Raw genomic sequence first — 222,641 nt, 5'->3', positions numbered from 1 at the left:
GCGGTCCAGCGCCTCAAGCCGATCGCCGAGCAGGCGGGGCTGTCGATGCCGCAGCTCGCCATCGCATGGGTGCTGCAGAACCCGAACGTGGCGGCTGCCCTGGTCGGCGCCTCCCGTCCGGAGCAGCTCGCCGAGACGGTCAAGGCCTCGGGTGTGAAGCTCGACGCCGACACCCTCGCCGCGATCGACACCGCCCTCGGTGACACCGTGAACCGCGACGCCGAGAGCACGTATTCGGTGTCTCCGAAGTCACGGCTGGTCTGAACGTCGGCCTCGCACCGACCCGGCCCCTGATGCACGATCCGGCCCCCTGCGGATGTTCGCAGGGGGCCGGTTCGTGCGGCGAGGGGCGGGTCGGCGCTACGCGTAACCAGTGCCGACCCGGAGGTATCCGGCTAGCCGAGTCCCGGGACGTCGTAGGTCTCGCCGGAGGCTCCGCGAACCGTCACGCTATCTGCGTGGCCGCGAAGGACGACGAGTTCCCCCGACACTTCGGCCGCAATGGCTGACCCTCGGCTGGTGACATCGGTCGAACTGTCGTTCACGACAGCGCTCGAGACGGATTCGGGGAACAGATACGCATCGGCGACCGGGGTGTCGGAGTCAGAGGAGCCAAGCGCGAGGCCGACGCCGTGCGAAGCGAAGTCAGTATCGCTCGCGCATGCTGCTCCGAATAGGCCACCCTCGTCGACCGCTTGAATCATGCAGGTGTTTCCGGCTTCGTCCGTTGCCGACCAGTAGGCCACTCCGTTCTCGGCCTGAAGAAGGGTCGGGTCGGCGTATGTCTGGGTGAACTCATCGCTCACGTATTGGGGGAAGGGGGAATGCTCCGCCCGAAGTTGAAGCTGTTCATCCTGCAACTGGGGGATGGGCGACGCCGGGTGAGAGTCTGCGCGGGCGATCTGTCCTTGAGGGGTTCCCAAGTACGAGCAACTAAGCGGGACTGACCCCGTGACTGCGTCACGTGTCTTCCATAGGCAGCTGGACCGCGCCGTGTTCGGGCCGAGCTGTGCGAAACCGTAGTTGACGACACCCCACCCAGGTGCCTCCCCCCAGTTGTACAAGTAGGAAGCAGTCGCGGATACCGTCTGGATCCGGAAGGTGACATCCCATCCGCCGCCACCGCTGGCGTGCCCCTTCACCCCAGCAATGTACAGAGCGACGTCGCTTTGAATGACCACGTTCTTTGGTTTCGATGCCGTGGTCGCATACGGCCACCAGTAGTCGGTCGCTTGCGCAGGCATTGCCCCGGCTGCCACGGATACGAGCACCAAGCTCGCTACGAGCAGCTTCTTCGTGTGGCGAAGTCGCCTCATGGATCCATCTCCTTCGATCTCCTTCAACACGAAAAATGTAACGTTATACCATCTATGATTCAATAGGTGTTCCCCACGGAGTGGGTCTGGGTAGCGACAGTAAGCGAGGGGCGACGTGGTGTTCAAAGAGCGCGCTGAACGGATCAGCGGTGTTCTCGGTGTCGTCTTGACGCTGGGGGCGGGTGTGGGTCTCGTTGCGGATCGAGTTCGATGGGCGGGCATTCCGTCGATGGCGTTCGCCGATCCCATCCAGACGACCTACGCGATCACCAACCTCTCTGTGGCATCCGTGATCGTCGGTGGCGTGGGCATGCTGCTGGTTGGTTTCTGGGCAGGCTCTCGGCTAAGCCGTCTGGCCGGCGAGGGGGCGAAGGCTGATCCTTCGCGCCCGGTCTGAATGTCGGCCTCGCACCGACCCGGCCCCTGATGCACGATCCGGCCCCTGCCGACGCCGGCAAGGCGGAGTCGCGGCGCGAAAGCGGGGACTAGGTGAGAGGGGAGGGACGGCCTCAGCCGAGGGTGATGTCGACCTGGATCTCGGTCGCGAGGCGTTCGAGGTCGCTGCGCAGAGCATCCAGATCGACGGAGGCCGGCACCTTGGCCACGACCGACGCCTCGAAGAGTCGGCCACCCGCCATCGCGGCATCCCGTGTCTCGGTCGCGAGCTCCTCGATGCTCAGCGCGTGCGCGTTCAGCACGCCGGACACCTCTCGAACGATGCCCGGCCGGTCGTTGCCGAGCACCTGGATCTCGAGCACCTGATCGTCGTCGGCCCCTCGCTCGGGTGCCCCCGTGAGCACGGCGACCGTGAGGAGTCCCTGGCCTTGGAGCCCACGCAGCGCCGAGGCCAACTCGTCGGACCTGTCGTCGGCGACCGACACCTCGATCACTCCCGCGAACGTGCCGGCCAGTTCCGCCAGCGAGCTGTTCTCCCAGTTGCCCCCGTGGGAATCGACCACATCGGCGACGGCGGCCACGAGGCCAGGACGGTCTGCACCCGCGACGGTGAGGATCAGAGTTGTCATGCGGCCAGCGTAGCCCGCAGTGCTCACTCGACCCAGAGGCCGTCCGTGAGGAAGCGTTCCATCCGCGCACGGTGCGGGTCGAGGTCCCAGCCCTGCGCGGCCACCCACTCGTCGGAGTAGTAGGTGTTCGCATAACGGACGCCGCTGTCGCAGATGAGTGTCACGACGCTGCCGGTCTCGCCCGCGGCACGCATGCGCGCGATGAGCTGGAACGCGCCGTACAGGTTGGTGCCGGTCGAGCCTCCTGCCCAGTGCAGGGTGTGTTCGCGCAGCAGCCGGATCGCAGCGATCGAGCCCGCATCGGGGACGCGGATCATCTCGTCGATCACGGTCGGCACGAACGAGGCCTCGACGCGGGGGCGGCCGATGCCCTCGATGCGGCTGGGGCGTCCGACCGGGGGATCCACGGTGCCGGCCCACCCGTCGTAGAAGGCCGAGCCCTCAGGGTCGACCACGGCGATCCGTGTCTCATGCCTCCGGTACTTCACGTAGCGTCCGAAGGTCGCGCTGGTGCCGCCCGTGCCCGCGCCGGTCACGATCCACCGGGGGATCGGGTGCCGCTCCTGTGCGAGTTGGCTGAACACGCTCTCGGCGATGTTGTTGTTGCCGCGCCAGTCGGTCGCGCGTTCCGCGAACGTGAACTGGTCGAGGTAGTGGCCCGTGCAGTCCGAGGCGAGCCGTTGCGCCTCGGAGGACATGTCTTCGGCGCGGTCGACGAAGTGGCAGGTGCCGCCGTAGAACTCGATGAGGTCGATCTTCTCCTGCACGGTCGACCGGGGGACGACCGTGATGAACGGCAGGCCCAGCATCCGTGCGAAGTACGCCTCGGAGACGGCGGTCGACCCGCTCGACGACTCCACGAGCGTCGAGTTCTCCCTGATGCGTCCGTTGACCAGGCCGTAGAGGAGGAGCGAGCGCGCGAGGCGGTGCTTGAGCGACCCGGTCGGATGCACGGACTCGTCCTTGAGGTACAGGTCGATGCCCCATTCCGGCGGCAGGGGGAACAGGTGCAGGTGCGTGTCGGCGCTGCGGTTCGCATCGGCTTCCAGCAGGGCGATGGCGGTGCTGGTCCAGGAGGTCACCGATCGAGCGTATCCTCTCCGCTCGTGCGGTTCACGACTGCGCTGGCCGATCGGGTCCCAGGTAGGCGGAGGTGGGATCGCCGGCCGCGTCACCCTTGAGCTCGACGAGGATGGTGTGCGTCGGCGTCGTCCCGGTGTTCTCACCCGAGTGACGCTGTGCGGGAATCCACACGGCCTGTCCGGTGGGCAGCGCGGTGTCGAATGTCCGCTCTCCCGCGCTGAGACGTCGCGAGAAATCGCTGAGGGTGATCATGACGCTGTTCGGATGGTCGTGCGGCGTCGTCTTGTCGCCGGGCACGTCGGTGTATTCGAGCACGCGGACGTGTTCGTTCTCCCAGAGCGTGCGGTAATGGTCGGGGTTGGTGAGGGTGGGATCGTCGGTGATCATGCGGCGACCGTACACCCGGGGCGACGCCCTCGACAGCCCCTCTCCTGAGCGCGAACGGCGACGATCAGAGCGAGGTCGCGTGACGCAGCCAGCGTTCGATCCCGGCGATGTGCGCGGTGGTCAGAGAGGTGGCCAGCGCCGGGTCGCGCCTCGCGATGGCGTCGGCGATCGCCCGGTGCTCCGACAGCGTGCGGTCGAGCGCATCGGCCTCGGTGAGACCCCGCCAGGCGCGGGCGCGGACCGTCTGACTGCTCATGTGCTCGATCAGGCTCGCGAGATAGGCGTTGCCGGCCATCTCCACGATGTCGCGGTGGAATCGGATGTCGTGGTCGACGAGCTCGTCGATGTCGACCGAGGCGTCGACCCCGTCGACCTCACGCTGCAATGCCGCGATCTGCTCGTCCGAGCCGAGAGTGGCGGCCAGGCCTGAAGCCTGCGACTCCAGCATCCGGCGAACGGCGAAGATCTCGAGCATCGAGTCGTCGTCGTGCATGTCGACGACGAACGAGACGGCCTCGAGCAGCAGATGCGGCTCGAGACTCGTCACGTAGGTGCCGTCGCCCCGGCGCACATCGAGCACACGGATGACCTCCAGCGCCTTGACCGCCTCGCGCATGGAGCTCCGGGAGAGGCCGAGCCGTTCGGACAGCTCCTTCTCCGGGGGAAGGCGATCGCCCGGGGCCAGCTCGCCCGACACGATCATCGCCTTGATCTTCGCGATCGCGTCGTCTGTCACTGCCATGGCGTCCTCCTGGTGCGGGATCCGAAGTCGGAGTGGTCGAGTGCCGTGCTCACTCCGAGCGGAGTCTCAGCCGTGACATGCCGCCGTCGACCTCGATGGCGACGCCCGTGGTGGAACCCGCCTCCGGGCTCACGAGATAGGCGACGGCAGCGGCGACCTCGTCGGGGTCGACCAGGCGGCCGTGGGGTTGCCGTGCTTCGAGCGCGGAGCGTTCCGCCGCCGGATCCGCGGACGCGTCGAGCAGTCGACTCACCCAGGGGTGTCGGCGGTGCCGGGATCGACGGCGTTGACGCGGATGCCTTCGCGCAGGTGATCGGCGGCCATCGCGCGGGTCAGCGCCGACACGGCGCCCTTCGAGGCGCTGTACAGCGCGCGCTGAGGGAGGCCGATCGTGGACGCGACGGATGCCGTGTTGCATACGGCGGCGGACGGCGACTGCCGCAGCCAGGGGAGGGCCGCCGAGGTCACGCGGGCGATGCCGGTCACATTGACCGAGAGCACGCGCGCCCACTCGTCGTCGTCGTTCGCGGTGACATCGCCCTGTGCGCCGACTCCGGCGTTGTTCACGACGATGTCGATGCGGCCGAACGCCTCGGCGACGCGAGCCACCGCGGCGTCGACACTCGCACGGTCCGAGACGTCAGCCACGAAGGTGGGAAACGCGGGGGAGGCAGCCGAGCGGCCGCGGTCGAGCACCGCGACGGTCGCTCCGTCGGCATCCAGACGCCGAGCGATCGCCGCACCGATGCCGGAGGAGCCGCCCGTGACGATAGCGACCAGCCCCTCCAGCGATCCGGTCATCGCCGGGCTTCCCAGGCGACGAACTCCTGGCGCTGACGGCCCAGGCCGTCGATCTCGATCTCGACCACATCGCCCGCGGCGAGGTAGGGGAACCTGCCCGAAAGTGCGACACCCTGCGGAGTGCCGGTGAGGATCAGGTCGCCCGGCTCGAGGGTCACGTACTGCGACAGGTGATGCACGATGTGCTCGACCGTGAAGATCATGTCGCTCGTGTTCGAGTCCTGCCGCGGCTCTCCGTTGACGAAACTGCGCAGGCCGAGCGCCTGGTGGTCGACCTCGTCGGGGGTGACCAGCCACGGGCCGGTGGGGTTGAACCCCGGGGCGATCTTGCCCTTGGACCACTGTCCGCCCGACACCTCGATCTGGAACGCGCGCTCGGAGACGTCGTTCGCGGTGACGAAACCCGCGACGTGCGCGAGCGAGTCCGCAGGGGAGTCCAGGTACGCGGCGCGGGCGCCGATCACGATGCCGAGCTCGACCTCCCAGTCGGTCTTCTCGCTGCCCCGCGGGATCGTCACGGGGTCGTTGGGCCCGACGACGGTGTTCGGGGTCTTCAGGAACAGGATCGGGATGGTCGGCGGCTCCGAGCCCGATTCCGCGGCGTGCGCGGCGTAGTTCATCCCGATGCAGATCACCGCGCTGGGACGGGCGATGGGGGCGCCGATGCGCATCGTGGCGGCATCAGGGAGTTCGGCCAACTGGCCGGCGTCACGCGCCGACGCGACACGAGAGACGAAGTCGCTCTCGAGGAAGTCGCCGTTGACATCGGATGTCACGGGACGAAGGTCGAGGTAACGGTCGTCCTCCACGAGGACGGGGATCTCCGAGCCGAGGGTGCCGAGCCGCGCGAACTTCATGATTCTCCTGATCGATCGGGAGGCCGCGACGCCGCGGCCCATGTCGTTGCCAGTATAGACATCGGATGTTTGGTCGTGTCGACGTCGGCGACGGACGAGGCGACTCAGTGTGCCGGTGTCGCGCGGCGTGCACGATACGCGGCGACGGCGTTGCGGTTCGCGCATGTGGTCGAGCAGTACCTCTTCGAGCGGTTGCGCGAGAGGTCGAGCGCGATGGACAGGCAGGTGTCGTCCTCGCACACGCTGAGGCGCGATCCTCGTCGGCGCGGATGACATCGATCAGCGCCATCGCGGTCTCGATCAGGATGCGCTCGGCCAACGGCTGCTCATCGGCGACGGCGTGCAGGTGCCAGTCGGCGCCGTCGTGGCGGCGCAGTCGGGGAGTGAGGCGTGATTCGGCCAGCGCGTCGTTGACCCGCTCGGCCATCTCGTCGCGTCGGGCGAGCAGCATCGTGCGCAGGCGCGGGCGCAGGTGTCGGAGAGCGGAGAGCTCCCGATCGTCGCGATCGAGCCGCCCGGTGTAGGGGAACTCCCGGAGGAATGCGGCCTCGTCGTCGAGGTCGGCCAGCGTGTCCGGCTCCTCGGCGGAGTTCACCAGCCAGACGGCGGCCCGCAGAGCCTCTTCCGTGTCATCGGTGAAGATCATGTTGACATCTTACCGGCGGCGCGCGTAGCGTCATCGATCATGAGTGGGTTGGCGAGTGACACGGCGGTGGTTTCCGTGCGAGAGGTGCGACTCGGAATGCCGCTCGCGATCGCCGCCGCGTTCTCGTTCGGCATGTCCGGCGGGTGGGCGCGCGGCCTGATCGACGCCGGATGGACTCCGGGGCGGCGGTCACCGCGCGTCTCTGGGTCGCCGCCGTCGTACTCCTCGTCCCGACGATCCTGGCGCTCCGAGGCCGCTGGGGCCTCCTGCGGCGCAACCTCGGCATGATCCTCGCTTACGGGTTGCTCGCGGTGGCCGCCACCCAGCTCTTCTACTTCCAGGCCGTCGCGGTGATGGATGTCGGCATCGCGCTGCTCGTCGAATACACCGCTCCGATCGCCGTGCTGCTGTGGTTGTGGTTGCGCCGAGGCGAACGGCCGAGCAGAAAGAGCGTCATCGGGGCGGTGATCGCCTTCGTCGGGTTGGTGCTCATGCTCGACGTCGTCACCGGTGCCGATGTGAACGTGCCAGGCATCCTGTGGGCGCTCGGGGCCATGGTGGGGGCGGCCACCTACTTCGTGCTCTCCGCCAGGGCAGACACGGGGCTGCCGCCCATCGCCCTCGCCGGCAGTGGTCTGCTGCTCGGCGCCGTCGCCCTCGCGCTCGCCGGCGCTGTCGGAGTGCTCCCGATCGCGTGGACGACGGATGACGTCTCCTACCGATTCGGCAGCGTGCCGTGGTTCGCCCCTGTCCTTGCGATGGGTGTCATCGCGACCGCGCTCGCGTACGGGCTCGGGATCGCCTCGACGCGGATGCTCGGATCCCGGCTCGCCTCGTTCGTCGCGCTCGCCGAGGTCGTCGCCGCGCTCGTGTTCGGGTGGCTGCTGCTCGGGCAGCTCCCCGACCTGCTGCAAGCGCTCGGCGGGGTGCTCGTCCTCGTCGGCGTCGTCGTGGTCAAGCTCGGCGAACCCGTCGCACCGCCACCCTGACGTCCCTCTCCCCTGCAGGGCGAGCGGAGAATGTATACGCCGGAACGTGACCGCGAGGAAAAGCAGCACTCGAATCCGCTTTATGTATACACTGAGGGCATGACCCTTCCCGCTGAGCGGACCTCCGCGAGCGATCGCGCGTACACGGCCCTGCTGGACGACATCCAGTCGGGTGTGCTGGCTGCCGGCGCCGTGCTGGGCGAGGTCGAGCAGGCCGAACGGCTCGGCGTGAGCCGCACGCCCATGCGTGAGGCGCTGCGCCGTCTCGCTGCCGACGGCCTCGTGGTCCAGCAGTCGCCGCGGGTCACGGTCGTCGCCGATCTGGACGCCGACGACATCCGCTCGCTCTTCGAGATCCGCCGAGCACTCGAGGAGAGTTCGGCCCGCCTCGCCGCCGCACGCGGGGGATTCCGCACTGTTCGCCGCCCTCGCGGACGAGTTCGCGCACGTCGACCTCCACGCCGCCGAAGGCCGCGATGCGTACTACGCGCTCATCGCCCGCTTCGACGCCGCACTCGACGCCGCGGTCGACAACGACTACATCGCCTCCGCCCTGCGGACCGTGCGCACGCACCTGGTGCGCGTGCGCCGCATGGCCCGCGACAAGCCCGCCCGCCTCGCGGCCTCCGCCGCCGAGCACCGCACCATCGCCGAAGCCCTGGCGGCGCGTGACGGCGACCTCGCCGCTCATGCCACGCACGTGCACCTGCACAACGCGCTCGCCGGCATCCTCGACTCCCTCCCCGACGACTCTCCCCACAACAGCGAAGGACGCTCATGACCGTCACCCACCACGTCCGCGTGCACCGCAGCGACGAGAACCTCGCCCGTGAAGACCAGCTGGCCTGGAAGATCGCCGAGGTCGCGGCCGACCCCGTCGAGGTCGAGCAGGATGTCGTCGACATGATCATCAACCGCATCATCGACAACGCGTCGGTCGCAGCGGCCTCGCTCACCCGTGCCCCGATCAACGCGGCCCGCGCACAGGCCTTCCGTCACCCCGTCTCGACCGGCGGCGTCGGCGCGAACCTCTTCGGTGCCGAACTCGACCACCGCACCAGCCCGGAGTGGGCGGCGTGGGCCAACGGCGTCGCCGTGCGCGAGCTCGACTACCACGACACGTTCCTCGCCGCCGAGTACTCGCACCCCGGCGACAACATCCCGCCGATCCTCGCGGTCGCGCAGCACACCGGCAAGGACGGGCGGGCGCTCGTGCGCGGCATCGCGACCGGCTACGAGATCCAGATGGACCTGGTGCGCGCGATCTGCCTGCACAAGCACAAGATCGACCACGTCGCCCACCTCGGCCCGTCGGCCGCCGCCGGCATCGGCACCCTGCTCGGCCTCGATGTCGAGACGATCTACCAGGCCGTCGGACAGGGCCTGCACACCACGACCGCCACGCGTCAGAGCCGCAAGGGCGAGATCTCGACCTGGAAGGCGCACGCCCCGGCCTTCGCGGGCAAGATGGCCGTCGAGGCGGTCGACCGGGCGATGCGCGGACAGACCAGCCCCGCGCCGATCTACGAAGGCGAAGACGGTGTGATCGCCTGGATGCTCGACGGCAAGGACGCCGCCTACGAGGTGCCGCTGCCCGCCGCGGGCGAGCCCAAGCGCGCGATCCTCGACTCGTACACGAAGGAGCACTCGGCCGAGTACCAGGCCCAGGCGCTGATCGACCTCGCCCGCAAGCTCGGGATCGAGAACCCGGCGCTGCGCGACCCCGCGAACATCGAGTCCATCGTCATCCACACCAGCCACCACACGCACAACGTGATCGGCTCCGGCGCGAACGACCCGCAGAAGTACGACCCGACCGCGTCGCGCGAGACGCTCGACCACTCGGTGCCGTACATCTTCGCGGTGGCACTGCAGGACGGCGGCTGGCACCACGTCGACTCCTACGCCCCCGAGCGCGCCGGCCGTGCCGACACGGTCGCGCTGTGGCACAAGATCACCACGGCCGAGGATGCCGAGTGGACGCGCCGCTACCACTCCGAGGACCCGGATGAGAAGGCGTTCGGCGGTCGCGTCGAGATCCGGCTGACCGACGGCTCGACCGTGGTCGACGAGATCGCCGTGGCCGACGCGCATCCGCTGGGAGCTCGTCCGTTCGCGCGCGAGAACTACATCGCGAAGTTCCGTCTGCTCGCAGAACCCGTGCTCGAACCCGCCGAGATCGAGCGGTTCCTCGCCCTCGTGCAGCGCCTGCCCGAACTCACGGCGGCCGAGGTCGGAGAGCTCTCGATCGTCGCGAAGCCCGGCGTGCTCGATGCCGCTCCGGCTCCCCAGGGGCTGTTCTGATGCTGTACTCCACCGTCACACCGGCCGACAAGCGGAGGCTGTTCCGTGAGCGTCTGGCCAGCGGGGAGCTGCTGCGCTTCCCCGGCGCCTTCAACCCGCTGAGCGCCCGCCTGATCGAGCAGAAGGGCTTCGACGGCGTCTACATCTCCGGCGCCGTGCTCTCCGCCGACCTGGGGCTGCCCGACATCGGCCTCACGACGTTGACCGAGGTCGCCGGTCGGGCGAAGCAGATCGCCCGCATGACCGACCTTCCCGCGATCGTCGACGCCGACACCGGCTTCGGCGAGCCGATGAACGTCGCCCGCACGATCCAGGAGCTCGAAGACGCGGGTCTCGCGGGCACGCACATCGAGGACCAGATCAATCCCAAGCGGTGCGGCCACCTCGACGGCAAGGCCGTGGTCGACGAGAACACCGCGATCAAGCGCATCCGGGCCGCCGCTGACGCCCGGCGCGACCCGAACTTCCTCATCATGGCGCGCACCGACATCCGCGCGATCGACGGTCTGGACGCCGCGATCGACCGCGCCAAGGCACTGGTCGATGCGGGGGCGGACGCGATCTTCCCCGAGGCCATGCGCACGCTCGCCGAGTTCGAGGCCATGGCAGAGGCGCTCGAGGTGCCGATCCTGGCGAACATGACCGAGTTCGGCAAGAGCGAGCTGTTCTCCGTCGATCAGCTGCGGGACGCGGGTGTGAACCTCGTCATCTGGCCGGTGTCGCTGCTGCGCATCTCGATGGGGGCGGCAGGCCGTGCGCTCGATACGCTGAACGACGAGGGACATCTGACCTCGAAGCTCGGCGAGATGCAGCATCGCGCCGATCTCTACGACCTGATCGACTACGAGTCGTACAACCACTTCGACTCCGGCGTCTTCAACTTCACCATCACGAAGGAGTGACCATGACCGAGCCGGACATCAAGAAAGGCCTTGCGGGCGTCGTCGTCGACACGACCGCGATCTCGAAGGTCAACCCCGACACCAACAGCCTGCTGTACCGCGGATATCCCGTGCAGGAGCTGGCCGATACGCAGCCGTTCGAGGCCGTCGCCTACCTCCTCTGGAACGGCGAGCTGCCGACGCCCGAAGAGCTCGCGGCGTTCCGTCTCGACGAGCGGAAGCACCGCGCGCTCGCCGACAACGTCAAGGCCGCGATCGACCTCGTGCCGCTGGAGGCGCATCCGATGGACGAGGTCCGCACCGCGGTCAGCCTGATCGGCGCCTCCGACCCCGGTGCGGGCGGTTCGGTGCTCGACGCCGGCGGCAGCCCGGAGCAGAACCTCGAGCGCAGCATCCGCCTGTTCGCGGCACTGCCCGCGATCGTCGCCTACGGTCAGCGTCGCCGTCGCGGGCAGGAGATCATCGCCCCGCGGGACGACCTCGACTACTCCGCGAACTTCCTCTGGATGACGTTCGGCGAGGAGGCGGACGACGTCGTGGTGGACGCGTTCAACCGGTCGATGATCCTGTACGCCGAGCACTCCTTCAACGCCTCGACGTTCACCGCGCGCGTCATCACCTCGACCCTGAGCGACATCTACTCGGCGGTCGTCGGCGCGATCGGTGCGCTCAAGGGGCCGCTGCACGGCGGTGCGAACGAGGCCGTGCTGCACATCTTCGACGACATCGGCTCGGCCGAGAACGTGGGGCCCTGGCTCGACAAGGCGCTCGCCGAGAAGCGCAAGATCATGGGCTTCGGGCACCGCGTCTACAAGAAGGGCGACTCGCGGGTGCCGACCATGAAGGCGGCGCTCGACACCCTCGTGGAGCACTACGACCGCCCGGACGTCGCCGCGCTGTACGACGCGCTCGAGTCGGAGTTCGTGGCGCGCAAGGGCATCTACCCGAACCTGGACTACCCCTCGGGGCCCGCGTACAACCTCATCGGCTTCGACACGCTCACCTTCACTCCGCTGTTCGTGGCGGCGCGCGTGACCGGATGGACGGCGCATGTGATCGAGCAGGCCGGAGCCAACGCTCTCATCCGTCCGCTCTCGCACTACGACGGTCCAGAGGAGCGGCACATCGAGGGCTGATCTCGACGGTTCGACGAACGCGCCTCCCGATCGGGGGGCGTTCGTCGTGTGCGAGGGGTTCCCGGCCGCAGTGCGGCACGACGGCCCCGGAGGTCGACTCGCCATCTCGGAGAGGTGGAAGGTAACATGTCACGATCGCCCCCACGGGCGACGTTTCTTACCGATACCTAGCCCGAGGTCTCTCTTGAGTGTCGACACACCCCATTTCTCACCCGAACTCCGTCGCTCGATCCACGGACTCCGCGTCGAGGTCTCGCGTCTGCATCACGAGCTCGTGCGCTACGGACTCGTGGTCTGGACCGGGGGCAACGTCTCCGCTCGCGTGCCGGGGCACGAGCTGTTCGTGATCAAGCCCTCCGGGGTGTCGTACGACGACCTCGCTCCGGAGAACATGATCCTGTGCGATCTCGATGGCCGCGCGATCGCCGGGACGCCGGGCAGCGACCTCGCGCCGTCCAGCGACACCGCCGCGCACGCCTACGTATACCGGAACATGCCCGAGGTGGGTGGGGTCGTGCACACGCACTCGACCTATGCGGTCGCCTGGGCGGCCAGGGGGAGGAGATCCCCTGCGTGCTGACGGCCATGGCCGACGAGTTCGGTGGGCCGGTGCCCGTGGGGCCACTCGCGGTCATCGGAGACGACTCGATCGGACGCGGCATCGTCGAGACTCTCAGCGGACGGCGTTCACGGGCGGTTCTGATGCGCAACCACGGACCGTTCACGATCGGAGCGGATGCGAGGGACGCGGTGAAGGCGGCCGTCATGGTCGAAGACATCGCGCGCACGGTCCATCACGCGCGCGCGGGAGGTGAGCTCCTGACCCTGCCCCCGGACACGATCGACCGCCTCTACACGCGGTATCAGGATGTGTACGGGCAGAGCACGGACGTGCGGCGATGAGGGCGCAGGGAACGGCACGCGCAGACATCCTCGCTGGGCGGACGAGTCTGGGCATCGAGCTCGGCTCCACGCGCATCAAGGCCTGCCTCGTCGGGGAAGACCCCGCAGACGTGCTGGCGACCGGAGGGTTCTCGTGGGAGAGCCGCCTGGTCGACGGCGTCTGGAGCTATGCCATCGACGATGTCTGGGAGGGGCTGCGCGCCGTGTACACGGAGTTGGTGGCCGATGTGCACGACCGGTACGGCGTCCGCCCCACCACGTTCGGCGCCATCGGGATCTCCGCCATGATGCACGGCTACCTGGCCTTCGATGCCGACGGGGCACTCCTGACGCCCTTCCGCACGTGGCGCAACACCGGGACGGCGGCTGCGGCCGCCGAGCTCACCGAACTCTTCGGGGTGCACGTACCGCAGCGCTGGTCGGTGGCGCACCTGCATCATGCCGTGCGTGCGGGAGAGGCGCACACGGAGCGGATCGCCGCACTGAACACGCTGGCCGGATACGTGCACGAGAGCCTCACCGGTCATCGCGTGCTCGGCGTCGGCGACGCATCCGGCATGTTCCCGATCGATCCGGCAACGGGCACATACGACGAACGGATGCTTTCGGCGTACGACGACCTCGTATGCGATCAGCTGCCGCGCCCCTCCGCGACCTCCTCCCCGAGGTGCAGCGCGCCGGGACGCACGCGGGCCGGCTCTCGGTCGACGGTGCTCTGCTGCTCGACCCGTCCGGGCTGTTGCAGTCCGGCATCCCGCTGTGCCCTCCCGAGGGCGACGCCGGGACCGGCATGGTCGCGACCAACGCCGTCGCGCCGCGCACGGGCAACATCTCGGCCGGCACCAGCATCTTCGCCATGGTGGTCCTGGAGCATCCGCTCGGGAAGGCCCACCGTGAGCTCGATGTCGTGATGACCCCGGCGGGCGACGAGGTCGCGATGGTCCATTGCAACAACGGCGCCAGCGACATCGCGGCCTGGGCGCGGCTCTTCGTACGGTTCGCGGCCGCGGCGGACCGCCCGGTCGACGACGACGTCGCCTTCGACGTGCTCTTCCGTGAAGCTCTCGACGGTGAAGCGGATGCCGGCGGCCTCCTCTCCTACCACTACCTGGCCGGCGAACCGATCGCCGGTCTCTCCGCCGGCCATCCGCTCCTGGTCCGTTCGCCCGCGGATTCCTTCACGCTCGCGAATCTCATGCGGTCGCACCTCTACGGCGTGTTCGGGGCGCTCGCCCTCGGCATGCGGGTCTTGTCGGAGGAGGGCGTGCGGCTCGACCGCCTGTTCGCGCACGGGGGCTTGTTCCGCACGCGCGGGGTGGCACAGCGGCTGCTCGCCGGGGCACTGGACGTTCCTGTCGCCGTCGGCAGTCTCGCCGGAGAGGGCGGCGCGTGGGGGATCGCGGTCCTGGCGTCGTATCTCGCCCATGCGGAGCGGAGCGAACTGGGCAGGTACCTGGACGAGTGCGTCTTCCCCGAGAACGACGCCGTGGTGATCGCCCCGGACGAGCGGGATGCCGCCGGATTCGCGAGCTATCTCGAGCGGTACCAGGCTGGTCTCGCGATCGAGGCGGCTGCGGTCGCCGCGATGACGCCGCGCCCCTGAGATCGCCGCGGGTCGGAGTCGTCGAGCGCGTCTCCGACCCGCGGTGCACGTCACCGGGCGGTGAGCGCAGGAACCACGATCGTCTTGATCGCGGTGGGGTCCGTCTTGGCTTTCATGAGCGCCTCGCCTGCGTCCTGCAGTCCGTACCGACCGGTGATGAGGGAGTCGACGCTCACGGTCCCGGTGGCGATGAGGTCGAGCGCCGTCGGCCACGTGTTGACATAGCGGAACGTGCCGGTCAGGGTGATCTCCCGGTGCTGGATCATCGCGATGGGCAGTTCGAGACGGTCCGCCCCCATGCCCACCAGGACGGCCGTCCCGCCGGGGCGCAGCATCGGGATCGCCGAGACGATCGCTGCGGCGTTGCCGGAGGCGTCGATGTACGTGTCGAAGTGCTCCTGAAATGCGGCCGGATCGACGTCAGCCGGATCGACGGCCGCTGTCGCTCCGTGCGCGAGGGCATGCTCTCGCCGACCTGCCACGGGATCGCTGATGACGACCTCGGTCGCACCGAAGGCGCGGGCCACCTGGGCGTTCAGCACGCCGATCGGCCCTGCGCCGGTGATGAAGACGCGCGAGGAGGCGGTGATGCCGGATCTCCGGACGGCGTGGACGGCGACGGAGACGGGCTCCGCCAGTGCGCCCTGCTCGAAGCTGACGCCGTCGGGCAGAGTGTGCGCGAAGTCGTCATCGATGACCTCATACTCGGCGAAGGACCCGTCGCAGGGCCAGGCGCCGTAGAACTCCACCGCGCGACACAGGTGATAGTCCCCGCGTTTGCAGTACTCGCAGCGGCGGCAGACGGTCTGCGGTTCGACGGAGACACGCGTCCCGACCCGCTCCGCCGACACGTCGGAGCCGACCGCCACGATCGTGCCCGCCGACTCGTGTCCGAGCACGACGTCGCCGTGCACGACGATGTCGCCGATCCGCCCCGTCTCGTAGAAGTGGGTGTCGGATCCGCAGACGCCGACGGCTTCGACGCGGACGAGTACCTGGCGTGGGCCGACCGGCGGCACCGGGACACGGCGGAGTTCGACGGTGCGTGGCGCGGTGAGCACGCTCGCGAGCATGTCTTCTGGGTGGGTGGCGGTCATGGTGGTTCTCTCCTTCTTCTCGGGGACGGGGTGTGCGATGGTCAGCCCTTGACGGTCCCCGCCGTCAGGCCACCGACGATCCACCGCAGCGAGAACACCGCGAAGAGGATGCCGGGGACGATCGAGACCATGGTGGCGGCGGCCATCGGGCCCCATTCGATCGACTGGTAGCCGATGTACTGCTGCAACCCCGTGGTCACCGTCTGCGTGTGGCGACCGGCCAGCACGAGCGGCAGCGTGTAGTTGTTCCACGCCCAGACGAACGAGAGCATCAGGCTCGCCGCCAGGCCGGGAGCGATCAGGCGGAAGAGCACGTGCCGGAACGCCGTCCAACGGGTGCCGCCGTCGACGGCCACCGCCTCCTCGAGCTCGCCCGGCAGGTCTTCGATGAACGAGCGCAGCATCCACACCAGCATTGGCAGCGTCACCAACTGGTACGCCAGGATCAGGCCGATGTAGCTGTCGGCGAGGTGCGTCTTCTGGAAGATCAGATACAGCGGCAGGATGATCAACAGCTCGGGGGCGAAACGGAGCGAGAGGATGCCGAAGGCGATGTTCTCCTTGCCGCGGAACGAGAAGCGCGCGAGGGCATAGGCGGTGGGGAGCCCGATGGCCAGGGTGACGAGGAGCGAGCCGGCGGTGACGATCAGCGAGTTGGCGAACGGGGTCAGGAACTCGGAGCCGCTGAAGACCTCGATGTAGTTGTCGAGGGTGGGTGCGAAGACGAAGAGCGGCGGGTTGGAGACGATCTGATCCGGTGTCTTGAGCGACATCAGGAAGATCCACGCGATCGGCCCCAGGGTGAACAGTGACCACAGGGCGAGACCGGCGACCACGAGTCCGTGAGCTGTGGTGCGCCGAGAGCGTCTGGTGCTGCGGGAGACGTACGGGATGGTCATCGTGCGGGCGTCCTCCGGGCTGGTCATGCGGAGATCTCCTTCCGGCGGGCTTTGAGGAGCAGGAACGAGAGCGCGTAGCAGATCGCCCAGAGGACGACCAGCGCCGCCATCGAGGCTCCGAAGTTGAGGTTCCGGATGCCGTCCAGATAGGCCAGCACATGGAGGTTCGTCGTGGCGTCGACGGGACCGCCCTTCGTCGTCGTGTAGATGACGTCGAACATCTTGAGGGAGTCGATACCGCGGAAGGCGACCACGACGACGAGCACGGGGGTGATCATCGGCACCGTGATCGCGAAGAAGTGGCGGACGTTGCTGGCGCCGTCGACCGCTGAGGCCTCGCGGAGCTCGGGAGGAACGCTCTTGAGGGCCGCCTGCATCAGCAGGACCACGAACGGCGTGTAGAGCCAGACGTCGACGAGCATCACCGAGAGCAGAGCGGTGTCCGGTCCGTTGAACCACAGCGACCCCGTGCCGCCGAGTGCCTCGATGAGCCAGTTCGTCACGCCGTTCTCGGTGAGCATGACCTTCCACATCAGCGCCGCGATCACGGGCGGCATCAGCAGGGGCAGCACGACGATGATCCGGAAGAAGCTGCCGTATCGACCGTGGTTGAGCGCGAGAGCGATGAGGGTCCCGAGGGTGAGCTCGACGGCCACCACGCCGACGGTGTAGAGCAGGGTGACGAGGATCGCATGCCACCCGTCGCCCGAGCTGAAGAGCACAAGGAAGTTCCTCCCGCCGTTCACCTCTGGCGCTCCGCGGTTCAGCCGGTAGGAGGTGAACGACCAGGCGACACCCGTCAGGAAGGGGTACATGATGGCCACGAGCACGGCGAGGCCGGGGAGGACGAGCAGGTAGGGCAGGGACGGTCTGTGTTTCATCGGCTTCTTTCCGGCAGAGGGGTCGGCCCGGACCGGGCCGACCCCTCGTGGTTTCACTCGGAGATGATCTGATCGATCTCGTCGGCGGCGTCGTCTGCCGCCTGCTTCGCGGTCTTCTGCCCGAGCACCGCGGACTGGAGTTCGATGGTCCAGGCGTCGCCGATCTCCGGCCACGTGGACGACGGCGTGTACGCCCACGTGGCGTAGTCGGAGAGGATCTTCTGCCAGGTCTCGTTGTAGCCGGCCCAGTCGGCGGTGGCGTCTGACATCTCGGGACTCTGCGCGACGGACTGCCGTGTCGGGTTCATGTTCCCGTTCGCGATGGCGCTGGTGAGCGTCTCTTTGGACGAAGCCCACTGCATGAAGAGCCAGGCCGCATCCTTGTGCGTCGAGGCGGCGTTCATGCCGAGCGACCACACCCACATGCTCGAGCCGCGGCCCGCCGGACCCTCGGGAGGCAGCGCGTAGCCGACCTTGCCGCCGATCGCGCTCTTCTCGAAGTCGGGCGCCATGTGGTCGGCGTCGATGTAGAAGGCGGCATTGCCGGCGATGAAGTCCTGCTGAGCCTCGTACCACGTGTAGGTGCTCGCCGCCTTGGGGGCGTACTGCATGAGATCGACCCATTGCTGGGTCGCAGCCACGGCTTCCGGCGAGTTCACCGCGGCCTTCCCGTCGACGATGTCCTTCGCGCCGTGGGCGAGCAGGAAGGTGCTGAACGGGTTGAGCGTCGGGTACGTCTTGTCGCCGCGGCTCACGAATCCGGAGATCTTGTGTCCGTCGTATTCGGTGCCGTTCAACTGCTTCGCGGCCGCGAGCAGCTCGTCGATCGTCTCGGGGACCGCGATGCCCGCGGCGTCGAGGATGTCTTTTCGATAGAAGAGCGCGTACCCCTCCTCGTTCACCGGCAGAGCCCAGAGCCCGCCCTTGCCGGCGCCGGAGTACTCGGTCTTGTCCCATCGGAGGGAGTCGATGAGCGCGGGGTAGAAGTCGTCGAAGTCCCAGTCGGGCGACGTGCGTGTCTTGTCCTTGATCCAGGGACGCAGGTCTTCGACCCATCCCGCCGCCGCGTACTGGTAGTTCATGGGCTGGGAGGTCATGAACGCGTCGTAGTCGCCCGAGCCCGATTGCAGCTCGGTCAGGAGCTTCACCATGTAGTCGGTCTCGGACAGGGTCTCGAGGTTGACGTCGATTCCGGTCAGATCTTCGAACTCGTCGAGGTGCGCCTTGATCGCGTTCGAGTACGGATGCTCGCTCATCAGGAGATTGAGCTCCTGCCCCTTGAAGTTCTTCCAGTCGAACCCGTCGAGCGGGGCCTGCGTCTCCGGTGCGGATCCACCGGCGGCGCAGCCGCTGAGGACGAGCCCCGCGGAGAGCAGCGCGATGCCGGCGGGTGCGAAACGGCGGTGGCGGCGGTGGTGTGCTGAGCCGAGCAAAATGACCTCCTCTGGTCATCGGGATGTGGTCGTGCAGGTGATCGGGCCTTGTGGGGAGGATCACCGGATCATTGTGTCTTGACCGCTCGCTCTGGAAGGTATGGTGCACATATGAGCGCAAAACCGAGAATCGATCAGAGGGTCGCCTACGTGTACGTGGCCATGCAGAACCTCGCCGAAGGGCGACCCCTGAACGAGATCGCCGAGGAGCTCGGCATATCGAGATTCGCGGCGGCGCGGATGGTGCGGCGCGCGCGGGAGCTCGGTCTGATCGAAGTCCGGGCCGTGGTGGATGATCCCGTCGAGGTCGATCTGTCTGCGCGTCTCGCGCGACGTTTCGGCCTGGAGTCCGCCATCGTCGTGGCGACGCCGTCCACCGGCGCGGCCGACGTGCGGGCAGCGCTCGCCGCGGTGGCAGCCCGGTTCTTCGTCGAGCACGCCGCCGAGGACGATGTGGTCGGCATGACCCCGGCCGGACTTCCGTCGCGATGTCCCGGTGTGTGGAACAGCTGCCCTGGCTGGACGTCGTGCAGCTGACCGGGGTCGGGGATCCGAACCTCGCGAACGGCATCGAGGCGATCCTCAACATCGGCCGGGTGAGCGGCGGAGCGACCTTCCCGCTCTATGCGCCGATCTTCGTCCCGGACGGGCAGAAGGAGGGCATTCTCCGCCACCCTGCGAACGCCCGCACGGTGCAGCGCTTCTCCGCGGTCACAGCGGCATATCTGACGATCGGCGGATGGCCGGACGCCTCGCTGCTGGCGACGCAGGTCGCGGAGGTCGGCGAGATGGATCGTTTCGCCGACCGCGACGTGGTCGCGGAGATCGGGACGGTGCTCCTCGACCGCCGAGGAAACTCGATAGGCGGCTTCGAAGACCTGATCGTCGGGATCGACGAGGACGCCACCCGTGCGATCCCGCTTCGCGTCGCCGTCGGCGGCGGCGCCGACAAGGCACGCGCCGTGCGGGCGGTGCTCGACTCCGGCATCGCACAGGTCGTCATCACGGACGCGCATTCGGCGTCGCTCGCGCTGGACGCGGCGGCGGACTGAGCCCCTCCCGCGGGTGCCGGTCGACGGTTTCCACGGGTCGGGTCCGCACCGTTGCGCATGTCTTGTAGCGCCCGGACGGCGCCCCGGTCAAGACCATGCGATGAAATCCTCCGGGGAGTAAGACAGATGCGGGGCGAACGGGTCGCCCGCGAAGGAGGATCCATGTCTGCTCCCGACGCCGCCGTCACGGAGGTCAGGTCTCTCGTCCCGGCACGCATGGATCGCCTTCCCTGGTCGCGATTCCACTGGATGATCATCGTCGGCCTCGGGTTCTCGTGGATCCTCGACGGGCTCGAGGTGCAGATCGTCGCGGCGAACGGGTACGCGGCGACCCTGGGGATGGGCCCGGCGGAAGTGGGCCTCGCCGGCACCTGCTATCTCCTGGGGCAGGTCTTCGGCGCCCTGGTGTTCGGACGCCTCGCCGACCGGCTGGGGCGCAAGAACCTGTTCCTCGTGTCGCTCGCGGTCTATCTCGTCGGATCCGCCGTCGCGGGTCTCGCCTTCGCGCCCTGGTTCTTCTACATCTGGCGGTTCGTCGCCGGGGCCGGCATCGGGGGCGAGTACGCGGCGATCAACTCGGCGATCGACGAGATCATCCCCGCCAGGTACCGCGGACGTGTCGACATCGCGATCAACGGCACCTACTGGGGTGGTGCGGCTCTCGGCGCCGTCGCGAACATGTTCTTCCTGAACACCGACCTCCTTCCCGCCGACCTCGGGTGGCGCCTCAGCTTCTTCGTCGGTCCGGTGCTCGGCATCCTCATCATCTGGCTCCGTCGGCACATCCCGGAGAGCCCGCGCTGGCAGATGACGCACGGCCGAGAGGAGGAGGCGGAGCGCAACGTCGATCAGATCGAGGAGCGCATCCGCAGAGAGGGCAAGACCATCGACCCGGTCGACGAGAGCAAGGCCATCACGGTCAAGGAGTACGGCAGCGTGCCGTTCCTCGTCATCGCGAAGGTGCTGTTCAAGAAGTACCCGCGGCGCACGCTCGTCGGCATCACGATGATGGTGACCCAGTCGTTCCTGTACAACGCGATCTTCTTCACCTACGCCCTCGTGCTCGAGAACTTCTACGACACGCCTCCGGCGTCGGCATCGCAGTACTTCATCGTGTTCGCGGTCGGCAACCTCGCCGGTGCGCTCATCCTCGGCCACTTCTTCGACACGTGGGGTCGGCGCCGGATGCTGTTCTCGACGTACGTGCTCGCGGGCGCGATCCTCCTCGTCAGCGCCTTCCTCTTCAACGCGGGGGTGCTGAACGCGGCGACGCACACCGCGTTCTGGTGCGCGTCGTTCTTCTTCGCCTCCGCCGGGGCGTCTGCGGCCTACCTGACGGTCAGCGAGATCTTCCCGCTCGAGCTGCGCAGCCAGGTGATCTCCTACGTCTTCTCGATCGGGCAGCTCGTGGGCGCGGTCGCTCCGGTGCTCTATGGCGCGTTGATAGGTGCGAGTGCCGAGTCGGGCGATCGTGGCCCGCTGTTCTGGGGCTACGTGCTCGGGGCCGCCATCATGATGTTCGGCGGCGTCGTGTGCGGAGTGTTCGGTGTCAGCGCCGCGGGCAAGTCGCTCGAGGACATCGCGGATCCTCTGTCTCTTGTGGAACCTGCGGACAAGCCGGTCGCACCCGGGGGCGCGGACGGCAGCTGACGGTGTCGGCCCTGACGTCGTCGACGTCAGGGCCGACGGGTCGTTGCACCTGTAACCTGGTGTCGTGCACAGGCAGCAGCGATTTCGCCACCCCCGGCCGGGAAATGGCCGCGGGGTCGTCGATGCGCGCCGATAGCGCATAGGTCTCCGCAGGCGCGGCCGGGGGAAGTTCGACTTCTCTACCAGCCCGCAATCGTTTTGGAGACCTTCCCATGTCGCATGCCGACCATCTGACTTCTGACCAGCTCTGCCGCGCGCTGAACATGCGCGACCTCACCGATCCTGCCCAGGGCGAGCACGCCGTCCAGGTGCTTCTGGATTCGGTGGTGAGCGCGCTGCAGACCGAGTGGCGCAGCACCGTGCGCTACGTGCGCACCACGCCGGTCGTGCCCGTGCGAGAGAACTACGACCGCCTCGGCTACGACCCTGGCGACGTGACCCGAGACCGCCGATACACGCGGTACATCAGCTCGACGGTGATGCTGCGCAGCCACACCAGCGCCGAGCTGCCGACCGCCCTCGAGGACTACGCGGGGCAGGCCGACGTCGACGAGCTGATCGTGACGCCGGGCCTCGTCTACCGGCGCGATGCGGTCGATCGCAGCCACGTGGGCGAGCCCCACCAGTCGATCTCTGGCGCATCCGCGATACTCCGGACACCGACGACAGCGACATGATGACCATGATCGGCGTGCTGGTGGCGGCGGTGCTGCCCGGGGCGGAATGGACCATGACCGACGTCACCCACCCCTACACGTCGGGCGGCCGCCAGATCGATGTCCTCCACAACGGCGAATGGCTGGAGTTGGCCGAGTGCGGGCGCATCCATCCCGACGTGCTGCGCGGATCGGGGCTCGACCCCGAGCGATGGTCCGGGCTGGCGCTCGGCATGGGATTGGAACGCGCACTGATGTTGCGCAAGGGCATCCCCGACATCCGCTACCTCCGCGCAGAGGATGCCCGCATCGCCTCCCAGATGTTGAGTCTCGAGCCATGGCAGCACGTCTCGCCTCTGCCCGCGTCGCGGCGCGACATCTCCGTCGTCTTGGCCGCCGACGAAGACGAGGAGACACTGGGCGACCGCATCCGCATCGCCCTCGGAGCGGACGCCGACGTCATCGAATCGGTCGAGGTGCTCAGTCGCACCGCACACCAGGACCTTCCCGATCCCGCACGCGTTCGTCTCGGAACTCAGGACGGGCAGGTCAATCTCCTGCTGCGGATCGTGCTGCGACCGATCGACCGCACCCTCACCGCAGAGCAGGCCAACACGATCCGCAACTCGATCTACCGGGCGCTGCACGAAGGACCGGTGATGGAACTGATCTGAGCTGCTCGGATCCACGCTCAGGGCCTCGCCGCGACACCGGCCCCGGCATCCCGGTGCCGGTGATCAGCGGGCGAGCCAGCTCCGCAGCGAACGCGTCACGAACGGCAGCACCCAGTACGCCATGATCGGCGTGAGCACGAGGGTCGTGACGAGCACCCGCAGCCAGATCGGCAGGGCGTCCCACCCCGGGACGGGGCTCATCGCGTACGTGAAGGCCACGTTGACGGGGAAGAATCCCAGCCAGATCGAGGTCGCCTGCTTCCAGCGCGGGGGAGCAGGGGCGACCGTGACCGTCTCGGTGCTCCCGTCGGCTGCCGGGAGAGTGATGGTCCCGGTCGTCGGCTCATCGAACCAGCCCTCGATCCCGGTCCGACGTTTGGAGCGCTCGCTGCGCACGAATCCCTCGCCCATCGACAGCCACCACGTGCGCTCGGCCGACTGCTCCCACGCGACGAGCGACTCCTCGCTCGCGAACCGGTACAGCATGTGCCACACCTGCGAGTCCTCGCCGGCGCGCACCCAGCCGGAGCCGAGGAAGCCCGGATACTTCGTCGCGAGGTTCACGCCGGTCTGCACCCAGGCGGTCGCCTCCGTGATGCGGCCGGGGTCGACTTCGCGGCGGATGGAGACCGTGACGGGTTCGGACATGGTGCGCTCCTCGGGCGGAACGGGCGCCCTGGGTCGGGGCGTCGAGGCGGATGCGCCAGGGTGGCGGCGCATCGTCGATTCTAGTTCGGCGGCCGCGCGGTGCCGGCCGTCCGGCACCGCATGAGGAAGACCCCCGCCGACCCGATTCGGCGGGGGTCTTGCGGCGTGGGCGCCGCAACGGGAGCAAGAGCGCTCACCTTCGCGCGGATGACGTGACACCCGATCCGGTCTGAGTCTTTGTCCGCGCACTTGCAGTTGTAGTCGGACGAGATGGACGAACGGTGAACGCGTCGCGAACAACCCACGGGCCGCAGTGAACGTCCGGAGAGCTCCGATGCAAGGATGTCCTAGTAAATCTCCGGGCATCCGAGTAAACTCGTCAAAGTGCCAACGACGGCACGGAGGGGTGTCACACAATGACTCGTACCATCGCCCATTTCGTAGGCGGATCGCTTCTGACGCCGGAAGAAGGACGCTTCGCAGACGTGTTCGATCCGAGCACCGGAGCCGTGCAGGCGCGCGTCCCTCTCGCTTCGGCGGAGGACGTACGGCGCGTGATCGCGAACGCCGAGGAGGCACAGGTCGCCTGGGCGGCGACGAACCCCCAGAAGCGTGCCCGCGTGCTGCTGCGCTTCCTCGACCTGGTGCAGCAGGAGATGACGTCGCTGGCCGAGCTCCTCGCGAGCGAACACGGCAAGACGGTCGACGATGCGAAGGGCGACATCCAGCGCGGTCTCGAGGTCATCGAGTTCTCCGCCGGAGCTCCGCACCTGCTCAAGGGCGAGTACTCCACGGGTGCGGGCGCGGGGATCGACGTGTATTCGATGCGGCAGCCCCTCGGCGTCGTGGCGGCGATCACCCCGTTCAACTTCCCCGCCATGATCCCGCTCTGGAAGGCAGGTCCGGCACTCGCGGCAGGCAACGCCGTCGTGCTCAAGCCGAGCGAGCGCGACCCCTCCGTACCGGTGCGCCTGGCGGAGCTGTTCCTCGAGGCCGGGCTTCCTGCCGGCGTGCTCAACGTGGTTCACGGCGACAAGGAGGCCGTCGATGCCCTGCTCACCGATGACCGGATCCGTGCGGTCGGATTCGTCGGCTCCACACCGATCGCCGAATACATCTACGCGACGGCGACGGCGCACGGCAAGCGGGCCCAGTGCTTCGGCGGCGCGAAGAACCACATGATCGTGATGCCCGATGCCGACCTCGATCAGGCCGTCGACGCACTGATCGGCGCGGGCTACGGGTCGGCGGGAGAGCGGTGCATGGCGATCTCGGTCGCCGTCCCCGTCGGCAAGGAGACCGCGGATGCGCTGGCGGCGAAGCTCGTCGAGCGCGTCGCGCAGCTGCGGGTCGGCCCCTCGCTCGCCGCCGACGTCGACTACGGACCGCTGGTCACGCGCGCCGCGGTCGAACGCGTCGAGGGGTACATCCAGCAGGGCATCGACGAAGGCGCGACCTTGCTCGCCGATGGCCGCGGCTTCACGGTCGACGGGCACGAAGAGGGCTTCTACCTCGGACCGACGCTGTTCGACGACGTGACGACCGACATGGCGATCTATCGCGAGGAGATCTTCGGCCCCGTGCTCGTGATCGCCCGCGCCGCCGACTACGAGGAGGCGCTGCGCATGGCCTCGGAGCACGAGTACGGCAACGGTGTCGCGATCTTCACGCGCGACGGCGATGCAGCCCGCGACTTCGCGGCGCGCGTCGAGGTCGGCATGGTCGGGGTGAACGTGCCGATCCCGGTGCCGATCGCGTACTACACCTTCGGCGGCTGGAAGCGCAGCGGGTTCGGCGACCTCAATCAGCACGGCGCCGACGCCTTCCGCTTCTACACGAAGACCAAGACCGTGACGAGCCGGTGGCCCAGCGGCATCCGCGACGGCGCCAGCTTCGTCATCCCCACCATGCACTAGGCCCGGAATCTCCCAAGGAATCGCGATGACCATGACCACCGTCACCACCACCGCCGAGGAGCGCGAGGCGATCCTCGGCGCCGTCCGCGAGTTCGCCGAGACCGAACTCGCCCCTTACGCCGCCGAGCGCGACGAGAAGCACCTGTTCCCCGCGAAGCCCTCAACCGCGCCGGCGAGCTCGGCCTGGGCGGCATCTACGTCGACGAGGAGTTCGGGGGCACGGGCCTGAGCCGCACCGACACCGTGGCGATCTTCGAGGAGCTCGCCAAGGGCGATCCCGCGGTCGCCGCCTACATCTCCATCCACAACATGGTCGTGTGGATGATCGACTCCTACGGCGACGACGCGCAGCGCGCGCAGTGGTTGCCGCAGCTGACGGCGATGCAGGAGTTCGGCGGCTACTGCCTCACCGAGCCCGGCGTCGGCTCGGATGCCGCGAACGTCGCCACCAGCGCCGTCCGCGACGGCGACGACTACGTGCTCACGGGCGTGAAGCAGTTCATCTCCGGTGCGGGCGAGGCCGCCGTGTACGTCGTGATGGCGCGCACCGGGGAACCGGGAGCGCGCGGCATCAGCGCCTTCCTCGTCCCCGGTGATGCGGAGGCGCTGAGCTTCGGGGCTCCCGAGAAGAAGATGGGCTGGCATGCGCAGCCCACCCGCCAGGTGATCTTCGACGGCGTCAGGGTTCCGGCATCCGCCATGCTCGGCGATGAGGGGCGAGGATTCGCGATCGCGATGTCGGCTCTCAACGGCGGACGCCTCAACATCGCCGCCTGCTCGCTCGGCGGCGCGCAGTGGGCGCTCGACAGGGCCGTGCAGTACGTGCACGAGCGGATGGCGTTCGGAGAGCCGCTCGCCGAGAAGCAGTCGATCCTGTTCGCGATCGCCGACATGCGCACCGACCTGCATGCCGCACGTCTGATGGTGCGCGACGGAGCCCAGGCGGTCGACGAGAAGGCGCCGGACGCCACGATGCGCTGTGCGATGGCCAAGCGCTTCGCGACCGACGCCGGCTTCGACGTCGCCAACCGGGCGCTGCAACTGCACGGCGGCTACGGATACCTGCAGGACTATGGGATCGAGAAGGTCGTCCGCGACCTCCGGGTGCACCAGATCCTGGAAGGGACGAACGAGATCATGCGACTCATCGTCGGACGCGAGATGCTGCGCCCGGCGGGGTCGGCGTCGATGAGGAGCGCATCATGACGCGCGTCGCGTTCCTCGGCCTCGGGCACATGGGGCTGCCGATGGCGGAGAACCTCGTCGCGGCCGGCCACGAGGTGCACGGCTTCGACCTCGTGCCCGCGGCCGTCGAGGCGGCGCAGGCGGCCGGCATCCCGGTGGCGGCCAGCGGAGCGGATGCCGTGGCGCACGCGGATGTCGTCATCACGATGTTCCCCGCGGGGAAGCATGTGATCGAGGCCTATCGGACGGAACTGCTCGCGGCCGCGCGGCCGAACACCCTCTTCATCGAGTCGTCCACGATCGCCGTCGACGAGGCTCGGGCGGCGCACGCGCTCGCGCTCGCCGCCGGGCACCGCAACGTCGACGCTCCGGTGTCCGGCGGTGTCGTCGGTGCCGAGAACGGGACGCTCGCGTTCATGGTCGGCGGCTCCGACGAGGACTACGCCGCCGCACTGCCGCTGCTCGAGGTCATGGGAAAGCGCATCGTGCATTGCGGAGGCTCGGGGCTCGGACAGGCGGCCAAGGTGTGCAACAACATGGTGCTCGCGGTGTCGCAGATCGCCGTGGCCGAGGCATTCGTCCTCGGTGAGCGGCTCGGGCTCGAGCACCAGGCGCTGTTCGACGTCGTGTCGCAGGCGTCCGGGCAGTGCTGGTCGATCACGACGAACTGCCCCGTGCCCGGCCCCGTGCCGACGAGCCCTGCCAACCGCGACTACCAGCCCGGCTTCGCGGGGGCGCTGATGGCGAAGGACCTCGGCCTCGCGCTGCAGGCGATCGAGCAGACCTCGACGGATGCGCGTATGGGCCGTCTCGCGCAGGAGCTCTATGCCGCCTTCGCTGCGGGCGACGGTGCGACCAGGGACTTCTCCGGCATCATCACCGACATCCGCGACGGCGTCGTGTGAACCTCGTGTGAGCCCGGCCGTGAGGGCCACAACACGCCGCGCCCCCGTGCGGTCTGCGGCGTGTCCTGACCCCTCAGCGCGCGGCGGGGGCGGGGGCGCTCGAGAGGCGAAGGACGATACTGGACACGACACGACACGACACGAAGGCAGGCGATATGACCGAGTACGAGACGATCCTGGTCGAGCAGCGCGGACGGGTCGGGTGGATCACCCTGAACCGACCAGAGGCGCTGAACGCGTTGAACAGCCGGCTCGCCGAGGAGGTCACCGCAGCCGCCGTCGCGTTCGATGCGGACGAGGGCGTCGGCGCGATCGTGCTGACCGGATCCGAGAAGGCCTTCGCGGCCGGTGCCGACATCAAGGAGATGGAGGGCATGTCCGCAGCGGAGATGCTCTCGACAGACCACTTCGGCGTCTGGCACGAGTTCGCGGCCGTGCGCACGCCCGTCATCGCGGCGGTGTCCGGTTTCGCCCTCGGCGGGGGCTGCGAGCTGGCGATGATGTGCGACATCATCCTGGCTGCCGACACGGCCAAGTTCGGTCAGCCGGAGATCAACCTCGGCGTCATCCCCGGCATGGGTGGCACGCAGCGTCTGATCCGCGCTGTCGGCTACTACAAGGCGGCAGAGCTGGTGCTCTCCGGCCGGTTCATGGGCGCCGAAGAGGCGGAGCGCTCCGGCCTGGTGTCACGCGTCGTGCCGGCAGCCGATCTCCTCACCGAGGCGACCACCCTCGCCGACACGATCGCCTCGAAGTCGCTGCCCTCTGTGTACGCGGCCAAGGCGGCACTGGATGCCGCGATGGAGACGACCCTGGCCGACGGCCTCGCGCATGAGAAGCAGGCCTTCGCCGCACTGTTCGACACCGCGGACCAGAAGGAGGGCATGTCGGCCTTCCGTGAGAAGCGGGCGCCCGACTTCCAGAACCGCTGACCGCGTGACGTGCGAGTTCAGCCGGTGAGGCCGTCGACGATCTTCGCGATGCGCCGCTCCCTGGTCGCATCCTGCTTGGCGTCGGAGACCGCGCGCGCGTGCTCTTTGCGGACGCTGTAGCTGAGCGCGTCGAACGCGGCACGCACCTTCGGGTCGGCATCGAGCGCCGTCGCGAGCTCGGCGGGAACGTCGACCGTGCGCTCCGCGCCGTCGACGCGGATCACGGCATCGATCTCCTGGTCGATCTCGACGCCCAGTTCGGCGCGCACCGCCTTGCTGAACCCGATCATGTTCTCGCCGCCCATGCGCGCCAGTCGCAGGCGTGCGGTGCGCCCGCCGATCGTGACCGCGACGGGGAACGCCTTCCTTGCCCCGAGGGATGCGACCTGCTCGTCGTCGAGCAGGATCGCTGCGGCGGGACCGCGGCCGGTGAGGGTGGTGTGCAGGCGCAGTTCGCTGCATGCCGAGATCGTACGCCCCGAGGGCACCCGTCGCGGGAGGAACCGAGACCGGTCAGAGAGCGTCGGGCTGCGGACGCGGATCGGCGAAGTCGCCGGCAGCCTTGCGCAGCCGTGCCACGATCGCGACGAGCTCAGCCGCATCGCCGTCGTCCATCCCCGGATCGGCGAACACCTCGGTGTTGAGGGCGCTGGTGGCGCGCTCGACCAGCTCGCGTCCTGCGTCCGTGAGGGCGAGGAGGGCTGCGCGGCCGTCGTGCGGGTGCGGCTCGCGCACCACCAGGCCGTCACGGACGAGGCGCTCCGCCGTGCTGGTCACCGTCGTCGGGTGCACCTGGAGACGTGCGACGACGCTCGACAGGGGCAGGCGCCCGGCGCGGCTGAACGCCAGCAGGCGCAGCACCTCGAACCGGGCGAAGCTGAGCGCGAACGGCTTGAGGGCCGCATCCACCCGGGCGAGCAGCAGTTGCTGGGCGCGCATGACCGAGGTGACCACCGCCATGCCGTCGGCGGCATCCGCCCATCCGTGCGCGATCCACTGCCTCTTCGCCTCGGCGAGCGGGTCCACGGGGAGAGGGCGGGGTCGGGTCACGTCTCTACGGTACCGGCGCGGGACGGTGCGGCAGGTCGCCTGGCCAAGCGGCCGTCAGGTTGTCGATTATGTATACATTGTCCCCCGGATTCGGGCTCTCCGGCCGTGAATAAGTTCGCTTTTGGCTACATAGAGGGCGATGCGGATAGACTCGCCGTGTCGTGAGGAGCATTCGATGAAGATCTTCGTCCTGGTCAAAGAGGTGCCGGACACCTATGGCGATCGCAAACTGAATCTCGAGACCGGCCTCGCCGATCGAGCGGCAGGCGATGTCGTGCTCGATGAGATCACCGAACGGGCCCTCGAAGTCGCGCTCAGCTATGCCGACAAGAACGACGGCACCGAGGTCGTCGCCGTGTCGATGGCTCCCGCAGGATCGACGGCCTCCGTCCGCCGGGCACTCGCGATCGGCGCGGCCTCTGCCGTGCACATCGCCGACGAGGACCTCGCCGGCGCGGATCTGGGTCTCACTGCCGAGGTGCTCGCCGCGGCGATCCGTCGCGGTGCGCCCGACCTCGTGATCACGGGCAACCTCTCGACAGACGGCTCCGGCGGTGTCATCCCGGCGATGCTCGCCGAGCACCTCGGATATGCGCAGGCGACGGCGCTGAGCTCTGTCGAGATCACCGCTGACGGCGTCTCCGGAACACGGGCCGCCGACGCGGGAGGGCAGCAGGTCAGTGCTCCGCTGCCCGCCGTGATCTCGATCACCGAGGCGCTCCCCGATGCGCGCTTCCCCAACTTCAAGGGCATCATGGCGGCGAAGAAGAAGCCCCTCGAGGTGCTCACCCTCGCGGACCTCGAGGTGTCGGCTGATCCGTCCCTCGCTCCGCGGACCATCATGACGGCGGTGTCGGAGAAGCCCCCGAGGGCGGCCGGCGTGAAGATCACGGACGAAGGCGACGCCGCAGACAAGCTCGTCGAGTTCCTCGTGCAGAACAGGCTGGTGTGAGATGACCTCGTCCGAGAACCCGATCCTCGTCCTCGTGGACATCGACCCCTCCGGGTCTGCCGCGAGCAGCACAGCGGCCCTGATCGGCGCAGCCGCGACCATCGGCTCGCCCGTCGCGTTGATCGTCGGCGGCAGCCCGGCGGCCGTTGACCAGGTCGGTGCGGCGGGTGCGGCGGTCGTGCTGACAGCCGACGGTGACGCCGCATCGCTCACGGTCCCGATCGTCGATGCCCTCGAGGCCGCCGCCGCGCAGGTGCGCCCCGACGCCGTGCTCATCTCGAATTCGATCTCCGGCCGCGACGTGGCAGGGCGCTTCGCCGTGCGGACGAAGAGCGCGCTGTCGGTCGACGCGGTCGGGGTCTCGCGGGACGAAGAGGGCGTCGTCGCCCACCACTCGGTCTACGGCGGCGCCTACCTCGTCGACTCCGCCCCCACGTTCGGCACCCCGGTGATCACGGTGCGTCAGGGCGCAGTGGAGGCGCGTGCCGAGGCGGTGGCGAACCACTCGGTCGAAGCGCTCGCCGTCACGGCATCGGGCGCGGCCGCCGCGACTGCCGGACCCGTCGAGATCGTCGAGGCCGCCTCCTCGCGTCCTGAGCTGCGCGGTGCGACCCGCGTCGTGTCGGGCGGCCGCGGTCTCGCGTCGAAGGAGAAGTTCGTGCTCGTCGAACAGCTCGCCGACGCGCTCGGCGCCGCGGTCGGTGCGTCACGGGCGGCCGTCGACGCCGGGTACATCCCGCAGTCGCATCAGGTCGGGCAGACCGGCGTCTCGGTCTCGCCCCAGCTGTACGTCGCCCTGGGCATCTCGGGGGCGATCCAGCATCGCGCGGGCATGCAGACCTCGAAGAACATCGTCGCGATCAACAAGGACCCCGAGGCGCCGATCTTCGAGGTCGCGGACTTCGGCATCGTCGGCGACGTGTTCGCCGTGGTGCCGCAGGTGATCGCGGCCCTCGAGGCACGGAAGAAGTAGGCATGGCGACGCGGATGCTGCGACGCGGTCTTCCGCGTGTGCCCGGTGGAGAGCCGTGGCCCCCTGCGGATGCGTCCGTCGAGGTCGCGGATTCTCCGCTCACCGCGGAGTCGGGCAGCGCGAGCGGATTCGTCGCGGCTGAACCGGTCGCGGCTGAACCGGTCGCGGCTGAACCTGTTGCTGCGGAGCCCGTTGCTGCCGCGGCGTCCGTTGCGGCTGCGTCCGTCGCAGTCGGTGCCGAGTCTGTCGCGGCGTCGTCTGCGGGTGGGCGGTCCGCTCGGGCCGACTCGCATGTCCGTCGGGGCCTCCCGCGTGTGCCAGGCGGTGAGCCGTGGCCGCCGGTCGACGCGGTGGCCGGAGCCGACGGCTCGGCTGTCGTCTCCGAAACGGCACCGGCCGCCGCGACCGCGGCTCCGGTGACTGCGGCCGCCGCTGCCGCTCCGACGACCGGCGGGACGACCGAGACGCCGACTCCCTCCGCTGCGGCGCCGACGGCTGCTCCGGGGCGACAGGCGCACCGGCTGCGCACGCCTCGGCCGCCGCGGGCGTCCGTCGCGGCCTGCCGCGCGTCGTCGGGGGAGAGCCCTGGCCGCCCGCGGGCACAACTCCGGCCGTGGGCGTCGAGCAGACATCGGCTTCTTCTGAGACGGTGTCTGCGACGGACGCCGCGCTCGCCCCCGCCGCTCCGACCGCGTCGGAGAGCGTCGGGGCCGAGAGTGCCGCCGCTGCGACGTCCGTCGTCGCGGTCCCCGCCGTCGCCGACCTCAGCGCTCCCCTGCCGTGGAGTCGCACGGTGTGGAACGGACGGGCTCCGCGCCACATCGCCACGGCCCCCGCATCCGACCGTCGTCGCCCCACCTGGACGCAGGCCATCGCCGTGCTGTTCGGCGCCGCCGCGCTCGGCGTGCTCGCGGGTGCGGCGATCGCTTTCGTGCGCACGCTCCTGAGCTTCCCGTTCATGCAGGACTTCCTCGGGGCGTTCCCCGGCGAGTACGAGCCGGCGATCGCCGTCGAGCCGGGATTCGCCCCCTGGATCGGGTGGCAGCACTTCTTCAACATGTTCCTGATGGTGCTGATCATCCGCTCGGGGCTCCAGGTGCGCACCGAGAAGCGACCGACCGTCTTCTGGACGCCCCGCGGCAACGCCAAGGGGAAGATCAGTCTGAACCTCTGGTTCCACCAGTCGCTCGACATCCTGTGGCTCGTGAACGGCGTGATCTTCGTGGTGCTGCTGTTCGTCACGGGGCACTGGGTGCGGATCGTGCCCACGAGCTGGGAGGTGTTCCCGAACGCGCTCTCCGCTGCGCTGCAATACGTCTCGTTCGACTGGCCGCACGAGAACGGCTGGAACAACTACAACAGCCTGCAGCAGCTCGCCTACTTCGTGACCGTGTTCATCGCCGCGCCGTTGGCCGCGATCACGGGCTTCCGCATGTCGGGGCTGTGGCCGAAGAAGGCCGAGCGGCTGTCGAAGGCGTACCCGGTCGAGTGGGCGCGTGCCCTGCACTTCCCGATCATGCTGTACTTCGTCGCGTTCATCATCGCTCACGTCGCGCTCGTGATGCTGACCGGTTTCCTGCGGAACCTGAACCACATGTTCGCGTCGCAGGACGCGGTCACCTGGACGGGTTTCTGGGTCTTCATCGTGTCGCTCGTGGTGATCGCGATCGGGTGGGTCGCGGCGCGACCGCTGGTGCTCGCGCCGATCGCGAAGGTGTTCGGCAAGGTCTCGGGTCGCTGATGGCGGGCAGGGCGGGTGTCTCCTGCCCGCGCCCGCCGGATGAAGGCTCTGCCGGGGAAGCACGCCTTTCGCGTTCAGACTGACGTGTTACACAATGAATGCATGGAACTGCGCAGTGTCTCGGGGCTCATCGGTGGTGTCGGATTCACGATGAGCGGTGCCGTCGAGGTCGTCCGGATCTCGATCGCCTCGTCCGCAGCGGCGGCCGCGCTGGCGGTTCTGGGTGCGGTGCTGTGGGGAGTGGCGGTCCTCGCGCTGACGTTCGGTCTCCGTCGTCGGGAGAGCATCGTGGGACGTCGGCGGTCGGCGTTGGTGGCGTCGGCCGTCCTGGCGGTGTGGCCGACGGTCGACACGCTGGTGGGCCTCTTCGGCGGTCCGGACACGCCGGCGGAGGCGCGCGCTGAGGTTGCCTGGGACTATGTGTCACCCCTGGTCGCGCTGGCAGCCGGGCTGGTCGTCTCGGCCCACATCGCTCGCGCTCGTGTCGTCCCGGCCCCGTGGAACCGCGTGCCGCTGTGGGTGCTGGGAATCCAGGTCGCGGTGTGGTTCATCCCTCAGGTCGTCGGAACTGCGGCGCCCACCGCGTTGATCCACACGGCCGATCTCTTCGTGGCATTGGGGGTGCTCGGGGCTCTCGTGGCGACTTTCGGCCTCGGCTTCGTGAGTCTGGTGCTGTCGCTCAGTCTGCCGTCGTCGGTGGATCCCGCTGCTGCATCCCCGTCGGGGGACTCGTAGACGCCGGCCGTCGGTGTTGACACGTGACCAAGCAAGCGCTTGACTGGCGGTGTGTTCGCGCCTCTCGCCTTCTTCTCCTTCGTCCGCCTCGACTACCGCTCCCTGCATGGCGAGTACAACCGCTGGCACCAGCTCGACCATCGGCCGGAGAACCTCGCCCTCCCCGGTGTCGCCTGGGGTGACCGGTGGGACGTGCGACCGGAGTATGCGGACCTCGGCAGCGGCTCCCTCGCGGGAGAGGTCGACTTCGTCGCCATGTACTGGTTCCGTGATCCGGTGGAGGAGTCCGTCGCCGCGTGGGATGCGCTCGGCGAAGCCTCTTTCCAGTGGGGACGTGGTCCGCTGATCCCCGGCATCCACCGTCCGCTGCTGGCGTTCTTCCGGCCCGTGAAGGGGTACGCGGCGCCGCGCGCCCTGGTCGACGCACAGGTGCTGCCGTACCGGCCGAATCGCGGAGTGCACCTCACCGCGACCCGGTTCGCCGACCCGCACAGCTCCGAGACGCATGCCGCTCACCAGCGCGAGGACCGCGAGATCATCCCGGCACTTCTCGAGGTCGATGGCGTGGCGGGGGCGTGGACCTTCTCCTACAGTCATCCGCAGCGCCACTCCTCGCTGCCGTTCGACGAGACGCCGTCCGATGCGCCGGGGAGCATCAGGATCCGCCTCGTCTACCTCGAAGACGATCCCGCGGTGGTCACGCCGGCACTCCGAGCGGTGGAGGACCGGTTCCCGGCGACGGGGGAGCGGATGCTGGCGACGCCGGTGAAGACGATCATCCCCTGGCAGGACTGGTGAGCGAGGCCCTGGAGCGGCGGCTGCGCGCACTCGAGGATCGTGCGGAGATCGCGGACCTCATCGCGCGGTACGGCCCGGCTGCCGATGCCGGAGACGCCGATGCGGTGGCGGCGCTCTGGGCGTCGGACGGCACCTACCAGTTCGACGAGACGGTGCTCGATGCCGAGGGTATCCGCTCGCTCGTGACGATCCCCACCCACCGGGAGTACATGCGTCGAGGCTGCGCGCACATCGTGTCGGCGCCGCGCATCGACATCGACGGCGACCGCGCGGTGGCGGTGACGCACTCGGTCGTGATGCTGCGCGAGGGGGAGCGGTGGGTCGGCGAGCGGGTCAGCGCGAACAGGTGGGAGCTTCGTCGCACGGGTGAGGGGTGGCGTGTGCACCGTCGTCGGAACCGTCTGCTCGAAGGGGATGCCGCTGCGCGGGAGTTGCTCGCTCCCTGACGCGGAGGTGCGGGGGGTCAGGGGGCGAAGCGGGTGAGGGAGTCTCGCCGGCTGCGGTGAGGCGGGCGAGCGTGCGGGCGCGGGGGCCGAGCGCGCTGCCGTAGCGCACATCCCAGGAGTCGTGGCTGTCGTCACCCAGGGCGATGCGTGCGTGGTGCGGCCAGTTCGGGTCGTCGAGCGCCTGACGCCCGAGCAGCACCATGTCGGCGTCGCCGTGGTTGAGGAGCCGTTCGGCCTGCTCTGCATCGACGACGAGGCCGACGGTCGCGGTCGGGACTCCGGCCTCCTCGCGGATCCGACGGGAGAAGTCGGCATGGAACGCGAAGCCCCGGCGGATGCGGGTGTCGGTGGAACGGTCGGTGGTGATGCCTCCGGATGAGGTGTCGATCAGGTCGACCCCGGCCGCGGCGAGACGGCGGGCGACGTGGACGGTCTCCTCGATGCCGGAGCCGCCCTCGGCGCCGTCGACGGCGGAGACCCGGAACGACAGGGGGATCCCGACGCCGAGAGCATCGCGGACGGCTGTCACGACCTCGAGCGGATACCGCAGGCGGTTCTCGGCGCTGCCGCCGTAACGGTCGGTGCGGTGGTTCGACACCGGGGAGAGGAACGAGTGCAGCAGGTATCCGTGCGCGCCGTGCAGCTCGATGAAGCGGAAGCCCGCAGAGACCGCACGCGCGGCCGCGTCGTGCCAGTCCTGCACCGATCGGGCGATCTGCTGCGCTGTGAGTTCCGCGGGCATCGCGTGACCCGGCCCCGCCGACAGGGCGCTGGGAGCCACGAGGGGCCATGGTGCGAAACCCGCGGCGGCATCCGTCTCGTCGAGCGGGGCTCCTGCGCGCCAGGGCTCCCGCACGGCCGCGCGCCTTCCGGCATGGCCGAGCTGCACGCCCGGAACCGATCCCGACGCGGCGACGAGGGCGGCGACGCGTCGCCATCCCGGTACCTGCTCGTCGCTCCAGAGCCCCGTGTCGAAGGGGAGATGCGGCCCTGGGGGTGCACGGCCGTCGCTTCGGCGATCACCAGTCCCGCCCCGCCCAGGGCGAACCGGCCGAGGTGTGCGACATGGAAGTCGGAGACCTGCCCGTCCTGTGAGGCGTACATGCACATGGGGGAGATCCCGATGCGATTCGGCAGTGTCACGTCGCGCAGGTGCAGCGGCGAGAAGAGGGTCATGCGGGCTCCTGGGGGTGCGGGCGGCGGAGGAATGTCGCGAGCAGCGCGGTGATGACACCGCAGGCCGCCGCGAAACCGAGCGAGATCTGGAGGGCCTGCTCTGAGAGGAACGCGGGATCGGCCTCGGAGGGCAGCGCCGCGATCACGAACCCGAACAGGGCGGCTGCGACGGCTCCGGAGAGGGTGCGGATGACGGAGTTCACGCCGTTCGCGGTGGCGACCTCGTCGGCGGGGACGGCGGCCGTGATGAGAGAGGGCATCGCGGCGAAGGCGAACGCGACACCGGCGCCGACCAGAGCGGAGCCGATCAACACGGGCACGGCACCGCCGTGGAACAGCACCCGGAACACGAAAGCGAGCGCCATCATCACCGACCCGAGAAGGAGGGCCCGCTGCCCGCCGAATCGGGTGATCACCCGCGCGGAGAGCGGTGCGAGGACGATCATGGTCAGCGCCGAAGGCAGCAGGAACATGCCGGCCGCCGCGGTGGCGACGTCGAGGCCGTACCCGGTGGATCGCGGTGCGAGAGCTTCCTGGGTCGTCAGCAGGTGATTCGCGTACATGCCGAACGTCGCGAAGAACGACGCGACGTTGATCGGCAGGATCGGGGCACGCATGGCCGTCCGCACGTCGATGAGCGGGGCGGGATGTCGTCGCTCCCACAGCGTCCAGAGCGCCAGGGTCGCGACGGCGAGAGCGGCGAATCCGAGGGTGAGCGCAGTGGTCCAGCCCCAGTACTGTCCGCGGGAGATCGCCAGCAGCAGCGAGGTGAGGCCGACGGTGAGGAGCACGGCTCCCACGACGTCGAACCCGCGGGAGTCGCCCGCCGGAGCCTCCGGGATGCGCCAGCGGATCAGGGCGCAGAACACCGCGCCGACGATCGCCGAGCACCAGAACACGGTCGGCAGCCCTCCTCCGTCGAGCAAGGGGCCTGCGAGCACGAGTCCGAGCGCCGACCCCATGCCGAGAGTGCCGCTCATGAGCGCGATGCCGAGGACGGCGCGGCGGCGCGAGACGAGTGCGCTCAGGAGGCCGATGCCGATCGGGACGACCGCGGTGCCGAAACCCTGCAGAGCGCGGCCGACGAGCACTGCGGTGAAACCGGGGATCACGGCGGCGATGACCGAGCCGGCCACGAGCAGCCCCATCGACAGCAGCAGCATGCGGCGTCGACCGTGCATGTCGGCGAGGCGTGTGACGACCGGGGTGCCGACCACCCCGGCGAGGAGCGTGACGGTGATGAGCCATGAGGCGTCGGCGGCGGTGGTGTCGAGCAGGGCGGGGATGAGGGGGAGGAGGGGGACGATCAGGGTGAACTGCAGCGACGTCAGCATGCCGCAGGCGGCGAGGAGTCCCACCACCACGCGCTCCTGGCGTTCTCGTTCCGACTTCACTGTCACCGTTCCCTCGGGGAGCGATGTCCCCGCGTCTAGCTGGCGAGACCTCCGAGGAGGAAGAGGCGATGAGGAGGGGACCGCTCAACCCCGCGTGATCGTGCGACGGTGCAGCCGCCACCCCGCCTCTCCGCGCACGAACGTGTCGGCATAGACGCCCATCGCCGCGAGCGACGGGATGCCGTCTGTGCTGCGGTAGTAGCGGAAGTAGGAGCGGGCGCTCGCGCGGTCGCCGTGCACCTCGACCGTGATGCTGGACACGTCGTGGCGGGTGTGACTGCCCGGCCCCTGGATGCCCGCGGCCCTGCGGTCGTGCACGCCGGCCAGGAGCGCCTCGCGTCCTGTGATGCTCTGCACGTCCATGGGGAGGTCCGTGGCATCGGTGAGGTCCCAGACGGCATCCGCCGTGAAGCAGTCGATGTACTCCTCGGGGTCTCCCGCGTCGGCGAGCTGCGCGATGCGGGCGAGGAGGATCGCGATGTCCTGGCGGTCGCCGATGGTCCGCAGGTCGACCTCGGTCATTGCGTCACCGTCCATCCGCCGTCGACCGGCAGGAAGACGCCGTTGATGTAACCGGCGAGCGGGGAGAGCAGGAAGAGCGTCGCCCAGGCGATGTCGTCGGGTGTGGCCATGCGCTTCAGTGGGATGCGGGTGAGTACCCGCTGCCCTGTCTCGCTGCCGGCGAAGCCCGCAAGGCGCGGGTGTCGGTCATGCCGGGTGCGACGCCGTTGGAGCGGAACTCCGTGGCGCGATGGGCGGCGAGGTGGCGGATGTACCCCATGATCGCGGCCTTGGATGCCGAGTACCACGCGTTGTCCGTGCCGACGAGGTTGCCCGCGACCGACGTCGTCGCGACCATCGCCGCACCCTCGCCCGGACCGGTGGCCGCCCACGTGTCGGTCATGCGGCGCACGCTCCCGACGCAGATCTCCAGCGCCCGGTCGAAGGGGATGTCGGAGCTCGAGGCGGGCCCGGCGTTGTTGTGCAGGTAGCGGATCGGTCCGAGCGTGCGCACGGCGTCCGTGAAGCCGGCGTCGACCGCGGCGTCATCGGAGACGTCGGCTGCCCAGGTGTGCACGGCGGCGGCTGTCGTTCGCACCTCGTCCGCGGTCTCCGCGAGCCCTGCGGGGTTCAGGTCCCACAGGCTGACCGCGAGACCGAGCTCCGCGGCATGTCGGGCCGTCGCCCGTCCGATGCCGCTGCCCGCGCCGGTGATGAGCACCGTGTCTCCTGCTGCGAATCCGAAGTCGACTGCACCCATCCCGCGCTCCTTTGCCCAAGCATTTGCTTGTTTGACTCTAGTGGTGCTGCGCGGCGAAGACCAGCCCCGCCTCGCCACGCCGCGTCATCGGGACGACAGCACGAACCCCCGGTAGTCCGCCGCCGCGATCTCTTCGCAGTGGTCGATGTAGTTCTTGAAGCCGCCGATGTAGGGCAGGAAACCCCTGGCCTTCCCCGCGATGTTCGCGCCCGTGTACCACGACGGCGCTGCGCCGAACAGGGTGCGGTCGGCGAGCTCGAGCGAATGCGCCGTCCAGGCCGCCGCCGCATCGGCGCGCGCCTCGATCGACGTGTATCCGTTGGCGCGGCAGTGCGCGATGATCCGCAGCGCGTAGTCGCCCTGCTGCCCGAGGTGAGCGCCATGTTCGACAGCACGCTGGGGCTGCCGGGCCCGTTGAGCACGAGCAGGTTCGGGAAGCCGGGCAGGGCGACGCCGAGATAGGTCGAGGGGAAGCCCGCCCACTCCGCGCGCAGCGAGAGTCCGTCGCGACCGCGGATGTCGATCGCGGTGAGTGCTCCGGTCATGGCGTCGAACCCCGTGGCGTAAACGATCACGTCGTGTTCGCGGTGGCGTTCGGCGGTGCGGATCCCGGAGGGAGTGACCTCTGCGAGGGGTTCTCGTCGCAGGTCGACCAGCTCGACGTGCGGTTCGTTGAACGTCTCGTAGTACCCCGTGTCGGTGCAGATGCGCTTCGTGCCGACGGGATGGTCCTGCGGGGTCAGCGTGGCTCGCGTCTGCGGATCGGGTACCCGCTCCGCGAGCTTCTGCTCGAAGAAGACGCGGGCCGCATCGTTGATCACCGGATCGACGGTCAACCCCTGGAAGGCCTTGGCGAAGAGCACGCCGCCGCGCGTCCAGCTCTCCTCGAACACCTCGGCACGCTCCTGCTCGTCGGCCTCCGCGAAGGGTGTGGGGTGGCTCGTCCAGGGGAGCCGGCTGCCCCGCTCCAGGACAGTTCGCGTCGCCGCGGGAGCTCCTTCTGCTGGCGCTGCCATTCCTCGTCGTCCAGCATCCGGTTGAACGCCGGGACGCTGTAGTTGGCGCTGCGCTGGTACACCGTGAGCTCCGCGGCCTCGCGGGCGATCAGCGGGATGGTCTGCACGCCGGAGGACCCGGTGCCGATCACGGCGACACGCCTGCCGCTCAGGTCGACGGGGTCCTCGGGCCATGCCGACGTCTGGAGCACGGTGCCCGTGAACGTGTCGCGGCCGGCGAGGTCGGGCAGCTGCGGCTTCGACAGTCCTCCGGTGGCCATGACCAGCCAGCGTGCCGACGCCTCGAACCCGGATTCGGTGCGCACGTCCCATCGTTGCTCCGGCTCGTTCCAGGACGCCGCCGACAGGCGCTCCCCGAACCGGTAGTGCCGGCGGACGTCGAAACGGTCGGCGACGTGGTTCAGATAGCGCAGGATCTCGGGCTGCGTCGCATAGCGCTCGCTCCACCGCCACTCACGCTGCAGGTCGTCGTCGAACGAGAACGAGTAGTCGATGCTCTCGACGTCGCAGCGTGCACCGGGGTAGCGGTTCCAATACCAGGTGCCGCCCACGTCGTCGCCCGCCTCGATGCCGAGGATGTCGAGGCCCGCCGCCGCGGCGTGGATGGTGGAGTACAGGCCGGCGAAGCCGGCGCCGACGATGATGACGTCGTGTTCGGGGATCATGTGCGGTCCTTCGCGTCGAGGGTGGTCAGGGAGCGCAGGTCGCTCCAGAGGATGTCGGCGGCGCTGACGCCCGGTCCGTAGCCGGGGATGGTCAGGAAGCCATGGAACTGATCGGGGTGGTGACGAAGGATGACCGGGACTCCGGCCTCGCGCAGTCGACGGGCGAAGGCGGCGTCCTCGTCGCAGAGGGGATCAAGGCCTGCTGTGACCACGATCGCCGGAGGGAGACCGCCCAGGTCGTCGACGGCGAGCGGGGTGACGTCGGCGTCGAAGCGGTCGGGGCGGTCGCCGAGGAAGGTGCGCCAGTAGTGCGCGAGGAGCTCGGATGTCACGAAGTACCCGCTCGCTCTCGTGCGGTGGCTCGGCGCCGACATCGTCGGGTCGAGGAAGGGATACAGCAGCACCTGTCCCACCACCGGGCTCGCAACGCGGTCGCGGAGGCCGACCGCCGCGCCCGCCGCGACGTTCCCGCCCGAGCTGTCTCCGGCGAGGACGACCCCATGATCGGCGAGGCCTGCGGTGACGGTCCAGTCGACGGCGGCGAGGACGTCGTCGCGGGCGGCGCCGGGCCCCGATTCCGGGGCGAGCCGATAGTCGACCGAGACCACCACGCTCGCCGTGGCGCGCGACCAACGCCGGCAGAAACCGTCGTGTCCGGCGATCGACCCGTGCAGGAAGCCGCCGCCGTGGGCGTACACGGTCGTGGGTGCGTCCGGTCGTGACTCGTGCGGGCGGTACACCCGGATCGGGATGCGGTGGGTGCCGGCATCGACCACGACGTCTTCCGCCGAAGCGACGTCGTCGAGGTTGCTCGCGGGGCGGATCCGCTCGTCGGCGGCTGCGCGTCCGGCGAGCGGGTCCATCGTCGCCAGCGCGGGGAACGTCGCATTCAGCAGGTCCAGCATGCGCGTCGTCTCGTCCACATGATCTCCTTCGATCAGCAGCGGTATGACTGTTAGTCATAGTACGATCAGGAATATCTCACTCATCGACGAGGAGGTCAAGTGAGCGACCGCGAACACACCGACCAACCGCCAGAACTGCCGGCGACGAGCTGGGCCGTGCTCGGCATCCTGTCGTTCGGCACCGAGCTGTCGGGCTACGACGTCAAGCAATGGGCGGATCAGAGCCTCGCGTACTTCTACTGGGCGCCGTCGCAGAGCCAGATCTACACCGAGCTGCGACGGCTCGAGCAGCTGGGGATGGCGGTCTCGCGAGTCGAGCAGACGCACGCGGCGAAGAGCCGTCGGCTGTACGGCATCACCGAGCTCGGGCGTCGGAGCATGCGGCAGTGGTCCGACGAGGTCGCTGCGGAGCCCGTGGTGCTCAAGCACTCGCAGATCCTGCGATTGTGGGCGGCGCACAACGGCGACCTCGACCGGCTGCGGGAGAGTCTGGCCGCGTACCGAGACGAGGCGTTGCGCACCGCGGAGGAGTCCGGTGCGCATGCGGTCGGAGCGCGTCGTGAGGAGGACTGGAGGTTCTCCGGTGTCGCCCTCGAGTGGGCGGAGCGGTTCTACCGCGACGAGGCGGCCCGCATCGACTGGCTCATCGAGCGGCTGAAGGGCATGAGATGAGCGTTCCGGCGCGGGTGTCCACCGGGGGCATCAGAGCCCGAACCCGCCGTCGACGTCGAGCTTCTGCCCGGTGATGAACCCTGCGGCGGGCGAGGCGAGGAACGCGACGGCGGCCGCGATGTCGCCCGCGGTCCCGAACCGGCGGAGCGGGATGTTGGCGGTGGCGACCTCGAGCGCACGCTCGTCCAGATCGCCGGACGCCATCAGCCGCGCCGACATCCCGTCCCACAGCATCCCCGGACCCACGGCGTTCACACGCACGCCGAAGCGGCCCTCTTCGGCGGCGAGGCCGCGGGCGAGGGCCTCGACACCGCCCTTCGGGGCGACCGAGAGGCCGTCGCGCACTGGGTATCGCCGGGTGCCCGCGCTCGTGACCACGGTGAGGGAGCCTGCCGCGTCACGAAGAGCGGGGAGGAAGGCCCTGGCGATGGCGAAGAAGCCGACGAGGTCGTCGTCGACCTGTCGGGCGAACTGCTCGACGGACACCTTCGACAGGTGCACCATCGGCACGTGCGGACCGGCCGCATGCACGACCGTGTGCACGGCGCCGTGGCGGGTGACGAGGTCGTCGGCGAGGGCGGCGGCACCCGCGTCGTCGCGGACGTCGAGCCGATGCGCCTCACCCTGCTCGCCGAGTGCGGCGAGCAGTTCGGGCGCGGGGTCGGAGCGGTGCGTGATCGCGACCCGGACCCCCTCCGCCGCGAGGGTCCTGGCGATCGCGGAGCCGATCCCGCCGGTCCCTCCGGTCACCACGGCGATGCCGGGCAGGTCGCGGAGGCGGCGGTTCTCGGGAGTCTGTGCACTGTCCATGAGCCGGAATCTAACAGGTGTCCAGATCGTAACCAAGCAATTGACCGGTTGGGCGTTGCCGGTGGCCCGGGTCTGTGATTTACTAAGCAAGCGTTTGGTCGCTCTAACTCAACGATGAGAGAGGTTCGGATATGCGGTTCAACAGACTCGCGGCAGTCGCCGCAGGGATCGTGGTCTCGACGGTGGTGCTCGCCGGTTGCGCCGGCGATGCGGAGGGAACCGGCGACGGGGGCGACGGCGAAGGCGGCGACCCGATCAAGCTCGTGGTCCTCGGTGGCATGGGTGCCGAGGGGATCCTCGCGGACAACGCGACGACCGCCGTCACGGCAGCGCTCGCCTCCGTCGACGCCGTGAACGACATGGGCGGGATCCTCGACCGCGAGGTCGAGATCACCCACCTCGAAGACAACGCCGACCCGACGGTCGCCGTCACCAAGCTCCGCGAATACATCGCCACCGAGGGCAAGCCCGATCTCGTGATGAACTCCGGACCCTCGACGATCACCGAAGCGATGCTGCCGATCCTCACGCAGAACAAGATCGTCTCGTTCAACATCGGCCCCACCACCGGCTCGGGCGACCCGAAGGTCAACCCCTACAGCTTCGACCTCAGCGCCTCCGTCCCCGACTACCTCGGATCGTTCGTCGCCGAGATGGAGGACCGCGGCTACGAGGACGTCGCCATCCTGCACGGATCCAGCGCCTACGGCGAGCTGTTCGGCTCGCTCGGTGAGACCACGTTCGCCGACGCGGGCTTCACCGTGACGGGGAACGAGGGCTTCGACAACGCGGCGCTCGACATGACCGCGCAGCTGTCCGCCCTCCAGCAGGGCGACCCCGACGTGCTCGTGCTCGACGCCTACGGCGCCCCGCTCGGCTACGTCCTGCAGAGCCTCGAGAAGCTCGGCTGGGACGTCCCCGTGATGGGCAACTCCTCGGTCGCCGCGACCGGACTGATCGCCACGCCCGCCCCCGACGGGGTGCTCGGCACCGATCAGGTGAAGAACCTCACGATGCAGGTGTACTCCAGCACCCAGTACGACCCCGACGACACCAAGGTCAACGACGCGGTCGAGCGCATGCTCGCCGCCGGCGACATCAAGTCGTCGCTGATCCTCGCCTACAACTACGACTCGGCCCTGCTGTTCAAGGCTGCGGCGGAGAAGGCCGGCGGAGTCGACGACCCGGACGCCCTGGTGGCAGCACTGATCGACCCCGAGGTGCAGAAAGCGGCCGAGACGGCCATCCTCGCGAACTACGCGTTCGACGACAAGGCGCACAGCCCGCACGTGAGCCCCGACCAGTTCGCGTTCATCCCGCCGGGTGAGCTCGTCAACGGCCAGTTCCAGCCCTGACGCCGGCCGGCGCCGTGAACACCGCCGACGGCTCGGATCTCGATTCGGATCCGAGCCGTCGGCACACCAAGCCAAAGTGATGGAAGGAACCCGACCGCAATGACCATCATCTGGTCCGGCCTGGCTCTCGGTGCGATCTACGCACTGGTGGCGATCGGCTACAACATCGTCTTCCTCTCGCAGAAGACCTTCAACTTCGCCCAGGCGGCGCTCATGATGCTGGGCGCCTTCATCGCGTACGTCGGCATCGTCGTCTGGGGTCTGCCGTGGTGGCTCGTCGCCATCGCCGCCGCCGTCATCGTCGGGGCCATCGCCGCCCTCGAGGAGCGCGTCGCGATCCGCCCCGTCAAGGACCCCCACAACCTGCTGGTCACCACCCTCGGCGCCTCGATCATCATGGAGGGTGTCGCCCAGGTGATCTGGGGCGGCGAGCCCAAGCGGGTGCCCTTCTTCATGGGCGACCAGGTGCTGGAGTTCCTCGGAGGGCGCGTCTACCCCGTCGAGCTCGCGCTGATCGTCCTGGTCATCGTCTTGGTCGTCGTGCTCACGCAGTACGCCAAACGGAGCATGACCGGCATCGCCCTGCTCGGCATGAGCGAGAACCGGGAAGCCGCTCAGCTGCGCGGTGTCAATGTGCGCCGCTTCGCCCTGATGGCCTTCATCTTCACCGGTATCCTCGCCGGGTTCCTCGGGGTGTTCGTCGGTCCCAAGACCTACGCGGTGGCGACCCTGGGTGCGTCCCTGGCGCTCAAGGGCTTCGTGGTCCTCGCGATCGGCGGCTTCGGGTCGCTCGGCGGCGTGCTCGTCGGCGGGTTGATCGTGGGTCTCGCCGAGGCTCTCGCCACGCGCTACATCGGCGCGGACTACGCGGGCCTGACGGTCTTCTTCATCCTCATCGTGATCCTGATGGTCAAACCGACGGGACTCTTCACCCGTCGCGTGGAACGGACGGTGTGACCATGGCTGCTCTCTGGCTGAAACTGCGTGCCGTCCCCGGCTGGATCTGGCCCCTCGCGGTCGGCGTCGTGCTGCTCGCGCTCCCCTTCCTGGGTCTCGGCTACGCCGCGACACGGCAGATCGAGCTCACGCTCATCCTGGCGCTGATCGTGCTGGGCCTGAACCTCTCCCTCGGCTACGCCGGTGAACTCGCGATGGGGCAGGTCGCCATGTACGCGGCAGGCGCATACGCCGCCGGCCTCGCGAACAAGGCGGGTGTCACCGACATCTGGCTGCAGCTGCTCATCGGCGCGGCGGCCGCCCTGGTGATCGGACTCATCTCGGGCATCCCCGGTCTTCGCCTCGGCAGCTGGTCGCTCGCGATGACGTCGTTCTTCCTGATCCTGATCGTCCCCGACGTGCTGTCGATCTTCAAGGAGGAGACCGGCGGGCGCAACGGCCTGGCGGGCATCATGCCCGCCACCTCGTTCGGGCAGATGATCGACGGGCGCACCTACTACGTGATCATCGTCGGCGTCACGATCGTGGCGTTCGCGCTGATCCGCAACCTCGTGCTCTCCGGCCACGGCACCGCACTCCGCGTGCTCAAGCAGAGCCCCGTGCTGGCGTCGTCGATGGGCATCTCGGTGTTCCGGGCCAAGCTCACCGCCTACGCGATCGGTGCGGTCCCCGCGGGCATCGCCGGCGTGCTGTTCGCCAACCTCGATCTGTTCATCTCGCCGGAGGCCTTCGCGTTCTCCTTCGCGATGACGGTGCTCGCGGCCTCGATCTTCGGCGGGTCGGCCAGCATCTACGGAGCTCTGATCGGCGCGGCCGTGCTGCAGTTCGGCATGAACCAGTCGACCAACTTCAGCAAGTTCGGTCTCATCATCTCGGGCGCCTTCCTCCTCATCGGCGGTGTGGCCTTCACCGGCGGACTGGCCGGGCTCCTGCGGAGTCTCCTGCGCAAGGCCGACAATGCGGCGAAGGCCAAGGTCGGGATGAAGCCGATCGAGGCGGCCCCCGCCGAGGTCGAGAAGCTCGACGGAGCGCTGCTGCGCACCGAAGGGGTCTCCAAGGCGTTCGGCGGCAACCAGGCGCTGTCGAAGGTGTCGATCGACGCGGCACCTGGTGCCGTCACGGCCATCATCGGTCCGAACGGCTCGGGCAAGACGACCCTGCTGAACATGATCTCCGGCTTCTACAAGACCGATGCCGGAACCATCGAGCTCGATGGCACGTCCATCCAGGGACTGTCGTCGTACCGGGTCGCCAGGGCGGGAGTGTCGCGCACTTTCCAGACGCCGAACATCCCCGAGAAGCTGACGGTGTTCGAGGCGGTGGAAGCGGGCAGGTACGCGACCGAGCGGCCGACCATCTTCGCCTCGGTGCTGCGTCTTCCGACGTTCTGGCGCACCCGCGCCGAGAACCGCGCCGCGGCGGAGCGGGCGCTGGCCCTCGTCGGTCTCAGCGCGCAGCGCGACGAGCCGGCGGATTCCTTGCCCCTGGGCAACCGGCGTCTGCTCGAAGTGGCCAGGAGCCTCGCCGCCTCGCCCAAGGTCGTGCTCCTCGACGAGGTCGCCTCCGGACTGGACGAGGACGAGCTCGAGGTCCTCGAGGGCCTGGTGATGCGCCTGCGCGACGCCGGGATGACGGTCATCCTGGTGGAGCACAACTTCCAGCTGGTGCTGCGCGTCGCCGATGACATCTACGTGCTCGCACAGGGCGCGGTCATGGCGCACGGCACACCGGAGCAGATCGAGAGCAACCCGCGCGTCATGGAGGAGTACCTCGGTGTCACGGCGGAGACCAACGCGGCAGGAGGCGGCGACCATGAGTGATGTGCTGCTGGAGGTGTCGGGCCTGCAGACCGGCTACGGCGACCTGACGGTGGTGCGCGACGTCTCGCTGACGGTGCGCACCGGCGAGATCACGGTGCTGCTCGGTCGCAACGGTGCCGGGAAGACGACCACGCTGCGGGCGATCACGGGACTGAACAAGGTGTCCGGCGGCACGGTCTCGTACCTCGGGGAACCGTTGGCCGATGCTCCGCACAAGCGCGTCGCGCGCGGCATCTCGTACGTGCAGGAGGGCAAGAAGGTCTTCCGCGAGCTCACGATCGAACAGAACCTCATCCTCGGCGGATTCTCCCGCGGGATGGGCAAGCGCGCACTCGTGTCGGCCGCAGATGAGATCTACCAGCTGTTCCCGATCCTCGGGAGCAAGCGTGCCCTGCCTGCCGCGAGCATGTCGGGCGGGCAGCAGCAGATGCTCGCGATCGGCCAGGCGCTCATGGCGAAGCCGAAGCTGCTCATCCTCGACGAGCCGAGTCAGGGCCTGGCCCCGGTCATCGTGAAGGAGGTCATGGAGCGGGTGCATGAGCTCAGGGCCACCGGCATCGGCATCCTCCTGGTGGAGCAGGCGGTGCAGGAATCCGTCGCCATCGCCGACGAGGTCACGGTGATCGAGATGGGACGCACGACCCTGGCCGGCGCCGCGGCCGATGTCTCGCTGGAAGATCTGCAGAAGGCGTACTTCGGCGCCGTCGCGTAGGCGGAGGACGGATGGTCGGTCGCCTACGCTGGATCGGTGACCGAGAACGCTGCGATCGAGACCTTCTGGGGCCAGGCGCGGGCGGCGCTGCCCGACCTGCCGGAGACCCTGCCGGAGGCATGGGGCTTCGGGGCGATCCCGGCGCACGCGGATGAGCTGCTGGCGCTCGTGCTCGACGGCGTGAAGACGGGCACGGCGTCGTCGCTGTGGGACTACGACGCGACGGGCGATCCGCTTCCGGCCGCGGGCGAGCTGAGCATCGTCCTCGACGGCGCCGGCGTTCCTCGGGCCGTGATCGAGACGACCGCGATCGCGATCGTGCCCTTCGACGAAGTGAGCGCCGAGCACGCGTTCTCCGAGGGGAGGGCGACCGCACGCTCTCGCACTGGCGTGAGGTGCACGAGCGGTACTGGCGGGAGCACTCCGAGAACCCTCGCGGCTTCGAGCCGGACATGCCGGTGGTGTGCGAGCGGTTCCGCCTGCTGCTTCCGCCTCAGCCCGGCAGCGCGGAGGCCGCCGGGTAGCCGAGCACCGTCGACTGCTCCCGGCTGAAGGCCGAGGTCACCCGGTGGGCGATGCGCCAGCGGCCGTCGACGCGACGGTACGACACGTCGTAGAAGCCCCGCATCGCCAGACGCGGGGCACCCGCATCCTCGGCGTAGTCACCGTGGAACTCCAGATGGATGCGGGCGGTCGCGGTGTCGCCGTCGAGGACGAGCTGCGGCAGATGGAGGAAGTGGATGCCGGCGAACGCGGCGTCGCTGCAGAAGGCGCGGAGGGCCGGGCGTCCCTGTACGAACGTGACGGGGGCCGCTTCGCCGATCGGTCTCGACTGGTAGATGCCGTCCTCGGTGAAGAGACTGCTCCACGCGTCGCCGTCGCGCTCGTCGAAGGTCCGCGCGTAGGTGGCCTCCAGGTCGATGATCTCGAGGCGGTCCTCGAGGGCCTGCAGGCGCTGCTCGATGCTGCGGGTCATGGTCGCTCCGTCCGGTCGAGGGGGGGGCGGTCGCCGCTCGACGCACGCGGTCGCGGCGCATGCGGTCGAGGGATCGTCGGGTCCGCGTCGCCCGCGCGGCCCCGCGCCCTCGGGCTCGCGCAGACGACCGGCATCAGATCGCGTCCATTCGCGCACGGCCGTGCGCTCGACGATGCGCCAGCCCTCGGGGTCTCTGCGCACATGGTCGAGGTAGCGGAAGCCGCTCGTGAAGTTGCGGGTCTCGTCGGTCGATGGTCGACCCCAGTGCACGGCGGTGCCGTAGGTCTCGGCGAAGGCGTGGTCGCCGAACAGCTCGACCCGGTGGTTGCCGACGATGTGCATGGTGCCGTCGAACACGGCCGTGCGTTCGCGGAGCCAGGCCACGTAGTCGTCGGCCGTTCCCGAGAAGCCGGTGGTGGTCGACCCCGTCGCGCGCGTAGACGCCGCGGACGTTCAGGTAGTCGGCCCGATCGACGGCCGAGCAGTAGCGCAGCACGAGCTCTTGGATCTCCTGGCGGTCGGAGAGCTCGCCGAGCGGGTTCATGCCTGATCCGGCATGTTCGTCCATCCGCGTCCCGATGCCTTGCCGTACCAGCCCGATGCGGCGAGCGTCCCTCCGTCGACGGGGATCGTGTGACCGGTGATGAACGCGGCGTCCGGCGAGGCGAGGAATGCCACGACTCCCGCGTAGTCCTCTGGCCGACCGAATCGTCCCACCGGGAGCCAGGAGCGCAGCAGGGCGGGGTCGCGACCGCCCAGCATCAGATCCGCCGGCGTCTGCGGAGTGTCGGCGAGGTCGGGGGCGATCGCGTTGACACGGATGCCGGAGGGACCGAGTTCGACGGCGAGGCTCTTCGTGAAGGCCGACACTCCGGCGTTGTATGCCGAATAGACGGCGTTGCCCGGAATGCCGCGGAACGCCTCGACGGTCGAGACGTTGACGATGCTCCCCCCGCCGGCGGCGATCATGCCGGGGAGCAGTGCGTGGGTCACGGTGAACACGTGCCACAGGTTGAGATCGTGCAGGCGGCGCCACTGTTCGGGCGGGCTCTTCGCGAAGAACGACTTCGCCGGACGGAAGTCGCCGACGTTGTTGACGAGCACGTCCGCATGACCCTGTTCACGCTCGACGAGGGTCGCGAGCCGGTCGACCGTCTCGTCCAGGGTGATGTCGCCGACCAGGACCGTGCAGCGTCCGCCGGCTGCCTCGATCTCGCCGGAGGTGGCGGCAGCGGCATCCGCATCGATGTCGACGAGGACGACGTGGTCTCCGTCTGCGGCGAGACGACGGCTGATCCCGCCGCCGATGCCGAGAGCGCCGCCGGTGACGACGACCGTACGCGGATGCGGTGGAGGAACATCATCGTGACTCATGCGACTAACCTAGCATTTGGTTGGTAGCATGGACAGGTCGGTGCATCGGAGCACCGCTCACGGAGGAGGCGGAGTGAGCCTGGTCATGGATTTCGCGGGCAAGGTCGTCGCGGTCACCGGCGGATCCCGCGGCGTCGGTCGCGGCGTGGTCGAGGCGTTCCTCGACGCCGGGGCAGAGGTGGAGTTCTGCGGCAGAGCCGAGCCGGAGACCCTGCCTGCGCGCGATGGCCGCACCGCATCCTTCCGCCCCGTCGATGTGAGAGACGCCGCGCAGAACCAGGCGTGGATCGACGGCATCGCGGAGCGAAGGGGCCGCCTCGACGTCCTCGTCAACAACGTCGGCGGCTCGCCGTTCGGTCGCTTCGAGGCCGGATCTCCCCGCTACTTCCAGGCGATCACCGAGATCAACTTCCTGTCGGCCGCCGTCGCGACCAGAGCCGCATTCGAGCCGCTGCGCGCCCACCGCGGAAGTGTGATCAACATCACCTCGATCAGTGCACGACGGCCCAGCCCCGGCACGGCCGTGTACGGGGCCGCGAAGGCCGCGCTCGAGAGCCTGACCCGCAGTCTCGCCGTCGAGTGGGCGCCGGAGATCCGCGTCAATGCGGTCAGCAGCGGACTCGTGCACACCGAGAGCGCGGTCGACCACTACGGCACTCCGGAGCAGTACGCCGAGATCGCACGAACCATCCCCCGGGGGCGACTGGCTTCGCCGCAGGAGCTCGGCGCCGTGTGCGTCATGCTCGCCTCTCCGTTCTCCGCGCACATCACCGGCGCCATCGTCCCTGTGGACGGCGGTGGCGAATGGCCCGCCTTCCTCACCCACACCCCGAACGCGGACATCGTGCAGCAGGCCGATCGTCTCGACATCACCGAAGGAAACCCCTCATGACCGAAGCCGTCATCGTCTCCGCCGTGCGTTCGCCCATCGGGCGCGCGTTCAAGGGCAGCCTGAAGGACATGCGCGGCGACGACCTCGCGACGCAGATGGTGCGCGCGGCCGTCGACGCGGTGCCCGGCCTCGACCCGAACGAGATCGTCGACCTGATGGTCGGCTGCGCACAGCCCGCGGGTCAGCAGGGGTACAACATCGGGCGGATGCTCGCATTGCAGCTGGGCTGGGACGCCGTGCCGGGGACGACGGTCAACCGCTACTGCGCGTCGTCGCTGCAGACCACACGGATGGCGTTCCACGCGATCAAGGCCGGTGAGGGCGACGTGTTCGTCTCTGCCGGGGTCGAGGCCGTGTCGCAGTTCGCGTCCGGCAAGTCGGACGGCATGCCCGACACGAAGAATCCGCGGTGGGCCGATGCCGCCGCGCGCACGGCGCGGGAGGCGCAGGACCCCGACTTCGTGTGGTCGGATCCGCTCGAGCGCGGCGAGCTGGAGGACATCTACATCGCGATGGGGGAGACCGCCGAGAACGTGGCCTCGTTCCGCGGAGTCTCACGCCGAGAGCAGGACGAGTGGGCGGTGCTCAGCCAGAATCGAGCCGAGGCCGCAGCCGCGCGGGGCTTCTGGGAGACCGACATCACGCCGGTGCGACTCGGCGACGGCACGCTCGTGACGAAGGACGACGGGCCGCGAGCGGGTGTGACGCTGGAGGGCATCAGCGGCATGCAGCCGGTGTTCCGTCCGCACGGGACCGTGACCGCCGCGAACTGCTGCCCGCTCAACGATGGCCGCCGCCGCGCTCGTGATCATGAGCGACACCCGGGCCGCGGAGCTCGGCCTGACCCCGCTCGCGCGTGTCGTGTCGACGGGGGTGTCGGCACTGTCGGCCGAGATCATGGGTCTCGGCCCCGTGCAGGCCGTCGAACGCGCGCTGGCGCACGCCCGGATGTCGATCGGCGACATCGACATCCTCGAGATCAACGAGGCCTTCGCCGCGCAGGTCATCCCCTCGATCGCCGACATCGGCATCGACCCCGAGCGCGTCAACGTCAACGGAGGAGCGATCGCCCTCGGGCACCCCTACGGCATGACCGGCGCCCGCATCACGACCACCGCGATCAACGCCCTCCGCGAGCGCGACGAGCAGTTCGCCGTCGAGACCATGTGCACCGCGGGCGGCCAGGGCATGGCCATGGTGCTCGAGCGCCTGAGCTGACCCCCCCTCCGCCTCCGCACCTCTCCGTTCCTTCGCCCGTTCGTCTCTTCGTCGAGTGCACGGGTTCGTGCCGAGTGCACGGGATGCCTGCGCCGACAAGCCGTGCGCTCGACACGATGCCGTGCACTCGGTGTCGAGGAAGGGAGGAAGGGGAAGAGGGGGTCAGGCGTGCGCGCGGAGCTCCGACTTCAGGATCTTGCCGGTCGCGTTGCGGGGGAAGTCGTCGACGAAGACGAACTCGCGGGGCACCTTGAAGTTCGCCAGGTGCGTGCGGCAGAAGGCCTCGAGATCGGCGGCGTCCGGACGAGGGTCGGCGTTGTGCAGCAGCAGCACGTAGGCGCGGCCGACCGTGCCGAGGCGTTCGTCGTCGACGCCGATCACGGCGGACTCGTTGACGGCCGGATGCTTGCGCAGAGCGTTCTCGACCTCGGCGGGGTACACGTTGAAGCCGCCGACGATGAACATGTCCTTGAGTCGGTCGGTGATCTTGAGGCAACCGTGCTCGTCGAGGCGTCCGACATCGCCGGTGTGGAACCAGCCGTCCGTGTCGAGCACCGCGTCGGTCGCAGCCTGATCCTCGAAGTAGCCGAGCATGACGTTGGGGCCGCGCAGCAGGATCTCGCCGTCGGTGTCGAGCCCGGCATCGTTCCCGTCCTCGTCGATGACGCGGATCTCGACGCCCTCGACGGCCGGGCCGGTGGTCTGCGCGGTGTGTTCGAGCGATTCGCCGGGCCGGGAGAGGGTGGCGACGACGCACTCGGTGAGTCCGTAGGCCTGGGCCACGGTCTCGAAACCGAGCACGTTCACCATGTCGTGGAAGAGCGTGGCCGGTGCGGCGGTGGCCCCGGCGATCGCGAACCGCAGCGACGACAGGTCGTACTCGCCGAGGCGGGGGTGGTCGAGCAGCGAGGTGAAGATCGTGGGCACGCCGGGGAGGACGCTGATGCGCGCCGACTGCACGAGCTCGAGCACCCGGTCGACGTCGAACACCGCGAGCGGGTAGATCGTGCACCCGCCCATCAGCGAGGCGATCATTCCCGCCTTGTAGCCGAAGCCGTGGAAGAACGGGTTGACCACGGCGTAGCGGTCTTCGGGTGTCAGGCGCGCTCCGAGACCCCAGGCCCTGGCGACGGAGAGGGTCTGGCGGTGCGCGCTGAGCACCCCTTCGGGACGCCGGTCGTGCCGGAGGTGAACAGCACGTCCATGATGGCGTCCGGCGTCACCGCAGCGGCCGCCGCCGACACCAGGCTCTCGTCGATCCCCTCGCCGGCGGCGAGGAAGTCGGTCCAGCAGAGGACTCCGGCGTCTCGTGTCTCGTCGAGCGTCAGGACGGTGCGCAGGTGCGGCAGGCCGGGGATGGCCGACCCGTCGGTGCCGCGTTCGGCCGCAGCCGTGCGGAGCGCCGCGCTGTAGGACTTGCCGAGGAACCCGTCGGCGAGCACCAGTGCGGTGGCGCGGGAGCGGGCGAGGATCTCGGCGGCCTCGTGCCCGGTGTAGCGGGTGTTGAGGGGCACGACCGCGATGCCGACGAGCTGGGCGCCGAGCATCGCGAGGATGAACTCGTGCCGGTTGGGGGCCCAGAGTCCGATGCGGTCTCCCGGTCGTACTCCCTGGGCGAGGTACGCCCTGGCGACCGAGCGCACGCGGTCGTGCAGGTCGGCGTAGCCGATGACCGTCTCGCCGTCGACGATGGCGGGATGATCGCCCAGGGCCGCCATCTCCGCGAGGAGGGCAGGCACTGTCGTCGCTTCCGAGACTGTCATGGTCGTCCTTTCCAATATCATGCGTACACTCCGAGAGGGTGTTTCGGGAAAACAGTGTGGTGCGACACACTGAGCAAGCGCTTGTGATTTTTTTCGGTGAAGGAGCAGTGATGGCAACGACCAGAAGCGGAGGTCGCCAGGAGCAGAGTTCCGAGCGACGCGACCAGATCATCTCGATCGCCGCTCGGCTCATCGCCAGACGCGGATACTCCGCGACGACGGTCCGCGACATCGCCGACGAGGCGGGCATCCTCTCCGGCAGCCTCTACCACCACTTCTCCTCGAAGGAGGCGATCCTCCAGGAGATCCTGCGCAGCTTCATGACGGGACTGCTCGGGCGCTTCGAGGAGATCGTCGCCGAAGGCGGCAGCCCCCGAGACATCCTCGACAAGCTCATCGCGCACGCCTTCGCGACCATCGAGAGCCAGCCCGACGCGGTGGGCCTCTACCAGAACGAACTGTCGTTCCTCGCTCGTCAGCCCGGCTTCGAGTTCCTCGGCGAGAACAGCGAGCGCATCGAGGCGCTCTGGCTCTCGCAGATCACGGAGGGGCAGAAAGTCGGCGTGTTCCGCGACTCGATCGACGCTCCGATCGCCTACCGGTTCATCCGCGACGCGGTGTGGTCGACGGTCGCCTGGTACCGACCCGGCCGCGGTCACACGGCGACGAGCCTGACCGACAACTTCCTGGATCTGCTGCACAACGGCCTCCTCGCCGACTGAGTGCACCGCGGACGGGGCGCATGCTCCGTCAGTCAGCGACCTCTCGGCTGCGGGTGCCGCGCGGGTCGAGCACCTCGCGGATCAACCGCAGCTCTTCGGCATCGGGAGTGCGCGTGAGCGGCGCATCCGTCGCGTCGAGCGCGAATCCGGTGCTGTCGGTCACGGTCTGCGGATCGACTCCGGGGTGGACCGACAGCACGGTGACGATGCCGTCTGCGCCGTAACCGAGCACGGCGAGGTTCGTGACGATCACGCCGAGGTGGTGGTGCTCGAGGCCGGCCTCGCGCGCGCGGTCGTTGCCGACTCCCGAGACCATGTCGACCGCGTCGACGAAGACGCGGGTGCTGTGCCGAGCGACCCAGTAGTCCACGCGGTGGTTGGCGGTGTTGCCCGGTGCCCCGCGGACGCCGATGAGCTGACGGGTGGGGCGTGCCCAGTCGCCGATGAGCGAGATGTTCTGGTTGCCGAACCGGTCGATCTGGCTGGCGCCCATCATGCTCTGGCGGCGGCCGGTGGCGACGATGTCGAAGACGCGACGGAACGGCGCCCATCCTTCGACCGCGGGGGCCGCTGCATCGGGGTCTCCCGGCATCGGAGGGCCGGAGAGGAAGAAGGCCTCGCCGTCGCTGAGGACGATCTCGGGAGCGGTGGTGAGTTTCGCCAGGCGGGCGCCGAGGGCGGGGATGATGCCGACGGCGTGTGCGAGGATCTCGCCCGACTCGCGGTACGTGTCGGCGCAGGCTGCGATGCAGACCTCCGCTGTGGTGGCGCCGAGCGTGGTCTCGGGGGTGGCGACGCTGGTCATGACTCTCCTCGGTCGGCGTGGAACTGGGCGACGGCTGAGCGATAACCGGCCTCGTCGGTCTGCAGGAACGTGCGCTCGAACTCCGCCCAGGCGCTCGGATCCTTCGCGGAGGCGACGTAATGCTTCTGGAAGGCCTCGTCGCGCTCGTAGTCGGGGGCGCAGGTGGTGAAGTGTGCTCCGCCGGGAGCCTCGACGACCGCGGAGGCGTAGATGCGGCTGAACAGCAGTGTGTGGAACGAGCCCTCGTCGAGCAGCGCCGAGGTGGGGATGACCTTCTCCGTCGACACGATGGTGCGCGTCGCGGCCATGGCGAACAGGTCGTCGAAGTAGGGGTCGGGTCCGAGGTACTGGGCGTTGCCCTGCGCATCGGCGCGGTTCACGTGCACGAGCGCGACGTCGAGGGGAAGGGCCGGCATGGCGACGTACTGCGCGTCGGAGTAGGGCGACGCCACCGTGCGCAGTCGCGGGTTCGCCGGCAGCACATCCGACCCGAGACCGGCGAGGATGGGGAGGAAGTCGAGGCGCGAGGCCGCGGCACGGAGGCCGGTGACGAACATGCCCTCGTCGTACTCCTCGATCTCGAGGTCGCCGCGTTCGCGTGCCCGGGTGAAGAGCGGGTCGAGCGGGATGCTGTCGAGCGACACGAACCCGTAGACGAGGCGGCGGATGCGGCCGGCGGCTGCGAGCAGCCCGACGTCGGGACCGCCGAAGGCCACCACGGTGAGGTCGGTGATGTCGCGTCGCAGGATCTCGCGCACGAGGGCCATGGGCTTGCGTCGCGAACCCCAGCCGCCGATGCCGATCGTCATCCTGCTCTCGATGGTGGCGACCGCCTCCTCGATGCTCACCCGCTTGTCCGACATCCCCGCTCCTTCGCGCGACCGGCGCTAAACCTAGCGCTTGTTTGGGAATCACAGTAGCATGCCCGGAAGGACGACCAGCAAGGGGGCCGCGCATGACCGGAGAGTCGATCGCCGACCACGTCGTGGTGACCGGAGGGGCGAGCGGGATCGGCGACGCCGTGGTCGCGCAGCTGCTCGACCGGGGTGTCGCGGTCACCGTGTTCGACCTGCAGCCGAGTGCCAGAGCCGGCGTGACCACCCGCACCGTCGACTTGCGCGACGAGGGCGCGGTGGAGGAGGCGATGGCCGAGACATGGGCCGACGCGCCGGTGGGGGGCCTCGTCGCCTGCCACGGTGTGCGCGGCGCGTATGTGCCGGCGCTCGAGATCGACCTCGACCAGCTGCGGCGGCTGTTCGACGTGCACGTGGTGGGGACGCTCGCCGTCTCCCGGGCGCTGGTGCGTCGCCTCGATGCCGCCCCGGCCTCGATCGTGCTGGTGTCGTCGACCACCGCATACCGCGGGTGGGCCAACCAGGCCGACTACGGGCCCGCCAAGGCCGCCGAACGTCAGCTGATGGAGAACCTCGCGATCGAATGGGCGCCCCGCGGCGTGCGCGTCAACGCGGTCGCCCCCGGACACACGCTGACCCCGATGGTGCAGGACATGGTGGACCACGGCTACGACCTCGCGGCGGTCGAGCAGCGCACCCCGCGCGGACGCCTCGCCGACCCCGACGAGATCGCCGCTGCGATCGTCTGGATGCTGCGCGACGCCACGCACGTGATCGGACAGTGCCTGCCGGTGGACGGCGGCTGGACGGCCGTCGGACGATGATGCCGACCCGCGCGCTCGGCGACCTCGAGGTCTCGGCGCTGGGCATGGGCGCGATGACCCTGACCCAGGTGCCGGGTGCGGACACCGCTCGCGGCATCCGCGCCGTGCACGCCGCGGTGGACGCCGGCATCACCCTGTTCGACACCGCCGACTCGTATGGGCCGTCGGGGAGATGGGCGTGAACGAGCGGGCGCTCGTCGAGGCGCTCCGACGGCATCCGTCTGCGGCCGAGCAGGTGGTCATCGCCACGAAAGGCGGTCACACCCGAGGCCCGGCAGCGACCTGGTGGGTCGACGGCTCTCCGGAGCACCTCGCCGCCGCTGCCAGGGCTTCGGCGCAGCGCCTCGGGCTCGATGCCCTCCCGCTGTATCAGCACCACCGCCCCGACGTGAAGGTGCCGTTCGCGGAGTCGATGGGGGCGATGCGGCAGCTCGTCGACGAGGGCGTCGTGATCCGCGTCGGCGTCTCGAACGTCGATGCCTCCCAGCTCGACACGGCGATCCGGGTGGTCGGCGATGCGCTCGTCAGTGTGCAGAACGAGTACTCGCTGCTCGAGCGCTCGAGCGATCCCGTGCTGCAGCTCTGCGAGGTGCACGGACTGGCGTTCCTGGCCTGGGGTCCGTTCGGGGGCATGCGCGCGGCCAAGGGGCTCGGCGCGTCGTCGTCGTCCGTCGCCCTCGTCGCCGACCGGCACGGGGTGAGCCCGCAGCAGGTCGTGCTGGCCTGGCTGCTCCGACGCTCGCCCGTGCTCATCCCGATCCCTGGTGCGAGTCGGCCGGAGAGCGTGCGGGACTCGGCCGCCGCGGTCGACCTCGTGCTCGACGACGACGACCGACGTCTGCTCGATGCGGTGTCCGCGCCGGCGGAGAGTGCTCAGTGAGGCTCTTGCAGCAGTTCGACCCGCACGTCGTCGGGGCCCTTCACGTAGACGTAGCGGTAGCCGTCGAGCGGCCCGGCCGTGGCCGTCATGGTCTGCGACAGGGGTTCGTAGCCGAGCGCCGCCAGTCGCGCGAGACTCGCCTCGATGTCGGGCACGACCATGGCCGGATGCGCGGCGCCGGTGTGACCGTTGTCGGGGTCGATGCGGGGTTGTCGGCGCCGCGGTACTCGGCGAGCTCCAGGAAGACCCCGTCGTCGAGGCGGATGAACGTGAGCAGGATCTCGACTCCGGGATATCCGGTGGCGGCGTCGACCGCGGGACCGCTCTTCGACAGGGGACCGATGACCTCGCCGTCGGTCGCCGCCAGGTAGAACGCGGTCGCCGCGGCCGTGTCGCTCACCGTGATGCCGATGTGGTGGAGCCGTGGCATCCTCACTCCCATCTCAAACTAGCGCTTGTTCGATAACTATCCCGGAGGACACTCATGAATGCAACGCCCCTCATCGACCTCACCGGCCGGGTCGCCGTGATCACCGGAGCAGCCGGCGGTCAGGGCCGCTCACACGCCGCCCTTTCCACGCACTCGGCGCGAGCCTCGTGCTCACCGATCTCGACGGGGCCGCGGTCGTCGACGTCGCCGCGGAGTTCGGCGACCGCGCCATCGGACTCGCGCACGACGTGTCGTCTGCCGAGGCCTGGGCGCAGGTGGCTGCGGCGGCGAAGGAGAAGTTCGGCCACGTCGACGTGCTCGTCAACAATGCCGGATTCTGCCCGGAGGGGCCCTTGGCCGAGACGACGGAGCGCGTCATCCGCCTCACGCTCGACGTGAACCTCATCGGACCGATGCTGGGGGTTCAGGCGATGCTGCCCCTCATGGGGGATGGCGCGTCGATCGTGAACATCGCCTCCACCGCCGGTGTCGCCGGGTACGCGAACCGCGTTCCCTACTCCGCGTCGAAATGGGGCCTGCGGGGTGTGTCCCGGGCTCTCGCCCGCGAGTTCGCCGGCACGGGCATCCGCGTGAACACGGTGTGCCCAGGGGCGGTGGACACGCCCATGATCAGCGAAGACGCCAGGGCGGGCGTCGGCTTCATCTCCCGCATCCCCATCCCGCGCGCCGGACGCCCCGAGGAGATCTCGAACCTCGTGGCCTACCTCGCCAGCTCTGCCAGCAGCTACTGCACCGGCCAGGACTTCATCATCGACGGCGGGCAGGTCGCCTGATGCCGAGCTACGCCTTCGACGGCGTCGTGCCCGTGGTCGATCCGACCGCGTTCGTGCATGAGACCGCGAGCCTGATCGGAGACGTCATCATCGGCCCCGGGTGCTACATCGGCCCGTTCGCCAGCCTCCGCGGCGACTTCGGCCGGATCGTCGTGGGGGAGGGATCGAACGTGCAGGACTCGTGCGTCGTCCACGCGTTTCCCGGAGCCGACGCGGTGCTCGAGCCGAACAGTCACGTCGGACACGGGGTCGTGCTGCACGGGTGCCGCATCGGGTCGTTCGCCCTGATCGGCATCGGCTCGACGGTGCTCGACGGTGCGGAGATCGGCGCGGACTCCCTGGTCGGCGCCGGCGCGGTCGTGACGGCGGGGACGGTGGTCCCTCCAGGGTCGAAGGTGCTCGGGGCCCCGGCGAGAGTGGTCGGGGCCCTCGATGAGCAGGCGCTGGCGTGGAAGCGCAACGGGGTGCGGATCTATCAGGACCTCGCCCGGCGCAGTCGGGAGACCCTGCGCCGGGTCGAACCGCTCGTCGCGGTGGAGCCGGACCGTCGTCGTACCTCCTGGTCGCCGGATGCCGCGACACCGCTGCACCGGCAGCGCGCCGAGGGCACATCGTGAACGAGGGCTTCGACGACTGGGTCGCGATCACGCGAACGATCTCCCGGTACGGGCGCCATGCCGACCAGCGGCGCTCCGCCGACATGGCCGACCTGTTCACGGTCGACGGGCGGATGCTGATGTTCCGACCGCGCGCCGTCGAGCCCTCCGAGTCGCCCCAGGGGCGTGCGCAGCTGATCGCGGCGTTCGACGCGCTCGCCGCGTTCGTGGCCACCAGCCATGTGCTCTCCCCGAGCGACATCGAGATCGACGGCGACACGGCACGGGCGCACACCTCCTGCATGGCGCATCACATCAGCGAGACCTCGGAGTGTCGGGTGCGGTTCACGCTCGCCGATCGCTACGACGACACGCTCGAACGCGTCGGCACGGACTGGCTCTTCCGGGAACGCCGCAAGTACACCGACTGGACCGAGACCACACCGCTGCGGCGCTGACCGGGTGCCGAACATTATCGCGCAATACGTACGTTACCGGCTATGATGGCGTACATGAGCCAGGTCGCCATCACCCATGCCCGCGGACGCCTCGCGTCGATCATCGACGAGGCGAGGACCGAGCCCGTCTACCTCACACGCCGCAACCTCGCGGTCGCTGCGGTCGTCGATGCCTCGTTCCTCGAGCGGCTGCTGGAGGACGCCGAGGAGCTCGCCGACATCCGGGCGGTCGATGACGCGTGGGAAGAGACCGAACGCCTCGGGGAGACCCCTGTCCCCTGGGACGAGGTCAAGCGCGACCTCGGTCTGATTCCGTGACCTACGCGGTCCGGATCCTCCCCGTCGCCGTCCGCACGATCCGCAAGCTCCCACCCGAGGGGAAGCGGCGGATCGAAGCCGTGATCGAGCTGCTCGCCGACGATCCGCGACCTCCGGCCGCCAAGAAGCTGACGGCGCGACCGGAGTGGCGGGTTCGAACGGGTGACTACCGCGTGCTGTACCGCATCGAGGATCGCGTGCTCACCGTCGTCGTCGTGCATGCCGGGCACCGTCGCGACGTGTACGAGCGCTGAGCCGCGCGAATGCAGAGGTTGACCGCGGATCAGCTCCGCCTTCACGCCCCGCAGCTCCTCGACCTCCAGCACAAGGCATATGCCGTCGAGGCGGCGCGGATCGGTGACGACCGCATTCCGCCGCTCCACGAGACGGAGGGGGATCTGCTGTCATCGGGTCTGAAGTGGATCGCCTCCTGGGACGGGGGCCTGATCTCCGGGGCCGTCGGGTATGCGGTCGAGCACGACATCGTCGACCTCGACCGTCTCATGATCCATCCCGCCTATCATCGACGAGGACTCGGCAGAGCACTGGTGATCGAGGTCATGGCGCTCGCCCCCCGGACGGTCGTGGCGACCGCGCGAGAGAACCTTCCCGCACGCTCGTTGTACGAGTCCCTCGGCTTCCTGCACCAGTCGGATGTCGAAGCGACTCCCGGCCTGTGGATCAGCCGCTACTCTCGCACCCGAGCGTGAGGGAGACGGGCCGAGAGAGACGTGCGCGCGCGAAGTCGACCACCTCGATCGAGAGCCGGACGCGGTGATCTGCCAGGGAGTGGTCCGAAGGGAAGACCGTGTGACGAAGCCGGCTCTGCGCCTCGTCGAACGCCGCGACGAGGGGATCGTGGTGGAGGGAGGACGGTGTGACCTCGTCGCGACTGGTGCCGATGAGGAGCACGTCCCGGTCGGTGAAGCGATCAGCCAACGCGCGCAGTGACCACTCCTGGCCGGCGTCGCGCATCTCGTGAGCGAGTCGGCGGCCGTCGGTGTTCGACAGGACCGGTGTCTCGGAGGCGAAGGCCTCTGTATAGACGTCGAGGAGTGCGGGGTCGGCATCGACGGCCGCCGCGACGGCGCCGAAATCGAAGCCTGAGATCGACACGGTCGCACGCACGTCCGGGCGGGTGGATGCGGTGTAGAGGGCGAGGAACCCGCCGAGGCTGTGCCCGGCGACGCCGACACGGAGCGGATCCAGCTCGGGCATCTGCGGGTGGTCGCCGCGCAGGAGGGCGTCCAGGACCGCCTCCGTGTCGGCGAGCGCGTTCGCCCACGACCAGTCGCCGGGCATGCCCCAGCACCCGCGGTAGTGGAAGACCAACGACGCCACGCCTGCCCGGCGGAGCGCATGGGCGATGTCGAAGTTGCGTTCCCACCCGGGGAAGCCGTGCAGCAGAAGCAAGACCGCGTGCGGTCCGGGCCCCGCGGGAAGGTGCAGCACACCGTGAAGTTCGTGGCCAGAGCTGCGCAACGCGACGTGCCGTGTGGTGGCCGGTGTGCCGTCGCCCGGTTCAGGATCGGTGATCAGATAGTCCATCGCGCAGCTCCTCGGATAAAACCGATCAGTATCATCTAATGATGCGAGCATACAGAACGGTGTCCTTCGCATCTTCAGGGATGTGCGCGTCAGAGCGCCATGCTGAGCAGGATCTCGGCAGCCTTCCGCGCGTCCGAGCCGGCGGACGAGGCTTCGCCGTCCACCACGCTCACGGCCGTCGCTCCCTCGATGAGGAGGAGCAGCTGTCGGGCGAGGCTGTCAGCGCGCGGCAGATCCGTGACTCCGGCATCCAGGATGCGAGTGCGGAGCAGGTCACGGTAGCTGTCGAGGTGGGAGCGCGCAGTCGCGCGCACCTGTGGCTCATCGTCGCCGCGCAGGTCGGTGACCGTGTTGAGCACGGCGCATCCGCGGTAGCGGGGCTGCGAGAACCAGTCGATGAGCAGGTCGAAGATCGCGAGAACCCGACCCGGTCCCGGCTCGGCGTCCGCGGTCTCCCGGCGGAGCCACTCGTGGATGTGGTCGCTGCGTCGGGCGACCACTCGCGCGGCGAGTTCAGCCTTGGAGGGGAAGTAGCGGTACAGGCTGAGCTTCGACGCTCCGGCCTCGGCAGCGATCTCGTTGACGCCGACGGAATGCATGGCGCGATCGGCGAAGAGCCGCTCGGCGCTGTCCAGCAACCTCGTTTGCGTCTCCGCGGGGTCGATGCGGGCGCCTTTGGGTACGGGCACGACTGCTCCTCTCCTCGGCGTGTCGCCTGATGACCGATCGGTCTCATCTTAGGAAGGCGCCACCGGTTCGTCGCCTGTGGGCGGCGGTCTTCCTCGCATATCTGGCGTTCGGCGGCACTCTGCAGCTGCTTCCGCTCTCGCTGGCGCTCCGATTCCACTCGGATGCGGCGTTCACCGGTCTCGCCGTGGGCATCGCCTTCGCCGCGACCGCAGTCTGTCGGCCGATCGCGGGGTGGGCCGCCGACGGGGCGCCGGAAAGCACGTCGTCGTCCTCGGCGCGACGTTCACGCTTGTGGGAATCACCGGTCAAGCTCTCGCGGGTGCAGAGTGGCAGGTGCTCGTATCCAGGGTGGTGATGGGGGCCGGCGAAGCTGCCGTCTTCTCCGGCGCACTGCCGTGGGTCTGGCGACAGTTTCCTCCTCACCGGCGGGGCAGCGCCTCGGGCCTGTTCGGCCTCTCGATGTGGTCGGGTCTCGCCCTGGGACCGCTGGTGGCGAGCGTGGCGAACCTCGCCGGTGAGAGGGCCGCCTGGCTCCTTCTCGCGGCCCTCGGCACGGGGAGCCTGGGGTTCGTGCTCGGTTGTCCGTCCTCTGGCCCTGTGCGGCTGCCCCCGCTCCGGCTCCGCACCCTGCGGGTCCGAGGCGCGGCGGCGCCGTCGTTGATGTTCGGGCTCGCCGCCTACGGGTACGGCACTCTCTCCGCCGTGCTGGTGCTCTATCTCGACAGCGGTCCTGGTGGGAGCGTCCTCGGTTTGCCGATCTTCGCGGGCACGTTCCTGCTCATCCGGATAGCAGGGAGTCGAGTGGTCGACCGGGTCGGCGGACGCACCGTCGCCGCCGCGAGTCTGATCGTCGAGGCGCTGGGATTCGTGGTGATCGTCGGGACGGACAGCGCGGCGGGCGCGCTCATCGGTGTCGCGCTGGTCGGCGGCGGGTGCAGCCTGGCGTTCCCCGCTGCCGTGAGTGTCGCGATCTCGCGCTCTCCGCGCCATGCCGCCGGTACGGCGGTCGCCGGTATGACCTCGTTCTGGGACCTCGGGATCCTGACGGCGGGGGTGGGCGGAGGGCTGCTCGCCATGACGTTCGGTCACCGGGCGGCATTCGTCGGTGCCCTGGTGGCCGCGATCGTCGGGCTCGTCGTGGCGCTGTCCCCCGTACGCGACGGAACGCCGCAGTCGGATGCGCGAGGATCGAAGGATGCGTGATGAGTGACCGTGTGTGCAGAAGGACTCGACGCGGAGTTCGTCAGAGAGCCCAGTCCGCCGCGCGCTCGCGCTCTTCCCCGGCGGTGCCGAAGAGCTGCCCCAGGGCATGCGCGCGCTTGAAGATCAGGTGCGCGTCGTGCTCCCATGTGATGGCGATGCCGCCGTGCAGCTGGATCATCTCGGCCGCCACGTGCTCCAGCGCCTCGGAGCAGGTGGCCTTCGCGGTCGCGGCCAGTTCGAGGCGGTCGCGGGCGCCCGAGGCGAGGGCGTCGGACGCGGCGCGCGAGGCGGTCCGGGCCACCTCGACCCGCACGTGCATGTCGGCCAGGCGATGCTTGACGGCCTGGAACGAGCCGATCGTGCGCCCGAACTGCACGCGCTGCTTCGCATATGCCACGGTCTCGTCGAGGGCTCGGGCGGCCGTTCCCGCCTGCACCGCGCTGACCGCGGCGAGGGCGAGCGCACGCACGGTCTCCAGCACGGTCGGATCGGCGGCCCCGAGCGGACGAGCCGGCACCGCGTCGAAGTGCACAGTCGTCAGGCGGAGGGTCTGATCCATGGTCGCGGTGTCCTCGCGGCGCACGGCGGACACGTCCTGCACCTCGAACAGGCGAGGGCCCTCGGGCGAGGGGGCGATCACGAGCAGCACGTCGGCGGAGGCGCCGTCGAGCACGAAGCCGCTCATCCCGGTGAGGGTCCAGCCGTCGTGGTTCTCGGCGCGCACGCCCATCCGCTCAGGGGCGAAGCGCCCGTCGGGGGCCGCCCAGGCCAAGGCGGCCGAAGACGATCCCTCCGCGATGCCGGGCAGCAGTCGCGCGGAAGCCTCGGCGTCACCGCTCGCGAGGATCGCCTGCGCGGCGATGGCGACGGAGCCGAGGTATGGGGAGGGGGCGAGGAGGCGCCGATCTCCTCGAGCACCAGCTGTGCCTCGCGCAGAGTGAATCCGGCGCCGCCGAACTCCTCGGGGATGGCCATGCCGGCGATCCCGATCTCTTCGCACAGCAGGCGCCACAGGTCGACGTCGAAACGCTCGTCGGTGTCGAGTGCGCGACGCGTCGCCGCGCTGTCGGCGCGCTGGTCCAGGACTCCGCGCACGAGCGCGACGAGCTCCCGCTGGTCCTCATCGGGGTCGAATGACATCACCGCTCCTTCGTGAGGATGTCGCGGGCGATCCGCGCCCGGTGGAAGTCGGGCGTGCCCCAGGCCGCAGCCAGCGCGGGCGCGAGGCCGAGCCAGATGCGGAGCGTGTGCTCGGCGGTGTAGCCGATCGCGCCGTGCACCTGGAGCGACACACGGGCGGCCAGCAGGGCGGCGTCGCCTGCAGCGACCTTCGCTGCGGAGATCGCACGGTCCTCGTCGGGCTCATCGACGCGCAGGGCGGCATTCCAGACGAGCGGGCGCGCGAAGCTCAGGGCGATGCGCACATCGGCGAGCTGGTGCTTGAGCGACTGGAACTCCCCGATCGGGCGGCCGAACTGCTCGCGCACCTTCGCGTACGACACTGCTTCCGCCAGCATCCGCTCCCCGGCACCGACGAGCGTGGCCGCCGCAGCGAGCGCGGCCTCGTTCAACGCCGCGTCCAGCGCGCCGGGTTCGAGGGGCGTCGCGTCGCCGCTCGGGATCAGGCGCGCGAGGCGCCGGGTGGGCGCGACCGAGGTCAGCTCATCGGCGAGGTCGCCCCGATGCAGGGCTCCGTCTCGCACGAGGTAGCGTCTGCTCGCGAGAGCCGCATCGAGGGCCGCAGGGGCAACCTCGTCGACCGCAGCGGTGGCGATCAGACCGGCGGCGAGTTCGCCGCGGGTGTCATCGTCGACGAGTCCGGGCAGCAGGGCGACCGTCTCGAGGTAGGGGCCGGGCACGCCGTGGTAGCCGAGGCGCTCGAACACCACGACGAGATCGCTCACCGTGCCCCGAAGCCGCCTGCCCCCTCGCTCACACGCAGTCCGAGCAGGCCGAGCTCGGCGAACTGCTCCCAGAGGGCGAGCCCCGGCGCGGTGTCGCCGTCGGCCCAGCTGCGCGCGATGTCCGCTCCGCCCGACCCTTCGACGATCTCGTCGATCGCCTCCGCGAAGGCGACCTGTTCTTCCGTGGGCAGGAACCGCATCATGCACGCCTTCCGTCTCCGCCGCGGGGAGACCGAGTATCCGCTCCGCGATGATGTTGCGCTGGACCTCGTTCGTCCCCGCGTAGATGGGGCCGGCGAGGGAGAACTGGTAGTCGTCGACCCAGCGGCCCCCGTCGACGGCGGTGGCCCCGCGCAGTTCGCCCTCGGGGCCGAGGATGCGCAGCGCCGTCTCCTGGATGTGCACGTCGAGCTCCGACCAGAACACCTTGTTGACACTGCCTTCGGCGCCGACCGATCCGCCTTCGAGGAGGGTGCTGACCGTCTGCCAGGTGAAGAGCCGGTAGGCCTCCGCACCGATCCAGGCGTCGACGACCGCGGTGTTCTCGCTGTCTCGGCCAGACCCCGACTGCAGAGCTATCAGCCGATCCGTCGCGGCGAGGAAGCGCCCGGGAGCGCGGAGCGAGAGTCCACGCTCGTTCCCGGCGGTGCTCATGGCCACGCGCCAGCCGTCACCCGGGGCGCCGAGCACGTCGTCATCGGGGACGAACACGTCGTCGAAGAAGATCTCGGCGAACCCCGTGGTGCCGTCGAGCTGGGCGATCGCCCGCACCGTGATGCCGTCGGCATCCATCGGGAACAGGAAGTACGTGAGCCCGTGGTGCCGCTGTGCCTCGGGGTCGGAGCGGAACAGCCCGAAGCCGCGGTCGGCCCAGACGGCTCGGGAGCTCCAGATCTTCTGACCGTTGAGCACCCATCCGCCGCGGGCGTCGTCACGGCGCGCGGTGCTGCGGATCGCGGCCAGATCGCTGCCGGCACCCGGCTCCGACCAGGCCTGCGCCCAGATCAGCGAGCCGTCGGTCATGGGGCCGAGGAACCGTTCGTGCTGCTGCGGGGTGCCGTGCTCGAACAGGATGGGCGCGAGCAGCGAGATGCCGTTCTGTGCGACGCGGGTCGGCGCGCCGGCGCGGTAGTACTCCTCCTCGAACAGCACCCACTCGGTGATGCCGACGTCGCGCCCGCCGTACTGCTCGGGCCAGGAGACGACCGACCACCGGCCGGCCGCGAGCGTCGCCTCCCATTCGCGGTGGGCGGCGAATCCCGCCTCGGTGTCCATCGAGGGCAGCGGTGTGGCCGGGACGTGCTGCGCGAGCCAGGTGCGTGCCTCGGCGGCGAACGCCTCCTGCTCGGGGGTGAGGTCGAGGTTCATCCCTTCGCTCCCTGCTCTGTGGCGGCCTTGATGGACTTCACATCGACTCCGGCGAGCGAGTCGGCGCCCACTTCGGCGTTGTGGGCGTGCGCGGCGTGGTGCAGGCCGAACACCGAGTCCATGCCGGCCCGCATGCCCTGGAGGTCTTCGGCCTGGTTGACGGCCTTCTTGGCGAGGGCGAGTCCGAGGCGCGGCATCCGGCCGATGCGGTCGGCGAGTTCGAGGGTCCGCTGCTCCAGCTCGTCGAGGGGCACCACGTGATTCACCATGCCCAGCTCGTGCGCGCGGGCGGCGGGCATCCGGTCTCCGGTGTAGAGCATCTCCTTGGCCGCGCGGGGGTTGGTCACCCAGGGATGCGCGAAGAACTCGACGCCGGGGATCCCCATCGTCACGACCGGATCCTGGAAGAAGGCGTCGTCGGACGCGACGATGAAGTCGCACGACCAGGCGAGCATGAGTCCGCCGGCGATGCAGGCGCCCTGCACCATCGCGATCACGGGTTTGGGGATCTCGCGCCAGCGGCGGCACATCCCGAGGTACACCTCGGACTCGCGGGCGAACCGGGAGTCGACGCCGTGCGCACCGACATGGTCCCACCAGATCACGGCCTTGCGCTCGAAGCTCTCGTCGATGTCGCGTTCGGGGGTTCCGATGTCGTGGCCGGCGCAGAAGTGCTTCCCGTTGCCGCCGAGCACGATGACCTTGACCGTGTCGTCGTCGACCGCCCTGGTGAAGGCCGCGTCGAGCGCGTAGGTGACCTTCGAGTTCTGGGCGTTGCGATACTGGGGGCGGTTCAACCTCACGATCGCGGTCGACCCGCGCACTTCGTAGGTCACCACGGCATCGGCGGATTCGACGGGCATGACGGGTTCCTCTCTGAACTCCAGCATCAAACCAAACAATCGCTTGGTTTCCTTGATACTATACGTGAACGGCATGCCGAAGACCACGACTCGATGAGGAGCACAGATGGACGCGACGCAGCACGACGCGGATGAACGCTTCCGCGCCGAGATCCGCGGCTGGCTGGAGGAGAACCTCGCCGGACGCTTCGCCGCGCTGCGGGGACGCGGGGGCTCCGGACGCGAGCACGAGGACTTCGAGGCGCGGCTGGAGTGGAACCGTCACATGGCTGCCGCCGGATGGACCTGCGTGGCCTGGCCCGTCGAGCACGGGGGTCGCGGACTCAGCATCGCCCAGCAGGTCATCTTCCATGAGGAATACGCCAGGGCGGATGCTCCGGCCAGGGTGAACCACCTCGGCGAAGAGCTTCTGGGTCCGACCCTCATCGCCCACGGCACCCCCGAGCAGAGAGCCCGCTTCCTCCCCGGCATCGTCGCCGTCGAAGAGCTCTGGTGCCAGGGCTACTCCGAGCCGGGGGCGGGCTCCGACCTCGCCGCCGTGTCGACCAAGGCGCACCGCGTCGGCGACGAGTGGTCGATCTCGGGGCAGAAGGTGTGGACCTCTCTCGCCCAGCACGCGGACTGGTGCTTCGTGATCGCCCGCACCGAGCCGGGATCCACCCGTCATCACGGACTGTCGTACCTGCTCGTGCCGATGGCCCAGCCCGGCGTCGAGGTGCGGCCGATCCTGCAGCTCACGGCGACCAGCGAGTTCAACGAGGTGTTCTTCGACGACGCCCGCACCGACGCCGATCTGGTCGTCGGCGGCGAGGGGAACGGCTTCAAGGTCGCCATGGCGACGCTCGGGTTCGAGCGCGGAGTGTCGACCCTCGCCCAGCAGATCGCGTTCCGACGGGAGCTGGATGCCGTGATCGACACGGCCACGCGCACCGGAGCGATCGACGACGCCGTGCTCCGCGACCGGCTGGTGCGGGCGCGTATGGAGCTCGAGGTGATCCGTCAGCACGCGCTGCGCACGCTCGGCGGCGAGCAGGGTGACGGCGCCTCGGTGACGAAGCTGCTGTGGTCGAACTGGCATCGCTCGCTCGGCGAACTCGCGATGGACGTCTCCGGCCCCGCATCGCTCCTCGTCGGGCCGGACTACGCGCTCGACGACCTGCAGACCCTGTTCCTGTTCAGCCGAGCCGACACCATCTACGGCGGCTCGGACGAGATCCAGCGCAACGTCATCGCCGAGCGTGTGCTCGGCCTACCCCGAGAGGCCCGTCCATGAGCTCCACCACCCCCGAGTACGTCCCCGGCCACGGCCTCCTGACCGGAAAGCGCGTCGTCATCACCGCGGCCGCCGGAGCGGGAATCGGGCAGGCCGCCGCTGTCCGCTGTCTGGAGGAGGGTGCCGCACTGGTCGTGCTCGGCGACACGCATGCCGGTCGTCTGGAGCAGACGCAGCAGGAGCTGGGCGCGCGCTTCGGCGCCGACCGGGTGCGCACCGCCGTGTGCGACGTGACGGTCGAGGAGCAGATCACCGCGTTCCTCGATCTGGCCGAAGACGGCGGCCCGATCGATGTGATGATCAACAACGCCGGCCTCGGCGGCTCCGTCTCGATCCTCGACATGACGGACGAGCAGTGGGGGATCGTGCTCGACGTGACGCTGACCGGCACCTTCCGCTGCATCCGCGCCGTCGGGCGTCGCATGGTCGCTGCGGGCACCGCGGGCGTGATCGTGAACAACGCCTCGGTCGTCGGCTGGCGCGCCCAGGCCGAACAGGCCCACTACGCCGCGGCCAAAGCGGGCGTGATGGCGCTCACCCGCAGCGCGGCGATGGATCTCGCCCCGCACGGCATCCGCGTCAACGCGGTCTCGCCGAGTCTGGCGATGCATCCGTTCCTCGAGAAGGTCACGACGCCCGAACTGCTCGAGCAGCTCAAGGCCCGAGAGGCCTTCGGTCGTGCGGCGGAACCCTGGGAGGTCGCCAACGTCATGGTGTTCCTCGCCAGCGCATACTCCTCTTATATGACCGGCGAGGTCGTCGCCGTCAGCAGTCAGCACGCGTGAGATCAGGAAGAAGGAAGAACATGGCAGAGGCATACATCGTCGACGCCGTCCGCTCGCCCGTCGGCAAGCGCGGCGGCTCGCTCTCGGGCATCCACCCGGCCGACCTCGGCGCGCACAGCCTGAAGGCGCTGGTCGAACGCACCGGCATCGATCCGGCGGCGCTCGACGACGTCATCATCGGTGCGACCGACACGATCGGCGGCCAGGCGGGCAACGTCGGCCGCTCGGCCGTGCTGGTCGCCGGATTCCCCGAGCACGTGCCCGGTGTCACGATCGATCGCCAGTGCGGATCGAGCCAGCAGGCCGTGCACTTCGCGGCGCAGGCCGTGATGAGCGGCACCAACGACCTCGTGATCGCCGGCGGGTTGCAGAACATGTCGCGACTGCCGATCTCGTCGGCCATGGTCGCCGGCGAGGCCTACGGCTTCACCACGCCGTTCGCCGAGTCCCCCGGATGGCAGGAGCGATACCCCGACCAGGAGATCTCGCAGTTCGTCGGCGCCGAGATGATCGCCGAGAAGTGGGACATCACCCGGGAGGAGATGGAGCAGTTCGCGCTGGAGAGCCACCAGCGCGCTGCGACCGCACAGGACGAGGGCCGCTTCACGAGCCAGATCGCGCCGCTGAACGGACTCGACCACGATGAGGGCGTGCGGCGGGACACTTCGTTGGAGCGGATGGCCGGCCTGCAGACCCTCACCCCGGGCGGACGGCTGACCGCGGCGGTCGCCTCGCAGATCAGCGACGCCTCCAGCGCGGTGCTCGTCGCGAGCGCACAGGCCGTCGCAGACCACGGGCTCACCCCGCGCGCCCGCATCCACCACATGTCGGTGCGCGGAGACAGCCCCGTGTTCATGCTGACGGCGCCGATCCCCGCCACGAGGTACGCCCTCGAGCGTGCGGGCATGAACCTCGACGACATCGACCTGTTCGAGGTGAACGAGGCCTTCGCGTCGGTCGTGCTCGCCTGGATGAAGGAGACCGGGGTGCCGCGGGAGAAGGTCAACGTCAACGGCGGCGGCATCGCGCTCGGGCATCCGATCGGCGCGACCGGCACGCGGCTCATGACCACGATGCTCAACGAACTCGAGCGCACCGGCGGTCGTTACGGCCTGCAGACCATGTGCGAGGGCGGCGGACTCGCGAACGTCACGATCATCGAACGCCTCTGACGGCTCGTGGACCCCGTCGCGGACGGCGGGGTCCCGGTGTCTCGACGCCGATACCTCAGTCGATGATGCAGGATGCTGCGGCGCGCACGTGCACGACGGCGTCGCGCACGATGCGGTCGACGAGCTCCTCGCAGCTGGGAAGGTCGTCGATCAGGCCCACCACCTGTCCAGCCGCGAGCATCCCGGCGCGGGTGTCGCCGTCGACGAGGCCCGCTTTCAGCAGCATGGGTGTGTTCGCGGCGAGAGTCATCTGCGACCACGAGCGGCCGGTGGCCTTCTTCATCGAGGCGGCGTCTGCGGCGAGGTCGCGCCAGCTCATCCCCGACATGCGCTTGAACTCGAGCGAGCGGCGCAGCGTCGGAAGCAGCTGCCGGATGCCGGCCCGCCGCTCCAGACCCTCGATGTACTCCGTCCGCAGCAGGCGGTGCGGCATCCCGTCGGCCTTCGTGGTGACGACCGTGCCGTCGAGCCCGAAGCCCAGGTAGCGCTGCTTGATGGCGTCGGGCACGGCGCTGTCGCGCGTGAGCAGGAACCTCGTGCCCATTCCGACGCCCGCGGCACCGAACGCCAGGGCCGCGGCGAGCCCGCGCCCGTCATGGAAGCCGCCGGCGGCGATCACCGGGATGTCGACGGCCGCGATGACGGAGGGGACCAGGATCGACGTGGGGACGGCGCCCGTGTGCCCGCCGCCCTCGCCGCCCTGGACCATGACCGCATCCGCACCCCAGGCGGCGACCTTCTCGGCGTGACGCACTGCTCCGATCGAGGGGATCACGACGACGCCGTGCTCCTTGAGCTTCTCGATCAGCTCGCGTCGAGGGGCGAGGGCGAAGCTGGCCACCTTCACGCCGTGACGGATCATGATGTCGACACGCTGCTCGGCGTCGCCGGCATCCGCGCGGAGGTTCACGCCGAAAGGTCGGTCTGTGCGCTCCTTGACCTCGATGATCTGCCGCTCGAGCTCGGCGGTGTCCATGGTGGCCGAGGCGAGGATGCCGAGGCCGCCGGCCTCTGCCGTCGCCGAGACCAGGCGGGCGCCGGCCACCCAGCCCATGCCCGTCTGCACGACGGGGTGGTCGACGCCGGTCAGACGCGTGAGCGCCGTCGAGAGCATAGGGGGAGTGGTCATGTCGGAACACCTCTCTGTGTCGTGCATCGTGTCGCGCGTCCGTGCCGCTCGTCGACCGTGTGCATGCAGCCTACCGCACTTGCCCTAGCGTTTGCTTGGTTGCTAGGGTGGGGGTGTTCCGTCGGTCGCACACACCGGCGCGGTCTCGAAGGAGAGTCGGACATGGCAGGAATTCTCGATGGACGGGTCGCGATCGTGACCGGTGCCGGACGCGGTCTCGGCCGTGAGCACGCGCTCGAACTCGCCAGGCAGGGCGCCAGGGTCGTCGTGAACGACCTGGGCACGGCGCTCGACGGAGCGGGGAACTCGGTCGGCCCCGCTCAGGACGTCGTCGACACGATCCGCGCCGAGGGCGGCGAAGCCGTCGCCAACGGTGCCGACATCGCCGACTTCCTGGAGGCGGGCGAGCTCATCGCGCAGGCGATCTCCACGTTCGGGCGCCTGGACATCCTCGTCAACAACGCGGGCTTCGTGCGCGACCGGATGCTCGTCAACGCCGACGAAGACGAATGGGACTCGGTGATCCGCGTGCACCTCAAAGGACACTTCGCCCCGCTCCGGCACGCCGGCGCGTACTGGCGCGCCGAAGCCAAGGAGGGCAGGGTCCCCACCGCCCGCGTCATCAACACCTCGTCGGGCGCCGGGCTCCAGGGCAGCGTCGGCCAGGCGGCCTACTCCGCGGCCAAGGGTGGCATCGCCTCGCTCACCCTCGTCGCCGCGCAGGAGCTCGGCCGCTACGGGGTCGCCGTGAACGCGATCGCCCCGTCCGCCCGCACACGCATGACCGAGGGGCCCTTCGCCGACGCGATGGCCGCGCCCGTCGAGGGCTTCGACCGCATGGACCCCGCCAACGTCTCCCCGCTCGTGGCCTGGCTCGCGAGCCCCGACTGCGACATCACCGGCCGTGTGATCGAGATCGAGGGTGGTCGGATCTGCCTCGAAGAGGATGGCGCCATGGGCCGGCGCGCGAACTCGACCGCCGCTGGGCCGCCGCCGAGATCGGCGACGCGGTCCGCGCACTCGTGGATGAGGGCGCCCACCCCGAGGCGGTGTACGGCGCATGAACAGCGGCGAATGGGCGGGACGATCGCTCGGAACGCGCGTCGTCGGGTACGACGAGAGAGACGCGATCCTCTACGCCCTCGCGGTGGGGGCCCGCGCCGATGATCTCGACCTCGTGTTCGAGGATCGCCTGCGCGTGCTGCCGTCGTTCGGCCTCACACTCGCGCAATGGGCACCGGACGTCCTCGCCGAGGCCGGTGCATACGGCGATGCCGCGGTGCACGGATCCCAGACGCTCGAGGTGCATGGCCCCCTGCCCCGGTCGGGGGAGGTCACCCTGAACGCTCGCGTCGGCGACGTGGGGACAAAGGCACTGCCTCGGTCTTCGAGGTGATCGTGGAGTGCGCGCAGTTCACCGCGATGTGGTCGCTGTTCGCCCCCGGAACGGGTGGTTTCGGCGGAGAACGAGGGCCGGCACGCGCAACGGCCGCCGACCGCGGGCCCGGGACGATCGGCGCCGTGCCGACGTTCCCCACGCAGGCCGCGCTCTACCGACTCACCGGAGACCGCCACCACATCCACATCGACCCCGAGGCGTCGGCGCGCATCGGTCAGTCGATCCCCATCCTCCAGGGGCTGTGCACCCTCGCCGCCGCGACGCTCGTGATGGCGCGTGATCGCGGCGCCCACCCCGCCGACCTCACGTCGCTGCACGGACGCTTCACCGGTCCCGTCGTGCCCGGCGATGTGCTCGAGCTGGAGAGCTGGCCCGACGGCGCCTTCGAGCTGCGCCGCGACGGTGCGCCGGTGATCTCGGACGCGAAGGCGGTGTTCGTATGAGTCGTGTGCTCGTGGTCGGTGCGACCGGCATGATCGGGAGCCGCATCGCGGCCGACCTCGCGGCGCGGGGCGACGAGGTCACGGTCATGTCGCGCCGTGGCCCCTCCGACCGCGACCCGAGCGCCGTGGCGGGCATGCCGCGGCTGATCGGCGACTACACCGAGACCGAGTCCGCTCCCGTGGCGCTCGAGGGCTTCGACGCGATCGTGTTCTCGGCGGGCAACGACATCCGTCATGTCCCGGCGGAGCAGGAGGACGCCGACTTCTGGGAGCGGACACAGAGCGGGGGCGTCCCGCGGTTCGCCGCCCTCGCCAAGGCCGCGGGCGTCTCGCGCTTCGTGCAGATCGGCAGCTACTACCACCAGCTGCATCCGGAGTGGGCGGAGCGCATCCCCTATGTGGCGGCGCGCCGGGATGCCGACGACGGGGCGCGCGCGCTCAGCGGAGACGGCTTCTCCGCGATCACGCTGAACCCGCCCTCGATCGTCGGGGCCGACGAGCGCGGCCTCCGACGCTTCGCCCGCATGGTGGCGTGGGTGCGCGGAGAGGTCGAAGACCCTGCGTTGTTCGCTCCTCCTGGCGGCACGAACTACATGTCGGTCCGCTCGCTCTCGCAGGCGGTGCAAGGGGCGCTCGATTCGGGGGCCGCAGGGCACGCCTACCTCGTGGGCGATCGCAACCTCAGCTACCGCGACTACTTCCAGCTCCTGGCCGAGGCCGCCGGCAGTCGGCACGTGATCGAGGAACGCGACGAAGAGCACCCCTTCCAGCCGGACCGCTTCATCGTCCAGGGAGGGGAGCCGTCATCGCGTTCGAGCCGGACCCCGACGAGACCGCGGCGCTCGGATACGACCGCGACGACGTCGAGCGCGCGCTCGCGGAGATCGTGGCCGGCGTCGACGCGCGACCATGACCGACGCCCGCATCCCCGGTCCTGCCGTGTGCGTGAGCGGCATGGCGGCGTTGTCCTGGGACCTCGACGAGGAGATCGCGATGTACGGGCGCACCGGCACGGATCTCGTCGGACTGCCTGCGGTGAAGACGGCAGGGCATGACACCGTGCGCGTGGCGGAGCTGCTCGAGGAGCACGGTGTGCGCCTCGGTTACCTGGTGCATCCGCTCAGCGCCCACCCGGACGATGCCGCGGGGTGGGAGAGGCAGCTCGCCGTGCTCGCCGACGGCGTGCGCCGAGCGCATGACCTCGGCGCCGGCACGGTGTATCTGACCTCGGGTTCCTCCGGCCACCTGGACTGGGAGCGTGCGGCAGACCTCTTCGCCCGACGCCTGGCCCCTCTCGTGCAGCTCGCCGGGTCGCTCGACGTGCGTCTGGCCGTCGAGAACACCATGTCGCTGCGCAGTGACATCAGCTTCACCCATACGGCCGCCGACGCGTTCGCGCTCGCCGAGAGAGCAGGGATGGGCGTGTGCCTCGACCTGTACTGCTGCTGGCAGGAGCGCGGCCTCGACGCGCTCGTCGCCGACCGGACGGCGCAGATCGAGATCGTGCAGGTCTCCGACTTCGTGCTCGGCACATCGTCGTTCCCCAGCCGATGGGTGCCGGGCGATGCGGACCTGCCGATGCGGCAGCTCCTCGAGCAGGTCGTCCGTGCCGGGTACGAGGGCATCGTCGATGCCGAGCTGATCGGCCCGGCGATCGAGGAAGAGGGCGCGGAGTCGGCGCTTCGCCGCTCGGTCTCCTGGATGCGGGCGCACATCGCCGCGACACCGGACCGGCAGGACAACCAGAACAACCGGAAGCAGAGTTAGGCAGGCACTCATGTCGATCGAGATCACCACGCAGGACAAGGGCGTACACGTCGTCACGATGAACTATCCCCCGTGAATGCACTGCCGGTGCAGGGGTGGTTCGATGTGGCCGACGCGATGCGCGAGGCCGGCGCCGACGGGTCGACCCGCGTGGTCGTCCTGCGCGCAGAGGGCAAGGGCTTCAACGCCGGAGTCGACATCAAGGAGGTGCAGCGGATCGAGGGGTTCGGGGGTCTGCTCGGGGCCAACCGCGGCTGTTTCGACGCGTTCAAGGCCATCTACGAGTGCCCGGTTCCGGTGATCTCGGCCGTCAACGGCTTCTGTCTCGGCGGCGGGGTCGGCCTCGTCGGCAACTCCGATGTCATCATCGCCTCGGACGATGCGTACTTCGGCGTTCCGGAGGTCGACAGAGGCGCTCTCGGCGCCGCCACGCATCTCGCGCGGCTCGTGCCGCACCACATGCTGCGTGCGATGTACTACTCCGCGCGCACGGTCACGGCCCAGCGTCTGGCCGAGCTCGGTTCGGTCGATCAGGTGGTGCCGCGCGCCGAACTCGACGACGCGGCGTTCGCGTTCGCCGCCCGGATCGCCGCGAAGGACACGAGGGTGATCCGCGCGGCGAAGGAGGCGCTCAACGGCATCGACCCGATCGACGTCAACCGCAGCTACCGCTTCGAGCAGGGCTTCACGTTCGAACTCAACCTCGCGGGCGTCGCCGACGAGCACCGCGACGAGTTCGTGGCCACCGGCAGCACGCTGGAGACCTGATGGCGGCGCTGCGGTCGATCGAGGAGGTCGCCGGGCTCTTCCGCGACGGCATGACGGTGGGGATCGGCGGGTGGGGGTCGCGTCGCAAACCGATGGCGCTGCTGCGAGAGCTCGTGCGCAGCGGGGCGCGCGACCTCACCGTGGTGACCTTCGGGGACCGGATGCGGGCATCCTCTGCGCGACCGGGCAGGCCTCCCGCATCGTGCACGGATTCGTGTCGCTCGACTCGATCCCGATCGACCCCACTTCGCCGCCGCACGACGGCGCGGTGCGGTGGCGACCACCGAGCTCGACGAGGCCATGCTGGTCGCGGGTCTGCGCGCGGCGTCGCGGCGCCTCCCCTTCGAGGTGCTCCGCAACGGATCGGCTCGGATGCGGTGACCGGGAATCCGGAGATCCTGACCATCGTGTCGCCCTACGACGACGGGGAGACCCTGGTCGCGATGCCCGCGATCCCGCTCGACATCGCGCTCGTGCACGTCGAGCAGTCCGATCGCGTCGGCAACGCGCAGTGCCTTGGGCCCGATCCCTTCTTCGATGAGCTCATGGCGCGGGCGGCGACGCGCACGGTCGTCTCGGCGGAGCGCATCGTCGACACGGAGCAGCTCGCCGCCGCGCACCCGTCGACCCTGATCCTGAACCGCACCGAGACGGATGTCGTGACCTCGGCTCCCGGTGGCGCGGGGTTCACGGCCCTGGTCCCGGAGTATCCGCGTGATGAGGCGGCCCAACGCGAATACGCCGACTCGGCGCGCGATGCGCAGGCCTGGCGGCGGTACCTCGAGCGGTATCTCGACGGTGACGACGCGGTGTCGGCCGCGGAGGGAGGAGAAGCGCGATGATCACGCGTTCCGAGGTCGCCGCGACAGCCTGCGCCGACCTGTTCCGCGGCTCCGGGGCGATCCTCGCGAGTTCCTTCGGTGTGGTGCCGACCATCGGGGTGCGCCTGGCGCGGCTCACGCATGCGCCGGAACTCCTCCTGAGCGACGGCGATGCGACCCTGTTCGCCGACACCCCGCCGTCGACCGGCCCTTCACGCGTCCGGAGGGTCATCTGCCCTACGCGAAACTGTTCGAGCTGATCGCCACCGGCCGGCGTCACGTGATCATGGGGGCGCCGCAGATCGACCGGCACGGCAACCAGAACCTCTCGGCGATCGGCCCCCGCGATCATCCGACGCATCAGCTCGTGGGTGCGCGAGGTGCGGCGACCAACACGGCGAATCACGCGACCAGCTATTTCATCCCGCGCCACTCGACCCGCGTCTTCGTGCCGGAGGTCGACACCGTGACGGGTGTCGGCGTCGATCGTGCCGCGCGCCTGGGGATGCCCTTCCATGATCTGCGTGGCGTGGTGACGAACCTCGCGGTGCTCGATCTCGCCGGCGCCGACGGCGCCATGAGGCTCGTCAGCGTGCATCCGGGGTGCGGGTCGACGAGGTCGTCGCCGCGACGGGTTTTCCCCTCGACATCCCGGCCGATGTCCCGCTCACCCGCGTGCCCGATGAGCGGGAACTGCATCTGATCCGTGCGGTGCTCGACCCGCGGGGTCTGCGCGCGCGGGAGATCCCCGACGTCTGACGAGGGCTCGGCAGCGGGTGCGTCCGGTGCGGCGGCCCCTGCCGGATTCGTGTCGATGACGACGTTGACGTCATCCGTCGCGCTGGGTATGGTTGCAGCAACCAAGCATTTGTTTGGCGCACAGCGGCGCCAGGCACCGAGGAAACCAATGGAGGTTTCACGTGAAGTCACAGCGACTGCTCGCCCTGTTGGGAGCTGCCACACTTGCCGTCTCACTCGCCGCCTGCGCGGCCGATGACACCTCCGGCTCGGGTGATGCCGGCGCCGCGGACGGCGAGATCGTGTTCGGTCTCGACGAGGACAGCACCGGCCCCGGCGCCGCCTACGCGGTGATCGCGGGCAAGACGATCCGCTTCGCCATCGACGAGATCAACGCCGCGGGCGGGATCGACGGCCAGAAGATCCGCATCGTCGTCGGCAACGACGAGTCCGACCCCACCAAGACCCCCACGGTCGTGCGGAAGCTCGTCGACGACGGGGCGCAGGTGATCCTGCTCGACACCGGCAGCGGTGCCGTGCTGCAGGGCAAGTCGGTCGTCAAGCAGGCGGGCATCCCGGCCATCGCCCCGACCGCCGTGACCACCTCGGTCGCGGAGGCCCCGGACAACGAGTTCACCTACATGCTCGCCAACGGCGTCGACCAGTTCGCCGAGGCCTACTGCGGCGCGATGGAGACCGAGGGCTACGAGAGCATCGCCGTGCTGTCCGACGCCTCCCCGGCCATCGACAACATCAACAAGCTCATCATCCCGATCCTCGAGGACTGCGTCGAGGTCGTCGCCGAGGAGTCGGCCCCGGTCGACGCCGCCGACCTCACGGCGCAGGCTGCACGCATCAAGCAGGCCGACCCCGACGCGATCCTGGTCTCGAGCCTCGGCGGCAACTTCGAGGTGCTCGCGCACAACACGCTCCACCAGCAGATCCCCGGAGTGCTGCGCTTCTCGCTCGCATCGATCGGCAACCAGCCGGACTCGTGGGCCCGCACCAACAAGGGTGCGCTCGCCGATGTCGTCTACATGGGCGCGCTCGACATGGACAACCCGAAGACGCAGGAGCTGGAGAAGAAGCTGAAGGAGGCCAACGGCGACGACTACCGGCTGACGGCCTACGACGCGCAGGCCTACGACTCGGTCTACCTCCTCAAGGCGGCGATCGAGGCGGCCGGAGGGGCCGACGACCCCGTCGCCGTCCGCGATGCGCTGGACGAGATCACCGGGTTCGAGGCCTCGTTCGGGCAGCCCGGATTCACGCTCTCGTTCAGTCCGGACAAGCACATGGGCGCCGACGGACTGTGCGGTCTCGTGCTCTCGGGATTCGACGAGGACAACGAGCCGAGCGGTGCCTGGGAGGACTACCAGGTCGCCTGCGAGTCGGAGTGACATGACCGACCCTCAGCTGTGGCTCTCGGTCCTGGAGATCGGCAGCTTCTTCGGACTCATCGCCCTCGCGTATCAACTCACCCTCATCGGCGCCGGGTTCTTCAACTTCGCCATCGGGCCGTATGCCATGGCGGCTGCTCTCGGCGCCAGCTGGCTCACGCTCGAGATCGGCCTGCCGATCGCCCTCAGTCTCGTGCTGGGGCTGGTGATCGCCGTGGTGGCCAGCGGGCTGACGGAGCTCCTCGTCGTGCGCCAGGTGCAGAAGCGATCGGGGCGCGGCGAGCTGCCCGCCCTCGTCGCGGTCACGGCTGTGCTGTTCATCGTCCAGCAGGGCGCGGGTGCCATCTTCGGGCGCCCCGCCCTGCCTGGGCAGGTGCTCTTCTCCTTCGGGCCGTGGCAGATCGGATCGGCGTACGTCTCCGGAACCGCCGTCGTCCTCATCGTCGCGACGGCGCTGATCTTCCTCGCCGTGTCGCTCTGGATGCGGCACAGCCGCACCGGGCGGCTGCTGCGCGCGGTGGGCGACAACCGTGGCGCCGCCGCCCTGCTGGGACTCCCGGTCGGGCGGATCCGGCTCATCGCCTTCCTGCTCGCGGGGTTGATCGCGGGCGCGGCAGGGCTCCTGTACGCACCGAAGACCGGCGTGGCGTTCACCAGTGGACTGTCGTGGACACTCGTCGGCTTCCTCGCGCTCGTGATCGGCGGCACCGGGCGCACCTGGGCTCCGCTGCTCGGCGGGTTTGTGCTCGGAGCGATCCAGGTGTTCGCACCGTTCTATTTCGGCAGCATGGGGCCGACCACGATGGTCCTGCTGATCGCGCTGCTGTTCTTCGCCTTCCGCCCCCAGGGCCTGTTCTCGACGCGGGTGCGGATATGACCACTCAGGAGATGCCCGTGAACTCGATGATCGCGCCTGCTCCCGGCGCCAGACGTCGCGCAGGATCGCGGGCGTTGATCGTCCCTGCCGTGGCGGTCGCCGTCGGCGCCATCGCCCTGGTCTGGGCGGGCAACAGCGGATTCCGGCAGGACCTGCTGGTCATGGTGGCCGTGTACGCACTCATCGCTCTGGGCATGTACATCCCGTTCGTGATGGCGGGCTCGATGTCGATGGCCTACGCCGCCTACGCGGCCATCGGCGCCTACAGCGTCGCGATCGTCACCACCGAGACCGGACTGCCGCCGATCCTGGGGTGGATCATCGGCCCGCTCATCTCCGCGGCGGTCGCGGTCGTGCTCGGCCTTCTCACCCGACGCCTCAACGGCTTCTACCTCGCCGCGGTGACGCTGCTGTTCAGCATGGCGTTCGAGCCGTGGGTGATCGCGCTCGAGCCGATCACGGGCGGGTCGGCCGGCATCGGCGGCATCCCGTCGCCGACCTTCTTCGGCTGGGAGCCGCCGCGACTGCTGCTGCTCGCGATCGCCCTGCTGCTGGTGGTCGTGGTCGCGACGCTCATCGAGCGCATCCGCACCGGGGCATGGGGCGTCACCGTGCGCACCATGCGCGACGTGCCGTCGGCCGTCGAGGCGATGGGCACCCGCACCACGACGCTCACCACGGTCACCCTCGCGGTCGGCGCGGCCGTCGCCTCACTGGCGGGTGCGCTGTTCGTGTCGTTCATGCTCAGCATCACGCCGGAGACGTTCACGCTCTCCATCGTGTTCATGGCCCTGTTCGTTCCGCTGATCGGCGGGCAGGCCACGGCGTGGGGCTGCGTGATCGGGGCGATCGTCGTCATCCAGCTCACGTCGAACATGCCGTCGGCGTTCGAGGGCTCCGGCCAGCTGGTGCTCGCGATCGGGGTGCTGCTGATCCTGCTCATCGCACCGGCCGGACTCATCGGCTACGGGAAGGCGCTCGTCGGCTGGGTGCGCGGCCGCATCGGAAAGGCACGCGGATGAACATCGGCGAAACCGGGGACGGCATCGTCCTGCGCGGAGAGGGCTTGAGCAAGGCCTACGGCGGTCTCGTCGCCCTCGACGACGTCTCCTTCCATGTGGGCAGGGGAGAGATCCTCGGGCTCGTCGGCCCCAACGGTGCGGGCAAGACCACCCTCGTGGATCTCATCACCGGCATCCAGCGCTCCGATTCGGGAACGCTCACCCTGAACGGGGAGCGGTTGAGCGGGCCGACGGCCGCCCGTGCGCGCAAGGGGCTCTCACGCACGTTCCAGCATCCGCATCTGGCGCTGGAGCTGACGGTGCGGGAGAACATCCTGGTCGGCGCCTCCGCCGAGCGGTTCCCCTCCTGGTGGCGCATGACCGCCGGCGTGATCACAGACGGCATCCGGCACCGCGACCAGGAGCAGGACCGCGTCACGAGGGTCGCACAGGAACTCGGCGTGCCCGGGCTCGACGAACTGTGCGCCAACCTCTCCCTGGGCGAGCAGCGTCTCGTCGAGGTCGCCAGGGCTCTTGCTCAGGACCCGCAGGTCATGCTGCTCGACGAGCCGTTCGCGGGAGCCGATGCCGACTCGATCGCGGGTATCATCGACGCGATCCGACAGGTCCAGTCCCGCGGGCATGCGGTCATCCTCGTCGACCACAACGTCGATCTGCTCACCTCCCTCGCCGACCGCGTCATGCTGCTCGCGCAGGGCCGACGCGTGTTCGAGGGGGCGCCGGAGGACTGCCTCGCGAGCCCGGAGATGCAGCGCGTGTACTTCGGAACGACGGAGGAGGACGCCGCATGAGCGCTGATCTCACCATCACCGCCCTCACCGTGCGCTACGGCACCGCGACCGCCGTCGAGAAGGCGACGCTGACCGCGCCTGCCGGGCGCATCACGGCGGTCGTCGGTCCCAACGGCGCCGGGAAGTCGAGCCTCGCGCTCGGCGTCTACGGTGCCGTCGCCGCCTCGGGCGGGATCGACCTCGGAGGCACCGACCTGTCGTCGCTCGCATCGATCGATCGTGCGAGGGCCGGGCTGGCGATCGTCCCGCAGGGGCGTCAGCTCTTCCCCAAGCTCACCGTGCGCGACAACCTGCAGGTCATGGCAGAGATGCTCCGTCTGAAGAAGGCGGCCGTCGATGAGGCGCTCGACCGCTTCCCGGTGCTCAGGGAGCGCGAGAGCCGCCTCGCCGGAGTGCTGTCGGGCGGCGAGCAGCAGATGCTCGTCGTGAGCCGAGCGCTGATGGGCGAGCCCCACTGCCTCGTGCTCGACGAGATGATGACCGGCCTCGCGCCCAAGATCGTCAGCGGGCTCGCCGACGCGATCCGCGAGATCGCCGATCGGGGAGCCAGCGTGCTGATCGTCGATCCGGCGATCGGGCCGCTGCAGCGCGTGATCGATCGCGGCTACGTGCTGCTGCGCGCGCAGCTCAGCGGTGCCCATGAAGACGTCGCGGCCCTCGATGAGGGGTATCAGCGCGCCATGGGAATCATCCAACAGGAGATGGGAGCGGAATGAACATCCCGGCACAGGACGCGCAGTTGACGGCCGAGTACGTCGCACAGGGGTGGTGGGGTGACCTGACCGTCGCCGACTACGTGGCGGAGAACGCGCGGGAGATCCCCGACCGCATCGCCTACGTCGCCGACGGCACCCGGTTGACCTGGAAGGAGTACGACGAGCAGATCGATCTGCTCGCGACCGCGCTGGTCGCCCTGATCCCCCGAGGGGCCCGCTTCGGGATGCTGCTGCCCGACTCGGCCGAGTTCCACGTCGCACTGTGCGCGGCCGAACGCAGCGGAACGGTCGCGGTCGGCATGGGGGCGCGGTCCGGCCGCGACGAGGTCAGGCACCTGATGTCGCGGTCGGAGGCCACCGTGCTCGTGATGCGTGAGAGCCACCGTGATCGCGCGGCCCTCGATCACGTCGCCGATCTCGCCGAGGACGGCTGGAACGTCGACACCCTCATCATCGTCGACCCTCCGGCCCTGTCCGTGTCCACCGGTTCGATGGAGGCACGGCGACGGTCGAAGAGGTCCCGCACGCGTCGGTCGAGCAGACCAGGGCGCGCGCGGCGGGGCCGAACGAGTTGGCGATGTTGAACTCGACCTCGGGGACCACCGGACGGCCGAAACTCGTGACCCAGTTCGCGAACCGCATGATCGCGTTCTCCAAGATGGCGTTCGAAGCGGCTGACTTCACCCGAGACGATGTGATGCTCGGTGCGGTGCCGGGGCCGTTCGGATTCGGGCTGTGGACCGCGCACTACGCGACCGCCATGCTCGGGATGAAGACCGTCCTGATGGAGCGGTTCACCGTCGACGAGATGTTCCGTCTGATCGACGCGGAGCAGGTCACGATCCTCGCGTGCGTGAGCACGCAGTTCAAGATGATGCTCGATGCGCCGGCGCTGGGCTCGGCGTCGCTCGGCAGTCTGCGCGCGATGTTCACCGGCGGCGAGGCCGTCCCGTACGAACGGGCGCTGCAGTTCGAGGAACGCGTGGGGGCGAAGGTGCTGCAGTTCTACGGCTCGAACGAGTCGGGCGCCATCAGCAACACGAGCCTGCGCGACACGGCCGACCAGCGTCTGCGCACCGCGGGCCGCGTGATCGATGTGATGGACATGCGCCTCTACGACGCGCAGGGCAGGGACATCACCGAGACCGGCGGCCCCGGTCGCCCCGGAGTGTGCGGGCCGACGATCTGCATGGGCTATTACGGCGACCCCGCCGCCAACGAGGAGCTGTTCCACGACGGGCGCCTCATGATGCCCGATCTCGTCACGGTCGACAGCGACGGCTACCTGCGTGTCGTCGGTCGCACGAGCGACCTGATCATCCGCGGGGGCAAGAACATCTCCGCGATCGAGGTCGAGGAGCTCGTCGAGCAGCACCCCGGCGTGCTGATGGCCTCGGCGGTGCCGGTGCCGGACGACCTGTTCGGAGAGCGCATCGGCGTGGCGGTCACGGTGAACGGCCCGGCGGTCACCGTCGCCGACATCACGCAGTACCTGTCGGACCGCGGCATCTCCAAGCACCTGTATCCCGAGCGGATCGTCGTCCTGGACGAGCTGCCGCGGGCCGCGGGCGGCAAGGTGGCCAAGGGTGCGGTGCGCGAGATCGTCGCGGCGCAGACCGCAGCGGATGCCGATCTGCGGGGCGTGCTGGCCGAGTGAGTCAGCGGAGGCGGGAGAGGTGTCGCCGGAGTGCAGCCCCTCCCGTCTTCGGGACGGCAGGCGAGCCGGCTCGGTGTCAGCGCGCGAGCAGGCTCGGTGTCAGCGCGCGAGCAGGCCGCCGTGCAGCAGCTGCAGAAACTGCTCGGTCAGGCTGGCTGCCGTGTGGCGTCCCCCGGTCGGTACCAGCGGACGGTCGACCAGACGGCGTCGCGGATGAAACGGTACGTGACCGACGGGTCTCCGACGTGGAAGATGCCCTGCTCGGCGCCGGAGCTGAGCTGATCGATCCAGATCTTCTCGATGCGCTCGCTCTCGGCGACCAGGAACTCGAAGCCGGGCTGGGTCGCGAGGAACGCGGCCTCGTTCTGGTAGAGCCCGACGGCGGAGGGTTCGCGATCGATCGTGGCGAAGGCGCACTCGACGAGCGCGTCGATCCCCGCGCGGGGATCGGTCGTCTCTGCGGCGATCTCCTCGTACTTCGTGAGGAGTCTGCTCATGAAGCCGTGCAGGATCTCCTGCAGCATCGCCTCCTTCGAGGAGAAGTGGTGGTACAGGCTGCCCGACAGGATGCCCGCTTCGTCCGCGATGTCGCGGACGGTCGTCGCCGAGTACCCGTGATGGGCGATCAGTCGTGCGGCGATCGCGAGGATCTCGTCCCGTCGTTCGGAGCTCTGCTCCGCCTTGCTCTTCGTGGCTGCAGGCATTCGACGCACCTAGCCCCCCTCTGCGCTCGAGCTGGTGCCGGAGAGCGCGGTATCAACGTGTAGCACATCGTCGGCTCCGCCACCAGCGCGGCGTGCGACTCCGGGCAGGGCTGCGTCGACCTCGTCGCGCAGTGGTCCGGCGATCGCCGCGGCGATCGTGGCGGCATCCCATCGCTCGGCGGTGACCTCCTGCGCGATGTGCGGAGGGCGGAACAGGGCGAGGCGCTCGCCGTCGAAGCGGAGCACGTGCCCGTGCAGGGCGCTCGACGCGTCGCTGAGCAGAAACGTGACGGCGGGAGCCACGCCCTCCGGCGCACCGCCCTTGTCTTCGCCGGCCGTGCCCATCTGCCCGGACATGCCGGTGCGGGCGCGGGGGCGAGACCCGTGATGCGGATGCCGGTCCCCTCGAGTTCGACGGCGAGGCCGTAGACGAGTCCGAGGGCCGCAGCCTTGGTCGTCCCGTAGAGCGCGAGGTCCGCCGAGCCGAGGAGGGAACCCGAGACGATCACGACGATGCTCCCGCCCGCGCGCATCGCCCGTGCGGCGGCGACGACCGTGTCGATCGTGCCGTCGATGTTCACCGCCAGGGTGCGGCGGATGGTGTCTTCGCTCTGATCGAGCAAGGGACCGGGGCTGAGCAGTCCCGCGTTCGCGACGAAGCCGTCGAGCCGTCCGTACGCAGCGAGGGCCGCGCCGACGATGCGGGTACCGGCTCCGGCTGCCGAGATGTCGGCCGCGAGGGCGACGGCGTCGCCGCCGCGCACGACGATCTCCTCGACGACCTTCTCGGCGGCGCGCTCGTCGATGTCGGCGACGAGCACTCGAGCGCCGGCGCGCGAGGCTGCCAGGGCGTAGGCGCGACCGAGGCCGGATCCGGCTCCGGTGATCGCGATGCTGCGACCGCCGAGCTCGTCGTGGGTGCCGACCATTCCCGTCTCCTTCGAGGGGCTGAATGGGGCGACTGTACCAAACAAACGCTAGGTAAGCCGAGACTTGTGACGCCCCGCGCGTCGCGATACGATCGCCTGACAAGCGTTTGCTTGGCAGGGAGGGGTGCAATGCTGCACAGCGACACTCGTCGGCTCACGTACGCCGACACCGACCCCGCCGGCATCCTCTACTACGCGAGCTGGTTCCCCAAGATGGAGGCGCTCTGGAGCGACTTCCTGTTCCGCACCGGCTTTCGACAGGACCACTCGCTCGCGGCCCGCGGATGGACGACGGTGACCCGAGCCACGCAGTGCGAGTATCTCGTCGCCGCGCGACTGTTCGACGAGATCCGCCTCGAGCTGCGGATCGGACCGGCGGGCACGACGTCGTTCCCGCTCGACTACCGCATGGTGCGCCTCGACGATGACGCGCTCGTCTCCCGGGCGACCACCACGATCGTCCTGGTGGACGGTGCGCAGCGGGCGATCCCCATCCCTCCGGATTTCCGCCGTCGGTTGGAGGAGTGGGCGCGATGACCGTGGTCGAACCGCTGAGCGTCCCCCAGCTGACGGCCTGGGACGCCGGTGCCACGGCCGTGGCGGAGCAGGTCGCGCCCGATGTGTGGGCGATCCCGGTGCCCATCCCCGCGGGGACGATCCCGCACACGCTCTGCTATTGCCCTGCTCGATGATCGGGGCGTCCACCTCATCGATCCCGGATGGGGGACGACGCCGGAATCGAGGCGCTGAAGGCGGGGCTGCGCATCGCGGGATCGGGGCTCGGCGATGTGCGGACGGCGATCGCCACTCACTTCCACCCCGACCATCTGGGGGCTGCGAGCGTCCTCCGGGAACTCGTCGGCGCACGGGTGGTGTTCTCGGCGGTCGAGCAGCGCGTGCTCCGGAGCGAGACCGCACCGGAGGCGACCGACGCCGACACCTACCGCTCCACGCTGCGCGAGTGGGGTGTTCCCGACAGCGAGTGGGACGAGCTGCTCGCGTCGTTCGATCGACCGAGCCTGGTCTCGTCCGGTGCGCCGGATCTGCCGATCGGACACGACTCCGTGCTGGAGCTCGGCAGGCACAGGCTCAGCGTCATCGCGACGCCGGGGCACACCGACGGCCACGTCTGTCTCGTGGATGAGGAGCGCGGACTCCTCTATTCCGGCGACCACGTGCTCCCGCGCATCTACTCGGGCATCGGGATCGGCACCCTGCCGGGAAGCGACCCCCTCGGCGACTACTTCGACTCGCTCGATCGGCTCGCGCCCTACGACCGGTACACGGTGCTGCCCGGCCACGAGTACCGCTTCCGTGGCCTCGCCGCGCGGCGGGCCCAGCTGATCGCGCACCACCTGCGCCGCACAGCGGAGGTCGCGGCCCTGCAGGACGAATTGGGTGACGCGCCGGTGTGGGAGTACGCGCGGCGGATGACCTGGACGGCGGGCTGGGCGGGGATGCGCGGATTCTGGCTGCACTCGGCCCTGCGTCAGACCGCCCTGCATCGCGAGTACGCGCGCACCGAGAGCGCGCGCCGGCGCCTGTCGGCCGCGTCCGCGTGAGGGCTCCGGCCGTCAGAGCTCGCGCGTGAGGCCATGCCTCCGCCGCGATGCGCTCGGCCTGCGCGGCGAACGAGGCCGGTGGGCGGTCGCTCGCACCCATCGCCCCGCGTGCCATCCGTGTGTACACGTTCTCGACGATGCACGCGACCTTCCACCAGTTGTAGGCGACGTAGAAGTCGAGGCGGGAGATGTCCGCGGAGGGGGCGGCCGCGACGTACATCCCGATCAGCTCTTCGCGCGTCGGGAAGCCGGGTGCGAGGGTCGGGGAGTTCTCCAGGGCCCGCACCTCGTCGTCGGGCTCGGCCCAATACGTCAGGAGTTGACCGAGGTCGGCCAGGGGATCGCCGACGGTGGTGAGCTCCCAGTCCAACACGGCGCGGATCGAGCCGTCCGGCCCGTACACGCAGTTGTCGATCCGATAGTCGCCGTGCACGATCCGTGCCGAGGTCTGGACGGGGACGAGTTCGCGCAGCCGCTCGTGCGCGCGGCCGATGTCGTCGAGCACGCGAACCCGGTCGGCGGCCCAGTTCGCGTGCCATCGGCCCAGCTGGCGCGAGACGTAGTCGTCGCGTTCGGCGAGTGCGCCCCAGCCGACATCCCGGGGGTCGACCGCGTGCAGGTCGGCCAGGCTCGACACGAGCGAGGCGGCGAAGGCGCGGCGTCGCCGGGGGTCACGGCCGCGTCGACGGTGGCGGGGTCGCGCAGGACGACGCCGTCGATGTGCTCCATGACGTAGAAGGGAGCGCCCGTGATCGAGTCATCCGAGGTGCGCCCTGCCACGGCGGGAACCGGCACCGGGGTGGGGGCGAGTCGTGTGAGCACTCCCGCCTCGCGGAGGACGTCGTGCGAGCGGGAGTCGCCCATTCCGAGGGGCGCGCGGCGCAGCACCCAACGCGCGCCGGAGTCGTTCTGCACGAGATAGGTGAGGTTGGAGCGCCCGCCGGCGATCTGCGCGAACGTGAGGGGGCCGGACGCCCCGTCGATGTGAGCGGCGAACCAGGCCGACACGGCGTCGGGGCGGAGTCCCCGGTCGGTCGGGTGCGCGCTCATCGGCCGGTCCTCTCCTGCGGCTGCGCGGTGGCTCCGTCGAGGAACACCGACAGGATCGACCGCGCGATCCCGTCCTGGTCGAGCGCGGAGGAGGGGGAGAAGGAGCGGGAGGTCAGCCACACGGCATCCCGTACCAGCAGGTAGAGCAGCTCCACCGGCACGTCTCGGCGCAGATCTCCCGCGGCGACGCCGCGCTCGATGGCCGTCATCCAGGTCTCCCTGATCGTGCGGGTGGCCTCGCGGATGCGGTCGCGGCTGGGGAGCTGACGCAGGTAGGCGGTCTCGCGCTGGTAGATCTCCGAGGCGTGGGGATTCGTGCGGCTCACCCGTGACGACGCGAGCACCAGCCCGCCGAGCGTGGAGCGGGCGTCGCCCCCGCGGCGAGCACGCTCTCGTAACGCGCGATCAGCTCATCGAGGTAGAGCGTGACGATGCGGTCGGCGATCGCGTCCTTCGACGGGAAGTGGTGGTAGAGGCTGCCGGAGAGGATCCCCGTCCGCCCGGCGATGTCACGCACGGTGGTGCCGGCGATGCCCCTCTCGGCGAACAGCTCGGCGGCGCACTCGAGGATCAGGTCGGTGCGCTCCGACCGCTCCATGCGTGCTTCGTGTGGTGTCTCCATTCCGCCGACTATACAACCAATCAAGCATTTGCTACGGTGATGAAAAGCAAGCACTTGTTAGGTGTCGACGGGTCAGTGAGGATCGCCGTGGTGGACAAGACGATGACGGAAGCGGAGGTGGTCAGCCGGCTGCGGTCGGGCATGACCATCGGAATCGGCGGATGGGGGTCACGGCGCAAGCCGATGTCGCTCGTCAAAGAGATCGTCCGGTCCGATCTCGACGATCTGACGATCGTGTCGTACGGCGGGCCGGACGTCGGGATCCTGTGTGCAGCAGGCAAGGTCAGGAAGGTCGTCTTCGGCTTCGTGTCGCTCGATTCCATCCCCCTCGACCCGCACTTCCGCGCCGCCCGCCAGAACGGCACGATCGAGGTCGAGGAGTACGACGAGGGCATGCTGCAGTGGGGTCTCCAGGCCGCCGGCATACGGCTTCCGTATCTGCCGACCCGGGCGGGACTCGGCTCCGACGTGATGCGCGTCAACCCCCACCTGCAGACGGTCGTCGATCCCTACGAGGGCGAGACCCTCGTGGCGATGCCGGCGATCCCGCTGGACGCCGCCCTCGTGCACATGAACCGGGCGGACATCCACGGCAACGCGCAGTACCTCGGGCCCGACCTGTACTTCGACGACCTCTTCTGCCTCGCGGCCGAGAACGCCTACGTCTCGGCGGAGCGCATCGTCGCCACGGCCGAGCTGACAGCCGACGCGCACCCCGCGACGATCCGCATCCCCCGGCTGCTCGTCAGCGGCGTCGTCGAGGCTCCCGGTGGTGCGCACTTCACCTCGTGCGTTCCCGACTACGACCGCGACGAACAGCTCCAGCGCGAATACGTCGCCGCCGCGAAGGACCCCGAGCAGTGGCAGGGATTCCTCGACCGCTATCTCGCCCGGCCCGCCGTCACCGTGGACGGAGCACTCTCATGAGCGACGCCACCCGCGCCGAGGTCTGCGCCGTCGCCTGCGCCGATGCCTATCGCGACGACGGCGAGATCATCGCGAGTGCGTTCGGGACGGTCCCCGCGATCGGCGTGCGCCTCGCCCGCCACACGTTCTCTCCGGACCTCGTGCTCTCCGATGGGGAGGCCACCGCGATGCGCGGCACCTGGGCGCTCGGTGGTCCGGCCGACGGCGAGGTCGAGGCCTGGTTGCCGTTCAACCAGATCTTCACCCTCGTGTGGAACGGCAAGCGTCACATCACGATGATCCCCACGCAGCTCGATGCGTACGGCAACGCCAACATCTCGGCCATCGGCGACCACGCGAAGCCCACGGTGCAGCTGCTGGGCGTGCGCGGGGCCCCGGCAACTCCGTGTACCACCCGACCAGCTACTGGGTTCCCGCCCACAGCACCCGCGTGTTCGTCCCGGCGGTCGACATGGTGTCGGGCGTCGGCAACGACAATGCGCGGGCGGCGGGACCGTCGGCGCAGAAGCACCACGATCTGCGATATGTGATCACCGACCTCGCCGTGCTCGACTACGAGGAGGCCTCGGGGCGGCTGCGCCTGAAGTCGGTGCATCCGGGGTGAGCGTCGACGACGTGGTCGCCGCCACGGGGTTCGACCTCGTGCTTCCCGATGTGGTGCCCGAGACCCGTCTGCCGACGGCGGACGAGCTCGACCTGATCCGCACCGTGATCGACCCGCGGGGTCTGCGCGACCACGAGGTGCGGGTGTGACCGGCCCGGCGGTGGCACCGGTCCTGCGCACCCGCATCACCGACCTCTTCGGCGTGCGGTATCCGCTCGTGCAGACCGGCATGGGATACGTGTCGGATGCCACGCTCACCGCGGCGACTGCGCGCGCGGGCGGACTCGGCATCATCGCCGGCGGCATGCTCTCGCTCGACGAGCTCGCGCAGGCCATCGACCACGTGCAGCAGCACACCTCCGAGCCCTTCGGCGTGAACATCCGCGCCAACCAGGAAGACGTCGACAAGCGGGTCGCTCTCCTCATCCGCAGGGGCGTGAAGGTCGCCTCGTTCGCCCTCGCGCCGAAGCGCGAGCTGATCGACCGGCTCAAGGACGCGGGCATGGTCGTCGTGCCATCGATCGGGGCGCGTCGGCATGCCGAGAAGGTCGCCGAGTGGGGTGTGGACGCGGTCATCGTGCAGGGCGGCGAGGGCGGGGGCCATACCGGCTCCGTGCCCACCAGTCTGCTGCTGCCGCAGGTGGTCGACGCCGTCGATATCCCGGTCGTCGCGGCCGGTGGCTACTTCGACGGACGCGGGCTCGTGTCGGCGCTCGCCTACGGCGCCGACGGCATCGCCATGGGGACGCGCTTCATGATGACCTCCGACTCCCCGGTCGCGCAGGCCGTGAAAGACGTGTACCTGTCGAAGTCGGTCACCGACACCGTCGTCACCCTCGAGATCGACGGCGTGCCGCAGCGCGTGCTCCGTGCGGGGACCATCGATGCCCTCGAATCGACCCGCGGCCCGCAGCGCATGCTGCGCGCCGCGCGCAACGCGCTCGCCTTCCAGCGGCTGTCGGGCACCCCCTGGGCGCACATGATCCGCGAAGGGCTCGCGATGCGCCGCGACGAGGGGCTGACCTGGAGCCAGGTGATCATGGCCGCCAACGCGCCGATGCTCTATCGCGCGGCGCTGCGGGACGGCGATGCGGAGACCGGCGTGATGGCGACGGGGCAGGTCGTCGGACTCATCGACGACGTCCCGAGCGTGGCCGAGCTGATCGACCGGATCATGGCCGAGGCGCAGACGGTTCTCGAACGACTCGGCGCGGGCGGGACGCCCCCACCGCATCCGAATGACGGCGCCGCACCGGCGACGCAGACACCGATGAGGAGAGATCGATGACGAATCAACTGGACGGCCGTGTGATCGTGGTCACGGGGGCGGGCCGCGGCGTGGGCCGCGAGCACGCGCTGCTCGCGGCCCGAGAAGGCGCGGGTGGTCGTGAACGACAACGGCACCGGCGCCGACGGGAGCGGCACCGACGAGACGATCGCGGCAGCCGTCGTGGACGAGATCACCGCAGCGGGCGGCTCGGCGGTGGCGAGCACCGCCGACATCACCACGCTGGCCGGCGCGCAGCAGGTGCTCGACACCGCGCTCGAGGTCTACGGCGAGGTGCACGGGCTGGTCAACAACGCCGGGATCCTGCGCGACCGCATGTTCGTCAACATGAGCGAGGAGGAGTGGGACGACGTGATCACCGGGCAGCTGCGCGGGACCTTCGCGCCGTGCCGCATCTTCGGCGCCCACTGGCGCGACCGTTCCAAGGCGGGCGACGCGGTCTCGGCATCGATCGTCAACGTCTCGAGCACGTCGGGGCTCATCGGCGCGGTGGGTCAGAGCAACTACGGTGCGGCGAAGGCCGGCATCGCCTCGCTCACGCAGATCATCGCGCAGGAGCTCGGTCGCTACGGCGTGCGGGCCAACGCGATCACTCCCGTGGCCCGCACCCGGATGACGCAGGACGTGCCGGGCATCAAGGAGCTCGTCGCGGCACCGGAGGATCCCGACGCCTTCGACGTGTTCCACCCCGGCAACGTCTCGCCCCTCGTGGCCTATCTGCTCACCGCGGACTGCCCCGCGAGCGGCGCGGTGTTCTACGCCAAGGGCGGGGAGATCCGCCGATTCCTGCCGTGGAGCTACGGCAAGGTCATCGACAAGGGTGATCGGTGGACCGTCGAAGAGCTGAAGACGGAGATGGTCGACCTTGTCTGAGCAGATCGTTCCCGTGTCGATCCGCAGCCGGCACGCCTGAGAGAGGAGCGGACATGGCCAACCTCGATGCGGTGGGAACCGTGGGCGAGACGTATGTGCTCGATGTCGAGCGGGGCAAGATCCGGGAGTTCGCGCGAGCGACCCGCTCGGACAACCCGGCCTATCTCGAGCGCGAGACCCCGGTGAGCCCTCCCACCTTCCTCACGGTGACCAACCTGTGGCAGCCGCCGGCCGGCAACCCGTGGGAGGCGGCGGCGGAGCTCGACGGCAGACGGGTGCTGCACGCCGAGCAGCAGTACGAGTTCTTCGGTCCTCCGCCGGCCGCCGGCACCCGCCTCCAGTGCACCTCGCGGATCGCCGACATGTACGTCAAGAAGGGGCGGCGAGGCGGCGCGCTGACCTTCGTCGTCATGGTGACCGATTTCGTCGACGAGGAGGGCGTGCTCGTCGCGCGCTCCACCATGACCGGCGTCGAGACCGCCCATGCCACGAAGGAGGAGTCATGATCGCTCGGCCGAGTCCTGCGCCATGGGTCATCGACCCGCAGACGCGCACCGACTTCGTCCGCTATCAGGGCGCGTCGGGGGACATGAACCCGATCCACCACGATCAGACCTATGCCGAGGCCGCCGGCTACCCCTCGCCCTTCTCGGTGGGGATGCTGCAGGCGGGGCTCCTCGGCACGTACGCCACCGACTGGCTGGGTGCCGACCGCGTCCGCTCGTTCCGGACGCGGTTCAGGGAGCAGGTGTGGCCGGGAGACGTGCTCACCTGCACCGGTCGCGTCGTCCGCGAGTACGAGCAGGACGGCGTCGCGATGATCGACGTCGAGCTCGACTGCACCCGCCAGACCGGCGGCATCGCGGCGACGGCATGGGCCACGTTCGTGGCGCCGGAGGGCGACTCCTGATGCGTGCCCAGGTCGCCCACCGGTTGGGGAGTCCGCACGTGCTGCGCTTCGAGGAGGTCGATGCGCCGACGCTTGGGCCGGGTCAGGTCGTCATCGACGTCCGTGCGGCGGGGGTGAACTTCCCCGACGGACTCATCGTCGCCGGCACCTACCAGACCAGGACCGAGCCGCCGCTGACACCCGGATCCGAGGTGGCCGGAGTCGTCGTCGCGGTGGGGGCCGATGTCGCGGGCGTCGGCCCCGGCGCGAGGGTTCTCGCCTTCACGGGCATGGGCGGGTATGCGGAGCGGGTGCTCGTCGCGGCCGACATGGTCTTCCCGATCCCGGACGAGATGTCGTTCGTCGACGCGGCCGGCTTCCCGGTGGCGTACGGCACCTCGTTCCACGCCCTCGTCGACAGGGCCGACCTGAGGAAGGACGAGACCGTGCTGGTGCTCGGAGCTTCGGGCGGAGTGGGCCTGGCCGCGGTCGAGATCGCCGCGGCGCTCGGAGCCCGGGTGATCGCCGCCGCGTCGAGCGAGGAGAAGCGCCGCCTGTGCCTCGAGCACGGCGCCGACGCGGTCATCGACTATTCCGGGGCCGAACTGCAGGAGCAGCTGCGACGACTCGCGCCGGGGGTGTGGACGTGGTCTACGACCCGGTCGGCGGTGAGCACGCACAGACCGCGGTGCGTGCCCTCGCCTGGGGCGGTCGCTACCTGACGGTCGGTTACGCCTCCGGCGAGATCCCCAAGGTCGGCATGAACCGGCTCCTGGTGTGCGCGGGCTCGCTGCTCGGGGTGCTGTGGGGAGCATGGGCTCGCCGCCACCCCGCGTCCAACGCGCAGAACATGGCGCGCATGTTCGAGTGGTACGCCCGCGCAGAGCTGCGACCCCACGTCCATGCCGTGCATCCCCTCGCGGATGCCGCGGCAGCGCTGGAGATCGTGATGGAGCGCGGAGCGCTCGGCAAGGTGATCCTGGTGACCACGACCGACGCCGTCGAGCACGACGAGAGAGAAGAGAGCTGATGCACCTGTCACCGAGTCCCGCGGCACACGAGGTCATCGACCGTCTGAACACCTTCATGACCGAGTCCGTGTACCCGGCCGAGCCCGTGTATCAGGCGCAGCTCGAGGCGCAGGGACCCCGCAGCCACGAGGTGCCCCCGATCATCGAGGAGCTCAAGGTCGAGGCCCGCGCCCGAGGACTGTGGAACCTGTTCCTGCCTGCGCTCTCCGGCCTGACCCACCTCGACTACGCGCACGTCGCAGAGATCACCGGCCGCTCGCCGTACATCGCCCCTGAGGCGTTGAACTGCTCGGCGCCGTCCACGGGCAACATGGAGATCCTGCACATGTTCGGCACCCCGGAGCAGCAGGAGCGGTGGCTCGCCCCCCTCATGGACGGCCGTATCCGCTCGGGCTTCTCGATGACCGAGCCGGATGTCGCGTCTTCGGATGCGCGCAACATCTCGACCTCGATCGTGCGCGACGGCGACGAGTACGTCATCAACGGGCGCAAGTGGTGGACGACGGGGGCGGCCGACCCGCGCTGCGAGATCCTCATCCTGATGGGAAAGACCGACCAGGAGGCGGAGGCGCATCGGCAGCAGTCGATGATCCTCGTGCCGCTCGACACCCCGGGTGTCGAGGTCGTCCGCTCGCTGCCGATCTTCGGCTATCACGACCAGCAGGGCCATGCCGAGATCGTGTTCACCGACGTGCGGGTGCCCGTGGGCAACCTGCTCGCCGGCGAGGGCGACGGTTTCGCGATCGCTCAGGCGCGGCTCGGACCCGGACGCATCCATCACGCCATGCGCTGCATCGGCATGGCCGAGCGCGGGCTGGAGATGATGGCACGGCGGGTCATGCAGCGCGAGGCGTTCGGCGGTCCGCTGTCGGATCAGGGCGTCGTCCAGACCTGGATCGCCGAGTCCCGGCTCGAGATCGAGCAGGCGCGCCTGCTGGTGCTCAAGGCCGCGTGGATGATCGACGAGGTCGGAGCGAAGGGTGCGGCGATCGAGATCGCGGCCGTGAAGATCGTCGGACCGCGGGCGGCCCGCTCGGTGCTCGACCGGGCGATCCAGGCGTTCGGCGGCAAGGGCGTGACGGATGACACCCCGATCGCGCGCATGTGGGCCAGCGCCCGCATCCTGGGCATCGCCGATGGGCCCGACGAGGTGCACCTGCGTTCGGTCGCCCGTCAGGAGCTGCGCAAGTACCGGTGAGCCGCGCGGTCGCCGGCAGGTGACGGATCAGGTGCTCAAGCGTCGCCACAGCTCGTCGGCGCGGTGCTCGGTGTCGGCTGGCGAGCCGTCGGTGCGGATCACGACGTCGGCGATCGCGAGGCGCCGTTCCTCGCCGCCCTGAGCCCGCACCCGGGCTTCCGCGTGCTCGCGCGTGTACCCGCGACCGTCCTGCAGCCGGCGCACGCGCGCCTCTGCGTCGGCCTCGACCGTGACGATCAGGTCGTACGTCCATGGCAGGGCCGCGGTGTCGGCGGTGAGCAGCGGGATCTCGTGCACGACGACGGCCTCCGTGTCGCGGTGGGCGTCGATCTCCTCGGCCGTGGCCCGCATGATCGCCGGGTGGACGATCGCGTTGTAACGGTGCCGCAGTTCTTCATCGTGGAAGACCACGGCCGCGACGCGCTCACGATCGAGTGAACCGTGGTCGGCGAGCACCTCGGCGCCGAGCAGGGCGGCGATCTGCTCCAGTACCCGCGGTCCTCGGGGGTCGTTCGGGTCCACCACTCTGCGAGCCGTCGCATCCGCGTCGATCACCTGCGCTCCTCGCGCGGCCAGCGCACGCGAGACCGTGCTCTTGCCGGCTCCGATGCCGCCGGTGACCGCGACCAGTCTCACCTCACGGGCGGACGAAGCGGACTTCGGTCAGGGTCTCCCCGAGGAAGGGCTCGGTGTGGGTCGCGCCGTCGAGGCGGAATCCGTTGCGCGTGTAGAAGCGGTGTGCGCGGGGGTTGTCCTCGGCGACCCACAGGTACAGCGGCTCGTCCTTCTCGACGGCGGCGTCGAACAGCTTCTGGCCGATGCCCGTGGAGTGGTACGCGTCGAGCAGGTAGATGAAGTAGAGCTCGCGGAACGCCGGGGCGTCCTTGTCGCGGGCCGGGCCGGAGCCGACGAACCCGACGATCTCGCCGTCGACGAGCGCGGCGTTCATCTTGAACTCGGGCCCCTGGGCGGCCCAGTGCGTCCACAGCTCGGCCATGCGACGAGGGGAGACCTTCTCGAGCGCAGCCTTGCTGATCAGGTGGTCGTAGGTCTCGTGCCAGCACTGGGCGTGCACGCGACCGAGGGCTTCCGCATCCACATCACGGACCGGACGGACGATGACTTCAGGCTGGGCTTCGGCGCTCATGGTCGTGACTCTACGCGCGGCGTCCGAGAAGGGGAAATCGAGGGGAGACGTGACGAGACGTGACACCGCTGCATGGAGGATCTGCACAACGATGTTCGCGATTCGTACACGTCTGGCTACGATCGATCCTCGTGAATGTGATCTGGCGCACCCTCTTGGTGATCCTCGGCGCTCGCCGTCGCGTACGGCAGGGCAAGACTCTCGATCCGACCGCGGTGGGCAGTGTGCGCGTCACCACCCTCCCCACGGACCTCGACATCCTCCGGCACATGAACAACGGCCGCTACCTGTCGCTGTTCGACCTCGGGCGCTGGGACCAGCTCATCCGCACCGGTCTCTTCGACGCGATGAAGGAGCGCGGCTGGTACGCGGTGGTGTCGAGCGAGACCATCACGTTCCGCAAGTCGCTTCAGCTGTGGCAGCGGTTCGAGGTGCAGTCGCGGTTCATCGGCCACGACGACAAGGCGCTGTTCATGGAGCACAGGGCCGTGGTCGACGGCGAGGTCTATGCCAGGGCGATCGTGCGGGCGCGGATGCTGCGCCGCACCGGCGGCACCGTCAGCAACGAAGAGCTGTTCGCCGCGGTGGGCAAGCCCGAGGGCGTGCCGGAGATCGACGCGTGGGTGCACGACTGGGCTGCGGCGTCCGCGCTCCCGCCCGTGCGGACGAAGGCGCCGAGCATCTGGAACTGAGCCCTGCGCCGTCGTGGTGCGTCCGGCGCGGTAGCTTAGGCGTGTGCTGGCGATCCTGACGACCACCGGGCGTGTGCTCTGGCGGCACTGGCCCGCGCTGATGGCGTGGTACCTGGCCGGCGTCCTGGTGCACTACGTGGTCACCGAGATCGCCGGGTTCATCGGCGCCTCGTCGGCGACGCTCGGATTCCTGGTGCTGCCGATCGCGATCCTCGCCCGGCTGATCAGCCTGGTCGCGATGTTCCTCGTGCTGCGCGACGGGCTGCGCAACCTGCAGGAGGTCGCTCCGCTGCCGGAGGCCGCGGCCGATCGGCGTCGCACGTTCCTGTCGGCTCTGCTCGCCGGCATCCTCCCCTTCTTCGCCGTGTACTGGGCGCAGGGCCTGTTGGGCGAGGACGTGCGGGCCTACTCGATGCGCGCTCTCGAGGTGCGCAACGGCATCATCTGGACGGCGAGCGCGAACGGCGAACCGCCCGTGAGTTCGGATGACACCGTGCTGAACCTGCCGATCAACGTGTGGACCATCTCGATCATCGTGCTCGCGTTCGCCGGACGCTGGGCCTGGTCGAAGTGGTCGCCGAAGCTCGCGAAGTGGCTGTCGCCGGTAGCGGTCTACTTCGAGGTCGTCTGGGTCTTCTTCTCGGTGATGGTGCTCGGCGACATCTTCGACGCGATCAAGGGGTGGGTCGACAGCCGCGCGGCCATGGCCTTCCTCGAGACGGTCAGGGAGCAGGTCCTGGATGCCGTCGCCCCGCTGCGCTGGTTGTGGGAGGGGGTCGGCTGGCTGCTCTCCGAGGCGGGCCCGGTGCTCCTGGCCCCGCTCGCCTGGCTCACGATCGCCGGCGTGGTCTTCGGGCAGGCGATCGTCGCTGAGAAGCTGCGGGTCGAGAGCGAGCTCATCGCCCGCGTGCGTGCCCACGCCGCCGTCATCCCGAATCCGCTCGTGCGCCGGCTCAAGGACCTCGGGGAGGAACTCGGTGCCCGCTTCCGGCCGATCGGGCGGGCGCTGCTGCTGATGTGGCGCGCCGGCCCGCTGCTCGTCGGGTCGTATGCGCTGCTCTACGTGATCGTGAAGGCACTCGAGTCGTACCTCGGTTTCGGCATCACCCGGCTGGTGGGGCCGCAGGAATTCGTGTTCTGGGCGATCGCCGCGCCCCTCGTGTCGCTCGTGCCGCTCCTGCTGATGGAGCCGGTGCGCATCGCGGTGATCAGCGGGGCGTACGACGCCACCCTCGCGCGGCTCCGCAAGCGGCAGCAGGACCGCACCGACACGGTGGGCGTCTCCGAGGCGGAAGGGGAGATGCGCGCCGTCGCCGATGCCGCCGGCCTCCTGCCCTCGTCGGTGGACGCCGTCGCCGCCGCGATGGTCACCGCACCGGCCAGGGACAGCGTCGAGGGTCAGGGCTCGAACTCGAACCTCACGAAGGAGCCGCCGGCGTCGTAGGGGCGCACGTCGACCCAGAAGGGGCCCTCGACTTCGTCGGGCACCACGAACGGCACGATCAGCTCGTAGGCGCCGTCCTGCTCGCTGAGGCAGGTCTCCGGTTCGTCCGCGCTCCAGTCCAACCCGATCTCGGCGCGGACGGGACTCCACTCGCGCCCCGTCGACTGCTCCACGAGAGTCGGCGTATCGCAGCCGATCCCCTCGGCGTCAGGATCCACCGGCACCCCGACCGCGATCAGGCGCGTGTCCGGAGGGACGTCGAGACCCGAGAGCTCTTCGATCTCTCCGCCGCGCACCGGACCCCAGCCTGCGCCGGCGAGATCGGTCGTCTCGCCTTCGGCGACCACCACGGGCGTGACCGCGCGGGCCGCGAATCCGAAGTACTGGTACCACTCCTGCCACCCGACCGCGACGGCGGTCGCCGGCAGGAGCACGACGAGTGCGACCAGCGCCAGAGTGTTCCGCCGCCACCAGGAGCGCGACTTCGCCGGGGCATCCGCGGGCACCGGGTCTTCCTGGGGCGCGGGCGGCACGAGTGGCGGCGGGATGGTCATCGGGCCCAGCCGTTCTCGTCCAGGAGCACCTCGGCCTCGTCGGGGAGCGTGGCGAGGTCGATCGGCAGGTCGATCACGGTGTCGCGCTGCACGTCGCCGAGGCCGGAGCCGGGCATGCCCAGTCGGAGCGTCGCGCGGTCGCCGGTCACGTCGTCGGGGAGCTCGAACGCGAGGCTCCCGGAGCGGGGGACCCCGGTGACCAGGCGCTGATCGACGAAGGTGGTTCCGCGATCCGTCGCGCTGAACGTACGGTCGCCGATCGTGAGCTCCGCAAGCCGGGACGAGCTCTGATCCTGCGTCACGCCGGTGGCGGCCTCGAGATCGACGACGAGCCAGGTGCCGTCGGCCGACCAGCCCTCCGCATCCGCGACCCGGTCGGCGAGGTGCACGTCGGTCACGGTCACGACCAGATTGCGCGTGGAGGCCGGCTCGCCGATCTGCGCGACCGTGGGGAACGGGGCGTTCGGGGCATCGTCGGGAAGCGTGGCCTTCGAGACGCCCCACGCGCAGACGAGGAGCGCGGCCGTGGCGACCCAGATCAGGATGTGCTTCTTCACGGTGCGCTCACCTCGTCGATGGTCGCCGGCAGGGTCGCTCCGACGCGGACGTCCACCCAGTAGTCGCCGCGCATCACGCTCTGCCCGACGTAGTGGTCCGACTCGGGGAGGGTGACAGTGATCTCATCGCCGTCGTGGAAGTCGTCCGGCCCGACGGTCCAGGTGAGCAGCATGCGGGCGGGGACGTCAGGCTGCATCCGGGGCGCGCGCTCGCCGTCGTCGGCGCGGAAGACGTCGCCCTTTTCGTCGAGACCCTCGATGCGGATGCCGTCGAGGACCGGGGATTGCGGGGGTTCGCCGTCGACGGTCGTGGCTTGTCGAACGTGTTGGTGACGTCGACCGTGACGACCAGGATCCGCTCGCCCTTCTCTTCGTCCGGGAAGACCAGGGTCTGGCCGCTCTCCGCGCTCAGCTCGTCGCGCAGCTCGACCCCGAGCACGGTCATCTCCAGATCCGAGCCGGCGAAGGTCTCGCCGATCTCGACGACCGGGGTGGGATCGACGGCCGCGGCCTCGAGTCCGCCGAAGACGGCGGTGGTCGCGAGCAGCACGGCTCCGGCGCCGGTGATGAGCCATGACGTCGGGATCAGGTCGATGCTGCGCCGCGCCCAGCCGAGGACCTTCGCCCGCGCGCTCGCGTTCGACGCGGCGACGGCCGGATCCTGCCCGGGGGTCGGGGTCTCCGGTGGCGGGGTGGTCACGGCAACAGCATAGGACCGACAGCACCTCGACCGACTCCTCCTGCGCTTTCCGCAAGAACTCCGCTTCTTTCCCCGTCACAGACCCGAACAGGGGGCGTTTCCCGCACGCCGCTCAGTACTCTGAGCGAAAAGTCAGGGGCGCAGAAGGCCCGGTATCCCGTCGACGCAGACGGGCGGAGGAGGAAGCAGTGGCAGTCATCGGCATCGTGCGGGAGCCTGCGGGCGAAGCACGGGTCTCGGCCACCCCGGCGACGATCGCGTCGCTCGGGAAGCTGGGCCACACGGTCAGGGTCGAACGGGGAGCGGGCACGGCAGCCTCCTACCCCGATGCGGAGTACGAGGCGGCGGGTGCGGCGCTCGTCGACCGTACCGAGGCCTGGGGGAGCGAAGTGGTCCTCGCGATCACGGCCCCGGGAGATGAGGAGATCGGACTCCTCTGCGACGGTGCGACCCTGATCGCGCTGCTCTCGCCGGCGCTGCGTCCGGACCTCGTCGAGTCGCTCGCGCAGCGGGGCATCACGGCGCTCGCGCTCGATGCCGTGCCGCGCATCTCGCGCGCACAGTCGATGGACGTGCTCAGCTCGATGGCGAACATCGCCGGATACCGCGCCGTCGTCGAGGCCGCCCACGAGTTCGGCCGCTTCTTCACGGGTCAGGTGACCGCGGCGGGCAAGGTGCCGCCGGCCAAGGTGCTCGTCGCCGGGGCCGGGGTCGCGGGACTCGCGGCCATCGGCGCGGCGTCGAGCCTCGGCGCGATCGTCCGCGCGACCGACCCGCGCCCCGAGGTCGCCGACCAGGTGACCTCGATCGGCGGCAGCTATCTTCCGGTCGACGTCGAGGTCGCCGCCTCCACCGACGGCTACGCCAAGGCGACGAGTGCCGACTACGACCGTCGAGCCGCCGAGATCTACACCGAGCAGGCCGCCGACGTCGACATCATCATCACCACGGCGCTCATCCCCGGACGAGCGGCACCTCGCCTCATCACGGCATCCGACGTCGCGCGGATGAAGCCGGGCAGCGTCATCGTCGACATGGCAGCGGGTCAGGGCGGCAACGTCGAGGGCTCTGTCGCGGGCGAACGCGTCGTCACCGACGGCGGCGTCATCATCCTCGGCTACACCGACCTGGCATCGCGCCTGGCCGCGCAGGCCTCGCAGCTCTACGGCACGAACCTGGCGAACCTCGTCGCCCTGTTGACCCCGGCGAAGGACGGGCGTCTGGTGATCGACTTCGACGACGTCGTGCAGCGTTCGGTCACGGTCGTGCGCGACGGCGAGGTCACCTGGCCGCCGCCCGCCGTGCAGGTCGCCGCGGCGCCCTCGGCGAAGGCGCCCGCGACCCCGGTCGAGGTCGCTCCGGCGAAGAAGATGTCCGCGGCGCGCAAGGTCACGCTCATCGTCGTCGGCGTCGCCGCCCTGTTCGCCGTGAACGCGTTCGCGCCGGCTCCGCTGCCCCAGCACTTCACCGTGCTCGTGCTGTCGGTCGTGATCGGCTTCTACGTGATCGGCAAGGTGCACCACGCCCTGCACACCCCGCTGATGTCGGTGACCAACGCCATCTCGGGCGTCATCGTGGTCGGCGCGATGCTCCAGATCACCTCGCCCCTGCCGATCGTGCAGGTGCTCGCCGCCGTCGCGGTGCTGCTGGCATCGATCAACATCTTCGGCGGGTTCGCGGTCACCCGCCGGATGCTCGCCATGTTCACGCTCGGGACATCGGCGAAGGGCGGCCGGAAATGACGGTCGACGCCCTCGCGGGGGCGGCCTACATCGTCGCCGCCCTGCTGTTCATCCTGAGCCTCGCGGGTCTCAGCCGCCACGAGTCCGCCCGCGCCGGGGTGGTCTACGGCATCTCCGGCATGACGATCGCGCTTCTCGCGACCGTGGCTCTCACGGTCGCCGACGCCTGGAGCACCGGCGCCTTCCTCGGTCTGGGGTTGCTCGTCGCCGCGGTCCTGATCGGCGCGGCCATCGGGCTGTGGCGTGCGCGCGTGGTCGAGATGACCGGGATGCCCGAGCTCATCGCACTCCTGCACAGCTTCGTCGGCCTGGCGGCGGTGCTCGTGGGCTGGAACGGCTACCTCGCCCACCCGGAGATCGCGCCGCAGCTGGTCGGCATCCACAACGCCGAGGTCTTCATCGGCATCTTCATCGGCGGTGTCACCTTCACCGGATCGATCGTCGCGTATCTGAAGCTCTCGGCGCGGATGTCGTCGAAGCCGCTCATGCTCCCCGGTAAGAACGGGTTGAACATCGGGGCGCTCATCGCGTTCGTCGTGCTCACCGTCTGGTTCGTGAACGACCAGCAGCTCTGGCTCCTGATCGCGGTCACCGTGCTCGCGTTCGCCCTGGGCTGGCATCTGGTCGCCTCGATCGGCGGCGGCGACATGCCGGTCGTCGTCTCGATGCTCAACAGCTACTCGGGATGGGCGGCCGCCGCGGCGGGCTTCCTCCTGAACAACGACCTGTTGATCGTCACGGGTGCGCTGGTCGGCTCGTCCGGTGCATACCTCTCCTATGTCATGTGCAAGGCCATGAACCGCTCGTTCCTCTCGGTGATCGCCGGCGGCTTCGGCATCGCGGCCTCGACCGCAGACGACACCGAGTACGGCGAGCACCGCGAGATCACGGCTGAGAGTGCGGCGGAGATGCTGGTCGCCGCGGGCAGCGTCGTGATCACCCCGGGTACGGCATGGCCGTCGCGCAGGCCCAGTACCCCGTGGCCGATCTCGTCCGTCGGCTCCGTGAGCGGGGCGTGGAGGTGCGTTTCGGCATCCATCCGGTCGCTGGCCGCCTTCCGGGTCACATGAACGTGCTGCTGGCCGAGGCCAAGGTGCCGTACGACATCGTCCTGAGCATGGACGAGATCAACGACGACCTCGCCTCGACCTCGGTCGTGTTGGTGATCGGCGCGAACGACACCGTCAACCCTGCCGCCGCCGAGGACCCGGGCAGCCCGATCGCCGGGATGCCCGTGCTCAGGGTGTGGGAGGCCGAGAACGTGATCGTGTTCAAGCGTTCGATGGCCGCCGGGTACGCGGGCGTGCAGAACCCGCTGTTCTTCCGCGACAACGCGCAGATGCTGTTCGGCGATGCCAAGCAGCGCGTGGAGGACATCATCGCGGCGTTGTGAGCCGCGGCGAGGGGTGCGGGCTCCCGCTCTGCGGGGGTATCCAGACCTAGGGTGGGACCATGGCAGAGTCGTCGTCATCCCCGGCGGATGCCGTGGCATCCGCACCCCTCGCAGACCGTGCCGTCGACCTCGCGCGGCGCTGGGTCATCGAGGCCGCAGCCGTCGAGCCCGACCCCGCCGCCGCGCGTCTCGCCGGCGTGCTGCAGGACGCCAACGGACTGCCCTTCACGCTGGGCTTCGTCGACGGGGTGATGCGGCCGGAGAGTCTGAGCGCCGCGGCCTCACGGCTGCATCGGATCGCCCCCATCGTGCCCGAGTTCCTGCCCTGGTACCTGCGCTCGGTCGTCCGTCTCGGCGGGGGAGTCGCCCCGATCCTCCCCTCGCCCGTCGTGCCGATCGCGCGCCGCGTGCTCCGCGACATGGTCGGGCACCTCGTGGTCGACGCGCGCCCCGCGAAGCTCGGTGCGGCCATCGAGCGGATCCGCGCCTCGGGGTCGCGTCTGAACCTCAACCTCCTGGGCGAGGCCGTGCTCGGAGAGGCGGAGGCGCGGCGCCGGCTCGACGGCATCCACGAGCTGATCAAGAGGCCCGACGTCGACTACGTGTCGGTCAAGGTGTCGGCGATCATGAGTCACCTGTCGATGTGGGCCTTCGACGAGGTGGTCGACGAGGTCGTCGATCGGCTCCTCCCGCTGTATGCCACTGCGGCCGCCGACGGCACGTTCATCAACCTCGACATGGAGGAGTATCGCGACCTCGACCTCACGATCGCGGTCTTCACGCGCATCCTGGAGGATCCGCGGCTCGCCGGACTCGAAGCGGGCATCGTGCTGCAGGCCTACCTCCCCGATGCGCTCCCCGCGTTGCAGGAGCTCACGGCCTGGGCGCAGGACCGCGTCGCGCACGGGGGCGCCCGCATCAAGGTGCGCCTCGTCAAGGGCGCGAACCTCGCGATGGAGCGTGTCGAGGCGACGATGCACGGCTGGACGCCCGCGACCTTCGACGCCAAGGTCGACACCGATGCGAACTATCTGCGCTGCCTCGACTGGGCGCTGCAGCCTGAGCATGCCGCCGCCGTGAAGCTCGGCGTCGCCGGTCACAACCTCTTCGGCATCGCCTATGCGTGGCTGCTCGCCGGGGAGCGCGGCGTGCGGGATGCCGTGGAGTTCGAGATGCTCCTCGGCATGGCCCAGGGCCAGGTGCAGGCCGTGTCGCGCGAGGTCGGCCCCGTGCTGCTCTACGTGCCCGTGGTGGCGCCCGCCGAGTTCGACGTCGCGATCAGCTATCTGGTGCGGCGCCTGGAGGAGAACGCCTCGTCCGACAACTTCCTCTCCGCCGCGTTCCGGCTCGGAGACGACGAGGGTCTCTTCGTGCGCGAGCAGGACCGCTTCCTCGACGCGCTCGACCGCTCGACCGACCCCACGTTCCGCAGCGGCCCGCGCCGCACCCAGAATCGGCTCGCTCCGGTGCACGAGTCCGTGCGACCCGCCCCGGTCGCGCCGATGCCGGAGACCGACCTCACCAAGGCTGTGCTCGGGATCTCTCGCGGGTCGGACGACGCCGGTCGGGAAGCGTTCCTGGAGACAGCCGTGTACTCCGCCCGAGAGCTCGAGCAGGACGCGGGCGGTGCGCCCGGGTTCTGGAACACCGCCGACAGCGACCCGGCGCTCCCGGCGAACCGCGACTGGGCCCGCGGCGTGCGCGAGCGCATCCCCGTCTCGGACCTCGGAGTCGCGACGATCGGCGCCGCACGGATCGACGACGCGGAGACCCTCGAGAAGACCGTGCGGCGAGTTCAGCACGCGGCCCCCACGTGGGGAGGCCGACCCGCTGCCGAGCGTGCCGACGTGCTGCTGCGTGCGGCCGCCGCGTTGGAGTCCCGGCGGGCGGAGCTGATCGAGGTCGCCGCGTCCGAGACGGGCAAGGTCTTCGCCGAAGCCGACGTCGAGGTGAGCGAGGCGGTCGACTTCGCCCGCTACTACGCCGCCAAGGCACGGGAGCTGGACGCGATCGCGGGCGCCGTCTTCGTCCCCGCCGCCGTCACGCTCGTCACGCCCCCGTGGAACTTCCCCCTCGCGATCCCTGCCGGGGAGTGCTCGCCGCGCTCGCCGCGGGCTCCGGCGTGGTGTTCAAACCGGCCCCGCAGGCGCGCCGTTGCGCCGCTGTGATCGCCGAGACGCTGTGGCAGGCCGGCATCCCGCGCGACGTGCTCGCACTCGTCGACATCGAAGAGGGTGATCTCGGACGCGCGCTCGTGACGCATGAGGCGGTCGACCGCGTGATCCTCACCGGCGCCTGGGACACGGCGGCGCTGTTCCGCTCGTGGCGACCCGACCTGCCGCTGCTCGCCGAGACGAGCGGCAAGAACGCGATGATCATCGCGCCGTCGGCCGACCTCGATCTCGCAGTCGCCGACCTCGTCAAGAGCGCGTTCGGCCACGCCGGGCAGAAGTGCTCCGCGGCGTCGCTCGCGATCCTCGTCGGTCCGGTCGGACGTTCCGCGCGGTTCGCCCGGCAGCTCGCGGATGCCGTGCGCTCGCTGCACGTCGGCCCCCGACCGATCCGCTGTCCGAGGTGGGTCCGGTGATCGAGCAGCCGCACGGCAAGCTCGCCTGGGCGCTGAGCGAGCGCGAGGGCGACGAGCAGTGGCTGATCGAACCCGCCCTGTCTCGGGAGGACGACGGCAGCGGGCGGCTGTGGACCCCGGGTGTGCGCGTGGGTGTGCAGCCGGGCTCGCGCTTCCACACCGAGGAGTTCTTCGGCCCCGTGCTCGGTGTGATGCACGCACCGACGCTCGCCCGCGCGGTCGAGATGCAGAACGCCGTCGCGTACGGCCTCACCGCCGGGCTGCACACGCAGGACCCGGACGATCTGGCGTACTGGCTCGACCGGGTGCAGGCGGGCAACCTCTACGTGAACCGCGGCATCACCGGGGCCATCGTGCAGCGGCAGCCGTTCGGCGGATGGAAGCGCTCCGCCGTCGGCCCCGGCGCCAAAGCCGGTGGCCCGAACTACCTGATCGGGCTGGGATCCTGGCGCTCGCAGCCGGGTGGTCCGGCCTCCAGCACCTTGCATCTGCGCGGCCTCGACTCCCGGATCACCGCGCTGATCGAGTCGGCCCAGTCGTCGCTCGAGTACGAGTCGTTCGAGTGGCTGCGCCGTTCCGCCCTGTCGGATGCGCTGGCCTGGGACCGCGAGTTCGGTCAGGTGCGCGATGTCTCTCACCTCGGCGTGGAGCGCAACCTGTTCCGCTACCGCCCGGTGCCCGTCGAGATCCGTGCGACGGCGGACGCCGCCCTGCAGGACCTCCTCCGCGTCGTCATCGCCGGAGTGCGGTCAGGGGCCGACTTCGTGCTGTCGACACCCGTCGGACTGCCCGGCGATGTGCGTCGCGCACTGGGCGACCTCGATGCACCGGTGTTCCTCGAGAGCGATGAGGAGTGGATGCAGCGGATGCTCCGCGAAGACGCCGTCGTCGAGGGAGTCCCGGCGCTGCCGGCGAGCGACAGGGTGCGCCTGATCGGCGGTCGTACGGCCGTCGCGGCTCTGCACACCGCCCTGGCCGAGGCTTCGGGCGGGGATCCGGACCTCGCGGTGTACGACGGCGAGGTCACGGCCGCCGCCCGCATCGAACTGCTGCCGTTCGTGCACGAGCAGTCGATCTCGATCACCGCGCACCGCTACGGCAACCTCGATCCCTGGAGCAGCGACGTGATCTGAGGGGTGTCGCCGTCACCCGGTGGCAAGAACCAGCAAGACGGCGGTGAAAACCCGACCAGCAAGACCGACGCGTCCGGCCCCGGAACCTTGCGTCGTCGTCCGTCGGCCCGCGGGAACCTGTCGCTGTCTCAACAAGCTGTAGAAAATCATGTCAGGGGTCATTGCACAGTCGTCAGCGAACAGATGCTCGACTTATTGACGCAGCCGCTTGGCGTAAAGGTATTGTTTACTCGTGCCTCGTGAGGAACTATTGCGGCTCGCGCTCGATGCGGTGTCAGTCTCCGCTCGCGGGAGCGTGGATCGCGTTGTGGCTCTCGAAGCGTTGCGGTCACTGTCCGAGTCGGGCCTCCATGCGGAAGTGTCGCGGGCCAGGTCGGCTGGCGTGACATGGGCTGCGATCGGGCAGGGGCTGGGTGTGACCCGGCAAGCCGCGTTCCAACGGTTCGGGCCGAAGGTCAAGGAAGCAGAAGCGAGAGGTGGAGCGATGATGAGAGCGCTTTTGGGTGAGGCCCCGGAACTTGCGAAAGAGGTAGTCCGCGCGATCGTGGAGTCGCGGATTGATGACGCCGTCACGAACTACTTCGGTGCGGAGATCTCCGTCGTGCTGACTCCGGACAAGCTGGCGAGAGCTTGGGGTGATCTGGTTGCGTCGTTCGGCGAGTGGGAGGACTTCACGGGCTCCGCGGCCGTGATTTCTGGGGACTATGTGGTGGCAGAGACGCGGCTTGAGTTCGAGGCTGGGACTGTGACATGCCGGAGCACGTGGAGCGCCGAGGGAAGGTTGGCCGGCTTGTACTTCGTCCCGGTCGCGGAGTGAACACGGCACGCCGGATCAGCACCGAGGTTGCGATCGCGATCGGGACTGGATTGTTGTGCGCGCTTGTCGCGCCAAGCGCAGGAGTGGTACTGCACTGGGCCCCTGATCAACACGCCCCGTGGCGGGCGCCCGGCCTAATGTTCGCCGGCACCGCCACCCTGATCGTGATAGTCCTCGGCCGACTCCTCACTATTCTCACCAGGGCGGGCGAATCTCCCACAACGCGCAACCTGTGGAGCATTGAGTCCGGCCTTGGTGTAGCGCTGACCGCATTCGCGGGACTCCAACGCATCCAGGCCATCCCCTTTCTGCTTATCGTCTGCGCAGCGCTAGTAGTTGGCTTGGCGACCTACTCTGCTCTGAGAAGGATCTCCTGATTCCTGCGCGATGCCCACGGCACTCGGAGGGATGAGGCGGGCAATGAGGCCGCCACCAGTACCGCACCGCACATCACTATTCCGAAGCTCCAGCGAGCATGTAAAGAATTCTTGACACCCGCGAGTGTGTGGATGTACGCTGTGCGTGTCAAGAATCTTTTACATCGGAGGCATCATGGTCTACGAAGAGCGCAACGCCTGGGCGGGACTCATCGTGAGCCCGATCACGATGGTCGTCTACGTCGTGCTGGTGCTCCAGCAGGCGGCCGGCGGGCCCCTCACCGCGGTCGACTGGTTCCCGCTGATGCTCTGGGTGATCGGCGGCGGCATCGTCGCGACGATCGTCATCGGCATCGTCTGGGGGATGATCGCCGGAGCGAAGGACCCCGACGGGGTCGGGCGCTCCGACATCCGCGACCGCGACATCAACCGCATGGGCTCGCGCGTCGAGCAGGCCTTCGTCGTGATCGCCGGTCTCGGCGTCATCCTGCTCTGCGCAGTCGGAGCCGACGTGTTCTGGATCGCCAACACGATGTTCGCCGGGTTCGCGGTCTCGGCGCTCGTCGGCGGCGTCGCCAGGGTGATCGCCTACCGGCGGGGGCTCGTCTGATGGTCAAACCCACCCTCGTCTCGAACAGCATCCGACTGCACCGCGAGCAGGCGGGGCTCACCCAGGCCGAACTCGCGCGCACGATCGGCGTGACGCGGCAGACGCTCATCGCGATCGAGCAGCAGAAGTACTCGCCGACGCTCGAGCTGGCCTTCCAGATCGCCCGTGCCTTCGGCGTCGGCCTCGACGAGATCTTCCAGTACCCCGCCCCGCCGTCACCAGAAGGAGCATCATGACCGAGACGATGTCGGCCTGGCGCCGTGAGACCTACGGGCCCGCCGAAGGAGTGGCACTCGAGCGGATCCCGGTGCCGGTGCCGCACCACGGCGAGGTGCTGCTGCGGGTGCGGGCCACGGGCCTGAACGCCGGCGATGTGCGGCTCCTGCTCGGCGACCCGCTTCTCGTGCGGCCGGTCTTCGGGCTCACCCGTCCGAAGCATCCGGTGCGGGGCATGGAGGTGGCCGGCACCGTTGTCGCCGTGGCGCCCGACGTGGTCAGCGCCGAGGTGGGAGAGGAGGTCGTCGGCGAACTGGTCGGCGGCGGCGGCCTGGGGAGTACGTGCGCGTGCCCGCCTCGCGCCTCGTGCCGATCCCGCCCGACGTCGCGCCGGCGACCGCCGCGAGCCTGCCGATCGCCGCGGGAACCGCGTGGCAGGCGCTCGACCTTGCTCGTGTCGGCCTCAGGGCGGCGACCCCGCGCGTCCTGATCATCGGGGCGTCCGGCGGTGTCGGCACGTTCGCGGTGCAGCTGGCCGCGCTCCGCGGAGCGGAAGTCTGGGCATCCTGCAGCAGACGCAACGCCCCGCTCGTCGAGCGCCTCGGCGCGGTCCGCACGTTCGATCACCGGGAGTCGCCGCTGAGCGAGCTTCCGTCCGGCCGCTTCGACGCGATCATCGACATCGCGGGAGGGATACCGCTGCGCGAGCTGCAGCGGCTGGTCGTCCACGGCGGCTCGATCGTGCTGGTCACCGGCGACGGCGGGCACGTGCTCGGTCCTGTGCCGCGGATGCTGCGGGCGGCGGCTCTCTCCCTGGGCGCGCGCCGCATCCGTCCCCTCGCCGCGACGCCCCGGCCCGAGGTGCTGGCCAAGCTCCTCGAACTCGTGGCCGAGGGGCGCGTGGTGCCGGTGGTCGAGCGGGAGTACCCCTTCGCCGAGGCATCCGCCGCGCTCGCCCACCTCGAGGCCGGCCACACCGTGGGCAAGGTCGTCGTCCACGGGTCCTGAGGCTCAGGCTCGGGCCTCTGGCGGCGCACAGGGCGCGGATGGCACAATGGACTCCGGCGTGCTCGAGTCGCATCTTCCCCGCCGCCGGCTCTGAACGAGCGGCGGGTCGAAGGACCGCCGGGCCCCTGGACAGCGTCCGCCGCGCCCGTCCATTCGAGGAGCATCCATGTCGACGCCGGAAACCGCCGTCTCCACCGCCCCCGTGCGCACCGCGCACCGCCGCCATTACCTGATGTGCAAGCCGGAGCACTTCACCGTCAACTACTCCATCAACCCGTGGATGGAGCCCTCACGGCCCACCGACACCGCGAACGCGGTCGCGCAGTGGCAGAAGCTGTACGACCTGTACGTCGAGCTGGGCCACGAGGTCGAGCTCATCGAGCCGCTCGCCGGATACCCCGACATGGTCTACACGGCCAACGGCGGGTTCCTGATCGACGGCCGCGCGTACGTGCCCGAGTTCCGCTTCGTCGAGCGTCAGGGCGAGGCCCCCGCTTTCGCGGAGTGGTTCCGCGCCGCCGGCTACGACACCGTGATGCCCCAGGAGGTCAACGAGGGCGAGGGCGACTTCCTGCTCGTCGGCGACGTGATCCTGGCCGGCACCGGATTCCGGTCGACGGGTGACAGCCACCGCGAGGTCGGAGAGGTCTTCGGCCGCGAGGTCGTGTCGCTGAACCTCGTCGACCCGCGGTTCTACCACCTCGACACCGCGATCGCCGTGCTCGACCCGGTGCAGGGTGTCGAGAACGGCGGGCCCGAGCGGGCGAACATCGCCTACCTTCCCGGCGCCTTCGACGACGCCAGCCGTGCCGAGCTGGAGCGCCGCTTCCCCGACGCGATCCTGGTGTCGGACGAGGACGGCTCGGTGTTCGGGCTGAACTCCTCGAGCGACGGCTACAACGTGATCATCTCGCCGCGTGCGACCGGCTTCGAGAAGCAGCTCCGCGAGCGCGGCTACAACCCGATCACGGTCGACCTGTCCGAGCTGCTGCTCGGCGGCGGCGGCATCAAGTGCTGCACGCTCGAACTGCGAGGCGCGAAGTGACCGCCGTCGACGAGACGACCGCGGCGGGAACCGAGCCGCACGTCGCACACAACTACCACCCGCTGCCGGTGACCATCGCCGAGGCGGAGGGCGCCTGGGTGACCGATGTCGAGGGCAAGCGCTACCTCGACCTGCTCGCGGCATACTCCGCGGTGAACTTCGGGCACCGGCATCCGGCTCTCGTGGCCGCGGTCACCGAGCAGCTGGGCCGCGTCACGCTCGTGAGCCGTGCGTTCCAGAGCGATCGGCTCGAACCGTTCGCCGCCGCCCTCGCCGAGCTCGCGGGCAAGGAGCTCGTGCTGCCGATGAACACCGGCGCTGAAGCGGTCGAGACCGGGATCAAGGTCGCCCGCGCCTGGGGATATCGGGTCAAGGGCATCGCCGAGGGTCGGGCCCGCATCATCGTCGCGGCCGGAAACTTCCACGGCCGCACGACCACGATCGTCAGCTTCAGCGACGACGAGTCCGCGCGCGACGACTTCGGCCCGTACACCCCCGGTTTCGATGTGGTGCCCTACGGTGACGCGGAGGCCATCGCCGCGGCGATCACCGCCGACACGGCCGCCGTGCTCGTCGAGCCGATCCAGGGCGAGGCGGGCGTCGTCATCCCGCCGGAGGGCTACCTGCGTCGCATCCGCGAGATCTGCGACGAGAAGAACGTGCTCTTCATCGCGGACGAGATCCAGGCGGGACTCGGACGCGTGGGAGAGACCTTCGCGTGCGACCGCGAGGGCGTCGTGCCCGACCTGTACCTCCTGGGCAAGGCGCTCGGCGGCGGCATCCTCCCTGTGTCGGCCGTGGTGGGGAACACCGACGTGCTGGGTGTGATCCGTCCCGGCGAGCACGGGTCGACCTTCGGGGGCAATCCGCTGGCCGCGGCCGTCGGGCTGCGCGTGGTGGAACTGCTGCAGACCGGCGAGTTCCAGGAGCGGGCGCGTGCGCTCGGCGCCCACCTTGAACAGGCGCTGGCGCCGTTGATCGGCACCGGGGTCACGGCCGTGCGCATCGCGGGGCTCTGGGCCGGTGTCGACATCGACCCGGCAAAGGGCACGGGGCGCGAGGTCGCCGAGAAGCTCTTCGAACGGGGTGTGCTGGTGAAGGACACCCACGGCCAGACGATCCGCATCGCGCCACCCCTCGTGATCCGCGCGACCGAGCTCGACTGGGCGGTCGAACAGCTCAAGCTCGTCCTCGGGGTGTAGCCGCGGGTCGCTAGGCTCATCGCGGGGGAGCATGATCACGAGCGAAGCAGCGCGCCGCGGTACGGCGGCGCGCGGAATCCACCGAGCCGCGTGGTCGTGGTGGTCGGGGCTGAACGTGATCCTGCCGGTGGTGCTGGCCGCGCTGGCCGGACTGCTCATGCCTCGGTCGCCCGGCCTGCTCGCGCTGATCCCCGTGACGGTGCTCGCGATGGTCCTCGGGTCGCTTCCGCGCGCCGTGCTCCGCTGGCGCAAGGCCACGGCGCTGCCGCCGCCCGTCACCTGGCTGGTGTTCCTGAACGCGTGGGGGTGGACGATCGCCGCCTCCGCCCCGCTGCTGCTCAGCCGATGGTCGGAGACGTTCGACGGCGTCGAGCGCGGCTACACCGCCGTCGTGGTGGTGGCGGGCCTCGCGTGGTCGGCCCTGCTCGTGTGCGCGATCTTCGTGCCGCTCGACGTGGCCCCCACGCCGCGCTGGACCCGACTGGCGTGGACGGCCGCGACCGTCACACCTTTCGTGCTCGTGGGGTGCTCGCGGCCGGGCTGCTCCCGGTGGGTCAGGCCGGGGAGAGTCGGGGTCGAGCGTCTTCAGGGTGTCTTCCTCGGCGGCGTTGTCGGCGTCGAGCTGATCCTCGGTGCCTTCGTCGCCGCCCAGCGCCGAGCGGTGGCCCTGACCGGCATCGCCCTGGATCGCCCCGCCGGTCGACTCGCCGCGGGAGCTGTCGCCCTGGATCGCGCCGCCTGTGCCGTCGCCCTGGCCGGAGTCCTCATCCGGCACACCGGCACCGGGGCGCCTTCGGCCGGGTCCTGCGGGTGGGGTGTGCGTTCTGTGTTCTCGTCCATGCTGCGACCGTATGTACGCGACCCCTGTGTCGTGGAGGGCGTTGACAAACCGCGCGCCGGGAGTCAGCCCTCGAGATCGCCTTCGCGCGGACGGCGGATCGGCGTGGTCACCGCTGCCTCGTCGCTGAACTCGATCGGATCGACCTGCTCGACGATGCTCAGCGGTCGGGTCTCGTCGAGCGTGAGCAGGAAGCGGCGGTTCTCCGCGCGCCGGAGGCGTCCGGACGTCGCGACCCAGATCACCCCGATCGCGCACGCCACGAATCCGGCCGTGCCGCCGAGCATGATCGCGGCCCGCGGTCCGAACGTGTCGGCGACCCACCCTGCGATGGGGGCGCCGACCGGGGTCGAGCCCATGATCACCGCCATGTAGAGGGCGAGGACGCGCCCGCGCAGCGCCGGGTCGGTCGTGATCTGCACGTAGCCGTTGGCGGTGGTGAGCAGTGTCACGATCATGAATCCGGTGAACGTGAGCGTGACGGCGTACGAGGCGTAGGTGGGCATCGCCGACGACACGAAGGCCGCGATGCCGAAACCGCCGGCGGCGAGGATCACGACGCGCACGCGTGCCCTTTCCCGTCGAGCCGCGAGCAGGGCCCCGATCAGCGAGCCGATCGCGAGCACCGAGCTGAGCACCCCGTAGCCGTCGGCGCCGGCCCCGAACTCCAGCGCCATGGTCGAGGCGAAGATCGGGAAGTTCATGCCGAACGCCCCGATCAGGAACACCGTGACGAACACGACCCGCAGGTCGCTGCGTCCCCATACGTAGCGGAATCCGGCGGCCAGTCCGCCACGACTGCGGCTCTTCAGACGCGGGGCAAGCAGGCCGGTGCGCAGCATCGACACCGCGAGGATCATCGCGAGGAAGGTCGCGGCGTTCACGATGAACACCCATCCGGAGCCGATCGCGACGATCAGCAGCCCTCCGACCGCCGGCCCGATCATGCGCGCCAGGTTGAACGACGCCGAGTTGAGGGCGACCGCGTTCGAGGTGTCGCCCTTCGACACCATGTCGGAGACGAATGCCTGCCTCGCCGGAGCGTCGAACGCGTTCACGATGCCGAACCCGAGGGCGAAGCCGAACATCATCGGCAGGGTCATGACGCCGCCGAGCAGCAGCACGCCGACGGTGATCGCGAGCGCCAGCAGCGCCGTCTGGGTCGCGAGCAGGATGTGCCGCCGGTCGAAACGGTCGGCCACCCACCCCGTCAGGCTCACGAGCACGAGGGGAGGCCCGAACTGCAGCGCCATGGTGATGCCCATCGCGGTGGCGTCGTTGTCGGTCAGCTCCGTGAGCACGACCCAGTCCTGGGCGGTCGCCTGCATCCACCCGCCGACGTTGGAGACCAGCGCGCCGGCGAACCAGATGCGGTAGTTGACGTTCGCGAACGAACGGAACATCGCGCTCATCGCTCCACCACCCGCCGCATCAGTGCGCTGGCCTCGCGGAGCGTGGCGAGCTCGTCCTCGGTGTAGTCGACCTCGCGCAGCATCTCGGCGAGCAGCTCGTCGCGTCGGCGGATGGTCTCGACGACGAGCTCGGCACCGGCCGCGGTGATGTCGACCTGCACGCGGCGGCGGTCGTCTTCGTCGGGGTGCGGACCACGAACCCCTGCTCTTCGAGTCCGTTGATCGTGCTGGTCATCGACGGGGCGGTGACGCGCTCGCGCTGTGCGAGCGTGGAGATCGTCCGGCGTCCGTTCATGCGCAGATCGGCGAGGACGGCCAGCTGCGCGTCGCTCATGGAGTCCGCGGCGCGCACGCACCGGAGGCGCCTGGCCAGACGGAACGTCGCCATACGCAGATCGGTGGCGGTGCTGTGGAGGGATTCATCGGACGCAGACATTACTTAGATAGCCTATCTAATTTTCGCGACCGCCGGTGGGGCGGGCACGGGCACAATGGAGGAGTGACCCGAACGCTCGCTCTTGAAATCGCCGTGCAGGACCCCGCCGGAGTACGCATCGCCGCGGAGGTCGGCGCCGACCGGGTGGAACTCGGGACGGCACTCGCGCTCGGTGGCCTGACCCCGTCGCCCGCGACGCTCGAACTCGCGGTCGAGGCGGCCGGAGCCGACGGGCCGGAGGTGCACGTGCTGGTGCGTCCGCGCGCGGGCGGCTTCCACTACGAGGAGGACGAGCTGGCGGTCGCCGAGCGCGATGTGCGTCACGCGATCGCGCTCGGCGCCTCCGGCGTCGTCATCGGGGCGCTCGATGCGGACGGGCGGCTCGACCTGTTCGCCATGGCCCGCCTGCGCGATGCGGCCGGAGGGGCCCCGGTCACGCTGCACCGGGCGATCGACGTCACGGCCGATCCGGTCGCGACGCTGCGCAGTGCGCGCGAGCTCGGTCTCCAGCGGGTGCTCACCTCGGGAGGCGCGTCCGCCGCGATCGACGGTGTCGACACCCTGCGTGCGCTCGTCGCCGCGGCCGAGGGCGAGATCGAGATCATGGCTGGCAGCGGTGTCGACGCGACGAGCGCCCCCGTGCTCGCCGCGGCCGGCGTCGATGCGATCCACTTCTCCGCCAAGCGCACCGTGGTCGAGGAGGGCGGCGTGCGCATGGGCTCCGCCTCGGACGGAGTCGGCGGCTACGAGGTGACCGATCGCGCCATCGCCTTCGCGATCAAGGATGCCCTCGGCCGGTAGGCAGCCGCGACGCGTGGTGGGTAGGCTCGCACCGTGATGGATACCCGTGAGTTCACCGATGCCTACGGCGTCGACATCGTCTACGACGTCCATCCCGCCGAAGGGACGCCGCGCGGCGTGGTGCAGCTGCTGCACGGCGTCGGCGAGCACGCCGGCAGGTACGGTGCGCTGATCGGGGCCCTCACCGGCGCCGGGTTCCACGTGTACGCCGACGATCACCGAGGACACGGGCGCACGGGGATCCGCCAGCACGGCGGCCCCGAGCGGCTCGGTCGACTGGGCGTCGGCGGACTCCGGGCGGCGAAGGAGGCCGTCTGGCAGCTCACCGGCCTCATCCGCGAGGAGCATCCCGACCTTCCGCTCGTGCTGCTCGGGCACTCGTGGGGCTCGTTCCTCGCGCAGATGCTCGTCAACGATCACCCCGAGGCCTGGGATGCCGTGATCCTCTCCGGCTCCGCGCTGCGGATGCCCGGCTCCCTCAACGCCGCGCCCCTGAACGCACGGTGGTCCGGGGAGGGAGCCACGGGTCTCGAGTGGCTCAGCCGCGACCCCGCGGTGTGGGCCGCTTTCGCCGACGACCCGCTGACCACCGACGTCCCCCTCCTCAAACTCTTCGGTCCGATCGAGGCAGCCCGGCTCTACGGGCGCCCGGCGAAGGACCTCGGACACGACATCCCGATGCTGCTGCTGGTCGGACGCGACGACCCCGTCGGCGGGCCGCGCAGCGTGCACAAGCTCGCCGACGAGTACCGCAGCCGCTCCGGACTCACCGACGTCACGACGCTCGTGTATCCCGACGCGCGGCATGAGATCTTCGCGGAACTGCAGCAGGCCGAGGTGCGCGCCGACGTGCTGGCGTGGCTCGACGCGCACATCCCCGCGCGCTGACCACCTCTCCCGGTCGGCCTCTCCGGATCGGCCGCTCCCGATCGGCGCGGATGTTCCCCGACGGTGCGGGTGTGACGCGGCGTTACGCGCGGTGAAGGCGTGTGACGAGACGGCATCGATGCGAGGAGTGCCGCAATAGATTCGGGGCAGTAATCCGCGTATGAGCGAGGAGGCGCCTGCGGGCGCCGCCCTCGCAGGGGAGGATCCGCTCCGATGAGCTTCGTCAAGGACTGGCAGGACTGGCACGCATCCCGCGAGCGCTACGCGGGATCCGAATACGGTCCTTCCGCGCTGGAGTCGACGAACTGGCTCATCACGGAGGCCGCAGCGGTCGACGGCATCCCGGGGTTGTGGGCCCTCACGGGCGATGGGGGCATCCGCGGCAGCGAGCTCGGGCAGGCGGGGTCGACCGTGACGCTGCGGGGGGCCGAGACGCTGCGCATCGGGCGTCGTGAGCTCCGTGTGTTCGACCGTCACGGCGCCGTGGCCCTCCGGGTGCTGAACCCTGCACGACCGCAGCGGGAGTGGTTCACCGCGATCGACGCCTATGCACCGGACGAGCGGTGGCGGTTGCCCGCGGTCTTCGAGCACACGCCGGACGAGCGGATCGTGATCACGTCGGTCGACGGCGCCGCACGGGAGACGCCGGTGGCCGGTCGGCTGCGCTTCGAGCTGGCGGGCGCCGCACAGACGTTGACCGTGACGCGCAACGGGCAGGGAGCCCTGAACGCGGTCTTCGCCGACGGCACCAACGGGCTCGAGACGTACCGCTTCCGGTTCCTCCCCGTCGATGAGCCCGGCGACGACGGCACGGCCGTGATCGACTTCAACCGCGCCTATCTGCCGCCGTGCGCGTTCTCCGACCAGTTCGTGTGCCCCCTGCCCCCGCCGGGCAACCGCTATTCGACGCCCATCCGTGCCGGGGAGAGAGTCGTCGTCCTCGGCGGCTGACCCGCCGGATGACGGGCCGTGCGGCTTAAGCTGGAGGCGTGCACGGTGAATACAAGGTCCCAGGGGGAAAGCTCGTCGTCGTCGACCTCGACATCGAAGACGACAGGATCGTCCGCTTCCGCCTCGCAGGAGACTTCTTCCTCGAGCCCGACTCGGCGTTGGGCGACATCGACGAGGCTGTGAACGGGCTGCCCGTCGAGTCGGATGCGACCGCGATCGCCGCCGCCGTGCGCGGTGCCCTCCCCGACGGTGCGCAGCTGCTCGGCTTCACGCCGGAGGCGGTGGGGACGGCCGTGCGCCGTGCGCTCGTGACTGCTCCGGGCTGGCGTGACTTCGACTGGGAGATCGTGCACGACAAGGCCGTCTCACCGCGCATGAACCTCGCCCTCGACGAGGTGCTCACCGCCCGTGTCGGCGAGGGGCGACGGCGTCCGACCCTGCGCATCTGGGAGTGGGACGAGTCGGCCGTGGTGATCGGGTCGTTCCAGTCGTACCGCAACGAGGTCGATCCCGAAGGCGCGGCGAAGCACGGATTCGACGTCGTCCGGCGGATCTCGGGCGGCGGGGCGATGCTCATGGCCGCGGGGCAGATCATCACGTACTCGCTGTACGTGCCGGCATCCCTGGTGGCGGGCATGACGTTCGCCGACTCGTATGCCTTCCTCGACGATTGGGTGCTGCAGGCGCTGCGGTCCCTCGGCATCGATGCCGTCTATCAGCCGCTGAACGACATCGCGAGCCCCACCGGCAAGATCGGCGGCGCCGCGCAGAAGCGTCTCGCCAACGGGGGTGTGCTCCACCACGCGACCCTCTCCTACGACATCGACGGTCAGGTGATGACCGAGGTGCTGCGCATCGGACGCGAGAAGCTGAGCGACAAGGGCACCGCGTCTGCGGCGAAGCGCGTCGACCCTCTGCGGAGCCAGACCGGACTCGAGCGCGCCGAGATCATCGAGCGGTTCAAGGACACGTTCCGTTCGTTGACCGACGCCGAGTCGGGGTCGATCAGCGCCGACGAGTACGCCGACGCCGAGGCGCTCGTCGCGTCGAAGTTCGCCACCGACGCGTGGCTGCATCGGGTGCCGTGACACCGCATCCGGCTCTCGGGGCGGTCACGATCATCGAGGGGGACAACCTCGCCGTCGCGGCGACGCTGCCGTCCGGATCGTTCACGCTCGTGTACCTCGACCCGCCGTTCAACACCGGACGCACGCAGGAGCGCCAGGTCGTGACCGCGCGTCGGGCGTCGGCACCCCACGACGAACCTGCCGGGTCGGGGACGACTCCTGCCGAATCGGACGCTCCGACCCCGGTCGCCGCCGACTCCGCACCCCCGTCCGGAGAGACCGAGGTGCGCCACGGGTTCCACGGCCACGCGTACGAGCGGGTGCGCGGGATGCTGCGGGCGTACGACGACCGCTTCGACGACTACGGAGCGTTCCTGATGCCGCGGCTCGAGGAGGCGTGGCGGCTGCTCGCCGACGACGGCACGCTGTACCTGCACCTCGACTACCGGGAGGCGCACTACGCCAAGGTCATGCTCGACGCGGTCTTCGGGCGGGACTGCTTTCTCAACGAACTGATCTGGGCGTACGACTACGGCGCCAAGTCGCGCAGCCGCTGGCCGACCAAGCACGACACGATCCTGGTGTACGTGAAGAATCCGCGGGAGTACGTCTTCAACTCCGACGAGGTCGACCGCGAGCCGTACATGGCGCCCGGACTCGTCACGGCTGAGAAGGCCGCACGCGGCAAGCTGCCCACCGACGTCTGGTGGCACACGATCGTGCCGACGACCGGGCGCGAGAAGACGGGCTATCCCACGCAGAAACCCGAGGGGATCCTCCGGCGCATCGTGACGGCGTCGAGTCGTCCGGGTGACCGGGTGCTCGACCTCTTCGCGGGGAGCGGGACGGCGGGGGCGGTGGCCTCGGCGCTCGGACGCGACGCCGTGCTCGTGGATGACAACCCCGAGGCCGTCCGGATCATGACGGCCCGGATGCCGCACGCCGAGGCGACGACGCTCGCCTGACCCGGAGCCGTCAGGCCGGGCGCAGCAGCGCGAGGAACTGCTCGATCTCGGCGGCCATGTCGAGTGAGGGGTCGAGCATCCACGCGCCTTGGAGTCCATCGGCCAAGGCGTGCAGCGTGCGCACCACCCATGCGGGGTCGAGGTCGTCGCGCAGGCGGCCCGCTCTCTGATCTGCGGCGACCTGGGCGCGCGTGAAGGCCTCGACCCGTTCGGTACGCTCACGGAAGTACGTGTGTGCGGGATGCGACGGGTCTCCCGCCTCGGCAGCCAGCTGCGCGTAGAGCTGCACGAGTCCGGGGACGGAGGCGTTGTGGCGCATCACCGCGAGGAAGGCGGTGGAGGCGTCTTCGCCCGCATGCTCCTGCTCGTCGCGGTCGTCTCTGGCGCGGAGAATCGCGACGAACAGCTCCTCTTTGCTGCCGAAGTAGTGCAGGAGGCCCGCGGGGCTGAGCCCGGCGGCGTCGGCGATCTCTCGGACCGACGCCTTGCGGTAGCCGTGCTCGGCGACGACGGCGAGGGCGGCCTCGAGGATCTCCTCGCGCTTGGCGACGCCCTTCGCATATGCCCCTCGTGTCGCCATGGCTCCAGGGTAACCGTCACGGTCGGATCACAAAAACCGAACAACGTTCGTGAATGACTTGCGGCGGTGAACCGCGATCTGCGAGCATGTGAGTCGAATCCCGAACGATGTTTGGTATTAGCCCGCGACCGCTCAACGAGGAACGGCCATGTCCCTTCCCCCTCTCGATCCCGCCGCCGAACTCGCGCCGACCGGCACCATCCGTTCTCTCCCGCCCGCAGCGGGGAGCCGGCGGCGAGCCCGCCCGCGAATCGACGTCTGCTGCCCAGCCTGCTGATCGCCTCGCTGACCCTGTTCGCCACCTATGGCGGGCTCATCGCGATCCTCCTCCCCAGCCAGGTGCTGATGATCGACGAGGCGAACAAGGTCGGCAACCTCGCCGTCGTCACCACGATCTCCTTCGTCTTCACCCTGTTCGCGCAGCCGATCGTCGGAGCGTTGAGCGATCGCACGCGCTCGCGGTTCGGACGCCGGGTGCCGTGGATGGTGCTCGGCGCCATCATCGGCGGCATCTTCCTGTTCGGCATGGGCTCGCTGAGCGATATCCTCTGGATCACCGTGTTCTGGGTGATCATCCAGGTGGCGCTGAACTTCTTCCAGGCCCCGCTGACGGCCATCACCGCCGACCGTTTCCCGCGGTCGAAGCGCGGCGGGGCGAGCGCGATGATCGGGCTCGGCACGCAGGTCGGCATGACGGTCGGCATCATGCTCGCCGGTGCTTTCGCCGCGCAGATCGGCATCGGCTACGCGGTGTTCGGCGGTGCCGTGATCGTGGCGGCGCTGCTGTTCGCGCTCGTGAACCGGGACTGGTCATCGAAGCACGCGGCGGTCGACGCGTTCCGCTGGGGTGCGTTCTTCCGTGGATTCTGGATCGACCCGCGCCGTCACCCCGACTTCGCGTGGGCGTTCGCCGCGCGGTTCCTGCTGATCCTCGGCTACTTCGTCGTCAGCGCCTACCAGCTGTACATGCTCACCGACTACATCGGCCTGCCGTTCGCGGACGCCCAGGGCGCCGTCGTCACGCTCACCCTCGTGGCCTTCGTCCCGACGCTGATCGCGATCGCGCTGTCCGGGTGGTGGAGCGACAGGGTCGGTCGCCGCAAGGTGTTCATCTACGCCGCATCCGTGGTGATGGTGGCGGCGCTGGCGATGCCGCTGCTGCAGCCGAACATGACCGGCATGGTCCTGATGAGCATCATCAACGGTGTCGGCTTCGGGCTCTACATGTCGGTGGATGCGGCGCTCATGACCGAGGTGCTGCCGAACGAGGGCGTCTCGGCCGGCAAAGACCTCGGCATCCTCAACGTCGCGACCAACGTGCCGCAGGCGCTGAGCCCCGCGATCGGCGGTGTCATCATCACGGCCCTGGGCGGTTACGCGATGCTGTTCGTCTTCGCGATCGTGTTCGTGATCCTCGCCGCCGTCGCGACCGCGCCGATCAAGGGAGTGCGCTGATGACCAGGAACGAGCAGGAGAATGCTGTGATGACGGATACCGACTTCGAGACGACCGCCGACTTCGTCGAGGTGGCTACCGCCGCCGGCCGGGTGCGCGGACGCTGGCGCCCGACCACGGGTGGGCGGGGCAATCCACGATCGTCCGCGTTCCTCGGCATCCCGTTCGCCGAGGCGCCGGTCGGTGCGCTGCGGTTCCAGGCCCCCGTGCCGAAGAGACCGTGGGAGGGTGTGCGCGACGCTCTCGAGTTCGCAGCCACGGCGCAGCGCGGCGATCCGGGCGTGACGCTCATCCCCGAGCCGAGCATCGAGGGCGACAGCACGCTGAACGTCAACGTCTTCACCCCGGACCCGACCCGCGCCGAGCAGGGCTCCGGACTTCCGGTCCTCGTCTGGATCCATGGCGGCGGGTACTTCGCCGGGTCACCGGCCAGCCCCTGGTACGACGGCCGCAACTTCAACCGCGACGGCGTCGTGACGGTGTCTCTGTCGTATCGGTTGGGCTTCGACGGGTTCGGCTGGATCGAGGATGCCCCGTCCAACCGCGGTGTGCGCGACTGGCTGCTCGCCCTCGAGTGGGTGCAGCAGAACATCGCGATGTTCGGCGGAGACCCGGCGCGCGTCACGATCGCCGGGCAGTCGGCCGGCGGCGGTGCGGTGCTGACCCTCCTCGGCATGGAGAAGGCGCAGCACCTGTTCCACGGGGTCTACGCGATCTCGGGCGCACTCGCCGATGTGGGCGGTGAGCGGTCAGAGGCTTTCGGGCGCGGGCTCGCCGCCGCGGCCGGGGTCGCGCCGACCGTCGCCGGTTTCTCCTCGCTGTCGGAGGAACGCATCCTCGAGCTCCAGAAGAAGGCGACCGAGCTCGGCCCCGCGTCTCTGGGGAGCGTGATCGACGAGGGGCTCCCCTCGGGCCGACCGTCGACGGCGATCTGGTGCCGCGCTCCACGCGCGAGGCTCTCCGCGCCGGTATCGGCGCCGACAAGCCGCTCGTGCTCGGCGCGACCGATGACGAGTTCACGATGGTCTTCGCGGGCTCCGAGAAGAAGCTGCGCTGGGTGCCGAGGTCGTTGCTGCTGAACAAGCTCGGGCTGCCCAAGAGCGTGCGGCGGGCGTATCTCGCCGCCAACGCCGACATCACCGGGCTCGGCAACGCCCGGGTCGGTGGCCGGCTGCTCACCGACCGGATGTTCCGCACGGCGCTGCTGAAGGTCGTCGCCGACCGCGGCTCTGCGCCCACCTGGCTCTACCGCTTCTCGTGGCCGTCCGGGCACTTCGGCTTCGCCGAGCACTGCCTCGACGTGCCGTTCTTCTTCGACTGCCTCGACGGTCCCGCGATGGAGCCGCTCGCCGGACCGAACCCGCCGCAGGAGCTGGCCGACGAGGTGCACGGGGCTGCCGTCGCCTTCATCGCGGATGGCGACCCCGGCTGGCCGCGGCACCTCGGCCCCGCAGGCATCGCCCGGGTCTACGACGTGCCGACGCGCGACGTCTCCGACGCCTATGCGTCGGTGCGACCGTTGCTGCGCGCGACGTGACGCGAGTTCGAATCGCGTGGATGGCTCCATTCCCGAGGGAGATGGGACCACTCACGCGATTCCAAAGCGCCCGCGGGATCAGCTGACGCGATAGGCGCGGTAGTGCACGGCGTCGGTGCGGCGCTGGGCGGCCGCGACGTAGAGCTGTCGCTGGAGGTCGACGAGGGAGGGCGCTGCCGTCTCGATCGCGACCGTCGTGCGGAAGTAGTACGCGGTGGGATCCACGTCCTCTCCTCGTCCGAGTCGCTCCAGCACCTCCGGTGATCCGGTGCGCACCCCTCTCGCATGCAGCAGCAGGAGGTCGCCGGATGCGGTGCGCGCCGAGTAGCGTCCGTCGATCTCGATCGTGCCGTTCGAACGCACGAGCTGCCAATCCGCACCGCCCGGAAGGATCTCGGCCTCGACGATGCCGGTGATCCGCCCGCCGAGGATCGGGACGACCCGGCGATGGCCGGCACTGGTCGCACCGTGGTCCTCCAGCGGGCCGAGACGAACCGTGACATCGAAGGCGGCCTCGAGCGTCGGAAGGGGGAGCTGATCGTGCGGAGTGTTCACGGGACGTCCTCGTGTGTCGTGGAGGGGGCAGCATCCGGGTCGGTGAGCACGGCGCAGAGGCGCTCGAGCGCGGGCAATGCGGCGTCGAGTGCTGCGCGGTCCGCGTCGTCGAGCTCGCGACTCACACGCGTCACCAGGGCCGTGTTCACCGCATCGAAGCGGTCGAAGAGTTCCCGTGCGCGTGCGGAGGCGCGCACCGCCACGCGACGTCCGTCCGAGGGATCGGGGCCGCGCTCGACCAGTCCGTCGGTCTCCATCGCGCCGAGGAGGTTGCTCACGGTCGGGCGACTCAGCCGCAACTGCGCGGCGATCTCCGCCGGACCCCTGCTCGTGCCGTGCGGCAGGGCGCGCAGCACGTCGATCTGCGCATCCGACAGTTCGGGCAGGTCGGCTTCCGCGCGGGTCGCGGCGAGCAGCGCTCGCCGCAGCGGGAGATCACCGCGGCGAGCCGGGCGGCGTCGAGCGCGGTCACGCGCGCACCCCGGTCTCCGGCGCCGCAGCGTCGTCGCGTGCCGGGGTGAGCGAGGGCCGCTCGTTGAGCAACTCGGGCAGGAAGCCGGCCGCGACCTTGTAATCGGTCGCGATCCGTCGGCGTTCGGCGAGGGGGATCACCTCGTCGATGTCGCCGAAGCCCTCGGGTGCGCGTTCGTGCGCGAGCTGCATCACCCGCTCGGGTCCTGTGGCCCGCGTGCCGGCGAGGAGCGCGGTCATCGCGGGGCGACGGGCCTCTTCGTAGCGGGCGAGTGCGTCGTCGATCCCCGCGGGGGAGTGGTCGGCGCCCGCGAGGTGGAAGGCGAGCGTGCGGGCGTCGAGGATCGCCTGCGACCCGCCGTTCGATCCGTTCGGGTACATCGCGTGCGCCGCGTCGCCCACCAGGGTGGTGCGCCCGAACGTCCAGCGCGGCAGCGGATCGCGGTCGACCATCGGATACTCGAGGATCTCGTCGGCCGCGGCGATGGCCGCCGGCACGTCGAGCCAGTCGAAGTTCCAGCCGCGGAACAGTTCGGCGATCGGTGCCGGGTCGACCGCGCGGTTCCAGTCGGCGTCGCCGCTGCCGCCGACTCGACGTTCGGCGATGAAGTTCACGAGCATGCGGCCGTCGGCATCCGTCTCCGACAGGGGGTAGGCGACGAACTTCTGCTCGCCGTCGCCCGCCATGATCATGGTGCGTCCGTCGAGGAACGCGGGGATGCGGGCAGTGCCGCGCCACAGTGTGAGTCCGCTCCACGGCGGAGCACCCTCGTCGGGGAAGCGCTGGGCGCGCAGGGCGGAGTGGATGCCGTCGGCGCCGATGATCACGTCGGCGGTCTCCTCGACCTCGCCGTCGTCGGTGGCGAACCTCGCCGTCTCGGTGCCGTCGGGGTTCGACGTGGTGGCGATCAGGCGGTGCCCGAGGCGGATCGGCTCGGCGAGGCGGGCCTCCGCGAGATCGCGCAGCGCGAGCTGCAGGCGACCGCGGTGCACCGAGAGCTGGGGCCAGTGGTACCCGGCGTCGAGGCCGCGCGGCTCGCTCCAGATCGCCTGTCCACGGCGGGTGAAGTAGCTGAGGGTGGTGGGGGTGACGCCGGCAGCGGCGATCGTGTCGGCGACGCCGAGCTCGGTGAGCTCGCGCATCGCGTGCGGCAGCAGGTTGATGCCGACGCCGAGTCCGCGGATGGCGCTGCTGCGCTCGAACACGGTGACGTCGCGCAGGCCGGCCTCGTGCAGGCTGATCGCCGTGGCGAGTCCGCCGATGCCGGCGCCGATGACGATGATCTTCATCGATCTCTTCCTCCCGCCGCTCACCGTGAGCGGCGGAAGTAGTTTTGCAACAAAACCAGCTTCGGCGCAAGGTCCGCGTGTCAGGACCCCTGCGCCGTGCGGGCGGCCGACTCGACGATCACGTCGACGCCGAGGAGGAACAGCTCGCGATCCTGCAGCTCGGACAGCAGGATGCCGTTCTCGGCGATCAGCGGGAACTGCCGGGGGTCGGCGAGCAGGGGAGAGTCGATCCAGGGACTGTCGACCTCGTCGGTGTCACGCCCGGCGTGTGCCCGTGCGATCCCCGCCGCGCCGGCCAGCACGTGCGAGGCGAGCAGGGCGTAGTGGCGCACCAGATCCTGCCCGCGCAGGCCCGCGCGGTGGAACGCATCGAGCATGAGTTCGATCGCTGCGAGCTCGCCGGGGCCGTGCGTGGTGAGCGTGGTGGCCTCGGAGCCGATGGCCGGGTAGCGCGTGAACAGGGTCAGCGTCGCCTCGCTGAGCATGCGCAGCCGCCCGCGCCAGTCCTCGACCGGAAGGTCGACCGAGGCGGCGGCCTCGCCGTTGAGCTCGTCGAGGAGCGCGCTCATCAGGGCGTCCTTGCTGGCGAAGTGGCGATAGATCGCCGTGGGGTCGGCGCCCAGCCGACTTCCGAGGTCGCGCACCGAGATCGATGCCGTCCCGGTCGCGGCGAGTTCCTTCCCCGCGTCGATGATCATCGCGCTGTCGAGCCGCACGCGGGTGGGGGCCTTGCTGTTCGCCATCGTGTCTCCGGTCTTCCTCGCTCCATCGTGCCACGAGAAGGCACGCTCGCTCTCTGCAGGATAGAAGTTTCGCCACGATGCTGACAACAGTGTTGACAGGAGTGATGGCGATGGATAGCTTTATCGCGTTCCGGCAACTTCGACGACGAAGAAAGGCGCAGGATGTCGCGCGAACTCATCTTCCACGGGGGTCCCGTGTTCACCGGAAGCGGTGCACCGCTCCCGCACCACGCAGTGGTCGTCCGCGACGGACGCATCGCCGCCGTCCTCCCCGAGAGCGAGGTGGATGCCGTGGTGGCCCCTGGCGCGGCACGGATCGACCTCGACGGCGCACTGCTCAGCCCCGGATTCCAGGACGCGCACATCCACCCGGTCGGCGGCGGCATCGAACTCCTGCAGTGCAACCTGTCGGACGCCGAGGACGCGGCCGATACCGCGGCCCGCATCCGCGCCTACGCCGAGGCCCACCCCGCCGAGAAGTGGATCCTCGGCGGAGGCTGGAGCATGGACCACTTCCCCGGGGGAACCCGCCCCGCGCCCTTCTCGACGAGGCGACCGGCGGCCGGCCGGTGCTTCTGCAGAGCCGCGACCACCACAGCACCTGGGCGAGCACCGAGGCGATCCGACGCGCGGGCGTCACGGCCGAGACGCCCGACCCCGAAGACGGCCGCATCGTGCGCGAGGCCGACGGTCACCCGGCAGGCACTTTCCACGAGGGCGCCGGCGACCTGTTCGCGCACGTGCGCCCGGCGACGTCGACCGAACTCGCCTACCAGGGACTCCTCCGCGCGCAGGAGGAGCTCATCGCCCTCGGGATCACCGGCTGGCAGGACGCGATGGTCGGCGCCGACGTCGCCGGCATCGCCGACCCGATCTCGGCCTACGAGCGCGCGCTGCACGAGGGCACCCTCGCGGTCCACGTCGTCGGCGCGCAGTGGTGGGTGCGCGACGGGGGCGTCGACCAGGTCGCGCGCATGGTCGCCCGACGCGAGGCTGCGGCGGCGGCGCACCCGGATCGCCGACTCGACCTCGGCACCACGAAGATCATGGTCGACGGCGTCGCCGAGAACCAGACGGCGGCGATGCTCACGCCCTATCGCGACGAGACCGGTCACGACACGTGCAACCACGGCCTCAGCTTCATCGACCCCGAGCGGCTGCGCGAGTACGTCATCGCCCTGGATGCCGCAGGACAGCAGGTGCACATGCACGCGCTCGGCGACCGTGCGGTGCGCGAGGCGCTCGACGCCCTGCAGTCCGCGCGCGAAGTGAACGGCGACCCGGTCGGACGCCATCACCTCGCTCACCTCCAGATCGTCGCGGAGGCCGACGTCGCCCGCTTCGCCGACCTCGACGCCGTCGCCAACCTGCAGGCGCTGTGGGCGACGCACGAAGACCAGTTGGACGAGCTGACGCTGCCGTTCCTGCAGGACGGCCAGGAGGCACGGCAGTATCCGTTCGGCGACTTCGCCAGGGCCGGCGTGCGCCTGGCCGCCGGCAGCGACTGGCCGGTCTCGAGCGCCGACCCCATCGCCGCGATCCACATCGCCGTCAACCGGGCCTACCCGGAGTCGACCCAGCCGCCCCTCGGCGGCGCGCATCAGCGCCTCGACCTCGAGACGGCGCTCGCCGCCTACACCTCGGGCAGTGCCTACGTGAACCGGCGCGACCACGACACCGGCAGCATCCGCGAAGGCTACCTCGCGAACCTCGTCGTGCTCGACCCGAACCCGTTCGCCGTCGCCCCGGAAGACCTGTACCGCACCAGGGTCACCTCGACCTGGATCGAGGGGGAACCCGTGCACACCGCATCCCTCGAACCCCGCACCGCTCACCACACCTCTCACCCCAAGGAGTCCTGATGCACCGCTCGCTCCGCACCCGCCGTCTCATCCGCACCGGCGCCGCGCTCACCGGCATCCTCACCGTCGTCGCGCTCGCCGCGTGCAGCCCCCGCCGCATCGAACGGCGGCGACGACGACAAGGGAACCATCGACGCGAAGATCACCGACACGACCGCCGCGCCCAGCGGCGACATCGACTCGTTCACGTTCGCCAGCTACGCCGAGCCCTATTCGCTCGACTACGCCTACGCGTTCGATTACGCCGACAACCAGGTGCTCGCCAACGTGTGCGAGTCGCTGCTGCGCCTCAACCCCGACTTCTCGCTCACGCCCTCGCTGGCGGAGTCGTTCGAGCATCCGACGCCCGAGACCTGGGTGTACGACATCCGCCAGGGCGTCACCTTCCACGACGGCACACCCCTCACGGCGGCGGATGTCGTCGCCTCGATGTCGCGCCACCTCGACCCCGCGGTCGGGTCGTCGTGGTTCTCCGTCTACCAGAACGTCGTCGACATCTCGCAGACCGGCGACCACCAGGTGACCGTGACGATGTCCGGTCCGGACTCGCAGTTCAACCTGTCCATGGGAGGGTCGGCCGGAGTCATCGAGTCGGCGGCGACCCTCGCCGAGAAGGGCGCCGACTACGGCAACTCGACCGGCGGGGTCAACTGCACAGGGCCGTTCTCGTTCACCGGCTGGGAGTCGGGGGAGTCGATCACCCTCACCCGTTACGACGACTACTGGGACGACGCCCTGAAGGCGCGCTCCGGCGAAGTGCGGTTCGTGTTCATGGGCGACTCCACCGCGCGGGTGAACGCACTGAAATCCGGCAGCGTCGACGGGAGCTGGATGATCCCGATCGAGGCGGTGCCGCAGCTCGAGGCATCGGGCAAGGGCGATCCGCTCTTCGGGGCCTCCACGGCGGTCGGCAATCTCGTCATCAGCGACCTCGACGGTCCGCTCGGGGATCTGCGGGTGCGCAAGGCGCTGCTCCTCGCGATGGACCGGGACGGCATCGTGCAGGCCGCGGCGCGCGGGGTCGGCGAGGTGACCGACGTGTTCACCACGGAGGCGGTGTGGCGGGCTGCCTCAGACGCCGCGCGGACGGCGGCGTTCGACGACGTGACGCACTACGAGCAGAACCTCGAAGAGGCCAAGAAGCTCATCGCGGAAGCCGGCGCCGAGGGCGCGGAGCTCACCTACGTCACGGCGCCGATCGGCAACGACTTCGCCGTGATCTCGCAGGCCACGGCGGCGGCAGCGCAGTCCATCGGGCTGAAGGTGAACATCGAGTCGGTGAGCCCTGCCGCGTACACGGCGCTGTTCTCCGACCCGAGTGCCCGTGAGGGAGTCGACCTCTTCTACACGAGCTGGTACCTCTCCAGCCCGGACGCCCTCGAGATGTACTCGGTGCTGCGCACGGGGGAGTTCAGCAACTACGGCGGCTGGAGCGACCCCGAGTTCGACGAGGTCGTGAGTCAGGCCATCGCGACGGACGACCCGGCGGCGCGCAGCGAGCTCACGGCGAAGGCCCAGCAGATCGCGAACGCCGAGCTCCCGTGGCTGCCGATCTCCACCGGCCCGCTGCCCCTGTTCCAGGGCGAGCGCATCACCGGTGTGTCCCCGTCGATGGCGTTCCTCTACTATCCGTGGGCCGCAGAGATCGGCGCCCGCTGACGATGGGTGCTGCACGACGCGTCGCGGGGAAGCTCGGCGGCCTGCTGCTGACGCTCTTCCTCGCGTCGCTGCTCGTCTTCTTCTCGCGCTTCCTGGTGCCGGGGATCCGGTGAGCTTCCTCCTCCGAGGGCGGAAGCCGAGTCCGGAGGCGATCGCCGAGGTGACGGCGCAGTACGGGCTGGACAGGTCGCCGGTCGAGCAGTACCTGCGCTGGATCGGCGGGGTGGTGCGCGGCGACTTCGGCCGCTCGCTCCAGTTCCGGCAGGACGTGAGCGTGGTCATCGGCGAGCGCCTGCCTGTGACGCTCACGCTCGTCGTGATGGCGGGGACCATCATCGCGGTCGTCGGGCTGGTGCTCGGTGCGGTGGCCGCCCTCAACCGCGGCAGGGTCGTGGACCGCGTGGTCCTGATCGGCCTCACGGTGCTCGGGGCCATCCCGTCGTTCGTGGGCTCCATCGTGCTGATCGCAGTGTTCTCCGTGCAGCTCGGCTGGTTTCCGTCGTTCGGATCGGGTGAGGGGTTCCCCGACATGGTCTCCCACCTCGTGCTGCCGTCGATCGCGTTGGCGATCGTGTTCATCGTGCTGGTCGGCAAGGTCACGCGGTCCGCGATGGTCGAGCAGCTCGGGCGCGAGCACGTCGAGGTCTCGGTGAGCCGTGGCGTGACGCAGACGGTGGTCGTCCGCCGGCACGTGCTGCGCAACGCGCTCGGTCCGATCCTCACGGTCAGCGGCGTGCTGGTGGCCGGCCTCATCGTGGCGAGCTCGATCGTCGAAGCCGCCTTCGGTCTCGCCGGGATCGGCTCGCTCCTCGTCCAGTCCGTCGACCGGTTGGACTTTCCCGTCGTCCAGGCGATCGTGCTGCTCGTGGTGACGGCGTTCGTCGTCATCAACGCGATCGTCGACATCCTCGAACCCTGGATCGATCCGCGATCCGCCGCTGGAGCTGGTGCCCGATGACGACCCCGACCCCCACCCTCGCCGTGCGCGTGCTCCGCTCGCCGCGGATCCCTCGTCCGCCGTTCCTGTTCACGCTCAGTGCGATCGTGCTGGCCGTCGTGACGCTGTCGGCGATCTTCGCGCCCTGGATCGCCCCCTACGACCCGGATGCCGTCGACTTCACGGCCTTCTACGCACCGCCGTCGGCCGCGCACTGGCTGGGCACCGACGCGCTCGGGCGCGACACCCTCAGCCGCATCATCTGGGGCGGCCGCACCGCGCTGATCGGTCCGCTCGCGGTCGTGGTGTTCTCCACGGTCCTCGGCATCCTCCTCGGACTCCTGGCCGGATGGCGCGGAGGGTGGATCGACGCCGTGCTCGGCCGCGTGTTCGATGTGCTGTTCGCGTTCCCGTCGCTGCTGATCGCGATCATGGCCGTCGCCCTGTTCGGCAAGGGGCTCGTCGCACCGGTGATCGCCATGAGCATCGCGTATGCGCCGTTCGTGGCGCGGCTGACCCGGTCGCTCGTGGCGGCGGAGCGCAGCAGGCCCTATGTCGCCGCGTACCGGGTGCAGGGCTTCGGGGGCGCATGGATCGCGCTGCGTCGCGTGCTGCCCAACGTCACGCCCATCATCGGCGCGCAGTCGACCCTGAACTTCGGATACGTGCTCGCCGAGCTCGCCGGCCTCTCGTTCCTCGGCCTCGGCGTGCAACCGCCCACGGCGGACTGGGGCGGCATGATCAACGAGGCGCAGTCCGGCATCGCCTCCGGCCAGTTCCTCCCGGCGATCGCGCCGGCCGTCATCGTCGTGATCGTCGTCGTCGCCGTGAACATCATCGGCGAGGAGCTGTCCGACCGCATCGGAGGGGAGATCCCCGCATGAACACTCCAGACACCGATCTCGTCGGCGCCCCGCTGCTCGACATCCGGAACCTGACCCTGGATCTGCCGAACGGCACCCGGCTGCTGCACGGCATCACCCTGCAGGTCGCACCGGGGAGACCGTCGGGCTCGTCGGGGAGTCGGGCTCAGGGAAGTCGCTCACCGCGCGGGCCGTCCTCGGCCTGCTGCCCGACCGTGCAGCAGTCGGAGGCGCCGTCGAGGTGGAGGGGCGGTCGCCGCTCACCGCCGGCGTCGATCGGCAGGAGATCCGCCGGCACAGGGCCGCGATGGTGTTCCAGGATCCACGCGCGGGCATCAACCCGATGCGCACGGTGGGCGATCACGTCACCGAGGCGCTGCGGCTGTGCGAGGGGTGGCCGAAGGACGATGCTCGTGCGCGGGCCGTCGAGCTCCTCGCCGCGGTACGGCTCCCGGCGCCGGACGACCACCTCGGGCAGCATCCGCATGAGCTGTCGGGCGGGATGCTGCAGCGGGTCATGATCGCCGGCGCGCTCAGCACCGCTCCGCAGCTGCTGGTCTGCGACGAGCCGACCACCGCCCTCGACGTGACGACTCAGGCCGAGATCGTGCAGGTGCTGAGGGACCTGTGTGCCCAGAACGGCATGGGGATGCTCTTCATCACCCACGACCTCAACCTCGCGGGGTCGCTGTGCGACCGACTCGTGGTCATGAAGGACGGCGTCGTCGTCGAGGAAGGGCCCGCCCGCGATGTTCTCGTGGACCCGCGGGCGGAGTACACGCGGCGTCTGGTCGCCGCGACCCCGCGCATCTCCGGCGGCGTCACCGCGGCCTCCGTGCCGCCTGCGACGTCGGGACCGTCGGAGGAGTCGCGGGGCGAGGGTGCGCAACTGTTCGTGTCGGGCGTCGGGAAGACGTACCGGCGGCGGGGCAGGGCTCCCGTCGCCGCCGTGGTGCACGCCGACCTCGTGATCCCGCGTGGGGCTCTCTCGCCGTGGTGGGCGAGTCGGGGTCGGGCAAGTCGACGCTCGCGCGCATGATCGTCGGACTCGAAGAGCCGGATGCGGGCGAGATCCGCATCGGAGGCCGCGCGATGGCCGGCATCCCCGTGTCGAAGCGCGATCGACTGGAGCGGGCGAAGAGCGTGCAGATGGTGTTCCAGGATCCGTACCTCTCGCTCGACCCGCGGATCCCGGCCGGACGCGCGATCGAAGACGTCCTGACGCTGCACACCGGGCGCACCGGAGCCGCTGCCACCGACCGCGCCCTCGAACTCCTCACCGCGGTGGGTCTGGGGAGGAGCACCTGACCGCTCGTCCGCGCACGCTCTCCGGAGGTCAGCGGCAGCGGGTCGCGATCGCCAGGGCGCTCGCCGTGGAGCCCGAGCTGCTCGTGATGGACGAGGCGACGAGTGCCCTCGACGTCTCGGTGCAGGCCCAGGTGCTCGACCTCGTCGCCGGGATCAGGCGGGACCAGGGCCTCACTCTGCTCTTCATCAGCCATGACCTCGCCGTGGTGCGGAAGGTGTGCGCCGAGACCATCGTGATGCGCCGAGGGGAGATCGTCGAGGCGGGCCCGACCGAACGGCTGCTCGAGCACCCGCAGCACGACTACACGCGCCTGCTGATCGACTCGGTTCCCGTCCCTGTCTCGTGACGCGCGTCTGGCTGGTCCGGCACGGCGAGAGCCTCCTCAACGCGGCGAGACGGATGCAGGGATGGGCGGATGCTCCGCTCACCCCCGACGGTCGCGCGCAGGGCGCAGCGCGCCGGCAGGGCTTCGCCGCGGAGGGCGTGGTTTTCGACGCTGCGGTGTCGGCGGACGGCCTCCGGCACCGCGAGACGGCCCGCGCGCTGTGCCCCGCGAGCGCGCTGCGGGAGGACGCCGGGTGGCGCGAGGCCTGTTTCGGGACGTTGGAGGGTGCGCGCAGCGCAACGCTGGCGCGGCGCCTCGCGCATCATCGAGACGCCGCCGATCCGCTGCGCGCCGTGCTGACCGAGCTGTCGGCGAGCGCGGGCGGCGAGCATCCGGATGCGGTCGTCGCCCGGGCGCTCGCCGCGCTGGACCGCGCGGCCGACGACGGAGACGAGGTGCTCGTCGTCACCAGCGGTGTGACGATCCTGCTGCTGCTCGACGCGCTCGGCGCCGACCTCGACCACGTCGTGGCGGGACCTGCGAACCTCTCGGTGTCGACGGTGGAGGGCGGGCCCGGTCGCTGGTGTGTGACGCGTGCGGTCGATCAGGCGATGTAGACCTTGCGGAGCGTCTCGGTGACGGTCCACGTGGTCCTCATACCTTCGGCGAGGCGCACGACCGACCCGGGACCGACCTCGAGATCAGGCAGCCCGGACGAGGTGAACGCGATCGTGGCGCGGCCCGACAGGACGACGAACACCTCGTCGGCCTCGGTGTCGGTCGCGGTGCCGGGCGTCATCTCCCAGATGCCCACCTCGACCCCGCCGAGCGTCGAGAGCGTGTGGGCGGCGGTCATCGGCGCGCCGTCGACGACCTCGTCGGCCGGCAGCGGTTCATGCGAGAGCACCAGGGTCGTGGCATCCACCCCGGCTCCGGCGGCGAGGCCGGTCACGAGTCGAAACCCATGCCGAGCGCGTCGAGGGTCTTGAGGAACAGGTTGCGCCTGCCCTCGTTGTGGTCGGCCTGGTTCATGGCCGCGCGCACCAGGTTCACGCCGATCGACGCGGCGGGCTCGGGCGGGAACGGGATCGGCTTCTCGCGCACCATCCGCAGCTCGGTCCGCTCGGTCTCCTCGCCCGACAGCTTGTCGAGCATGACGTCGGCGGCGAAGCGCGCAGCCCCCACTCCGAGTCCTGTGAAGCCGGTCGCGTACGCCACGCGTCCCTTGCGAGCGGTGCCGAAGAATGCGCAGAACCTGCTGGACGAGTCGATCGCCCCTGCCCAGCGGTGCGTGAATCGCAGCCCTTCCAGTTGCGGGAACGTGGTGAAGAAGTGCGAGGCGAGCCTGCGGTGGCTCTCGATACGGTCCTCGTACTCCGTGCGCACCTTGCCGCCGAAGTGGTAGATCGCGTCGTAGCCGCCGAACAGGATGCGGTCGTCGGCGGTGAGCCGGTAGTAGTGGAACTGGTTCGCGCTGTCGGCGAGTCCCTGGCGGTTCGACCATCCGATCGAGGCGAGCTGCTCGGTCGAGAGCGGCTCGGTCATCAGCACGTAGTCGTAGACCGGCACGGTCATCAGGCGGTTGCGCCTGAGGAGCGAGGGGAAGACGTTGGTGCCGAGCGCGACGGCATCGGCCACCACGCGGCCGTTCGGGGTGACCAGCGTGATCTGGCCCGATCCATCGCCCTCGATGGCGCGCACGATGCTGTGCTCGTGGATCTCGACACCGAGGTCGGCCGCCACTCGAGCGAGCTCCAGGCCGAGCTTGGCGGGGTGCACCATGGCACAGCCGTCGCGGTCCCAGTCTCCGGCGAGGAAGGTCTCGGAGTGCACCTCGGCCTGCACGGCCTCGCGGTCGAGGAAGCCCGGCTCGTCCCGGTACCACTCGACCTGGTGCGGCTCGACGGCGACGGCCAGCTGCCCCGTGCGCTCGAACTCGGCATCCATGCCGTAGCGGGCGATCGTCTCCTCGATGCGCCGTCGAGGTTGGCGTGTCCGAGCTCCTCGAGCCGGTCGATCTCCTCCGGCCAGCGCGTGACGCCGTTCTCGTGGCCGTGCGTCAGGCTCGACTCGCAGAAGCCGCCGTTTCGTCCGGATGCCGCCCAGGCGATGCGCGACGCCTCCAGCAGGACGACCCGCCGTCCGGGGTCGCGCTCCTTGGCGCGCACAGCGGTCCACAGCCCCGCGTAGCCGCCGCCGACCACGGCGAGATCGGTGCGGACGGTTCCCTGCAACGGCGGGTGCGTCGGACGCTCGACGTCGTCGAGCCAGAAGACGCCGAGGCTCGTGTCACGCAGCGAGAGGTCGACGACCCCCTGCGGTGGCGGCTGACGTTCGAAGACGGTGGTGCCCATGTTCACTCCGATGTGAAAGGGGGCGCCTCAGCGCGTTCCCCAGTTGTAGAGGTCTTTGTAGAGCCCCGCGTAGAGCAGGCTCTCGGTGTGCGCGACGCCGGGGATGGTGCGGATGCGGGTCGCGATGAGGTCGATCAGGTGCTCGTCGTTCTCGCACACCGCTTCGACCAGGATGTCGAAGGTGCCGAGCGTGACGACCACGTAGGCCAGTTCGGGGATCGTGGTGAGTTCCTCCGCGATCGCGCGAGGGTCGCCCGAGACACGGATGCCGATCATCGACATGCGGTGGAAGCCGAGCTGCATCGGATCCGTGACGGCGACGATCTGGATGATGCCCGCCTCGGTCATCCGCTGCACGCGCTGCCGCGCCGCGGCCTCGCTGAGTCCGACCTCGCGCGCGATCTCCGCATAGGGTCGACGGCCGTCCTCCTGGAGCAGCTCGACGATGCGCTTCGAGATGTCATCCAGGGCAGGCTGGGCGGGTTTCGTGCTCATGTGACGATATTGTCAGTCTGAATCGACTTATGCAACTGATTCAGTCGTCAACTTCGGATTCGTCTTCAGATTCCGCATTGGACGCGCTAGCATGTCGACATGTCTCGCACTCTTCTGAAGACCTCCGCGCCGTTGCAGAACTTCATCGGCGGACGATTCGTTCCCGTCACCGGTACGCAGCGGATGCCGCTGCTCGATCCGGCCACGGAAGAGGCCTACGGCGAGCTTCCGATCTCGGACCGCGGCGACGTGGATGCCGCCTACGCCGCGGCATCCGCCGCGTTCCCGCTCTGGCGCGACACCACCCCGGCCGATCGACAGCTGGCGCTGTTCCGCATCGCCGAGGAGATGGCGGCCAGGGCCGAGGAGTTCGCCGACCTGGAGTCGCAGGACACGGGGAAGCCGCGCGCGACCCTGGTCGCCGACGAGATCATGCAGTCGATCGACCAGCTGCGGTTCTTCGCCGGTGCCGCCCGCAGCCTCGAGGGGCGCGCCGCCGCGGAGTATCTCGCCGGGCACACCTCGTTCGTGCGCCGAGAGCCCATCGGCGTGATCGGCCAGGTGACGCCGTGGAACTACCCGCTGAACATGGCGGTGTGGAAGATCGCACCCGCGCTCGCCGCCGGGAACACCGTCGTGCTGAAGCCGGCGGAGTCCACGCCGCTGACGACGCTCCTGCTGGCCGAGATCGTCGCACGGCACACGCCGGCGGGCACCCTGAACGTGGTGCTGGGCGACCGCGACACCGGCGTCGCGCTGGTGGAGCATCCCACCCCGCAGATGGTCGCGATCACCGGGTCGGTGCGGGCGGGGATGGCTGTCGCGCGGTCGGCGGCGGACGACGTCAAGCGTGTGCACCTCGAGGTCGGCGGCAAGGCTCCGGCCATCGTGTTCTCGGATGCCGCCATGGACAAGGCGGTGGAGGGCATCGTGGCCGGGGCGTTCTTCAACGGAGGACAGGACTGCACGGCGGCGACACGGGTGCTCGTGCACGCTTCCCGACACGATGAACTCGTTGCAGCACTCGTGGCGCGTGCGCGCAGTCATGCGCGCACGGGTGGTCCGCGCGAGGAAGGCGTGCTCTACGGTCCGCTCAGCAGCGCGGCGCAGCTCGCCCAGGTGCAGGGATTCATCGACCGTCTCCCCGCGCACGCGAAGATCGAGACCGGAGGTCGGCGGCAGGGCGATCGCGGCTACTTCTGGGAGGCCACGATCGTCACGGGCGTGCACCAGGACGACGAGGTGGTACAGGGCGAGATCTTCGGCCCCGTGCTGACGGTGCAGTCGTTCACCGATGACGACGAGGCGCTGGAGCTCGCGAACGACGTGCCGTACGCGCTCGCCGCCTCGGTCTGGACCACCGATCACGGGCGGGCGATGCGGTTCTCACGCGATCTCGACTTCGGATGCGTGTGGATCAACACGCACATCCCGTTCGTATCGGACATGCCCCACGGCGGGTTCAAGCACTCGGGATACGGCAAAGACCTGTCGCAGTACGGGTTCGACGATTACACGCGCATCAAGCACGTGATGAGCGCGCTCGACTGAGGGGGTTCGTCGGTCAGGGAGACAGAGTCTTCACCCGGCGGTGCTCACGCAGGGTGAGCTGCGGGCGCTCCTCGATCTTGATCGCCCCGTCCTCCTCCCACCCGTGGCGGGCGTAGAACGCATCGGCACGATCGTTGCCGTCGAGCACCCACAGGTAGGCGCGAGTGTGGCCCGCTGCGGCGATCCGATGTTCGGCCGCCTCGAGCAGCGCATGCCCTGCCCCGGTCGACCAGGCCGAGGGGTCGGCGTAGATGCCGTAGACCTCTCCGTCGGCGAGACCGTCGGGGTCGCGGCCTGACCCGATCGACGCCCAGCCCACGACGTGTCCGTCGCGCTCGGCGATCAGGAGTCCGAGTCCGGTCGGCAGCGGTTGCGCGATGATGCGTCGCCACCCCGCGGCCCGCTCGTCGATCGAGAGGCCGTCGAGCACGGCCTGCTCGATGAGGCCGCGGTAGGCGGCCTGCCAGGAGCGGACGTGCACGTCGGCGACCTCTTCGGCGTCTTCGATACGGGCGTCGCGGATCACCAGCGGGCTCATCCCTCCACCCTAGGGCGGCCGGGACGGAGCCGGCGCGACCCGGCGGGTCGCGCGTCCGTTCAGCTCACGTGATCCCGCATCCACGGCAGGGGGTCGATGGCGACCGTGTTGATGTGGACCTCGAAGTGCAGGCAGGAGCCGAACACATAGCCGGTCGATCCGACGTCGCCGATGTACTGGCCCTCTTCCACGCAGTCGCCGACCTCGACCGCTCGGCTGCCGTACGTCATGTGCGAGTAGACCGTGCTCACGGCCTGCCCGTCGACGATGCTCTCGATCTGGATCGTCACGCCATAGCCCTGATAGCTCTCGGTCGAGCGGGAGACGCAGCCCTTCATGGCGGCGTTGATCGGCGTGCCGACCGGTGCGGCGAAGTCCTGGCCGAGGTGCGATCGGCCCGGCCGCGAGGCGCCGAAGCCGTCGGTGAACGAGTAGGTGCCGTCGGCCATCGGCATGACGATGCGATCGGCGGTGGGGATGTCGACCGCGCTCCCGAGCGGCATGCCGGCAGCGAGTGCGGCGGCGACGGCACGGGACCGGGTCTCCTTGATCTCCTCCGGCGTCGTCGCGGAGAAGTTCCCCGTGGAGCGATCTCGGCGCGGATGTCGTCGGCCGACGTGTAGGACTGCGCGACATCGACGGCGGAGACGGCGGACTTGGTCGCAGCGGCGGACGCATCGCCGGTGGGGGTGAGTGCGGGCAGAGCGGCTCCGGTGACCATCACGCCGATCGCGAAGGTGGCTCCGAGTGCCTTGGCTTTGGCCCACGGTCGCCGCGCGCGGTGTGCGGGCGCGGGGTGCCTTCCGTGGGGGCGCTTCCCAGGGTTCGAGGACTCGGGCCTTTCCGTCGCGGCGGGCTGCGGCGACGGGGCGACCTCTTCGTCGGGAGTGTGCACCGCGCGGCGAGGCTGCGGGTCGGCGGTCTCGCGCTGAGGCTGCGGGTCGGCGGTCGCGCTGGTGCGCAGGTCTCGCCGCAACAGCGGTCGGGGTGCGGCAGGGCGTTCTGCGGGAGCGTCCGAGGCGTCGTGAGCGTGCTCGGGTGGCAGGGCGTTCGTGACGGGGTCCTTCCGGGAAAAGCAGGTGTGCGCGGCGGGTCGATCCCCCCTCGAGCGCGACCGTTACCGTTCTGTAATGTAAACGCCGAGACCGGGAAGGTCAAATCGAGCACGCCATGTCGCCGCCTTCCCGCCCGGAAGAGGGGACCGACCATCGACCGGCTCCCGGCGATGAGTGCGACGCGAAGTGTCGACGGGTGCGACCCGATGTGGCATGCTTGGCGGGCATCGGCGCACGGACCAGACCCCAGGGAACACATGTCCAGACCACTCGCGGGACCGCAGGGCCTGCTCCGCACTCTGAACGGCCGCGCCATCCTGGAAGCGCTCGCCCGCAGCGGCCCCCAGACCCGCGCAGAGCTGATGTCGACGACGGGGCTCTCGCGGACGGCCGTCACCCAGGTGCTGCGGATGCTGGAGGCAGCGGGCGCCGTCGCGGCCGCCGGTGTCGACCGTGACACGCGCGGACCCGCGGCCGGACGCGTCGGGCTGCATCCTCGGCTCGGGTTCGCCGCCGCCGTCCATGTCGACCACCACGCGGCCCATGTGGCCCTCGTCGATGCCGGGGGAGCGGTGCGAGCCGAGCATCATGCGGCGTTCCCCGCGAACGAAGACCGCGTCGCGCACATCATCGGGCTCGTCGAGCACTGTCGCCACACTCTCAGGGCGGCGAAGGGCGCCGTGCATCTCGCCGTGATCGGCGTGCCGGGCATCGTCACGGCGGACGGCGGCATCCGCGACGACCTCGGCCCCGACGGCGGCGCGTTCCGTGCGGCCCTGGCCGCCGACCTCGAGTGCCCCGTCCGGATCGAGAACGACGTGAACCTCGCAGCACTCGCCGAACTCACGGTCGGAGCGGGCGCCGACCTGGCGAGCTTCGCCCTGCTGCTCCTCGACGACGGTCTCGGCGCCGGCATCGTGATCGACGGCGCATTGCACCGTGGATTCTCCGGCGTCGCCGGCGAGGTCATGTACCTGCCGCAGACACCGATCCCGATCGGGGCGCCGGTCGTGAGCGACGCCGTCGTCGGGGATCTCGCTCTGGCTGCGGGTGGAGACGCCGACATGTCGCTCGCCGAGCACCTCGAAGCAGCCGCCGGGGGCGACGAGGCCTCGCTGCGTATCGTCGCCGAGGTGGGCAGACGCATCGTCCTCGTGGCCGGCAGCGTGAGCCTGGTGCTCGACCCCGAGGCGTTCATCCTCAGCGGCACGGCGGCCCACCCCGAGATGGTGGCCGCGATCCGGCGCGTCGCGGGCGAGTACTCCGCACAGCTGCCCCTGCGGTTCCTCGTCTCCTCCTTCGGCCCCGAGGCCCCGCTCGTCGGCGCGGTCGGTGAGGCCGCGGCCGCACTCCGCGGCGCCCTGTTCACCCGCATCCTCACTCCCGCGGCGAAACCCGGCCGCTGAGCGCGATCCCCCACCCCGAAACCCCCGCCGTTCTGACCCGACAGGACCCCCGATGACCGCTCCCTCCGATCTCGCAGACCGCCTCGGACTCACCCCGGGCGCCAGGGCGGTCATCATCAACGCCGATGATTTCGGGATGTGCCATGCGGCCAACACCGCGATCGTCGACCTGCTCGCCTCCGGCCGGATCGACTCGACAACGGTCATGGTCCCGTGCGCATGGTCTCCCGAAGCCCTCGCGTTCGCGGCATCCCGCACCGACCTCGACGTCGGCGTGCATCTCGTGCTCACAAGCGAGTGGAGCCGGTACCGCTGGCGCCCGTTGACCGGCACGGAGACGACCCTGGTCGATCGAGCAGGTTTCTTCCCCGTCGACGTCGCGTCGGTCGAGCGCACGGCATCCGACGACGACGTCGCGGCCGAGATCGCCGCGCAGCTGCAGGCGGCGCTCGATGCCGGGGTCGACGTGACGCACCTCGACAACCACATGGGATCGGTCTACGGCCTCGTCACCGGCCGGGACTTCCTCCCCACGGTGTTCGACCTCGCCGCCCGCAACGGTCTCCCGTTCCGCCTTCCCCGCAGCGCCGACGGTGTGGGCGACGTCGCCGCACTGCAGGCCAACCTCGACGAAGCAGCCGCGGCCGCCGACGCGGCCGGTGTCGAGATCATCGACCGGCTGTGGTCGCATCCCTTCGAGCTGTGCGGGGAGGGAACATCAGACGAGGAGACATACGAGCAGGTGCGAGACGGGTTCATCGGGCTGCTCAGGGCCGTGCCCGCCGGGGTGACCGAGATCTACCTGCACCCGATGGTCGACGACGACGAGCTGCGGGCGGCGGTCGACTTCGCCGCGGCGAAGCGCGGCTACGAGCTGCGGTTGCTCGGTGATCCCGCGGTGCTCCAGGCCATCGAAGACGAAGGGCTCGTGCGCATCGGCTGGCGAGATCTGCGCGAACTGCAGCGGAGAGCCGACCGATGACGACGCTGTCCGAGCGCCTGCGCGACCGCCGTCTCGACGCGGCCCCGACCAGGGCGCAGACCATCGCCTTCGGAGCCTCCGGGTTCCCCACGCAGCTCATGGCCCAAACCTTCTCGGCCTTCGTCGTCTACTTCTATGTGTCGCACCTCGCCGTGCCGGCCGGGTGGGTGGCAGTCGCGATGATCGCCCACGGCATCCTGAACGCGGTGCTGAACCCCGTGGTCGGCGCGATCTCCGACCGGCTCCGCACGCCGTGGGGGCGTCGCATCCCATGGATCGGCCTGGGCATCGTGCCGCTGGTCGTCGCGTTCGCGCTCGTGTGGATGCCGCCGGAGCTCCCCGTCGCCGGCCTCATCGCGTGGTTCCTCGTCGTCGTCGCGGTCTACGACATCGCGTTCGTCGTCGTGGTGCTCAACATCTCGGCGCTGTTCCCCGAGATCTTCCGCACGACCGAGGAGCGCGCCCGCGGCAATGTGCCACGGCAGATCTTCGCGATCCTCGGCATGGTGCTCGGCACGGCCGGCGCTCCCGCCCTCTACAGCGCGATCGGCTGGCCCGGCATGGCGCTCGTGCTCGGAGCGGTGTGCCTGGTGCTGCTCGTGTGGTCGTTCCTCGGCGGGATGATCGAGCGCCGGGTGCCCGAGGCGGCGAGCGAGGCGATGCGGTGGCGCAACCAGCTGAGGTACACGTTCCGCAACCGCGCCTTCGTGCCCTACGTGCTCGGATCGCTCTTCGTGCAGACCTCCATCGCCGTGATCCTCGCCGCGATCCCCTTCTATGTGCGCTACTCGCTGCACGCGGCGGAGGGCGAGGGGAGTCTGCTGCTCGGCGCGATCTTCGTCACCGCGATCCCCTCGATCGTGCTCTGGAGTGCGGTGGTGCGCCGCACGTCGCCGCGCACCGCGCTGCTGTGGAGCGTCGCGGTGTTCGGCGCGGCCGTGCTCGGCTACCTCGCGCCGTCGAACGTGCTCGGGGCGGCGTTGGTCGGCGTCGCGGTCGGCGTGGGCGTCGGTGGACTGCTGCAGCTGCTCGAGGTGGTGCTCGCGCAGATCATCGACGAGGATGCCGTCCGCACAGGTCACCGCCGCGAAGGCGCCTACTTCGGAGTGAACGGCTTCGTGGTGCGCGGCTCGGTCGTGCTGCAGGCGATCGTCGCCGCGACGGTGCTGACCGCATCGGGCTTCGACGCGACCCTCGGCGATGCGCAGCCGGAGGGGGTCGACGGCGGCATCCGACTGATGCTCGCGGTCATCCCCCTGTGCTTCACGGCCCTCGCGTGGCTGTGCTTCTGGCTCTACCCGATCCGCACCCGCGACCTGTGAGGCCTCAGGGGCGGGCCGCCTGCCGTGCCTCCCACCCCGTGCGCACCATCTCGTCGACCGTGTAGCGCATGGTCCAGTCGAGGTCGCGGGCGGCGAGCTCGCCGGTGGCCACGATCCGGTCGGGGTCGCCGGGACGACGGGGGCCGACCTCCGGCGTGAAGTCGATGCCGGTCACGCGGGCGACCGCATCCATGATCTGCTTCACGCTGAGGCCGTCGCCGGAGCCGAGGTTGTAGGCGGCCTCGATCGGACGGCCATCGGCAAGGCGCTGCGCGGCCGCCACGTGCGCTGCCGCGATGTCGCCGACGTGCACATAGTCGCGCACGTTCGTGCCGTCGGCGGTGTCGTAGTCGTCCCCGTTGATCTTCGGCGTCCTGCCCGCGAGCAGCGCTTCGAACACGATCGGGAAGAGGTTGTGCGGGCTGACGTCGTACACGGCCGGATCGGCGGAGCCCACCACGTTGAAGTACCGCAGTGAGGTGTGCCGCAGCGGTACTTCGGAGTCGGCGGTGGCGATCGCCTGGTCGCGCAGCAGCCATTCGCCGATGAGCTTGGACTCGCCGTACGGGCTGGCGGGCTTCTTCGCGGTGTCCTCTTCGACGAGCGCGACCTCCGGCGTGCCGAAGACGGCTGCCGACGAGGAGAACACGATGTTCGCGACGCCGCCGGCCTGCATGGCCTCGAGGAGGATCCTGGTGCCCTCGACGTTCTGGGCGTAGGTGTGCAGAGGGCGCTGCACCGAGACGCCGGCGTATTTGTAGCCGGCGACGTGGATGACGCCATCGGCCTCATGCTCTCGCAGCGTCTGCTCCACGAGGTCGCGGTCGAGGATGCTGCCCCGCACGAACGGCACACCGTGCGGCACGAACGACGGCACGCCGCTGGAGAGGTCGTCGAGCACGACCGGGGTGAGTCCGGCCTCCGCGAGGGCCCGTACGACGTGCGCACCGATGTAGCCGGCGCCGCCGGTGACGATCCAAGACATTGCGTTCCTCTCCTGCCGCGGAGACGTCGCGGCCCGAAGGATCATTCTCTCAGGCGTCGCGCTGCGGTCCTGCCGCCGGGGTGACCGGGAACAGGTGCGGAGCGACGAATCCGGATGCCGCGAAGGCCGCGGTCACGGCGTCGGAGACCGCGTCGACGGCATCCGCGTCGATCAGGGCGATCGCGGCGCCGCCGAAACCGCCTCCGGTCATGCGTGCACCCAGGGCGCCGGCGGCGAGCGCGGCGTCGACCGCGGTGTCGAGCTCGGGGGTCGAGATCTCGAAGTCGTCACGCAGGGAGGCGTGCGAGGCGATGAGCAGTCCGCCGATCGCCCGAGCGCCCCGTTCGCGGAGCGTCCGCACGGTGTCGAGCACGCGCTGGTTCTCGGTGACGACGTGCCGCACGCGCCGGAACGTCACATCGTCCATCAGCTCCCGCGCTCGGTGCAGGTCGGCCACCGATACGTCGCGCAGGGCGGGCACGCCCAGGAGGGAGGCGCCGAGCTCGCACGAGGCTCGGCGTTCGCGGTACCCGCCCGTCGAGTGCGCGTGCTTCACACGCGTGTCGATCACGAGGATCGTGAGGCCGGCATCGGCGACGCCCAGCGGCACGCGCTCCGCGCGCAGCGTGCGGCAGTCGAGGAAGATCGCCGTGTCGGGCGCCCCCGCATCGAGGCCATCTGGTCCATGATCCCGGTCGGGGCGCCGACGGCCTCGTTCTCGGCACGCCGTCCGATGCGGGCCAGCGTCGTGCCGTCGAGGTCGGTGTGCCACAGCTCGTTCAGCGCGGAGGCGGTCGCACCCTCGATCGCCGCCGAGGACGAGAGTCCAGCGCCCACGGGCACGTCCGACGTGATCGCGATGTCGACGCCGCGCCCCGGCACCCCCGTCGCCGCGCGCAGGGCCCAGGCGACCCCGAGCGGATACGCCGCCCATTCGGGGATGGCCGGGGGCAGGCCCGACGGTGTGGGGAACACCCGGTCGAGCTCGTCGAGGCCGACCGACACCGGCTCGTCGGCGAACGCCGAGGCGACACGGATCCGGTCGTCGTCGCGCAGGCCGACCGCGGCGACGGTGCGCTGGGGGATGGCGAACGGCAGCACGAAGCCGTCGTTGTAGTCGGTGTGCTCGCCGATGAGGTTCACGCGCCCTGGCGCTGACCAGAGGCCGTCGGGCTCGCGCCGGGTGAGCTCGCGGAAGAGCGCTGACGCGGCGTCCAGGGCGCCGGTCATGCCGAGTCCGCTTCGATGCGCGGGTCCTGCGACGCGCGTTCGACGGCTTCGCGGAGACGTGCCGCACCCTGCTCCGGTGCGACCTCCGCTGCCCACGCCCACATCGCGGCCTCCGACCCCGCCAGGTACTTCAGCTTGTCGGCGGCCCTCCGCGGACTCGTGAGCTGCAGATGCAGGCGCACGGTGTCGCGGCCGACGTGCACGGGGGCCTGATGCCAGGCGGCGATGTAGGGGTCGGCGTCTCGTACAGGGCGTCGACGCCGCGGAGCAGACGCAGGTACAGCGGGGCGAGTTCGTCGCGCTCGGCATCCGTCGTCTCGGAGAAGTCGGGCACGTGCCGGTGCGGCATGAGGTGCACCTCGAGAGGCCAGCGGGCCGCGAAGGGCACGAACGCCGTCCAGTGCTCGCCGCGGAACACGACCCGCTCCGAGGCCTGCTCGGATTCGAGGATCCGGTGGAACAGGTCGGGTGCGGTCCGATCGATCGACTCGAGCACGCGCGCGGTGCGCGGCGTCACGTACGGGTAGGCGTAGATCTGCCCGTGCGGGTGGGGCAGGGTCACACCGATCTCCTCGCCTCGGTTCTCGAAGGGGAACACCTGTTCGACCCCTGGCAGCTGCGACAGCGCGGCGGTGCGATCGGCCCAGGCCTCGATCACGGTGCGGGCGCGCGTCACCGACTGGGTGCCGAACGAGCCGGAATGCTCGGGGCTGAAGCACACGACCTCGCAGCGTCCGACGGCCGCGCGGGTGCGGGCGAGGCCGAGGGCGGCGAGGTCGTCCAGGCCGCGCGGCGCGTTCGCGGCGGACGGCGCCGCGTCGACGGCCTCGGCGAGGGCCGGGCCGAAGGTGGGGGAGCGGTTCTCGAACACGGCGACGTCGTAGCGCGCGGGGACCTCCGAGGGGTTGCCCGGTGTCTGCGGTGCCAGCGGGTCGGCATCCGCGCTCGGCATCATGACGCGGTTCTGACGGTTCGCGGCGACCGTGATCCAGTCGCCGGTGAGCACGTCGAGGCGCATCGTGGCCGTGTCGGGGCGTGCGTCGAGGGTGCGCAGGTCGATGGCGCGATCGGCTCCGAGTGCGGTGTCGGGGTCGTCGTAATAGAAGAGGTCGCGGCCGTCGGCGAGGGTCGTGGCGCGTCTGACGACGCCGGCGCCGAGGGCCTCCGTGCGCACCTCGGGAAGATCGTGCGTGCTCACGTGAACATGCTATGGGCGCGACCATCGGCATCGGGGAGCGCGCCGTGCTTGCGATCGGTCGGAGTCTCATGGCATGATCTGGGAAAGCGCTTTCCAATCTCGTCTCCGGGAAGCACGGACAGCGTCCCGCGACAGGAACGGAACACCATGACACAGGCGAACACCCGCGAGATCGGGATCATCATGAACGGCGTCTCCGGCCGTATGGGCTACCGGCAGCATCTGGTGCGCTCGATCCTGGCGATCCGTGAGCAGGGCGGCATCGAGCTCCCCGACGGTTCCCGCATCACCGTCAAGCCGATCCTCGTCGGCCGCAACGAGGCCACGCTCGCCGAACTCGCCGCGAAGCACGGCATCGACGACTGGACGACCGATCTCGATGCCGCACTCGCCGACCCGCAGTGGGAGATCTACGCCGACTTCCTGGTGACCAAGGCCAGGGCGTCCGCGATCCGCAGGGCCATCGCCGCCGGCAAGGCGATCTACACAGAGAAGCCCACCGCCGAATCGCTCGACGAGGCCCTCGAACTCGCGCGCCTCGCGCAGCAGGCCGGTGTGAAGACCGGCGTCGTGCACGACAAGCTCTACCTGCCGGGGCTGCAGAAGCTCAAGCGCCTCATCGACTCCGGCTTCTTCGGCCGCATCCTCTCGGTGCGCGGCGAATTCGGCTACTGGGTGTTCGAGGGCGACTGGCAGCCGGCGCAGCGCCCGAGCTGGAACTACCGCACCGAAGACGGCGGCGGCATCATCACCGACATGTTCCCGCACTGGAACTACGTGCTCGAGAACCTCTTCGGCGAGGTGACGAGCGTGTACGCGCAGGCGGCGGTGCACATCGCCGACCGCTGGGACGAGAAGGGCGAGCACTACACCGCCACGGCCGAGGATGCGGCCTACGGCATCTTCGAGATCGAGGGCGGCATCGTCGCCGAGATCAACTCCTCGTGGACCGTGCGGGTCAACCGTGACGAGCTCGTCGAGTTCCAGGTCGACGGCACGCACGGCTCGGCCGTCGTCGGGCTCTTCGGCGCCAAGATCCAGCCGCGCAACGCCACCCCGAAGCCGGTCTGGAACCCCGATCTGGAAGACACCCGCGACTACGACGCCGACTGGCAGCAGGTGCCCACCAACGACGTGTTCCTCAACGGCTTCCGCCAGCAGTGGGAGGAGTACCTGGTCTCCTACGTCGAGGGCACCGACTACCCGTTCGACCTGCTCGCCGGCGCGCGCGGCGTGCAGTTCGCCGAGGCGGGGCTCACCTCCAGCGCCGAGGGTCGCAAGATCGCGCTCGAGCCCCTCACCCTGGATTGAGGCGCGCATGAGCACCCTCCGGCTCCTCCGAGCGACCGGTGAGACCGCCGATGTCGCGCTGAACGACTCGGGCGTCTACGCACGCCCCTCTGCTCCTCTGCGCAGCCGCGTCGCCTACGCTGCCGCCCACGTCGTGCCGAAGGTGCACGCCGACAACACCCCGGGGCAGCCCGCCGACATCGACTGGGATGCCACGCTCGCGTTCCGCCGCAACGTGTACTCGTGGGGTCTCGGCGTCGCCGACGCGATGGACACCGCCCAGCGCAACATGGGTCTGGACGCTGCCGCCACCCGCGAGCTGATCGCGCGCAGCGCCGAGGTCGCCCGCGAGGAGGGCGGCTCGGTCGTGGTCGGCGTCAACACCGACCACATCGCAGAGCCGCACATCTCGCTCGACCAGGTGATCGCGGCCTACCTCGAGCAGCTGCACTTCACGGAGGAGCAGGGCGCCGGCCCGGTGCTCATGGCCTCGCGCCATCTCGCCCGCGTCGCGACCGGTGCCGAGGACTACCGTCGCGTCTACCGCGAGGTGCTGTCGAGGGCCACGGTGCCCGTGGTGCTGCACTGGCTCGGCACGGCCTTCGACCCTGAACTGGCGGGATACTTCGGGGCAGATGACTGGCAGACGGCGTCGGGGGTGCTGCTCGACGTGATCGCCGAGAACCCCGACAAGGTCGCTGGTGTCAAGATGAGCCTCCTGAACGCCGAGTCCGAGATCTCGGTGCGCGAACGGCTTCCCGACTCCGTGCGCATGTTCACGGGCGACGACTTCAACTACGTCCGCCTGATCGCCGGCGTGCCTTCTCCTTTGCCCTCTCGTGCGCCGAGTGCACGGGATGCTGCCGAGCGCACGGGGACTTCCCCCGAACACGCCGTGCACTCGGCAACAAGCCGTGCGCCCGGCGAACGCACCGGCGGCGGGGCGGGGGTGCGAGGGCACTCGGATGCGCTGCTGGGCGCGTTCGCGGCGATCACACCCGTGGCCTCGGCGGCCATCCAGGCCCTGGACGCCGGTGACACCGAGGCGTACCTGCGCATCCTCGGCCCCACCGAGGAGCTGAGTCGGCAGGTCTTCGCAGCCCCCACGTTCTACTACAAGACCGGTGTCGCCTTCCTCTCCTGGCTCAACGGCCATCAGCCGGCGTTCCAGATGGTCGGAGGGCTGCACTCCGCGCGGAGCCTGCCGCACCTGAGCCGCATCGTGGAACTCGCGAACTCCTCGCTGGCCCTCGAGCAGCCCGACCTCGCCCGTGAGCGGTGGCATGCCATGCTCCGACTGAACGGCGTCGACGCATGACCGCCGTGCCGGGCTCGACGCCCCCGCACGCGCACCTGCAGGGAGAAAGCACGTCTGTCGGAGGAAACGCCGCGGAAGCCACCGACATCCGCGCAGCCGCCCGACCGACGGGCATGACCGAGCCGGACCCGCGCCTGTCGATCAACCAGGCCACCATCAAGCATGCCGACCTCGAGACGGCCTTGCGGGTCACGGCCGATGCCGGGGTCCAGGCGATCGGACTCTGGCGCGAGCCCGTGAACGAGGTCGGGCTCGACACCGCCGCACGGATGCTCACCGACTCGGGGCTGCGGTTCACGACGCACTGTCGTGGCGGGTTCTTCACGCTCCCGGTCGGCCCGGATCGTGACGCCGCCCTCGACGACAACCGCCGTGCGATCGAGGAGACCGCGACCCTCGCTGCCGCCGGTGCCGAGGGCTCGACGGCGGTGCTGGTGCTCGTCGCGGGCGGTCTCCCTTCGGGGTCGCGCGACCTGATCGGCGCACGGGAACGTGTGCGCGATGCGATCGGGGTGCTGGCACCTGAGGCGAAGGCGGCGGGGGTGACGCTCGCGATCGAGCCGCTGCACCCCATGTACGCCTCCGATCGGGCGGTCGTCTCGACGCTCGGTCAGGCGCTCGACATCGCCGCCGACTTCGACGCCGATGTGGTCGGCGCCGCGGTCGACACGTTCCACATCTGGTGGGATCCGCAGGTGCTCGCGCAGATCGCCCGCGCCGGTCGTGAGGGCCGCATCGCCACGTACCAGGTATGCGACTGGAAGACGCCTCTCGCCGCGGACGTGCTGCTCTCGCGCCACTACACGGGCGACGGCGTGATCGACTTCGGTTCGCTCACCCGTGCGGTCATGGCGACCGGGTACGACCGTGACATCGAGGTCGAGATCTTCAATGCCGAGGTCTGGGCGGATGCGCCGGAGACCGTCGTGCGCCGGACGGCCGAGACCTTCGCCGCCGCCGTCTCGCCGCATCTGCGCTGAGCCGAGGCGCGGAGTTGAGAGGATGACATCGTGACAGGTATCCGTGCGGGGGTGTGCTCGGTGACGTTCCGAGAGCTCTCGCCGCAACGGATCATCGATCTCGCCGCTGATGCCGGGCTCGCGGCGATCGAGTGGGGCGGCGACGTGCACGTGCCGCCCGGCGATGTCGTCAGGGCGGCGGAGGTGGCGCGCGCCACGGTCGACGCGGGGCTCGCGGTGGCCTCGTACGGGTCGTACTTCCGCGCGGGTACGCATGACTCCCTGACGCCCGTCCTCGACACTGCGCAGGCGCTGGGCACCGACCGCGTCCGGATCTGGGCCGGCCACGTCGGATCGGATGCCGCGACCGAGGCCGACTGGCATGCCGTGGTCGCACGCCTGCACGCGGCTGCGGCCGAGGCGGAGGAGTACGGGATCGGTCTCGCGCTCGAGTTCCACTCCGGCACCCTCGCCGACACGGCCCCGACCACGATGCGTCTGCTCGATCAGGTCGGCAGCCCCGTGCTCTCGACCTACTGGCAGCCGACGGTCGGCGCCACGGTCGACACGGTGCTGGCCGAATACCGCGCGGTGGCGGCCCGCACCAGCGCCGCTCACGTCTTCTCGTGGTGGCCGGCGCGCGAGCGGCTGCCTTTGCGGGCCCGCGACGCGCTGTGGACGAGGTTCTTCGCCGAGGCGAGGGCCGCGGCGTCGCCGCCCCGCGATGCCTTGCTCGAGTTCGTGCCGGGTGACGATCCGGCGCTCCTCGCGACCGAGGCGGCAGCGCTGCGCGACTACATCTCAGGATCGGCATGATGACGACCCGCGAAGTAGGCTCGGGGTCATGACCAAGCCCGCAGCGTCCGCGGACGGAGCGGCGCCAGGACGCACGCCGCGTCATGCCAGGGGCCCCGCCCCGACACTGCACGACGTCGCCCGCGAGGCCGGCGTCTCGCTGGCGACGGCTTCTCGCGTGCTCAACGGCTCCGAGCGCAAGGTCGCCGAGCAGTACCGCGAACGAGTGGAGACCGCGGCCGCCGCACTCGGCTACACGGCGAACGTGTCGGCGCAGGCGACGGCTCGCGGCATGTCGCCGGTGATCGCCCTCCTCGTGGCCGACATCGCCGACCCGTACTTCGGCCTGATCGCCTCCGGCGTGGCCCGCGGCGCCGACGAGCACGGGCTCGTCGTGACGATCGCCATCACGGAGCGCGACCCGGCGCGGGAGGCGCGGATCGTGCGCGCGCTCCGGGGCAGCGGCCGCGGGGCCTGATCCTCGCCGCCTCCCGCACCCAGGAGCCGATGGAGGTCGAGACGGCGCATGAGCTCGCCGAGTTCGCCCGTCTGGGCGGCAGGGTCGTGTCGTTCGGCCCGGATGGCGGCGGAGACCATCGCATCGAGATCGACAACCGCTCCGGCGCGGAAGCGCTCGGTCGGCGGATGGCGGGACTCGGATACCGCTCGGCGATCGCGCTCGGCGCGGCAGAGGGCGTCCGCACCTCGGATGATCGTCTGACCGGATTCCGTGCCGGCTTCGAGGGTGCCGGCGGTGTGGTCGAGGATGTGCGGCGAGGGGGCTTCCGCCGGGAGTCGGGTGCCGCGGAGATGGCAGCCGCGCTCGCCGACGGTGTCGCGAAGAGCACACTCGTCTTCGGGATCAGCGATGTGGTCGCGATCGGTGCCATGTCGGCGATCCGCGATGCCGGGCGCGAGGTCGGTGCCGACATCGCGGTGTGCGGCTTCGACGACGTCCCGGTGAGCGGCGATGTCTCTCCCGCCCTGACGACCGTGCGGGTGCCGTTGAGCGAGGTCGGCTATCAGGCGTTCCGGGCCACGGTCGACGCCGACTGGGAACAGGGGCCTCTGCCGCTCGAGATCGTCGTGCGTGCGAGCACCCCCGGTGTCGCCGCGTGACCAGGGTGGTGCTGGCGCCCGACAGCTTCAAGGGGACGATCACGGCGGCCGATGCGGCTGCGGCGTTGGCCGAAGGGTGGGCGTCGGTCGAACCGTCCGCCGCATTCGTGCACCGACCCATGGCCGACGGCGGCGAGGGCACCGTGGCCGCGTTCGAGGCTGCCGTGCCCGGTGCCGTGCGCGTGCCGGTCGCGGTCGACGGCCCCGCCGGCGTGCGGATCGACACCACCTGGCTCCTGCTGCCGCCGACAGACGAGGCGCCGGGCGGCACCGCCGTCGTCGATCTCGGCTCGACGTCCGGCATCGAGCTGCTCGACGAACTGCGCCCGTGGGACGCCGACACGACGGGTCTGGGACAGGCCATGGCCGATGCCCTCGACCGCGGTGTCTCACGACTCGTGGTCGGCATCGGCTCGAGCGCCTCGACAGACGGCGGCACCGGGATGCTGACGGCGCTGGGGGCACGGTTCCTCGACGCGTCCGGCGTCCCCATCGCGCGGGGCGCGCGTGGCCTCGCCGACATCGCCTCGGTCGATCTGACGGGGATGCGGGCGGCGCCGGAGGTGCGGGTGCTGACGGACGTCACGAACCCCTCACCGGCCCCGGGGTGCGGCCGCCGTGTTCGGCCCGCAGAAGGGGCTGCGCGCGAAGGAGGACATCGCGCGAGCCGACGACGGTCTGCGCCGCCTCGCCGACCTTCTGGGTGTCGACCCGGCGGGGAGGGCAACGGCGCAGCCGGAGGCACCGGCGCCGCGCTCGTCGCGTGGGGCGGCGTGCTCGCTCCCGGCGCTGCCGAGGTGGCCGAGCTCATCGGCCTCGCCGCCGCGATCGCCGATGCCGACGTCGTCATCACCGGCGAAGGCTCCTACGACGGACAGTCCGGTGACGGCAAGGTGCCCTCGTTCCTCGCCGGCCTCGCCGCTGCGGCGGGGGCGCGCGCGATGCTCGCCGCCGGGCGCATCACCGCGGATGCCGACACCGCGCTGTTCGCCGCATCCGCATCTCTCACCGACATCGCCGGGTCGTCCGACGAGGCCCTCGCGAATCCCTCGCGCTGGCTCCGCGAGGCCGGCGCCCTGCTCGCACGCGCTGGAGCGTGACGGCGGGGCGCGAGACGGCTCCGAGGTCGCAGGATCGGGATGGTCGGCCCTCCGTCCGATGTGGCGCGGACACGGCGTTGTGTCCTTCGGAATATGTTCATCCGACGTATGGTTCGCCCTCTGCTACGATCAGCGCAGAATACCGGTTGTTCGATCGAATGGACTGAGCCGGCTTCGCTCGATCTAGGGGAGATTGTCCGTGAGTCATGTCCGTTCGCACCGCCGTGCCGTGGTGTCCGATTCCCACCGGGGGCCCTGGTCCCGCATGCTCCGCACCGGCGGGGTCGTGCTCACCGCTCTCGCCCTGATCGCGTCCTCCGCGGTTCCCGCCGTCGCTGGCGAGTCCGCGCCGTCGACGTCGACGGTCGTCACCGCAGCGGCCCCCGACCTGGTCAGCGACGATCCCGCTGTCGTCTCCGCGGCGCATGGAGCCCAGGTCAGCACCGAGCCCGGCGACACCTCCTCCTCTGAGGAACCTTCCGACGAGGCCGCCACCCCCGTGCCGCCGAGTGCGGACACGCCCGTGACGCAGGCGCGTGTCACGGATGCATCGGCGACAGCGGCCGACCTGCCCGAATCCACGTACGGCGAGGTCGTCAGGGTCACCGTCTCCGGACGCTTCGTGACCCCGGCAGGTGCCCCCGCGGCCGGAGTGAACCTCCGCGCGGAGCCCATCTTCGGCGACGGTCCCGGTGAGCTCGCCCAGATCACGACCGGTGCGAACGGCACCTTCACGCTGAACGTCGACACGGCGCGTCCGTTCGCCCTCCTGGTGACCCCTGGCGCGGGTTACGTCACCGGGATGATCGGCACCGACCGCAAGATCATCCCGGGGAACTGGCCGGAGGGCCGGTGGGTCCTCGAGCCCGAGGCGGCCGTCTCCACGATCGGAGACGTCGCGCTCGTCGCAGGACATGCCGTGTCCGGAACCGTGACGGTCACCGGTCCGCTCTCGCCCACCGAGACCCGGCTCCAGCTGTCGGCGGAGAACGCGCAGTTCGAGATCCCGCTCTCGATCAAGACCGGCTCGACCTCCTGGTCGGTGACGGTTCCGAAGGGCACATATCGCGCATCGGTGACGGGGTACGGCCTGGGCATCGAGGCATACTACGGAGGAAGCACCTACGACACCGCGAAGCCGATCGTCGTGAACGGCGCGGTGACCAGCATCGGGATCGCCGTGACGATCAGCTCCCGGACGATCTCGGGCACGGTCCGCGACCTGAAGGGGAACCCGGTCGAAGGCGCCGGTGTCAGTCTCAACCCGCGCCCGTGGACGTCGGGGAATCTCGCCCGGTCCGCGACCACCGCAGCGAACGGCACGTACACCCTCCTCAACGTCGTGCCAGGCACGTTCGACCTGAGCTTCTACAGCTCGGGGCCGCCCACCTACTGGCCCGGCGTCAGCAGCTGGGATAACGCCGGGACGATCACCGTCACATCGGCGTCCGGGTCGCTGACCGGTTACAACGCCGCCGTGGCGGCCGGCGTGCGCATCACCGGCACGTCGACCAATGCCGACGGAACGCCACGAGAAGGCGACACGATCTGGTTCAACCAGGCGGGCAACAACGTCGCCTCCATGGTGACGGGTCCCGACGGCTCGTACTCGTCTTACATCCTGCCGGCCGGCGAGTACACCGTGGGCCTGAGCCACGCGGGCACCGTGGGGACCCCGCAGCAGTGGTACGACGGCAAGAGGAGCGCGGCCGAGGCGGATCTCGTGCGTGCGACGACCGACGGCGCGGTATACGACGGCATCGACTTCGTCGCCGTGAAGGGCGGCTCGATCACCGGCACGGTCTCCTTCGCGGGCGGTGCTGCGGTCACGGGCGCCACGGTCTCGGTGTTCGCCGCGCACAACACCGACCAGCCCGTCGCCACGGCGACGACGGACGCGCAGGGTCGCTACACGGTCAAGGGGCTGAACCGCGAGAACTACGTCGTCAAGATCACCTCCGGCACCAGCGGCGTGGTCGACGTGTGGTACGGGGCCACTGCGAGCGACCCGGCCGCGGTCGTGATCGAGCTCGGCCTCGACGCGACGTTCCGCGCCGACGTCACCGCCGTCCTCGGCGGCACGATCAGCGGAACCGTCACCGGCGTCGCGGGTCGGACGTACTGGGTGTCGTTGAGCCGGCAGGACGGCTCCGACTACCGCTCCATGGCGGTGCCGATCACCGATGGATCCGCCGTGAAGTGGGAGGTCTCCGGACTCGCGGGCACCTGGATCGCCTCGGTCAACGGCGACTACTGGAACGCCGACGGCTCCTCGGAGCAGGCCACGCCGATCACGGTCGTCCCCGGCAAGGTCTTCACCGGGGTCGACTTCGATCTGCGCAAGAACCTGAACGTCACGGGGGCGTTGCGTACCACCGACGGATCGGACATCGCGCGCGTCGATGCGACGATCGAGCGCCAGGAGGGCGAGTGGTGGAACTACGTGGACTCCGCCCCCGGAATCGGTGCACAGTTCGGGTTCTCCGTCGAGCCGGGGGCGTATCGGATCCGCACATCCGGGTACTCCGCGAACGGCGACGCACTGCGCGAGACGACGACGCCGTTCACCGTCGTCGCCGGGAAGCCGACCGTCCTCGACATCACCACGCAGCGGGGCTGGACGGTCAGCGGCCGTGTGACCGATGCCGCGACCGGTGAGCCGGTGTCCGGGGAGTCCGTGCGGGCGCAGTCGCTCGTCACGTACTCGACGGTGTACGGCCGCACCCAGGCCGACGGGTCCTACCGCATCGTGGTCGGCTCGCCCGGTGCCTGGGATGTCTCGGCGGCAGACGCCTCCACGACCTACTCGACCTCGACGCGCCGCATCACCCTCGCGGGCGCCGACCTGAAGGACATCACGTTCGCGCTCGCCAAGGGGCAGCGGCTGAGCGGCAAGGCGACCGCCGAGAACACGTCGAACCCCCTGCCCGGCATCCAGGTCTACGTCTGGAACGCCGCGGGGAGGGCGTCGCCTCTGCGACCACCGCCAGCGATGGCACCTACCGCACCCCGGCCCTCGCCAACGGCGCGTACACCGTGAGGTTCTCGAACTGGAACGGGCTCTATGTCGAGGAGTGGTGGAAGGATGCCACGACCTCCGCATCCGCGACGAAGGTCGATGTCGCCAGCAAGCCGGTGACGGGCGTCGACGCGTCCATGCGCCTCGGCGGGGTCGTCACAGGCGGGGTCTCCGACGCCGACGGCAATCCGCTCGCGGGGGCCACCGTGGGTCTCGCGGCCCTGCCGGCCTCGGGAATCGGCGCGTTCTTCGCGCCCTTGACCGAGATGTTCGGTGCGACGCCAGGGGGAGGGATCCTCGACATCGAGACCATCACGGATGAGTCGGGGAACTACACGCTCCCTCCGGTGGAGGCGGGGTCGTACGGACTGTACGTGTACTCGCCCGCGACCGGCACGACGTGGTTCGACGGCAAGAAGACGCTGAGCGAAGCGGACACCGTCGAGGTTTCCGCCGGCGGGACCGTGAACGTCCCGCTGCAGATGCGCGCTCTCGCCTCCGGGGAGGCACCGCGTACGCCGGAGCAGTCCATCAGCGACGAGTTCACGATTCAGCGACAGCCCGTCGACGTCACCGTGATCGATGGCGAGACCGCGACCTTCCGAGCCGCGGCCTCAGGCGCGACGGCACCGACGATCCGCTGGGAGAAGCGCAAGAAGGGGGCTTCGACGTTCACGACGATCGCGGGCGCGACGGACTCGACGCTCGCACTGACCGGGACGATCGCCGACTCCGGCACAGCGGTGCGCGCGGTCTTCACGTCCGGCGGGACGACGAAGACCACGGATATCGCGACGTTGACGGTGACGGCGAAGCCCTCGGTGCCGAAGACGCCGACGGTGCCGGTCGCGTCGAAGGTGCAGGAGACGTCCGCCCAGCTCGATTGGACCGCGCCCGCCTCGGGGGCTCGCCGATCACCGGGTACTCGGTGCGGGTCTACACCGGCGGTGCGCTCGTGCGCGAGATCGCCGTCACGGGGGAGTCCTTCTCCCTCACCGGCTTGACCGCGCAGACCACCTACGCCGTGTCCGTGACCGCGGTCAACGCGGTCGGTGCCGGCGCGGAGTCGCCGCGCGTCTCGTTCACCACGCTGAAGGCCTCGACGGCGCCGGGCGCGCCGTCCGCGGTGTCGGCGGTGGCCGGCGACGGGCAGGCGACGGTGTCGTGGAAGGCGCCGACCTCGAACGGCGGTTCCGCGATCACGGGCTACACCGTGACGGCGTCGCCGGGTGGCAAGACGGCCACGACGACGGGGGCGACGACGGCGACGGTCGCGGGTCTGACGAACGGTACGGCGTACACGTTCACGGTGAAGGCGACGAACGCGATCGGCTCCTCGGCAGCGTCTGCCGCCTCAGCGGCGGTCACACCGAAGGGCGCGGCGAAGGCTCCGGATGCGCCGTCCGCGGTGTCGGCGGTGGCCGGCGACGGTCAGGCGACGGTGTCGTGGAAGGCGCCGACCTCGAACGGCGGTTCCGCGATCACGGGCTACACCGTGACGGCGTCGCCGGGTGGCAAGACGGCCACGACGACGGGGGCGACGACGGCGACGGTCGCGGGTCTGACGAACGGTACGGCGTACACGTTCACGGTGAAGGCGACGAACGCGATCGGCTCCTCGGCGGCGTCTGGCGCGTCCGCAGCCGTGACCCCGACGGCGCCCGCAGCCGCGGTCTCGCGTCAGTCGGGGCCTGGTCGGTATGAGACGGCGGTCGCGGTGTCGCAGGCGTCGTTCCCGACGGCGGGTGTGCCGGTGGCGTATCTGGCGAGTGGCCGGGACTTCCCTGATGCGTTGGCGGGTGCGGCGGCGGCGGGTCACCTCGGTGGTCCGGTGCTGTTGACGGAGCCGGGTGCGTTGCCCGCGGTGGTTTCGGCGGAGCTGGCGCGTCTGAAGCCGCAGCGGATCGTGATCCTCGGTGGCACTGGCGCGGTGAGCGAGGCGGTCAAGAAGCAGGCAGGCGCGTTCACGTCGGGTGGGGTCTCGCGTCAGTCGGGGCCCGGTCGGTATGAGACGGCGGTCGCGGTGTCGCAGGCGTCGTTCCCGACCGCGGGTGTGCCGGTGGCGTATCTGGCGAGCGGCCGAGGCTTCCCTGATGCGTTGGCGGGTGCGGCGGCGGCGGGTCACCTCGGTGGTCCGGTGCTGTTGACGGAGCCGGGTGCGTTGCCTGCGGTGGTTTCGGCGGAGCTGGCGCGTCTGAAGCCGCAGCGGATCGTGATCCTCGGTGGCACTGGCGCGGTGAGCGAGGCGGTCAAGAAGCAGGCAGGCGCGTTCACGTCGGGTGGGGTCTCGCGGCAGTCGGGGCCTGGTCGGTATGAGACGGCGGTCGCGGTGTCGCAGGCGTCGTTCCCGACCGCGGGTGTGCCGGTCGTGTATCTGGCGAGCGGCCGGGACTTCCCTGATGCGTTGGCGGGTGCGGCGGCGGCGGGTCACCTCGGTGGTCCGGTGCTGTTGACGGAGCCGGGTGCGTTGCCTGCGGTGGTTTCGGCGGAGCTGGCGCGTCTGAAGCCGCAGCGGATCGTGATCCTCGGTGGCACTGGCGCGGTGAGCGAGGCGGTCAAGAAGCAGGCGGAGACCTACATCCGGCGTTGACGACATCGTCGGGGGAGCGGCCAGGTCGCTTCCCCGACGATCGTCGTCGCAGCGATCGGGTCAGTCGCCGAGTGCGGCCGACACCACGGCGCGGGCCTCGGCCTGCACCTCGGCGAGGTGCTCGGGTCCGCGCAGGCTCTCGGCGTACAGCTTGTAGACGTCTTCCGTGCCGGAGGGACGCGCGGCGAACCAGGCATGCTCGGTCTGCACCTTGAGGCCGCCGATGGCCGCCCCGTTGCCCGGCGCGTGCGAGAGCTTCGCGGTGATGTCCTCGCCCGCGAGAGTCGTCGCGGTCACGGCCTCCGGCGCGAGCTTGCCCAGCGTCGTCTTCTGCTCGGGCGTGGCCGGGGCGTCGACCCGCTGATATGCGGAGGCGCCGAACGCCTGCTCCAGCTCGGCGTAGCGCTCCGACGGCGTCTTGCCGGTGACAGCGATGATCTCGGCGGCGAGCAGGCACAGCAGGATGCCGTCCTTGTCCGTCGACCACACCGAACCGTCTCTGCGGAGGAAGGAGGCTCCGGCGGACTCCTCGCCGCCGAACGCGACCGAGCCGTCGAGGAGTCCGGGGACGAACCACTTGAACCCGACCGGAACCTCCAGCAGCCGACGACCGAGCGATTCGGCGACGCGGTCGATGATCATCGACGACACCAGCGTCTTGCCGATCGCGGCATCGCGCGGCCAGTCCTCCCGGTGAGAGAACAGGTAGTCGATCGCCACTGCGAGGTAGTGGTTCGGGTTCATGAGTCCGGCGTCCGGAGTCACGATGCCGTGCCGGTCGGCGTCGGCGTCGTTCCCGGTGAGCACGTCGTACGAGCCCTTCTTCGCGACCAGCGACGCCATGGCCGACGGCGAGGACGGGTCCATGCGGATCTTCTCGTCCCAGTCGAGCGTCATGAAGCGCCAGGTCGGATCCACCTCGGGGTTCACGACCGTGAGGTCGAGGCCGTGCATCTCGGCGATGAGCGCCCAGTACTCGACCGAGGCGCCGCCGAGCGGATCGGCCCCGATGCTCACCCCGGCGTTCCGGATCGCGTCGATGTCGATGATGGACGGGAGGTCGCGCACGTAGGCGTCGCGGAAGTCGTATCCGGTGAGCGCATCCCAGTCGATGTCGGAGAAGCGCTCCCGCTCGACGCCCTCGAGTCCCGCGGCGATCAGCGCGTTCGCCCGGTCGGCGATCCACCCCGTCGCGTCGGTGTCGGCGGGGCCGCCGTGGGGCGGGTTGTACTTGAAGCCGCCGTCGCGCGGAGGGTTGTGCGACGGGGTCACGACGATGCCGTCGGCCCGGGTGGGGTCGTCGGCCGCCTTGCCGCGGTTGTGGGTGAGGATCGCGTGACTCAACGCCGGCGTGGGAACCCACGCGTCGCGGGAGTCGACGCGCACATCGACGCCGTTCGCCAGCAGCACCTCGATCGCACTGCGCTCGGCAGGCAGCGACAGTGCGTGCGTGTCCCGCCCGAGGAACAACGGACCTGTGATGCCCTGAGCGGCTCGATAGTCCACGATCGCCTGCGTCGTGGCGAGGATGTGGTTCTCGTTGAAGCTGTTCGACAGGGAGGAACCGCGATGGCCGCTGGTGCCGAACACGACCCGCTCCGACGCCACTTCCGGGTTCGGCGCGCGGTCGTAGTACGCGGCGATCAGCTCGTCGACATCGATCAGGTCACTTTCCTCCGCGGGGAGGCCGGCACGGCTGGTCATCTTCTCAGTCTGCCCCCTGAGACGCGCGATCGCATCCGAGAAGTCACCCGAACACCGGCACGGTCGCCGAGGGCTAAGGTGAAACCCGTGACTGAACGCCGCACCTACAGCTATCTGGGACCCGCTGGAACGTTCACGGAAGCGGCGCTCGACCAGGTGGCCGAAGCCCGTGGTCAGGACTGGCGTCCCGTGCACAACGTGGGCGAGGCTCTGGCCGACGTGCTCGCGGGTCGAAGCGACGCGGCGATGATCGCGATCGAGAACTCGATCGAGGGCGGCGTCTCCACCACCCAGGACGCTCTTGCGACGCTCCCTGGTCTGCGCATCATCGGCGAGTACCTCGTGCGGGTGAACTTCGTGCTCGTCGCCCCGCGCGGCACGACGCTCGACCAGGTGGAGGTGATCGCGGCGCATCCGGTCGCGTACGCACAGTGCCACGGCTGGCTCGGAGAGCATCTCCCGTCGCACTCGCACGTGCCCGCGGCGAGCAACGTCGCCTCGGCGATCGGCGTGCTCGACGGGACGCTGCCCGCGCAGGCCGCCATCGCGGCCCCCGGCATCGTGAACCACTACGACGTCGACGTGCTGGCGGAGGGCATCGGCGACAACGCCCAGGCTGTGACCCGCTTCGTCCTGGTCACGCGCACGACGCGGTCGCCGGAACCCACCGGCGCCGACAAGACCTCGCTGATCGTCGAACTCCCGCACGACCACCCCGGGTCGCTGCTCGAGATGCTCGAGCAGTTCTCGACGCGCGGCATCAACCTCTCGCTCATCGAGTCCCGCCCCATCGGCGACGAACTCGGACGCTACCGCTTCGTCATCGACGCCGACGGGCACATCGAGCACGAGCGTATGGCCGACGCGCTGCTCGGCATCCGGCGGTTCAGCCCTCGTGTCGTGTTCCTCGGGTCGTATCCGCGCGCCGACCGGCAGATCGTGCAGTACCCCGACCGCTACTCGGACGACGTGTTCGTCGAGGCCCGCGACTGGCTGCGCGGCATCCTCTCCGGCGAGCCGGAAGCCTGACGTCATCCACCTGACCGCCCAGCTCGGTCAGGCGGATGCCGTGGTTCAGTGCTCCTGGAAGCGCGGCCAGTCGCTGCCGGGCGCCATATGGGAATGCAGGGCGCCCTTCGCGGAGGCGAGGCTCGGATATGTTCCGGTCGTCGTGTCCGCGCCGACCATGGTGACGGTGTAGCCCTCGTCGTCGTGGCGGATGCTGCCGACCACGCCGTTCGTGCCGTACGCGACCCAGAGTGCGAGTGTCTTGGTGCTCATCGTCGAACCCCTCTCTGCGGCCGAGAGTACGCCTCCCCACCGGGGAAGACCAGGGCTTGACAATGCTCAGGATGCGGCGGCGACGAGCTCCAGGGTCTGGGCGCGACCGGCCGGTGCATCCTTCGGCTCGGACTCGTACGCACCGGCGACGGGCGACAACATGACCTCGTCGACGCCGTACCGTTCCGCGAACGCGGCCACCTCGCCGGCGACGGACTCGCCCGTGCCGACGAACCAGCGGGAGCGGGCCGCGTGAACGACGTCGTCGGTCGCCGCATCCGTGGCGGCGGCGAGGGACTCCTCGACGGTCTCGAGGGCGACCAGCGGCTTGTTCAGGCGCAGACGGGCCATCATCCGCAGCTGCGGCAACGCCCGAGCCTCCGCCTCCTCCTGCGTGGGCGCTGCCACGGCGTTCACGGTGAGGAAGGTGCGCGGCTCCGGGTGCTCCTCGCTCGGACGGTAGCCGGTGCGGTACAGGTCGAGTGCACGCTCGAGACCCTGCCCCGAGAAGTGGTTCGCGAACACGTAGGGCAGTCCGTGGGAGGCCGCGAGCTGGGCCGAGTAGTCGCTCGATCCGAGCAGCCACACCTCGGGGACGCCGGTCGCAGAGGGCGTCGCTCGCACCGTGTATTCGCCGCCCGAGGTGAAGCGCAGGGCCGCACCCTCGGCGGACAGGAGTGCCGCGATGTCCTGCACATGGCGCGGGAATTGCTCGACGTCGCTCGTGGTGCCCGAGCCGCGCAGCAGCTGCGTGATCACGGGATCGCTGCCGGGGCGCGACCGAGGCCCAGGTCGATGCGGCCGGGGGCGATGGCCTCGAGCGCCGCGAACTGCTCGGCGACGATGAGCGGTGCGTGGTTGGGCAGCATCACCCCGCCGGAGCCGAGACGGACGCGCGAGGTGCGGGTGGCGGACGCGGCGATCAGGACCGGGGCGTCGTGGACGCCACGGCCGGCATGTTGTGGTGCTCGGCGAACCAGTAGCGGCGATAGCCGAGGCGGTCGGCGGTCTCGGCGAGCGACAGGGAGGCGGCGATGGCCTCGGAGCTGGTCTGGCCGGTGCGCACCGGGACGAGGTCGAGGACGGAGAGGGCGACGTCATTCATCCCGAGGGACAACCCGCCGGCGCTCTCCGGCATTCCCCGATCGGGCGACGAGCGCTGTGCGGGCGGGCCGGCGAAGGGGGGGGCGGCGGTCGCCGCCCCTCGAGGGTCAGGCGTCGATCGCCTGCCGCTGCTCCGCGGACTCGACGGTGATCTTGCGCGGCTTGGCGCGCTCGCTCACCGGGATGATCACCGAGAGGACGCCGCTCTCGTACGAGGCGCTGATGCCGTCGAGGTCGACGCCGTCCCCGAGCGAGAACTGACGCAGGAACGAGCCTGCGCCGCGCTCACGTGCCAGCCAGCGGACGCCTTCCCTGGTGTCGGCGGTGCGCTGGGCACGGATCGTCAGCTGGCCTCCGTCGAGATCGACGTCGACCGATCCGGGATCGACACCGGGGAGGTCGGCATGCAGGATGTACCGGTCGCCGTCGCGATACAGATCCACCGGCATCAACCGGGGTGCGCGAACGGTGTCGAGCACGCTCGCTGCGAAGCGGTCGAGCTGGCTGAACGGGTCGAAGGTGAGTGCCATGATGTCTCCTTTCGTGAGGCCCGGATGGGCGGTGAGCAGATGCGGATGATCTGCATCTGTGCTGTAGATTTGTTATAGAACAACTGCCGACGATCTCGCAACCTGGTTTAAGGAATCTCTCAGGATGACGCACCGCGACTCCCGCACACCGCTCTACGGCATCGCTGTGGCCGCCCAACTCGTCGATCTCCCCGAGGCGACGCTGCGGTTGTTCGAGAGCAGGGGACTGGTCGCGCCCGCGCGCAGTGATGGCGGCACGCGGCGCTACAGCGACGACGACATCGCCCGACTGCTGCGCGCGGCGCGCCTGCGGGAGGACGGTCTGAACATCGCCGGCATCGCCCGGGTGCTCGAGCTGCAGGACGAGAACGCCGATCTGCGCGAGTCCCTCTCGGGCGACGAGTCGGCCACGTCGCCGCGGAGGGACCCCCGCCCACGCTGACGCCCTGCTCGGCATCCCACGCGCGGCGATACGCTTCCCTCATGGAAGCCGGCATCTTCTACGTCCTCGTCGGTGCGGTCGCCGTGGCCGCGTTCGCACGCTCCCGGGGTGGCCGGCGCCGCTGCTGGTGACGACGCTGGCCCTCGCCGCGTCTTTCCTCCCGTTCGCGCCCGACCTCGACATCGACGGACATGTGCTCTTGAGCCTGGTGCTGCCGCCGCTGCTGTACTCCGCCGCGCTCGACGTGTCGTTCGTCGGTTTCAAGCGCAGCCTTCCGCAGATCCGGCGGCTCGGGATCTGGCTCGTGCTGCTGACGGCGGTGGCGGTCGGCTTCGTGGCGTGGTGGATCCTGCCGTCGCTGACTCTTCCCGGCGCACTGCTGCTCGGCGCGATCGTGGCTCCGCCCGACGCGGTGTCGGCTGCGGCGATCGGACGCCGCCTCGGGCTGCCTCGGCGGATCATGACCGTGCTGTCGGGTGAGAGCCTCATCAACGATGCGACATCGCTCACGCTGTACCGCGTCTTCGCCTCGTTGACGATCGCGGGTGCGACGGTCTCGGTGTGGGACGGGATCTGGCAGTTCCTTCTCGCGGTCGGCATCGGGGTGGCCGTCGGTCTCGTCTTCGGGGTCGTGCTGCATCAGCTGCGCATGCGCATCAACGATGCCGTCGTGATCGGCACCTTCGGGCTCCTCGCCCCGTTCGGCGCGTACGCGATCGCCGAGCATCTTCTGGGATCGGGCGTGCTCGCGGTCGTCGCGATGGGTCTCTACGTCGGCTACAACTCCCCGCGCACCGACTACACGACGCGCCAGCAGGAGAAGCCGCTGTGGCTCTCGGCAGACCTGCTGCTGGAGAGCTTCGTGTTCGCGTACATCGGCTTGCAGTTCCCTCGGGTGCTCCGCGATCTCGGCAGCGAGTCGGTCGGTCCGATCCTGCTGCTCTCGGGAGCGGTCCTGCTGGTGGTGCTGATCGTGCGGCCGCTGTACATCTACCCGACCAGCGCCTGGGCGAATTTCCAGGACCGCCGCCGTTTGGAGCGCTGGGACCGCGGGGTGCAATCCGGGGAGTTCGAGAAGAGGCACCGCGCATCGCGCCGGTGGAGCGAGCACAGCGCCGACGAACTGCGCACCCGCATCGTGCGCGAGCGGATGGCGGGTCTGCAGCTCTCGTGGAAGGACAACGCCGTCATCTCGTGGGCGGGGATGCGAGGCGTGGTGACGCTCGCGATCGCGGTCGCCGCAGCCGACCTCGCCACGCTCGACACCGAGGCGTCGCACGCGATCGTGGTGGTCGCGTTCATCGTCACGGTCGGCACGCTGCTGTTGCAGGGGCTCACCCTGCCGCTGCTCATCCGCGGACTCGGCATCGCCAGCGATGTCGACGAGGAAGAGGACGAGGCGGCTCTCGCCGAGGTGCGTGCGAAGAGCCGCGAGGCCGGGAAGGAGTTCCTCGCCGAGAAGCGCGTCGAATGGGAGGCGAAGTACGGCGAGGTCGACCTCCGCGTGTTCGACGCCTTCACCCGGCGCATGACACGGGTCGAGAAAGACACCGACGAGGCGCAGAGCATGGAGGACGCGGCGAGCCGGCCGTCGTACGACGACCTCGTCGCCCTGTCGAGGGATGGCTGCAGGTGCGACGTGACATCCTGCTCGCCGAGCGCGACGCGGGGAACCTCGACGAGGAGGTCATGCGCGAACTCATCGCGGCGATGGATGCGGAGGAGCTCGCGCTCGACACCCGCGGCGCGACGCGCCAGCCCGGCCGGGCCTAGCCGGGATGCGAGCGCGCCCCGCCCCGGAAGGGACGGGGCGCTCTGCGTGAGGCCGGACGACGGTCAGCGCGCGGCGACCGGCTCCTTGTCGGAGGAGGCATCCGCCTCGGGGGCGTCGTCGTCGCCGGAGTCATCGGCGAAGGGCAGTCCCTCGCGCGGTGCGTTGTACAGGTCCTCGTTGAGGATGCCCTCGCGCTTGGCGACGATCGTCGGGATGAGCGCCTGGCCCGCGACGTTGACCGCGGTGCGGCCCATGTCGAGGATCGGGTCGATCGCGAGCAGGAGGCCGACGCCCTCGAGCGGCAGACCGAGGGTCGACAGCGTCAGGGTGAGCATGACGACCGCGCCGGTGGTGCCGGCGGTGGCCGCGGAGCCGACGACCGAGACGATCACGATCAGCAGGTACTGCACGAAGTTCAGCTCGATGCCGAAGAACTGTGCGACGAAGATCGCGGCGATGGCCGGGTAGATCGCGGCGCAGCCGTCCATCTTCGTGGTCGCGCCCAGCGGCACGGCGAACGACGCGTAGGAGCGGGGCACACCGAGGTTGCGCTCGGTCACGCGCTCCGTGAGAGGCAGCGTGCCGATCGAGGAGCGGCTGACGAAGGCCAGCTGCACCGCGGGCCACACACCCGAGAAGTACTGCTTGATCGACAGGCCGTGCGTGCGCACCAGGATCGGGTAGACGACGAACAGCACGAGCGCGAGGCCGATGTAGATCGCGGCGGCGAACCAGCCGAGGGCCGCGAGCTTCTCCCAGCCGTACTTGATGACGGCCGAGCCGATGAGGCCGAAGGTGCCGATCGGGGCGATGCGGATGATCCACCACAGCACCCGCTGGATGACCTTGAGCAGCGACTCGGTGAAGACGAGGAACGGCTCCGCCTTCTTGCCGGCCTTGAGCGCCGCGATGCCGACGACCGCGGCGACGACGATGACCTGGAGGATGTTGAATCCGACGCTCGAGCTGAACGTGCCGTCGACCGCTCCCGGCGAGGTGCTGACCGTGAGGCCGAGGAAGTTCTGCGGGATGAGGCCGAGGAGGAAGTTCCACCACGTGCCCACCGTGTAGGGGTCGCCCGTCTCGAGGCCTTCGCCGGCCCGGTTGCCCGGCTGGATGACGAGACCGAGGCCGATGCCGATGATCACGGCGATGAACGCGGTGATCGCGAACCAGAGGATGGTCTGGCCGGCGAGGCGCGCGGCGTTCTGCACGCGACGCAGGTTCGAGATGCTCGCGACGATGGCCGTGAAGATGAGGGGGACGACGGCGGCGCGCAGCAGCGTCACGTACGAGCTGCCGATCGTGTCCAGCGTCGCGGAGAGGCCGTTCGGGTTCTCGGCGGTGGCGCCGAGCTGACGGCCGATCAGGCCGGCGGCGACACCGAGGACGAGGGCGGCCAGGATCTGGAAGCCGAACGAGGTCAGCAGCTTCCGGACCGGTCCGCGGGTATCAGGCGCCTTCTGGGCGCGTGCGGTGGTGCTCATTGAGGGGACTCCAGAATCGCGGCGCGCCGAGTGCACGCCATGAGGCTCAACGCTATGACTCCCTGAGAATTCCCTGAGCGGATATGACGAACGATGACGCGGTGCGCTCAGCGCGCGCCGCGTTCCGGCATGTCCGAACCCGGATCGAACCATCTCAGGTCGGGGAATCGGGCGAAGCCGCGGTCGCGGGTCGCGAGGCGTGCGCCGTTCGCCAGGGCCACGGCGGCGATGTACGCGTCGGGGACGAGGTTCCCGCGGATGCCTCGATCGCTTGCGGCGAGGGCGTCGAACCGGTCCCAGGCCGGGGGTCCTGTCGTGAGCCATTGCGTGCGCGGGGCGGCGAGGAGGCTGCGGGTGAAGGCCATCGCGGCGTCGATCGGTGCCGGGGCGGTGGTGATCCGGGGGTGGGTGACGATGCGGACGAATCCGCTGAGGATCGTGTCCGACACTCCGATCGACTCGTGGGCGAGTGCCTCGTTCAGCCACGGGCCATAGGTCTGGTGTTCTGCGGAGTCGGCGCGGAACGCGTAGACGAGGATGTTGACGTCGGGCACGATCATCGGATCGGTGCCTCTTCGAGTGCCTCCCACAGGGCGTCGCGGTCATCGATGTCGACGAGGAATCGTGACGTGCGCGGGTCGCCGAAGGTCGGCAGGGGTTCGACGGTCGCAGTGGGTCGGCGTTTCGCCAGGTGTTCCCGCAGGGCTTCTTCGATGAAGCTCGTGAAGGTTCGGCCCTCGGCGGCGGCGCGGGCCTTCGCCTCGGTCGCGAGAGCTTCGGAGAGGTTCAGGGTGGTGCGCATGCAGACAAGCATACGCGTATACGCAGACATCTGCCTCAGTGTCAGCGCGGGGCGAGCACGAGCAGGTCGCCGACCTCGCAGTCGAGGGCCTCGCAGATCGCGCGCAGCGTGGAATAGCGGATGGCGCGGGCGCGGTCGTTCTTGAGCACCGACAGGTTCACGATGCTCACCCCCACCGCGGCGCTCAGCTCGGTGAGCGTCATCCCCCGGTCGGCGAGGAGCTCGTCTAGTCGGCAGTGGATGCCCGTGAACTCGTCGTCGCTGTCGGCAGGGCTCACACCAGCCCCTCCGTGTCCTTCTGCAGACGCGCGGTCTCCTGCTGCAGGCGCGCCCTGTCCTGATCGAGGCGCATCCCCTGTCGGAAGACGGCGGCGAGCGCGACGAGCGCGAGCGCGCCGGCGAACGGCCAGGGCGTCACGGTGAGCTGATAGGCAGACGGGTACCACTCGCTGCCGGGCGTGAACACCTCGCGCAGACCGGTCGTGGCGGCGATGCCGCCGAGGAGGTCGGCCGCCACCCCGAAGACCAGGACCGCGATGGCGCCACCGGTGAGAGCCCGCGCCACCATGTGCGAGAACGCCCGTCCGCGCAGGGTGTGGAAGCAGATGATGGCGACGATCACGGCCGGCATCGTGGTGAGGGCGAGGGTGCTCAGCTGGGCGGCGGCCGCGAGCAGCCGGAGTCCGAGAGAGGCGTTCGTGACCGTGAACTCCGACAGGCTCTCGCCCCGGCAGGTGAGCATGGTCGTGGCGGTGTCGCCGAATTCGGAGCAGGGCAGGCTGTCGGGCCATCCGACGTACACGTAGGTCTCTCCGTGGAGTTCGGCCCAGTCGACCGTGAAGGCCTTGACGATGAAGATCACGGCGCTCACCACGGAGAGCAGGATCCACCATCCGGAGAGGGTGAGCGCGGCGTCGAGCGCGATGGTGCGGCTGCCCCGCCGGCGTCCGTTCCAGACCAGGATCAGGACGACGAGGGCGATCACGGCGAGCCCGATCGCGATGAAGAGGAGTGAGGGCCAGATCTCCGCCGATCCGAAGGAGAGCATCAGACGAGTCCTTCCGTTTCCTTCTCGAGCGCGACCTTCTCCTGCTGCAGACGGATGCCGCGGCGGAACGCGACGGCGATCAGCCCGACCGTCACCCCGGTCGCGAAGAAGGGCGCGATGGTCCAGAACTCGAGCGGATGCGCGGGCTCCCCGTCGCCGATGCCGAGCGCTGCGGTGACGCCGTTGCGCCCCGTGGTCTCCAGCATCACGATCAGGATCGGTGCGCCGACGAGCGTCCATCCGATCGCGGTGAACGCCCGGACGTTCGGGCGGACGAAGAACCGCCCGCGCAGGAAGTTCCAGGCGACCAGGGTCACCGCGGCGATGACCACGATCGCGGCGAGGGCCCACAGGACGATGGCCGCGATGATCGCCATGGTCGACACCGCGTTCACGTCGGCGGCGATGACCAACGCCTCGTCGGCGAGTCCCTCGACGGAGATGGTCCCGGAGTCCGTCGTCGCCGAGATCGGCTGCTGGTCGATCGGGACCGTCCACGCGACCCCCGTCTCACGGAACGTGCCGCCGACGCGGAGCACGGTGGCGAGGCCGACCGTGATCAGCGCGACGGCGGCGTAGAGGATCACGGTGATGGCATCCGCTTTCTCGGAGCGGGTGGGGGTCGTGGCGGTGGTGGTCATCAGACGAGCCCTTCCGTGTCGTGCGCGAACCGCCGCCCGATCTCGAGCACGGCGGCGGCCGATGGTCGAAGGTGGAGCTCGTTCACGATGTCCCCTCCGGTCGGTCCGTGGGGACCGTTGTTATCGACTGTCGTTAACATAACGACAGTCGATAACTGGGTCAACCCCCGGTATGCCCACGGCGAACACGGGCATACCGGCCCGATGTGGTGGTTACTCTCGATGTACAAGCGCTTCACGCGTCTTCGCCAGTGTCGAACAACACGTGCGAATAAGGAGTCACAGCATGTTCGAGAGATTCACGGACCGAGCCCGTCGAGTGGTCGTCCTCGCCCAAGAAGAGGCGAAGATGCTCAACCACAACTACATCGGAACCGAGCACATCCTGCTCGGTCTCATCCACGAGGGTGAAGGCGTCGCCGCCAAGGCCCTCGAGAGCCTCGGCATCTCCCTCGACGCCGTGCGCGAGCAGGTGCAGGACATCATCGGCCAGGGTCAGCAGCAGCCGACCGGCCACATCCCGTTCACGCCGCGCGCCAAGAAGGTGCTCGAGCTGAGCCTCCGCGAGGCCCTGCAGCTCGGCCACAACTACATCGGAACCGAGCACATCCTCCTCGGACTCATCCGTGAGGGCGAGGGCGTCGCCGCTCAGGTGCTCGTCAAGCTCGGCGCCGACCTCAACAAGGTCCGTCAGCAGGTCATCCAGTTGCTCTCCGGCGCCCCCGGCCGCGAGCCGGCATCCGTCGGCGCGCAGACCAACGACACGCAGTCCAGCGCCCAGGGCGGGTCTGCCGTGCTCGACCAGTTCGGACGCAACCTCACGCAGGCGGCGCGCGACAACAAGCTCGACCCGGTCATCGGGCGCGAGAAGGAAGCGGAGCGGGTCATGCAGATCCTCTCCCGTCGCTCCAAGAACAACCCGGTCCTGATCGGGGAGCCCGGCGTCGGCAAGACCGCCGTCGTCGAGGGCCTCGCCCAGGCGATCGTCAAGGGCGACGTGCCCGAGACGCTGAAGGACAAGCAGCTCTACTCGCTCGACCTCGGCTCGCTCATCGCCGGTTCCCGCTACCGCGGTGACTTCGAGGAGCGCCTGAAGAAGGTCACCAAGGAGATCCGCACACGTGGCGACATCATCGTCTTCATCGACGAGATCCACACCCTCGTGGGTGCGGGTGCCGCCGAGGGCGCGATCGATGCGGCCAGCATCCTGAAGCCGCTCCTCGCCCGTGGTGAGCTGCAGACGATCGGCGCGACCACGCTCGACGAGTACCGCAAGCACTTCGAGAAGGATGCAGCGCTCGAGCGCCGTTTCCAGCCGGTGCAGGTCAACGAGCCGACGCTGCCCCACGCGATCAACATCCTCAAGGGCCTGCGCGACCGGTACGAGGCGCACCACAAGGTGCAGATCACCGATGGTGCCATCGTGGCCGCGGCGAACCTCGCCGATCGCTACGTCTCCGACCGGTTCCTCCCCGACAAGGCCATCGACCTGATCGACGAGGCCGGCGCACGCCTGCGTCTGTCGATCCTGTCGAGCCCGCCCGAGCTGCGGGAGTTCGACGAGAAGATCGCCGCCGTGCGCGAGCAGAAGGAGATCGCCTCCGAGGAGCAGGACTTCGAGAAGGCCGCATCCCTCCGCGACGAGGAGAAGAGCCTCCTCGCCGAGCGCCTGCGTCTCGAGAAGCAGTGGCGTGCGGGCGACGTCGCGACCTCCGCGGTCGTCGACGAGGGCCTGATCGCCGAGGTGCTCGCACAGGCCACCGGCATCCCCGTCTTCAAGCTGACGGAAGAGGAGTCCAGCCGACTCGTCTTCATGGAGAAGGCCCTGCACCAGCGGGTCATCGGTCAGGAAGAGGCCATCGCGGCGCTCTCGAAGACGATCCGTCGCCAGCGCGCCGGTCTCAAGGACCCGAAGCGCCCGTCGGGCTCGTTCATCTTCGCCGGCCCCACGGGTGTCGGAAAGACCGAGCTGGCCAAGGCTCTCGCGGAGTTCCTGTTCGACGACGAAGCCGCACTGATCTCGCTCGACATGAGCGAGTTCGGTGAGAAGCACACCGTCTCGCGTCTGTTCGGCGCCCCTCCCGGGTTCGTCGGATTCGAAGAGGGTGGCCAGCTCACCGAGAAGGTGCGGCGCAAGCCGTTCAGCGTGGTGCTCTTCGACGAGATCGAGAAGGCTCACCCCGACATCTTCAACTCGCTGCTGCAGATCCTCGAAGAGGGTCGCCTCACCGACGGTCAGGGTCGCGTGATCGACTTCAAGAACACCGTGATCATCATGACCACCAACCTCGGTGCGCGTGACATCGCCGGTGGACCTGTGGGCTTCCAGATCGAGGGCAGCAACTCCACCACCTACGAGCGGATGAAGGGCAAGGTCAACGAGGAGCTGAAGCGCAACTTCAAGCCCGAGTTCCTGAACCGCGTCGACGACATCATCGTGTTCCCGCAGCTGTCGAAGGAGGAGCTGGTGCAGATCGTGGATCTGTTCACCAAGCGTCTCGGCGATCGCCTGCTCGACCGCGACATGACGATCGAGCTGTCGCAGGCGGCCAAGGAGCGTCTCATCGAGATCGGCTTCGACCCGGCGCTCGGCGCCCGACCGCTGCGTCGCGCGATGCAGCACGAGGTCGAGGACCGTCTGTCCGAGAAGATCCTGCACGGCGAGCTCAACCCGGGCGACCACGTCAAGGTCGATGCGAAGGACGGGCAGTTCCTGTTCGAGCACGGCCCCCGCGGCGAGAAGGTCGCGGTCGGCGTCAACACCGGTGGCGGCGCGATCGCCGGCACTCCCGACCTGGCGGTCGCCAGCGGGGAGTGAGCCGGCCTGAATCACGGAAGGGGCGGATGCTGAGGCATCCGCCCCTTTCCCGTGTCCGCCGCCCGGGATCTCGCAGAGCGGCTCGCCGCTGAGGGGTGCGCTCAGCCGCGGGTTCTAGGCTTGTCCCGTGAGCGAGTACACCGTCCGTCCGGCGCGCAGCGCCGACATCATCGACATCCGCAACCTGCTGCAGCCCCTCGTGGAGCAGCGCATCCTGCTCGGCAAGGATCTGGCGGTGCTCTACGGGGCGGTGCAGGAGTTCGTCGTCGCGGAGGCCGACGGGGTGCTGATCGGATGCGGCGCACTGCACGTGATCTGGGAAGACCTGGGCGAGGTGCGCACGCTGCTGGTCCGCGATGACTGGCTGCACCACGGCGTCGGTCGAGCGATCGTCGACCGCCTGGAGGAGACGGCCAGGAGCCTCGGTCTCTCGCGCCTGTTCTGCCTCACGTTCGAGGTCGACTTCTTCGCCCGTCGCGGCTTCACGCCCATCGGCGAGCAGGTCGTCGACCCCGATGTGTACTCCCAGCTGTTGCGCAGCGGAGACGCCGGTGTCGAGGAGTTCCTCGACCTCGCCCACGTCAAGCCGAACACGCTCGGCAACACCCGCATGCTCAAGGTGCTCTGAGCGCCCCGCGCAGACCACGACTGCCCGTCGTGCTCCCAGGGTGCACGCGCCGCATCGCTTAGCCTGGAGGCATGCCCCGTCGCTCCGCCGCCGTCTACCGTCGACGGCGTCTGGTCGTCGTGTTCGGGCTCGTCCTGCTCCTGGCTGTCGTCGGCGTCGGGGCATGGCTCCTGATCGCCCGGCCGTGGGCGGCCGCCGATGCGACTCCGAAGCCGTCCGCCTCACCCTCGGCGTCGCCCTCGACGACACCGACCACCGATGCCGCCTCCCCCTCGCCCGGTCCCTCCGCCGAGGAGACGCCGGCGATCGTGGCGTGCGAGGCGAAGGACGTCGAAGTCACGGCCGTCACCGACGCCGAGACCTATGCCGCAGGGGTCATGCCGAAGCTGTCGATCTCGCTCACCAACAAGGGGACGAAGGACTGCACCATCGACGTCGGTTCGACGACGCAGGTGTTCACCGTGTCCAGTGGCTCCGACGTCTGGTGGCGCTCGACCGACTGCCAGGAGAACCCGAGCAGCATGGTCGCGACGCTCGCGGCGGGGACGACGGTCACCAGCAAGGACCCGGTCACCTGGGACCGTACGCGATCCAGCGTCGAGACCTGCGCGCAGGAGAACCGACAGCGCGCGCCCGGTGGGGGCGCGTCGTACCACGTCGAGGTCTCGATCGGCGGATTCACGAGCCTCACGACCGCGCAGATCCTGCTGTACTAGCTGCCCCCGAGTTCGAAGCGATCGCCGTCGGCAGGCTTCGAATTCCGTCGCGCTGCGGCTCTTCGCACACGGAATGAGCCGAGGTCGGCTCGCAGGGGCGTCTGATGCTGACAGTCGACGTTCTTTGGGATACCATTGAGATGACTCTCCGCATCATGCGGCACAAGCCATCCCCAGTGGCGTCGAACTACAGCGTCCCCAGCGCTTCGACATCGCCGCTCGAGAGTCCGAGGGCCCTCTCGAGTACCCCAGTCCCCAATGGAGGACTCGAGAGGGCCCCAATCGTATCCGCGGCCGGATTTCGCGCGAGCCCCAGGCGCCGTGAATAAGCTGGAGACATGGCAGCGAAGAAGGCGAAGACCTCGAAGAAGAAGCCCGCACCCGAGGACTTCCGGTCGGAAGCCCTGGCGCAGGCCCTCGAGAAGCAGGACGTCGCGGCCGTCGCCCTCGCGCTCCGCAACGGCACCACCGTCGTCCCGCTGATCAAGCCGGGCGCCCGCGACAACCCGCTCGACAGCGGCGAGGTATGGACCTACCGCGACCCGAACACCGGCGACCTGGCGTTGCTGCTGTTCAGCGATGCGAACAACAAGCCCGCCAACCTCCCACCCGGTGTCGGCATCTTCACCGCCGACTGGCTGCGGAAGTTCCTCGCCGCGCACCCGATCACCACGGTCTTCCTCGACATCGCCGGCCCGCACCCGATGCAGGCCGAGCCCGCCGAGCTGCTGAAGGCCCTCGACGCCTGAGGAGCGGGGGTTCCGATCAGAACGGCGGGATGTCGCGATCGGAACGGCGCGAGGTGTTGCGCGCGCGGACGTCGCTGAGGGCGGCGCGAAGCGTCTTCGACCGATCGTCGACGACCTGTTCGTAGCCGAGTCTGGCCGCTTCGGAGCGCCGTTGGGCCGCCTGGGTCACCGGTCGGATCTCTCCCGCGAGACTCAGCTCACCCACCGCCGCGACTGTGCGCGGCACCGAGATCTGCTGGATCGAACCGGCCACGGCGATCGCGATCGCCAGATCGGCCGCAGGTTCGGTGAAGCGCACGCCCCCGACCGTCGACACGTAGACGTCGAGGCTGCCGGTGGGCACGCCGGCACGACGTTCGAGGATCGCGAGCACCATGGCCACGCGCGACGAGTCGAGGCCGTGCACGATGCGGCGCGGGTTCGGCGCATTGCTCGGAACCGTGAGCGCCTGCACCTCGACGGGGAGGGCGCGACGGCCCTCGAGGGAGATCGCCACGCACGTCCCCGGTTCTGTCGCACCTTGCGACAGGAAGAGACCCGACGGATCGGGCACCTCGGCGATGCCGTCGCCGGTCATCTCGAAGCAGCCGACCTCGTCGGTCGGACCGAAACGGTTCTTGAGGGCGCGGATGAAGCGGAGCGACGTCTGCCGGTCGCCCTCGAAATGACACACGACGTCGACGAGGTGCTCGAGCACCCGCGGACCCGCGACCTGCCCGTCTTTCGTGACGTGGCCGACGATGATGATGGGCAGGTCGCGGTCCTTCGCGATGCGGATCAGCGTCGCCGCGACTTCACGCACCTGGCTCGGCTGCCCCGCCGCCCCGTCGATCAGCGATGACGACACGGTCTGCACCGAGTCGACGATCACGAGCTGCGGCTTCACCTCGTCGATGTGGCCGAGGATGGTCGCCAGATCGGTCTCGCTTGCGAGATACAGCTCGTCGTGCAGCGCGCCCGTCCGTTCCGCGCGCAGACGCACCTGGCCCGGCGACTCCTCGGCGCTCGCGTAGAGCACGCGTCGTCCACCGCGCGCGGCCTGAGCGGCGACCTCGAGCAGCAGGGTCGACTTGCCGACGCCCGGTTCGCCGCTGAGCAGGATCGCGGCACCCGGCACGATGCCGCCGCCGAGTACGCGGTCGAACTCGCCGACGCCGCTGCTGCGTCGAGGAGCGTCCTGCGTGGTGATCTGCGTGATGGGTCGGGCAGTGCGGTCGGCGCTCGGGGCGACGGGTCCGACCCGACGGAGGATTCCGGTCTGTGCCGCCTGCTCCTGCACCGTTCCCCACTGCTGGCATTCGCCGCAGCGCCCCACCCATTTGGCGGTCGTCCACCCGCATTCCGTGCACACATACGCAGGGGGAGCTGGTTTCCGGGTGGCCATGCCCCCAGGCTATCGCCGGGATCGGACATCCCTATCGACCAGGTGATTATTCACGGCCCGCGTCCTCCGCAAACCGCCGACCCCGCGCGATACTGGTGTCATGTCCAACGGCGGGTCCGTCTGCGGGCCGATCTCGAGCTACTCCCGGGTGCGCATCCTGCACCTGCTCTTCGAAGCGGGTCAGACGCATTCGGGCGGTCAACTCTCGATCGGCGATCTGTGCGAGGCCACCGGCCTGCACGCCAACACGGTGCGCGAGCACCTGCAGCGGCTGATCGAGGGCGGATACGTGATCCCGACGATCGAGCACCGCACCACCAGGGGGCGTCCCCGCACGCTATACAGCGCCGCCACCGGAGACCCCGGCGCCTCGAGCCCGGTCGCTCGTGACAAGGCCAAGGCCGCCGCCCGTCGCGGAGACCTGCTGCGGAGCATCCACCCCGGTGCAGCCTCCGGCCTGGGACGCGAGGCCACGTATCAGCTCGATGCCCTGGTCGAGCACCTCGAAGAGAGCGGCTTCGAGCCCATCGTCGACGGCGATCGGCTCACGGTCGACCTCAGCCCGTGCCCCCACGCGGCAGGGCTGCCCGAGAACCGGCCGATGCTGTGCCAGGTGCACCTCGGCCTGATGCAGAGCGTGCTGAACGAGGCCGGCGGGCCGCTCGCTGCCGAGCGCGTGCAGGAAGCCGTGCTCCCCTCCGACTGCACCGTGCAGCTGCGCGACACCTCCGCCCGGCTGAACGCCCACACCGAGCAGCTGCGTCATCGGACGACGCAGTCTCACAGAACAGGAATCGTGCATGGAATGGCTTGATCCGCTCGCGCTCGCCCGATGGCAGTTCGGGCTCACGACCGTCTACCACTACCTGTTCGTACCGCTCACGATCGGCATGGCCCTGATCGCCGCGATCTTCCAGACCGCGTGGGTGCGCACCGGCAAGGTCCAGTACCTCCACCTCACCCGCTTCTTCGGCAAGATCTTCCTCATCAACTTCGCGATGGGCGTGGTCACCGGCATCGTGCAGGAGTTCCAGTTCGGCATGAACTGGTCCGACTACTCCCGCTTCGTCGGCGACGTGTTCGGCGCCCCGCTGGCATTCGAAGGACTCCTGGCCTTCTTCTTCGAGGCGACCTTCATCGGTCTGTGGATCTTCGGGTGGGACAAACTCCCACAGAAGCTGCACCTCGCCACGATCTGGTGCGTGTCGATCGGCAGCATCCTGTCGGCGTACTTCATCATCGCGGCCAACGCGTTCATGCAGAACCCGGTCGGGTACACGTTCAACCCCGAGACCAACAGGGCCGAGCTCACCGACTTCTGGGCGCTGCTGACCAACCCGGTCGCACTCGCCGCGTTCCCGCACACGATCTTCGGTGCTCTGATGTTCGCCGCCGGTGTCGTGATCTCCGTCTCGGCCTGGCACCTCTCGCGCGGCCAGCACTTCGACACCATGCGCATCTCGCTCAAGTTCGGGCTGTGGGCCATGATCGTCTCGACCGCGGGTGTCGTGCTCACCGGCGACCAGTTGGGTCTCGCGATGTACGCGGCACAGCCGATGAAGATGGCGGCGGCCGAGGCGACCTTCAACACGGTCTGCGGGCCGGACGCCTCGTTCAGCATCTTCACGCTCGGCACCCCCGACGGCAGTTCCGAGCTGTTCTCGATACGTGTGCCGTATCTGCTCTCGCTGCTGTCGACGCACACCCTCGACGCCTGCGTGCACGGCATCAACGACCTGAACGCCGAGTACGCGCAGACCTACGCGTCGACCGGACTGACGGACTTCGCACCGATCCTGTGGATCACCTACTGGGCGTTCCGTTGGATGATCGGTCTCGGCATCGCCGCCGCTCTCGTCGCGGTCGCCGGCCTCTGGCTCACCCGCAAGGGCGCCAAGAAGCCCCCGGCTCCGTGGATGTGGAAGCTCGCGATCTGGTCGTTCCCGCTCGCGCTCGCCGCCAACATCATGGGCTGGGTGTTCACCGAGATGGGCAGGCAGCCGTGGATCGTGTTCGGTCTCATGACTACGCAGGACGGCGTCTCGCCCGGCGTCTCCGGACTCGAGGTGCTGATCTCCCTCATCGCCTTCACGGCCATCTACGCCGCGCTCGCCGTCGTCGAGATCCGGCTCATCATCCGGGCCGCGCAGAAGGGCCCTGACACCGAAGAACAGCCGCACGACGAGACGGCCCAGCTGCCGTCGGTCGTCTACTGAGAAGGAGGAGCATCATGGATCTCGCAACGCTCTGGTTCTTCATCGTCGCCTTCTTCTTCGTGGGGTACTTCGTGCTCGACGGGTTCGACTTCGGGGTCGGCATGTCGTTGCCGTTCCTGGGCAAGGACGACGTCTCGCGGCGTCAGGTCATCAACACGATCGGCCCGGTCTGGGACCTCAACGAGACCTGGGTGATCGTGGCGGGAGCTGTGCTGTTCGCGTCGTTCCCCGAGTGGTACGCGACGCTGTTCAGCGGCTTCTACCTGCCGCTCCTGCTCATCCTGCTGGCACTGATCCTGCGCGGCGTCTCGTTCGAGTACCGTCACCAGCGCGAGGGCCGCAAGTGGAAGCAGGGCTTCGACCGCATGATCGTGCTCGGCTCGGTCGTGCCGGCGCTGCTGTGGGGTGTCGCGTTCGGCAACATCGTGCAGGGCGTCGCGATCGACGAGAACCACATCTACGTCGGCGGCTTCTTCTCGCTGCTGAACCCGTACGCGCTGCTCGTGGGGGTCACCACGCTGCTGCTGTTCTTCCTGCACGGCGTGCTGTTCGTGGCGCTCAAGACCGATGGGCAGGTGCACGAGGACGCTCGCAAGCTCGCGGCCCGCGCCGCCATCCCGACCGTGATCGTCGCGGCGGCGACCGTCCTGTGGACGATCATGATCGCGGCCGGACGTGAGGCGCCGTTGCTGTGGCTCGTCGTCGGCGCCGGCGCCGTGGCCGCGGTGTCGCTGATCGCCGCGATCGTGCTCTCGGTGCGTGGCTTCGACGGCTGGGCGTTCTTCGCCGGCATCCTCACGGTGATGTTCGCGGTCGTGATGCTGTTCTCCGCGCTCTTCCCGTACGTGATGCCGTCGACGATCGACCCCGCGTACAGCCTCACGATCGCGAACGCCTCCAGCACCCCGTATACGCTGCAGATCATGAGTTGGACCGCCCTGATCGCGATGCCGCTCGTGATCGCGTACCAGGCCTGGACCTACTGGGTCTTCCGCAAGCGCGTCACCCGGACCTCCATCGAGGGGGCTCCGGCGCACGCGTGAAACCCGTCGATCCGAGACTGCTGAAGTACGCGGGTGCCGCGAGGGGGTTCCTCGCGGCATCCGCGTCGATCGGCGTCGTGCAGACGGCCGTCACGATCGCGTTCGCGTGGCTGCTGACCGACGCGATCACGGGTGCCATCGCCGGACGCGACGTCTCGGGGTCGCTCCTCTGGCTGTTGCTGGCGGCCCTGTCGAGGGGACTCTTGATCGCGGCGTCGGATGCGGCGGGCACGCGTGCGGCGGCGAAGACAGGGATGCAGCTCAGGGCGGCGCTCGTCGCGGCGGTCGGTCGGCTCGGGCCGGGGTGGCTGGCGCAGCGGAACCAGACGGCGCTCGCGGTCACCGCCGGCCACGGCCTGGAGGCGCTGGATGCGTACTTCGCCCGCTACATCCCGCAGCTGGTGCTGACCGTCATCGCGACGCCTGTGCTGGTCGCGGTGATGTGGTGGCAGGACTGGCCGAGCGGACTCACCGCGGTGATCACGCTGCCCCTGATCCCGTTGTTCCTGATCCTGATCGGCATGGCGACGCGGACGGTGCAGGCGCGACAGTGGCAGACGCTGCAGCGCCTCGCGGCCCGGTTCGCCGACACCGTGCAGGGACTCTCGACTCTGCGGCTCTTCGGCCGCGACCGGCGAGCGGCCGACCGCATCGAGGTCACCGCCGACGAGTACCGCCGCGAGACCATGAAGGTGCTGCGGTTCTCGTTCCTGTCCGGATTCGCGATGGAGCTGCTGGCTTCGATCGCCGTGGCGCTGATCGCGGTGTCGGTCGGGTTCCGGCTGCTTTCGGGCGACCTGACGCTCGAGGTCGGGTTGTTCGTGCTGCTGCTCGCCCCTGAGGCGTTCCTGCCCATCCGCCAGGTGGGCGTGCAGTTCCACGCGGCCGCAGAGGGCGTCGCCGCGACTGAGGACGTGTTCGAGGTGCTCGACGCCGAGCATGCGCGGGGAGACGCCGGACGGATGTCGGACGGGAACACCGGACGGATCGCCGCGGAATCATCCGGTATCCGCGACACCGCCCGACAGGTGGTGCCGGGCGGGGTGCTCGTGGTCGAGGGGCTCCGGGTGCGAGACCTGCCGCCCGTCTCGTTCACGGCCGAACCGGGCACGGTCACCCTGATCGAGGGGCCGAGCGGGTCGGGCAAGTCCAGTCTGCTCGCGGCGCTGCGGGGTGCGAGCGACTTCGAGGGGACGGCCGCCTACGCCGGACTCGATGTGCGGCGACTCGCGCCGTCGGCGTGGCTCGCGTGGGCGGGTCAGAGTCCCGGACTCCTGCGGGGCACCGTGGCGGAGAACGTCGCGCTGGGGGATGACGACCCCGATGCCGCCGACGTCCGTGCCGCCCTCGACGCCGCCTGTGCCGAGGGCATCGACCCCGGACTCGTGCTCGGCGTGCAGGGCGCGGGGCTCTCCGGAGGGCAGGCGCAGCGCGTGGCCGTGGCCAGGGCCCTGTACCGGGAGGCCGCCGGACGCGGAGGCGTGCTCGTGCTGGACGAACCCTCGAGTGCTCTCGACCCTGCGACCGAGGAGCGGCTGTGGCGCTCGCTGCGGGAGAGGGCGGATGCCGGGGCCACGGTGCTGCTCGTCTCGCACCGTCGGTCTGCGCGGGACATCGCCGACCGGGTCGTGGCGCTGGGGGTGAGCGCATGAGCGGGGAGGCGCGGACGCAGCGCATCCGGGGTGTCCTCCGCCTCGCACAACCGCCGACGGGACGCTTCCTCCCGGCCCAGGTGTGGGGGCTGCTCTCGGCCGCCGCCGCCGTGAGTCTGCTCGCGGTGAGCGGCTGGCTGATCGTGAGCGCCTCGATCGTCGACTCGCTCGTGCCGCTGTCTATCGCCGTGGTCGGGGTGCGCTTCTTCGCGGTGACCCGCGCCGTCACCCGATATCTGGAGCGCCTGAGCGGACACGACGCCGCGTTGCGTCAGCTCGCTTCGACCCGTGCCGACATGGTGCGGCGGCTGATCCCGCTCTCGCCGGCCGGCCTGGGGTCGACCGACCGTGGTCAGGTGCTCGCGGCCCTGGTCGACGATGTCGAGAACCTGCAGAATCTGCCGCTGCGCGTGGTCCAACCCTCGGCGTCGCCGCTCTCGTCGCGGTCGGGGCCGTGGGATTCCTGGCATTCGTCTCGCCCGCTGCCGCGCTCACTCTCGCGGTCTGCCTGCTCATCGCGGCGGCGGCGGCGATCGGGCTGGGCTGGCTCTTCGGATCGAAGGCGGAGTCGATGGTGTCCGCACGGAGGGCGGAGCTCTCCGCCGCGCTGGTCGACTACTTCGGCAGCCTCGATGTCCTCCTCGCCTACGGCGTGGAGGAGCAGGGCCGTGCCCGCATCGCCGACGCCGACGCCGCGCTGCGCCGGGTGGTCGATCGCGCATCCCTCGCGCAGGCCGTCGCCGCGGGCGTGGTGTCGGCGGTCGCTGGTGCCGCGTCGGTGTGGGCGCTCGCCGCCGCCGCGCCCGGGCTCGCCGACGGCACGATCGATGGTCCGTGGCTCGCGGTCGCCGTGCTCGTGCCGATGGTGGTGTTCGAGATCTTCGGGGCGGTTCCGATCGCCGCAGCCTCGTGGCGCAGCGTGCGTTCGAGCGCGGAGCGCATCGTCGACGTGCTCCCTGAGCGGATGCCGGTCGAACTGCGGACCGACGCGGGGGAGGAGGTCGAGTTCGCGCAAGCTCCCGCGCTGCGGTTGCGCGATGTGCGGGCGAACTGGCCGGGCGGTGCTCCTGCGCTGAAGGGTGTCGACCTCGACCTCGATCCGGGCGAGCGGGTGCTGGTGGCGGGGCCCAGCGGGGCCGGCAAGAGCTCGCTGGCGGCAGCGCTCGTCGGCTTCCTGCGCGTGGAGGGCGAGTACCGCATCGACGGGCGCGACGCCGCAGACCTCTCCGGCGCGGCGCTGCGTCGCGTGATCGGCCTGTGTGAACAGCACCCTCAGCTGTTCGACGAGGACATCCGCCAGAACCTGCTGTTCGCACGTGACAGTGCGACCGACGACGAACTGCTCGAGGTGCTCGACCGCGTCGGGCTGGGGGAGTGGGTCCGCGAGCGCGGCGGCCTCGATGCACGGGTCGGCGATCGTGGTGCCCTGGTCTCGGGCGGCCAGGCACAGCGGATCTCGCTCGCGCGGGGGCTCTTGCGCGGGTTCCCGGTGCTGGTGCTCGATGAGCCGACCGCCGGAGTCGACCCCGACGCCTCCGACGCCCTGTTGCGCGACCTGCTCGAGGCGACGGGTGGCCAGTCGGTGCTGCTGATCTCGCACGTGCCTCCGCCGGCGGGCACGGTCGACCGCGTGGTGCGGATCGAGCGCGGTCGCACGGTCTGAGCGCGAGGGGTCAGACGCTCATGTCGACGGGCGGCTCCATCACGATGCCCTGGGCCTCGAACGCCCGGCGGCGCTCCTCGATCCGGCGGTGCATCTCGACCTGTGCCGCGTCGACGAACGGCGCGTCGAGGTCGATCGTCGGCGGGTGCGGGTCGCCGTGGTTCGCGGCGATGTACGCGTCGAGCTCCGGTCCGCTGGTCCATGACGTGATGAGCGCGTAGCGCGGCGCGGCGCCCCGGTGCCAGACCGCGTGCCAGAAGCGTTGCGTGTCGACGACGATGCGGGAGCCCGCGTGCAGCGACAGTCGGATCTCGGTCGCCGGGTCGAAGCGGTCGGAGCGCAGGATCAGCATCGACTCGTCATCGTCGGAGAGGTTGAAGAACGCGCGGACCACCCAGCCGGTGCCCTCTTCGTTGAGGCGGTTGTTGTCGTCCTGGTGCAGGTTGTAGATCGCGTCGGCGTACTCGTTGGGCTGCAGCTCGATCACCCGGCAGCGTCCGACGCCGGCTCCGGGTTCCTGTGCGAGGCGTTGGAGGGAGGGGGCGATGGCGACCTGGGAGTCGACCCACACGCCGCCCTTGTCGGTGCGCGGTGGCGTGTGATTCCAGAAGCCGTTGCAGTCGACGTCGCCCGCATAGCTGGTGAGCGGGGCGAAGCGCGTGATGCCGGACGAACGCCACCCGACGTATTCGAGGTCGCTCCATTCGGCGGGGTCGACCGGGGTGGAGTGATCGTCGAGGACCACGTATCCGGTCTCGGCCAGGGCCTCCGACGTGATGAATCCCACGCTGCGCATCCTTCCCGTCATCGCTGCCCCCACAGGCGGCGGGTTCTTAGGCAATCCTAACCCGTGGTGCAGGGTCGTGTCGGAGCAGCGACCGGGGAAAACGTCGCGGTCCACGCCGATATTCTGAGGGTATGACTCAGCCGCAGGGTGCCCTCCTCGTGGGCAGCGTGAACTACGACGACGCCGAGACCACGATCCGCACGGCCGCGAAGATGCTGGGCGACCGGCTCCGTCGCATCCCCGACGGAGAAGTGGGCAAGCGGTTCCACTGGATCATGTTCCAGCCCGACGTGATCGGCCGGGCAGAGGGTATCGAGCGCGTCGGTGCGGAGCCCATCCCGTTCCCGGCGGGCATCGACGCGCGCGGCCTGCGCATCGGCGAGGGCGTGGAGGCGGCGAGCATCCAGCTGCCCTCGCTCGGCTATGCATCCGCAGCGATCGAGTCGTACGCCGTGTTCACGCGCCTCCGTGCCGAGGGTGCGGTTCCCGCTGACGTGCGGTTCCAGGTGTCGCTGCCGACACCCCTCGCCGTGATCTCCTCCTTCTTCCGCGGCGACGACCGTGCCGCGATCGAGCCCGGCTACACGGCGGCGATCCTGCGCGAGCTCGACGCTATCCTTGCCGCCGTCCCGCATGACGACCTCGCCGTGCAGTGGGACGTCGCGAGCGAGATGGGCATCATCGAACGCGCGGCCGGATACGGCGCCGTCATGGAGGCGTGGTGGCCGGGCGACCCGTTCGACGGTCTCGTGTCGCGCCTGGCCGCCCTGGTCGACGCCGTGCCGGGCGACGTCGAGGTCGGAGTGCACCTCTGCTACGGCGACGCGGGGGAGAAGCACTTCTTCGAACCGACGGATGCCGCGAACCTCGTGCGTTACGCGAACGCGGTCATGGCCGCCTCGGGCCGCCCGCTCACCTGGCTGCACCTGCCGGTGCCGATCGAGCGCGACGACGAGGGGTACTTCGCCCCGCTCGCCGACCTCGCCCCGGTCGACGAGCTGTACCTGGGACTCGTCCACCGGGAAGACGGCCCTGAAGGAGCACAGCGCCGCATCGCCGCCGCGGCCCCGTTCACGACCGCGTTCGGTGTCGCGACCGAGTGCGGCATCGGACGAGCGCCCGCCGGCTCGACCGAGAGCATCCTCCGCACCCACGCCGAGGTCGCCTCCGCCTGGTGACCGTTCGATTCGCGCGCTCGCCGCTCGTCGCGTAAGCTGTTCCGCGGTGACGTGTCCGAGCGGCCGAAGGTGCAACTCTCGAAAAGTTGTGTAGGGTAACCCCCTACCGTGGGTTCAAATCCCACCGTCACCGCCACCACGAAGGCCCCGACTCCCGTCTTAACGACCGGGATGCGGGGCCTTCGTCGTGCTTGCGGTGCAGGCGCGGTAGCGCGCCGGTCACCAAGTCTGATTCTCGGCGCGATGGCGACTCGCTCGAGTGAGTCGATTCAGTCCGTTCGCCGCCGCAGCTGAGCCGTCAGGGCGCAGGCAAGGGCCGTGAGGAATGCGATCATCGCAAGGCCCCACGCGGCGACCGCAAACTGAACCGGGAGAAGCATCGAGGCCAGCAGGAGAGCGACGCCGACAAGCGGCAGCGACACCGTCAGGCGTTGTGCGAGCGTGCGGGGCATTGTCGTCTCCTTTTCGGGCTGGCGACGGTTCGTCGCCAGAGGGTTCCGCGACCATCGTGCCTGGCGGCCCGGTGGTCGACCCAGGCCTCCGTCGGCTTGTAGCCCCAGGGCTACACTTCCCCGACGGCCTTCGATCAGGCACAGAAAAGGGGGCCCGGAATCCGAGTCCCCGTGTATCAGCGATCAGGCGTGCCCGCCGACGTGCTTCTGACGGCGCGCAGCGATCCTCCGTTGGACGAACTTGGCTCCCAAGCCTGCACCGACGACGACAATCGGAGTACCGATGAGGAAGATGATCGGTGATGCTGACGGAAAGCCGGTCGCAAGCAGCGCGAGGAGGATCAGGGCCGCGACGACGCTTCCTATGAAGAGCAGCCAAGATCGCATGGGGTTGCCTCTTTCCGATGCCTATTCAATACGGTGCGGATGAACGACAGTTGATCACAGACCCGCCCTGGACGTCATACCACCAGCATGGCAGCCCACTCCGCCTCTGGCGCGCTAGGACCCGTCGACACCCTTCCGGTTGGGCCGGGCCAGATCCGGTGCACGGCGAGTTCACACCTCTGACCTCGCCGTGCGCGGTCGATCAGGCGCTCCGCACTACCCCTTCACAGCGCCCTGCGTGATCCCGTTCACGAAGCTGCGCTGGAAGATCAGATACACCACGATGACCGGCGTGATGACGATGAGGGATGCCGCCGCGAGCAGCGGCACGTCGGTGCTGAACTCTCCGACGAAGAATCCCAGCCCTGCCGTGGCCGTGCGCTTGGTCGGGCTCTGCATCAGCACGAGAACGATGAGGAACTGGTTCCATGCCCAGACGAAGAGCAGCACCGCCAGAGTGGTGACCGCGGGCCACGAGATGGGCATGAGCAACGACCACAACACCCGGAAGTCCCTCGCGCCGTCGATCCGGCCCGATTCGACCAGTTCCCGCGGTATGCCCGAGAAGTGGGTGCTCATCCAGAACACCCCGAACGGCAGGAAGAGCGCAACCTCAGCCAGGGCGATGCCGATGTAGTTGTTCGTCAGCCCGAGCGAACCCAGCTGGTAGTACAGCGCGATCACCACCAACTCCGTGGGCAGCGTCAGCCCGACGACGAACGCGCTCGTGATGACGGTGTTCCCCTTCGGGCGGATCACGGCCAGGCCGTAGCCGGCGAGCACGGAGAGCACGATCGCCGTCGGCACCACGAGTGACACGATGATGAGGCTGGAGACCATCAGATCGCTGAAGTGCCCCTCTTCCCAGGCACGGGCGAAATTGCCCCACTCCCATGCCTCGGGAAGCGCGAATCCGTTCACCTGTCCGGACTGCACGGCGGCCAGCACGATGCCGACGAACGGGATGAGGAACGCCACCGCGAAGATCACCAGCACGAGATGGCGGGCGGTGAGGGTGAGTGCGGAGGACTTCATGCTTTCTCCCGGGTGAGGCGGCGGATCAGTGCAACGAAAAGGAGGATCAGGATCGTGAGGACGATCGCGAGGGATGCCGCGGTGCCGACGTCGTTGTAGCTGAAGGCGAGCCGGTAGACGAGGAGCCCCGGGATGGTCGTGGCGTTCACGGGGCCGCCGCCCGTCGTGACGTAGACGAGGTCGAAGCTCGCGAGCGCGGCGATCGTGGTGATCACCGCCGCGATCGAGATCTCCCCCCGAAGCCCCGGCAGCGTCACCGAAACGAAGCGCCGTACGGCCCCGGCACCATCCATCGCGGCCGCTTCGTAGAGGGAAGAATCGATCTTCTGCGCACCGCTGATGAAGAGGATCATGCACAGTCCTGTCATGCACCACGTGCCGATGAGTCCGATGGCGATCAACGCCGTCGACTGCTGAGCCAGCCACGGCTGCGCCAGGAACCCCAGGCCGACGCTGCGGAGCATGGTGTTCACGATGCCGGTGTCGGAATAGATCCAGCGCCATGTCACACCGACGGCGACGAGCGGGACGACCTGCGGCAGGAAGTAGATGATGCGGAAGGCCGTCATCCCCCGCGTTCCCTTGCCCATCAGGAGACCGCACAGCAGCAAGCCGATCATGATGGGCAGGACAGCGAAGAACAGGATCAGCACGAGGCTGTGCTGGATGGAGGAGAGCAACGCCTCATCGGTGAAGACGCTGATGTAGTTCTCGAGTCCGACCCATGTCCCGGGGTTCAGCCCGTCCCATTCCAATAGCGAGTAGTACACCGTATTCAGTGCGGGCCACAGCGAGAACCCGACGTACACGAGCGCTGCAGGCAGAACGTACAAGTAGGCGCGTGCGCCGCGCCAGCGGCGCCTGCGGGGTGGGCGCACTGCGTCGGCACGCCCACCCCGCGTCTGCGTGATCGTCACGGTCGGTTCGACTCCCAGTCGGCCTGCAGCGATTCGACGAACGCCTCGGGGGTGACATCAGCCGAGATCAGACCTTGGGCTCCGCTGGTGAGCACATCGATCATCGAGCTCGTCGCCCAGTTCGCGAACGGCGCGATGCCGTCGTCTGCGACCACGGTCTCGTAGTCCGACTGCAGCTGGCCCCGTACGTCGTCCGACGTGATCGCACCATCCGGGGTGACCGGGATGAAGCCGCTTTCATAGATGCCGCCCGCCGCCTCCTGGCTGACGACGTAGTCGAGGAACGCCGCTGCGACATCCTTGTTCTGCGACTTCGCGGAGATCGAGTACGGAAAGCCCGACCCCGTGGCCACTGCCGGCGCGTCCTCCGTCTCGCCCGGCATCAAGAAGAATCCGAGGTCGTCACCGAGAGCCTCCTGGAACAGCTGGGTGTTCCAGTTGCCGGTCACGAAGTACGCCTGGTCTCCCGCGCTGAACGAAGCGATCGCGTCGGCGTCGGCGACGGCCGCGGCGCCGTTCGGGAAGTATCCGGCATTCGACCACTCGGTGATCGTCGCCGCCGCATCCACGAAGCCCGGGTCTTCGAGGAGCGTGGCGCCGTCGTTTCCGTACACCCACTCGTTGAAGACGGCTGGATCGGCGAGCACGTTCGACAGCGCGCCCCAGAGCTGGAATCCGCCGATCCCGAGTGCGGGCATCGCGATCGGCGTGACGCCGGATCCCTTGACCGCATCGAGATCATTCTCGAATTCGGCCAGCGTCTCCGGCGCACCGTCGACGCCCGCGGCCTCCGTGAGCGACTTGTTGTAGAAGACGCCGATCATCTGGATAGCGCCCGGCACGGCATACAGATCGCCCGTTCCGTATTGCGTCGCATCCTCATTCGACGTCAGCATCCCCAACAGGGATGGTGAGACCGTGTCGGCCCAGCCATACGCCTCGGCGTACTCGTCGAGCTTCTCGACGAGCCCCGCCGGCACGATCGATCGCATGGGCCCCGGGCTGTATTGGACGATGTCAGGGGTGTCGTCGCCGCTCAGAGAGAGCTTCAGGCTGGTCTGATAGTCGGCGAACGGAGTCTGCACCAGGTCGAAAGTCACATTCGGGTGCAGCTTCGTGAAACCCTCGGTGAGTGGAGTGATGGGTGGGTCGCTGGCGTAGGCGACTTTGAGCACCACCTCTTCGTCGGTGATGTCCGTGGAGATCGGGTCCGACGACGACGAGGTGTTCACCGTCCCTCCGGTGCCGCAGCCCGTCAGGGCGAGAGCGGCGACGGAAACGACGGCCAGGGTGACGAGAGGACGCTTCATTGCTTCCTACTTTCTTCTTGCAGGGGTCAGTGTGGGTGTTTCAGGGACGCTGCGATGAGCCGTCGCGGCGGCGCACGCGGCTGTAGTGCCAGTTGGTGGATGCCGACACGGGTGGGTGCTTTCGCGCGACGTCCTCGTCGAACTCCACTCCCAGTCCTGGCGCGGTGTTGGCAGCGATCATCCCGTCGGACGTCGTCGGTGTTCCGGGGAAGATCTCCATCGTCTGGGGTGAGAACTCGAAGTGCTCGTGGATGCCGAAAGCACCCGAGGAAAGGTCGAGCGCCAGCGCCACGGCGTGCCCGATGGGCGACACGTCACGCGGACCGTGCCAGGCCGTCCGCACACCCATCAGCTCTGCCAGTGTCGCGAGTTTGCGCGCGGGGGTGAGACCGCCGATCGCCGAGATGTGGCAACGGACGAAGTCGACCTGGCGCTCGGTGACGATGCGCACGAATGTCTGCATGTCGCTGAGCAATTCTCCCAGTGCGATCGGCGTGGAGACATGGGCGCGAAGACGAGGCAGCCAGTCCACGTCTTCGGGCGCGACCGGATCCTCCATGAAGAACGGCCGGTACTCCTCGACGGCGCGGAGGAGGCGTACCGCCTGGTGAGGATCGACGCGTTCATGAACGTCGTGGATGATCTCGAGCTCGTCGCCGAATCGCTCACGCAGCTGCGCGAACATGTTCGGCACAAGGCGCATGTACGCCTCGGGATCCCAGGTGGAGTGCGCACGATCGGCCTGAGCCGCGCCGTAGGTGGACTGGCCGGGGACGGTCATCTGGCATCGCACGTGTCGATACCCCGCATCGCGACAGGCCGAGACCTGATCCGCCAGCTCCTGGAAGTCGCGCCCGGAGGCATGCGTGTAGGTCTCGACTGCCGTGCGGACGCGTCCGCCGAGCAGATGCCAGGTGGGCACGCCGAGTCGCTTTCCTGCGAGATCCCAGAGTCCCTCGTCCACACCAGCCAGAGCACTGCCGAGATCAGGACCCCCACGCCAGTATGCGTCGAGCGTCGTGGTCTGCCAGATGTCGGAGATGTCGGAGATGTCGCGGCCGCGCAGCAACGGATCGAGATAGGTGTTGACGATCTCGGCCACCGCGAACGCCCGCTGCGTGAACGTGGCGCACCCCCAGCCGATCAAACCGGGCTCCCCGGTGTCGACACGGACGATGACGAGGTTCACGCCGTCCGGCGCCGTGATCGTCGCGGACACCCGGGTGATCCGAACGCCGGAGGGATCGTGCCAGGGCACCGGCGGCATCGCATCGCTCTGCGTGTACCCGGGCGCTATTCGCGACCGCATCGGAGCGTGATGCTGAACGTCCATGTCCGCGTCCTTCCTCGACGTGTGCCGCCACGCTAGGCAACAGATTCATTTACGGCAAAGACGTTCCGGATACGGCAATGTCCCGTTCGGACATGCCATATCAGGAACAAGGTTGCCGATAGGGCGCAGCCGTCCTTAGTATCCACGGCATGCACGCGATGAAGCGACACGATGTGTCAGCCGGCCCACTCACCCTCACTGTGACCGATGCCCGTGCATCGATCCAGGTCGGCTCCCGCCGGCTCACGAGTCCCCGCGGACGGCTCTGGACGCTGACGGCGGTCAAGGGGGACCACCGCGAACTGACGGTCCACTCCGAAGACCAGATGCCGACGGTGACGCGCGATGCAGAGGGGGTCACCCTCGGCTATGACCGTCTGACATCGACCGACGGCATCGTCCTCGACGTCTCGTTCTCCGTCGAGATCCGAACAGCGGACGGTGCCTTCGAGTTCACCGCCTCCCTCGAGTCGCACGACGGCAGCATCGTGCGAGAGGTCGCCCTTCCCGTCGTTGAACTCGATGCCGCGACAGCTTCCGACGACGAAGTCGTCTATCGCGCGCACGGGCTCGGTCGCCGGATCGAGAACCCCCGCACCACCCTCTACCGGGCCCATACCGAGTACATGGTCGACGACGGCGCAGGGGTGTGGGAAGCCGTGGCATACCCCGGCGACATGACGATGCCCTGGCACGGCGTGGAACTCGATGAGGGTTTCCTCTACATGGGACGCCACGACCCGGACTTCAGCAGCGCACTGCTGAGCACGGGCGTGCCGCCACGCGGCGAAGAGGGCGAACTGTGGTTGACGACGGTGGCACCGCTCGGTCGATCCATCGGGACTCTCCCGCCCGTCATCCTCGCCGTCGACGACGACTGGGCCGCGAGCGCGGCGCGCTACCGCAGCTGGGCGGACACCTGGTACACCGGGCCCCATCCCTCCACGAAACCGATGCAGGGGTGGCAGCGCATCATCATGAAGCACCAATTCGGACAGATCCTCTACCGCTACGAAGATCTGCTCGAGGTCTTCGAGGCCGGCCGCGAGGTCGGACTCGATGGCATCCTGCTCTTCGGCTGGTGGAAGGAAGGCTTCGACCGCGGGTACCCGGAATACGAACCGGATGACGCGCTCGGCGGCGCAGAAGGACTGCGACGCGCGATCGCCGAGATCCGCAGCAGGGGCGGCTTCATATCCCTCTACGCGAATGGAAACCTCATCGACCGCACCAGTGACTTCGCGGCGCAACACGGTGCCGAGGTGACCAAGAAGGACGCCGCCGGACTCGACTATGTCGTCGGTTACGCGTTCGCCCGCGAATCTCAGACACTGCGCCATTTCGCACCCGGCTCCTTCCTCATCGCCTGCCACGGCGCACCCCGGTGGCGCAACCGGATGGCCGAGGTCGCGAGCGCTCAGGCAGCCCTCGGCGCCGACGACATCTTCTTCGATCAGACCGCCTATCACCTGGCAGCTTGGCCCTGTTATGACGCATCGCACGATCACGGCACGCGCGTCGGCGTGGAGTCGCTTCAGCGCGCCCGCACCCTGGCGGGGCTGCGCGAGGCCGCGGATGCCAAGACGCTGGGATCGGAGGGCATGGCCGACGGCATGATCTCCCTGCTGAATTATCACCACGGATGGGGCTTCGCCTTCACCGACGGACCGGAGGCCTTCCCGGCACTCTTCCGCACGGTGTACCCCGAACCCGTCGTCAGCAACAGGCTGGTGCACGACCAGCGCACGGGATGGCGGGATCATCTCAACTACGCGCTCACATACAACCTCATCTTCGACGTCGCCCTGCACCGCTCGCGACGTGACGTCCGAGACATGCCGGAATACGCCGCGCACGTGGCGCAACTCATCGCCATCCGCGAGCGCCACCGCGACCTGTTCTTCCGCGGCGCGTTCTCGCTCGTCGATTTCGGCCCGATCACCCACGTCCGGTATGCACTCGATGGTGACGTGCTCGATGTCTACTGGAACTGCACGGACGAGCGGTGGAACGTGTCGGCAGATGTGGCGGCACACAGCGTTGTGGCCGTGCTCGCGGGGAGCAGCCGGTGACGCCCGACCGGCACCGGGTGCTGGTGACCGGCGCGGCCGGCAGCATCGCCACGGCGTTCGTGCGCGCCACCGCAGACGAGTACGAGTTCACCCTGCTCGACCTGCCCGGCACTCTCGACGCCGAGCAGCGGGCGCTGGGCAGCGTCGTCGAGGTCGACCTCGCGGACATCTCGAACCTCCGCGGGGTCATGGACGGTATCGACACCGTGCTCCATCTCGCAGGTCAGCGCAGCCCGTCCACCCTGTGGGAAGACCTGCTGCCCGCGAACATCGTCGGCACGTACAACGTCGTCGCCGCCGCCGTCGCTGCGAAGGTTCCCCGCGTCATCTACGCGTCCTCCGTCCACACCGTCACCGGCTACACCGACGGGCAAATCCGCGAGTCGGATCCGGTGCAGCCGGACGATCTGTACGGCGTCACGAAGTGCTTCGGAGAGGCCCTCGGCGCCTTCGCCGTGAGCGCGGAGGATCTCCGTTCGTTCGTCGCGCTGCGTATCGGCGCGTTCCAGGATCCCGCGAAGCTCGCGGCACCCGATGCCGGATGGATGCTGCGCGACTATCTGGCTCCCGACGACTTCGTCGACATGCTGGGCCTGCTGATCACCTCCGACCGACAGGGGTTCGACATCTACAACGCGACGAGCGCGAACAGATTCGGCAGACTCAGCATGACCAAAGCGGCCGAGGAACTCGGATTCGTGCCACGATCGGATGCATTCGCGATCGCATCGCCATTCGCCACGGCGATCGCCGAAGTCGGGGGGCTCGACGATCGGCCCGCACTCTCCGGCATGCGCGCGGATGTTGCGAGACTCAGGGGGCATTGACACCGTGACCAGTGAGGACAACCGACATCGCGCACTCGTCAGGGGGCTGGAACTGCTCGAGGCCGTGGCAGAGACCCCGCACGGAATGGGCGTCACCGAACTTGCGGAGTTGACCGGAATTCAAAAGAGTACTGTGTCGAGACTGGTCGCGACTCTGGTGGAGACCGGCTATCTTCTTCGTCGGGAGGACAGGAAGGTCGCTCTCACTGGTCGAGTCCTCGGTTTGGCCAAGGGCTTTCGGCGTCAGTACAACCTCAGCGATCTCGCACGTCCGTTGCTCACCGAACTGCGGGACCGGGTCGGGGAGACCGTCATCCTCACCGTCCGCCAGGGGGACTATACGGTGAGCCTCGATCAGTACGACCCGTCCAGTCCCTTCAGGATGGTCCCTCACGTCGGCAACGCTGCGCCGCTGTATGCCACGGCCGCCGGTCGCGCGCTGATGTTCACTCTGTCGGTGAGCGAGCAACGCCGCATCATCGACGACCTCGTCGGCGCGCCGGTGGAGCATCCCGAGGTTCGCCTCACGCCCGAAACGTGGGCGCGAGAGTATGAACTCGCCCGCACGCGAGGTTTCGTCTGGATTCCTCGCTCGGACGATGTGGAGCGGATCGCCGCCGTCGTCCTCGACCAGAACGGCGGTCCGCTCGCCGCGGTCTCGGTGTACGGGCCGCGGTATCGCATGCACGATCGCCTCAACGAGCTCGGAAAAGAGGCGAGGCGCACCGCGGCCGCCATCACGCGCGTGGCGATGGGACTGAGGCGCGACGACACGGACAATGGCTGAGACGCGTATCTCCGCCGGAGCGTGGAGCGCACGAGTGGAGTCGGACGGATGCACGCTGCGCAGCGTGGAACACGAGGGACGACCGCTGCTCAGTGCTCCGCCCGAACTTGACTGGACGCAGGGACATCACGGGGCCGTCCTCGCTCCCTGGCCCGGACGCATCATCGACTCGCGCTACCGATACGACGATCTCGAGCAGCGTGTCCCGGTCAACGAGCCCGCTTTCGGGCATTCACTGCACGGGTTCGTCTTCGACGCCAGCTGGCAGCGGGTCGCCGTCGACGCCGCGAGCGTGACGCACGAGATCACTCTGGGGAACAAGCCCGGGTACCCCTTCGAGATGCACCTCCGTGTCACCTATCGATTGGACGAGAAGGGCATCTGCTGCGAGTCGGAGTGGAAGAACATGGGCCGCGGCACAGCCCCTTTCGGGCTGGGGTTCCACCCCTACCTCATGGCGGGCGGCGGGGTCAATGATGAGTGGATGCTTCACGTCGAGGCATCCGTCAGCTCTGACAGCGATCCGCTCACCAAGCGACCGATGCCGCCGCGCCCGACCGACGCGACCAGCGATTTCGTCACACCTCGGCGCATCGGCGGTGAGCGCTTCAGCCGTGCATACGGCCGTCTGGCTCGACATGACGGGCTGGCGGTGGTTCGAGTGACTGCTCAAGACGGCTTCACCATCGAGCTCAGCGTCGACGAGGGTTTCCGATGGTTGCAGGTGTTCACCGCTGACGTGCCGTCCGCGTCTCTTGCACGCCGCGGCATCGCGATCGAACCGCAGACCTGTCCGCCGGACGCGTTCAACTCGCACGAAGATCTCCAAAGACTTGCGCCGGGCGAATCGAACCGTGCGAGCTGGTTCCTTCGAATCGCGAGCGCGTGACGCACTGATACACGTGCGAACGTATCTGGACCGTCGAGCCGATGACGCGGCGGCATCCGCTCCACCGGTGCACGTGCACCCGGTCGGTCAGAGGTTCGCGGTGTCCATCAGGACAGCCGAGAGCCCAGCGCGTACACGGGTGCGGCGGTAGTCGGAGGGCGTCATGTCGTACTCGTCGCGGAAGCGTCGGTTGAAGTTCGACAGGTTCGAGTATCCGACGGACTGCGCGATCTGGGCCACGGTGGCGTCGGTGTGCACGAGGAGGCGGCAGGCCTGGGTCAGGCGCAGGCGTTTGACCATGCCGCTGAACGTCTGTCCGCTGGCGTTCTTGAAGTAGCGGGAGAACGCTGACTCCGACATGTTCGCGATGCGCGCCGCGACCGAGAGGCGCGGCTCCGAGTCCAGATTCGCGAAGATGTAGTCCAGAGCCGATGCCACCACGTCGGAGGGGTCGTCACTCATACCGTGATCGACCGGGCGGGAACTCAGCGTGCGGAAGTCGCCCGACGGTGCGCGGCTCAGCGCGGCGAGGAGCGAGAGGAAGTCGGCGATCGCGGCGGCACCCGACTGCGAGCCGATGCTCTCGAGCAGTCGGGCTCCTTCGCGAGCCGTCTCACCGCGGAACTCGATGCCCCGACGCGACCGGGCGAGCAGAGCCGACATGTCGCCCAGTTCCGGCACCACCTCCCGGAGGCGCTCGAACCATGCGGGGTCGAACTGCAGCACCACGTCGCGACCGGGGAGGACGTCCCCCGGTCGCAGGTCGCTGATCCAATCGTGGGGCAGGTTCGATCCGACGAAGAACAGCTGTCCTGCTCCGAACGGGCCGACGGCGTCGCCGATGATGTAGCGTCCCGCGCCGTGTCGGATGAGGTGGATCTCGTACTCGGGATGACGATTCCAGCGGGCGAGAGGGTTCGGATAATCGTGCTCGTGCCAGCGGAACGAGGCACCGGGGTCGCGGGGGATCACCTCACGGAAGGGCGGCGCCTTGAGAGCGTTTCCGGTGAGGGTGTCGAGGCGATCCGGCACGGTAATCCTTTGCATGTGCTCTCCGATCTGCGCACAACGATAGCGCCATATCTGGTGCATTCTGCACTCAAGTTCGTGCTTCATCGGCTAATCACGGCAAGGAAGTACCATCAAGAGGTGTCAGCGTGGCTATCCCGCCTCCGCTTCCCCTTCCTAGACTCGGGCGGCAGACAGCTTCGTCTCCCGATCGAGTCCAAGGAAGAACCCGACCTCATGCCGTATGAATCGCCCAACCGCGCTGCTGTTCTCACCGACGTCGGACGGATGGTCATCGAAGAGCGCACCGTGCCCGAGCTCGCCGCCGACGAGGTTCTGGTCCGGGTCGAGGCCGTCGGCGTGTGCGGCTCCGATGCTCATTACTTCCGACACGGGCGGATCGGTCAGTACGTCGTCGAGGCGCCTCTCGTGCTCGGACATGAGACCGCCGGTGTGGTCGTCGCCCTGGGCGCCGAAGTCACCTCCCACCGCGTCGGCGACCGCGTCGCGATCGAGCCGGGCGTACCCTGCGGGCGTTGCGAGCAGTGCCGTACCGGTCGCTACAACCTCTGCCCCGACGTGATCTTCCATGCGACGCCGCCGGTCGACGGCACCTTGCAGAGTGTGGTCGCGATCCGCGCGGACTACGCCTTCTCGCTCCCCGAGAACGTCTCCACCGAGCAGGGAGCCCTCGTCGAGCCGCTCGCCGTCTCGGTGTGGGCCTGTCGCAAGGCGGCCATCGCACCGGGCGCTCGGGTGCTCGTCACCGGAGCGGGTCCTGTGGGGCTGCTCACGGCCCAGACCGCCCGCGCCTTCGGTGCGAGCCAGGTCACCGTGACCGACATCGATCCCGAGAAGCTCCGCCTCGCAGCCGAGCTCGGCGCGGATGCGACGGTGCCCGCCGGCGAGCTCGCAGACCTGGATGCCGAGTTCGACGTGCACATCGAGTGCTCCGGGAACGGTCGCGCCGCCCGTGACGGCATCGCGCGTCTGGGACGGGCAGGGGTGGCGGTCCTGGTCGGGATGGGCGCCTCCGAGGGCCTCGACATCCCCGCATCTTGGATCCAGGAGAAGGAGCTCGTCATCACCGGCGTCTTCCGGTACGCGAACTGCTTCCCCGTTGCGATCGAGCTGGTAGCGACCGGCCGCGTGCGGGTGGAGCCGCTGATCTCGCACCGCTTCCCCCTCGCGGACAGCGGCGAGGCGATCGACACCGCCGGTCGCGCCGGCGTCTTCAAGACCCTCATCCTGCCGCAACTCTGAACCCGCCCGAAAACACAGAAAGGCACCACCCATGGAACGACGACGTATCCCTGCCATTGCCGTGACAGCCGTGCTCGCGACCGGTCTGGTCGCATGCTCCGCCCCTGCCGATTCCGACGTCGATCCCGACGCCACCGCCGAAGACGTCACGCTCACGCTGAGCACCTGGGCGCACACCGAGCAGACCGGAGTGTGGTTCGACACCATCATCCCCGAGTTCGAGGAAGCGAACCCGGGCATCACGGTCGACATCCAGCAGATCGCCTATGCCGACTACATCTCGACGGTCACGACCCAGGCGGTCGCCGGCGCCGGTCCCGACATCATCCACGTGCCCACGCCTATCAGCAGCCTGCCCGCCTGGGCCGAGGCCGGTTTCCTGGAGCCGCTCGACGACTTCGTCGCCGAGACGGACGTGCCCGCAGAGTGGCCGGAGTCTCAGGGAGCCATGGAGTGGAACGATACGACGTACGGCGTCCTGACGGTCGACTACGGCTACACGCTCTTCTACAACGAAGCGCTGCTCGCCGAGGCGGGCGTCGAGGTGCCGACGACCGATGAGGAGTTGGTGGCCGCGGCGAAAGCGGTCACCGATCTGCCCGGAGACGCATTCGGCTACGCCATCACCGACGACAACACCGCCAACTTCGTCCGCGACGCACTGGTGTTCACCGCTGGGAGGGGGGCCGAGTGGATCGATGACGGCGAGTGGAGCTTCGCCTCGGACGATGTCGTCGAAGCGCTCGACGTCTGGCGCGAACTGGGCACCGAGTACAGCCCGGTCGGCACGAACTTCGCCGCCAAGCGGGAGGCCTTCCTCAACGGCAACAGCGCCATGATGATCGAGGGGCCGTTCTACTACTCGACCGTGCAGGCGACGGCGGACCCCGCGCTCGTCGACTCCCTGAAGATCGCCAAGGCGCCCTTCGAGGTCAACCCCGGCGACATCAGCCACGGCTTCTCCATGGCCTCCGACCTCGACGACGACACCAAGGCTGCGGCCGAGAAGTTCCTCGAGTTCGTCATCTCGAAGGAATCGCTCGAGCAGTACGCGACGATCGTGACAAGCCCGACGGCGCGCCCCGGCTCCGCCGATGCCCTGCTCGAAGACCCGCTCACCGCTCCGATCGTGGAAGCGTGGGAGAACAGCGCACCGATCATCGACACGAGCGCTCAGGGCGTGCGTGCCGACTACGCGAAGTTCGCCGATGTCGTCGGCGCCCAGCTGCACGTGCTGCTGCAGGGCGATGCACCCACCGCCGATGTGCTCGCGGACCTCGACGAGAAGCTGACGAACGCAGGACTCACGCCGTGACCTCCGCCCGTTCCCTGGAACGCGCAGTCCGCGCCGGGTCGCCCACACAGGCGGCCCGGCGTGGCCGCGCGTTCGGACGCAAGGTGGTGGTGCTCGGGTATCTCGCTCCGAGCCTCATCGCCGTCGTCGGCTCCCTCGCCTTCGCCCTGCTGCTGCTCGGTGGCATCAGCCTGCGAGACATCAAACTCGGCAAGCTCGGAGCGATCTTCGAAGCACCGCTGAGTCTGGTCAACTACGGCGAAGTCCTCAGCGACCCTGACACTTGGCGCAGCTTCGGCGTCGCCATCGTCTATGTGATCGGCTCGACGCTGCTTCCGTTCATCGCCGGTCTCTTCACCGCGCTGCTGCTCAATCAGAGGATGCCGGGGCAGCGCGTGATGCGCACTCTCGCGCTGGTTCCGTGGGCCGTGCCCGGCATCACGGCGACGATCGCGTTCGTCTGGATGATGCAGCCCACCTACGGCGTGTTCAATTACATGCTGCGTACCCTCGGCCTCATCGACACCGACGTCAACTGGTTCGGGGACCCTGCTCTCGCGCTCCTCGCGGTGATCCTCCCGACCAGCTGGAAGGCGATCCCGTACTTCACGCTCATGCTCCTCGCCGGGCTCCAGTCCATCCCGCGCGAGCAGTACGAGGCTGCACAGGTCGATGGCGCCGGCTGGTGGGCGCGACTTCGCTGGGTGACGCTGCCCGGCCTGGCACCGTTCATCCTCGTCGCCACGATCTTCAGTGCGATGCACTCGTTCCGTGACTTCGATTTCATCTACGGCTCCACGCAGGGCGGACCCGACGGGGCGACCGAGACGGTCGCCGTCCGTGTCTTCAACCTGGCGTTCGAGGACTTCGACATGGGTAACGCCGCGACGCTCGGTGTCGTGACCTTCGTCCTGGTCGGCGTCCTCGTCGCGGTGCTGCTCAAGCGCAACAGCAAGGGCGCTCTGGAGGGATTCCTGTGACCACCACCACTCTCGACTCGACAGCCATCGGACGACCGGTGGGTCGTCGTCGCCGATGGATCAACTGGCCGTTCATCGCCATGATCGTGCTCATCGTCTTCATGTTCTTCCCGATCTACTGGATGTTCGTGACGGCGATCCTGCCGACGTCGGAGGTGCTCTCCCGCAACCCCGCGCTCATCCCCATCGGCAAGCCGTTCACCTTCGACGCGTTCGTGCAGCTGTTCGCCGAATCGGCCATCCTGAAGTGGCTGGTGCAGTCGGGGATCGTCACGATCGGCGCCGCCCTGCTCAGCACGCTGGTCTCGGTCACGGCGGCGTACGCCATGTCGCGGTTCGTGGTCCCGGGGCAGAAGTTCGTCGCATACTCCTTCCTCATGGGGCGCGTGCTCCCCGGTACGCTCCTCGCGCTGCCGTTCTTCGTGCTGTTCCAGACCTTCGGGATGCTCGACACCTCGATGGCGGTGATCCTCACCAACACCGCGGCGATCACACCCCTGACGGCGCTCACACTGAAGGGATACTTCGACGGCATTCCGCGCGACATCGACGAGGCGGCGATGGTCGACGGGTGCACTCGATGGGGCATCCTCTGGCGGATGATCCTCCCTGTCTCGGTCCCCGGTCTGGCCGCCTGCTTCGGACTTGCCGCGACCTCGGCGTGGACCGACCTGCTGTTCGCGAGGACGCTTCTGCTCTCACGCGACAACTGGACGATCCCCCAGGGCATCGCGTCGATGATCGGCGACGTGGAGATCAACTGGAGCGAGCTGATGGCCGCGGGCCTCATCTCGATCCTTCCGGTCATGGTCGTTTACTGGTTCCTCCAGCCGTATCTCGTCAGCGGGATGACGGCCGGCGCATCGAAGGGTTGAAGAAGATGTCCGAGAAGATCACAGAGTCCGCACGGGAGATACCGGTCATCGCCGAGGTCGACGTGCTCGTCATCGGCGGTGGTCCGGCCGGCGTCGCCGCGGCCGTGGGCGCCGCACGCGCCGGGGCCCGCACGCTCGTGCTCGAACGGCACGGATTCCTCGGTGGCATGTGGACCGCCGGGATGGTGCTCACGCTCGCCGGATTCAACTCCTGGCTGCGCCCGTACTCGCGCTGCGTCGCGGGCATCGGCGGCGAGTGGGTGGAGCGCGCCGAGCAGCAGGACGGCGCGCGCTTCGACAACGGCTTCGTGATCAACACGGAGCCCGAGGTCATGAAACGCGTCGCCGACGAGCTGCTGCAGGAGTCGGGCGTCGAGATGCTGTTCCATACGTGGGGCGCGACGCCGATCATGGAGGGCCCCCGCGTGGTGGGCGCGTTCGTCGAGAACAAGGACGGTCGCGGAGCGGTTCTCGCCGGTGTCACGATCGACTGCACCGGAGACGGAGACTTCATCGAGCGCAGCGGCGCGGAGTGGACGAAGTCCGACAGCCTGCAACCCATGACGATGTCGTTCCGTCTATCCGGTGCGGAACCCGACCCCACCGTGCGTCACGACGTGCCGACGCTCCTGCCGATCGGGCCGGAGGCCGGCGTGTTGCGGGATCCGATCCTCACCGAGTACTCCAGTTCGCGTCTGGACATCGTCGTCGACAGCGCGGCGATGGCCAGGGCGGCGGAGCGGGGCGAGCTGCCCCGATACGGCGGTCCCTGGTTCGGCGGGCTGGACCGCGATCTCGTCTGGGTGAACTCGACACGCATCGTGGGCGACGCCTCGGTCGCTGCCGAACTCAGCCGTGCCGAGATCGAGGGACGACAGGACACGCGCCGTATCGTCGACTACTTCACCTCCTCGGTACCGGCGTTCGAGAACGCGAAGCTGATCCAGACGAGTACTCAGATCGGGGTGCGCGAGACGCGGCGCCTGGTCGGAGAGGTCGTCATGACGGGAGACGACGTCCGTGCGGCGAGACGCTTCGAAGACAGCATCGCCGTCGGATGCTGGCCGATCGACGTGCACCCGACCGAGAAGCAGGTCGGGACGCACTCGATGTTCGTTCCCGAGCCGTTCGACATCTCCTACCGGGTGATGGTGCCCCGCGAGATCGATGGCCTGCTCGCGGCCGGTCGGTGCGTGTCGGTCGACCGTGATGCGCTCGGATCCATGCGCGTCGGCGCGACCTGCGCGGCCATCGGTCATGGTGCCGGGGTCGCGGCGGCGGTCGCCATCGCTTCGAAGGTGCAGCCCAGAGCGGTCGATATCGCACGCGTACAGGCGGTGCTGCGGGGGCAGGGAGCGATCGTGGACGTCGACGATGTCAGCTGACTCCCGTCGTCCCCATGTCGTCGTCGTGCTGTTCGACGACATGGGCTACTCCGATCTCGGCTGCTACGGATCGTCGATCCGCACACCGCACATCGATCGACTCGCGGCGGAAGGACTCCGCTACACCGGCTTCGACGTCACGCCGCTGTGCTCGCCCACCCGCGCCGCGCTGTTGACGGGTCGCAATCCGCACGCAGTCGGCATGGGCACGATCGTGCAGTTCGCCTCGGGCGATCCGGGATACACGGGATCGATACCGTCGTCGGCTGCGATGCTCCCGCTGCTGCTGAAGGACGCAGGGTACGCATCGGGACTGTTCGGGAAGTGGCATCTGAGTCCGAACGCGGCATCCGGCCCCGGCGGACCCTATGACGAATGGCCGCTGGCGAGAGGGTTCGATCGGTTCTTCGGCTTCCTCGCGGGTCGCGTGCACCAGTTCCGCCCCGAGCTCGTGCAGGACAACTCGTTCGTCGACCTGGCAGCGTATGGTGGTCGGCACATCTCGGAGATCATCGTCGACGAGGCCGTGCGATGGATCACGGATCACCGGTACGCGCGTCCGGACGACCCGTCATTCGCGATGCTCTCCTTCGGGGCGGTGCACTCCCCACACCACGCTCCGCGGGAGTATCTCGACAGATATCGCGGTGCGTTCGCCCACGGATGGGAGGAGGAGCGCCGCCGTCGTTTCGAGCGGCAGCGTGAGCTCGGTGTGATCCCGGTCGACACCGTGCTTCCCGAGGCGGATCCGGCGATCCCGGTGTGGGAGTCGTTGACCGCCGAAGAGCGAGACGTCGCAGAACGGCTGATGGAAGCGTACGCCGCCCATCTCGAACACGCCGATGCCGAACTCGGGCGGCTGCTGGATGCGATCGCGGCCGCCGACCCCGAAGGCGAGACACTCGTCGTCGTGCTGTCGGACAACGGAGCGACGAATGCCGGCGGGCCGTTGGGCGCCCTGAGCGAGGAGGCGGTGCTCAACGATGCTCCGGAAGGCGCGGTCGAGGTGGATCTCGCCGCGATCGGCACCGGCCGCTACTACAACCAGTACCCGGCCGGGTGGGGGCAGGCGTCGAACACCCCTTTCCGACGGTACAAGCACACGGTGCACGCCGGAGGCACGCGTTCGCCGCTCATCATCTCCGGTGCTCCGGTGTCCCGTCGCGGGATGCATGATGACACCCGGTCGTTCGTGACGGACCTGGTGCCGACCGTTCTCGAGCTCGCCGGCGTGGAGCCGCCTTCGACGGTGCGGGGCATCGAACAGATGCCGCTGCACGGACGCTCGCTGGTCCCGACGTTCACCGCGACGGATGCCCTCGGTGAGCGCGCACCGCAGTACTTCGAGGTCGCCGGGCACCGCGCCTTGCTCGCCGACGGCTGGAAAGCGGTCACGTTCCACCGCCAGGGCGACGACTTCGCGGATGATCGGTGGGAGCTCTATCACCTCGACGCCGACCCCGCAGAGACGACCGACCTGAGTGCCCGACATCCACAGCGGCTGGTGAAGCTCATCGAGCTGTGGAACGAACAGGCCGCTGCGAACCAGGTGTTCCCGCTCGGCAACCGGGGAAAGTCGCAGCTGTTCGCGGAACACCCCGATCGCACCCGCTGGATCTTGGTGCCCGGTATGACCCCGGTGCCGCAGGCCGCCGCGCCCGCGATCTCCGGGCACGACTTCTCGGTCGAGGTCGATCTCTCGCCCGTCGGCGGCGCGGATGAGGGAGTGCTGCTGGCGATGGGCGACAGGTTCGGCGGAGTGAGTCTGTATGTGCGGGACGGTCGATTGACGTTCGCGGTGAACGCGCTGGAGGCCGTCACCGCCGTCTCGCTCGCGCGCGGCGAACACGTCGGTGCGCGGAAGGTGCAGGCGACCCTCGTCCTGACGGAGGGTCGCTCGGCGACGATCCGGGTCGGGACGGACGTGACGAGCACCCCGGCGGACGCCGACGTCTCCTGGGTGCCGCAACTGCGGTTCTTCATGGGCTCAGCGCAGTGCGGACGCGATCAGGATGCCTCGGTCGTCCGCGACTACGACGGCCGGTTCCCCTATACGGGGCGGATTCTGCGAGCGACGGTCGAGATCCACCCGCGACCTCGGAGTGGAGAGCAATCCGAAGCCCTGCTTCGCGAGCTCATGGACGGGTGACACGCTCTCTGCTCCTGTCCGGACGGTGGTGTCGTACCGGATCGCCCGGCGAGTCCCGGCGCGCCGATCCGTTCCTGCAGGGGACGGACTTCGCTCTCGACCCTCAGTCCTCCCGCGGTGCGAGGTGCCTGGCGAAGAACCGGGCAGCATCCTCTCCTGCCTGCGGGGGTACGCCGCGGTGCCCGCCGAGGCTCGCATAGAGCGTCTTCTCGGTCGACGCGAACGCATCGAACAGGTCGAGCGCCAGCTGCCGGTCGTTGCCCTCGTCGTCCCACTGGAGGAGGACGTGCAGCGGGATCGTGATGGTCCTGGCTTCGTCGAACGTCGTCCGCGGAACATAGCTGCCCGCGAACAGGCCCGCCGCGGCGATGCGATGGTCGACGGCGGCAAGTCGCACGCCCACGGCGATGGGACCACCGGAGTAGCCGATCGGCCCGCCGATGTCGGGGAGTCCGAGCAGGGCGTCGAGCGCGCGCTGCCATTCCGGCACGGCCTGCTCGACGAGGGGCAGGACCAGTCGTTCGACGATGTCGCCGAGCGGAGACCCCGACCGCAGCGCCTGATGCAGGTCGGCCCGCGCCCGATCCATCTCCGGATCTCGGGGGCGCTCGCCGCCTCCGGGGAGTTCGATGGTCGCGGTCGCGAATCCGAGTTCCGCCGAGGCGAGGGCACGCGCCGACAGGCGCGGATGCATGCCCTCCAGTCCACCGGGATGCCCCATCAGGATCAGCGGGGCGGGAGTGGATGACGGCGTCCACAGAATGCCGGGTATGTCGCCGAGAGTGAAATGACGTTCGACGACGCCGTGGGCGAGGAGGTGTGGGGAGGTGAAGTGCATGATCGCACCTTTCGGGAGCTGTTCTGAGGCGCTCCCGGACGACCTATCGTCCGACCGTGACCCCGGAGGGGAGCACCCACGTCGATTCGTTCACCGGTGCACCTCCTTCGTTCTCGCACGGACCCGGCAATGCTACCCGACGGCATCGCCTCGGACCGCTCAGCCGCCTGACGGGTTCTCGAGCGGCTTCCCGTCCTCGTCGGTGGTCTCCTCCTCGAGCACCTGGTCGGTGTCGGGGGTGTCGTCCGGGGATCCGCCGGAAGCCGTATCGGCCTCCTCGTCGGGACCGGGCGTGCCGTGGGTGTTCTGCGGGTCGCTCATCGTCTCTCCTTCGTTCGGTTCCGCGACCGTACGCCTGCGTGGTCGCCACCGTCAGGGGGTTGACGGCAGCCCGGCGTCCGCCATCCTCCCTAAGCTACGGACATGAGCGAAGACACGGGCCGCGCGGTGATCGCGGATCTCTGCCGGATCCCCAACCCGGATGCGATCGATCGGACGACCTTCGTCGAGCTCGGCGGCGTCGAGCAGTTCGTCTCGATCCGCGGTCGGAGCACGGCGAACCCCGTGCTCATCGTCTGCCACGGCGGGCCGGCCCTTCCGTCGCTGCCCTCGTCGTGGATCTGGCAGAGAGGCGTCGAAGACTACTTCACGGTCGTCAACTACGACCAGCGCGCGAGCGGCAGGTCCGCCGGGAGTGCGACCGAAGGGATGGATCTGCGCGTCGACCGCTACGTCGACGATCTTGTCGAGCTGATCGCCTGGCTCCAGGGGGAGCTGGGCGTGCAGAAGGTCGGGGTGCTCGGGCACAGCTGGGGAACCATCATCGGCCTCACGCTCGCGCAACGGAGACCCGACCTGCTCTGGGCGTACATCGGTGTCGGTCAGGTCATCTCCGGGCCCGACAACGAGGTGGAGAGCTTCGGGTTCGCGATGCGGAGCGCGATCGCCGACCAGAACGAGCAGGCCGTCGCCGAACTCACCGCCCTCGGGGAGTATCCCGGGAGCGAGCCGCTGACGCCCGAGCGGATCGTCACCTGCCGCCGCTGGGCGCAGCACTACGGCGCACTGTCGGCGTACCGATCCGACGCCGCGTATTTCATGGAGTCGCAGGAACTCTCGCCGTACTACACCGACGACGAACTGGAGTTGATCGGCGTGGGGCAGCAGGTGACGATGCCCGGCGTCCTTCCCGCGGTGCTCGGCTTCGACGCACGCGATCAGCTCACGTTCGAGGTGCCGATGCTGCAGTTCCTGGGCCGCCACGACTGGACGACACCGACGCCTCCCGTCGCACGCTGGATCGAGCGGGTGGAGGCGCCGGCGAAGCACGTCGTCTGGTTCGAGAACTCGGCGCACCTCTGCATGCACGAGGAACCCGGCAGGTTCGTGGTGAGCCTGGTGGCCCTCGCACTCCCGCACGCGGTCGCGGGGTGAATCGCACGGGCTATACATTCTCACCCGCGGGACGAGGGTGCCGGAGAAGGAGAGTGGAAAGGCGTTTCAGCAAGCACAGGACCTACTCCTTGAGGCTGGCGTTGTCCTCGCGTTCATCCCCGAGATGCCGGGTACGCAGATCAGTTGGTGTCCCGTTGGATCAACGGGACACCAACGGTCGCCGTGACGAGCCGATATGGGTCACCTGACAGTCCCTGGTCACCATCCTTCATCAACTCGCACGCGTTCTTCTGCATCCGAAGAGGAGCACCTTTGTTGATGACGGGCATAAGGCAGACGATGATGCACCTGGATGCTGCTCATCGGCAACGGCCTCGGCTACATCCTGGTGGGCGGGGCACTGTCTGGTGCGCTCGAAGCCCTGCGCGCTCGAAACGCGACGGCCGCGGACGTACTCGGATGCCCGATCGTGGACATCGGGGGAGCCGTGACCGCCGACGACATGCGCCAGGCCGTCGCCTGGCTTGCAGAAGGCGTCGCCTCGCCCAAGAATCACGAGAACGAGCAGCAGAACGTCACCGACGTCCTCTACACGGCCGACGAGATGACGTCTGTGGGTTGGTAGCAGTGGTCTTGGCCAGACTGTCACTCGTGCTCATGGGGGCCGTGTTTCTGCTCGCACAGCTCCCGGGCTGGAGCGACATCGGGTGGTTCTTGTGAACGACGAAATTACCGCGCCCACGCGGTGGGACTGACATTGCCCTGAGGAGGCCCGAATACTCTGGGCGGGTGCGTCGGCAGCGACGCATCCACCCAGCCCCGACTGTCGGCGGCCCACGGTGCCAAGCGCCCGGAGAGGCAAACATATCGGATCAGAATGAAACCCAGGTCGATTCCGACAGAATCGCTGAGCACACGGCCAAGGAGATCGCTCGGTCTCACGACGCAATTCGTTGATTCGGCGTCTTTCCCCAAGTCTCTCGTTGTATTCCAGTATGCACTGAGTATTCAGTCGAGGGTGATTGGCCCGTCATTGTGGCTGTAATGAAATCAGGCGCGGCAGGCGCCTGCGGCTGTCCTCCATTTGGGGGACAGCCACAAATCGGGCTGCTGATCCATGCTTGGTCCCAAGAGCCGCATCCCAACGCGTAGGTCGGTGGTGGAATAGCCCCGGTGCCATGTCCAATAAATGGGCCGACACGCGCATCGAAGCAGGCGTTCCCACGGTGGCTGCGGCAACACAATCACCCAATGAAAGAGGTCAGACATGCATGGACGCATATCGCCACGAAATCGGAGGTGGCGCGCAATCGCACCTCACCGCCTCGGAAGTAGACCAGGATCAGTACGACTGGTTCGTGCAGAACGGGGTAGCTCCTGAGACCGCACGCGAACTCATCGCCGAGTACAACAGCGGCGGGGAGATCGACTCCATGTCTGGTGCGAAACCCGTCGAGGTCCACACCTCGGAGATCCACGGATGGAACGTCACGCGCGCAGAATTTGCAGACGGCTCGATATCCGTATCCAAGGTGCAGATGCCCGGAGCGGAGGAGAGCGAGACCACCGGGATCTCTGTGAGAAGCGTAGGGTCCTGCGGCTCGACGTCCTCGGGCTCAGGGTGGGCGTCATATTACGACTGCGCCGTGGTCGGTTCAAATGGCGCTTGGCTGAGCATGGAATTCCGGGCAAGTTACACGCGAACCAACGCGAACACGGCAACGATTCACTCGGTCAGTTCCCCGTACGTACACGCGGTTGGTGGTACCGCCGACACTCCGTCTCTGAGCATCGTCACAGCGACCGGTACGACGGCCCACGCGAAGGCGACCACACAGTTCAACGGTGCGTACCCGATCGGCAGCAAGACGTGCACGCTGAACCTCTGGGTCACCGGCGCCTCGGCGACCACAACCCAGAACTACTAAGGAAAGGGACCAAAGAGATGATTGCGAAGGGAAAATCCCGAATCTGTGGAGCGCTCTGTGTGGCGTTCGTGATGGCGCTCGGCACACCTCAGCTTGCAGGGGCAACCGAATCTCCCTATGACACCCCCGACGTGCGAGCGTTCTTCACGGAGTACGGGGTGGACGCCGATACGCAAGACGCACTCATCGCGTCGATGGAGTCAGGCAGCATGATCGACGCGCTGAAGGCGGGCGAGGAGCCCGTGTCTTCGACGACACAGATCCGAGACGGATTCGAAGAGACAGTACTCAAGTATGCCGACGGGTCGGTCGGTGTGACCGCACTGGAGATCCCGCAACCGGCGCCGACTACGGACCTGTCGGCTCGCACAATTTCCGGATGCACCGTCTACTCGGGGGCTGGTTGGGCCTCCTCGAGCAACTGCAAGGTCAGCCACTCCGCGGCTTATGCGACTCTGAGCTTCTACGCGAACTATCAGCAGACAGCGAGCGGCGGATCCATCTCGAACCTCCGCGACGAAGATATCAGTGCCACATTTGGGTCAGTGTCGAATAAGTCGCTCACGCTGATTCGAGCGAACTCCACCTCATCTCAGCCTGCCGTAGCCACCCTGCACGGCTATTGGAGTTCCGGCAGTCTTGCTGAGGACCTTTACTTGTCGTTGCGCGTCAACGCGGGTGGCGGCTGGACCACTACGTACTAAACCAGCGTGTGTGTGCCCAGTAGTCTGACGGTTGATCACTGGGCACACACGAAGAAGGGTAGCCGTGGAAGTTCAACGAAAAGGCCAATACGACCGTAACGCCTTCGCCAGCTGCATCTTCGCGATTGCGGCGGTGCTGGCAAGTGGGCTCTGGCTGTTGGGAACGGCGCTGGCGTGCGCGGCGATTGCGTTTGCGCTCGTGTCGAGGAAGGTGACCAGGGCGGACGGCAACTTGCGTGGAGCGGGCTTCGCGCTCGCTGGCTTCCTCGTGGGGGGTGCAGTGCTCCTGTTCGCGACCGTTGGCCCGTCGTTGCTTTCGCTGCTTCTTTTCGCCATCGCACCGCCGCCCCAGTAGCCCTCCGTGCGCAAACCACTGCAGCTCGGTCAGCCGACCGCGTAGGGTCGCCGCGAATTGTTCGGTTTCGTGAAGTGCGGTGGGGTCGCTACCGCGCGCGTGGAGTTGCGCTTGGAGGTGTGCGAGGCGCCGTTCGACTTCCGATGTGGTGTGTTGCTGTCGCCGTAGGTGGTCGTTGCTACGTGCGAGCATGTTCCGTGCGCTCTCGAGTTCCTGTCGGCTTCGTGACGAGTTGTTCGATGTCTGGCACCCTTCGGAAGGGGTGAAACACGCGCCAGGGAGCGTCGCCGGACGCGGAAGCGGCAGATGCTTCAGTCGAAGAAGTCGGCGGGCGCGATGTCGGAGATCGCGGCGGCGAGCGCGTCTGCGGAGAGCGGTTCGTCGGCTTGCAGCCACCAGGTCAGCACGCCCATCAGCCCATGGGCCATGTAGCGCGCGGTGACCTCCGGGTCGCCGTGGACGTGTCGGCGGGTGCGCAGGGTCGTGAGGGCCTGATCGGCGAAGACCTCGATCATCGCGGTGGCGAACTGGTCGCTGGAAGACAGCAGCGTCCGGTAGACGTCGCGTCGGCGTTCGATGAAGCGCGTGAGGTCCGAGACCAGGCGTGAGTTGACCTCGCGCTTGGAGCGGCCGTCGACCACGGCCGCTCGGGCCAGGACCACGAGCGCATCGCTGAACTCGCTCAGGGCGGTGATGGCCAGGTCCCCGGTTCCGCGGAAGTGCGTGTAGAAGGCGGAGCGTGTGACGCCGGCGCGCTCGACCACGGCGGTGACGGTGATCGGGTGCTCCTGCTGCTCGAGCAGGGCGAGGTAAGCGGAGGTGAGCTTGGCGCGGGTGCGCAGCACGCGCGGGTCGTCGTTGTCGACGCGCTGCGACCGGAGCTGGTCCTGCATGCTCATCCGAGCTCCCTCCTCGCACACCCACTCTAGAGAATGCACACAGGGCCCCGCGCTCACAGCGCGGGACCCGATGTGGTCGCTCGAGGTCAGGCCGGTCGGTAGCCGGGGCGCAGCGACGGGGGGATCACGCCCTCGGGAATGGGGCGGTCGTAGGGAGTCTCGGCGATGATCGCGTCGAACTCGCTCTTCGCGGCGTGCAGCAGGGCGGGGTCGGTCAGCAGGTCGAACGCCGTGGCCGCCATCGCCGTCGCGCCGTGGATCATGCCCTTGTGCGCCGCCGGGCTCTTCCCCTGCGCGACCATCTGCCACGAGTGCGGCGGTGTGCCCAGTGCCGCGGTCCCCGCCATGATCTGCACGGTCGGGGTCACCCAGCTCACATCGCCCACGTCGGTGGATCCGGTCATCTGCCCTCGCCGGTTCGGGTCGGCGAGCGGGAACACGCCGTCGAAGTAGGGTGGCGTGTCCGGTGCGAGACCGCGGAGCCGCCGGGCGTTGCGCTCAGCGCCCTCGGGAAGACCCTCCGCGATGCGGCGCCCGTACTCCTGGTCGGCGTCGTCGAACGGGACCCCGCCGAGCTCGACCACGTTCGCGTACAGCCTCTCCTCGAGCGTGCGATTGGGCAGCAGCTCTGCGCAGGCGCCGTCGAACTCGATCTCCAGCTCGGTCTCGGTCATGAGCGCGGCACCCTGAGCGACCTTCACCACGCGCTCGTACAGGGCGCGCATCCGGGCGACCGTGGGGGAGCGGACGATGTAATACAGCTCGGCGGTCGGCTGGACCACGTTGGCGGACGGTCCACCCGCGTCGGTGAACGCATAGTGGATGCGCTCGGAGTCGTCGATGTGCTCGCGCAGGAAGTTGACCCCGACGTTCATGAGCTCTGCGGCGTCGAGCGCACTGCGACCGAACTGGGGCGCGGCCCCCGCGTGCGAGGGGATGCCACGGAACCGGAAATACGCCTGCGTGTACGCCAGCGACTTCCACTGATCCGCCGACATGCTGTCGCCCGGGTGGTTGGTGACGGCGGCGTCCACGTCGTCGAACGCGCCGGCGGCGACCATGAAGGTCTTGCCGGCCGCGCCCTCTTCTGCGGGGCATCCGTAGTAGCGCACGGTGCCGGGCAGGCCGGACTCGGCGAGCTGTCTGGCTGTCGCGACCGCAGCCAGCAGGGATCCTGCGCCGAGGAGGTTGTGCCCGCAGCCGTGTCCCGCGTCGGTGCCGCTCGCGGTGTCGGGCGCGCGCACCGCAGAGCCCGCCTCCTGGCTGAGCGATGCCAGAGCGTCGTACTCGCCGAGGAAGCCGATCACGGGCGCCCCCGAGCCCCACTCGGCGGAGAATGCGGTGGGAACGCCGCCCGCCTCGCGGGTGATCCGCGCGCCGAACTCCTCGGCGGCCTCGATCTGCTTCTGCATGGACCGGTGCTCTTCCCAACGGAGCTCCGGGTGGTCCCAGATCTCGTCGCTCAGCCGCGTGAACCTCGGGGCGAGCTCGTCCACGATGGGCTTCACGGCCGACACCGATGTCGTCGTCTCTGCGCTCGTCATCTTCTGTTCCTCTCGTTGTGTGTTCTCGGTCACGCCGCGTCCTGCGCGGTGGAATCGGCTGTGGCGGGCGTGGTCTTCATGCCTCGCGGCAGGAAGAGCGACAACAGGATGGTGGCCACCACCGAGATCGCGATGCCGAACGCGGCGAGGATCGGGAACAGCGGTGTGAGCACCAGCTGCACGACGAGTCCGACGACGACGGCGATGGTCAGGATGCGCGGCTGCGGATTGCCGGCGATCATCTGCACGACCACTCCGCCCATGACCGCGGGCAGGACGAACGTCTGGATCGACGTGACGACGTCGGCGGGGATGACATTCAGCACCACGGTGCCGAGGATGCCGACGAAGATGAGCAGGCTGATCAGGTGCGCGGCCGCGGCGCCGCAGATCGCGAGCACCGCCGCGAGCTGTCCGCGCTTGGTCTCGGGCTTGGCGCCGATGGCGGACTGGGCGACGATCGCGGAGGGCAGCAGCTTGTTCGAGATGTTGCCGATCATGAACGCCTGGTACATGCTCGCTGGGCCGAGGATCGGGAAGTACGAGAGCGGTTCGATGAACCAGATCACGCCGAACGCCACGGCGATCGCCAGCACCCCGCTCAGGACGGCGACCGGCTGGACGCCGAGCTGGGCGGCGACGATGGCGGGGCCTCCGATCATGACGATCATGGCGGCGATCATCGTGAGGCGACCCCAGCGGGAGGTCGTCTTGTCGAACGCCGCCCAGGCGACGCTCGCGCTGTCATCGGTCATCGGTGAACCTCCAGGGGTGCGGTCCGTGGCGGTCATGCGATGCCCGCCTTGCTGACGAGGACGCCGACGGTGATGCCGACGACCAAGGAGATGCCCAGTGCCCACTCCCGCAGCCACGAGGCGCCGGTCGCTTTCGCGATCCACAGGCAGACGCCCATCGTCGCGCCGCTGGCGAGGACGACGATCGTGGCGGCGAGGCCTCTCTGGAACTGCTGGATGCCGAAGGTCCCGAATGCTCCGAAGAGAGCGGCGGTCGGGATGATCGCCATCGCGGCGGATGCTCTCGCGCTCGTGCCTGACTCGAGCTTGCGGTTGCCACGCTTGAGCAGCGGCGTCGCGATGAGCGTGACGAGCATCCATCCTGCCCCGGCGAGGGCGATGCACAGCAGGACCGTCGCGAAGACGGCCTGCGTGTAGCCCGCGCCGCCGAGCTCTGCGCCCTGCGTGCCGGACGCGATGCCGGCGGCGGCGACTTCGAAGGCCGCCGAGCCGATCAATCCGATGCGGGTGAGGACTCCCGGTGTGCCGAACACGCTGATCAGCGTGATGGCGATGAGGGCGACCGCCAGCGACGGGCCGATCGCGGCGATGGCGCCGGACCGGAACGAGGTCTTGACGTCGGTCTCCGACATCCCGACGGCCGGTGCTGCTCTGCGTACGGCGAAGAAGTAGATGACGGTCTGGAGGGCGATCACGGCGAAGACGGCGACGGCGCAGATCCAGAGGATCGGCTGATTCGCAGCGCCGAGGATGTCGGTCGAACCGGGGTCGAGCGTGGCGGCAACGTCGCTCATGGCGAGCTCCTTCGAGGGATGCGATCGAACGTGTTCTCCATAATGGACACTGTCCGATTACGGCGACAGACCTCTCGTGTTGCGGGCGTGTAACGAATCAGGATCTGCCTCGGTGTCTCGGATTCCTCTTGTATGCAAAGTTCTTGTGTGCAAGGCTTTCGACATGACGCCGCACGCGCTCGACGACTCGCTCTGCCACGCGTTGTACACGGCCACGCAGGCGACGGTCCGGTTGTATCGAGACCTCCTCGCGCCGTGGGGGCTGAGCTATCAGCAAGTGGTCCTGCTCGCGGTGCTGTGGGACCAGGGCGAGCTGACCGCCGGGAAGATCGCCGAGCACCTGCACCTGGACTCCAGCAGCGTGACGGGATTGCTGACACGCATGGAGACGGCAGGTCTCGTGGAGCGCTCGGTCGACGCGGCGGACCGGCGCCGGGTGCTGGTGCGCTCCACCGCTCGAGGCCTGGCGATCCGCGATGAGCTCGGGTGGCTCGAAGACTGCATCGCCCGTGCTCTCGGCGTCGAAGCCGACGAGGCGCGTGACCTCCTGGCCCGGTTGAGCGCGCTCCGCGAGAGCGTGAAGGCGTTCCCCCCGGACGACGTCCACTCTGACGCAGGACGGGAGTCTGCGCTGCAGACCTCATGACACCCAAAGGAGACACCATGGAGCTGAACCCCATCCCCGTGACCACCCTGAACGGAGCACCGACGACGTTCGGCTCGCTTTCCGACGGCAAGGTGGCCCTCGTCGTCAACGTCGCTTCGCGGTGCGGGCTCGCCCCGCAGTACGAGAAGCTGGAGCAGCTCCAGCGCACCTACGCGGAGCGGGGGTTCACCGTGATCGGCTTCCCCAGCAACCAGTTCCTTCAGGAACTCGGCTCTTCCGAGGCGATCGCCGAGTACTGCTCGGCGACGTGGGGTGTCAGCTTTCCCATGACCGAGAAGGTCCGGCTGAACGGCAGAGGGGCGCACCCCCTCTACAAGGAGCTGACGACGGTCGCCGACGACGAGGGCAAGGCGGGAAAGGTGACGTGGAACTTCGAGAAGTTCCTCGTGCACCCGGACGGACGTGTCAAGCGCTTCCGTCCTCGCACCGAGCCCGATGACCCGAAGGTGGTCACTGCGATCGAGGAGTGGCTCGACGTCGCAGAGTGAGGAAGACGCCCGGCGCCCCCGGGCGTCCTCCTCGATCAGGGGAGCGCACGACGGGGGCGAAGCCAAGCCGCGGTCAGCGCGATCGCGACGAGGGCGGAGACCGGTAGCCAGAATGGTGCGGTGCCGACCTCGGGAGACCACCCGCCCGCGCCGATGAGCACGACGAGCGCGGCGACTCCGAGCGCCCCACCCAGCTGGTTCACGACGAACAGGATCGTGCTTCCGGACGGGATGAGGGGTGCGGGCAGGACCCGGTAGATCGTCGAGACGGTCGGGCTTCCGATCGAGCCGAGGCCGATGCCGATCGCGAGGGCGATTCCCGCGTAGTGCCACAGGGGAGTGGACGCTCCCGTGGTGAGCAGCGCAAGGAAACCCGCGACTCCCAGCCCGGCGCCGGACCAGACCAGGATCCGGCCGTCGACACGGTCGCTGAGGCGCCCGGCGACGGGCATCGCGATCAGGGTGCCGAGTCCGAACGGGAGCATCAGGAGGCCGGCCGCCGTCGCACTGAGCCCGGCCACGCCCGTGTAGTAGAGGGGGAGCCCGAAGAACAGCGGGTAGATGGCCGCGCCCATGAGCGCCATCACGGTCACCGCAGGACCGAATCCTCTGGCGCGGAAGGTCGCGAGGTTCACGATCGCCCGGTCGCCCCGCCGTCGCGCCCAGAGCACGAATCCGACGAGGAGCACGATGGCGGCGGCGAGGGCAGCGATCGTGATGCCGTCGAAGCCGGATGCCGACGATCCGCGGGACAGTCCGTACAGCCCGAGCATGGTGGCGAGTGCGAGCAGCAGCAACCCCGGCAAGTCCAACCGAATCGTGTCGCGCGCCTGCCCGCGCAGGACGACGAGCGAGCCGAGCAAGACCATGACGGCGATGACGGCGGTGAACAGGAACGTCCAGCGCCACCCCAGCGAGTCGATGACGATGCCGCCGAGCGCGGGGCCGGCGAGAGGCCCGACCGAGATCACGGCGGCCACGCTGCCCATGACGCGACCTATGCGTTCCGGCCCCGCGAGCTGCGCCAGGGCGGTGAGCATGACGGGTTCGAGCGCGCCACCCCCAGACCCTGGACCGCCCGGGCCGCGGTGAGCGCACCGAAGTCGCCGGCGAACGCGGACATCAGCGACCCGACGGTGAACAAGCCGACCGCGACGAGCCAGGTGGCGCGGATGCCGTAGCGGACGCTCGCCCAGCCGCTGACGGGGATCGCGATACCCGCGGCGAGGAGGAATGCGGTGGTCACCCACTGTGCGGCGTCCACACCGGCGTCGAACTCCGACACCAGATCGGGGACGGCGACGCCGACGACGGTGGTGCTCAACACGGCGAGGACGCCGCCGGGCACGAGGACGGCTGCGGTGGCGCCGAGAGAAGCGGGAGGCCTGGTTGACGTGTCAGTACGAGTTTTTGTACGCATGAGTACAACTGTACTCCCACGTATAGTCCGTGCGACCGCGAAGTACACTGAGGACATGAAGACGGCGACCGGATCACGCGTGGACAAGGGCGAGGCGATCCTCGCGGCCGCACTGATCGTCTTCGGGCGGGACGGGTTCACCGACGGCACCGTCGACGAGATCGCGCGGAACGCGGGGGTCGCCAAGCCCACTGTCTACAATCGCTTCGGCGACAAACAGGCGCTCTTCACCGCAGCCGTGAAGCACGGCTCGCAGCAGGCCAACGACCGTGTGCTCGAGGTGATCGCCTCGCTCGATCTGACGCCCACGGATCTTCGGAAAGAGCTCGAGCGGTTGGGCCGCGCCCTCGTCGATTGCGTCTCGCACGCCCATGGCGCCGCGCTCATGCGCCTGCAGTTCGCGGAGCGGACGCGATTCCCGGAACTGCTCGACGGGATCAGGGACTCGAATCGTGCGCGCACCATCGACGCGCTCGCCGGAAAGCTCGCGCAACTGTCCACGTCCGGATACCTGCGACTACGGGACGCACCCCGCGCCGCACGGCAGTTCATGTCCCTCGTGACGGACGATGCCCTGTCGGCGAGCGGATTCGGCGGGCGCACGCTCGCCGAATCCGAACTCGATCAGCCCGTCAAAGACGGCGTCGACACGTTCCTCGCGGCGTTCGGGCCGCGGGAGTCCGACCTCGGGTCCCGCTGACGGGTCGCGAGCGCCCGCCAGGGCGAGGCGGTGCTCACTGCACGAACCACGCGGCGACAGCCATGCCGATCGCCCCCAGCCCGGCCACGGTCGCCACCGCGCAGCCCCACCACGGTGAGAGGCGGCGTCGTCCGGCTGTCGGGTGCAGGCGTGGGGGTCGGGCTGTGCGAGACATGGATTCCTGGTTCGCGTCATGATCGGAGCTGCGGGCGAGGGCGCCGATCCTCGCGTCACGGGATCAGGCCTCTCGCAGGGGCATGTCGAGCAGTGGCGATATATCCCCCAGAAGGAAGACGCTCAGCGGGCCGATCCATTACGCGGCTCTGACGGACCGACGTCGCGGAGCCGCACCTGGTCGAGGAGACTCCGCGGCGGGATCTCATCCGACAGCCGGGCCAAGGTGCTGGCCGCATTCGAGGCTCCGCACGCCACACCCAGTGCCAGATGGGTCGGCCACGACGCGGTGGACCTGGCGACGATGCTCCAGACGAGTCCCGCGGTGAATGCGTCCCCCGAGCCCACCGCGCTGCGCGTCGCTACGGTCGGAGCATCGATGGCCCAGGAGGTGGAGGCGATCTCCGCACGCACAGGCTTCGAACCGTCGGTGATGATGACCGCTTCGGTTCCCCGCGCGCGCCACCCGCGTATCAGCTCCGCCTGGTCGACCCCCTCTCCGGCTGCGAGGTCGGCGATCTCGTCGCGATTGACCTTGATGATGTCCGGCGCTGCGGCGGCGCCATGACGGAGCGCCGCCCCGTGGGCATCGAGGAGGGTGCGGATGCCACGTGCACGAGCGGCGTCGATCCAGGTGGCGTAGAAGTCGGCAGGGATCCCCGGAGGCAGGCTGCCGGTGCACACCAGCATCGCCGCGCCATCGAGCGACGACATGGCGAGGTCGTGCAGCTCCGACGTCTCGTGCGAGCTGATCGTCGGGCCCTGCGCGTTGTACACCGTGGCGCCGTCGGGTCGTGACTCGTCGACGAGGATCTCGTTGACGCGCGTCCATCCGTCGACCGATGTGGTCCGGGAGACCAGCCCTTCGGCGGCGAGCAGCTCGGCCTGGAGATCACCGGTCGGACCTCCGAGCGGACCGACGAGCACGGCGGAGACCTCGACGTGTTCGCCGTCGTCGACAGGGGCGAACGCCGGTGTCTGCAGCTGGGCGAGCACGCGCGCGACGTTGACGCCCTTTCCTCCTGCGAGGGTCTCGCTGCGCATCAGCCGATGCACTGCACCCGGACGGTTCTCGTCCACGACGAGCAGCCTCTCGATGGCGGGGTTCAGGGAGGCGATGACGACCTTCATGCGATGCGGTCTCCTACGGTCGAGGTGGCGCGGGTGTGTGATGCTCGGGCGAGCTCGGCGGCGCCGACGGCCGCAGCCTCCCGCAGCGGACTCACCCGCAACGGCAGGTTCCACAGGCGTTCACGGTGACGCACCAGTTCAGAGCGCTGGAACAGCGAGCCCGTGAGGGCGATGGAGTCCAGAGGCGCCTCCGCGATCGCGGCCATCGTCCGCACCGTGTCGCGGATCTGCACGGACAGATCGGTGAGGCATGCGCGCACGATGTCGTCGGGCCTGGTCCGCTCTTCGACGCCCTCGACGTCGAAGAGGTCTTCCGCGCGCCCGTGCAGGTCGTTCACGCGGAGGTGCACCTGCGGAGGCGAAGGGAGGTCGACATCGATGGCGGCCATCAGGCGGTCGAAGTCCCCGTCGACGAATCTGTCCGCGAGCTGCTGGAGTATCTTCCCCGTCGGCAGGCCCCACCCGAGCACGTACTGGTCCGGCATCCATCCGCGTTCGACGTCCGCGCCGAAGGCATGCAGGCGCTCATCGAGCGCGAACGCGCCGCTGGTGAGCATGACGTATTCGGCTGTGCCGATGGCGTCCACGGCGGATGCCCCGTCGTGGACGGAACTCGCATATGCGGCCATCACCTGGTCATGACCTCCGACGTACACGGCGGCGCCGTCGGCGATCGGGACTCCGGGAAGCGCATCAGGGAGCAAGGCGCCGATCCGAGTGCCGGGGTGTGCGATCTCCGGGAACAGACCGGCCTCGATGTCGACGAGATCGAGGCTGGCCTGGTCGGGTTCCAGAGTGAGGAGGTCGAAGAACTGGCTGTGCGTCGCCTGGGTGGAGCTGAGCGCCCATCGGCCGCTCAGCTGGAACGTGACGAAGGCGCCGAAGTCCACCCAGCGATGCGTGTGCGCCCAGACATCGGGGTGGTCGGCGCGCAGGCGTGCGATGCGGTCGGGGGACTGGTTGTCGCGGAAGCGCATGCCCGAGGTGCGGAAATGCTCCACGGAGTCGAGGTGCTCCACGGCGGCGGCGTGCAGGGTTCGCTCCGGCCAGCGCTCCCACCAGGCCCGCGACCCCGTCAACGGGGTTCCGTGGTCGTCGACGGGGAAGGACTCCTCCTGGCCGAAGGATCCGACCGCGACACCGGCGAGGAGTCCTCCGCCGACATCCTGCACGGGCCCATGCGCGTACGCGCGGACGAGGTCTCGGACACAGTCCCAGATCTCGCCGCCCTCGTGGAAGGTCGCGCCGTCGATGAGGTTCACCGGGGTGCGGGTTCTGAGGGGATCGAGCTCGACCCCCTCAGCGGTGACACCGACGACCTTGACGTGCGTGGTGCCGATGTCGATGCCGAGGAACCACATCCGTCAGACCGAGACCTCGGAGACCAGGACGTCGTGGTGCACGACCTGGCGCAGACCCGCGAGGACGCCGGCCGGGTCTTCCGCGCGGAAGACGCGGCGACCGAACATGACTCCGGCGGCACCGGCCTCGATGGAATCGGCTGCGAGCTGGAAGGTCTCCTCCGGGGATTCTCCGCCGGGGCCACCGGCGACGAGGATCGGGGCGAAGCACGTCTGTGCCACGGGGGCGAAGCGTTCCACCGAACCGTTCCAGATCACCTTGACGATGTCGGCGCCGATGTCGGCGGAGATGCGGCAGTAGAGGCTGAGCACCTCGGGGAGAACGCCTCGTCGCCCTCTGCCTCGAGCGCGGACCGGGGTTCGATGATGACGGCGAGGCCGAGCCGCTCGGCGTCGCGGACGATGCGGGCGTTGCGCTCGATCTCCGCACGCTCGAGAGTGCTGTCGCGCTGGCCGAGATAGAGGTACGTCATCACGGCGTCGATACCGGAGGCCGCGACCTCCTCCATGGTCGCGAGCTGTGCGAGCACACCCTCACTGCGTCCGTCCGTGCCGGGGGTGTAGATGCGGCGTCCGTGGTTCTTCCAGTCGAGGTGGAGGACCAGTCCGGGGCGGCCCCGACCGACGAAGAAGTCCTCCGTCAGCGGCACCATCCCGGGAGACACCATGACACCGTCGGCGAGATCGATCTGAGCGAAGACGTCCGCGATCTCGGCTCTGGTCTTCAGGCCGGACGGCGGGCCGCTCATCACGCCGTGGGAGGCGGCGACGACCACGCCGCGCTGGGTCGAGGGGTTCAGCAGACGGCCGAGGCGGATCTTCTTGCCAGTGCGGGAATCCATGGGGATCCTTTCATCGGTGGGCCGGTGCCCGCGAGCACCGGCCCACAGGGTGGGGTCAGGAGGCGGGGCAGTCGAAGCTGTAGAGGTACTTCTGGATCTCAGGATCGTCGAGGTTGTCGGCGGTCGCCACCAGTGCTCCGGTGGTGATGACCTCTTCGACCTCGTCGCCGTTCAGCGCGTTGAACGCCTGCTCGGCCGCCTGGACACCCTCGTCATAGGGTTTGAGCACGACCTGGGCGAACACGTCTCCGTTGCTGATCTGCTCGATCCCCGGAGGGTTCGCGTTGAAGCCGACGACCTTGACGGTGTCCTGCATGTCGGCGGACTTGAGAGCGGCGACCGCGCCTTCGGTGTTGAATGCGGCGGTGCTGAACACACCGACGAGATCGGGATTCGCGGCGATGGCCGCCGACACGATCGACTCCGCCGTCTGGACGCTGTTGTTGGAATACTGCTGCCCGAGGTACTCGAGGCCGTCGACCCCGGCGATGGCCTCGGCGAAGCCGGCCTCGCGCGCATCGGTCGTCGTCACGCCGGCCGTGAGGTTCACCGTGATCACCGAGCCGGTCTCGTCGCCGAGCGCCTCGGCCAGAGTCTCGGCGGCGACCTTCCCGGCCTCTTCATTGTCGGAGCTGACCTGTGAGACCGCGATCGACGGGTCGTCGAGAGTGGTGTCGACGAGGACGACCGTGATGCCGGCCTCCACGGCTTCGCGCAGCGGCGCGTAGAGAGCCTTCGAGTCGGTGGGGGCGATGATGATGGCGTCGGGACTCGTGGCTATCACGGACTGCAGGATCGGGATCTGGTCGGTCGGGCTGAAGCTGTTGGGAGCCTGCACGTCGACGGTCGCGCCGTTCTCGTCGGCGACGGCCTGCACGCCGCACGCGACCGAACCGTAGTAGGCGTCGTTGGCGACGCCGGGGATGAGGGCGATCGAATAGGCGTCTCCCTCTTCCCCTCCGCCGTCACCGTCTCCTGCGTCGCCGCTGGAACAGCTGGCCAGCGCGACGACCAGCGTGGTCGCGGCAAGGACGGCACTGACCTTGCGTGTTGCGTTCATGGTTTCTCCTCGGTGGATGTCATTGATCGGGTGGATGGGCTATTTGCGGGATCGTCGTCGCAGCTGGTCGAGATAGACGGCGGCCACGAGGACGATGCCGACGGCGAAGTCCCGCCAGAAGCTGTTCAGGCCGACGATGACGAGGCCGTTCGCGAGTGTGGCGGGGATGAGGGTTCCGACCACCGTGCCGATCATCGTGCCGACCCCGCCGAAGAGGCTGGTTCCGCCGATCACGACGGCAGCGATCACGTTGAGGTTGTCGGTGGCGTGTCCGGCGAGCGTCGTCGTGCCGAACTTCGCGTAGCTGAGGATCCCGGCGAGTCCTGCCAGCATGCCGGCGATCGCGTAGACCTTGAGCAGGTGGCGGTCGACGTTGATGCCCGCACGCCTGGCCGCTTCGGCGTTCGATCCGACGGCGTATGTCCGCTGGCCGTACCGGGTCGCCCAGAGGATCAGTCCACCGATCACCGCCACGAGCACGGCGATGATCACCAGGATCGGAATCCCGGCGATGCGACCGAACCCGA

The 222,641-nt window shown here is 69.2% G+C and carries 221 protein-coding genes, 1 tRNA gene and 31 pseudogenes (2 of these 253 only partly in view); 151 read left to right on the top strand and 102 right to left on the bottom strand.

Annotation, left to right across the window (positions count from 1 at the left end):
* Nucleotides 1-264, top strand: partial view of an aldo/keto reductase family protein gene (locus K1X59_RS18250; protein ID WP_183151078.1) — the final stretch only. It extends 750 nt beyond the left edge of the window; 264 of the gene's 1,014 nt are visible here — the last part of the coding sequence; its start codon lies off the left edge, out of view; the stop codon is at nt 262-264.
* Nucleotides 265-395: 131 nt separating this feature from the next.
* On the opposite strand, the gene K1X59_RS18245 is transcribed toward K1X59_RS18250, so the two are convergent.
* A complete protein-coding gene (locus tag K1X59_RS18245; RefSeq protein WP_220173684.1) occupies nt 396-1,343 on the bottom strand; it encodes a hypothetical protein in 948 nt (315 codons plus the stop codon).
* Between the two features lie 88 nt (nt 1,344-1,431).
* On the opposite strand from K1X59_RS18245, the gene K1X59_RS18240 reads away from it, so the two are divergent.
* Nucleotides 1,432-1,713 (top strand): hypothetical protein, encoded by a 282-nt coding sequence (locus K1X59_RS18240; protein ID WP_183151076.1) that lies wholly within the window; start codon nt 1,432-1,434, stop codon nt 1,711-1,713.
* Between the two features lie 112 nt (nt 1,714-1,825).
* Here the strand turns inward: K1X59_RS18240 and K1X59_RS18235 are convergent, their stop codons facing one another.
* The 7 genes and pseudogenes from K1X59_RS18235 to K1X59_RS18205 form a co-directional block, all read right to left on the bottom strand.
* A complete protein-coding gene (locus K1X59_RS18235; RefSeq protein ID WP_183151075.1) occupies nt 1,826-2,341 on the bottom strand; it encodes a glycine cleavage system protein R in 516 nt (171 codons plus the stop codon).
* A gap of 23 nt (nt 2,342-2,364) precedes the next feature.
* Nucleotides 2,365-3,423, bottom strand: a complete 1,059-nt coding sequence (locus K1X59_RS18230) for a PLP-dependent cysteine synthase family protein (RefSeq protein WP_183151074.1) — start codon at nt 3,421-3,423, stop codon at nt 2,365-2,367.
* A 31-nt stretch (nt 3,424-3,454) separates the two neighbouring features.
* Entirely contained in the window at nt 3,455-3,811 is a 357-nt protein-coding gene (locus K1X59_RS18225; RefSeq protein WP_202045371.1) for a cupin domain-containing protein, read from the bottom strand.
* A 64-nt stretch (nt 3,812-3,875) separates the two neighbouring features.
* Nucleotides 3,876-4,553 carry a FadR/GntR family transcriptional regulator gene (locus K1X59_RS18220; RefSeq protein WP_183151073.1) on the bottom strand — a complete coding sequence of 226 codons (678 nt, stop codon included), beginning with the start codon at nt 4,551-4,553 and terminating at the stop codon, nt 3,876-3,878.
* 49 nt (nt 4,554-4,602) lie between these two features.
* A pseudogene (locus tag K1X59_RS18215) lies at nt 4,603-5,354 on the bottom strand (SDR family NAD(P)-dependent oxidoreductase).
* Nucleotides 5,351-6,211, bottom strand: a complete 861-nt coding sequence (locus K1X59_RS18210; RefSeq protein ID WP_183151072.1) for a fumarylacetoacetate hydrolase family protein — start codon at nt 6,209-6,211, stop codon at nt 5,351-5,353. The pseudogene K1X59_RS18215 and the gene K1X59_RS18210 overlap by 4 nt, the downstream one beginning before the upstream one ends.
* A 104-nt stretch (nt 6,212-6,315) precedes the next feature.
* Nucleotides 6,316-6,857, bottom strand: a pseudogene (locus K1X59_RS18205) (CGNR zinc finger domain-containing protein).
* A gap of 170 nt (nt 6,858-7,027) precedes the next feature.
* On the opposite strand from K1X59_RS18205, the gene K1X59_RS18200 reads away from it, so the two are divergent.
* The 7 genes and pseudogenes from K1X59_RS18200 (at nt 7,028) to K1X59_RS18170 (ending at nt 14,694) form a co-directional block, all read left to right on the top strand.
* On the top strand, nt 7,028-7,846 hold the full coding sequence (locus K1X59_RS18200) for a DMT family transporter (RefSeq protein ID WP_258566926.1): 819 nt from the start codon (nt 7,028-7,030) through the stop codon (nt 7,844-7,846).
* Nucleotides 7,847-7,945: 99 nt separating this feature from the next.
* A pseudogene (locus K1X59_RS18195) lies at nt 7,946-8,627 on the top strand (GntR family transcriptional regulator).
* Entirely contained in the window at nt 8,624-10,150 is a 1,527-nt protein-coding gene (locus tag K1X59_RS18190) for an MmgE/PrpD family protein (protein ID WP_220173683.1), read from the top strand. The pseudogene K1X59_RS18195 and the gene K1X59_RS18190 overlap by 4 nt, the downstream one beginning before the upstream one ends.
* Entirely contained in the window at nt 10,150-11,052 is a 903-nt protein-coding gene (gene prpB / locus K1X59_RS18185) for a methylisocitrate lyase (protein WP_220173682.1), read from the top strand. The genes K1X59_RS18190 and prpB overlap by 1 nt, the downstream gene beginning before the upstream one ends.
* Before the next feature lie 2 nt (nt 11,053-11,054).
* Nucleotides 11,055-12,188 carry a bifunctional 2-methylcitrate synthase/citrate synthase gene (locus K1X59_RS18180; protein WP_183151068.1) on the top strand — a complete coding sequence of 378 codons (1,134 nt, stop codon included), beginning with the start codon at nt 11,055-11,057 and terminating at the stop codon, nt 12,186-12,188.
* 229 nt (nt 12,189-12,417) lie between these two features.
* A pseudogene (locus tag K1X59_RS18175) lies at nt 12,418-13,091 on the top strand (L-ribulose-5-phosphate 4-epimerase).
* A pseudogene (locus K1X59_RS18170) lies at nt 13,088-14,694 on the top strand (xylulokinase). The pseudogenes K1X59_RS18175 and K1X59_RS18170 overlap by 4 nt, the downstream one beginning before the upstream one ends.
* A gap of 50 nt (nt 14,695-14,744) precedes the next feature.
* Here K1X59_RS18170 and K1X59_RS18165 read toward each other — a convergent pair.
* Genes K1X59_RS18165 through K1X59_RS18150 form a run of 4 tightly spaced genes read right to left on the bottom strand, consistent with a single transcriptional unit; the run spans nt 14,745 to nt 19,004 of the window.
* Nucleotides 14,745-15,791, bottom strand: a complete 1,047-nt coding sequence (locus K1X59_RS18165) for an NAD(P)-dependent alcohol dehydrogenase (RefSeq protein ID WP_183151067.1) — start codon at nt 15,789-15,791, stop codon at nt 14,745-14,747.
* A 41-nt stretch (nt 15,792-15,832) separates the two neighbouring features.
* Nucleotides 15,833-16,717, bottom strand: a complete 885-nt coding sequence (locus tag K1X59_RS18160) for a carbohydrate ABC transporter permease (RefSeq protein WP_183151066.1) — start codon at nt 16,715-16,717, stop codon at nt 15,833-15,835.
* Complete coding sequence (locus tag K1X59_RS18155) at nt 16,714-17,571, bottom strand: carbohydrate ABC transporter permease (protein ID WP_183151065.1); 858 nt, start codon at nt 17,569-17,571, stop codon at nt 16,714-16,716. The genes K1X59_RS18160 and K1X59_RS18155 overlap by 4 nt, the downstream gene beginning before the upstream one ends.
* Before the next feature lie 53 nt (nt 17,572-17,624).
* A complete protein-coding gene (locus K1X59_RS18150) occupies nt 17,625-19,004 on the bottom strand; it encodes a sugar ABC transporter substrate-binding protein (RefSeq protein WP_183151064.1) in 1,380 nt (459 codons plus the stop codon).
* 111 nt (nt 19,005-19,115) lie between these two features.
* Here K1X59_RS18150 and K1X59_RS18145 point away from each other — a divergent pair, with 111 nt between their 5' ends.
* The 5 genes from K1X59_RS18145 to K1X59_RS22585 all read left to right on the top strand — a co-directional run bounded on the left by K1X59_RS18145 (nt 19,116) and on the right by K1X59_RS22585 (nt 23,036).
* Nucleotides 19,116-19,541, top strand: a complete 426-nt coding sequence (locus tag K1X59_RS18145) for a helix-turn-helix domain-containing protein (protein ID WP_183151063.1) — start codon at nt 19,116-19,118, stop codon at nt 19,539-19,541.
* Entirely contained in the window at nt 19,505-20,056 is a 552-nt protein-coding gene (locus tag K1X59_RS18140) for a sugar-binding domain-containing protein (RefSeq protein ID WP_183151062.1), read from the top strand. The genes K1X59_RS18145 and K1X59_RS18140 overlap by 37 nt, the downstream gene beginning before the upstream one ends.
* 162 nt (nt 20,057-20,218) lie before the next feature.
* Entirely contained in the window at nt 20,219-21,706 is a 1,488-nt protein-coding gene (locus K1X59_RS18135) for an MFS transporter (protein ID WP_183151061.1), read from the top strand.
* A gap of 212 nt (nt 21,707-21,918) precedes the next feature.
* A complete protein-coding gene (locus K1X59_RS22590; RefSeq protein ID WP_309491599.1) occupies nt 21,919-22,383 on the top strand; it encodes a hypothetical protein in 465 nt (154 codons plus the stop codon).
* Entirely contained in the window at nt 22,380-23,036 is a 657-nt protein-coding gene (locus K1X59_RS22585; protein WP_309491598.1) for a hypothetical protein, read from the top strand. Before K1X59_RS22590 ends, K1X59_RS22585 begins: the two co-directional genes overlap by 4 nt.
* A 63-nt stretch (nt 23,037-23,099) precedes the next feature.
* On the opposite strand, the gene K1X59_RS18125 is transcribed toward K1X59_RS22585, so the two are convergent.
* Entirely contained in the window at nt 23,100-23,684 is a 585-nt protein-coding gene (locus tag K1X59_RS18125) for an antibiotic biosynthesis monooxygenase (protein ID WP_183151060.1), read from the bottom strand.
* Nucleotides 23,685-24,100: 416 nt separating this feature from the next.
* Here K1X59_RS18125 and K1X59_RS18120 point away from each other — a divergent pair, with 416 nt between their 5' ends.
* The 4 genes and pseudogenes from K1X59_RS18120 to K1X59_RS18105 all read left to right on the top strand — a co-directional run bounded on the left by K1X59_RS18120 (nt 24,101) and on the right by K1X59_RS18105 (nt 28,622).
* Nucleotides 24,101-25,600, top strand: a complete 1,500-nt coding sequence (locus K1X59_RS18120; protein ID WP_183151059.1) for a CoA-acylating methylmalonate-semialdehyde dehydrogenase — start codon at nt 24,101-24,103, stop codon at nt 25,598-25,600.
* A gap of 25 nt (nt 25,601-25,625) precedes the next feature.
* Nucleotides 25,626-26,806: pseudogene (locus K1X59_RS18115) on the top strand (acyl-CoA dehydrogenase family protein).
* Entirely contained in the window at nt 26,803-27,690 is an 888-nt protein-coding gene (mmsB, locus tag K1X59_RS18110) for a 3-hydroxyisobutyrate dehydrogenase (RefSeq protein ID WP_183151058.1), read from the top strand. The pseudogene K1X59_RS18115 and the gene mmsB overlap by 4 nt, the downstream one beginning before the upstream one ends.
* A 155-nt stretch (nt 27,691-27,845) precedes the next feature.
* Complete coding sequence (locus K1X59_RS18105) at nt 27,846-28,622, top strand: enoyl-CoA hydratase-related protein (RefSeq protein ID WP_220173681.1); 777 nt, start codon at nt 27,846-27,848, stop codon at nt 28,620-28,622.
* Nucleotides 28,623-28,639: 17 nt separating this feature from the next.
* Here K1X59_RS18105 and K1X59_RS18100 read toward each other — a convergent pair whose 3' ends face one another.
* A complete protein-coding gene (locus tag K1X59_RS18100; protein WP_258566925.1) occupies nt 28,640-29,110 on the bottom strand; it encodes a YdeI/OmpD-associated family protein in 471 nt (156 codons plus the stop codon).
* Nucleotides 29,111-29,135: 25 nt separating this feature from the next.
* The gene (locus K1X59_RS18095; protein WP_183151056.1) at nt 29,136-29,672 is read right to left on the bottom strand and encodes a MarR family winged helix-turn-helix transcriptional regulator; all 537 of its coding nucleotides are present in this window, start codon (nt 29,670-29,672) and stop codon (nt 29,136-29,138) included.
* 175 nt (nt 29,673-29,847) lie between these two features.
* On the opposite strand from K1X59_RS18095, the gene K1X59_RS18090 reads away from it, so the two are divergent.
* From K1X59_RS18090 to K1X59_RS18065, 6 genes are all read left to right on the top strand, one after another.
* Nucleotides 29,848-30,624, top strand: a complete 777-nt coding sequence (locus tag K1X59_RS18090) for an electron transfer flavoprotein subunit beta/FixA family protein (RefSeq protein ID WP_183151055.1) — start codon at nt 29,848-29,850, stop codon at nt 30,622-30,624.
* Nucleotide 30,625: 1 nt separating this feature from the next.
* A complete protein-coding gene (locus K1X59_RS18085; protein WP_183151054.1) occupies nt 30,626-31,597 on the top strand; it encodes an electron transfer flavoprotein subunit alpha/FixB family protein in 972 nt (323 codons plus the stop codon).
* Between the two features lie 649 nt (nt 31,598-32,246).
* Entirely contained in the window at nt 32,247-33,338 is a 1,092-nt protein-coding gene (locus K1X59_RS18080; RefSeq protein WP_183151052.1) for a cytochrome b/b6 domain-containing protein, read from the top strand.
* A 102-nt stretch (nt 33,339-33,440) separates the two neighbouring features.
* The gene (locus K1X59_RS18075) at nt 33,441-34,073 is read left to right on the top strand and encodes a hypothetical protein (protein ID WP_183151051.1); all 633 of its coding nucleotides are present in this window, start codon (nt 33,441-33,443) and stop codon (nt 34,071-34,073) included.
* 51 nt (nt 34,074-34,124) lie between these two features.
* Nucleotides 34,125-34,871, top strand: coding sequence for a hypothetical protein (locus K1X59_RS18070; protein ID WP_220173679.1), 747 nt, complete (start codon nt 34,125-34,127; stop codon nt 34,869-34,871).
* The gene (locus K1X59_RS18065; protein WP_220173678.1) at nt 34,868-35,317 is read left to right on the top strand and encodes a nuclear transport factor 2 family protein; all 450 of its coding nucleotides are present in this window, start codon (nt 34,868-34,870) and stop codon (nt 35,315-35,317) included. Before K1X59_RS18070 ends, K1X59_RS18065 begins: the two co-directional genes overlap by 4 nt.
* Here K1X59_RS18065 and K1X59_RS18060 read toward each other — a convergent pair.
* The 7 genes and pseudogenes from K1X59_RS18060 to K1X59_RS18025 form a co-directional block, all read right to left on the bottom strand.
* A pseudogene (locus K1X59_RS18060) lies at nt 35,205-36,427 on the bottom strand (NADH:flavin oxidoreductase/NADH oxidase). The gene K1X59_RS18065 and the pseudogene K1X59_RS18060 overlap by 113 nt on opposite strands.
* A 62-nt stretch (nt 36,428-36,489) precedes the next feature.
* Nucleotides 36,490-37,893 carry an MFS transporter gene (locus K1X59_RS18055; protein WP_220173676.1) on the bottom strand — a complete coding sequence of 468 codons (1,404 nt, stop codon included), beginning with the start codon at nt 37,891-37,893 and terminating at the stop codon, nt 36,490-36,492.
* Nucleotides 37,894-37,971: 78 nt separating this feature from the next.
* On the bottom strand, nt 37,972-38,409 hold the full coding sequence (locus K1X59_RS18050; protein WP_183151050.1) for a nuclear transport factor 2 family protein: 438 nt from the start codon (nt 38,407-38,409) through the stop codon (nt 37,972-37,974).
* A pseudogene (locus K1X59_RS18040) lies at nt 38,406-39,148 on the bottom strand (SDR family NAD(P)-dependent oxidoreductase). The gene K1X59_RS18050 and the pseudogene K1X59_RS18040 overlap by 4 nt, the downstream one beginning before the upstream one ends.
* 84 nt (nt 39,149-39,232) lie before the next feature.
* Entirely contained in the window at nt 39,233-39,631 is a 399-nt protein-coding gene (locus K1X59_RS18035; RefSeq protein ID WP_220173673.1) for a hypothetical protein, read from the bottom strand.
* 349 nt (nt 39,632-39,980) lie between these two features.
* Nucleotides 39,981-40,829 (bottom strand): NAD(P)/FAD-dependent oxidoreductase, encoded by an 849-nt coding sequence (locus tag K1X59_RS18030; protein ID WP_220173672.1) that lies wholly within the window; start codon nt 40,827-40,829, stop codon nt 39,981-39,983.
* A complete protein-coding gene (locus K1X59_RS18025) occupies nt 40,826-41,752 on the bottom strand; it encodes an alpha/beta hydrolase (RefSeq protein ID WP_183151047.1) in 927 nt (308 codons plus the stop codon). The genes K1X59_RS18030 and K1X59_RS18025 overlap by 4 nt, the downstream gene beginning before the upstream one ends.
* Before the next feature lie 81 nt (nt 41,753-41,833).
* Here K1X59_RS18025 and K1X59_RS18020 point away from each other — a divergent pair, with 81 nt between their 5' ends.
* The gene (locus K1X59_RS18020) at nt 41,834-42,406 is read left to right on the top strand and encodes a PadR family transcriptional regulator (protein WP_183151046.1); all 573 of its coding nucleotides are present in this window, start codon (nt 41,834-41,836) and stop codon (nt 42,404-42,406) included.
* Nucleotides 42,407-42,436: 30 nt separating this feature from the next.
* Here the strand turns inward: K1X59_RS18020 and K1X59_RS18015 are convergent, their stop codons facing one another.
* Nucleotides 42,437-43,216, bottom strand: a complete 780-nt coding sequence (locus K1X59_RS18015) for an SDR family NAD(P)-dependent oxidoreductase (protein ID WP_220173670.1) — start codon at nt 43,214-43,216, stop codon at nt 42,437-42,439.
* Between the two features lie 131 nt (nt 43,217-43,347).
* Between K1X59_RS18015 and K1X59_RS18010 the strand changes: the two genes are divergently transcribed.
* The 5 genes and pseudogenes from K1X59_RS18010 to K1X59_RS17990 all read left to right on the top strand — a co-directional run bounded on the left by K1X59_RS18010 (nt 43,348) and on the right by K1X59_RS17990 (nt 48,584).
* Nucleotides 43,348-44,571: an ABC transporter substrate-binding protein gene (locus K1X59_RS18010; protein ID WP_183151045.1), complete on the top strand. Its 1,224-nt coding sequence runs from the start codon at nt 43,348-43,350 to the stop codon at nt 44,569-44,571.
* Nucleotides 44,572-44,670: 99 nt separating this feature from the next.
* Entirely contained in the window at nt 44,671-45,528 is an 858-nt protein-coding gene (locus tag K1X59_RS18005; RefSeq protein ID WP_183151044.1) for a branched-chain amino acid ABC transporter permease, read from the top strand.
* Nucleotides 45,529-45,530: 2 nt separating this feature from the next.
* Nucleotides 45,531-47,348, top strand: coding sequence for an ATP-binding cassette domain-containing protein (locus tag K1X59_RS18000; protein WP_183151043.1), 1,818 nt, complete (start codon nt 45,531-45,533; stop codon nt 47,346-47,348).
* Nucleotides 47,341-48,060, top strand: a complete 720-nt coding sequence (locus K1X59_RS17995) for an ABC transporter ATP-binding protein (protein ID WP_183151042.1) — start codon at nt 47,341-47,343, stop codon at nt 48,058-48,060. Before K1X59_RS18000 ends, K1X59_RS17995 begins: the two co-directional genes overlap by 8 nt.
* 36 nt (nt 48,061-48,096) lie before the next feature.
* Nucleotides 48,097-48,584 (top strand): annotated as a pseudogene (locus K1X59_RS17990) (ASCH domain-containing protein).
* On the opposite strand, the gene K1X59_RS17985 reads toward K1X59_RS17990, so the two are convergent.
* The 3 genes and pseudogenes from K1X59_RS17985 to K1X59_RS17975 all read right to left on the bottom strand — a co-directional run bounded on the left by K1X59_RS17985 (nt 48,554) and on the right by K1X59_RS17975 (nt 50,410).
* The gene (locus K1X59_RS17985) at nt 48,554-49,036 is read right to left on the bottom strand and encodes a nuclear transport factor 2 family protein (RefSeq protein WP_220173669.1); all 483 of its coding nucleotides are present in this window, start codon (nt 49,034-49,036) and stop codon (nt 48,554-48,556) included. The pseudogene K1X59_RS17990 and the gene K1X59_RS17985 sit on opposite strands and share 31 nt — an antisense overlap.
* 219 nt (nt 49,037-49,255) lie before the next feature.
* Nucleotides 49,256-49,580 (bottom strand): annotated as a pseudogene (locus K1X59_RS17980) (nuclear transport factor 2 family protein); the annotation flags it as partial.
* A complete protein-coding gene (locus K1X59_RS17975; RefSeq protein ID WP_183151039.1) occupies nt 49,577-50,410 on the bottom strand; it encodes an SDR family NAD(P)-dependent oxidoreductase in 834 nt (277 codons plus the stop codon). The gene K1X59_RS17975 and the pseudogene K1X59_RS17980, both read right to left, overlap by 4 nt.
* Before the next feature lie 73 nt (nt 50,411-50,483).
* Between K1X59_RS17975 and K1X59_RS17970 the strand changes: the two genes are divergently transcribed.
* Nucleotides 50,484-51,302, top strand: coding sequence for an SDR family oxidoreductase (locus tag K1X59_RS17970; RefSeq protein ID WP_244632171.1), 819 nt, complete (start codon nt 50,484-50,486; stop codon nt 51,300-51,302).
* Nucleotides 51,299-52,520: pseudogene (locus K1X59_RS17965) on the top strand (acetyl-CoA C-acetyltransferase). Before K1X59_RS17970 ends, K1X59_RS17965 begins: the two are co-directional and overlap by 4 nt.
* Nucleotides 52,521-52,682: 162 nt before the next feature.
* On the opposite strand, the gene K1X59_RS21985 reads toward K1X59_RS17965, so the two are convergent.
* A complete protein-coding gene (locus K1X59_RS21985) occupies nt 52,683-52,985 on the bottom strand; it encodes an AMP-binding enzyme (RefSeq protein ID WP_244632619.1) in 303 nt (100 codons plus the stop codon).
* A 174-nt stretch (nt 52,986-53,159) separates the two neighbouring features.
* A pseudogene (locus K1X59_RS17960) lies at nt 53,160-54,238 on the bottom strand (AMP-binding protein); the annotation flags it as partial.
* A gap of 155 nt (nt 54,239-54,393) precedes the next feature.
* Between K1X59_RS17960 and K1X59_RS17955 the strand changes: the two are divergent.
* Nucleotides 54,394-55,005 carry a TetR/AcrR family transcriptional regulator gene (locus tag K1X59_RS17955; protein WP_183151037.1) on the top strand — a complete coding sequence of 204 codons (612 nt, stop codon included), beginning with the start codon at nt 54,394-54,396 and terminating at the stop codon, nt 55,003-55,005.
* A 28-nt stretch (nt 55,006-55,033) separates the two neighbouring features.
* Here the strand turns inward: K1X59_RS17955 and K1X59_RS17950 are convergent, their stop codons facing one another.
* Both K1X59_RS17950 and K1X59_RS17945 read right to left on the bottom strand, forming a co-directional pair.
* On the bottom strand, nt 55,034-55,810 hold the full coding sequence (locus K1X59_RS17950) for a CoA-transferase subunit beta (protein WP_183151036.1): 777 nt from the start codon (nt 55,808-55,810) through the stop codon (nt 55,034-55,036).
* Nucleotides 55,807-56,673 carry a CoA transferase subunit A gene (locus tag K1X59_RS17945; RefSeq protein WP_183151035.1) on the bottom strand — a complete coding sequence of 289 codons (867 nt, stop codon included), beginning with the start codon at nt 56,671-56,673 and terminating at the stop codon, nt 55,807-55,809. The genes K1X59_RS17950 and K1X59_RS17945 overlap by 4 nt, the downstream gene beginning before the upstream one ends.
* A 92-nt stretch (nt 56,674-56,765) precedes the next feature.
* On the opposite strand from K1X59_RS17945, the gene K1X59_RS17940 reads away from it, so the two are divergent.
* From K1X59_RS17940 to K1X59_RS17935, 3 genes are read left to right on the top strand one after another with little or no spacing between them, the layout of a single operon-like run.
* Nucleotides 56,766-57,488: an SDR family NAD(P)-dependent oxidoreductase gene (locus K1X59_RS17940; protein ID WP_183151034.1), complete on the top strand. Its 723-nt coding sequence runs from the start codon at nt 56,766-56,768 to the stop codon at nt 57,486-57,488.
* A complete protein-coding gene (locus K1X59_RS21980; RefSeq protein ID WP_244632169.1) occupies nt 57,485-57,670 on the top strand; it encodes an aldo/keto reductase in 186 nt (61 codons plus the stop codon). Before K1X59_RS17940 ends, K1X59_RS21980 begins: the two co-directional genes overlap by 4 nt.
* The gene (locus K1X59_RS17935; protein WP_244632168.1) at nt 57,667-58,368 is read left to right on the top strand and encodes an aldo/keto reductase; all 702 of its coding nucleotides are present in this window, start codon (nt 57,667-57,669) and stop codon (nt 58,366-58,368) included. The genes K1X59_RS21980 and K1X59_RS17935 overlap by 4 nt, the downstream gene beginning before the upstream one ends.
* Nucleotides 58,369-58,453: 85 nt before the next feature.
* Here K1X59_RS17935 and K1X59_RS17930 read toward each other — a convergent pair whose 3' ends face one another.
* Nucleotides 58,454-58,798: a hypothetical protein gene (locus K1X59_RS17930; protein WP_220173666.1), complete on the bottom strand. Its 345-nt coding sequence runs from the start codon at nt 58,796-58,798 to the stop codon at nt 58,454-58,456.
* A 167-nt stretch (nt 58,799-58,965) separates the two neighbouring features.
* Between K1X59_RS17930 and K1X59_RS17925 the strand changes: the two genes are divergently transcribed.
* The 6 genes from K1X59_RS17925 to K1X59_RS17900 are packed head-to-tail and all read left to right on the top strand — an operon-like array spanning nt 58,966 to nt 61,674.
* Complete coding sequence (locus K1X59_RS17925) at nt 58,966-59,592, top strand: SDR family NAD(P)-dependent oxidoreductase (RefSeq protein ID WP_220173665.1); 627 nt, start codon at nt 58,966-58,968, stop codon at nt 59,590-59,592.
* Complete coding sequence (locus K1X59_RS17920) at nt 59,592-60,209, top strand: gamma carbonic anhydrase family protein (protein ID WP_220173664.1); 618 nt, start codon at nt 59,592-59,594, stop codon at nt 60,207-60,209. The genes K1X59_RS17925 and K1X59_RS17920 overlap by 1 nt, the downstream gene beginning before the upstream one ends.
* Nucleotides 60,206-60,646 carry a nuclear transport factor 2 family protein gene (locus K1X59_RS17915; protein ID WP_183151031.1) on the top strand — a complete coding sequence of 147 codons (441 nt, stop codon included), beginning with the start codon at nt 60,206-60,208 and terminating at the stop codon, nt 60,644-60,646. Before K1X59_RS17920 ends, K1X59_RS17915 begins: the two co-directional genes overlap by 4 nt.
* A gap of 54 nt (nt 60,647-60,700) precedes the next feature.
* Nucleotides 60,701-60,964 (top strand): type II toxin-antitoxin system Phd/YefM family antitoxin, encoded by a 264-nt coding sequence (locus K1X59_RS17910; protein WP_183151030.1) that lies wholly within the window; start codon nt 60,701-60,703, stop codon nt 60,962-60,964.
* Nucleotides 60,961-61,218 (top strand): type II toxin-antitoxin system RelE/ParE family toxin, encoded by a 258-nt coding sequence (locus K1X59_RS17905; protein WP_183151029.1) that lies wholly within the window; start codon nt 60,961-60,963, stop codon nt 61,216-61,218. The genes K1X59_RS17910 and K1X59_RS17905 overlap by 4 nt, the downstream gene beginning before the upstream one ends.
* Before the next feature lie 18 nt (nt 61,219-61,236).
* Nucleotides 61,237-61,674: a GNAT family N-acetyltransferase gene (locus tag K1X59_RS17900; RefSeq protein WP_220173663.1), complete on the top strand. Its 438-nt coding sequence runs from the start codon at nt 61,237-61,239 to the stop codon at nt 61,672-61,674.
* Here K1X59_RS17900 and K1X59_RS17895 read toward each other — a convergent pair.
* Both K1X59_RS17895 and K1X59_RS17890 read right to left on the bottom strand, forming a co-directional pair.
* Nucleotides 61,646-62,512 (bottom strand): S9 family peptidase, encoded by an 867-nt coding sequence (locus K1X59_RS17895; RefSeq protein WP_183151027.1) that lies wholly within the window; start codon nt 62,510-62,512, stop codon nt 61,646-61,648. The genes K1X59_RS17900 and K1X59_RS17895 overlap by 29 nt on opposite strands.
* Nucleotides 62,513-62,601: 89 nt before the next feature.
* Nucleotides 62,602-63,201: a TetR/AcrR family transcriptional regulator gene (locus K1X59_RS17890; RefSeq protein WP_220173662.1), complete on the bottom strand. Its 600-nt coding sequence runs from the start codon at nt 63,199-63,201 to the stop codon at nt 62,602-62,604.
* A 232-nt stretch (nt 63,202-63,433) separates the two neighbouring features.
* On the opposite strand from K1X59_RS17890, the gene K1X59_RS17885 reads away from it, so the two are divergent.
* The gene (locus K1X59_RS17885) at nt 63,434-64,405 is read left to right on the top strand and encodes an MFS transporter (RefSeq protein WP_220173660.1); all 972 of its coding nucleotides are present in this window, start codon (nt 63,434-63,436) and stop codon (nt 64,403-64,405) included.
* Nucleotides 64,406-64,445: 40 nt separating this feature from the next.
* On the opposite strand, the gene K1X59_RS17880 is transcribed toward K1X59_RS17885, so the two are convergent.
* From K1X59_RS17880 to K1X59_RS17865, 6 genes and pseudogenes are all read right to left on the bottom strand, one after another.
* Nucleotides 64,446-65,135, bottom strand: coding sequence for an acyl-CoA dehydrogenase family protein (locus tag K1X59_RS17880; protein WP_220173659.1), 690 nt, complete (start codon nt 65,133-65,135; stop codon nt 64,446-64,448).
* The gene (locus K1X59_RS17875; protein ID WP_220173658.1) at nt 65,087-65,545 is read right to left on the bottom strand and encodes an acyl-CoA dehydrogenase family protein; all 459 of its coding nucleotides are present in this window, start codon (nt 65,543-65,545) and stop codon (nt 65,087-65,089) included. Before K1X59_RS17875 ends, K1X59_RS17880 begins: the two co-directional genes overlap by 49 nt.
* A pseudogene (locus tag K1X59_RS22575) lies at nt 65,545-65,922 on the bottom strand (acyl-CoA dehydrogenase family protein); the annotation flags it as partial. The pseudogene K1X59_RS22575 and the gene K1X59_RS17875, both read right to left, overlap by 1 nt.
* A 383-nt stretch (nt 65,923-66,305) precedes the next feature.
* The gene (locus K1X59_RS22570; RefSeq protein WP_309491661.1) at nt 66,306-66,509 is read right to left on the bottom strand and encodes an acyl-CoA dehydrogenase family protein; all 204 of its coding nucleotides are present in this window, start codon (nt 66,507-66,509) and stop codon (nt 66,306-66,308) included.
* Between the two features lie 94 nt (nt 66,510-66,603).
* Nucleotides 66,604-67,677, bottom strand: a pseudogene (locus K1X59_RS22565) (acyl-CoA dehydrogenase family protein); the annotation flags it as partial.
* A complete protein-coding gene (locus tag K1X59_RS17865) occupies nt 67,674-68,540 on the bottom strand; it encodes an enoyl-CoA hydratase (protein WP_183151023.1) in 867 nt (288 codons plus the stop codon). The gene K1X59_RS17865 and the pseudogene K1X59_RS22565, both read right to left, overlap by 4 nt.
* A 106-nt stretch (nt 68,541-68,646) precedes the next feature.
* On the opposite strand from K1X59_RS17865, the gene K1X59_RS17860 reads away from it, so the two are divergent.
* Genes K1X59_RS17860 through K1X59_RS17850 form a run of 3 tightly spaced genes read left to right on the top strand, consistent with a single transcriptional unit; the run spans nt 68,647 to nt 71,770 of the window.
* A complete protein-coding gene (locus K1X59_RS17860; protein WP_220173655.1) occupies nt 68,647-69,813 on the top strand; it encodes an acyl-CoA dehydrogenase family protein in 1,167 nt (388 codons plus the stop codon).
* The gene (locus tag K1X59_RS17855) at nt 69,810-70,598 is read left to right on the top strand and encodes an SDR family oxidoreductase (RefSeq protein ID WP_220173654.1); all 789 of its coding nucleotides are present in this window, start codon (nt 69,810-69,812) and stop codon (nt 70,596-70,598) included. Before K1X59_RS17860 ends, K1X59_RS17855 begins: the two co-directional genes overlap by 4 nt.
* A gap of 20 nt (nt 70,599-70,618) precedes the next feature.
* Nucleotides 70,619-71,770 carry an acetyl-CoA C-acetyltransferase gene (locus tag K1X59_RS17850; RefSeq protein ID WP_183151022.1) on the top strand — a complete coding sequence of 384 codons (1,152 nt, stop codon included), beginning with the start codon at nt 70,619-70,621 and terminating at the stop codon, nt 71,768-71,770.
* Between the two features lie 55 nt (nt 71,771-71,825).
* Here K1X59_RS17850 and K1X59_RS17845 read toward each other — a convergent pair whose 3' ends face one another.
* Nucleotides 71,826-72,899 (bottom strand): nitronate monooxygenase family protein, encoded by a 1,074-nt coding sequence (locus tag K1X59_RS17845; RefSeq protein ID WP_183151021.1) that lies wholly within the window; start codon nt 72,897-72,899, stop codon nt 71,826-71,828.
* Nucleotides 72,900-73,061: 162 nt separating this feature from the next.
* On the opposite strand from K1X59_RS17845, the gene K1X59_RS17840 reads away from it, so the two are divergent.
* The 17 genes and pseudogenes from K1X59_RS17840 (at nt 73,062) to K1X59_RS17770 (ending at nt 85,298) form a co-directional block, all read left to right on the top strand.
* Nucleotides 73,062-74,066 carry an SDR family oxidoreductase gene (locus K1X59_RS17840; RefSeq protein ID WP_220173653.1) on the top strand — a complete coding sequence of 335 codons (1,005 nt, stop codon included), beginning with the start codon at nt 73,062-73,064 and terminating at the stop codon, nt 74,064-74,066.
* Nucleotides 74,047-74,295, top strand: a complete 249-nt coding sequence (locus K1X59_RS17835; RefSeq protein ID WP_220173652.1) for a hypothetical protein — start codon at nt 74,047-74,049, stop codon at nt 74,293-74,295. The genes K1X59_RS17840 and K1X59_RS17835 overlap by 20 nt, the downstream gene beginning before the upstream one ends.
* Nucleotides 74,292-74,741, top strand: coding sequence for a MaoC/PaaZ C-terminal domain-containing protein (locus tag K1X59_RS17830; protein ID WP_220173651.1), 450 nt, complete (start codon nt 74,292-74,294; stop codon nt 74,739-74,741). Before K1X59_RS17835 ends, K1X59_RS17830 begins: the two co-directional genes overlap by 4 nt.
* On the top strand, nt 74,738-75,796 hold the full coding sequence (locus K1X59_RS17825) for an NAD(P)-dependent oxidoreductase (RefSeq protein ID WP_202045359.1): 1,059 nt from the start codon (nt 74,738-74,740) through the stop codon (nt 75,794-75,796). The genes K1X59_RS17830 and K1X59_RS17825 overlap by 4 nt, the downstream gene beginning before the upstream one ends.
* Complete coding sequence (locus K1X59_RS17820) at nt 75,735-76,508, top strand: sugar phosphate isomerase/epimerase (RefSeq protein WP_202045357.1); 774 nt, start codon at nt 75,735-75,737, stop codon at nt 76,506-76,508. The genes K1X59_RS17825 and K1X59_RS17820 overlap by 62 nt, the downstream gene beginning before the upstream one ends.
* Before the next feature lie 72 nt (nt 76,509-76,580).
* Complete coding sequence (locus tag K1X59_RS17815) at nt 76,581-77,276, top strand: enoyl-CoA hydratase family protein (protein ID WP_220173650.1); 696 nt, start codon at nt 76,581-76,583, stop codon at nt 77,274-77,276.
* Nucleotides 77,276-77,413: pseudogene (locus tag K1X59_RS21975) on the top strand (CoA-transferase); the annotation flags it as partial. The gene K1X59_RS17815 and the pseudogene K1X59_RS21975, both read left to right, overlap by 1 nt.
* Before the next feature lie 240 nt (nt 77,414-77,653).
* Nucleotides 77,654-78,118 (top strand): CoA-transferase, encoded by a 465-nt coding sequence (locus K1X59_RS21970; protein WP_258567236.1) that lies wholly within the window; start codon nt 77,654-77,656, stop codon nt 78,116-78,118.
* Nucleotides 78,115-78,357 carry a hypothetical protein gene (locus tag K1X59_RS21965; RefSeq protein WP_258566924.1) on the top strand — a complete coding sequence of 81 codons (243 nt, stop codon included), beginning with the start codon at nt 78,115-78,117 and terminating at the stop codon, nt 78,355-78,357. The genes K1X59_RS21970 and K1X59_RS21965 overlap by 4 nt, the downstream gene beginning before the upstream one ends.
* A gap of 26 nt (nt 78,358-78,383) precedes the next feature.
* On the top strand, nt 78,384-78,800 hold the full coding sequence (locus K1X59_RS21960) for a hypothetical protein (RefSeq protein WP_258566923.1): 417 nt from the start codon (nt 78,384-78,386) through the stop codon (nt 78,798-78,800).
* 217 nt (nt 78,801-79,017) lie between these two features.
* The gene (locus K1X59_RS17800) at nt 79,018-80,235 is read left to right on the top strand and encodes an ABC transporter substrate-binding protein (RefSeq protein ID WP_202045355.1); all 1,218 of its coding nucleotides are present in this window, start codon (nt 79,018-79,020) and stop codon (nt 80,233-80,235) included.
* Nucleotide 80,236: 1 nt separating this feature from the next.
* On the top strand, nt 80,237-81,112 hold the full coding sequence (locus K1X59_RS17795) for a branched-chain amino acid ABC transporter permease (protein WP_220173649.1): 876 nt from the start codon (nt 80,237-80,239) through the stop codon (nt 81,110-81,112).
* On the top strand, nt 81,109-82,134 hold the full coding sequence (locus K1X59_RS17790; protein ID WP_220173648.1) for a branched-chain amino acid ABC transporter permease: 1,026 nt from the start codon (nt 81,109-81,111) through the stop codon (nt 82,132-82,134). The genes K1X59_RS17795 and K1X59_RS17790 overlap by 4 nt, the downstream gene beginning before the upstream one ends.
* A complete protein-coding gene (locus K1X59_RS17785; protein WP_183151017.1) occupies nt 82,131-82,925 on the top strand; it encodes an ABC transporter ATP-binding protein in 795 nt (264 codons plus the stop codon). The genes K1X59_RS17790 and K1X59_RS17785 overlap by 4 nt, the downstream gene beginning before the upstream one ends.
* Nucleotides 82,922-83,641, top strand: a complete 720-nt coding sequence (locus tag K1X59_RS17780; protein ID WP_183151016.1) for an ATP-binding cassette domain-containing protein — start codon at nt 82,922-82,924, stop codon at nt 83,639-83,641. Before K1X59_RS17785 ends, K1X59_RS17780 begins: the two co-directional genes overlap by 4 nt.
* Nucleotides 83,638-84,225: an AMP-binding protein gene (locus K1X59_RS17775; RefSeq protein ID WP_183151015.1), complete on the top strand. Its 588-nt coding sequence runs from the start codon at nt 83,638-83,640 to the stop codon at nt 84,223-84,225. Before K1X59_RS17780 ends, K1X59_RS17775 begins: the two co-directional genes overlap by 4 nt.
* Entirely contained in the window at nt 84,219-85,298 is a 1,080-nt protein-coding gene (locus tag K1X59_RS17770) for a class I adenylate-forming enzyme family protein (protein WP_258566922.1), read from the top strand. Before K1X59_RS17775 ends, K1X59_RS17770 begins: the two co-directional genes overlap by 7 nt.
* Before the next feature lie 146 nt (nt 85,299-85,444).
* On the opposite strand, the gene K1X59_RS17765 is transcribed toward K1X59_RS17770, so the two are convergent.
* Nucleotides 85,445-86,002: a TetR/AcrR family transcriptional regulator gene (locus tag K1X59_RS17765; RefSeq protein ID WP_202045349.1), complete on the bottom strand. Its 558-nt coding sequence runs from the start codon at nt 86,000-86,002 to the stop codon at nt 85,445-85,447.
* Complete coding sequence (locus tag K1X59_RS17760; protein WP_183151013.1) at nt 85,924-86,931, bottom strand: SDR family NAD(P)-dependent oxidoreductase; 1,008 nt, start codon at nt 86,929-86,931, stop codon at nt 85,924-85,926. The genes K1X59_RS17765 and K1X59_RS17760 overlap by 79 nt, the downstream gene beginning before the upstream one ends.
* A 129-nt stretch (nt 86,932-87,060) precedes the next feature.
* On the opposite strand from K1X59_RS17760, the gene K1X59_RS17755 reads away from it, so the two are divergent.
* Genes K1X59_RS17755 through K1X59_RS17745 form a run of 3 tightly spaced genes read left to right on the top strand, consistent with a single transcriptional unit; the run spans nt 87,061 to nt 88,493 of the window.
* On the top strand, nt 87,061-87,468 hold the full coding sequence (locus K1X59_RS17755; protein ID WP_183151012.1) for a thioesterase family protein: 408 nt from the start codon (nt 87,061-87,063) through the stop codon (nt 87,466-87,468).
* Entirely contained in the window at nt 87,465-87,623 is a 159-nt protein-coding gene (locus K1X59_RS17750; protein ID WP_220173647.1) for a hypothetical protein, read from the top strand. Before K1X59_RS17755 ends, K1X59_RS17750 begins: the two co-directional genes overlap by 4 nt.
* Nucleotides 87,624-87,650: 27 nt before the next feature.
* Complete coding sequence (locus tag K1X59_RS17745) at nt 87,651-88,493, top strand: MBL fold metallo-hydrolase (RefSeq protein WP_220173646.1); 843 nt, start codon at nt 87,651-87,653, stop codon at nt 88,491-88,493.
* A gap of 298 nt (nt 88,494-88,791) precedes the next feature.
* Here the strand turns inward: K1X59_RS17745 and K1X59_RS22980 are convergent.
* The 4 genes and pseudogenes from K1X59_RS22980 to K1X59_RS17730 form a co-directional block, all read right to left on the bottom strand.
* Nucleotides 88,792-89,187 (bottom strand): annotated as a pseudogene (locus K1X59_RS22980) (phosphotransferase family protein); the annotation flags it as partial.
* A 32-nt stretch (nt 89,188-89,219) separates the two neighbouring features.
* Nucleotides 89,220-89,543 (bottom strand): annotated as a pseudogene (locus K1X59_RS22975) (phosphotransferase); the annotation flags it as partial.
* Nucleotides 89,540-89,869: a hypothetical protein gene (locus tag K1X59_RS17735; RefSeq protein ID WP_258566921.1), complete on the bottom strand. Its 330-nt coding sequence runs from the start codon at nt 89,867-89,869 to the stop codon at nt 89,540-89,542. The pseudogene K1X59_RS22975 and the gene K1X59_RS17735, both read right to left, overlap by 4 nt.
* Nucleotides 89,866-90,165, bottom strand: coding sequence for a helix-turn-helix domain-containing protein (locus K1X59_RS17730; protein ID WP_183151010.1), 300 nt, complete (start codon nt 90,163-90,165; stop codon nt 89,866-89,868). The genes K1X59_RS17735 and K1X59_RS17730 overlap by 4 nt, the downstream gene beginning before the upstream one ends.
* 39 nt (nt 90,166-90,204) lie before the next feature.
* Between K1X59_RS17730 and K1X59_RS17725 the strand changes: the two genes are divergently transcribed.
* The 9 genes and pseudogenes from K1X59_RS17725 to K1X59_RS17680 all read left to right on the top strand — a co-directional run bounded on the left by K1X59_RS17725 (nt 90,205) and on the right by K1X59_RS17680 (nt 96,975).
* Nucleotides 90,205-91,092: a CoA transferase subunit A gene (locus tag K1X59_RS17725; protein ID WP_258566920.1), complete on the top strand. Its 888-nt coding sequence runs from the start codon at nt 90,205-90,207 to the stop codon at nt 91,090-91,092.
* Nucleotides 91,089-91,622: a hypothetical protein gene (locus K1X59_RS17720; RefSeq protein ID WP_220173643.1), complete on the top strand. Its 534-nt coding sequence runs from the start codon at nt 91,089-91,091 to the stop codon at nt 91,620-91,622. Before K1X59_RS17725 ends, K1X59_RS17720 begins: the two co-directional genes overlap by 4 nt.
* Before the next feature lie 70 nt (nt 91,623-91,692).
* Complete coding sequence (locus tag K1X59_RS17715; protein ID WP_220173642.1) at nt 91,693-91,845, top strand: hypothetical protein; 153 nt, start codon at nt 91,693-91,695, stop codon at nt 91,843-91,845.
* The gene (locus tag K1X59_RS17710) at nt 91,842-92,984 is read left to right on the top strand and encodes a nitronate monooxygenase family protein (protein WP_244632161.1); all 1,143 of its coding nucleotides are present in this window, start codon (nt 91,842-91,844) and stop codon (nt 92,982-92,984) included. The genes K1X59_RS17715 and K1X59_RS17710 overlap by 4 nt, the downstream gene beginning before the upstream one ends.
* 93 nt (nt 92,985-93,077) lie before the next feature.
* Complete coding sequence (locus K1X59_RS17705; RefSeq protein WP_220173641.1) at nt 93,078-93,857, top strand: SDR family NAD(P)-dependent oxidoreductase; 780 nt, start codon at nt 93,078-93,080, stop codon at nt 93,855-93,857.
* Between the two features lie 53 nt (nt 93,858-93,910).
* Nucleotides 93,911-94,363 (top strand): MaoC family dehydratase N-terminal domain-containing protein, encoded by a 453-nt coding sequence (locus tag K1X59_RS17700; protein ID WP_220173640.1) that lies wholly within the window; start codon nt 93,911-93,913, stop codon nt 94,361-94,363.
* Nucleotides 94,360-94,767, top strand: coding sequence for a MaoC/PaaZ C-terminal domain-containing protein (locus tag K1X59_RS17695; protein WP_183151007.1), 408 nt, complete (start codon nt 94,360-94,362; stop codon nt 94,765-94,767). The genes K1X59_RS17700 and K1X59_RS17695 overlap by 4 nt, the downstream gene beginning before the upstream one ends.
* Nucleotides 94,731-95,776 (top strand): annotated as a pseudogene (locus tag K1X59_RS22970) (zinc-binding dehydrogenase); the annotation flags it as partial. The gene K1X59_RS17695 and the pseudogene K1X59_RS22970, both read left to right, overlap by 37 nt.
* Nucleotides 95,776-96,975 (top strand): acyl-CoA dehydrogenase family protein, encoded by a 1,200-nt coding sequence (locus K1X59_RS17680; protein ID WP_183151006.1) that lies wholly within the window; start codon nt 95,776-95,778, stop codon nt 96,973-96,975. The pseudogene K1X59_RS22970 and the gene K1X59_RS17680, both read left to right, overlap by 1 nt.
* Nucleotides 96,976-97,002: 27 nt before the next feature.
* Here the strand turns inward: K1X59_RS17680 and coaE are convergent, their stop codons facing one another.
* Both coaE and K1X59_RS17670 read right to left on the bottom strand, forming a co-directional pair.
* Nucleotides 97,003-97,611: a dephospho-CoA kinase gene (coaE, locus tag K1X59_RS17675; protein ID WP_183151005.1), complete on the bottom strand. Its 609-nt coding sequence runs from the start codon at nt 97,609-97,611 to the stop codon at nt 97,003-97,005.
* 1 nt (nt 97,612) lies between these two features.
* Nucleotides 97,613-98,122, bottom strand: a complete 510-nt coding sequence (locus tag K1X59_RS17670; RefSeq protein ID WP_183151004.1) for a GNAT family N-acetyltransferase — start codon at nt 98,120-98,122, stop codon at nt 97,613-97,615.
* A gap of 131 nt (nt 98,123-98,253) precedes the next feature.
* On the opposite strand from K1X59_RS17670, the gene K1X59_RS17665 reads away from it, so the two are divergent.
* Nucleotides 98,254-98,814 carry an acyl-CoA thioesterase gene (locus K1X59_RS17665; RefSeq protein ID WP_183151003.1) on the top strand — a complete coding sequence of 187 codons (561 nt, stop codon included), beginning with the start codon at nt 98,254-98,256 and terminating at the stop codon, nt 98,812-98,814.
* Nucleotides 98,815-98,857: 43 nt separating this feature from the next.
* Nucleotides 98,858-100,258, top strand: a complete 1,401-nt coding sequence (locus K1X59_RS17660; RefSeq protein WP_183151002.1) for a hypothetical protein — start codon at nt 98,858-98,860, stop codon at nt 100,256-100,258.
* On the opposite strand, the gene K1X59_RS17655 is transcribed toward K1X59_RS17660, so the two are convergent.
* The 3 genes from K1X59_RS17655 to K1X59_RS17645 all read right to left on the bottom strand — a co-directional run bounded on the left by K1X59_RS17655 (nt 100,213) and on the right by K1X59_RS17645 (nt 102,069).
* Complete coding sequence (locus K1X59_RS17655; RefSeq protein WP_220173638.1) at nt 100,213-100,812, bottom strand: hypothetical protein; 600 nt, start codon at nt 100,810-100,812, stop codon at nt 100,213-100,215. The two genes, K1X59_RS17660 and K1X59_RS17655, sit on opposite strands and share 46 nt — an antisense overlap.
* Entirely contained in the window at nt 100,809-101,369 is a 561-nt protein-coding gene (locus tag K1X59_RS17650) for a DUF4352 domain-containing protein (protein WP_183151000.1), read from the bottom strand. The genes K1X59_RS17655 and K1X59_RS17650 overlap by 4 nt, the downstream gene beginning before the upstream one ends.
* A gap of 73 nt (nt 101,370-101,442) precedes the next feature.
* Nucleotides 101,443-102,069 (bottom strand): hypothetical protein, encoded by a 627-nt coding sequence (locus K1X59_RS17645; protein WP_202045340.1) that lies wholly within the window; start codon nt 102,067-102,069, stop codon nt 101,443-101,445.
* A gap of 188 nt (nt 102,070-102,257) precedes the next feature.
* On the opposite strand from K1X59_RS17645, the gene K1X59_RS17640 reads away from it, so the two are divergent.
* From K1X59_RS17640 to rocD, 10 genes and pseudogenes are all read left to right on the top strand, one after another.
* Nucleotides 102,258-103,811 (top strand): Re/Si-specific NAD(P)(+) transhydrogenase subunit alpha, encoded by a 1,554-nt coding sequence (locus K1X59_RS17640; RefSeq protein ID WP_220173637.1) that lies wholly within the window; start codon nt 102,258-102,260, stop codon nt 103,809-103,811.
* Nucleotides 103,808-105,204: pseudogene (gene pntB, locus K1X59_RS17635) on the top strand (Re/Si-specific NAD(P)(+) transhydrogenase subunit beta). Before K1X59_RS17640 ends, pntB begins: the two are co-directional and overlap by 4 nt.
* A 59-nt stretch (nt 105,205-105,263) precedes the next feature.
* Nucleotides 105,264-108,924: pseudogene (locus tag K1X59_RS22560) on the top strand (proline dehydrogenase family protein).
* Nucleotides 108,925-109,231: 307 nt separating this feature from the next.
* Nucleotides 109,232-109,741: a DUF3887 domain-containing protein gene (locus K1X59_RS17625; protein WP_183150998.1), complete on the top strand. Its 510-nt coding sequence runs from the start codon at nt 109,232-109,234 to the stop codon at nt 109,739-109,741.
* 522 nt (nt 109,742-110,263) lie between these two features.
* Entirely contained in the window at nt 110,264-110,728 is a 465-nt protein-coding gene (locus K1X59_RS17620; RefSeq protein WP_244632158.1) for a hypothetical protein, read from the top strand.
* The gene (locus tag K1X59_RS17615) at nt 110,728-110,964 is read left to right on the top strand and encodes a helix-turn-helix transcriptional regulator (RefSeq protein WP_183150997.1); all 237 of its coding nucleotides are present in this window, start codon (nt 110,728-110,730) and stop codon (nt 110,962-110,964) included. The genes K1X59_RS17620 and K1X59_RS17615 overlap by 1 nt, the downstream gene beginning before the upstream one ends.
* Nucleotides 110,961-111,434 carry an alcohol dehydrogenase catalytic domain-containing protein gene (locus tag K1X59_RS21940; protein ID WP_244632157.1) on the top strand — a complete coding sequence of 158 codons (474 nt, stop codon included), beginning with the start codon at nt 110,961-110,963 and terminating at the stop codon, nt 111,432-111,434. Before K1X59_RS17615 ends, K1X59_RS21940 begins: the two co-directional genes overlap by 4 nt.
* Before the next feature lie 35 nt (nt 111,435-111,469).
* Complete coding sequence (locus K1X59_RS21935) at nt 111,470-111,952, top strand: zinc-binding dehydrogenase (protein WP_258567235.1); 483 nt, start codon at nt 111,470-111,472, stop codon at nt 111,950-111,952.
* A 166-nt stretch (nt 111,953-112,118) separates the two neighbouring features.
* Nucleotides 112,119-112,997: a dimethylargininase gene (gene ddaH / locus K1X59_RS17605; protein WP_220173636.1), complete on the top strand. Its 879-nt coding sequence runs from the start codon at nt 112,119-112,121 to the stop codon at nt 112,995-112,997.
* Nucleotides 112,994-114,199 (top strand): ornithine--oxo-acid transaminase, encoded by a 1,206-nt coding sequence (gene rocD / locus K1X59_RS17600; RefSeq protein ID WP_220173635.1) that lies wholly within the window; start codon nt 112,994-112,996, stop codon nt 114,197-114,199. Before ddaH ends, rocD begins: the two co-directional genes overlap by 4 nt.
* A 903-nt stretch (nt 114,200-115,102) precedes the next feature.
* Here the strand turns inward: rocD and K1X59_RS17595 are convergent.
* From K1X59_RS17595 to K1X59_RS22550, 3 genes and pseudogenes are all read right to left on the bottom strand, one after another.
* Entirely contained in the window at nt 115,103-116,440 is a 1,338-nt protein-coding gene (locus K1X59_RS17595; protein ID WP_183152887.1) for an MFS transporter, read from the bottom strand.
* A gap of 5 nt (nt 116,441-116,445) precedes the next feature.
* On the bottom strand, nt 116,446-116,610 hold the full coding sequence (locus tag K1X59_RS22555; RefSeq protein ID WP_309491672.1) for a hypothetical protein: 165 nt from the start codon (nt 116,608-116,610) through the stop codon (nt 116,446-116,448).
* A gap of 71 nt (nt 116,611-116,681) precedes the next feature.
* A pseudogene (locus tag K1X59_RS22550) lies at nt 116,682-116,744 on the bottom strand (MarR family transcriptional regulator); the annotation flags it as partial.
* A gap of 204 nt (nt 116,745-116,948) precedes the next feature.
* Here K1X59_RS22550 and K1X59_RS17585 point away from each other — a divergent pair.
* The 5 genes from K1X59_RS17585 to K1X59_RS17565 all read left to right on the top strand — a co-directional run bounded on the left by K1X59_RS17585 (nt 116,949) and on the right by K1X59_RS17565 (nt 121,557).
* Nucleotides 116,949-117,686: a copper homeostasis protein CutC gene (locus K1X59_RS17585; RefSeq protein WP_183150995.1), complete on the top strand. Its 738-nt coding sequence runs from the start codon at nt 116,949-116,951 to the stop codon at nt 117,684-117,686.
* A gap of 36 nt (nt 117,687-117,722) precedes the next feature.
* Nucleotides 117,723-118,574 carry an alpha/beta fold hydrolase gene (locus K1X59_RS17580; protein ID WP_183152886.1) on the top strand — a complete coding sequence of 284 codons (852 nt, stop codon included), beginning with the start codon at nt 117,723-117,725 and terminating at the stop codon, nt 118,572-118,574.
* A 213-nt stretch (nt 118,575-118,787) separates the two neighbouring features.
* Complete coding sequence (locus K1X59_RS17575) at nt 118,788-119,525, top strand: DUF1684 domain-containing protein (protein WP_220173634.1); 738 nt, start codon at nt 118,788-118,790, stop codon at nt 119,523-119,525.
* Between the two features lie 38 nt (nt 119,526-119,563).
* Entirely contained in the window at nt 119,564-120,613 is a 1,050-nt protein-coding gene (locus K1X59_RS17570; protein WP_183150994.1) for a biotin/lipoate A/B protein ligase family protein, read from the top strand.
* The gene (locus K1X59_RS17565) at nt 120,592-121,557 is read left to right on the top strand and encodes a site-specific DNA-methyltransferase (RefSeq protein ID WP_183150993.1); all 966 of its coding nucleotides are present in this window, start codon (nt 120,592-120,594) and stop codon (nt 121,555-121,557) included. The genes K1X59_RS17570 and K1X59_RS17565 overlap by 22 nt, the downstream gene beginning before the upstream one ends.
* A 10-nt stretch (nt 121,558-121,567) precedes the next feature.
* Here the strand turns inward: K1X59_RS17565 and K1X59_RS17560 are convergent, their stop codons facing one another.
* On the bottom strand, nt 121,568-122,137 hold the full coding sequence (locus K1X59_RS17560; RefSeq protein WP_220173633.1) for a TetR/AcrR family transcriptional regulator: 570 nt from the start codon (nt 122,135-122,137) through the stop codon (nt 121,568-121,570).
* 66 nt (nt 122,138-122,203) lie between these two features.
* Here K1X59_RS17560 and K1X59_RS17555 point away from each other — a divergent pair, with 66 nt between their 5' ends.
* The 3 genes and pseudogenes from K1X59_RS17555 to K1X59_RS21925 all read left to right on the top strand — a co-directional run bounded on the left by K1X59_RS17555 (nt 122,204) and on the right by K1X59_RS21925 (nt 125,129).
* Nucleotides 122,204-123,592 (top strand): MFS transporter, encoded by a 1,389-nt coding sequence (locus K1X59_RS17555; protein ID WP_220173632.1) that lies wholly within the window; start codon nt 122,204-122,206, stop codon nt 123,590-123,592.
* Nucleotides 123,592-124,386: pseudogene (locus tag K1X59_RS21930) on the top strand (carboxylesterase family protein); the annotation flags it as partial. The gene K1X59_RS17555 and the pseudogene K1X59_RS21930, both read left to right, overlap by 1 nt.
* 140 nt (nt 124,387-124,526) lie before the next feature.
* Entirely contained in the window at nt 124,527-125,129 is a 603-nt protein-coding gene (locus K1X59_RS21925) for a hypothetical protein (RefSeq protein WP_258566916.1), read from the top strand.
* Between the two features lie 78 nt (nt 125,130-125,207).
* Here K1X59_RS21925 and K1X59_RS17545 read toward each other — a convergent pair whose 3' ends face one another.
* The 4 genes from K1X59_RS17545 to K1X59_RS17530 form a co-directional block, all read right to left on the bottom strand.
* Entirely contained in the window at nt 125,208-125,684 is a 477-nt protein-coding gene (locus K1X59_RS17545) for a DUF3237 domain-containing protein (RefSeq protein WP_183150991.1), read from the bottom strand.
* A complete protein-coding gene (locus K1X59_RS17540) occupies nt 125,681-126,061 on the bottom strand; it encodes a MarR family winged helix-turn-helix transcriptional regulator (RefSeq protein ID WP_258567234.1) in 381 nt (126 codons plus the stop codon). The genes K1X59_RS17545 and K1X59_RS17540 overlap by 4 nt, the downstream gene beginning before the upstream one ends.
* Nucleotides 126,062-126,152: 91 nt before the next feature.
* Entirely contained in the window at nt 126,153-127,445 is a 1,293-nt protein-coding gene (locus tag K1X59_RS17535) for a flavin-dependent oxidoreductase (RefSeq protein ID WP_220173630.1), read from the bottom strand.
* 80 nt (nt 127,446-127,525) lie between these two features.
* Entirely contained in the window at nt 127,526-128,188 is a 663-nt protein-coding gene (locus tag K1X59_RS17530; RefSeq protein WP_183150989.1) for a TetR/AcrR family transcriptional regulator, read from the bottom strand.
* Nucleotides 128,189-128,350: 162 nt separating this feature from the next.
* Between K1X59_RS17530 and K1X59_RS22545 the strand changes: the two are divergent.
* Together K1X59_RS22545 and K1X59_RS17525 are read left to right on the top strand one after the other, a co-directional pair.
* Nucleotides 128,351-128,635: pseudogene (locus tag K1X59_RS22545) on the top strand (amidohydrolase family protein); the annotation flags it as partial.
* A 122-nt stretch (nt 128,636-128,757) separates the two neighbouring features.
* Nucleotides 128,758-130,050, top strand: a complete 1,293-nt coding sequence (locus K1X59_RS17525; RefSeq protein WP_309491597.1) for an amidohydrolase — start codon at nt 128,758-128,760, stop codon at nt 130,048-130,050.
* Here the strand turns inward: K1X59_RS17525 and K1X59_RS17520 are convergent.
* Nucleotides 130,032-130,238, bottom strand: coding sequence for a hypothetical protein (locus tag K1X59_RS17520; RefSeq protein ID WP_220173629.1), 207 nt, complete (start codon nt 130,236-130,238; stop codon nt 130,032-130,034). The genes K1X59_RS17525 and K1X59_RS17520 overlap by 19 nt on opposite strands.
* Before the next feature lie 67 nt (nt 130,239-130,305).
* On the opposite strand from K1X59_RS17520, the gene K1X59_RS17515 reads away from it, so the two are divergent.
* The 8 genes and pseudogenes from K1X59_RS17515 (at nt 130,306) to K1X59_RS17495 (ending at nt 135,760) form a co-directional block, all read left to right on the top strand.
* Nucleotides 130,306-131,709, top strand: coding sequence for an ABC transporter substrate-binding protein (locus K1X59_RS17515; protein ID WP_258566915.1), 1,404 nt, complete (start codon nt 130,306-130,308; stop codon nt 131,707-131,709).
* 109 nt (nt 131,710-131,818) lie between these two features.
* Nucleotides 131,819-132,667 carry an ABC transporter permease gene (locus K1X59_RS17510; protein ID WP_309491596.1) on the top strand — a complete coding sequence of 283 codons (849 nt, stop codon included), beginning with the start codon at nt 131,819-131,821 and terminating at the stop codon, nt 132,665-132,667.
* Nucleotides 132,664-133,530 (top strand): ABC transporter permease, encoded by an 867-nt coding sequence (locus K1X59_RS17505; RefSeq protein WP_183150987.1) that lies wholly within the window; start codon nt 132,664-132,666, stop codon nt 133,528-133,530. Before K1X59_RS17510 ends, K1X59_RS17505 begins: the two co-directional genes overlap by 4 nt.
* A gap of 169 nt (nt 133,531-133,699) precedes the next feature.
* Nucleotides 133,700-134,548: pseudogene (locus tag K1X59_RS21920) on the top strand (ATP-binding cassette domain-containing protein); the annotation flags it as partial.
* Nucleotides 134,545-134,817 carry a hypothetical protein gene (locus tag K1X59_RS21915; RefSeq protein ID WP_258566914.1) on the top strand — a complete coding sequence of 91 codons (273 nt, stop codon included), beginning with the start codon at nt 134,545-134,547 and terminating at the stop codon, nt 134,815-134,817. The pseudogene K1X59_RS21920 and the gene K1X59_RS21915, both read left to right, overlap by 4 nt.
* Nucleotides 134,814-134,867, top strand: a pseudogene (locus K1X59_RS21910) (hypothetical protein); the annotation flags it as partial. The gene K1X59_RS21915 and the pseudogene K1X59_RS21910, both read left to right, overlap by 4 nt.
* Before the next feature lie 15 nt (nt 134,868-134,882).
* Nucleotides 134,883-135,164: an ABC transporter ATP-binding protein gene (locus K1X59_RS21905; protein WP_258567267.1), complete on the top strand. Its 282-nt coding sequence runs from the start codon at nt 134,883-134,885 to the stop codon at nt 135,162-135,164.
* Nucleotides 135,161-135,760, top strand: coding sequence for a histidine phosphatase family protein (locus K1X59_RS17495; protein ID WP_220173628.1), 600 nt, complete (start codon nt 135,161-135,163; stop codon nt 135,758-135,760). The genes K1X59_RS21905 and K1X59_RS17495 overlap by 4 nt, the downstream gene beginning before the upstream one ends.
* Here K1X59_RS17495 and K1X59_RS17490 read toward each other — a convergent pair.
* From K1X59_RS17490 to K1X59_RS17480, 3 genes and pseudogenes are all read right to left on the bottom strand, one after another.
* Nucleotides 135,748-136,095, bottom strand: a complete 348-nt coding sequence (locus K1X59_RS17490) for a cupin domain-containing protein (protein ID WP_183150985.1) — start codon at nt 136,093-136,095, stop codon at nt 135,748-135,750. The genes K1X59_RS17495 and K1X59_RS17490 overlap by 13 nt on opposite strands.
* Nucleotides 136,092-137,497: pseudogene (locus K1X59_RS17485) on the bottom strand (NAD(P)/FAD-dependent oxidoreductase). The gene K1X59_RS17490 and the pseudogene K1X59_RS17485 overlap by 4 nt, the downstream one beginning before the upstream one ends.
* A gap of 27 nt (nt 137,498-137,524) precedes the next feature.
* Nucleotides 137,525-137,992, bottom strand: coding sequence for an Lrp/AsnC family transcriptional regulator (locus tag K1X59_RS17480; protein WP_183150983.1), 468 nt, complete (start codon nt 137,990-137,992; stop codon nt 137,525-137,527).
* A gap of 99 nt (nt 137,993-138,091) precedes the next feature.
* Between K1X59_RS17480 and K1X59_RS17475 the strand changes: the two genes are divergently transcribed.
* On the top strand, nt 138,092-139,543 hold the full coding sequence (locus tag K1X59_RS17475) for a gamma-aminobutyraldehyde dehydrogenase (protein ID WP_183150982.1): 1,452 nt from the start codon (nt 138,092-138,094) through the stop codon (nt 139,541-139,543).
* Between the two features lie 13 nt (nt 139,544-139,556).
* On the opposite strand, the gene K1X59_RS17470 is transcribed toward K1X59_RS17475, so the two are convergent.
* A complete protein-coding gene (locus tag K1X59_RS17470; protein ID WP_183150981.1) occupies nt 139,557-140,081 on the bottom strand; it encodes a GNAT family N-acetyltransferase in 525 nt (174 codons plus the stop codon).
* A 59-nt stretch (nt 140,082-140,140) separates the two neighbouring features.
* Entirely contained in the window at nt 140,141-140,584 is a 444-nt protein-coding gene (locus K1X59_RS21900; RefSeq protein WP_244632150.1) for a M23 family metallopeptidase, read from the bottom strand.
* 809 nt (nt 140,585-141,393) lie between these two features.
* Between K1X59_RS21900 and K1X59_RS17460 the strand changes: the two genes are divergently transcribed.
* From K1X59_RS17460 to K1X59_RS17450, 3 genes are read left to right on the top strand one after another with little or no spacing between them, the layout of a single operon-like run.
* Nucleotides 141,394-142,542, top strand: coding sequence for an ROK family transcriptional regulator (locus K1X59_RS17460; protein WP_220173627.1), 1,149 nt, complete (start codon nt 141,394-141,396; stop codon nt 142,540-142,542).
* 52 nt (nt 142,543-142,594) lie between these two features.
* A complete protein-coding gene (locus K1X59_RS17455; RefSeq protein ID WP_183150980.1) occupies nt 142,595-143,524 on the top strand; it encodes a polysaccharide deacetylase family protein in 930 nt (309 codons plus the stop codon).
* On the top strand, nt 143,521-144,846 hold the full coding sequence (locus tag K1X59_RS17450; protein ID WP_220173626.1) for an MFS transporter: 1,326 nt from the start codon (nt 143,521-143,523) through the stop codon (nt 144,844-144,846). The genes K1X59_RS17455 and K1X59_RS17450 overlap by 4 nt, the downstream gene beginning before the upstream one ends.
* Before the next feature lie 4 nt (nt 144,847-144,850).
* On the opposite strand, the gene galE is transcribed toward K1X59_RS17450, so the two are convergent.
* The 3 genes and pseudogenes from galE to galT form a co-directional block, all read right to left on the bottom strand.
* On the bottom strand, nt 144,851-145,831 hold the full coding sequence (gene galE, locus K1X59_RS17445) for a UDP-glucose 4-epimerase GalE (RefSeq protein ID WP_183150979.1): 981 nt from the start codon (nt 145,829-145,831) through the stop codon (nt 144,851-144,853).
* 49 nt (nt 145,832-145,880) lie between these two features.
* Nucleotides 145,881-147,061, bottom strand: a pseudogene (gene galK / locus K1X59_RS17440) (galactokinase).
* Nucleotides 147,058-148,235: pseudogene (gene galT, locus K1X59_RS17435) on the bottom strand (galactose-1-phosphate uridylyltransferase). The pseudogenes galK and galT overlap by 4 nt, the downstream one beginning before the upstream one ends.
* 171 nt (nt 148,236-148,406) lie before the next feature.
* Between galT and K1X59_RS17430 the strand changes: the two are divergent.
* The 10 genes from K1X59_RS17430 (at nt 148,407) to K1X59_RS17390 (ending at nt 160,449) form a co-directional block, all read left to right on the top strand.
* Complete coding sequence (locus K1X59_RS17430; RefSeq protein ID WP_220173625.1) at nt 148,407-149,570, top strand: Gfo/Idh/MocA family protein; 1,164 nt, start codon at nt 148,407-148,409, stop codon at nt 149,568-149,570.
* Nucleotides 149,571-149,577: 7 nt separating this feature from the next.
* On the top strand, nt 149,578-150,867 hold the full coding sequence (locus K1X59_RS17425) for a dihydrodipicolinate synthase family protein (RefSeq protein WP_220173624.1): 1,290 nt from the start codon (nt 149,578-149,580) through the stop codon (nt 150,865-150,867).
* Nucleotides 150,868-150,980: 113 nt separating this feature from the next.
* Entirely contained in the window at nt 150,981-151,847 is an 867-nt protein-coding gene (locus tag K1X59_RS17420; RefSeq protein WP_183152885.1) for a sugar phosphate isomerase/epimerase, read from the top strand.
* A 30-nt stretch (nt 151,848-151,877) separates the two neighbouring features.
* Nucleotides 151,878-152,642, top strand: coding sequence for a sugar phosphate isomerase/epimerase (locus K1X59_RS17415; RefSeq protein ID WP_244632146.1), 765 nt, complete (start codon nt 151,878-151,880; stop codon nt 152,640-152,642).
* A 28-nt stretch (nt 152,643-152,670) separates the two neighbouring features.
* Nucleotides 152,671-153,099: a LacI family DNA-binding transcriptional regulator gene (locus tag K1X59_RS21895; RefSeq protein WP_258566913.1), complete on the top strand. Its 429-nt coding sequence runs from the start codon at nt 152,671-152,673 to the stop codon at nt 153,097-153,099.
* 29 nt (nt 153,100-153,128) lie between these two features.
* Nucleotides 153,129-153,740 (top strand): substrate-binding domain-containing protein, encoded by a 612-nt coding sequence (locus K1X59_RS21890; RefSeq protein WP_258566912.1) that lies wholly within the window; start codon nt 153,129-153,131, stop codon nt 153,738-153,740.
* Complete coding sequence (locus K1X59_RS17405) at nt 153,737-154,840, top strand: glycerate kinase (protein WP_396652552.1); 1,104 nt, start codon at nt 153,737-153,739, stop codon at nt 154,838-154,840. The genes K1X59_RS21890 and K1X59_RS17405 overlap by 4 nt, the downstream gene beginning before the upstream one ends.
* Nucleotides 154,841-155,105: 265 nt before the next feature.
* Nucleotides 155,106-157,880 carry a carboxypeptidase-like regulatory domain-containing protein gene (locus tag K1X59_RS17400; protein ID WP_220173623.1) on the top strand — a complete coding sequence of 925 codons (2,775 nt, stop codon included), beginning with the start codon at nt 155,106-155,108 and terminating at the stop codon, nt 157,878-157,880.
* Complete coding sequence (locus K1X59_RS17395; RefSeq protein WP_183150974.1) at nt 157,877-158,863, top strand: carboxypeptidase regulatory-like domain-containing protein; 987 nt, start codon at nt 157,877-157,879, stop codon at nt 158,861-158,863. The genes K1X59_RS17400 and K1X59_RS17395 overlap by 4 nt, the downstream gene beginning before the upstream one ends.
* Entirely contained in the window at nt 158,788-160,449 is a 1,662-nt protein-coding gene (locus K1X59_RS17390; protein WP_220173622.1) for a cell wall-binding repeat-containing protein, read from the top strand. Before K1X59_RS17395 ends, K1X59_RS17390 begins: the two co-directional genes overlap by 76 nt.
* 60 nt (nt 160,450-160,509) lie before the next feature.
* Here the strand turns inward: K1X59_RS17390 and pgm are convergent, their stop codons facing one another.
* Nucleotides 160,510-162,153 carry a phosphoglucomutase (alpha-D-glucose-1,6-bisphosphate-dependent) gene (gene pgm, locus K1X59_RS17385; RefSeq protein ID WP_183150971.1) on the bottom strand — a complete coding sequence of 548 codons (1,644 nt, stop codon included), beginning with the start codon at nt 162,151-162,153 and terminating at the stop codon, nt 160,510-160,512.
* A gap of 78 nt (nt 162,154-162,231) precedes the next feature.
* On the opposite strand from pgm, the gene pheA reads away from it, so the two are divergent.
* Entirely contained in the window at nt 162,232-163,182 is a 951-nt protein-coding gene (gene pheA, locus K1X59_RS17380; protein ID WP_183150970.1) for a prephenate dehydratase, read from the top strand.
* Between the two features lie 45 nt (nt 163,183-163,227).
* Here pheA and K1X59_RS17375 read toward each other — a convergent pair whose 3' ends face one another.
* The 3 genes and pseudogenes from K1X59_RS17375 to K1X59_RS17365 form a co-directional block, all read right to left on the bottom strand.
* The gene (locus K1X59_RS17375) at nt 163,228-163,434 is read right to left on the bottom strand and encodes a methyltransferase (protein WP_183150969.1); all 207 of its coding nucleotides are present in this window, start codon (nt 163,432-163,434) and stop codon (nt 163,228-163,230) included.
* Between the two features lie 66 nt (nt 163,435-163,500).
* Nucleotides 163,501-164,539, bottom strand: a pseudogene (locus K1X59_RS17370) (LLM class flavin-dependent oxidoreductase).
* Nucleotides 164,540-164,645: 106 nt separating this feature from the next.
* Nucleotides 164,646-165,068, bottom strand: coding sequence for an Hsp20/alpha crystallin family protein (locus K1X59_RS17365; protein WP_183150968.1), 423 nt, complete (start codon nt 165,066-165,068; stop codon nt 164,646-164,648).
* A gap of 124 nt (nt 165,069-165,192) precedes the next feature.
* Between K1X59_RS17365 and K1X59_RS17360 the strand changes: the two genes are divergently transcribed.
* Entirely contained in the window at nt 165,193-165,510 is a 318-nt protein-coding gene (locus K1X59_RS17360; protein ID WP_183150967.1) for a MerR family transcriptional regulator, read from the top strand.
* A 127-nt stretch (nt 165,511-165,637) separates the two neighbouring features.
* A pseudogene (locus K1X59_RS17355) lies at nt 165,638-166,804 on the top strand (cation:proton antiporter); the annotation flags it as partial.
* Between the two features lie 542 nt (nt 166,805-167,346).
* Here the strand turns inward: K1X59_RS17355 and K1X59_RS17350 are convergent.
* The 6 genes from K1X59_RS17350 to K1X59_RS17325 all read right to left on the bottom strand — a co-directional run bounded on the left by K1X59_RS17350 (nt 167,347) and on the right by K1X59_RS17325 (nt 171,262).
* The gene (locus K1X59_RS17350) at nt 167,347-168,771 is read right to left on the bottom strand and encodes a dicarboxylate/amino acid:cation symporter (RefSeq protein ID WP_183150966.1); all 1,425 of its coding nucleotides are present in this window, start codon (nt 168,769-168,771) and stop codon (nt 167,347-167,349) included.
* A 107-nt stretch (nt 168,772-168,878) separates the two neighbouring features.
* Nucleotides 168,879-169,331 carry a TA system VapC family ribonuclease toxin gene (locus K1X59_RS17345; RefSeq protein WP_220173621.1) on the bottom strand — a complete coding sequence of 151 codons (453 nt, stop codon included), beginning with the start codon at nt 169,329-169,331 and terminating at the stop codon, nt 168,879-168,881.
* Nucleotides 169,328-169,573: a CopG family transcriptional regulator gene (locus K1X59_RS17340; RefSeq protein ID WP_183150965.1), complete on the bottom strand. Its 246-nt coding sequence runs from the start codon at nt 169,571-169,573 to the stop codon at nt 169,328-169,330. Before K1X59_RS17340 ends, K1X59_RS17345 begins: the two co-directional genes overlap by 4 nt.
* Before the next feature lie 41 nt (nt 169,574-169,614).
* A complete protein-coding gene (locus K1X59_RS17335; RefSeq protein WP_183150964.1) occupies nt 169,615-169,851 on the bottom strand; it encodes a helix-turn-helix transcriptional regulator in 237 nt (78 codons plus the stop codon).
* Nucleotides 169,848-170,621 carry a hypothetical protein gene (locus K1X59_RS17330; RefSeq protein WP_183150963.1) on the bottom strand — a complete coding sequence of 258 codons (774 nt, stop codon included), beginning with the start codon at nt 170,619-170,621 and terminating at the stop codon, nt 169,848-169,850. Before K1X59_RS17330 ends, K1X59_RS17335 begins: the two co-directional genes overlap by 4 nt.
* Nucleotides 170,621-171,262 carry a hypothetical protein gene (locus K1X59_RS17325; RefSeq protein WP_220173620.1) on the bottom strand — a complete coding sequence of 214 codons (642 nt, stop codon included), beginning with the start codon at nt 171,260-171,262 and terminating at the stop codon, nt 170,621-170,623. The genes K1X59_RS17330 and K1X59_RS17325 overlap by 1 nt, the downstream gene beginning before the upstream one ends.
* 286 nt (nt 171,263-171,548) lie before the next feature.
* Between K1X59_RS17325 and K1X59_RS17320 the strand changes: the two genes are divergently transcribed.
* The 4 genes from K1X59_RS17320 (at nt 171,549) to K1X59_RS17305 (ending at nt 176,173) form a co-directional block, all read left to right on the top strand.
* Entirely contained in the window at nt 171,549-174,080 is a 2,532-nt protein-coding gene (locus K1X59_RS17320; protein WP_183150960.1) for an ATP-dependent Clp protease ATP-binding subunit, read from the top strand.
* A 127-nt stretch (nt 174,081-174,207) separates the two neighbouring features.
* Entirely contained in the window at nt 174,208-174,708 is a 501-nt protein-coding gene (locus K1X59_RS17315; protein WP_183150959.1) for an amino-acid N-acetyltransferase, read from the top strand.
* Between the two features lie 71 nt (nt 174,709-174,779).
* Nucleotides 174,780-175,424, top strand: coding sequence for a hypothetical protein (locus K1X59_RS17310; RefSeq protein WP_220173619.1), 645 nt, complete (start codon nt 174,780-174,782; stop codon nt 175,422-175,424).
* A gap of 338 nt (nt 175,425-175,762) precedes the next feature.
* Complete coding sequence (locus tag K1X59_RS17305) at nt 175,763-176,173, top strand: dehydrogenase (RefSeq protein ID WP_183150958.1); 411 nt, start codon at nt 175,763-175,765, stop codon at nt 176,171-176,173.
* Between the two features lie 16 nt (nt 176,174-176,189).
* Here K1X59_RS17305 and radA read toward each other — a convergent pair whose 3' ends face one another.
* Nucleotides 176,190-177,557 (bottom strand): DNA repair protein RadA, encoded by a 1,368-nt coding sequence (gene radA, locus K1X59_RS17300; RefSeq protein ID WP_183150957.1) that lies wholly within the window; start codon nt 177,555-177,557, stop codon nt 176,190-176,192.
* A gap of 100 nt (nt 177,558-177,657) precedes the next feature.
* On the opposite strand from radA, the gene K1X59_RS17295 reads away from it, so the two are divergent.
* The 5 genes and pseudogenes from K1X59_RS17295 (at nt 177,658) to cydC (ending at nt 184,131) form a co-directional block, all read left to right on the top strand.
* Nucleotides 177,658-178,371, top strand: coding sequence for a metalloregulator ArsR/SmtB family transcription factor (locus K1X59_RS17295; protein ID WP_183150956.1), 714 nt, complete (start codon nt 177,658-177,660; stop codon nt 178,369-178,371).
* Nucleotides 178,358-179,773, top strand: coding sequence for a cytochrome ubiquinol oxidase subunit I (locus K1X59_RS17290; protein WP_183150955.1), 1,416 nt, complete (start codon nt 178,358-178,360; stop codon nt 179,771-179,773). The genes K1X59_RS17295 and K1X59_RS17290 overlap by 14 nt, the downstream gene beginning before the upstream one ends.
* 14 nt (nt 179,774-179,787) lie before the next feature.
* Entirely contained in the window at nt 179,788-180,816 is a 1,029-nt protein-coding gene (gene cydB, locus K1X59_RS17285; RefSeq protein ID WP_183150954.1) for a cytochrome d ubiquinol oxidase subunit II, read from the top strand.
* Nucleotides 180,813-182,468 (top strand): thiol reductant ABC exporter subunit CydD, encoded by a 1,656-nt coding sequence (gene cydD, locus K1X59_RS17280; RefSeq protein ID WP_183150953.1) that lies wholly within the window; start codon nt 180,813-180,815, stop codon nt 182,466-182,468. The genes cydB and cydD overlap by 4 nt, the downstream gene beginning before the upstream one ends.
* A pseudogene (gene cydC / locus K1X59_RS17275) lies at nt 182,465-184,131 on the top strand (thiol reductant ABC exporter subunit CydC). Before cydD ends, cydC begins: the two are co-directional and overlap by 4 nt.
* Nucleotides 184,132-184,141: 10 nt before the next feature.
* Here cydC and K1X59_RS17270 read toward each other — a convergent pair.
* Nucleotides 184,142-184,927, bottom strand: coding sequence for a hypothetical protein (locus K1X59_RS17270; protein ID WP_244632143.1), 786 nt, complete (start codon nt 184,925-184,927; stop codon nt 184,142-184,144).
* Nucleotides 184,928-185,049: 122 nt separating this feature from the next.
* Between K1X59_RS17270 and K1X59_RS17265 the strand changes: the two genes are divergently transcribed.
* Both K1X59_RS17265 and K1X59_RS17260 read left to right on the top strand, forming a co-directional pair.
* On the top strand, nt 185,050-186,096 hold the full coding sequence (locus tag K1X59_RS17265; RefSeq protein WP_183150951.1) for a hypothetical protein: 1,047 nt from the start codon (nt 185,050-185,052) through the stop codon (nt 186,094-186,096).
* A gap of 45 nt (nt 186,097-186,141) precedes the next feature.
* Nucleotides 186,142-186,232: transfer RNA gene (locus K1X59_RS17260), tRNA-Ser, on the top strand.
* Nucleotides 186,233-186,365: 133 nt separating this feature from the next.
* On the opposite strand, the gene K1X59_RS17255 is transcribed toward K1X59_RS17260, so the two are convergent.
* The 6 genes from K1X59_RS17255 to K1X59_RS17230 all read right to left on the bottom strand — a co-directional run bounded on the left by K1X59_RS17255 (nt 186,366) and on the right by K1X59_RS17230 (nt 191,530).
* The gene (locus K1X59_RS17255; protein ID WP_183150950.1) at nt 186,366-186,548 is read right to left on the bottom strand and encodes a hypothetical protein; all 183 of its coding nucleotides are present in this window, start codon (nt 186,546-186,548) and stop codon (nt 186,366-186,368) included.
* A 183-nt stretch (nt 186,549-186,731) separates the two neighbouring features.
* Nucleotides 186,732-186,935: a hypothetical protein gene (locus tag K1X59_RS17250; protein ID WP_183150949.1), complete on the bottom strand. Its 204-nt coding sequence runs from the start codon at nt 186,933-186,935 to the stop codon at nt 186,732-186,734.
* Nucleotides 186,936-187,151: 216 nt separating this feature from the next.
* Entirely contained in the window at nt 187,152-187,970 is an 819-nt protein-coding gene (locus K1X59_RS17245; RefSeq protein ID WP_183150948.1) for a carbohydrate ABC transporter permease, read from the bottom strand.
* Entirely contained in the window at nt 187,967-188,887 is a 921-nt protein-coding gene (locus K1X59_RS17240; protein ID WP_258566911.1) for a carbohydrate ABC transporter permease, read from the bottom strand. Before K1X59_RS17240 ends, K1X59_RS17245 begins: the two co-directional genes overlap by 4 nt.
* Nucleotides 188,884-190,197: an ABC transporter substrate-binding protein gene (locus K1X59_RS17235; RefSeq protein WP_183150947.1), complete on the bottom strand. Its 1,314-nt coding sequence runs from the start codon at nt 190,195-190,197 to the stop codon at nt 188,884-188,886. Before K1X59_RS17235 ends, K1X59_RS17240 begins: the two co-directional genes overlap by 4 nt.
* Before the next feature lie 40 nt (nt 190,198-190,237).
* Entirely contained in the window at nt 190,238-191,530 is a 1,293-nt protein-coding gene (locus K1X59_RS17230) for an enolase C-terminal domain-like protein (protein WP_202045336.1), read from the bottom strand.
* Nucleotides 191,531-191,730: 200 nt separating this feature from the next.
* Here K1X59_RS17230 and K1X59_RS17225 point away from each other — a divergent pair, with 200 nt between their 5' ends.
* The 4 genes from K1X59_RS17225 to K1X59_RS17210 are packed head-to-tail and all read left to right on the top strand — an operon-like array spanning nt 191,731 to nt 196,105.
* A complete protein-coding gene (locus K1X59_RS17225) occupies nt 191,731-193,602 on the top strand; it encodes a DUF6259 domain-containing protein (RefSeq protein WP_183150946.1) in 1,872 nt (623 codons plus the stop codon).
* Nucleotides 193,599-194,429, top strand: a complete 831-nt coding sequence (locus K1X59_RS17220; RefSeq protein ID WP_183150945.1) for an NAD(P)-dependent oxidoreductase — start codon at nt 193,599-193,601, stop codon at nt 194,427-194,429. The genes K1X59_RS17225 and K1X59_RS17220 overlap by 4 nt, the downstream gene beginning before the upstream one ends.
* On the top strand, nt 194,314-195,216 hold the full coding sequence (locus K1X59_RS17215; RefSeq protein ID WP_309491594.1) for an IclR family transcriptional regulator: 903 nt from the start codon (nt 194,314-194,316) through the stop codon (nt 195,214-195,216). The genes K1X59_RS17220 and K1X59_RS17215 overlap by 116 nt, the downstream gene beginning before the upstream one ends.
* On the top strand, nt 195,209-196,105 hold the full coding sequence (locus K1X59_RS17210) for a galactose mutarotase (RefSeq protein ID WP_183150943.1): 897 nt from the start codon (nt 195,209-195,211) through the stop codon (nt 196,103-196,105). Before K1X59_RS17215 ends, K1X59_RS17210 begins: the two co-directional genes overlap by 8 nt.
* 87 nt (nt 196,106-196,192) lie before the next feature.
* On the opposite strand, the gene K1X59_RS17205 is transcribed toward K1X59_RS17210, so the two are convergent.
* A complete protein-coding gene (locus K1X59_RS17205; RefSeq protein ID WP_202045334.1) occupies nt 196,193-197,137 on the bottom strand; it encodes an AraC family transcriptional regulator in 945 nt (314 codons plus the stop codon).
* A gap of 213 nt (nt 197,138-197,350) precedes the next feature.
* On the opposite strand from K1X59_RS17205, the gene K1X59_RS17200 reads away from it, so the two are divergent.
* The 6 genes from K1X59_RS17200 to K1X59_RS17175 are packed head-to-tail and all read left to right on the top strand — an operon-like array spanning nt 197,351 to nt 205,059.
* Nucleotides 197,351-198,376, top strand: a complete 1,026-nt coding sequence (locus tag K1X59_RS17200) for an NAD(P)-dependent alcohol dehydrogenase (RefSeq protein ID WP_183150941.1) — start codon at nt 197,351-197,353, stop codon at nt 198,374-198,376.
* Between the two features lie 31 nt (nt 198,377-198,407).
* Nucleotides 198,408-199,691 (top strand): ABC transporter substrate-binding protein, encoded by a 1,284-nt coding sequence (locus K1X59_RS17195; protein WP_183150940.1) that lies wholly within the window; start codon nt 198,408-198,410, stop codon nt 199,689-199,691.
* Complete coding sequence (locus K1X59_RS17190; RefSeq protein ID WP_220173618.1) at nt 199,688-200,650, top strand: carbohydrate ABC transporter permease; 963 nt, start codon at nt 199,688-199,690, stop codon at nt 200,648-200,650. The genes K1X59_RS17195 and K1X59_RS17190 overlap by 4 nt, the downstream gene beginning before the upstream one ends.
* Entirely contained in the window at nt 200,647-201,525 is an 879-nt protein-coding gene (locus K1X59_RS17185; RefSeq protein WP_183150938.1) for a carbohydrate ABC transporter permease, read from the top strand. The genes K1X59_RS17190 and K1X59_RS17185 overlap by 4 nt, the downstream gene beginning before the upstream one ends.
* 5 nt (nt 201,526-201,530) lie before the next feature.
* Nucleotides 201,531-202,910 (top strand): FAD-dependent oxidoreductase, encoded by a 1,380-nt coding sequence (locus K1X59_RS17180; RefSeq protein WP_220173617.1) that lies wholly within the window; start codon nt 201,531-201,533, stop codon nt 202,908-202,910.
* A complete protein-coding gene (locus tag K1X59_RS17175; RefSeq protein WP_183150936.1) occupies nt 202,900-205,059 on the top strand; it encodes an arylsulfatase in 2,160 nt (719 codons plus the stop codon). The genes K1X59_RS17180 and K1X59_RS17175 overlap by 11 nt, the downstream gene beginning before the upstream one ends.
* A 103-nt stretch (nt 205,060-205,162) precedes the next feature.
* On the opposite strand, the gene K1X59_RS17170 is transcribed toward K1X59_RS17175, so the two are convergent.
* Nucleotides 205,163-205,897, bottom strand: a complete 735-nt coding sequence (locus K1X59_RS17170) for a dienelactone hydrolase family protein (RefSeq protein WP_220173616.1) — start codon at nt 205,895-205,897, stop codon at nt 205,163-205,165.
* 159 nt (nt 205,898-206,056) lie between these two features.
* The gene (locus tag K1X59_RS17165) at nt 206,057-206,218 is read right to left on the bottom strand and encodes a hypothetical protein (protein WP_183150935.1); all 162 of its coding nucleotides are present in this window, start codon (nt 206,216-206,218) and stop codon (nt 206,057-206,059) included.
* Between the two features lie 102 nt (nt 206,219-206,320).
* Here K1X59_RS17165 and K1X59_RS17160 point away from each other — a divergent pair, with 102 nt between their 5' ends.
* The 5 genes from K1X59_RS17160 (at nt 206,321) to K1X59_RS17140 (ending at nt 210,279) form a co-directional block, all read left to right on the top strand.
* Nucleotides 206,321-207,331 carry an alpha/beta fold hydrolase gene (locus K1X59_RS17160; RefSeq protein ID WP_183150934.1) on the top strand — a complete coding sequence of 337 codons (1,011 nt, stop codon included), beginning with the start codon at nt 206,321-206,323 and terminating at the stop codon, nt 207,329-207,331.
* 313 nt (nt 207,332-207,644) lie between these two features.
* On the top strand, nt 207,645-207,917 hold the full coding sequence (locus tag K1X59_RS17155) for a hypothetical protein (protein ID WP_183150933.1): 273 nt from the start codon (nt 207,645-207,647) through the stop codon (nt 207,915-207,917).
* Nucleotides 207,918-208,470: 553 nt separating this feature from the next.
* Nucleotides 208,471-209,220: a DUF5626 family protein gene (locus tag K1X59_RS17150; protein ID WP_183150932.1), complete on the top strand. Its 750-nt coding sequence runs from the start codon at nt 208,471-208,473 to the stop codon at nt 209,218-209,220.
* A 59-nt stretch (nt 209,221-209,279) separates the two neighbouring features.
* Nucleotides 209,280-209,924, top strand: coding sequence for a hypothetical protein (locus tag K1X59_RS17145; protein WP_210274194.1), 645 nt, complete (start codon nt 209,280-209,282; stop codon nt 209,922-209,924).
* A 64-nt stretch (nt 209,925-209,988) separates the two neighbouring features.
* A complete protein-coding gene (locus K1X59_RS17140; RefSeq protein WP_183150930.1) occupies nt 209,989-210,279 on the top strand; it encodes a hypothetical protein in 291 nt (96 codons plus the stop codon).
* 311 nt (nt 210,280-210,590) lie between these two features.
* On the opposite strand, the gene K1X59_RS17135 is transcribed toward K1X59_RS17140, so the two are convergent.
* The 4 genes from K1X59_RS17135 to K1X59_RS17120 all read right to left on the bottom strand — a co-directional run bounded on the left by K1X59_RS17135 (nt 210,591) and on the right by K1X59_RS17120 (nt 214,271).
* Nucleotides 210,591-211,178, bottom strand: coding sequence for a TetR/AcrR family transcriptional regulator (locus tag K1X59_RS17135; protein ID WP_183150929.1), 588 nt, complete (start codon nt 211,176-211,178; stop codon nt 210,591-210,593).
* An 86-nt stretch (nt 211,179-211,264) separates the two neighbouring features.
* A complete protein-coding gene (locus tag K1X59_RS17130) occupies nt 211,265-212,722 on the bottom strand; it encodes an amidohydrolase (RefSeq protein ID WP_220173615.1) in 1,458 nt (485 codons plus the stop codon).
* A gap of 29 nt (nt 212,723-212,751) precedes the next feature.
* The gene (locus K1X59_RS17125) at nt 212,752-213,477 is read right to left on the bottom strand and encodes a hypothetical protein (protein ID WP_183150928.1); all 726 of its coding nucleotides are present in this window, start codon (nt 213,475-213,477) and stop codon (nt 212,752-212,754) included.
* A 32-nt stretch (nt 213,478-213,509) separates the two neighbouring features.
* Entirely contained in the window at nt 213,510-214,271 is a 762-nt protein-coding gene (locus K1X59_RS17120; protein ID WP_183150927.1) for a DUF5058 family protein, read from the bottom strand.
* Between the two features lie 163 nt (nt 214,272-214,434).
* Between K1X59_RS17120 and K1X59_RS17115 the strand changes: the two genes are divergently transcribed.
* Nucleotides 214,435-214,917: a MarR family winged helix-turn-helix transcriptional regulator gene (locus K1X59_RS17115; RefSeq protein ID WP_183150926.1), complete on the top strand. Its 483-nt coding sequence runs from the start codon at nt 214,435-214,437 to the stop codon at nt 214,915-214,917.
* 17 nt (nt 214,918-214,934) lie between these two features.
* Entirely contained in the window at nt 214,935-215,426 is a 492-nt protein-coding gene (locus K1X59_RS17110; protein WP_183150925.1) for a glutathione peroxidase, read from the top strand.
* A gap of 35 nt (nt 215,427-215,461) precedes the next feature.
* On the opposite strand, the gene K1X59_RS17105 is transcribed toward K1X59_RS17110, so the two are convergent.
* Both K1X59_RS17105 and K1X59_RS17100 read right to left on the bottom strand, forming a co-directional pair.
* A complete protein-coding gene (locus tag K1X59_RS17105) occupies nt 215,462-216,466 on the bottom strand; it encodes an MFS transporter (protein WP_183150924.1) in 1,005 nt (334 codons plus the stop codon).
* Nucleotides 216,424-216,846, bottom strand: coding sequence for an MFS transporter (locus K1X59_RS17100; RefSeq protein ID WP_183150923.1), 423 nt, complete (start codon nt 216,844-216,846; stop codon nt 216,424-216,426). The genes K1X59_RS17105 and K1X59_RS17100 overlap by 43 nt, the downstream gene beginning before the upstream one ends.
* Before the next feature lie 55 nt (nt 216,847-216,901).
* Here K1X59_RS17100 and K1X59_RS17095 point away from each other — a divergent pair, with 55 nt between their 5' ends.
* Entirely contained in the window at nt 216,902-217,546 is a 645-nt protein-coding gene (locus K1X59_RS17095; RefSeq protein WP_183150922.1) for a TetR/AcrR family transcriptional regulator, read from the top strand.
* Between the two features lie 34 nt (nt 217,547-217,580).
* Here the strand turns inward: K1X59_RS17095 and K1X59_RS17090 are convergent, their stop codons facing one another.
* The 7 genes from K1X59_RS17090 to K1X59_RS17060 all read right to left on the bottom strand — a co-directional run.
* Nucleotides 217,581-217,721: a hypothetical protein gene (locus tag K1X59_RS17090; protein WP_183150921.1), complete on the bottom strand. Its 141-nt coding sequence runs from the start codon at nt 217,719-217,721 to the stop codon at nt 217,581-217,583.
* A gap of 122 nt (nt 217,722-217,843) precedes the next feature.
* Complete coding sequence (locus K1X59_RS17085) at nt 217,844-218,851, bottom strand: 1-phosphofructokinase family hexose kinase (RefSeq protein ID WP_220173614.1); 1,008 nt, start codon at nt 218,849-218,851, stop codon at nt 217,844-217,846.
* Nucleotides 218,848-220,212: an FGGY family carbohydrate kinase gene (locus tag K1X59_RS17080; RefSeq protein ID WP_183150919.1), complete on the bottom strand. Its 1,365-nt coding sequence runs from the start codon at nt 220,210-220,212 to the stop codon at nt 218,848-218,850. Before K1X59_RS17080 ends, K1X59_RS17085 begins: the two co-directional genes overlap by 4 nt.
* Before the next feature lie 3 nt (nt 220,213-220,215).
* Complete coding sequence (locus K1X59_RS17075) at nt 220,216-220,524, bottom strand: class I fructose-bisphosphate aldolase (protein ID WP_202045328.1); 309 nt, start codon at nt 220,522-220,524, stop codon at nt 220,216-220,218.
* A complete protein-coding gene (locus tag K1X59_RS17070) occupies nt 220,467-221,054 on the bottom strand; it encodes a hypothetical protein (protein ID WP_202045326.1) in 588 nt (195 codons plus the stop codon). The genes K1X59_RS17075 and K1X59_RS17070 overlap by 58 nt, the downstream gene beginning before the upstream one ends.
* A gap of 55 nt (nt 221,055-221,109) precedes the next feature.
* Nucleotides 221,110-222,114 carry an ABC transporter substrate-binding protein gene (locus tag K1X59_RS17065; RefSeq protein WP_183150918.1) on the bottom strand — a complete coding sequence of 335 codons (1,005 nt, stop codon included), beginning with the start codon at nt 222,112-222,114 and terminating at the stop codon, nt 221,110-221,112.
* A 39-nt stretch (nt 222,115-222,153) separates the two neighbouring features.
* On the bottom strand, nt 222,154-222,641 hold the end of the coding sequence (locus tag K1X59_RS17060; RefSeq protein WP_183150917.1) for an ABC transporter permease. 529 nt of this gene lie beyond the right edge of the window; 488 of the gene's 1,017 nt are visible here — the last part of the coding sequence; its start codon lies beyond the right edge, outside the window; its stop codon occupies nt 222,154-222,156.

The sequence above is a fragment of the Microbacterium sp. Se5.02b genome (assembly GCF_019464375.1).
In the GTDB taxonomy this organism is placed as follows: Bacteria; Actinomycetota; Actinomycetes; order Actinomycetales; family Microbacteriaceae; genus Microbacterium.
The sequence above is the reverse complement of the archived record's forward strand: the minus strand, read 5'-3'. Positions and strand labels throughout refer to the sequence as shown.

Coding starts and splice junctions, on each gene's coding strand:
- K1X59_RS17195 (WP_183150940.1), top strand. CDS start 198,408: ATGGAACGACGACGTATCCCTGCCATTGCCGTGACAGCCGTGCTCGCG.
- K1X59_RS17350 (WP_183150966.1), bottom strand. CDS start 168,771: ATGAGCACCACCGCACGCGCCCAGAAGGCGCCTGATACCCGCGGACCG.
- K1X59_RS17840 (WP_220173653.1), top strand. CDS start 73,062: ATGGCAGGAATTCTCGATGGACGGGTCGCGATCGTGACCGGTGCCGGA.
- K1X59_RS17105 (WP_183150924.1), bottom strand. CDS start 216,466: ATGCTCACCGCCCTGGCGCAGCTCGCGGGGCCGGAACGCATAGGTCGC.
- K1X59_RS17845 (WP_183151021.1), bottom strand. CDS start 72,899: ATGACCACTCCCCCTATGCTCTCGACGGCGCTCACGCGTCTGACCGGC.
- K1X59_RS17775 (WP_183151015.1), top strand. CDS start 83,638: ATGAACATCCCGGCACAGGACGCGCAGTTGACGGCCGAGTACGTCGCA.
- K1X59_RS17155 (WP_183150933.1), top strand. CDS start 207,645: ATGCTGCTCATCGGCAACGGCCTCGGCTACATCCTGGTGGGCGGGGCA.
- K1X59_RS17125 (WP_183150928.1), bottom strand. CDS start 213,477: ATGACCGATGACAGCGCGAGCGTCGCCTGGGCGGCGTTCGACAAGACG.
- K1X59_RS17235 (WP_183150947.1), bottom strand. CDS start 190,197: ATGAAGCGTCCTCTCGTCACCCTGGCCGTCGTTTCCGTCGCCGCTCTC.
- K1X59_RS17745 (WP_220173646.1), top strand. CDS start 87,651: ATGGGGGACGACGCCGGAATCGAGGCGCTGAAGGCGGGGCTGCGCATC.
- K1X59_RS17765 (WP_202045349.1), bottom strand. CDS start 86,002: ATGCCTGCAGCCACGAAGAGCAAGGCGGAGCAGAGCTCCGAACGACGG.
- K1X59_RS17320 (WP_183150960.1), top strand. CDS start 171,549: ATGTTCGAGAGATTCACGGACCGAGCCCGTCGAGTGGTCGTCCTCGCC.
- K1X59_RS17755 (WP_183151012.1), top strand. CDS start 87,061: ATGCTGCACAGCGACACTCGTCGGCTCACGTACGCCGACACCGACCCC.
- K1X59_RS17505 (WP_183150987.1), top strand. CDS start 132,664: ATGACGACCCCGACCCCCACCCTCGCCGTGCGCGTGCTCCGCTCGCCG.
- K1X59_RS18120 (WP_183151059.1), top strand. CDS start 24,101: ATGACTCGTACCATCGCCCATTTCGTAGGCGGATCGCTTCTGACGCCG.
- K1X59_RS18075 (WP_183151051.1), top strand. CDS start 33,441: ATGGAACTGCGCAGTGTCTCGGGGCTCATCGGTGGTGTCGGATTCACG.
- K1X59_RS17580 (WP_183152886.1), top strand. CDS start 117,723: ATGGATACCCGTGAGTTCACCGATGCCTACGGCGTCGACATCGTCTAC.
- K1X59_RS17245 (WP_183150948.1), bottom strand. CDS start 187,970: ATGAAGTCCTCCGCACTCACCCTCACCGCCCGCCATCTCGTGCTGGTG.
- K1X59_RS17325 (WP_220173620.1), bottom strand. CDS start 171,262: ATGACCACCACCGCCACGACCCCCACCCGCTCCGAGAAAGCGGATGCC.
- K1X59_RS18030 (WP_220173672.1), bottom strand. CDS start 40,829: ATGATCCCCGAACACGACGTCATCATCGTCGGCGCCGGCTTCGCCGGC.
- K1X59_RS17340 (WP_183150965.1), bottom strand. CDS start 169,573: ATGCGCACCACCCTGAACCTCTCCGAAGCTCTCGCGACCGAGGCGAAG.
- K1X59_RS17175 (WP_183150936.1), top strand. CDS start 202,900: ATGTCAGCTGACTCCCGTCGTCCCCATGTCGTCGTCGTGCTGTTCGAC.
- K1X59_RS17375 (WP_183150969.1), bottom strand. CDS start 163,434: ATGAGCACCAAGACACTCGCACTCTGGGTCGCGTACGGCACGAACGGC.
- K1X59_RS17730 (WP_183151010.1), bottom strand. CDS start 90,165: ATGGAGACACCACACGAAGCACGCATGGAGCGGTCGGAGCGCACCGAC.
- K1X59_RS18155 (WP_183151065.1), bottom strand. CDS start 17,571: ATGAAACACAGACCGTCCCTGCCCTACCTGCTCGTCCTCCCCGGCCTC.
- K1X59_RS17855 (WP_220173654.1), top strand. CDS start 69,810: ATGAGCTCCACCACCCCCGAGTACGTCCCCGGCCACGGCCTCCTGACC.
- K1X59_RS17065 (WP_183150918.1), bottom strand. CDS start 222,114: ATGAACGCAACACGCAAGGTCAGTGCCGTCCTTGCCGCGACCACGCTG.
- K1X59_RS17270 (WP_244632143.1), bottom strand. CDS start 184,927: ATGCGCAGCGTGGGATTCATCACGTCGGAGGCCCTGGCCGAGACCGGA.
- K1X59_RS17070 (WP_202045326.1), bottom strand. CDS start 221,054: ATGGATTCCCGCACTGGCAAGAAGATCCGCCTCGGCCGTCTGCTGAAC.
- K1X59_RS17170 (WP_220173616.1), bottom strand. CDS start 205,897: ATGCACTTCACCTCCCCACACCTCCTCGCCCACGGCGTCGTCGAACGT.
- K1X59_RS17345 (WP_220173621.1), bottom strand. CDS start 169,331: ATGATCGTGCCCGACGTCAACATCCTCGTCTACGCGTTCCGCGCCGAC.
- K1X59_RS17920 (WP_220173664.1), top strand. CDS start 59,592: ATGCCGAGCTACGCCTTCGACGGCGTCGTGCCCGTGGTCGATCCGACC.
- K1X59_RS17460 (WP_220173627.1), top strand. CDS start 141,394: ATGTCCAGACCACTCGCGGGACCGCAGGGCCTGCTCCGCACTCTGAAC.
- pgm (WP_183150971.1), bottom strand. CDS start 162,153: ATGACCAGCCGTGCCGGCCTCCCCGCGGAGGAAAGTGACCTGATCGAT.
- K1X59_RS17680 (WP_183151006.1), top strand. CDS start 95,776: ATGCACCTGTCACCGAGTCCCGCGGCACACGAGGTCATCGACCGTCTG.
- K1X59_RS17250 (WP_183150949.1), bottom strand. CDS start 186,935: ATGCGATCTTGGCTGCTCTTCATAGGAAGCGTCGTCGCGGCCCTGATC.
- ddaH (WP_220173636.1), top strand. CDS start 112,119: ATGTCGACGCCGGAAACCGCCGTCTCCACCGCCCCCGTGCGCACCGCG.
- K1X59_RS17200 (WP_183150941.1), top strand. CDS start 197,351: ATGCCGTATGAATCGCCCAACCGCGCTGCTGTTCTCACCGACGTCGGA.
- K1X59_RS18105 (WP_220173681.1), top strand. CDS start 27,846: ATGACCGAGTACGAGACGATCCTGGTCGAGCAGCGCGGACGGGTCGGG.
- K1X59_RS17575 (WP_220173634.1), top strand. CDS start 118,788: ATGAGCTTCGTCAAGGACTGGCAGGACTGGCACGCATCCCGCGAGCGC.
- K1X59_RS17165 (WP_183150935.1), bottom strand. CDS start 206,218: ATGAGCGACCCGCAGAACACCCACGGCACGCCCGGTCCCGACGAGGAG.
- K1X59_RS17330 (WP_183150963.1), bottom strand. CDS start 170,621: ATGCTCTCCTTCGGATCGGCGGAGATCTGGCCCTCACTCCTCTTCATC.
- K1X59_RS17290 (WP_183150955.1), top strand. CDS start 178,358: ATGGAATGGCTTGATCCGCTCGCGCTCGCCCGATGGCAGTTCGGGCTC.
- K1X59_RS17265 (WP_183150951.1), top strand. CDS start 185,050: ATGACTCAGCCGCAGGGTGCCCTCCTCGTGGGCAGCGTGAACTACGAC.
- K1X59_RS18050 (WP_183151050.1), bottom strand. CDS start 38,409: ATGACCGAGGTCGACCTGCGGACCATCGGCGACCGCCAGGACATCGCG.
- K1X59_RS17595 (WP_183152887.1), bottom strand. CDS start 116,440: ATGTTCCGTTCGTTCGCGAACGTCAACTACCGCATCTGGTTCGCCGGC.
- K1X59_RS18225 (WP_202045371.1), bottom strand. CDS start 3,811: ATGATCACCGACGATCCCACCCTCACCAACCCCGACCATTACCGCACG.
- cydB (WP_183150954.1), top strand. CDS start 179,788: ATGGATCTCGCAACGCTCTGGTTCTTCATCGTCGCCTTCTTCTTCGTG.
- K1X59_RS17400 (WP_220173623.1), top strand. CDS start 155,106: ATGCTCCGCACCGGCGGGGTCGTGCTCACCGCTCTCGCCCTGATCGCG.
- K1X59_RS17955 (WP_183151037.1), top strand. CDS start 54,394: ATGGCAACGACCAGAAGCGGAGGTCGCCAGGAGCAGAGTTCCGAGCGA.
- K1X59_RS17695 (WP_183151007.1), top strand. CDS start 94,360: ATGATCGCTCGGCCGAGTCCTGCGCCATGGGTCATCGACCCGCAGACG.
- K1X59_RS17615 (WP_183150997.1), top strand. CDS start 110,728: ATGGTCAAACCCACCCTCGTCTCGAACAGCATCCGACTGCACCGCGAG.
- prpB (WP_220173682.1), top strand. CDS start 10,150: ATGCTGTACTCCACCGTCACACCGGCCGACAAGCGGAGGCTGTTCCGT.
- K1X59_RS17655 (WP_220173638.1), bottom strand. CDS start 100,812: ATGACCATCCCGCCGCCACTCGTGCCGCCCGCGCCCCAGGAAGACCCG.
- K1X59_RS17770 (WP_258566922.1), top strand. CDS start 84,219: ATGTTGAACTCGACCTCGGGGACCACCGGACGGCCGAAACTCGTGACC.
- K1X59_RS18085 (WP_183151054.1), top strand. CDS start 30,626: ATGACCTCGTCCGAGAACCCGATCCTCGTCCTCGTGGACATCGACCCC.
- K1X59_RS18160 (WP_183151066.1), bottom strand. CDS start 16,717: ATGACCAGCCCGGAGGACGCCCGCACGATGACCATCCCGTACGTCTCC.
- K1X59_RS22570 (WP_309491661.1), bottom strand. CDS start 66,509: ATGCGGTTCCTGCCCACGGAAGAACAGGTCGCCTTCGCGGAGGCGATC.
- K1X59_RS17700 (WP_220173640.1), top strand. CDS start 93,911: ATGGCCAACCTCGATGCGGTGGGAACCGTGGGCGAGACGTATGTGCTC.
- K1X59_RS17480 (WP_183150983.1), bottom strand. CDS start 137,992: ATGAGCACGAAACCCGCCCAGCCTGCCCTGGATGACATCTCGAAGCGC.
- K1X59_RS17090 (WP_183150921.1), bottom strand. CDS start 217,721: ATGTCTCGCACAGCCCGACCCCCACGCCTGCACCCGACAGCCGGACGA.
- K1X59_RS21965 (WP_258566924.1), top strand. CDS start 78,115: ATGATCACGCGTTCCGAGGTCGCCGCGACAGCCTGCGCCGACCTGTTC.
- K1X59_RS18200 (WP_258566926.1), top strand. CDS start 7,028: ATGGACTCCGGGGCGGCGGTCACCGCGCGTCTCTGGGTCGCCGCCGTC.
- K1X59_RS17795 (WP_220173649.1), top strand. CDS start 80,237: ATGACCGACCCTCAGCTGTGGCTCTCGGTCCTGGAGATCGGCAGCTTC.
- K1X59_RS17535 (WP_220173630.1), bottom strand. CDS start 127,445: ATGAAGATCATCGTCATCGGCGCCGGCATCGGCGGACTCGCCACGGCG.
- K1X59_RS17180 (WP_220173617.1), top strand. CDS start 201,531: ATGTCCGAGAAGATCACAGAGTCCGCACGGGAGATACCGGTCATCGCC.
- K1X59_RS18180 (WP_183151068.1), top strand. CDS start 11,055: ATGACCGAGCCGGACATCAAGAAAGGCCTTGCGGGCGTCGTCGTCGAC.
- K1X59_RS17760 (WP_183151013.1), bottom strand. CDS start 86,931: ATGGTCGGCACCCACGACGAGCTCGGCGGTCGCAGCATCGCGATCACC.
- K1X59_RS17120 (WP_183150927.1), bottom strand. CDS start 214,271: ATGAGCGACGTTGCCGCCACGCTCGACCCCGGTTCGACCGACATCCTC.
- K1X59_RS18210 (WP_183151072.1), bottom strand. CDS start 6,211: ATGAAGTTCGCGCGGCTCGGCACCCTCGGCTCGGAGATCCCCGTCCTC.
- K1X59_RS17470 (WP_183150981.1), bottom strand. CDS start 140,081: ATGAGCCCGCTGGTGATCCGCGACGCCCGTATCGAAGACGCCGAAGAG.
- K1X59_RS17365 (WP_183150968.1), bottom strand. CDS start 165,068: ATGGCACTCACCTTCGACCCGTTCAGCCAGCTCGACCGCTTCGCAGCG.
- K1X59_RS21985 (WP_244632619.1), bottom strand. CDS start 52,985: ATGTTCATCGTCGGCGGCTTCAACGTGTACCCCGCCGAGGTCGAGAAC.
- K1X59_RS22590 (WP_309491599.1), top strand. CDS start 21,919: ATGTCGCATGCCGACCATCTGACTTCTGACCAGCTCTGCCGCGCGCTG.
- K1X59_RS17230 (WP_202045336.1), bottom strand. CDS start 191,530: ATGGACGTTCAGCATCACGCTCCGATGCGGTCGCGAATAGCGCCCGGG.
- K1X59_RS18005 (WP_183151044.1), top strand. CDS start 44,671: ATGACCATCATCTGGTCCGGCCTGGCTCTCGGTGCGATCTACGCACTG.
- K1X59_RS18010 (WP_183151045.1), top strand. CDS start 43,348: ATGCGGTTCAACAGACTCGCGGCAGTCGCCGCAGGGATCGTGGTCTCG.
- K1X59_RS18145 (WP_183151063.1), top strand. CDS start 19,116: ATGAGCGCAAAACCGAGAATCGATCAGAGGGTCGCCTACGTGTACGTG.
- K1X59_RS17825 (WP_202045359.1), top strand. CDS start 74,738: ATGAGTCGTGTGCTCGTGGTCGGTGCGACCGGCATGATCGGGAGCCGC.
- K1X59_RS17750 (WP_220173647.1), top strand. CDS start 87,465: ATGACCGTGGTCGAACCGCTGAGCGTCCCCCAGCTGACGGCCTGGGAC.
- K1X59_RS18015 (WP_220173670.1), bottom strand. CDS start 43,216: ATGGACAGTGCACAGACTCCCGAGAACCGCCGCCTCCGCGACCTGCCC.
- K1X59_RS18090 (WP_183151055.1), top strand. CDS start 29,848: ATGAAGATCTTCGTCCTGGTCAAAGAGGTGCCGGACACCTATGGCGAT.
- K1X59_RS18165 (WP_183151067.1), bottom strand. CDS start 15,791: ATGACCGCCACCCACCCAGAAGACATGCTCGCGAGCGTGCTCACCGCG.
- K1X59_RS21890 (WP_258566912.1), top strand. CDS start 153,129: ATGGAGGTCGAGACGGCGCATGAGCTCGCCGAGTTCGCCCGTCTGGGC.
- K1X59_RS17945 (WP_183151035.1), bottom strand. CDS start 56,673: ATGTCGGACAAGCGGGTGAGCATCGAGGAGGCGGTCGCCACCATCGAG.
- K1X59_RS17255 (WP_183150950.1), bottom strand. CDS start 186,548: ATGCCCCGCACGCTCGCACAACGCCTGACGGTGTCGCTGCCGCTTGTC.
- K1X59_RS17785 (WP_183151017.1), top strand. CDS start 82,131: ATGAACATCGGCGAAACCGGGGACGGCATCGTCCTGCGCGGAGAGGGC.
- K1X59_RS22585 (WP_309491598.1), top strand. CDS start 22,380: ATGATGACCATGATCGGCGTGCTGGTGGCGGCGGTGCTGCCCGGGGCG.
- radA (WP_183150957.1), bottom strand. CDS start 177,557: ATGGCCACCCGGAAACCAGCTCCCCCTGCGTATGTGTGCACGGAATGC.
- K1X59_RS17130 (WP_220173615.1), bottom strand. CDS start 212,722: ATGACGAGCGCAGAGACGACGACATCGGTGTCGGCCGTGAAGCCCATC.
- K1X59_RS17310 (WP_220173619.1), top strand. CDS start 174,780: ATGCCCCGTCGCTCCGCCGCCGTCTACCGTCGACGGCGTCTGGTCGTC.
- K1X59_RS18000 (WP_183151043.1), top strand. CDS start 45,531: ATGGCTGCTCTCTGGCTGAAACTGCGTGCCGTCCCCGGCTGGATCTGG.
- K1X59_RS17820 (WP_202045357.1), top strand. CDS start 75,735: ATGTACGGGCGCACCGGCACGGATCTCGTCGGACTGCCTGCGGTGAAG.
- K1X59_RS21915 (WP_258566914.1), top strand. CDS start 134,545: ATGATCGTCGGACTCGAAGAGCCGGATGCGGGCGAGATCCGCATCGGA.
- K1X59_RS17910 (WP_183151030.1), top strand. CDS start 60,701: ATGAGCCAGGTCGCCATCACCCATGCCCGCGGACGCCTCGCGTCGATC.
- K1X59_RS17150 (WP_183150932.1), top strand. CDS start 208,471: ATGTCCAATAAATGGGCCGACACGCGCATCGAAGCAGGCGTTCCCACG.
- K1X59_RS18220 (WP_183151073.1), bottom strand. CDS start 4,553: ATGGCAGTGACAGACGACGCGATCGCGAAGATCAAGGCGATGATCGTG.
- K1X59_RS17085 (WP_220173614.1), bottom strand. CDS start 218,851: ATGAAGGTCGTCATCGCCTCCCTGAACCCCGCCATCGAGAGGCTGCTC.
- K1X59_RS17215 (WP_309491594.1), top strand. CDS start 194,314: ATGCATTCGCGATCGCATCGCCATTCGCCACGGCGATCGCCGAAGTCG.
- K1X59_RS17080 (WP_183150919.1), bottom strand. CDS start 220,212: ATGTGGTTCCTCGGCATCGACATCGGCACCACGCACGTCAAGGTCGTC.
- K1X59_RS18125 (WP_183151060.1), bottom strand. CDS start 23,684: ATGTCCGAACCCGTCACGGTCTCCATCCGCCGCGAAGTCGACCCCGGC.
- K1X59_RS17725 (WP_258566920.1), top strand. CDS start 90,205: ATGAAAAGCAAGCACTTGTTAGGTGTCGACGGGTCAGTGAGGATCGCC.
- K1X59_RS17420 (WP_183152885.1), top strand. CDS start 150,981: ATGACCGAGCCGGACCCGCGCCTGTCGATCAACCAGGCCACCATCAAG.
- K1X59_RS17720 (WP_220173643.1), top strand. CDS start 91,089: ATGAGCGACGCCACCCGCGCCGAGGTCTGCGCCGTCGCCTGCGCCGAT.
- K1X59_RS17455 (WP_183150980.1), top strand. CDS start 142,595: ATGACCGCTCCCTCCGATCTCGCAGACCGCCTCGGACTCACCCCGGGC.
- K1X59_RS17450 (WP_220173626.1), top strand. CDS start 143,521: ATGACGACGCTGTCCGAGCGCCTGCGCGACCGCCGTCTCGACGCGGCC.
- K1X59_RS17670 (WP_183151004.1), bottom strand. CDS start 98,122: ATGAGCGCCGAAGCCCAGCCTGAAGTCATCGTCCGTCCGGTCCGTGAT.
- K1X59_RS18235 (WP_183151075.1), bottom strand. CDS start 2,341: ATGACAACTCTGATCCTCACCGTCGCGGGTGCAGACCGTCCTGGCCTC.
- K1X59_RS17865 (WP_183151023.1), bottom strand. CDS start 68,540: ATGCCCGTCGAATCCGCCGATGCCGTGGTGACCTACGAAGTGCGCGGG.
- K1X59_RS17305 (WP_183150958.1), top strand. CDS start 175,763: ATGGCAGCGAAGAAGGCGAAGACCTCGAAGAAGAAGCCCGCACCCGAG.
- K1X59_RS17110 (WP_183150925.1), top strand. CDS start 214,935: ATGGAGCTGAACCCCATCCCCGTGACCACCCTGAACGGAGCACCGACG.
- K1X59_RS17950 (WP_183151036.1), bottom strand. CDS start 55,810: ATGACCAGCGTCGCCACCCCCGAGACCACGCTCGGCGCCACCACAGCG.
- K1X59_RS17875 (WP_220173658.1), bottom strand. CDS start 65,545: ATGTCATTCGACCCCGATGAGGACCAGCGGGAGCTCGTCGCGCTCGTG.
- K1X59_RS17975 (WP_183151039.1), bottom strand. CDS start 50,410: ATGAGTCACGATGATGTTCCTCCACCGCATCCGCGTACGGTCGTCGTC.
- K1X59_RS17860 (WP_220173655.1), top strand. CDS start 68,647: ATGGACGCGACGCAGCACGACGCGGATGAACGCTTCCGCGCCGAGATC.
- K1X59_RS17475 (WP_183150982.1), top strand. CDS start 138,092: ATGTCTCGCACTCTTCTGAAGACCTCCGCGCCGTTGCAGAACTTCATC.
- K1X59_RS17360 (WP_183150967.1), top strand. CDS start 165,193: ATGACGCACCGCGACTCCCGCACACCGCTCTACGGCATCGCTGTGGCC.
- K1X59_RS17530 (WP_183150989.1), bottom strand. CDS start 128,188: ATGGCGAACAGCAAGGCCCCCACCCGCGTGCGGCTCGACAGCGCGATG.
- K1X59_RS17430 (WP_220173625.1), top strand. CDS start 148,407: ATGACACAGGCGAACACCCGCGAGATCGGGATCATCATGAACGGCGTC.
- galE (WP_183150979.1), bottom strand. CDS start 145,831: ATGTCTTGGATCGTCACCGGCGGCGCCGGCTACATCGGTGCGCACGTC.
- K1X59_RS17790 (WP_220173648.1), top strand. CDS start 81,109: ATGACCACTCAGGAGATGCCCGTGAACTCGATGATCGCGCCTGCTCCC.
- K1X59_RS18190 (WP_220173683.1), top strand. CDS start 8,624: ATGACCGTCACCCACCACGTCCGCGTGCACCGCAGCGACGAGAACCTC.
- K1X59_RS21960 (WP_258566923.1), top strand. CDS start 78,384: ATGGGGGCGCCGCAGATCGACCGGCACGGCAACCAGAACCTCTCGGCG.
- K1X59_RS17100 (WP_183150923.1), bottom strand. CDS start 216,846: ATGCGTACAAAAACTCGTACTGACACGTCAACCAGGCCTCCCGCTTCT.
- K1X59_RS17880 (WP_220173659.1), bottom strand. CDS start 65,135: ATGGGCGTGCGCGCCGAGAACCACGACGGCTGGACCCTCACCGGGATG.
- K1X59_RS17115 (WP_183150926.1), top strand. CDS start 214,435: ATGACGCCGCACGCGCTCGACGACTCGCTCTGCCACGCGTTGTACACG.
- K1X59_RS21940 (WP_244632157.1), top strand. CDS start 110,961: ATGACCGAGACGATGTCGGCCTGGCGCCGTGAGACCTACGGGCCCGCC.
- K1X59_RS17930 (WP_220173666.1), bottom strand. CDS start 58,798: ATGCCACGGCTCCACCACATCGGCATCACGGTGAGCGACACGGCCGCG.
- K1X59_RS18135 (WP_183151061.1), top strand. CDS start 20,219: ATGTCTGCTCCCGACGCCGCCGTCACGGAGGTCAGGTCTCTCGTCCCG.
- K1X59_RS17095 (WP_183150922.1), top strand. CDS start 216,902: ATGAAGACGGCGACCGGATCACGCGTGGACAAGGGCGAGGCGATCCTC.
- K1X59_RS17295 (WP_183150956.1), top strand. CDS start 177,658: ATGTCCAACGGCGGGTCCGTCTGCGGGCCGATCTCGAGCTACTCCCGG.
- K1X59_RS21895 (WP_258566913.1), top strand. CDS start 152,671: ATGACCAAGCCCGCAGCGTCCGCGGACGGAGCGGCGCCAGGACGCACG.
- K1X59_RS17210 (WP_183150943.1), top strand. CDS start 195,209: ATGGCTGAGACGCGTATCTCCGCCGGAGCGTGGAGCGCACGAGTGGAG.
- K1X59_RS21980 (WP_244632169.1), top strand. CDS start 57,485: ATGATGCCGACCCGCGCGCTCGGCGACCTCGAGGTCTCGGCGCTGGGC.
- K1X59_RS17160 (WP_183150934.1), top strand. CDS start 206,321: ATGAGCGAAGACACGGGCCGCGCGGTGATCGCGGATCTCTGCCGGATC.
- K1X59_RS17135 (WP_183150929.1), bottom strand. CDS start 211,178: ATGAGCATGCAGGACCAGCTCCGGTCGCAGCGCGTCGACAACGACGAC.
- K1X59_RS17940 (WP_183151034.1), top strand. CDS start 56,766: ATGACCGGAGAGTCGATCGCCGACCACGTCGTGGTGACCGGAGGGGCG.
- mmsB (WP_183151058.1), top strand. CDS start 26,803: ATGACGCGCGTCGCGTTCCTCGGCCTCGGGCACATGGGGCTGCCGATG.
- K1X59_RS21900 (WP_244632150.1), bottom strand. CDS start 140,584: ATGCCGCTCGGGAGCGCGGTCGACATCCCCACCGCCGATCGCATCGTC.
- K1X59_RS17895 (WP_183151027.1), bottom strand. CDS start 62,512: ATGGACTATCTGATCACCGATCCTGAACCGGGCGACGGCACACCGGCC.
- K1X59_RS17850 (WP_183151022.1), top strand. CDS start 70,619: ATGGCAGAGGCATACATCGTCGACGCCGTCCGCTCGCCCGTCGGCAAG.
- K1X59_RS17560 (WP_220173633.1), bottom strand. CDS start 122,137: ATGGCGACACGAGGGGCATATGCGAAGGGCGTCGCCAAGCGCGAGGAG.
- K1X59_RS17995 (WP_183151042.1), top strand. CDS start 47,341: ATGAGTGATGTGCTGCTGGAGGTGTCGGGCCTGCAGACCGGCTACGGC.
- K1X59_RS17985 (WP_220173669.1), bottom strand. CDS start 49,036: ATGACCCGCAGCATCGAGCAGCGCCTGCAGGCCCTCGAGGACCGCCTC.
- K1X59_RS17425 (WP_220173624.1), top strand. CDS start 149,578: ATGAGCACCCTCCGGCTCCTCCGAGCGACCGGTGAGACCGCCGATGTC.
- K1X59_RS17780 (WP_183151016.1), top strand. CDS start 82,922: ATGAGCGCTGATCTCACCATCACCGCCCTCACCGTGCGCTACGGCACC.